The following is a 220,259-nucleotide window of genomic DNA, read 5'->3' as shown; positions in this document are numbered from 1 at the left end:
CCGCCTGCTGACGCGGATGTACGAGCGCACCGCGCCCGCCATCGCGGCCATGAACCGGGCCAACCACGAGGTGCGCCTCGACGGCCCCGCCGAGGTCTCCGAGGCCGCGGAGCACGTACGGCAGCTGAGCCGCCGCCTGCAGCCGCTGCTCAAGGCGCTCATCGGCGACGACAGCCCCGAGCGCAGGCACGCCTACGACGCCGCGTTCGTCGAACTGCGGGACGCGTACCTCGCCTTCATCGGCCTGGCCCGCCACACGCTGGAGGTCACGGACGACGGCCGGCAGCGCTGAGCCCCGCCCGGTCGTCCGGACGGGGCCCGCGCCTACGCCCGGCCGCTCAGCCGCAGCAGCCGCCGCACTGGCACGGCGCGCCCGACTGGCAGCCGCAGCCGCAGCCCGAGCCGCAACCGCAGGCGCCGAGGACGGGCAGGTGGACCACTTCGACCGGTGCTGCTTCCTGCTGGGTGCCGCTCACGGGGGAATCTGCCATGGGGTCCCTCCTCAAAGGCGTACGTTCGAAGGCGTACGTCACCTCTCCCCATTGCATGCCCACCCGCCAGGGCGCATCAACGGCGCACAGAGGCCCGACCCCGACGGGGAGGCGACCGTCAGGCGCCCTCGACCGGGGCCTCCGCCTGCTGGAGCTCGTCCGCGTGCTCGCCCGTCACCAGGTACACCACGCGCTTGGCCACCGACACCGCGTGGTCGGCGAAGCGCTCGTAGTAGCGGCCCAGCAGCGTCACGTCGACCGCCGTCTCGATGCCGTGCTTCCAGCGGTCGTCCATCAGGTGCTGGAAGAGCGTGCGGTGCAGGCGGTCCATCTCGTCGTCGTCGTGCTCCAGCTGGAGCGCCAGGTCGACGTCCTTGGTGATGATGACCTCCGCCGCCTTCGCCATCAGGCGCTGCGCCAGCTGGCCCATCTCCAGGATGGTGGCGTGCAGGTCCCGCGGCACCGCGCGGTTCGGGAAGCGCAGGCGAGCCAGCTTGGCGACGTGCTGGGCGAGGTCGCCGGAGCGCTCCAGGTCCGCGCTCATCCGCAGCGAGGTCACCACGATGCGCAGGTCCGTCGCGACGGGCTGCTGGCGCGCCAGCAGGGCTATGGCCCGCGCCTCCAGGTCGTGCTGGAGGTCGTCGACCTTCTGGTCGGCCGCGATCACGGCCTCCGCCAGCTTCAGGTCCGCGTCGAGCATCGCCGTCGTGGCGCGCCCGATCGCCGACCCGACCAGCCGGGCCATTTCGACCAGGCCCTCGCCGATCGAGTCCAGTTCCTCGTGGTACGCGTCCCGCATGGATGTCCCTCTCTCAGTGCGAACCTCAGGGGTCCGGGGTGGGCTCGGGCCCCTACGTTCCCACGGTCCGAGCCGAAAAAGTCCGGGGCCTCCCTCTCAAGTGAACCGTCACTTTCCCCTCGGTGAACTCTGAGCGACGACTGTTCGAGCACCCACACGGATGGCTGGGAGCATGTCCGAGCACCCGCATAACCTGGACGCATGGACGTGAACGCGGCGGTTGCCGCATTGGCCGCGATCGCCGGGGCGTGCACCGGCGTGATCGCCATGCTGGCGTTCCGCTGGAGCGAGCGCGACCAGGCCAGGCCCACCCGTACCTCCCTGCACACCGACGCGGTGCTCCCACCCGGCGTGGACACCGTGCTGTCGGTGCTCCGCTCCTCCGCGGTCGTGCTCGACGAGAGCGACTCCGTCGTCAAGGCCAGCTCCGCGGCGTACGCGCTCGGCCTGGTCCGCGGCGGCAAGCTGGCCGTCGAGCCGATGCTCCACATGGCGCGCGACACCCGCCGCGACGGCGAGATACGCCAGGTCGAGCTGGACCTGCCCCGGCGCGGCACCGGCCGCGGCGAAGCCCTCGCCGTCTCGGCCCGTGTCGCGCCCCTCGGCTCCCGGCTGGTCCTGCTCCTGGTCGAGGACCTCACCGAGGCCCGCCGCATCGAGGCCGTACGCCGCGACTTCGTCGCCAACGTCAGCCATGAGCTCAAGACCCCCGTCGGGGCGCTCTCCCTGCTCTCGGAGGCTGTCATGGACGCCTCCGACGACCCCGAGGCGGTCATGCGCTTCGCCGGGCGCATGCAGATCGAGGCGACCCGCCTCACCAACCTCGTCCAGGAGCTCATCGACCTCTCCCGGGTGCAGAACGACGACCCGCTGGAGGACGCCGAGCCCGTCCGGGTGGACGAGCTCGTCGCCGAGGCCGTCGACCGCTCCCGGCACACCGCCACCACCAAGCAGATCACCATGGCCGCCGGCGGCACCCAGGACCTGTACGTCTGGGGCCACCGAGGCCAGCTCGCCGCCGCTCTCGGCAACCTCGTCGAGAACGCCGTCAACTACTCCCCGGCCCACACGCGCGTCGGCATCGCCGCCCGCCGCGTCGCCGCCCCCGGGGGCGATCTGATAGAGATCGCCGTCACGGACCAGGGCATCGGCATCCCCGACAAGGACAAGGAGCGCATCTTCGAGCGCTTCTACCGCGTCGACCCCGCCCGCTCCCGTGCCACCGGTGGTACGGGCCTGGGCCTGGCGATCGTCAAGCACGTGGCCGCCTCGCACGGCGGGGAGGTCACGGTCTGGAGCACCGAAGGACAGGGCTCCACCTTCACGCTGCGCCTCCCCGAGGCCGGCGCCGTACGGCAGAACGGCCGGCCCCACGGCCGGACGCATCACGACTCAGCGACCACCTCAGAACCGCTCACCGCCCCGGAGGTCCTTCCGTGACCCGAGTCCTTGTCGTCGAGGATGAGGAATCCTTCAGCGACGCCCTGTCCTACATGCTCCGCAAGGAGGGCTTCGAAGTCGCCGTCGCGACGACCGGGCCCGAGGGGCTCGACGAGTTCGAGCGCAACGGCGCCGACCTCGTCCTGCTCGACCTCATGCTGCCCGGCCTGCCGGGCACGGAGGTCTGTCGCCAGCTGCGCGGCCGCTCGAACGTGCCCGTCATCATGGTCACGGCCAAGGACAGCGAGATCGACAAGGTCGTGGGCCTGGAGATAGGGGCGGACGACTACGTCACGAAGCCCTTCTCCTCCCGTGAGCTGGTCGCCCGCATCCGCGCGGTGCTCCGCCGCCGCGGCGAACCGGAGGAGGTCGCCCCGGCCGCCCTGGAGGCGGGGCCGGTACGGATGGACGTGGACCGCCACGTCGTCACGGTCTCCGGCGCCAAGGTCGACCTGCCGCTGAAGGAGTTCGACCTGCTGGAGATGCTGCTGCGCAACGCGGGCCGCGTCCTCACGCGCATGCAGCTGATCGACCGGGTGTGGGGCGCCGACTACGTCGGGGACACCAAGACCCTCGACGTCCACGTCAAGCGGCTCCGCGCCAAGATCGAGCCGGACCCGGGCGCGCCGCGCTACCTGGTCACGGTCCGGGGGCTGGGCTACAAGTTCGAGCCGTAGGCCTGCCCGCCCGGCGTACGCATACGAGGGGCGCCCCACCGGAAAGGTCCGGTGGGGCGCCCCTCGCGCGCTGCTACGTCAGCGGTACGTCAGTGGTACATCAGTGGTCGGCCGCGTGCGACTGCTCGCCGCCCGCCGGGGCGCCCGGGGTGGCCTCACCCTGGGCCTCGCCCTGCGCGGGCGAACCCGTGGGGGAGCCGGTCGGCGAACCGGTGGGCGAACCGGTCGGCGTGGCCTCGGGCGACTTCGTCGCCTCCGGGGACTCCGGGGACTTCGGGGCCTGGGACGGACCGAAGTCCGCGTAGTAGCCGGTCGCCGGCACGACGAACGCGTCCAGCTTCACGTCACCGGTCTCGCTGAGCTTGAAGACGACCTCGCGGGCCTCGCCGGCGGCGGCGGCGTCGCCGACGTTCTCGATGACCGCGGAGGCGTTGCCCTCGCCGCCGATGACGATCGAGCCGTTCGCCGGGACGGTGACGGCGCCCGAGCCCTCGGCGGGGGAGAGCTTCACCGTGGCGTCGGAGCCCGGCAGCTGGATGCCCTCCAGCGTCTCGGGCTTGTCGCCGCCGTTGAAGAGGGTGGCGGAGACGACGGCGGCGCCGTCCTTCCCACCTCCCGCCTGCGTGAGCACCGTGGCGTTCTGCACCTTGATGTCGCCCACGGTGGTGGCGGCGTTGTCCGGCCTGATCTGGAGCGTCTGGGCGTCATTGCCGGCGCCGCAGGCGGAGAGCGAGGCGATCGAGAACACGATGGCGGTGGCGGCGAGGGCGCCGCGTCGAAGGCTGCGGCTCACGGCGGCGGCAACTCCTAGGACGTACGGACGGACGGATGACGGCGACCGAAGACGGACGGGTAAGCCTGAGCTAAGGATCACTCAGCGGGCTCAGGTTACCGACCCCTCTCCCCGCTCCCGCACCCGACCCGCCCCCGACCCGGTCCCGGTCCATCCCCGGTCCATCCCCGGTCCGTGTCGGCCTCCGCCACCCGGTCCCCTCAACCGGCCCCCTCGCCCCACCCCCTCACCTCACTCGTACGGCGTTCACATAACCCTCCTTGATCAATTCCGCATTCGTTAACCGAAAAGCCTCGGTGATCACTCGCGCGCCAATTCGGGAATCATGGCCGCCCTCGTCCGAGCGGGTGACCGACATCCGAACGGAGTACGTGATCTTCACCGCTTCGAACCCGACAAAACAGGACGTTCACCCTCGCCACGCCGCAGCCGGATGCGTGTATCGGGCCCGTTTCCGCTCGCCCGTGCAGCCGCTCCGACCTGCGAATACCCCCTTCCGCAAGCCCTCCGCAGCACGTTCCCGTCGGTGTTGTCAAGCCCCGAGATATGCCCTGACCTGCGAAAACGCCATTCAGAAGAAGCTGTTCTCGTGTTACCCTGGATAGCCACGGAAGGGGTACCTGTCACATGACGTTCAAGGTTGGCGACACCGTGGTCTATCCCCATCACGGGGCCGCGCTGATCGAGGCCATCGAAACTCGCCAGATCAAAGGCGTGGACAAGACCTACTTGGTGCTCAAGGTCGCCCAGGGCGACTTGACGGTTCGTGTGCCAGCGGACAATGCGGAGTTCGTCGGCGTGCGCGATGTGGTCGGTCAGGATGGGCTGGACCGGGTCTTCGAGGTGCTGCGCGCGCCGTACGCCGAGGAGCCGACGAACTGGTCCCGTCGCTACAAGGCAAATCTCGAGAAGCTCGCCTCCGGCGACGTCATCAAGGTCGCCGAAGTGGTGCGTGACCTGTGGCGCCGTGAGCGTGAGCGCGGTCTCTCCGCCGGAGAGAAGCGCATGCTCGCGAAGGCGCGCCAGATCCTGGTGAGCGAGCTCGCGCTCGCCGAGAACACCAACGAGGACAAGGCCGAGGCCCTGCTCGACGAGGTCCTCGCGTCCTGACACGCACGCACACGCACGTCTTGACACGCACGTCTTGACGCGCAAGCGGTTCTGACGCGAAGCGTTGCCGCAGTGCCCGCTGACATGCTGTGATCCACTCGTACGAAACGTACGGATCAACAGCGCGTCGCCGGGCGCTGCGGCATGTCCGTACCCCGGCCGGTGCGGCCCGCTCGACCGTCGTCACGGAAGGGGCAAGGGTCCGGTCAAGGCGCCGCGCCGACAGTACCCCGACCGTCCTCCGGTCCGGGCGTGCCTCCAAGGCCATACCCAAATCGGCCGAGTCAACAAACCTGCCGGAGTGCAACCCATGTCTGACGAAGCACCCCCCGCACGCGCGACCCGCACCGCCGCGGTGATCCCCGCAGCGGGCCGGGGCGTACGGCTCGGCCCGGGCGCCCCCAAAGCGCTCCGCGCGCTGAACGGCACCCCCATCCTCATCCACGCGGTACGCGCCATGGCGGCCTCCCGCGCGGTCTCGCTCGTCGTCGTGGTCGCCCCGCCGGAGGGCGCCGCCGAGGTCAAGAACCTCCTCGACGCGCACGCGCTCCCCGAGCGCACCGACTACCTCGTCGTGCCCGGCGGCGAGACGCGCCAGGAGTCCGTCCGCCTCGGCCTGGACGCCCTGCCCGACGGCATCACCACCGTCCTCGTCCACGACGCGGCCCGCCCGCTGGTGCCCGTCGACACCGTCGACGCGGTCATCGAGGCCGTACGGGACGGGGCCGTCGCCGTCGTGCCCGCGCTGCCGCTCGCCGACACCGTCAAGCAGGTCGAGCCGCGCCAGGACGGCGAGAAGGGCGAGCCCGAGCCGGTCGTCGCCACGCCCGACCGGGCCACGCTCCGCGCCGTACAGACCCCGCAGGGCTTCGACCGCGACACGCTCGTGCGCGCGCACACGACCGTCACCGGCAGCGTCACCGACGACGCGAGCATGGTGGAGCAGCTCGGCGAGCCGGTCGTGGTCGTCCCCGGCCACGAGGAGGCGTTCAAGGTGACCCGACCCCTCGACCTCCTCCTCGCGGAGGCGGTCCTCGCCCGCAGGAGGGCCAACGATGGCTTCTAGCCTGCCGACCATCGGCATCGGCACCGACGTCCACGCCTTCGAGAAGGGCCGCGAGCTGTGGTGCGCGGGCCTCCTCTGGGAGGACTCCGACGGCTACGGCCTCGCCGGCCACTCCGACGGCGACGTCGCCGCCCACGCCGCCTGCGACGCGCTCTTCTCCGCCGCCGGCGTCGGCGACCTCGGCGCCCACTTCGGCACCTCCCGCCCCGAGTGGTCCGGCGCGTCCGGCGTCACCCTGCTCGCCGAGGCCGCCCGGATCGTCCGCGCCGAGGGCTTCGAGATCGGCAACATCGCCGTCCAGGTCATCGGCGTACGCCCGAAGATCGGCAAGCGGCGCGACGAGGCTCAGAAGGCGCTCAGCGCGGCGGCCGGCGCCCCGGTGTCCGTGTCCGGCACGACGACGGACGGCCTCGGCCTCACCGGCCGCGCCGAGGGCCTCGCCGCCATCGCGACGGCGCTCCTCGTCCGTACCACCTGAGGCACGGGGCACTGGCACCGGCCCACTACTCTGGAGTGGTGACTATTCGCCTGTACGACACCAGCGCCCGGCAGATCCGTGACTTCACCCCGCTCAGGCCGGGCTGTGTCTCGATCTACCTGTGCGGCGCCACGGTGCAGGCTGCCCCGCACATCGGGCACATCCGGTCCGGGCTGAACTTCGACATCATGCGCCGCTGGTTCGCCTACCGCGGCTACGACGTGACGTTCATCCGCAACGTCACGGACATCGACGACAAGATCATCGCCAAGTCCGCGGACCAGGGCCGCCCCTGGTGGGCCATCGGGTACGAGAACGAGCGCGCGTTCAACGACGGCTACGAGGCCCTCGGTTGCCTCCCGCCCACCTACGAGCCGCGCGCCACCGGCCACGTGACCGAGATGGTCGAGATGATGCGCGGCCTCATCGAGCGCGGTCACGCGTACGTGGCGGACGGCAGCGTCTACTTCGACGTGCGCTCCTTCCCGGAGTACCTGTCGCTGTCGAACCAGGACATCGACGACCTGCGCCAGCCCGCCGAGGAGGGCATCACCGGCAAGCGCGACCCGCGCGACTTCGCCATGTGGAAGGCGACCAAGCCGGGCGAGCCCGACTGGGAGACGCCGTGGGGCCGCGGCCGCCCCGGCTGGCACCTGGAGTGCTCGGCGATGGCGCACAAGTACCTGGGCACCGCCTTCGACATCCACGGCGGCGGCCTCGACCTGGTCTTCCCGCACCACGAGAACGAGATCGCGCAGGCCAAGGCGTACGGCGACGACTTCGCCCACTACTGGGTGCACAACGCCTGGGTGACCATGAGCGGCGAGAAGATGTCCAAGTCGCTGGGCAACTCCGTGCTCGTCTCCGAGATGGTCCGGCAGTGGCGGCCCATCGTCCTGCGCTACTACCTGGGCACCCCGCACTACCGGTCGACGATCGAGTACAGCGAGGAGGCCCTGCGCGAGGCCGAGTCCGCCTTCGCGCGCATCGAGGGCTTCATCCAGCGCGTCGTCGAGAAGGCCGGCAAGGCCGTCGAGCCGGCCGCCGAGGTGCCGCCCGCCTTCGCCGAGGCGATGGACGACGACCTGGGCGTCCCGCAGGCGCTCGCGATCATCCACACCACCGTGCGCCAGGGCAACAGCGCGCTCGCCGCCGACGACAAGGACGCCGCGGTCGCCCGCCTCGCCGAGGTCCGCGCCATGCTCGGCGTCCTCGGCCTGGACCCGCTCGACCCGCACTGGGCGGGCGAGGCCGACCGGGGCGAGGACCTCCACGGCGTCGTCGACAGCCTCGTCCGCATGGTCCTGGACCAGCGCCAGTCGGCGCGGGCCCGCAAGGACTGGGCGACGGCGGACGCGATCCGCGACCAGCTCGGCCAGTCCGGCCTGGTCATCGAGGACAGCCCCGACGGCCCGCGTTGGACGCTCGGCGCGCGGTAGCCCCCGCGCTGGCACACTTCATATAGACGCTTCATACAGACGTACGTACGACACGCATCGACCAGAGCAGGTAAGTCATGGCCGGGAACAGCCAGCGCAGGAACCGCCGCACGTCCAACAAGAAGGGCGCGACGGTCGGCAGCGGTGGCCAGCGGCGCCGGGGCCTGGAAGGCAAGGGCCCGACGCCGCCCGCGTCCGCTCGCAAGGGGCACAAGAAGAACCGCATCGCCAACGCCCAGGCGAAGAAGGCCACGCGCCGCCCCGTCGCCCGCCGCGGCGGCAAGGGCACGTCCGAGATGGTCGTCGGCCGCAACCCCGTCTTCGAGGCCCTGCGCGACGGCGTGCCGGCGTCGACGCTGTACGTCCAGCAGTTCATCGACAACGACGAGCGGGTGCGCGACGCGCTGAAGCTCGCGGCCGACCGCGGCGGCATCAACCTCATGGAGGCCCCGCGCCCCGAGCTCGACCGCATGACGAACGGCCTCAACCACCAGGGCCTCGTCCTCCAGGTCCCGCCGTACGAGTACGCCCACCCCGAGGACCTCGCCGCGGCCGCCTTCGACGACGGCGAGGACCCGCTGATCGTCGCCCTCGACGGCGTCACCGACCCGCGCAACCTCGGCGCCGTCGTCCGCTCCGTCTCCGCCTTCGGCGGCCACGGCGTCGTCGTGGCCGAGCGCCGCGCGGCCGGCATGACCGCAGGCGCCTGGAAGACCGCGGCCGGCACCGCCGCCCGCACCCCGGTCGCCCGCGCGACCAACCTGACCCGCGCCCTGGAGGCGTACCAGAAGGCCGGCATCACCGTCGTCGGCCTGGACGCCGACGGTGACACCGAGGTCCACGAGCTGGACGCCCTCGGCGGCCCGGTCGTCATCGTCGTCGGCAGCGAGGGCAAGGGCCTCTCCCGCCTGGTCGGCGAGACCTGCGACTTCCTCGTCCGCATCCCGATGCCGGGCGGCGCCGAGTCGCTCAACGCCGGTGTCGCGGCCGGTGTCGTCCTGTACGAGGCGGCGCGCCGCCGCGCCTGACGCGTACACCCATCCGAGACCCGTCATGATCTTGACGGGTCTCGGACATTTCCCCGCCGTCAAGGCAGTGTCCTAACCCCGCGTCACTCGGTTAGATGAGTGTGGACACCAGAACGCCCCGGCCCGGGTTCGACGATCAGCCTGCGTTGAGCATGGTCAAGGTGGATTGCGATCCCGCGCAGGTCATCGTGAACCACGCCAGCTTCCGGGTGCAGCTCGCCCCGGTCAAGAAGCCTCGGTACGCCGAAACCACCACCCGTGTACCCGCCGTGAGCGCGGGCGCGGCGGGAGCGGGAGGACGGCGGCGGGCGACCGTCGTATGGAGCGGGAAGTCGTCACCCGGCGACCCCGGAGCGACCGGCCTCCTCCAGGCCGTACGGGACTCCGCCGCCGTGGACACCCTCGACCCGTCGCGCGACGCCGGCGCCACCCAGGTCATCCCCCGCGTCACCCTCTCCGACGACACCATGCCGACGCCCCTCCTGCCGCCCATGCGGCGCGCCGAAAGCGCCTATGAGGAGAGCGGCTACGAGGGGAGCGGCTACGAGGGGAGCGGCTACGAGGGGAGCGGCTACGAGGGGAGTGCCTACGGGGGGCATGACCGCCACCATCGGCACGACCCCGCCGCCCACGCCGACGGCACCGACCAGGACGACTACGCCGCGGACGACACCCCGACGCGCGGCAGCGGCGACCGCCGCGCGGCCTACGCCGACGCCGCCGCCCAGCGGCACGCCTACTACCCCGGCCGCCGCATGAACCTCGGCGTCGTCCTGCTGCCCCTGCGCGTCTTCCTCGGCTTCATCTCCATCTACGCCGGCATGGGCAAGCTCTGCGACCCCGTCTACTTCGACGGCGGCGAGCGCGGCTCCATGGTCAAGTGGCTCACCTCCCTCCACCCCTGGCCCGCCGCCGAACCGCTGCGCGACTTCGCCCTCGCCCACCCCGTCGGCGCCGGACTCACCGTCGCCTTCGCCCAGGTCATCGTCGGCGTGCTCACCGTCCTGGGCCTCTGGCAGCGGGTGGCGGCCGTCTTCGGCGCGCTGCTCTCCGCCGCGCTCATCCTCACCGTCAGCTGGCGCACCGTCCCCGCGTACGACGCGCCCGACATCGTCTACCTCGCCGCCTGGTCACCGCTGATCATCGCGGGCGCCCCCGTCTACTCCATCGACGGCCGCCTCGCCGGCGAGGCCTGGCGCACGCTCGGCCCCCGCTCCGCCCTGTGGGACCTGCGCCGCCGCGTCCTGCGGCGCGGGGCGCTCGTCGCGGCCGTCGTGGTGGGCCTGACGCTGCTCATCGGGTCGGTGCTCGGCGGAGCCGTACGCTCCACCGAGATGGTCACCGTGCCCGGGCCGAACGACGACCCGACCAACCACCTGCCCGGCCGGCCCCTGCCGCAGGAGCCCGGCTCGCAGTCCCCGTCCTCCCGCGGCGAGTCCTCCCACCGGCCGCCCAAGCCGTCCGCGTCCACCTCCAAGGCCCCGACCGCCGACGAGTCGACCCCGGCCGGGACCGTCCGGGAGAGCGAGCGCGCGCAGGACCAGCGGCCGACCGCCACGCAAGGCACCGGCCAGCGGCCCCCGCAGCAGTCCCGGCCCGTGGACCCGGAGCCGCCGGCCAGCAGCAGCTCGGGCCCGTCCTCCAGCGGCTCCACCGGCACCTCGGGCGGGGGCGGCGGTGGCTCCGACGACAGCGGCTCGGGCGGCTCCGAGGACGGCGGTTCCAGCGGCGGCAACCGGAACCCGATCGGCGGCCTGCTCGGCTGACCCGCACGACACACGAGCGAGAGGGGCCGTCACCGTGTTCCCCACGGTGACGGCCCCTCGTCGAACACCACCCGGCGCCCACCCGGCCGAAAGCTCGGCCCCGGTCTTCCGTAACCTCTCGCTATGAGCGCCGCCGTGCACATCCCGGAGTACTTCGAGGACTGCGACCTGGTCGAGGGCGAGGACCTCGTGCGAGACCCCGCCTTCTGGCTCGCCCATGTCCTGTTGACGATGGGTGACCCGGGTGGGCGGCCAGAGCGGTACGGGGTGGACGCATCGGCTTACGAAGCGATGGTGGATCGCCTCGCCGACCCCGAGCAGCCCTGGCCCGTCGTTCGGGTCCGCTTCGCCGGCGGGCATACGGCCTACGTCGTCTACGCCTCCTTCGAGGACGAGAACAACGTCGACTTCTTCGTCCGCCACCCCGCATGGGGGCGACTCGGTCACCTCGGGCAGTGCGGCGCCGACCAGGCCGGCCCGGGCCTGTCCTGGGCCGAACTCGTCACTCTCGCCGCGAGCGCGCAGGACGGCGACGAAGGCCTGTCCGATCCGTCCCAGCGCCTCCTGCTGCTCCTGCCGATGCTCGGCGATGCCGACACGCCCGGCGAAGCGCGTGACACCGTGGCGCGAGCGCTCGCGTGCTGTGGGATACGTCCGGATGCGGCCGGCGAGCTGGCCGCATCCCTGGTGGGCGAGCAGGACTCGACCGGCGGGCCCCGGTGGACCGTGACCGGCGACAGTCCGATCGCCGTGTGCTCGTCCCCGTACAGCCCTCGCCGGGTACCGCTCGGCCTCGGCATCTCCCCGGAGCAGGCCCAGGCTCTGGCCAACGCCCTCTACGGATCCGTGCTGGAGGAGACGGGCGACACCTGGATCAGTCGATCCAGATCAGCATCGCGTGACCGGTGGACGCGGCCCCCCGGAAGAACTCCGTCAGGGGCGTGAACAGGTCGCGGGCCCACTCCAGTGAGGCGGACGAGTCCCAGATCTGGGGGTAGATCTCGGCCTTGGTGAGTTCGGAGGGTTCGACACCCTGGATCAGCCGGTCGTACGTCGTCCGGTGCAGGGTGTCAGCGGCCAGCTGTACTCGCTCGGGGGTCACGTACCGCGGCGGCTCGTAACCCCAGTCATCGGTGGCGAGGGGTTCCTCTCCGTGGACGATGTCGACCGGGAAGCCAGAACGTTGCAGGAGGAACCCGAGCAGGTGCCATGTCTGGTGTGTAGTGAAGTGCCGCGCCTCGGCCGGTACGGGTTCATCCTCCGTCTGCGCGTCCTGGGCCTTCTCGGCGAGAGCCCACGCCCACTCGGGATCCTTCCTGGCCCGGTCCAGTTCGGCGGGCGTGACGCGCAGGTACTCCCCGTTCATACTCATGGGCGGCAGCATACGGAGCGTGTCCGATAACGCGTCGCGTCGCTCCGAGAGACCAGGCACCCGTCCGGCGGCCGGAGTTCAGCGACAAGCTCAGAACTGGTACGCGGCGAGCTCCTCCGCCGCCCGTTCCAGGTCCTTCGCCGTGTCGATGGCCCGCCAGTAGGCGCCCTGCGGCAGCGGGAAGCCCGCCAGGCGCCGCTCGCGGGCGAGGCGGGGGAAGGTGGTGCGCTCGTGGTCGCCCACGTCCGGCAGCAGCGGTGTGAAGGCGGGGGAGAGGACGTACACGCCGGCGTTGATGAGGTACGGCGACGGCGGCGCCTCGACGAAGTCGGTGACGTTCCCGAAGGTGTCGGTCTCGACGGCGCCCCAGGGGATGCGGGGCCGGGCCAGCGAGAGGGTGGCGAGGGCGTCCCGCTCGGCGTGGAAGGCGGCCATCTCGCGCAGCGAGAAGCGCGTCCAGATGTCGCCGTTCGTGGCGTACCAGGGCTGGTCGGGGCGCGGCAGGCGCGCGGCCGCGTACTTCAGGCCGCCGCCCCGGCCGAGCGGTTCGCGCTCGACGACGGTGGTGACGCGCAGCGGCAGATCGGCCGACTCCAGCCAGCGCTGGAGGACGTCGGCGAGGTGGCCGCAGGAGACGACGGCGTCCGTGACGCCCTCAGCGGCGAGCCAGGAAAGCTGATGGCCGATGATCGGGGTCCCGGTTCCCGGGATCTCGACCATCGGCTTGGGGCGGTCGTCGGTGTACGGGCGCAGACGCGAGCCCTGGCCGCCCGCCAGGATCACGGCCTGCGTCGGAGAGGTGTGCATACCTCGACAGGGTGGCTCAGCTCTCGTTCGCGACGCCGGAGGCGTACGACGTGTCGCACACGGGCCGGGCGTGCGACTGGGCGTGCACGGGCCCGTAGTGGAGGACGGCGGCGCGGCCGAGCGCGCGGGCGATCGACATGCAGTGCTTGGCGAGCGAGGGGCGCTCCTCCACCGCACGCTGCAGGCTGGTCAGCGCGACACCGGGGTTCTCCTCCTGAAGCTGTGCGAGGAGGCGGTCGCGGAGAATATCCTGCGGTGCACGGGACTTGGCCCGTACGGAGACGTTCTCCGACGACGCGGTGAGCAACTGCGACTCGGAGCGGCTGCCGGCCCACGGGACACTGGTGACCGCGAGAGTTCCGGAGAGCACCAGGACGACGGGCAGGACGAGGGCGAGAGTGCGGCCGATTCGGCGTGCTGTGTGGGTCACGGACGTGAGCGTAGCGGCCAGTGATGATTTGGAGACATTTAGTCACCCCCACGGGGGATGGTTCGACGCGCCTTTTCGAATCGGGTGTTGACGAACAGGGTCCGAAATGACCCCTGTGCCGGGGTATTTGTCGACATCCCGGCGGGCGGGCGGACCTACGGGAACGGCCCCGCACCGAAGTGCGGGGCCGTTGCCGGGGTGTGAGGGCGTCAGTCGCTGAGGCGCTCGCCCGTGGAGGTCGAGAAGACGTGGATCTCCTCCGGGCGCGGCACGACGTGCAGCACGGAGCCCTTCTCCGGGATGGAGCGGCCGCCGACGCGGACCACCAGGTCCTTGTCGTCCTCGCCGCCGACGCGGGCGGAGCCGTACACGTACCCGTCGGCGCCGAGCTCCTCGACGACGTTGACCAGGACCGCCACGCCCTGGTCGCTCTCGGCGCCCGCGACGTCGAAGTGCTCCGGGCGGACACCGACCGTCACGGTCTTGTCGCCCTTGCCGCTCGCGGCGGCCAGCGCCTCGCGCGACACGGGGACGACGCTGTTGCCGAACTTCACGCCGCCGTCGGTGATCGGGACCTCGACCAGGTTCATGGCGGGGGAGCCGATGAACCCGGCGACGAAGAGGTTCGCCGGCCGGTCGTACATGTTGCGCGGCGTGTCGACCTGCTGCAGCAACCCGTCCTTGAGCACCGCGACGCGGTCGCCCATCGTCAGCGCCTCGACCTGGTCGTGGGTGACGTACACGGTGGTGATGCCGAGACGGCGCTGCAGGCTCGCGATCTGTGTACGCGTGGAGACACGGAGCTTGGCGTCGAGGTTCGACAGCGGCTCGTCCATGAGGAACACCTGCGGCTCCCGCACGATGGCCCGCCCCATCGCGACGCGCTGCCGCTGACCGCCGGAGAGCGCCTTCGGCTTGCGGTCCAGGTACTCGGTGAGGTCGAGGATCTTCGCCGCCTCCTCGACCTTCTTGCGGATCAGCGCCTTGCTCACGCCGGCGATCTTGAGCGCGAAGCCCATGTTGTCGGCGACGGTCATGTGCGGGTACAGCGCGTAGTTCTGGAACACCATGGCGATGTCCCGGTCCTTCGGCGGCAGGTGCGTGACGTCGCGGTCCCCGATGCGGATCGCGCCGCCGTTGACGTCCTCCAGGCCGGCGAGCATGCGCAGGGAGGTGGACTTGCCACAGCCGGACGGGCCGACGAGGACGAGGAACTCGCCGTCGGCGATCTCGATCTCGAGCTGGTCGACGGCGGGCTTGGTGCCCCCGGGGTAGATCCGGGTCGCTTTGTCGAACGTGACGGAAGCCATGGTGATGTGATCCCTTCACCGGCAGGAACGTGCCGGACGATCCGAGTGGAAGGAAGTGATGGGTCTAGTCCACGTGGGTGAACTCCGGGTGACGGTACCTGGCCGTTTGGCGTCTGTCAGTAGGTGAACGAAGGCCAATTTCCGCAGCGACGGTCGGTGGCGTCCGGTTACACTCGTGCGCAGTGCCTCCTTAGCTCAGCTGGCCAGAGCACCGCTCTTGTAAAGCGGGGGTCGTCGGTTCGAACCCGACAGGGGGCTCAAGACGAAGGGCCAGCTCACGGGGGGATTTCCCCGAGGCTGGCCCTTCGGCATGATCACGGCCGTGCCACCTACGTGCCAGAAGGCGGCTGATCACTCCCCTCTCCTGCTCTTCCCGGGCCCGGCGGATCATCTCTCCGAGCTTCCCGGCGATGTGCTGATCGCGGTCGCTCGTCATGTGCTGGTAGATCAGCGCGGCCCGGGTCGTGCTGTGCCCCATCCGCGTCATGAGTTCGCGGGTACTGGCCCCGGCGCTGGAGGCGAGGGTGTTCCCGGTGTGGCGCAGATCGTGAAAGTGCACGTCCCTGGAGACGCCGGCCTTGGTGCGGGCGTCGGTCCAGTCGTCCCGGAAGTTGCTGCGCCGCAGGAGGCCACCCCGGGGTCCCTGGAAGAGGTGTCCGTCCCGCCCGGCGCCGGCGAAGTTCTCCAAGTGGTGAGCAAGCTCGGGGACGAGTTCGGCGGGGAAGGCGACCGGCCGGACACCGGCGGCGGACTTCGGCGCCTTGTCGGCCAGCTTGCCGTTCTGCAGCTCGGACTGGGCACGACGGACCAGGACCACCCCGCGGTTCAGGTCGAGGTCCCGGCGCCGGAGCGAGGCCAGCTCACCGAACCGGAGCGTGGTGAAGGCGGCGAGGAGGATGAGCGCGCGGTGGTACGGCTGGATGGCGTTGGCCACGGCGTACACCTCAGCCACGGTGAGGACGGGGCGCTCCGGAACGTCATAGCGGTCGGCGCCTTTGATCCGGCACGGGTTGCGACGGATCAGCTCGTCATCCACCGCAGTGTTCAGGATGGCCCGCAGTAGCTGGTAAGCCTTGACGACGGTCGGCTCGCCCACACCGGCGTCCAGGAGAGCGGTACGCCATGCCCGTACGCGTGGCGTGGTGATCGCAGCTACGGTCCCCGCCCCGAAAGTCGGCTTGATGTGCAGCCGGATCACGCTCTCGTTCCGCTCCCGAGTCCGGTCCTCAAGCTTCCGGTGCTTCAACCAGTCGTCGGCGTAAGCCCCGAAAGCCACCTTGCCGGCGTCGGGGGACTGGTAGGCGCCCCGGATGATCTCCGCCTCGACAGTGGTCAGCCAGACGTCGGCGTCCGTCTTGGTGTCGAAGGTGTGTGGCGCGGACTTCATCTCGCCCGTCAGCGGGTCGCGGTAGCGAGCCTGCCAACGGCCGGACGCAAGCTGCCGCACACTGCCGAAGCGACGACGCCTCCCCTTCTTGTTCGCCATCAGGCCACCGCCCTGAACAGGGATGCGGACGTGTCGGCCCTCGCTGGGCGTGGCCCACTTCCTCAGCGAGAACATCGCCAGCATCTACGAGCAGGCAGGAAGCTCCCCGTTCTCCATGGTGGTCACAGCCGACTATGAGCCGGGCAGCAAGACGATCACAAGTAGCCGAGCCCTCAGTGGCGTCCTGATCCACGAGACGACCTAACGTGCTTGTCTCCGAGGTCAGTGCCGCACGTCTTCACGGGGCGAACGAGGACTTCGCGCTCTCCAGCTCCACGGTGGCCGTGGTGCTGGACGGCGCCGGCATGGCGCCAGGCTTGACGTCGGGATGCAGTCACGGAGTCGCCTGGTACGTAAGGCAACTCGGCACCCGACTGCACACCCAGGCGGATCATTCCGGCTCTTCCCTGGCTCACTGCCTCGCAGAGGCCATCGAGACCACGGCGAACGTCCACCGGCGCACCTGCGCGGTCGACGGTCCGCTCTCCCCATCCGCGACGGTGGCCATCGCGCGACTACGGAACGGGCTCTTTGAGTGGCTGGTCCTAGGAGACTGCACAGTCCTCATTGACAGCAACGGGAGCGTCACGGCCACGACGGATGATCGCCTTGCACACGTGGCGTCGCGAGCCCGCGAGGCACTCGCGGAGGCGGCTCCAGGGTCGGACGAGCGACAGCAGGCCCATCAGGTCTTGGTTCGGGAAGAGCGCGGTAGCCGCAACAAGCCGGGCGGGTACTGGGTGGCAGCGTCCGACCCAGCAGCAGCAAGCCAGGCAATTACCGGTGCGGAGAGGGCGTCCGACGTCCAGCGAGCGGCCCTGTTGACCGATGGCGCGGCGCGGCTCGTGACCTTGTTCCATGCGACCGATTGGCCGGGCTTTCTGGATCTGATCACGCTCAATGGCCCCGAAGACACGATCCGGCAAGTCCGCGAAATCGAGCAGGCCGACCCCAATCTCAGCCGATGGCCCCGGAGCAAGCAGCACGACGACGCGACGATCGCGTACATCCGCCCATAGGGAGCTGTTACAGGTTTCTCTACCTCATCAAGGCACCCGGCTGCGCTCCGCTCCGCCGGGCGGGCTTCCCGGCTCCGCTCGGGGCGCCGCTCCTGCCTTCGGCCCGCTCCGCCCCCGCTGCGCCGACGCCCGCCCCTGCAAGGCGGGATAGGCCCAAGGGCATGAGTCGAGTCGCAACGGCCACCGGCGCCCAAGGTCACCGACATGCCTCCGGCGGGGGCCTCAGGCTCCGGGATGGCGGGGCGTACGCGGGTGCCGGCCGGTGGGGTGCTGAGGCGGGGAACTCCCATCCCGTCTGCCATCGACCCAGGACAAGCCGAGCAGACACGGCACCGGGCGTCCAGGTCGTTCGTACAGTGGCGCGCTCCACCTGGACGCCCGGCACCGCGCCCGCTCCACTGACGTGTGGGTCGACGGCAGACGGGATGGGAGTTCGGGGGTGAGTGGTGGGAAATGCGGCAGGCGGCCCCTGGGGCATGACCAACGACTGGCTCGGTCCCAACGTGGCCCCTCTACCAGTCCATGTTGGCTGCCTGTTCTTCAGCATATGACGCTGATTCCAGGTAATACATGAACGCGTCGTCCCCCTCTTCAACCGCCGACCGAAATTGATCGAGAGATGATGAATCATACGAGACGCCGAGACCAGCCTCAGCCCACATCACCCCGTGGCGAACAGGTCCGTTGCGCAGCCATTCGTCAATCTCATCGAAGAGAGTGCACGATTCCTCAAAGGCGCTCTCGCGATCCGGGGTGAAGTGAAATGTCGGATGAGATCGAATGTCCGAAAGGATCGCAGGAAGCGCGCCGATGCCGGGAACCTGAAAGTAAAGCGTGCCGTGACTCTTGTCGAACGCTCCGTGACCGTAAGGGTTTCGCCATACTTCGGCCGCACCATGAAGGCGGACGCGGAATTTCTTGGCTACAGGGTCACCCTTTACGTCGAATACGCGATCATACTTCTCTAGGATTTTGCTGCCGATGAAGTCGGTGATCGGCTCGCGCTTGGGGTTGAAGTCTGTGGCTGGGAGTGCGAGGACTAGGAGATGTTCGAGCAGGCTGAAGTAGGCATTGATCATGGCGATGGTCGCATAGAAGCCCTCGCGGTCACGAGCAATCGGCGCTCCGATTGTCATCTGGATTTGGCGGGCGAGCTCCTCTGCCTCCGGAGTCGATCCAGACGCGGAAGCGTTTTTCAGGTCCCCCATCAGCACTCCCTCGCCGGCGTAGGCCTGTTTGGCTAGACGTCGGAAGAATTCATACATTGCCCGAAGCTTGCCAGCCTGGTTGTGGATCGTGACGCGGCCAGCTTGAACTTCCTCCTTCGCCACTTTCGTAAGCAGGCGCCTCTCGATACATCGACCGGCGGCGGAGATCTTTCCGAAAATCTCCCTGGCGATGCCCTCTAGGTGGTCGGATTCACCGTCCTCCAGTGGGGTGATGTAGAGACGCATCCCAAATTTCTGCAAGGCTAGCGCGCATGAGTGACCTCGAAACTTAAAAGGGTACTCCCATGCCAGTTTCTCGGCCCTCCCCAAATTATGAGCCCCCACGCCCAGGCGCATCACCAATTCCACCACCCCCGGAACCGGAAGAACCTTGCGATCGACAGGGAACTGGCTAGCTCTGCCTGTGGCGTAGGCCAGCCCAGTCTGATCGTCTGGAGACGGTGCGAAATCGCGCAGGGCGGATCGGCAAGACTGGAGAAGTTCATCTAGCGTCGTAGTTTCGAACACCTTTAAAGTGTCACGCAAGCGCCATGCCTGCGCGAGGCTTTTCCTGGATCACCGGGATGAGTTCACGGACCAGTGGTGCGACTGGTGGCAGCGTGCCACACCCGTGCCAGATCGGGCGGGGAGTCACGGGGAACACCGGTAGTCAGCAGGGGCCTGATGGCACGTCTGCCTGATGGGAAGATGTGCAGGTCAGAGCCGCAGTGGCCTTCCCTCTCTTGTAAAGCGGGGGTCGTCGGTTCGAACCCGACAGGGGGCTCTTTGCGAAGGGCCGGCGCAGGGGCATGCCTCCCCGGCGCCGGCCCTTCTGTCTGATCCCAGGACCGCGGATGTCAGTGCCCCGGCGCACCTTCCCGCCATGGCGAAGAGACCCACCAAGAACTGGCGTGCCTGGATGGCAGAGGTGACCCGCGATGTCGAGGCTGGCCGAGATGCGTGAGCTGGTGGATCCCTCCGACGACGAGGTCCTGGGAGCAGTCGAGAGGGTTCTCGCGCTCAATGTGTCGATGGTGAGGGGCAGCGCGAGCTCGTAGGCCTGGTTCACCTCTCCGAATCGACTTGTGCAGCACGGGCCTCGGTTCGAACCCGACAGGAGCTCGGTGGGCAAGGCCCCGGACCAGTGCGTCCGGGGCCTTTTCGGGTGCCTCCCCGTGCCTCCGCGAGACGTGCGGTTCCCGTCAGTGCCTGCCCGAGAGGCGGTCCGCCAAGGTGGCGAGGCGGGGGGTCGTGGGGGTGTGGGTGGTGGCCTCCTGGTGGTCCGCGGTGCGGTAGGCGGCGTAGAGGGTGTGGACGCCGAGCCAGCGCAGGGGTTCCGGTTCCCAGGGGCGGACCTTGTGGTTGACCCAGGGGAGGGTGGTGAGGTCCGTGGGGCCGGACTGGCCGGAGTCCTGCTGGATCAGGTCGCGCAGGGTGCGGGCCGCGAGGTTGGCGGTGGCGACGCCCGAGCCGACGTAGCCGCCGGCCCAGCCGAGGCCGGTGGAGCGGTCGAGGGTGACGGTGGCGCACCAGTCGCGGGGGACGCCGAGGACGCCGGACCAGGCGTGGGCGATGCGGGTGCCGGCGAGGGCGGGGAAGAAGCGGATCAGGATGTCGCGCAGGGCCTCGATGGTGGCGGGCTGGGTGCGGCCGTCGTTGTCGGTGCGTGAGCCGTAGCGGTACGGGATGCCGCGGCCGCCGAGGGCGATGCGGTCGTCGGCGGTGCGCTGGGCGTACATGTAGGCGTGGGCCAGGTCGCCGAGGGTTTCGCGGTTGCTCCAGCCGAGTTCGTCCCACAGTTCGGGGGGTAGCGGCTCTGTGGCGATCATGGAGGAGTTCATGGGGAGCCAGGTGCGCTTGTGGCCCTTGAGGTTCGCGGTGAAGCCCTCGGTGCAGCGCAGGACGTAGGGCGCGCGGACCGTGCCGTACGGGGTGACGGCGTGCTTCGGCTTGATCTCGGTGACGGGTGTCGATTCGTGGATCGTGACGCCGAGGGCTTCGACGGCGGCGGCCAGGCCCTTGACCAGTTTCACCGGGTGGATGCGGGCGCCGTGCGGCGTCCAGCTGGAGCCGACCGCGCCGGTGACGCGGATGCGGGCGGCGGTGTCGCGGGCGCCGTAGAGCTCGCGGTCGGTTTCGCCGAAGGCCACCTCGACGGAGTGGAAGTCCTTCAGGCGGGCCAGCTGGGCGGGGGTGTGGGCGACTTCGAGGACGCCGCCCTGGTGGATGTCGGCGTCGATGCCCTCGTCGCCGGCGACCTTGACGACCTCCGCGACGGTGTCGTTCATCGCCCGCTGGAGGCGGACGGCGGCCTCGTGGCCGTGGCGCTTGGCGTAGCGGGCGCGGCCGGCGATGCCGTTGTAGAGCCAGCCGCCGTTGCGGCCGGAGGCGCCGTAGCCGCAGAACCTGCCTTCCAGGACGGTGATGTTGAGGAAGGGGACGGCCTTCTTGAGGTAGTACGCGGTCCACAGGCCGGTGTAGCCGCCGCCGACGATGCAGACGTCTGCCGTGGTGTCGCCGGGGAGTGGTTCCCGGGGGGCCGGCGTGCCCTCCTGTGCGTACCAGAACGATATGCCGCCGTTGACGGTGTCCATGTGGTTCCTTGGGTGCTGCTGTCGGGTGGGTGTGGACGTTACTGGATGGGGGCGTGGCGCGGTGATCGAGGTGCCTGCCGAGTTGGCGCGTACGCAGGAGGAGTTCAACGGCGCGGAGGGGCGGGCGTTCGTCGCCGCGCTGCCGGGGCTGGTGGAGCGGTTCCTGGGGGAGTGGGGGCTCCGGCAAGCGGGGCCGGTGATGCACGGGCTGGTCGCGCTGGTGGTGCCGGTGGTGACGGCGACCGGGGCGCGGGCGGCGCTGAAGCTGCAGCTGCTGGACGAGGAGAGCGCGGGCGAGGGCGCCGCGCTGCGGGCGTGGGCCGGGGGCGGGGCCGTACGGCTGCTGACGGAGGACGCCGCGACGGGCACGCTGCTGCTGGAGTGGCTGCCGCACGGCCGGTCCCTGTCGGCGGTCGGGGACGCGCGGGAGGCGACGGCGGTCCTGGCGGGGGTGCTGGCGCGGCTGGTGGCGACGCCGGCGCCGGCCGGGCTGCGGCGCCTGGGCGACCTGGCGGCGGGCATGCTCGACGGCGTACCGGAGGCGCTGCGCCGGCTGGCGCGGGCGGAGGACCGGCGGCTGGTGCGGGAGTGCGCGGCGGCGGTGCGGGAGGTGGCGGGGGAGCCGGGGGACCGGCTGCTCCACTGGGACCTGCACTTCGACAACGTGCTGGCGGCGGACCGGGAGCCGTGGCTGGCGATCGACCCGAAGCCGCTGGCCGGTGATCCGGGGTTCGAGCTGCTGCCGGCGCTGTGCAACCGGTTCGAGCCCGGTGAGGTGCGGTGGCGGTTCGACCTGATGACGGAGGTGCTGGGGCTCGACCGGGAGCGGGCCCGGGCGTGGACGCTGGGGCGGGTGCTGGAGGACTCCCTGTGGGAGGTGGAGGACGGGGAGACGATCCTGCTGGGGGAGCGGGCGGAGGTGGGCCGGATACTGCTCTCATGATTCGTACTGCTGTGGTCGACGATGTCCCTGTCATTCACGCGATGGTCCGCGAGCTCGCCGCGTACGAGAAGGCGCTCGACGAGGCGCGGGCGAGCGAGGAGCAGCTGCGGGAGGCGTTGTTCGGCGACCGCCCGGCGGCGTACGCGCACATCGCGGAGACGGAGGACGGCGAGGCCGTCGGCTTCGCGCTGTGGTTCCTCAACTTCTCGACGTGGCGCGGGGTGCACGGGATCTACCTGGAGGACCTGTACGTACGGCCGGAGGCGCGCGGCGGCGGGCACGGCAAGGCGCTGCTGACGGAGCTGGCGCGCATCTGTGTGGCGCGGGGGTACGAGCGGCTGGAGTGGTCGGTGTTGGACTGGAACACGCCGTCGATCGACTTCTACGAGTCGCTGGGGGCGCGGCCGCAGGACGAGTGGACGGTGTACCGGCTGACGGACGAGGCTCTCCACAGCCTGGGTGCGAGCGCGTAGCGCGCCGCCGGCGCAAGGGCACCACCGGTCATCAACTGCCGTGTGGGCGGCTGGAGTCCAGGGATGCGGCCGGATAGCCTGCCTGCATGCACCTCACTGATCCGGGCGCATGGGGGGCCGGGCCCCGGCGGATGTTAAGGGGACCCGCCGGGGCCGGTCTCTCCGCTCCTGCGAGGCGGTACCCCTACCGCCTTGGCGGCGGGCGTTGGCTTGCCGTATGCCCGGATGAGGAGGATGCAAGATGGCCGCAAAGGAGAAGGAGTCGTGGATCAAGGAGTTGGCTTCACGGTTCGCGGTCGCACTCGCTGCTAAGGCGGTGTGGGCTGCGATCATGAGGCTGGCTCTCCGCGACGACGCCTGAGTAGAGCTGTCCGGCCGGTCTTCGGAACCCCTTGCCGAGGGCCGGCTGTTTTTCGTCGTGCGGCTGCCTTTGCCGGGGTCGCAGCATGCTCCCTTTCGCGCCTCCGAGGCCGAACGGCCTCTTCCGTGTGGCCGGTATGTCCGGCTTGTGTCACGGTCGGGGCGTGGAGGACGGAGGTGCGTTCCGGTGACGAGTTCCACGATCCTGGTCGCCGTCGGGGATCCGGCGGACTGCGGCGCGGTTCCGGCCGCGAAGATGGAGCAGGTGTGTGCGGCGCTGCGGAGCCTGGGGCACGAGGTCCTGGCGGTCGGTGACGTGTCGGACGCCGTGGCCGTGGCCGTGTCGCAGGCGGATCTGGCCGCCGCCGTCGTGAGCTGGGAGCTGCCCGACCGGCTGGGGCGGATGCGCGACACGAAGAACCCGGCCGAGGGCGCTCTGCGCGCGCTCCTGGAGCGGTTCTCGTCGCGGCTGCCGGTGTTCCTCGTGACCACCGGGGACTACGCGGACGACACCCCGCTGTGGGTGTCGGAGGTGATCAACGGCTGGGTGTGGCTGCTGGAGGACACGCCGGACTTCATCGCCGGCCGGATCGACTTCGCCGCCCGCCGGTACTTCGAGCACATCCTGCCGCCGTTCTTCCGCGAGCTGCGCCGATTCGACGACACGCACGAGTACTCGTGGCACACCCCCGCCCACGCCGGCGGGGTGGCGTTCCTGAAGTCGCCGGTCGGGAAGATGTTCCACGACTACTACGGGGAGCGGCTGTTCCGGTCGGACATCTCCGTCTCCGTGGGTGAGCTGGGTTCGCTCTTCGAGCACACCGGGCCCATCGGGGAGGCGGAGCGCAACGCGGCGCGGATCTTCGGCGCGGACGAGACGTACTTCGTGCTGCACGGCACCTCCACCTCGACGCGCATGATCATCCACGGCGTGGTCGCCAAGGACGAGATCGTGGTGCTGGACCGCAACTGCCACAAGTCGATCGACCACGGTGTCACCCTCGCCGCGGCCCGCCCGGTGTATCTCGTACCGACGCGCAACGGCTACGGCATCACCGGCCCCATCCCGCCGCACCGGCTGCGGCCCGAGGCGGTGCGGCGGCAGATCGAGGGCAGCCCGCTGGCCAGGGCCGCCGCCAACGACCAGCCGGTGTACTCCGTCGTCACCAACTCGACGTACGACGGGCTGTGTTACGACACCGTGCGGGTGGCCGAGCTGATCGGTCCGGCCACCTCGGTGCTGCACTTCGACGAGGCGTGGTTCGCCTACGCCCGCTTCCACCCGCTGTACGCCCGCCGCTTCGGGATGGCGGTGGGAGGGGACGGCGGTGCGGACGGCCTTCCGGACGAGACGCGGCCGACCGTCTTCACCACGCACTCGACGCACAAGCTGCTCGCCGCGCTGTCGCAGGCGTCGATGATCCACGTCAAGAGCGCGCCGAAGGCGCCGTTCGAGCGGGCGCTGTTCGACGAGACGTACATGATGCACGCCACGACCTCGCCGTCGTACCCGATGATCGCGTCCTGCGATGTGGCGGCCGGGATGATGGACGGCCCCGCCGGGCAGTGGCTCACCACGGAGGTGATCAACGAGGCGATCCGCTTCCGGCAGGCGGTGATCCGGCTCGGGCGGCGGCTCGCGGAGGAGCAGAGCCGGCGGCCGTGGTTCTTCGGGGTCTGGCAGCCGTCGGAGGTCGTGCACCCGTACACCGGTCAGCGGTACGCCTTCGAGAACGCGCCGCTGGAGCTGCTCCAGACGGACCCGAACTGCTGGACGCTGGATCCGGAGGCCGACTGGCACGGGTTCCCGGGCCTGGAGCCGGGCTTCTGCCTGCTGGACCCGGTCAAGGTGACGATGACGTGCCCCGGTACGGACGCCTCCGGCGCCGTGGCGGACTTCGGCATTCCGGCGCGCATCGTGACCGAGTACCTGGAGACGCGGCAGATCGTGGTCGAGAAGACCGACGTCTACACCTTCCTGGTGCTGTTCTCGATGGGCATCACCAAGGGCAAGTGGGGCACGCTGCTCGACGCGCTCACCGACTTCAAGCACCTCTTCGACAAGGCCGTCCCGCTCGCGGACGCGCTCCCCGCCCTCGTACGCGCGCACCCCGAGCGGTACGGCGCGCTGAGCCTGCCGGAGCTGTGCGCCGAGATGCACGGCTACCTGAGGGAGAGCCGGCTCATCGGGCTGGGGAACCAGGCGTTCACCGGCGCCGAGCCGCCCGAGCCGGTGCTGACGCCGGTCGAGGCGTACCAGCGGTTCATCCGGGGCGGTACGGAGCTGGTGCCGTTGTCCGAGGTGGCCGAGCGGGTCGTCGCCACGCAGGTGACGACGACCCCGCCCGGCATTCCGGTCCTCATGCCCGGGGAGCGCGCCGGGCGGCACGACGGGCCGCTGCTGACCTACCTGCGGGTGCTGGAGGCCTTCGACCAGCGCTTCCCGGGGTTCGCGAGCGAGACGCACGGGGTGCACCACGCCGAGGGCCGGTACTGGCTGCGCTGCGTCAAGGAGCCCGTTACGGGTTGAGTCCTCACGAGATGAGCCCTCAGGGGTTGAGCCTTCAGGGCACGAGGACGACCTTGCCCGTCGTCGCCCTGGTCTCCAGGGCGCGGTGGGCTGCGGCCGCCTCGGCGAGCGGGAAGCGCTGGACGGCCGGGCGCAGGCGGCCGGCGGCGGCTTCGGCGAGGGAGGCGAGCTCCAGGTTGCGGACGTCGCCGCCGGCCTTGTGGAGCATGGCGGGGCCGAGGACGTTGACGGAGGCGATGCCGCGCTCGGCGAGTTCTTCGTCGGTGTACGTGAGCGGCTCCCCGTCGTGCAGGTTCTCGCCCGCCCAGCCGTAGACGACGTGCCGGCCGCCCTTGCCGAGGAGGTCGACGGCGGCGCGGGCGGTGTCGCCCCCGACGGCGTCGAAGACGACGGTGGCGGGCCGCGCGTCGCCGAGGTGTGCGCGGACGCGCTCCGGCCAGTCGGGAAGCTTGTAGTCGACGGCGAGGTCGGCGCCGTTCGCCTCGACGCGGGCGGTCTTGGCGGGGCCGCCGGCGAGGCCGACGACGGTGGCGCCGGCGTTCTTCGCGTACTGGACGAGGAGCGTGCCGATGCCGCCGGCCGCGGCGGTGACGAGGACGACGTCATCGGGGCTGAGCTCGGTGAACTGGAGGATGCCCAGGGTGGTGCGGCCCGTGCCGATCATGGCGACCGCTTCCGCCTCGTCGAGGCCCGGCGGTATCGCGTGGAGCCGGGCCGCGTCGACGACGGCGAGCTCGGCGTAGCCGCCGGGCGCGAGGCCCAGGTGCGCGACGACGCGCCTGCCGAGCCAGGCGGGGTCGGTGCCCTCGCCGAGCGCGTCGACGGTTCCGGCGACCTCGCGGCCGGGGATGGTGGGCAGCTCGGCGGGGGCGGGGAAGGGGCCCTTCATGCCCTCGCGCAGCGCGGTGTCGAGGAGGTGCACGCCGGCCGCGGCGACGGCGATGCGGACCTGGCCGGGGGCGGGGCGGGGGTCGGGCGTCTGCTCGTAGGTGAGGTTCTCGGCGGGACCGAAGGCGTGGAGGCGGATGGCGTGCACGGGCTCTCTCCCTTGTTCTGGTGAGGGCCCCAGCCTTCAACCTCAAGTTCCCTTGAGGTCAAGGACTCCGATCAGCTGATCCTGGGGAAGCGCGACTGGAGCGTCCAGATCGCCGGGTTGTCCGCCAGACCCTCGTGCATGTCCGTCAGGTCCGCGATCAGGTCGTGCAGGAAGTCGCGGGCCTCGCGGCGCAGCACGGCGTGGCCGAAGGTCAGCGGGGGCTCGTCGGCCGGCATCCAGTCGGCCTCGACGTCCACCCAGCCGAAGCGGCGCTCGAAGAGCATGCGGTCGGAGGACTCGGTGAAGTCGAGCTCGGCGTACTGCGGCTTGGCCGAGCGGCTGCCGAGCGGGTCGCGGTCGAGGCGCTCGACGATGTCGCACAGCGCCCACGCGAAGTCGAGCACCGGCACCCATCCCCAGGCTGTGGACACCTCGCGGTCGGTCTCGGTGTCGGCGAGGTACACGTCGCCGCAGAAGAGGTCGTGCCGCAGGGCGTGGACGTCCGCGTGGCGGTAGTCGGTCTGCGGGGGGTCGGGGAAGCGGCGGGAGAGGGAGTAGCCGATGTCGAGCACGTGGTCGATGGTGTCACGCCCACGGGAGCGCCCCCGCATCACCGCCGACCGCCTACGGCAGCAGGCGCTGCTCCTTCGCCACCGCCACCGCGCCCGCGCGCGTGTCCACGCCGAGTTTCGCGTAGATGCGGCCCAGGTGCGTCTTGACCGTCGCCTCGCTGATGAAGAGCGCCCGCGCGATCTCGCGGTTGCCGAGGCCCCCGGCCAGCTGGCCCAGGATGTCGAGCTCCCGGTGGGTGAGGGAGGGGGCGCGGTGCTCCGGGACGGTGCGGCTCAGGGCCCGGCGGCCCTCCGCCGCGGCGTGGATCGCGGCGAACAGCTCCTCCGGGCGCTCCGCCTTCAGCAGGTAGCCGGTGGCGCCCGCGTCGACGGCGCGGGTGACGTCGGCGTCCGTGTCGTACGTCGTGAGGACCAGCACCCGCACCTCGGGCGAGGCGATGCGGCGCGTGGCCTCCACGCCGTCGATGCCCTCCCCGAGCTGGAGGTCCATCAGGACGACGTCCGGAGTCAGCTTGGCGGCCATGGCGACCGCCTCCTCGCCGCCACCCGCCTCGCCGACGACCTCGATGCCGGGCGCGCTGGCGAGCAGGGCGCGCAGCCCGGCGCGTACGACGGCGTGGTCGTCGCAGAGCAGAATGCGTACGGGGCTCATCGCCGGGGCTCCAGGGGGATCGAGACCGACAGGACCGTGCCCTCGCCGGGCGCGGATTCGATGGTGAGGGTGCCGCCGAGCTGTTCGGCGCGCGCCCGGATCGCGGGCAGGCCGTGGCCGCGGAGGCCCTTGCGTACGGCGGCGGGGTCGAAACCGCGGCCGTCGTCCGCGATGTCGAGCACGACCTGGTCGTCCAGGTAGGTGAGGGTCAGCGCGGCGGAGGTCGCGCCCGCGTGCTCGCGGACGTTGGCGAGCGCGCCCTGCGCGATGCGCAGCAGCGCGGAGCGCACCCGGTCGGGCAGGGCGGCGATCGGCGTGCCGTCGACGCGGAAGGCGACCGGGAAGCCGACCGAGTCGCGGGCCCAGGCGGCGGTCGAGTCGCGGGTCGCGGCGCCGGCCGAGTCGCGGGCCGGCCCTCCGGCGGACTCGCGTGCCGGTGCACGGGCCGGTGCACGGGGTGCACGGGCCGATTCGCGGGCCGCGAGCGCGGCGAGCGCGTCCTCCAGGTCCGCGCCGCCCGCGAGGTCGGCGGGCGCCAGGTCGTGGACGAAGCGGCGCGCCTCGGCGAGGTCGCGCTCGGCGATCGACGCGGCCGTACGCACATGGTGGCGCGCGGTCACCGGGTCGACGTCCCAGGTGCGGTCGGCGGCCTGGAGCAGCATCCGCAGGCTGGACAGGCCCTGCGCCAGGGTGTCGTGGATCTCCATCGACAGCCGCTGCCGTTCGGCGAGGGTGCCCTCGCGCCGTTCGGTCGCCGCCAGCCGGTCCGCCTGCCGCCGCGTGTGCAGGAACACGGCGGTGGCGATCGCCGCGACGGCGGGCGGCGCGACCAGCACGTTCGGGTCCAGGGCGCCGTCCGACAGCCGCAGTTGCGCGGCGACCACGAACGCCGTCAGCAGCACCACCAGCGCGAGCGCGGCGCGCGGCGGCAGCGTGCGCAGCCCGGTGTAGAAGAGCGGCACCGCGCACCACGCGAAGCTCGGCGCCAGCACCACCAGCACCACCCACACGGCGACGACGGTGCCCAGCCAGGCCAGCCGGCGCGGGCTCGGCAGGACGTACAGCACCGCGAGCGCCGCCGAAAGACCCACCACCCACGGGCCGAGCTCCGCCCACGGGTGGCGCAGCAGGAACCGCACCAGCGAGGCGCCGAGCAGTGCGAAGAACGCGGCGTGCATCACCCGCGCCAGCCTGCGGGCGTCGGCGTCCTGCTCCACGGCGCGCTCCTTGTCCATACGACCGTCATACGCCGCCATCCTCGCCCGGGCGCGGCGGCGCGGCATCAACCGATCGGCTGACCCCGGACCCCCGCCGGCGGCCCCAGGATCGAAGGCGTAGCCCTCCCCCGAACCGCGTGAACCATACGAACCGTACGAAGGAGCCCCCGTGAAGAAGATGTCACTGCGCGCCCGCGTCCTGACCGGTGCCGTCGCCGCCGCCGCCCTGTCCGCCGGTACCTTCGGCGCGATATCGGCGAACGCCGCCGCGCCCGCCGCCCCGGCCGCCGCGCCCGCGCAGACGGTCGACGCCTCCGACCACCACCTGCGCACCACGCAGCACCTCACCATCGACGCCGCCACCAAGGCCGCGCAGGCCGCCCTCAAGGCCGCCGAGAAGGACAACCAGCGCGTCACGGTCGCCGTCGTCGACCGCAACGGCACCACCCTCGTCACCCTGCGCGGCGACGGCGCCGGCCCGCAGTCGTACGACTCCGCCATCCGCAAGGCGTTCACCGCCGTCTCCTGGAACGCCCCGACGTCCGAGCTGGCCAAGCGCCTCCAGAACGCGCCGAACCTCAAGGACATCCCCGGCACCCTCTTCCTCGGCGGCGGCGCCCCGGTCGCGGCCGACGGCGCGCCGATCGCGGGCATCGGCGTGGCGGGCGCGCCCAGCGGCGACCTCGACGAGAAGTACGCCCAGGCGGGCGTCGCCTCGCTGGGCAAGTGACCGGGGGCCGTCCGTAGGATCGGTGCGTGGATCACCGACCCTTACGGAGACGTGTGCGGACCGCCGCCGCCCTGCTGCTCGCCGGAACCCTCACCGCGGGCTGTACGAGCGGCGGCGGCGCGGCCGTGGCGGCCGAGCCCGGCGCCGCCGGCCTGCGCGACCCGTACTTCCCCCGGCTCGGCAACGGCGGCTACGACGTCCGGCACTACGCCCTCACCCTCGACTACGACCCCGCCACCGGCCGCCTCACCGGCACCGCCGACATCACCGCCCGCGCCACCCAGGCCCTCAGCGCCTTCAACCTCGACCTGGCCGGGCTGACGGTGCGGTCCGCCACCGTCGACGGCGAGCCCGCCGCCGTGAGCCGCTCCGGCGAGGAGCTCACCGTCCGGCCCGCGAGCGCCCTCGCCGACGACGCCACCTTCCGTACCGTGATCCGCTACTCCGGCGTCCCGCTCACCTTCACCGACGAGGACGCCGAGGAGGGCTGGCTGAAGTCCTCCGACGGGGCTCTGGCGCTGGGCGAGCCGACCGGTTCGATGACGTGGTTCCCCGGCAACCACCACCCCAGCGACAAGGCCACGTACGCGGTCACCGTCACCGTCCCGGAGGGGTACGAGGCGCTGTCCAACGGCGAGTTGAAGGAGCACCGCACGCGGCGCGGGCGTGCGACGTACGCCTGGCGCTCCGCCGAGCCGATGGCGAGCTACGTCGCGACGGTCGCCGTGGGCCGGTACGAGACCAGGGTCTCGCGCACGCCGTCCGGGCTGCCCGTCCACACCGCCACCAAGGGCTCCGAGGCGGACCCGGAACTGCTCGCCCGCATCCCCGAGCTGCTGGAGTGGGAGGCGGAGAACTTCGGGCCGTACCCCTTCTCCTCCGTCGGCGCGATCGTGGACCCGACCGTCGACGTGCCGTACGCACTGGAGACGCAGACCCGGCCCTTCTTCGCGGCGGACACCTTCACGGTGGAGTTCGTCGTCCACGAGCTGGCCCACCAGTGGTACGGGAACTCGGTCTCGCCGGAGACGTGGCGTGACATGTGGCTCAACGAGAGCTTCGCGACGTACGCCGAGTGGCTGTACGCGGAGGACTTCGAGGACAAGCCCGCGCAGGAGAGCTTCGAGGAGGCCTTCGCCAACGCGGCGAACTGGGCCTTCCCGCCCGCCTCTCCGCCGTCGGCGGAGCGGATCTCCGACGCGCCCGTCTACGGCCGGGGCGCCATGGTCCTGCACAAGGTCCGCCAGGCCGTCGGCGACGACACCTTCTTCGCGATCCTGAGCGGCTGGCCGGCGGAGCACCGGCACGGCAACGCCTCGACCGAGGACTTCACGCGGTACGTGGAGGAGGAGGCCGGCAAGGACCTGGACGCGGTGTGGGACGTCTGGCTGTACGGCGGTGAACGCCCGGCCCGGCCGTGACGAGGGCCGAGGTCCCCGGGAGGCGCCGCGCGTGGCCTACAGCGCCTTCCGCATGACGACGGAGTCGCGGCCGAGCCGCAGGTCCTTGCGGCGGTCGAGCTCCTCGTACCCGAGCGCCCTCCAGAAGGCGACCGCCTTGGGGTTGTTCTCCAGGACCGCCAGCCTGACGCCCTGGCGGCCCGCCTCCCGGAACCGCTTCTCGACGATCTCGGCGAGCTCGCGGCCGAAGCCGACGCGGTGGTCGCGGGCGTGGACCATGAGCAGCCCGATCCAGGGGTCCGGGTCGTCGGGGTCGGTGGGGTGGTGCGCCCGGGTCACCGAGACGCCGATGACGTGCCCCGCCGAACGGGCGAGCAGCACCTCGGCGTCCGGGTGCGCCAGCTCCTCGGCGAGCGAGGCGGCGACCTGCTCGGGCCGGATGTCACCGGGGTCCGGGAAGTCCCCGCTGAGCTGCTGGAACTCCCGGTTCGACGCGTACAGCTCGGTCAGCTCGGTGAGGAGCGGGCCGGGCAGCGAGCCGTCCTCCCGGACCTCCAGGGGTTCGACGATCACGTGAAAACAGTAGGGCCCCGGCGCGGTCTTCGCCGCCGGGGCCGTACCGAAGGGGGCGACGGGTCAGATGTTGACGCCGAAGTCGCGGGCGATGCCCTCCAGGCCCGAGGCGTAGCCCTGGCCGACGGCGCGGAACTTCCACTCGGCGCCGTGGCGGTACAGCTCGCCGAAGACCATGGCGGTCTCGGTGGCGGCGTCCTCGCTCAGGTCGTAGCGGGCGATCTCGGCGCCGCCGGCCTGGTTGACGATGCGGATGTAGGCGTTGCGCACCTGGCCGAAGTTCTGCGAGCGGTTGACCGCGTCGTAGATGGAGACCGGGAAGACGATCTTGTCCACGTCGGCGGGCAGGCCCGCGAGGTTGACGTTGATCTGCTCGTCGTCGCCGCCGCCCTCGCCGGTGCGGTTGTCACCGGTGTGGACGATGGTCTGGTCCGGCGTCGACTTGTTGTTGAAGAAGACGAAGTGGCCGTCGGAGACGACCTTGCCGGAGGCGTCGACGCCGATGGCGGAGGCGTCGAGGTCGAAGTCGGTGCCGGTGGTGGTGCGGACGTCCCAGCCGAGGCCCACAGTGACGGCGGTCAGACCCGGCGCCTCCTTGGTCAGCGAGACATTGCCGCCCTTGGACAGGCTTACAGCCATGGAGTCCCCTTCGTAATTCTCGACATTCTTGACTGGCGTCACTGCACATAACGCGGGGCGAGCCGTATCGGTTCCTCAAGCGGGAACAAGGGGAAAACGGGGTGACGTGACCGCGCCAGAGGCGCGACCATGGTGGGCATGTCCGGTCCCTATGTCATCCGCGGTTCGGTCTCCCTGCCGGAGGCCGAGCTCATGTGGCGTTTCTCCAGGTCGTCCGGGCCGGGCGGACAGCACGTGAACACCAGCGACTCGCAGGTGGAGCTGCGCTTCGACCTCGCGCGTACGGAGTCGCTCCCGCCGGTCTGGAAGGAGCGGGCGCTCCAGCGGCTCGGCGGGCGCCTGGTGGACGGCGTGATCAGTGTCCGCGCCTCGGAGCACCGCTCGCAGTGGCGCAACCGCGAGACGGCGGCGGTGCGGCTGGCGTCCCTCCTGGCGGAGGCGACGGCTCCGCCGCCGAAGCCGCGCCGCGCGACGAAGATCCCCCGGGGGATCAACGAGCGCCGCCTGCGGGAGAAGAAGCAGCGCGCCGAGACCAAGCGCGGACGCTCGTCCCGCGACTGGTCGTAGTCACCTCACCGGCCTCAGCTCAGGTGGCGGTACTTGCCGCGGAAGTACAGCAGGGGCTCGCCCTGCGGGCTGGGGAAGTCGGCGCCGAGCACGCGGCCGATCACCAGGGTGTGGTCGCCCGCCACCACGCGCTGTTCGGTACGGCACTCCAGGGTGGCCAGGGCCCCGCCCACCAGGGGCGCGCCGCTCGCCGCGCCGCGCGTGTACGGGATGTCGGCGAACAGCAGCCGGTCGCTGATGCGGCCCTTCATCGCGAAGCGCCCCGCGATGTGCCGCTGGCTTTCGGCGAGCACCGAGACGCCCCACAGCGGCTGCTCGTCCAGCAGGTCGTCCATGCGGGAGCCGTTGCGCAGGCTGACCATGACCAGCGGCGGGTCCAGCGACACCGACATGAAGGCCGTCGCCGTCATGCCGACGTCCTCGCCCAGCGGCGGCTCGACCGCGGTCACCAGCACCACGCCCGCGGCCAGCCGCGACATGGCGGCACGGAACTCGTCGTTGCTCACCCCCTCAGGATGGGGGACGGCGGGGGCTGAAGGCGGGGTCGTCGGGAACACACCCGGAACGCTAACCTTGCCCGCCTACCGGCCGCATCGGCCCAAGGGACCAGCCGGGTCCTAGGACCCTGTGCCGGAAGTGGCCGGGGAGTTGCCGGAAGCAAAGGAACGCCGCGCCGCAGTGCCTCCCACGCGCCCCGACCCCACCACTTGTGACTTGAGTCACAGAGCCCGGGAATTGTTGACCCTGTGTACCGGGTGCGCAGCTCGCTGTGATTCAGTGGCCGATGACAGTGCAACACGAGCGCCGATGAGAACCCTGGAGTTGCTGTCGAGGTCTCGGGGAGAGCGAGCAATGGAGACCGAGTCGGAGCCGTACGTCCGTCTTGCGACCCTGCGGCAGCTGCATCAGGTCGTCGCCAACCTCAACACGGCCCGCAGTCTGGCCGACACGCTGCAAACCGTCGCCGACGGCGTCATCCAAGGCCTCGGCTACGAGCTGGCCTGCGTCAACCTCGTACGCCCCGACGGTGACCTGGTCGTCGCCGCCTTCGCCGGCAGCGCCGCCGCCGAAGCGCTGATCACGGGCCGGGTCGGCTCGCGCGCCTCCTGGGAGCGCCGCCTGTCCATGGGCGAGGCGTGGGGGGACCTGCGCTTCATCCCGCACACCGAGGGCTGGGTCCTGATAGAGGACGACGTCCCCCAGTGGCACACCGAGGGCCCCGAGCCCCGTTTCGAGGACGAGTGGCACCCCCGTGACCGCCTCTACGCCCCGATGTACGCCTCGGGCAGCGGCCGCGAGCTCCTCGGCGTCATCTCCGTCGACCGGCCCCGCAACGGCCGCCGACCGGGCCCCTGGGGCCAGGAGGCGCTCCAGATGTACGCCTCGCAGGCCGCGATTGCGATCAGCAACGCCCGACTGAGAGCAAACATGCAGCGGGCGCTGGTCCGCCTGGAGCGCGAGCAGCAGGCCCTGCGGGCCAGTGAAGAGTCGTTCCGCCAGGCCTTCGAGTACGCGCCCTCCGGCATGGCCATCGCGGAGATGGGCGGCGACCAGCACGGCCGGCTGCTGCGGGCCAACGACGCGCTGTGCCGGCTGCTGAACCGTCCCGCCTCCGTCATGCGGCGCTACTCCTTCGCCGACCTCGTCCACCCCGAGGACATCGGCACCCTGCTGCGCACCTCCGCCGAGGGCGGCCGCGCCGAGCTGCGCCTCGGGCGCCGCGACGGCACGTACGTGTGGGTGTCCCTGCGGAACTCGGTGGTCGCCGACACCGCCGACGGGCCGCGCTTCCTGCTCACCCACGTCGAGGACATCGAGGAGCGCAAGCGCCACGAGCTCCAGCTCGCCCACCGCGCCTCGCACGACGCCCTGACGGGCCTGCCCAACAGCGCCGAGCTCCGCGCCCGCCTCAGTTCCCGGCTGTGCGCGCGCCCGCAGGCGGTCCGGTCGGCGGCGTCGACGCCGGACGCGTACGCCCCCGAGAGCGCCGCGTACGAGTTCGACTACGAGTACGAGAACCAGCACCCGCACCCGCCCCAGCAGAACCACGGCCACGGGTTCGACTTCGGCCCCGACGCCGCCGGGGCGTACGACCACCACGTCCACACGGTCGCGCCGCCCGCCGACAACGACGTCGACGACGGGACGAAGGGGCTCGCGGTCCTCTTCTGCGACCTCGACGGCTTCAAGTCGATCAACGACCGGTTCGGCCACCACACCGGTGACGCCGTCCTCATCGAGGTGGCCCGCCGCCTGACCGCCGGCGTCCGGGACGGCGACACCGTCGCCCGGCTCGGCGGCGACGAGTTCGTCGTCCTCGCCGACGGCCTCGGCGCGGCCGACGCCGCCGACCTCGCCGTCCGGCTGCGGAACGCGATCATCCCGCCCATCCGGGTCGACGGCCGCGCGGTCCGGGTGGGGGCGAGTTTCGGCATCGGCTGGGCGGAGTGCGGAATGTCCGTCGAAGAGGTCCTGAACTCCGCTGACCAGCGCATGTACATAGAGAAGCGCTCCCGCTCCAAGGTTCACCGACGGGCTGGGTAGGGGGTCGCCCGTGGATCAGGCCGGATCAGGGAGCGGGGGCAGATGCCCGTGCCAGGCCACGCGAGCCCGGCAAGATCCACGGGGGACCCCCTAGCCCGTTCGGGGTAGGCTCGCCCGGGTCGGTGACCGCTGGCGAGCAGGGATGAGGAGTGACCAGGGATGGCTGCCGGTAACAACGGCAACGGCGCGGGCACGCCCGAGGACGACGATCCGTTCGGCTACCTGTACGCGGACGGGCAGGCGGCGGGGGCGCAGGCCCCGCGCCAGGGCGGCTACGGCTATCCCGGTCCCGCGGCAGGCGCGCAGCCCGGTGTGCCGAGAACGTCGTACAACCAGGTCCGCGCGGTCGGCGAGCGCCAGTACGGCGGCCACGGCCACGCCCAGGTCCCGCCGCAGCAGCGCCCCGCGCCGCAGTACGCCGCGCCCGAGACGTACGGCCCGCCGCCCCAGGCGATGCCCCCGCAGGCCCCGCAGCGCGGCGGCCGGGGCGGTGGCCCCAACACCAAGGGCCTGCTGATCGGCGCCATCGCGGTCGTCCTGGTCGTGGTGATCGGCATCACGGTCGCGGTCCTGACCAACACCGGCGACAAGGGCAAGGGCGACCAGGCCGGCCCCTCGGCCCCCGCCTCCCAGGCCCAGGAGTCCCCGAGCGGCGAGCCCTCCAAGGGCGGCGAGGACGACAAGCCGCAGGAGCTGCCGAAGCAGGACGCGGCGACGCTGCAGCTGGGCGCGCCCGCCGTGCTGGCCAAGGACGTGAAGGGTGCCGAAGGCACCGAGGGCGCGTATGTGACGGGCTTCAACGCCGTCGGCGCCTCCGTCACCTGGAAGGCGAAGGTCGACAAGGCGGGCGAGTACAAGCTGTACGTGCGCTACGCCATCCCCGCGCAGGACGCCAACGCCACGCTGACCGTCAACGGCAAGGCGAACTCGAACCCCCTCGGTCTGAAGAACTTCATCAGCTCCACGGACCCGAACTGGGAGAAGAACTGGCAGACCACCTGGGCGCCGGTCACCCTCAAGGAGGGCGAGAACGAGCTCAAGATCTCGTGCGAGCAGGGCAACCAGTGCAACGCCATCCTCGACTGGCTCGAGGTCAGGACGCCCTGATCGGCCGGTCCTCGGTCAGCCGAGGACCGTCAGGAAGTGCGCCACCGTCCCCGTCATCGCCTCGCGAGCGGGGACGAGGTATTTCCGGGGGTCGACGGTCGAGGCACCGGCGTCGGCGTCGGCGTCGGCGTCCAGGAAGGCGCGCACCGCGCCCGTGAAGGCCGTGTTCAGGGCCGTACCGATGTTGATCTTCGTCATGCCGGCGGCGACCGCCGCGCGGAGCTCGGGGTCCGGGACGCCCGAGGAGCCGTGGAGCACCAGGGGGACCGGGACGGCGTCGTGCAGGGCGGCGATGAGGGTGTGGTCGAGGGTCGCCGTGCGCGCGGTCATGGCGTGCGTGGAGCCGACCGCGACGGCCAGGGCGTCGACCCCGGTGTCGGCGACGTAGGCGGCGGCCTCGGCCGGGTCGGTTCGCACCCCGGGGGTGTGGGCGTCCAACGGGGGTTCGCCGTCCTTGCCGCCGATCCTCCCCAGTTCCGCCTCGACCCACATGCCGCGCTCGTGGCCCCAGCGCACCGCCTCGGCCGTGGCCTTGACGTTGTCGCCGTACGGCAGTTTCGAGGCGTCGAACATCACCGAGCCGAAGCCCTCGGCGTACGCCGCGTGCAGCAGGTCGCGGGAGACGACGTGGTCGAGGTGGAGGCCGAGCGGGGCGGTGGAGCCGCGGGCGACGGCGGACGCGGCGGCGGCGATGGCGGAGAGGTCGCCGCCGTGGAACCGTACGGCGTTCTCGGAGATCTGGAGGATGGCGGGCGCCCCCGTCCGTTCGGCCCCGGCCGCGATGGCCTCCGCGTGCTCCAGCGTGATGACGTTGAACGCGGCGACCGCGCGCCGCGCCGCCCTGGCCTGGGCGATGAGCTCGCCGGTGGGAACGAGGGGCATCTCGGGGACCTCCGTAGGGCTCCGTTTACGCGGCTGCGACCAGCTCCGTCACCGTGATCCGGTCCAGAAGCTCCTGGTACGTCCGGGGGTCGTACTCGCCGGCGGCCGGGGCCCGCACGGTCGCCGTCGCCAGCGCCACCGCGCGGCGCAGGCGCTCCGGCCAGGCCTCGCCCTCGACCAGCGCGGACAGCAGCCCGGCGACCGCCGAGTCGCCCGCGCCCGTCGGGTTGCCCTTCACCGGCGCGGGCGGCGCCGCCCGCCAGGTGCCGTCGGGGGTCACCGCGAGCAGCCCGTCCGGGCCGAGCGAGGTGGCCACGGCGTGGGCGCCCCGGCGGCGGGCGTCGCGGGTGGCGGGCAGCGGCTCGCGGGCGCCGGTGAGGTGCGCGAGCTCGTCGGCGTTGGGCTTGGCGATGTCGGGGCGGGCGGCGATGCCCCGGCGCAGCGGCTCGCCGCTGGTGTCGAGCAGCACGGGTACGCCGGCGGCGCGGGCGCGGCGGATCAGCTCCGCGTACGCGCCGACGCGCACCCCGGGCGGCAGGCTGCCGCACAGGGCGACGGCGCTCGCCCCGCCGACGAGGGCGTCGTACGAGGAGAGGAACGCCGACCACTCGGCGGGGGAGACGACGGGGCCGGGTTCGTTGAGCTGCGTGGTGTCGCCGGTGGAGGCGTCGACGACGGCGACCGTGCGGCGCGTGGCGCCCGCGATCGGTACGAGTGCGTCGCGCACGCCGGGCAGCGGGGCGAGCAGGCCGCGGACGACCTCGCCGGTGGTGCCGCCGGCGAAGCCGGTGACCACCGTCTCGTGGCCGAGCGAGGCGAGGACGCGGGCGACGTTGAGGCCCTTGCCGCCGGGGCGTTCGGTGACGTCGGTGACGCGGTGGGACGACCTCGGCACCAGGGCGCCGACGGTGTAGGTGAGGTCGAGGGCGGTGTTGAGGGTGACCGTGAGGATCATGTGGTGGCGCACCCCCAGCCCAGTCGTCTTCGGCGTCTTCCGGGCCCTGATCATGCCAAACGCGGGGCGGTTGGCCTAGGGCCAATCTTGCCGCTCAGGCCGGCGCCCCGCGTCGGCACGGGCCGGAATCAGGCCAGCTGGGGCTCGATCACCCAGGCGCCCTTGCGCATCACGCCCTTGAGCGTGAAGTCGGCGTCCAGGACGACCAGGTCCGCGTCCTTGCCCGGCTCCAGCGAGCCGACCTTGTCGTACAGGCCGAGCAGCTTCGCCGGGTTGGCGGAGAGCGCCTGGACGATCGACTCGACGGGCAGCCCGTCGACCGTCGCGGCCCGTCTGAAGGCGGTGTCGAGGGTGAGCGTGGAGCCCGCGATCGAGCCGCCCTCCACCAGCCGGGCCACGCCGTCGCGCACCTCGACCTCCAGCGGCCCGAGGTGGTAGACGCCGTCGCCGAAGCCCGCCGCGTCCATCGCGTCGGTGATGAACGCGACCCGCGCCGCGCCCGCGTGATGGAACGCCAGCTCCAGCGCCGCCGGGTGCAGGTGCGTGCCGTCGTTGATGAGCTCGACGGTGACCCGCTCGTCCTCCAGCAGCGCGGCGATGGGGCCGGGGGCGCGGTGGCCGAGCGGCGGCATGGCGTTGAACAGGTGCGTGGCGACGGTGGCGCCCGCCTCGATGGCCTCGACGGTCTGCTCGTACGTGGCGTCCGTGTGCCCGATGGCGGCGATGACGCCGTGCTCGGCGAGCAGGCGTACGGAGTCGATGCCGCCGGGCAGTTCGGTGGCGAGGGTGACCATCTTGGCGTGGCCGCGCCCGGCGTCGACGAGCTTGCGCACCTCGGCCGGGTCCGGGTGGCGCAGCAGCTCCTCGCTGTGGGCGCCCTTGCGGCAGGGGGAGATGAAGGGGCCCTCGAAGTGGATGCCGGCGATGTCGCCCTGCTCGGCGAGTTCGGACAGCTCGCCCGCGCGGTGCGCGAGGAAGTCCATGTCGCCGGTGACGGTGGAGGCGACGAGGGTGGTGGTGCCGTGCAGCCGGTGCGTGTGGACGCCCTGGAGGACCTCCTCGACCGTGCCGGAGGTGAAGGACGCGCCGCCGCCGCCGTGGTTGTGCAGGTCGACGAAGCCGGGGACGACCCAGTGCCCGGCGAGGTCCACGGCCGGGACGCCGTCGGGTACGTGGGCGGGCTCGGCGATCCGGCCGTTCTCGACGATCACCCGCCCGCTGTCGACGGTCCCGGTCGGCAGCACCACGCGGGCGCCGGCGAGAACAGTGCGATCGGCCATCAGGCGGGTACCTCCGAGTCAGGGGCGGGGTCCGTGGAGAGCAGATCCCAGGCGAGGAGGCCCGCGCCCAGGCATCCGGCGGTGTCCCCGAGGGCCGCCGGCACGATGGCGGGCAGCTTCTGGAACGTGACCCGCTCCTCGACGGCCGCCCTCAGGGGTGTGAACAACGTTTCCCCGGCCTCGGCGAGACCGCCACCGATGATGAGCGTGCGGGGGTCCAGCAGGGTGAGCGCCGTGACCAGCCCGTCGGCGAGCGCGTCGATCGCCTCGCGCCAGACGCGTACGGCCCGCTCGTCGCCCGACTCGACGGCCTTGGCGCAGTCCGCCGCGTCCGCGGCCGGGTCGCCGCAGGCCGCCGCCCAGGCCCGGCTGACGGCGGCGGCCGAGGCGACGGCCTCCAGGCAGCCGCGCTGGCCGCAGCCGCAGGCGGGGCCGCCGGGACGGACGACGATGTGGCCGAGCTCGCCGGCGTGGCCGTGGGCGCCGGCCTCGATGGTGCCGCCGATGCCGATGGCGCCCGCGATGCCGGTGCCCAGCGGGACGAAGAGGAACCGGTCGGTGCCCTGCCCCCCTCCGACGCGGCCCTCGGCGAGCCCGCCGGTGCGGACGTCGTGGTCGAGGGCGACGGGCAGCCCGCCGAGCCGCTCGGCCAGCAGGGTGCGGAGCGGGACGTCGCGCCAGCCCAGGTTGGCGGAGTAGACGGCGACGCCGTGGTCGCGGTCGACGATGCCGGGGACGGCGACACCGACGGCCACGGCGCCGGTGCCGTACCGCTCGCGGCCGTGGGCGTGCAGGTCCGCGGCGAAGCCGAGGATGGACTCCACGACCGCGTCGGGGCCGCGCTCCCGGCCGGTCGCGCGGCGCTCCTCGTACAGCAGCGCCCCGTCGGCTCCGACCAGGGCGGCCTTCATGCCGGTGCCGCCCACATCGAGGGCGATGACGTGTCGTCTCACGGAGACAGTGTGGCTCGTGAACCCGTGAAAGGTCTAGTCCACTCCCGTGGATTGTTGTCAGCGCATACAAAACGCTTTCCGTACGACCCTGCCTACGGCTACGGGGTCAGGATCACGCTCCGCGTGAGGTTGCGCGGCCGGTCCGGGTCGTACCCCTTCGCCTCCGCCAGCGCCACCGCCAGCCGCTGCGCCCGGATCAGGTCCGCCATCGGGTCCGCCGTCGCGTGCGCGTGCAGCGTGCCCCCCACCCGCGCCACCTCGGCCGCCAGGCCCTCCGGCAGCGCGCCGAAGACCCACGCGACCCGCCCCGGACCGGTGATCGCGATGGGGCCGTGGCGGTACTCCATCGCCGGGTACGCCTCCGTCCACGCGCCCGCCGCCTCGCGCATCTTCAGCCCCGCCTCCAGCGCCAGCCCGTACGCCCAGCCCCGGCCCAGGAACGTCCACTGCTCCGCCGCGAGCACCGCCTCCGGCAGCGGCTCCGTCACCGCCAGCTCCGCGTCCACCGCCGCCTCGCCGACCGGCTTCACACCCGGTACGTCACCGAGCCCCGCCCGCAGGAACGCCAGCGCCGTCGTCGCGAACCGCGTCTGGACCACCGACTCCTCGTCCGCCCAGTCCAGCACCGCCACCGCGTCCGCCGCCTCCATGACCGGCGTCTTGGGGTCGGCGGTCAGCGCCAGCGTCGCCACCCCGCGCCCGCGCAGCTCGTCCAGCAGCCGCAGCACCTCGGTCGTCGTCCCGGAGCGGGTGATCGCCACGACCCGGTCGTACGCGCGCGAGGACGGGAACTCCGAGGCCGCGAAGGCGTCCGTCTCGCCGTGTCCCGCCGCCTCCCGCAGCGCCGCGTACGCGATCGCCATGAACCACGACGTGCCGCACCCGGTCACGGCGACCCGCTCGCCGGGGCGCGGGAGCCCCTCCGCGAACGACGCGGCGGCCTCGGCGGCGCGGCGCCAGCAGGCCGGCTGGGTGGCAATCTCTGCTGCGGTACGGGACATGCGAGGGACTCCTACGGCGTTCGTACGCGTACAGGTCCCTGCCGGTCTAGCAGACCGGAGTTGTGGAAGCGATACCCAGTGGTGTAGACCTCATCCCCTCGGTAGGTGAATGAAGGTGGGACAAGGCTGTGCAGCGACGCCGCTCTCTGGGACTGACCGCGGCGGTGGCCGCACTCGGCATGACGGCGAGCCTGTCCGCCTGCGGGGCGGGTGACTCCGAGGGCGTCACCCTCAAGCTGGTCGCCGCCGACTACGGAAGCAACGAGTCCAACACGTCGAAGGCGTACTGGGACAACGTTGCCAAGGAGTTCGAGAAGACCCACCCGCACATCAAGATCGATGTGAAGGTGCTGTCCTGGAAGGACGTCGACCGCGAGGTCGCCGAGATGGTGAACCGCGGCGAGGCGCCCGACCTCGCGCAGATCGGCGCGTACGCCGACTACGCCAAGCAGGGCAAGCTCTACAAGGCGGAGGAACTGCTCTCCGTCCCCACCCAGGCCGACTTCCTGCCGCTGCTGGCCCGCGCCGGCGAGGTCGACCGGGTGCAGTACGGCATGCCGTTCGCCGCCAGCACGCGGCTGCTCTTCTTCAACGAGGGCCTCTTCGACAAGGCGGGCGTCAAGCCGCCGAAGACCTGGGCCGACCTCGCGGCGGCCGCCGCCAAGCTGAAGGACGAGGGCGTGAAGTACCCCTTCGCGCTGCCGCTGGGCTCCGAGGAGGCCCAGGCCGAGACCATGCAGTGGATGCTCAGCGGGGGCGGCGGCTACCGCGACGACAGCGGCGGTTCGTACGAGATCGACTCCGTCGACAACGTCAAGACCTTCACGTGGCTCAAGAACGAGCTCGTCGGCCCCGGCCTGACCGGCCCCGTCGCGCCCGGCAAGCTCGACCGGCAGCAGGCGTTCGACGCCTTCACGCGCGGCGAGGTCGGCATGCTCAACGGGCACCCGACGCTGATGCAGACGGCCGAGAAGGCGGGCGTGAAGGTCGGCACGGTGCCGCTGCCGGGCGCCGACGGCAGGGCCAAGGCGTCGATGGGCGTCGCCGACTGGATGATGGCCTTCAAGCAGAACGGCCACCGGCGGGAGGCCGGCGCGTTCCTGGACTTCGTCTACCAGGACAAGAACGTGCTGGAGTTCTCCGACCGGTACGACATCCTCCCGGTCACCGTCACCGCGAACAGCGCGATGGCCGCCGACCCCGAGCACGCGGACCTGAAGCCGTTCCTGGACGCGCTGCCCACGTCGGAGCTGTACCCGGTGGGCGAGACGTCGTGGGCGAAGGTCAGCGAGAGCGTCAAGCGCACCATCGGCCAGGCGGTGGCGCCGGACGGGGACCCGGAGGCGGTGCTGCAGGGGATAGCGAAGGCGGCGACGGACGCGGAAGCGGCCGAGTAGCCCGAGTCGCTATGTTCTTCATATGACCGCCGACCTCAGTGCTCGTGATCAGGCCGTCCTGGCCATGGAGCGCCGCTCGTGGCCGGGCCCCGGCGTGAAGGAGCGGGCGATCAGGGAGCAGCTGGGCCTGTCGCCGACGCGCTACTACCAGCTGCTCAACGCGCTCCTCGACGACCCGAGGGCGCTGCGGCACGACCCCGTGACGGTCAACCGGCTGCGGCGGGTGCGGGCGGCGCGGGAGGCCCGGCGGTAGGTGTGTCCACCGGCGCCGGTGGATAGGTTTCCGCTCATGGGCACCGAACAGAACGCATTGCCGCGCCCCACCACCAGCGCCGGCCGCGAGGGCCTCGACTCCTTCCTGGCCCATCCGGAGCGGGCGGTCATCGGCCTCGACTTCGACGGCACCCTCGCCGAGATCGTCGACGACCCCGAGCAGGCGCGCGCCCACCCCGGCGCGGTCGCCGCCCTCGCGGCGCTGGCGCCGCACGTCGCGTCCATCGCCGTGATCACCGGCCGCCCGGCGGGCGTGGCGGTACGGTACGGCGGCTTCGCCGGCGTACCGGGCCTGGAACACCTCGTCGTCCTCGGCCACTACGGCGCCGAGCGCTGGGACGCCGTGACGGGCACGGTCCGCGCGGCCCCGGAGCACCCGGGCGTCGCGGCGGTCCGCGCGGAGCTGCCGGGCGTCCTGGACCGCGCGGGCGCCTGGCGCGGCACCTGGACGGAGGAGAAGGGCCGCGCGGTCGCGGTCCACACCCGCCGCGCGGAGGACCCGCAGGCCGCCTTCGACGCCCTGCGCGAGCCCCTCGCCGACCTCGCCACCCGCCACGGCCTGGTCCTGGAGCCCGGCCGCCTGGTCCTGGAGCTGCGGCCCCCGGGCATGGACAAGGGCGTCGCCCTCACGGACCACGTCCGCGCCACCGGCGCCACGACGGTCCTGTACGCCGGTGACGACCTCGGCGACCTCCCCGCCTTCGCGGCCGTCGAGAAACTCCGCTCCGACGGCACCCCGGGCCTCCTCATCTGCAGCGCCAGCGCCGAGGTCCCCGACCTCGCCACCCGCGCGGACCTGGCGGTCCCGGGCCCGCCGGCGGTGGTGGACCTCCTGCAGTCGCTGGCGCGTCAGGTGTCCGGGCGCTGAGGGCCTTTCCCCCACCCCTCCCCCTACGCCCTGGCGGGCGCGGGGGGACCCCCACTTCCCGTAACTGGGGGCTGCGCCCCCAGACCCCCGGGGTCGGGTTAGCGGGGCTGCGCCCCGCACCCCCTACGGCGGCAGCTTCGCGCCGCCCCTGCACATCCGTGCGGCGGCGGCGAGACGAGAGCTGGGGCCCCGTGCCTGGGGCGGCAGCTTTGCGCCGCGCCCGCTGTGGCAGCGGGCCGGCTGTGCGGGCTGGACCCCGCACCCCCTGGGGCGGCAGCTTCGCGCCGCGCCCGCTGTGGCAGCGGGCCGGCTGTGCGGGCTGCGCCCCGCACCCCTGGGGCGGCGGCTTCGCGCCGCGAAGCGGGCGCGCCCAAGGGGGGTGGGGGCGTCAGCCCCCACATACACGACACCCCCGGGTCCGGGGCAGAGCCCCGGTTACGGGAAGTGGGGGTCCCCCCGCGCCCGCCAGGGCGTAGGGGGAGGGGTGGGGGACCAGGCCCCTAGCCCAGCTCCCGCAGCGCGTGCAGCTGGTCCAGGAACCACTGGTGGGGCGGGAGCGCCGTCGCCGCGGAGGCGAGGCGCTTCGTGCGTTCGTCGCGTTCCGCCGTCGGCATCGTCAGGGCCTCGTGGAGCGCCTCGGCCGTGCCGGTCACGTCGTAGGGGTTCACGGTGATCGCCTCGTCGCGCAGCTCCTCGTACGCGCCCGCCTCCCGCGACAGCACCAGCGCACAGCCCCGGTCGGAGACGACGGGGACCTCCTTGGCGACGAGGTTCATGCCGTCGCGGATGGGGTTGACGAGGGCCACGTCCGCGAGGCGGTAGGCGGCCAGCGAGCGGGCGAAGTCGTCCTCGACGTGGAGGATGACGGGGGTCCAGCCGTCGCGGCCGTACTCCGCGTTGATCTCGTCCGCCAGCTGCGACACCCGCGCCGTGTACTCGCGGTACACGGGCAGGTCCTGCCGGGAGGGGTAGGCGAAGGCGAGGTGGACCACCCGCTCGTGCCACTCCGGGCGCTGTTCCAGGAGGGCGCGGTACGCCAGCAGGCCGCGCACGATGTTCTTGGAGAGCTCCGTGCGGTCCACGCGGACGATCACGCGCCGGTCCGCCCCGCCGATCTGCTCCCGCAGCGCCGCCATCCGGTCGTCCACGTCCGCCCGCCGCGACCGCTCGCGCAGGAAGTCCGCGTCCGCGCCCAGGCCGTGCACCCCCAGGTACGTCCGCCGCCGCTGGTGGCCCGGGATGCGGTACTCGAAGCTCGGCTCCTGGTCCCGGGGCCAGTACGCCATCCCGTCGTAGTGCCCGAGCACCGCCTGGCAGCAGTCCTGGAAGGCGCGCCGCCACCGCGAGGTGAGGAAGCCGAGGCGGTCCGCGCCCAGCATGCCGAGCAGCAGCTCCTCGGCGATGTCGTCCGGCAGCATCCGGAAGTACTCCGGCGGCGCCCACGGCGTGTGGGAGAAGTGCCCGATCCGCAGGTCGGGGCGGAGCTCGCGCAGCATGCCGGGGGCGAGGGCCAGGTGGTAGTCCTGGATGATCACCGTCGCGTCCCGGTCCGCCTCCGCCGCCAGCGCCGCCGCGAAGGCCCGGTTGTAGAGCCGGTACGCGTCCCACTGGCGCCGGAACTCCGCGTCGTACACGGGCTCCAGCGGCGTCTGGTACAGCATGTGGTGCACGAACCACAGCACCGAGTTCGCGATGCCGTTGTACGCCGCCGAGTGCGTCGCCGCGTCGATGTCGAGCATCCGCACACCGGGCTCGGAGATCCCGCGCCGCACCGCCTCCCGGTCGCCGTCGCCCAGCGCCGCGCACACCCACAGCGCCCCCGCGTCCGGCCCGATCGCGGACAGGCCCGAGACCAGCCCGCCCCCGCCGCGCCGGGCGTCGAGCGTGCCGTCCGCACGCGGCACGTAGCTGACCGGACCTCTGTTCGAAGCAACGAGAATCTGGGGCGCCATGGAGACGAACCTAGCCCGTAGCCGAAACGCTCAAACGTACGCCCGTCACGCCACGCGCCGCCGCCGTGTGTACTCCGCCACACTCGCCATCGGCGGCCGCTCCTCCGTGTCCACCGCGTGCGTCCGCGGCACGAACCCCGTCTCCCCCCGGTCGAACTGCGTCAGCCGCGGCCGCACCAGGTGCCCCCGCGACAGCCGCAGCTGCGCCGTCCGGTAGATCGCCGCCGCCATCCGCCCCAGCGCCCGGTCGTCCTGGTGCCGGTGCTTGCGCACGCCCACGTCCACCTGCGCCAGCGCGTCGAGCCCCACCGTGTGCAGCGCGTCCACCAGCAGGCCCAGCTCCACCCCGTACCCCACCGGGAACGGCAGCCGCTCCAGCAGCGAGCGCCGCGCCGCGTACTCGCCGCCCAGCGGCTGGACGAACCCGGCCAGCTGCGGCCAGTGCAGGTTCAGCAGCGGCCGCGCCACCAGCTCCGTCACCCGCCCGCCCTGGCCGACGGCACCGCCCAGCGGCCGGTCGTACATCGCCTTCACGAACTGCACGGACGGGTCGGTCAGCAGCGGCCCCACGATCCCGGACACGAAGTCCGCCGAGAAGTCGACCAGATCCGCGTCGACGAAGCACACGATGTCGCCGCTCGTCACGAACAGCGACCGCCACAGCACCTCGCCCTTGCCGGGCAGCGCCGGTATCCGGGGGAGTATCGCGTCCCGGTGCTCCACCCGCGCCCCGGCCGCGCGCGCCACCTCCGCCGTACGGTCGGTCGAGCCCGAGTCGATCACCACCAGCTCGTCCACCAGCGGCACGGCGCCGGACATCAGCTCGCGGCGGATCACTGTGACGATCTCGCCGACCGTCGCCTCCTCGTTGAGCGCCGGCAGGACGACACTGACGGTCGTACCGCGGGTCGCCCCGCGTTTCGCCGCGAGCAGCCGGTCGAGCGGTCGCTCCGCAACGGACCAGGACCGCCGGTCCAGCCAGCGCTCCACCTCTTCCAGCACGTGATCTCCATCTCGCGTATCGGACGACCATCTCAAGCGTCCAGGGGTTCGGTTACAGTCTTGAACAACGCGGATGACCGTCACCTGTCGGGTCCCCCGCGCACACAATCGAATACCGCTCATCCAGAGGGGCAGAGGGATACGGCCCGTTGAAGCCCCGGCAACCCTCCAGTCGGCACTCGCACATCTGCGCAACGCGAGGCCCCGGCTAGGGAAGGTGCCAAATCCGTCTCATGGCGAAGTGCGCCATGAGGAAGATGAGGAGAAAGGGCCTCGCCTCCATGGCTGTACAGACCGTCGCCACCCCGGACGCCACCCAGAACGTCGACCTCGGGCCCGCCTCCGCCCTCTCCTGTCGCGAATGCGGTGAGCGCTTCCCCCTCGGCCCCCTCTTCGCCTGCGAGCAGTGTTTCGGGCCGCTCGAGATCGCGTACGACCTGCCGAGCGGCGACCCCGAGGCCCTGCGCAAGCGGATCGAGGCCGGGCCCGCCAACATCTGGCGGTACGCGCCCCTGCTGCCCGTCCCCGCCGACGTCGCGGACAAGCCGAACCTGAACCCGGGCTGGACCAAGCTCGTCCAGGCCGACAACCTGGGCCGCGAGCTCGGCGTCGAGCCGGGCAAGCTCTTCGTCAAGGACGACTCCGGCAACCCCACGCACTCCTTCAAGGACCGCGTCGTCGCCCAAGCCCTGGAGGCCGCCCGCGCCTTCGGCTTCACCACCCTGTCCTGCTCCTCCACCGGCAACCTGGCGGGCGCGGTCGGCGCCGCCGCCGCCCGGGCCGGCTTCCGCTCCTGTGTGTTCATCCCGCACGACCTGGAGCAGGGCAAGGTCGTCATGGCCGCGGTGTACGGCGGTGACCTGGTCGGCATCGAGGGCAACTACGACGACGTCAACCGCTTCTGCTCCGAGCTCATCGGCGACCCGCTCGGCGAGGGCTGGGGCTTCGTGAACGTCAACCTCCGCCCGTACTACGCGGAGGGCTCGAAGACGCTCGCGTACGAGATCTGCGAGCAGCTCGGCTGGCGGCTGCCCGACCAGCTCGTCATCCCGATCGCGTCCGGATCGCAGCTGACGAAGATCGACAAGGGGCTGCAGGAGCTCATCAAGCTGGGCCTGGTCGAGGACAAGCCGTACAAGATCTTCGGCGCCCAGGCGGAGGGCTGCTCCCCGGTGTCGGCCGCCTTCAAGGCCGGCCACGACGTCGTACGCCCCCAGAAGCCGAACACCATCGCCAAGTCGCTCGCCATCGGCAACCCCGCCGACGGCCCGTACGTCCTGGACATCGCCCGCCGCACCGGCGGCGCGGTCGAGGACGTCAACGACGAGCAGGTGGTCGACGCGATCAAGCTGTTGGCCCGTACGGAGGGCATCTTCGCGGAGACGGCGGGCGGTGTGACCGTGGGCGTGACGAAGAAGCTCATCGAGGCTGGTGTGCTGGACCCGTCCCTCACCACGGTCGTGCTCAACACGGGCGACGGCCTGAAGACCCTCGACGCCGTGGCCGCCACCTCGCAGGCGACCGCCACGATCCGCCCGAGCCTGGACGCGTTCCGCGACGCCGGCCTGGCCTGACCCGACCTGAGCTCGTACTGAAAGGCATCACGACATGAGCGTCAACGTGCGCATCCCCACCATCCTCCGCACGTACACGGGCGGCCAGGCCGAGGTCCCGGCGGAGGGCGCGACCCTCGCCGAGGTCATCGAGTCGCTGGAGAAGAACCACCCGGGCATCGCCGCCCGCGTCCTGGACGACCAGGGCAAGCTGCGCCGCTTCGTCAACGTGTACGTGAACGACGACGACGTCCGCTTCGAGCAGGGTCTGGAGACCGCCACGCCGGACGGCGCGGGCGTGTCGATCATTCCCGCCGTGGCCGGCGGTTGCTAGCCCAGGGATAGCGCTTTCCGGAATTGCCCCCTCCGCACACGGTGCGCAGGGGGCATTTCCGCATGGTTGAGCGCGGTAGAGTTGGGGAAGCCCCCGCCGCCGGTCATGTCACGCGCATATGAATTCACGCCCCGGCGCGACAAGATGCAGTCAAAGTACCCGTGCCTGATGCGCCGAATGTGCGCTTTGCCGGGCCCGACTTGCCCAGGATTCTGGCGAATTCCGCCTACTTTTCCGTTCACGCATGCTCGGAATTCTCGTCCGATTGACCTGTTGCAGACGGCAGTTGGACAGATACATTCAGCGGCGGTCGACGCGTTCCGGCGCACACCCGTTCCTGTCAGCGGGTGAGGTCTGACCCGGGTCCGCGAAGTGCGGTCCTGTGCAAGGGCCAGTAATAGGGGAGTTAGGCATGGCTCAGGGCACCGTCAAGTGGTTCAACGCGGAGAAGGGGTACGGCTTCATCGCGGTCGACGGTGGTGCGGATGTATTCGTCCACTACAGCGCGATCCAGATGGACGGCTACCGCACCCTGGAGGAAGGTCAGCGAGTCGAGTTCGAGATCTCGCAGGGCCAGAAGGGTCCGCAGGCGGACATGGTCAAGCTCGCCGGCTAGCGGCAGACGCGTTTCGGCCAGCGACTTTCACAGTGGTGCCGAGGGGCCCGCATCCGCACAGGATGCGGGCCCCTCGCGCGTGCGCGCACGCGTACACGCGGAGGGGATCGAGGGCTCTCGATCCCTGGGAGATCCGTGGGAGGAGCTTGCACTCGAAGGGGTCGAGTGCTAATCATTGGCGTTAGCACTCTGAAGGTGAGAGTGACAACGAAGGACCGAGTCGGTGAGGTCCGCAGGCCGGTGGGGCAAGGAACCACAGGGGCATGCAGGCCGTCCGTCGCGGGCGCCAGCGCGGTCCGGAGCATCCACCCCAGTCCGGGAGGACCACTTCACATGGCCAAGATCATCGCGTTCGACGAGGAGGCACGGCGCGGCCTCGAGCGCGGCATGAACCAGCTCGCCGACGCCGTCAAGGTGACCCTGGGCCCCAAGGGTCGCAACGTCGTCCTCGAGAAGAAGTGGGGCGCCCCCACGATCACCAACGATGGTGTCTCCATCGCCAAGGAGATCGAGCTCGAGGACCCGTACGAGAAGATCGGCGCCGAGCTGGTCAAGGAAGTCGCCAAGAAGACGGACGACGTCGCCGGTGACGGTACGACCACCGCGACCGTCCTCGCCCAGGCGCTCGTCCGCGAGGGTCTGCGCAACGTCGCCGCCGGCGCCAACCCGATGGCCCTGAAGCGCGGCATCGAGAAGGCCGTCGAGGCCGTCTCCGGTGCGCTGCTCGACCAGGCGAAGGAGGTCGAGACGAAGGAGCAGATCGCCTCCACCGCCTCCATCTCCGCCGCCGACACGCAGATCGGCGAGCTCATCGCCGAGGCGATGGACAAGGTCGGCAAGGAAGGCGTCATCACCGTCGAGGAGTCCCAGACCTTCGGTCTGGAGCTGGAGCTCACCGAGGGTATGCGCTTCGACAAGGGCTACATCTCGGCGTACTTCGCCACCGACATGGAGCGTATGGAGGCCTCTCTGGAGGACCCGTACATCCTGATCGTCAACTCCAAGATCTCCTCCGTGAAGGACCTCCTCCCGCTGCTGGAGAAGGTCATGCAGTCGGGCAAGCCGCTGCTGATCATCGCCGAGGACGTCGAGGGCGAGGCCCTGTCGACGCTGGTCGTCAACAAGATCCGCGGCACCTTCAAGTCCGTCGCCGTCAAGGCCCCGGGCTTCGGCGACCGCCGCAAGGCCATGCTGAACGACATCGCCATCCTCACCGGCGGCACGGTCATCTCCGAGGAGGTCGGCCTCAAGCTGGAGAACGCCGGTCTCGACCTGCTGGGCCGCGCCCGCAAGGTGGTCATCACCAAGGACGAGACCACGATCGTCGACGGTGCCGGTGACAGCGAGCAGGTCCAGGGCCGCGTCAACCAGATCCGCGCCGAGATCGAGAACTCCGACTCGGACTACGACCGCGAGAAGCTCCAGGAGCGCCTGGCGAAGCTGGCCGGCGGCGTGGCCGTCATCAAGGCCGGTGCCGCCACCGAGGTCGAGCTCAAGGAGCGCAAGCACCGCATCGAGGACGCCGTTCGCAACGCGAAGGCGGCCGTCGAGGAGGGCATCGTCGCCGGTGGTGGCGTGGCCCTGATCCAGGCCTCCTCCGTCTTCGAGAAGCTGGAGCTGGAGGGCGACGAGGCGACCGGTGCCAACATCGTGCGCCTGGCCCTGGAGGCCCCGCTGAAGCAGATCGCCGTCAACGGTGGTCTCGAGGGCGGCGTCATCGTCGAGAAGGTGCGCAACCTGCCCGTCGGCCACGGCCTGAACGCCGCGACCGGTGAGTACGTCGACATGATCGCCGAGGGCATCATCGACCCCGCCAAGGTGACCCGTTCCGCTCTGCAGAACGCGGCCTCCATCGCGGCGCTGTTCCTCACCACCGAGGCCGTCGTCGCCGACAAGCCGGAGAAGGCGTCCGCCCCGGCCGGTGGCGGCATGCCGGGCGGTGACATGGACTTCTGATCCCTCGCGGATCGGTAAGCCCGGTTACGGAACCGAGGGCGGCACTCCCACACGTGGGGGTGCCGCCCTCGGGCGTTGGTACGGCGCTACGGCGCGGAGCGGGGATGAGCCCCGGGCCGTCACACCCGTCACGCCCATGCCCCGTCACCCCATGCCCCGCCCTCCGGGCGGCCTACCTGGCGGCCTGGTGGCCCAAGCGCGATCCCAGCAGGTCGTACGGCAGGTACCCGGACCGGACACCGAGGTCCCACCCGTGGACCTGGACGGCGAGGCAGGCCAGGGCGAGGGTGCCGAGGGGGAGGAGGGACCGGGGCGCGGGATCACCGGCATCGGCCTCGACGCTCTCCCGGTACGCGACCAGCCGGGCGACGAGGGCGTCCTCGAAGGCGTCCTGGTCGTCGTCGAGGAGGACACGGAGCAGCCGCTGGTCCGCGCTCAGTCCGTCGCCGACCTCGTCGAGCCGCCGGGCCGCCTCCGCGCGCTCCCCGGCGTCGGGCTTGCGCAGCGGAACCGCCGGCCAGTCGCGGGGCAGATGCCCGGCCGCCTCGGTGAGATAGGGGCACAGGGCGTCCATGGCGGCGAGGTCGGCGGGATCGGAGACGGAGGTGTACCGGTTGTAGGGCACGCCGTCACGGATGGCGGGCGCGTAGTCGCCGCGCAGCAGCAGCCCGGTGACCCGCTCCTCCCGCAGATACCCGCTGACGACACACGTCTCGAACATGTCGAGCCAGGACCGCGCGGTGGGCGCCTCCCTGACGACGTCCCGGAAGGTGATGGGCCCGTCCCCGAACTCGTCGTCGGCCGGGTCCGTACTGATCCGTTCCCCGATGAGCGAGAACTGGAGGTCCTGGTCCCCCTCCGGGAAGCACATGATGCTCAGCACTCCGTGCAGACACTCCGCGGCGGTGACGGCGACCCTGCCGGCCGCGGCGTCGAGCCCCGGCTCCGTCACCGCTCGCGCGGCGACATGGTCGAGCAGTTCATCCGCCATGGCCCGGATCAGCGCCGGCGAGATGCTGCCGTACCGCAGGGAGTGCCACCGCGTGTAGGCCCGCCCGTGGATATCGTCGAGCGCCTCGGCCAACCGCTGCTCGCCGACCTGATGGCATGCCACTTCCCGCACGTTCCCCGCCCCTTCATGAACTTCACGACTAAGCGGAGCACGTTATCAACAGGCACTGACAGCACTGGAGCGTCTTCTTTCGGGTCACCTCGCCGACCAGAGGCAGACGGCGGCGATGACCGGCACGTGTGCGTCAAGGGGTTGCTCCCCTGACGCGACCGGGCCGAGGTGCACTATGGTGCGCCGATGTCATCGATCAAGAAGTTCCAAGTCACCTTCGACTGCGCGGAACCCGCGCGCGTCGCCCGCTTCTGGTGCGAGGTGCTGGGGTACGTCGTATCGGCGCCGCCGGAAGCGGACGAGTGGTCCGCCTGCGTGGATCCCTCGGGGGTGGGCCCGCGGCTGTACTTCCAGCGCGTTCCCGAGGGCAAGGCCGTCAAGAACCGCGTGCACCTCGATGTGCGGGCCGGCACCGGGCTCGTGGGGGAGGAGCGCCTCGCCGCCCTTGAGGCCGAGTGCGCACGGCTGGTCGCGCTCGGCGCGGTCCACGTGCGGACGCTGCCCGCCGACGACGAGAACGAGTCGTGCGTCCTGATGCAGGACATCGAGGGCAACGAGTTCTGTCTCGACTGAGCGTCCGAGAGGACGGCCCGCGGGCTGGGACGGCCTACGGGCTGAAGACGAGGCCCACGCCCGCGAGCACCCCCGCCGCAAGCGAGCACAGCGCGATCCGCTGCCCCTCCCGTAGGTAGCGGGCGCGGGCCCTCCGCTCCTTGCGGATGGTCTTGGCCGTCCCCATGTGCAGCCGCTTCGGGAACTGCGGGTGGTGCACGAACGCGTACGTCTCGCCCACCATGTGCGCGGGCCCGACCGTCGCACCCTGCTCGTGCCGTACGTACGTCCCACCGGGCCCTTCGAACTCGTACACCGCGTGTGCGTACCGCCCCTTGCCGAACGGCACCAGACTCACCAGACGTGCCTGCACCTCGATGCCGGTTTCGTCGAGCTCCGTCATCTTCTTCAGCACCGTCCGCTCGCCCTTGACGCACATCAGACCGAACATGAGGCCTGGCGCGGACGCGATCGCGAAGCATATGAGCACTGCGTTCACCAAGTTCACACAGCGGACCGTACGGCACCCTCGGCCCTGCCGTAAGCCCCGCAGTCCCTTCACCGCGCGGTCGAAGGCAGCTTACGATCACGCCCATGTCGATCCCATCGCCCATACCCATCCTCCGGGGCAACCGGGGAACCGAGCTCCGCTGCGAGGGCGAGGATCTACTGCTGCGTCGCTCCGACGAAGAACTGCGCATCCCCTTCGCGGCGATCGCCCGGGTGCGTGCCGAACGGCGCGACGTGACCGTCGAGCTGACCGCCCCGGCCGGTGCCGAGCCGACCGCCTACCGGGTCGAGGACGTGAGCGCGGCCGCTGCGACCGTCTTCGCCGACGCCGTGACCGACGTACTGCCCGAACGTCCCGCCGGTGAAGAGCCGGTCGACGGCTCCGCCCTGGTCACCGTCCGCAGCCTCCGTGCCGCAGCGGACGGCGAAGGGGACGCGACGCCGTACGAAGAGCCGCCCCTTGTGGGGCGGGCCGCCCTGGCCCCCGGCGCCGTCCTGGTGGTTCTCTCCGTGACCGTCTGGGTCGCCGGCGGCCACGTGGGCCGTGCCATCGCGACGCTGCTCCTCGGCTCCGTCGGAGCCTGGCTGGGCTTCCACGCGTGCAGGATGCTGTGGGACGCCTGGGACTCCTGGTACCTGCCCCGCTACGGCATCACCGTGGAATTCACGCAGGTCATCCTCGAAGGCGAGGCCGTCTTCGCCTTCACGGACAGCAGCGGAGCGATACACCGCGTCGGCCGCAACGTCCTGTGGTGCACCACAGGCCAAGCCGCCTACCACCCGCGCAACCCCCAGCGCGCCGTGGCCGGCCGGGGCTGGCGCGGCATCGTCCCGCATCTCGCCCTCGGCCTGTTCGTGGCCGCCCTCGCCACCGCCGTCGGCTACGGCACGCTCGCCCTCGCCCTCCCCGCCTTCAACGGTTAGGCCGTACGTTCCAGGCCGGGCCCGCTCAGCCCGCGTAGTCCTTGAGCTCCTCCGTCGCGAGGGTGATGCCGACGGGGTCGGGGAGCTCGACGGTGTCGCCGTACTTGTACGGGACCTGCTTCTGGTAGGTCCCGTGCGACGGCTCGCTGTGGACGACCAGGGTGTCGGAGTCCCGGTCGACGAGGAGGAAGACGGGGATGCCCGCCTGGGCGTATCCGGCGCCTTTCTCCTTGCGGTCGCGGAGGTCGGTGTCGGAGTCGTGCGAGGTGACTTCCACGGTCATGAGGACGCCTGACGGGTCCGCCCATTCGCCGTGCCCGGCGAAGTACCGCCTGGGCGCGAGGGCGCCGTCGGGCCGGGCCCGGCCCTTCCGGTAACCCTCGACCACGAGGCCCCGCTCGGGGTAGAGCCTGAGGTCGGGGCGGTGATGCATGCACTGCTCCAGAAGCCACATGATCATTTCGTCGTGGTCGCCGTCGGGCGCGGGCTTGACCTTCAGCTTTCCGTTGATGAATTCGAGCGTGACGGTGTCCGGGGCCCGGCGGGCGAGCTGCTCGAACTCCTCGACGGACATCTGCGGGCGCTCTGCGGTGCCAGGGGCCATGGTGTCGCCTCCTCCCCTACAGAGTGCCCCGCCTCTGGTGCGGGTGAGCTGAACTGTCATGCATGGCTCCTTTCGGGTCGCAGACCGGCCGCCGCCTTCGCCACCGCCGCGCGGGCGTGGACGCGGGCGGCCGGCAGGGGCGCCGTGGGCCGTTCGGGCACCGCCTCGCCCCGGCAGGGGCCGCATTCGCCGTCGCGGAGGGCCTCCGGGCGGGCCGGGTCGCCGCAGCGGGCGCACTCCAGGATGCGCAGCGGTGGCCGGTACGGCTCCGTGCGCGGCGGCGGGATCTTGGTCGTCAGGCGGGTCCGGGCCAGCGCCAGCGGGCGGTGGACGGTCTCCGGGAGCCCGGCCGTCAGGGCGATCCGCACCTGCTTATCGGTCGCCCCGCGCTCGAACCACTCGTCCACCAGCGGCGCCAGCACCGCGCACTCCCCGGCGGACAGCGACATCATCGGCACCTCGTGCCCCAGGGCCGCCAGCAGGACGTACGCCCGCGAGAGCGTCTGCCGCCGCGGCTTGTCCTCCGGTACGTCCCCCCGCTGGAACGCCGCCCACCAGGCGTCGTCCCGCGCCGTCCGCGACCACCACGTGCGCGTCACCCACTGCTGGGGGCCGTCGCCGAGCGTGTGCTCCCGTCCCCGCCGCAGGTGACCGGCGCGTACGAGGTTGTTGAGCGCCGTCCGCAGCGCGCACTGCCCGTACGCCGGGAGCACCTTCGCCAGCGTCTTCACGGAGATGTCCGCGCCGTCCGTCAACCTGTCGATGTACCCGGCGATGGACGCCTCGCGCGGCGGCAGGTGCGCGAAGTCACTGCTCGTCGGCGGTTTCTGGCCAGGCGCGGAACGCTTGCCGTAGCCGGGGCTCGCGAGGGGGTGCGCGGCGACACTAAGCTCTTCGTCATCCATGGGATCGGGCCTTTGCGATCTCGATGGCTAGACCCCCGCAGGTGTTTCCAGGCACCTTGCGGGGGTTGTTCGTTATGCGGGCACGCTAGAGCGTCGATACGCAGCGTGGCAAATCGACTCCGCACGGTCAACGCGCCGGGTGGGCGGGCGGATTCACGACCAGACCCATGAACCCAATCCTGTGAAGAAAGCTCGGATCTCGGGGCTTGAGCCCCGGGCCTACGCTGGAGATATGGCCGTCGACGTCCTGTCGGAGATCGTGATCGACGCGCCGTGCGACCTGGTCGCCGGGTACGCCGCCGATCCCTCGAACGCGCCCGAGTGGTACGCCAACATCGTCTCTGTTGAATGGCGGACCCCGCCGCCCCCGACCGCCGTCGAGGTCGGCTCCCTCGTCACCTTCATCGCGCGCTTCATGGGGCGGCGCTGGGTCTATACGTACGAGATCACGGAGTACGAGCCCGACCGGCGCCTCGTCATGCGCGCCACCGAGGGACCGCACGACATGGAGACCACCTACACCTGGGAGCCGTACGGCCCCGACGGCACCCGCACCCGCATGACCCTCCGCAACCGCGGCGGCCCCGGCCACCGCTTCGCCGAGCCCGCGGTGCGGTACGCCAACCGCAAGGACCTCCGGAACCTGAAGGCCCTGATGGAGTGGCGGATGGACCCCGACGCCTGAACGGTGCCGGGGTCCCTCTTCTACTGCTTGATGTCCGCTACGAACGCGGACCAGGCCGCCGCCCGGAACACGAGCTTCGGGCCGTGGGGGTTCTTGGAGTCGCGGACGGGGACGATGTCGGGGTTGCCGTCAGCAACTTCGAGGCAGTCGCCGCCGCTGCCGCCGCTGTGCGTGGACTTGCGCCAGGTGGCCACTTCCAGGCAGTCACCGCCGCTGGCGTCGCTGTAGCTCGACTTGCGCCACTCAAGAATGTCGATCTTCATGGGCGTAATCCTCCGCCACTGATTCGATCAGGGCCAGGGATTCTTTTGGTGATAGTGCACTGGCCCCGACCAGATCGTAAGTCAGTTCGTAGTGGCGGACGGTGTCCGGGTCATCCTCCAATCGTCCGGTGCCCAGCGCCTGGAGGTAGGCGAGAGGTGGGGCGTCGTCGAAGGACATCAGCTTGAGCGAGCCTCCGAGCGCCATGTGCGCGCCCGCCGAGAACGGAACCACTTGCACGATGATGCGGTGGCGTCGCGCGAACTCCGCGACGTACCGCAGGGCTTCCGCCATCACCGCAGGGCCGCCGACCTCACGGCGTAGCACCGCCTCGTCCAAGACCGTCCAGAACACCGGCTTTGTTGGATCGTCGAGCACATGGGCGCGGTCGAGTCGGGCTTCGGTCAGGTTGTCGATCGCCTCCTCGGGAGCGATCGGGTGCCCACCGCGGAACATCGCCCTCGCGTACGCCTCCGTCTGCAGCAACCCCGGGATCAGTTGCGGCGCGTACTCCTTGATGGCCACCGCCAGCGCTTCCGCCTTCGCCGCCTCCGCGAAGTGGTCCGGGTACTTCGACTTGCTCGCCGCCCCGCAGTTGCGGGCGAAGAAGCCGTTCGTACCCAGGATCTCGTCGAGCCGGACCGCCATCTCCGGTGTAATCCGCCGGATGCCCAGCTCCAGCTGGCCGATGAACGACCCGCTCACGAACAGCGCCGCACCCAGTGAGTCCTGGCTGTGACCTGCGGCTTCGCGCAGATGGCGCAGCTCGTTTCCGAGCAGCGCGCGGGGTGAGGAGAACGGATCCAGATCCTTCGGACGGGGCATGTGTCAACTCCCGTTAGCACAGATGGGGTTGTTGAGCCCCATATATGTTCAGGCTAGCCGTAAGTCGACCACTCTGTGTACAGGATCGGAATACTCAGCGTGGAGGTGGCAGGTCATGGAGTTGCGACCGATGGAGCGGCTGCGGGCGGCCGAGGAAGTAGTGGACCAGCTGCGGAGCGAGCTGAAGGAGCTGGGGCTGGTGCTGCCGTCCCTGGGGGTGGACCCGGTCACCGCGTCGAGTGAGGCGCCGTACCCGCTGGTGGATCTGGGGCGCTGCAACCTGGATACGGCCATGAGGCTGGTCGCCGTTCTCCACGAGGTGCGCCGGTGAAGGCGGGGGAGTACGTGATCGACGGCCGGAGCGGGCGCGTCGGTCAGGTGATGGGCCACGTGGGCGGATACGTACAGCTGCGTCCGCCGGGAGGGGGCCGGGAGTGGGACTGTCCTCCCGAGGTGCTGAGCCCGGCGCCGCCCGGGGAGGTGCTGAGAGAGCGGGTGCGGCAGCTCAACCGGCAGATGAGACTGGCGCCCTAGGCGTCAGGGGCGGGCGTTCGCCTTCGCCGCGCGGTTGCGGGTGCGGCGCTTGAGCGCGCGCCGCTCGTCCTCGCTCAGGCCGCCCCATACGCCGCTCTCCTGGCTGTTGTCCATGGCCCACCGCAGGCACGGTTCGCGTACCGGGCAGCTGAGGCAGACGGACTTGGCCGCTTGGGTCTGGAGCATGGCCGGCCCGCTGGTCCCGATCGGGAAGAACAGGTCGGGGTCTTCGTGCCGGCAGGCGGCGGCGGTACGCCAGTTGTCCATCAGGGGCCTCCCTGGTCGGATTCGGGGTGGTTCGGGGTTTCTCTTCGGGTGACCGCCCTTCTGTCGCTGAAACGGCAGACACGATTCCTCTTCTTTTCTTCTTCTCTTCTTGTCTTCTCGTCCGGCTCGCGGCGCGGGCTCAAGTCCCGGTCACCCGGGGGGCGTCGGCGCGGGAGTGAGGGTGGCCTTGTCGAGGCCGAAGAAGTAGGTGGCGAGGAAGCCGGTGACGTAACCGGTGAGGAGGCCGGCCGCGTAGATGGCGACCGTGGTGAGGGAGGCCGGGCCCTGGTCGCCGTTGAGGAGCGGGAACAGCGCCCAGCCGGACGGGCCGATGGCCGTCGAGCCGACCTTGGCGCCGAGCATGCCGCACAGGCCGACGACGCCGCCGCCGAAGGCGCCGCCGATGCAGGCGGTGATGAAGGGGCGGCCCAGGGGGAGCGAGACGCCGTAGATGAGGGGCTCCCCGACGCCGAGGAGACCGGCGGGCATCGCGGACTTGATGGTGCGCCGGAGGTCGGTGCGGTGGCGCAGCCGTACGTATACGGCCGCCGCCGCGCCGACTTGGCCCGCGCCCGCCATGGCGAGGATGGGGAGCAGGACGGTGAAGCCCTGCTGCTCGATGAGGGTGGTGTGGATGGGGATGAGGGCCTGGTGCAGGCCCAGCATGACGAGCGGGAGGAACAGGCCGCCGAGGACGAACCCGGCGGCGGCGCCGGCGTGGGTGAGGAGCCAGTCCGCGAAGGTGCCGATGGCGGTGGAGACCGCGCCCGCGAGCAGCATCAGGCCGAAGAGGGTGACGAGGCCCGCGAGGAGGACGGTGAGGGTGGGGGTCACGAGGACGTCGAGGGCCTCGGGGACGCGGCGGCGGCACCACTTCTCGATGCGGGTCGCCAGCAGCGCGGCGGCCAGCGCGCCGAGGACGCCGCCCTGGCCGGGGGCGAGGGTGTGGCCGAGAACCTCGATCTTCGCCACGCCCGCGTAGACGATGATCGCGGCGACCGCGCCGCCGAGGACCGGGGTGCCGCCGAACTCCTGCGCGGTGTTGATGCCGACGAAGACGGCGATCAGCGCCATGAAGCCGGAGGCGATGGCGGCGAGGGCGGGGGTGAGGGCGGGGAGGAGACCGAGGTTGACCAGCAGGCCGTTGAGGCCGGCGATGATGCCGCAGCCGATGAGCGCCGGGATGAGGGGCACGAAGATCGCGGCGACGCGGCGCAGCAGCAGCTTGAGGGGCGTGGCGTTCCTCGCCTTCTGCGCCTCCTTGATCGCGGCGCCCTGGGCTTGGAGGTCCCGGTCCTGGAGGAGGAGCGCCTCGAACGCGGGGGTGACGCGGTTGACGGTGCCGGGGCCGAGCACGATCTGGTAGCTGTCGCCGTCCTCGACGACGCCGAGGACGGCGGGGTGGGCGCGGATGTCCGTGTCCTGGACGAGGGCGCGGTCGCGGAGGGTGAGGCGGAGGCGGGTCATGCAGTGGGCGACGGAGGTGATGTTGGGGGCGCCGCCGAGGAGGGGGAGGAGGGCGGTGGCGGTCTCGCGGTGCGGGTCGGGCGCGGGGGCGGGTGCGGCTGCGGTCATGCGCGGATGGTGCCAGCGGGCGCGGGCCGTACGGCGCCCGCGCGCCGGTGGCGGGTCGTGCCCACCCGTTCCTCCCCTTGGGACTACGTCACTGGGGTGACGTTCCGGACCCGAGCGTTCCGGGCCCGGGCCGGGAAGCGATCCTCATCGCTGCCACAGGAAGGCGGCCTCGCGGCAGGGGAGGCAGTGGAAGACGTAGCCGCGGCCGCCTCCGCCGAAGTTGGCGGAGGTCGCGAAGTCGGCGCCCTCTTCCAGGTCGGCCGTGAAGGTCATCCGGGTGGCGCAGGAGGGGCAGTCGGGCGTCTCGTCCCCCTGGATCCAGTCGGGTTCGCCGCCCAGCGCTCCCAGGACCGGCTCCGTGGTCGGGACGTCGGCCGGGTGGGGGCGCAGAGCGGTGACCGCGCCGAGCAGCGTCTCGCCCTCGGCGGGGGCGGTGGCCGCCCCGAGGGGACCGTCGAACAGGAAGGCGCGGTTGGCGCCGCTGGTGGCGTCCCAGTCGTCGCACATGCCGGGGTTGTTCTGGCAGAGGAACACCGAGACCACCCCGAATGCGAGGGGCAGGTGGGCGAAGAACAGCATGGCCCCGCCGCACTCGCGGCACATCGGCCACACGAATCCCTCCGGAACGAGGGGCACGCCCCCCGTGCGCAGTTCGGGAGCGTCGGCTACGGCTTCCCCGCCGTGGATGAGCAGCATGTCCACAGACTAGGCACGGCCTCCCGCAGCCCAGGCACCCCCTAGCGTTCCAGTGCCGCGCGGAGGTGGCCGTCCGTCTCCTTGAGCAGGCGGATCGCCGTGTCGGCGTCGACGTCCGCCAGGAGCGTGAGGATCGCGGGCTTCACCTCGCCGTCCGTGGCCGCGAGGGCCGCGTCGATGGCGGGGGCGGGGGCGCCGGTCGCCAGGGCGACGATGCGGTGGGAGCGGGCGCGGAGCTTGTCGTTGGTGGCGCGGACGTCGACCATGAGGTTTCCGTACGTCTTGCCCAGGCGGACCATCGTGATCGTCGAGATCATGTTGAGGACGAGCTTCTGGGCGGTGCCCGCCTTCAGGCGGGTGGAGCCCGTCACGAACTCGGGGCCGACGACGACCTCGATGGCGTGGTCGGCTGCGTCCGCGAGCGCGCTGCCCGGGTTGCAGGCGAGGCCGATCGTCAGGGCCCCCGCCGTACGGGCGTGTTCCACCGCGCCGAGGGCGTACGGCGTACGGCCCGAGGCGGAGACACCGACCACCGTGTCGTCGGCGCGCAGCCGCAGGGCCGTGAGGTCCTCGGCGGCCAGGTCCCGCGAGTCCTCGGCGCCCTCGACGGCCTCCGTCATCGCCGCGCGGCCGCCCGCGATGAGGCCGACGACCTGGCCGGGGGCGGTGTTGAAGGTGGGCGGGCACTCGCTGGCGTCGAGCACGCCGAGGCGGCCGGCCGTGCCGGCGCCCGCGTAGATCAGGCGGCCGCCGCGGGCCATGCGGGCGGCGGTGGCGTCGATGGCGGCGGCGATCCGGGGGAGCTGGGTGGCGACGGCGGCCGGTACGGACTGGTCCTCGGCGTTCATGAGGCGGGCGATCTCGACGGTGGGGAGCCGGTCGACGTCCGCGAGGTCGGGGCGGAAGGCTTCCGTGGTGAGGGTGGCGAGCTCGGAGGGGTTCATGCGGGCGTGCTCTTTCGCTCTTTCGGCCGGTCGGTTCGGTCCGCCGGTCAGCGGGTGCGGGGGGTGTGGCGGTGCGCGAGCGCCTCGTACGACGCGGAGAGGGCGGGAGCGGCCGTCTCGTACGTACGCTGCGTGACGCCCGTGAAGAGGCAGTCCACGACGAGCAGTTGGCTCGTGCGCGACGACATGGCGGCGGGGCGCAGCTCGCTCTCGCGGGCCGTCGAGGTGGTGAGTATGTGGTCGGCGTACTGCGAGACCGGGCCGTCCGGGCGGCCGGTGATGGCGACGGTGGTGGCGCCCCGGTCGAAGGCGACGCGGAGCGGTTCTATGACGTCGCCGGTGGAACCCGAGTGGGTGATGGCGATGGCGACATCACCGGAACGGAGCTGGACGGCGTTGGTGACGGCGAGGTGCGGGTCGCTGTGCGCGTGCGCGACGAGCCCGATGCGCAACAGCTTCTGGGCCAGGTCCTGGGCGACGAGCCCGGAGGCGCCGACGCCGTAGATGTCGGTGCGGCGGGCGGTGGCCAGCGCGGTGACGGCGGCGCCGAGCTGGACGGTGTCGAGGTTCGCGGCGGTGTCGGCGAGGGTCTGCTGCTCGTCGTACGCGAGCTTCGCGACGACGTCGGCGAGGGGGTCGTCGACGGCGATGTCGGCGGTGACGGAGGGGCCCCGGCCGGACTGCTGCTGGGCGGCGAGCCCGGCGAGCGCGAGGCGCAGGTCGCGGTAGCCGGGGTAGCCGAGGAGGCGGGCGGTGCGCACGACGGTGGCTTCGCTGGTGCCGGTGAGCTCGGCGAGGCCGGTGACGGTGAGGGCGGCGCACCCGGCGGGGTCTGCGGCGACGGCTTCGGCGACGCGCTGCATGGAGCGGGTCATGGAGGGGGCGAGGGTGCGGACCTTGGCGGCGAGGGCGGCGGGGGCGGGGGCGACCGCAGCGGGGGCCGGGGCGGCCGGAATGGCGGGGCTCGCCGTGGGTGCCGTGGGGGCGGCGGGAGCGGGGGCGGGAGCTGCGGGGATGGCGGCGGTGAAACTTTCCTTCACGTGGCGGGTCACGCCATGAAAGGTATTTTCAGCCCACCGGGTCGTCAACCCTGCCCGGTCGCCCGGGGGGCTTCAGGGGCGACAATGGCTCCATGAACGCGCTAGACCCCCTTGAGCAGGCCCTGCACGCCGCCCGCGCGCGGGTCCTCGCCGACCTCGTCGCGCGCGAGGTCGCCCAGGCCGAGGTCGTCTCGCTCGTCGAGGACGCGGTGACGCACCGCCGCTGGTGGGTCGAGCAGTGGCCCGAGGGTGTCGGCTATCTCGCCGGGCTCGTCGCCCAGGACGTACAGGACGCGCTGCTGGAGCGGTACGGCCGCTGGCCGCTGTGCCCGGTGTGCGACGCGGGCGACCCGCACGCGCTGGACGTCGAGCCGGAGCTGGGCCCCGACCCGCACTGGGTCTGCGCCCAGGCGGGTGTCGTCGTGGCCCCCGTGGGCGGCCTCGCGTGACGGTGTACATCGACCCGCCGACCTGGCCGGGCCATGGCCGCATGTGGTCCCACATGATCAGCGACGTCTCCTTCGACGAGCTGCACGCCTTCGCCGAGAAGATCGGCGCCCCGCGCCGCGCCTTCGACCGCGACCACTACGACGTGCCGTCGGTGCGGTACGCGGACGCGGTGGCGGCCGGCGCGGTCGAGGTCAGCTCCCGGGAGGTCGTACGCCTCCTCAGGAAGTCGGGCCTGCGCCGCCCGAAGCGCCGCTCGGGGACGGACTGACGGCGGGGGCCGCTGCCGGCCCCTTCGCGCCCGTGACCAGGCGGGACGATGACGTACGGCCGTGCAGGCGCAGGGCTACGGCGACCGTGACCAGGGCCAGGAGGGTCATCGCCGCGCCCGCCCAGGCCGGGGAGGCGAAGCCGAGGCCCGCGTCGATGACCGTGCCGCCGAGCCAGGGGCCGCCGGTGTTGCCGAGGTTGAAGGCCGCCGTCGTCGTGGCGCCCGCCAGGGTGGGGGCCGCGCCCGCGACGTTGAACATGCGGGCGTTCAGCGCCGGGGCCGTGTAGAACGCCGAGACGCCCAGCAGGAACGAGAGCACGATCACGGCGACCGGGCCGGAGGCGAAGAGCGCGAGCGCGACCAGGAAGAGCGTCGACGCCGCGATGCCGCTGAGCAGCACGCCGAAGAGGTGGGCGTCGGCGACGCGGCCGCCGACCATCGTGCCGACCAGCGCGCCGATGCCGAAGAGCGCCAGCACCGTCGGGACCCAGCCGGCGTCGAGCCCGGCGACGTCCGTCAGCAGCGGGGCGAGGTACGAGAAGGCGCAGAAGACACCGCCCGCGGCGAGCGCGGTGATCACGACGGCCAGCCAGACGTGGCGGTCGCGGTAGATGGCCAGCTCGTGCCGCAGCCGGGGCCGCGCGTCGGGGAGGGGGATGCGCGGGATGAGGGTCACCACGCCCACCAGCGCTATCGCGGACGCCAGCGCGACCGCCCAGAACGCCGACCGCCAGCCCAGGTGCTCGCCGAGGAAGGCGCCCGCCGGGACGCCCAGGACGTTCGCGATCGACAGCCCGCCGATCATCACCGCCATCGCCCGGGCGCGCGCCCCGAACGGCACCATGGCGATCGCGACCGCCGCGCCGACCGCCCAGAACCCGGCGCACGCGAGCGCGCTGATCACGCGGGACGCGAACAGCACGCCGTACGAGGGCGCCAGCGCGCCCGCGACCTGGCCGAGGCCGAACACCGTGATCAGCGTGATCAGCGTCGTCTTGCGCGGCAGCCGCAGCGTCGCCACCGCCAGCAGCGGCGCACCGATCACCATGCCGATCGCGAACGCCGAGATCAGCAGGCCGGCGCGCGGAATGGAGACGTCCATGTCGGCGGCGATCGGCGGCAGCAACCCCGAGAGCATGAACTCGCTCGTACCGAGCGCGAAGACGGACAGGCCGAGGATGTAGACGGCCAGGGGCATGCGGGTGGTGCGGTCGGCATGAGGCGGCATGACAGGGATCAACGCCGCCGGTGCGGCTTACATTCCTGTCTCCAGGAGCGACAGCTCCGTCGTGAGGTTCTGACGCGCTCGCTCCTCCCACTCCTTACGGCCGTGCGGCGTGCGGAAGAGGTGCGGCAACCCCAGCAGCTGGCGCAGCACCGCCGCGCGGCCCTCGCGGAAGGCCTCGTCGGGGACGAAGCCGTACTCCTCCCGTACCGCCGCCGCGTACGCCGCGTACCGCTCCGGGGCGGCGGCCAGGACCGCGAGGTCCGCGTCGCAGAGGACCTCGCCGTTGCGGTCGCCCTCGGCGGGGTCGTGGGTGATCGTCAGACGGACGAGCCGCGCGACCTCCCGCGTACGGGCCTCGTCGATGCCGAGCTCCGGCAGCGCGCGCTCGGCGAGGCGGGCGCTGCGCTCCTCGTTGGTGGAGCGCTCGGGGAGGTAGACGGCGTCGTGGAACCAGGCGGCGAGGCGGACGAGGTCGGCGTCGTCGGCGTACCCGGCCAGCTCGTCGATCCGGTCGAGGACCGCGATCAGGTGGTCGGTGGTGTGGTAGCGGCGCTGCGGCTCGGCCCAGCGGGCGAGGAGGTCGTCCGCGTAGCGGTGGGGAGACGGCATGCAGTCGTCGGTGTCGCGGGCGACGAGTACGGCCGACGCCCAGCGTTCGCGCAGGTCGTCGTGGGCGGGGTGGCGGGGTGCGGAGGGTGCGGCCATGAGGTCATTGTGCCGGTGGCGTGCCGTCGCGTGGTGGCCGCGTGGTTGCCGTGGGGCGCGGTGGGCGGTTTGCTGGGGCCATGACCGACGTACGTGATCCAGAGCTGCCCGGGCTGTTGCTGCGTACCGAGCGCGACGCCCTGATCCCCTTCCTGCGCAAGCTTCCTGACGAGGCGTTCGCCGTCCGCACCTGCTGCCCCGGCTGGACGGTGCGGCATGTGCTCGCGCACTGTGCGGCGGCGCTGACGCGCGTCGTGGAGAACCGGTTCGAGGAGGGCGTCTTCAGCCCCGAGGCCAACGACCGGGACATCGAGGAGCGCGCCGGGCTGTCGAACGCGGAGGTCGTCGACGAGCTGGAGCGCGGCATGACCGAGGCCGGGCCGGTCATCGCGGCGGCGTCGCACGGGCGGCTCGACGCGATCGCGCTCGGCGAGTGGGTGCACGCCGGTGACGTGCGCGAGGCCCTCGGGGAGCCGGGGGCGTACGCGGGCGCGGGTCTCGCCCCGGCGCTGGACCTGCTTGCCGCGGTGACCCGCGCCCGCGCCACGCCGCCGCTCCACGCGGACCTCGACGACCTGGACGAGCCGGTGCTGCTGGGCTCGGCGACGGGTGAGCACCCGCCGGCGCGGTACCTGGGGCCCGCGTCCACGCTGATCCGGCTGTACGCGGCCCGGCCCCTGACGGGCACCCGCTACGACCTGGCGGGGGTGCGGGAGGCGGAGCTGGTGCTGTTCGGGTAGAGCACCTGGGGGGCCAGGGGCTAGCGGACGCGTACCAAACGGCGGGTCCGAGGCCCGTGGCCCCGCTCCGGGGTGGTTACGACGCGGCCTTGAAACCGCGCAGCCGCAGGCTGTTGCCGACGACGAAGACCGAGGAGAAGGCCATGGCCGCTCCGGCGATCATCGGGTTGAGCAGGCCGGCGGCGGCGAGGGGCAGGGCGGCGACGTTGTAGGCGAAGGCCCAGAAGAGGTTGGACCGGATCGTGCCGAGGGTCTTGCGGGAGAGGCGGATCGCGTCCGCCGCCGCGCGCAGGTCGCCGCGTACGAGGGTGAGGTCGCCCGCCTCGATGGCGGCGTCCGTGCCCGTCCCCATGGCGAGCCCCAGGTCGGCCTGGGCGAGGGCGGCCGCGTCGTTGACGCCGTCGCCGACCATGGCCACCGAACGGCCCTCCGCCTGAAGGCGCTTGACCACCTCGACCTTGTCCTCCGGCATGACCTCGGCGATCACCTCGTCGATGCCGACCTCGGCGGCGACCGCCTCCGCGACCGCGCGGTTGTCGCCGGTCAGCAGGATCGGGGTCAGGCCCAGCGCGCGCAGCCGTCGGATGGCCTCCGGGCTGGTCTCCTTCACGGCGTCCGCGACCTCCAGGACCGCGCGCGCCTCGCCGTCCCACGCCACGGCGATGGCCGTGCGGCCGGCCGCCTCCGCCGCCTCCTTCGCCCGCTTGAGCCCGGCCGGGAGGGCGATGGACCAGTCGGCGAGCAGCTGCTCGCGGCCGACCAGGACCGCGTGGCCCTCGACGATGCCCTGGACGCCGAGACCGGGGACGTTCGCGAAGTCCTCGAGCGTCGGGAGCGCACCCGCCCTGGCGGCGGCGCCGGCGGCGACGGCCTGGGCGACGGGGTGCTCGGAGGCGTGCTCCAGCGCGCCCGCCAGCCGCAGGACGTCGAGCTCGTCGGTGCCCTCGGCGGTGTGGGCCTTGAGGAGCGTCATCTTGCCGGTGGTCACGGTGCCGGTCTTGTCCAGGACGATGGTGTCCACCGTGCGGGTCGTCTCCAGGACCTCCGGGCCCTTGATGAGGATGCCGAGCTGGGCGCCCCGGCCCGTACCGACCATCAGGGCCGTCGGGGTCGCGAGGCCCAGGGCGCAGGGGCAGGCGATGATCAGTACGGCCACGGCGGCGGTGAAGGCGGCCGTGAGGCCGGCGCCGTTGCCGAGCCAGAAGCCGAGCGTGGCGAGCGCGAGACCGATGACGACGGGGACGAAGACCGCCGAGATGCGGTCGGCGAGGCGCTGCGCGGCCGCCTTGCCGTTCTGTGCGTCCTCCACGAGCCGGGCCATCCGCGCCAGTTGGGTGTCGGCGCCGACGCGGGTGGCCTCGACGACGAGCCGGCCGCCGGCGTTGATCGTCGCGCCCGTCACGGCGTCACCGACGCCGACCTCGACGGGGACGGACTCGCCGGTGAGCATCGACGCGTCGACGGCGGAGGAGCCCTCCACGACCGTGCCGTCCGTGGCGATCTTCTCGCCGGGCCGGACCAGGAAGCGGTCCCCGGCCTGGAGGTCTGCCGTCGCGATGAGGACCTCCCGGCCGTCCCGCAGGACCGTGACCTCCTTCGCGCCCAGCTCCAGCAGGGCCTTGAGCGCCGCGCCCGCCTTCCGCTTCGAGCGGGCCTCGAAGTAGCGCCCGGCGAGGATGAAGGCGGTGACGCCGGCGGCGGCCTCCAGGTAGATGTTCCCGGCGCCGTCGCTGCGGGCGATGGTGAACTCGAAGGCGTGGGTCATGCCGGGCGTCCCGGCCGTACCGAAGAACAGCGCCCACAGCGACCACAGGAAAGCCGCCGACGTACCGACCGAGATCAGCGTGTCCATCGTCGCCGCGCCGTGCCGCGCGTTCTTCCAGGCGGCGCGGTGGAAGGGCCAGGCGGCGTACGTGACGACGGGCGCGGCGAGGGTGAGCGAGAGCCACTGCCAGTACGGGATCTGGAGGGCCGGGACCATCGCCATCGCGATGACGGGGAGGGAGAGGGCGACGGCCGTGAGCAGGCGCTGCCGCAGCGGGCGCAGTTCGTCGTCCTCCTCCTGCTCCCGGGGCGGCGGGTCCCCGGCGGTGGTGGGCGCCGTCGGGGGCGGCGCGGGCTCGTGCGCGGTGTAGCCGGTGGCCTCGACGGTGGCGATGAGGTCCTGTACGGAGACGGCGTCGCCGCGGTAGGTGACCTTGGCCTTCTCGGTGGCGTAGTTGACGGTCGCCTCGACGCCGTCCATGCGGTTCAGCTTCTTCTCGATGCGGGCGGCGCAGGAGGCGCAGGTCATGCCGCCGATGGCGAGCTCGATGTGGGCCGTCGTGGTGGTGGGGGTGCTCATCCCGCTGCCGCTCCTTGTCGTGGGCTTCCGTTATACCCCTGGGGGGTACTGCTGTGCGACTCCATGTATACCCAGGGCGGGTATCGGTACGCAAGTGCCTCCCCGCCTTGACTTTATACCCCTGGGGGGTATCTAGTGATGGGTGTCAGGCAGGTCTCGGACCCGTACCAAGGAGTCGGTCATGAACACCGGAGTGAAGATCACCGCTTTCGCGGCAGTGCTCGCCGCGACGTTCGGCACGGCGTACGGGGTCGGCAAGGGCGTCGACCCGGTGGTCGCGCCCGCCGCCGCGTCCGCCGCCCACAGGGGGCACGCGGAGGCCCCGGCCGGTGGAGCGGCGTCCGCGCCCGGGGGGCTCCAGGTCTCCGAGGCCGGGTACACCCTCGCCCTGGAGCCGTCGGCGCTCACGGCGGGCGCGCCCGCCGAGCTGCGCTTCGCCATCGCGGACGCGCGCGGCCGCAAGGTCACCGCGTACGAGCGCGAACACGGCAAGGAGCTCCACCTCATCCTCGCCTCGCGGGACCTCACCGTGTACCGGCACCTCCACCCGGTGCGCGACGCCGACGGCACCTGGTCCGTGCCGGTGCGGCTGCCGAAGGCGGGCGACTACCGCGCCTTCGCCGACTTCACGCCCGCCGGGGGAGAGGGCCTGACCCTCGGGGCCGACCTCGCCGTCGCGGGGGCGTACCGCCCGGCGGCACTCCCCGCCGCGAGCCGCGTCGCCGAGGTCGACGGCTACCGCGTCGAACTGCGCGGGACCCCCGTACCGGGCCGGCCCGCCGAACTGACGCTGCACGTCAGCCGCGGCGGCGTACCCGTGACGGACCTCCAGCCCTACCTGGGCGCGTACGGCCACCTCGTCGCGCTGCGCGCCGGTGACCTCGCGTACCTCCACGTCCATCCGCACGAGGGGCCGGCCGGTCCGGAGGTGTCGTTCACGGCGACGGCGCCGAGCTCGGGGTCGTACCGGCTCTTCCTCGACTTCCGGCACGAGGGGAAGGTGCGTACGGCTGCTTTCACGGTGCACGCGCATTAGGCTGACCAATGGACTAGACCTGTCGATCGAGGAATGGAGTCCCAGTGAGCGTGAGCGATCGTGCACTTCTGGAGGTGATCGCGCTCGACGCGGAGGACGCGATCGCCGCCCGGGCGGGCGGGGCGGACCGCCTCGAACTGGTCACGGACATGGCCGCGGACGGGCTCACGCCGTCCCGCGAGACCTACGGCCGGATCCGCGCCGCCGTCGACATCCCGCTGCGCGTGATGCTGCGCCTCGCGGACGGCTTCGCGGCGGGCGACGTCGACGCGCTGGTACGGGCGGCGCGCGAGATGCGCGCGGAGGGCGCGGACGAGTTCGTCCTGGGCTTCCTGGACGCCGCCGGGCACGTGGACCTCGTCGCCGTCGAGCGGCTGGTCGCGGAGCTGGAGGGGTGCCGGTGGACCTTCCACCGGGCGCTCGACCGGGCGGCCGACCGCGACGCCGCGCGCAAGCAGCTCGCGGACCTGCCGGGCCTCGACACGTACCTGACCGCCGGCTCGGCGGCGGGCGTCGACGAGGGCCTGCCGACCCTGCTGGCCGAGGCGGCGGCGGCCCGGCGCGGCGAACCCGGCTACGCGCCGAGGCTCCTGGTGGGCGGAGGGCTGCAGCTGGAGCACGTGCCGGCGCTGCTGGCGGGCGGGGTGACGGGCTTCCACATCGGCGGCGCGGCGCGACCGGCGGGGTGGTCGGGGCCGGTGTCGCAGGCGGCGGTGCGGGAGTGGCGGGCGGCGCTGGACGCGGGGGCGTAGGCGGGGGCTCTGCCCCTACCCCTCCCCGTAACTGGGGGCTGCGCCCCCAGACTCCCACGGTGCCCGGGGCGGTGCCCCGGGGCCCGGGTGGGCAGCGGCTCCGCGCTGCGGTAGCGCCTGCGGGCGGGTTTTCCGGGCTTGCCGGGGGCGCCCACAGGGGGATGCACGCACCGGCGGCGGAAACGACCACCCGCGTGAGGGGGTCGGGGGTGGAGCGTGGGGGGTGGTCGGACGTAAAACGACTGAACTCGCGCGAAGCGCGGTGAACGAGAGTCCGACCACCCCCCACCGGAACCCCCGGCACCCGACCCGCACCCGCACCCGCCCGGTACGCACCCGGCGGCAACCAACGCCCCCGCTCAGCTCGCCAACTGCGCCGGAAGGTCCGCCGCGTGGACCACCGTCAGGCCCGAGACCGCGCGGGTCAGGGAGACGTACAGGCGGCGCAGGCCCGTGCGTTCGTCGGGTTCGGCGTCGACGATGGCCGAGGGCTCGTCGAGGACGACGTAGTCGTACTCGAGGCCCTTCGCCAGCGAGGCCGGGACCAGGGTGAGGCGGGACTCGGGCGTGGTCTCCTCGCCGGGGGCCAGGTAGGAGAGGCCCGCCTCGGCCAGCGCGCGGGCCAGTGGTTCGAGGCGGGCGTCCGCCGCGATGAGGCCGATCGAGCCCTCGTGCTCCAGGGCGGAGAGGCACGCCGACACGACCGCGGGCGTCGCGTCCGGCGCGTGCCGGACGACCTCCAGGGAGCCCGGTGCCTCGCGGACCGACCGGACCTCCGCGAGGTCCGGCGCGATGTGCGGCAGGAGCCGGGACGCGTACGCGATCACCTCGCGGGGCACGCGGAAGCCGGCCGTCAGCTCCTCCACGGTCGCCTCCGCCTTGCCGAGGTGCCGCAGGGCGTCGGCCCAACTCGCCGTGGCCCACGGGGTCGTGCCCTGCGCGAGGTCGCCGAGGACCGTCGCGGAGCCGGTCGTGCAGCGGCGCCCGACCGCGCGGTACTGCATGGGCGACAGGTCCTGGGCCTCGTCGAGCACCACATGGCCCAGGGAGTGCGTGCGCTCCACGAGGTCGGCGGCCTCGTCGACGAGGACCGCGTCCGCCGCCGACCACGTCGCGGACTTGACCGAGCGCGGCGGCTTCGGCCACAGAACGGCCTTCTGCTCCTCGGCGGACAGCAGGCCGTCCGCGTGCACGGCGAGGAACTCGGCGTCGGACAGCAGCCGGTGCACCAGTTTCGCCGGCTCGACCGGCGGCCACACCTCCTTGACCACGGCCTTGACGGCGGCGTTGCGCGCCACCGCGTTCTGCACGCGGTCGTCCGGGGCCTCGCCCGCCTGTTCCATGCGGACCAGCACCGCGTGGGCGATCCGCTGCGGAAGGGCCTCGCGGGCGGCGCCGTAACGGATGTCGCGGTCCAGCAACTCCCGCACCATCTCTTCCAGTTCGTACGCGGGGACGCGCCAGCGCCGGGAGCCGCGTACGACCATCAGCGGCTCGGTCGGCAGCGTGACGTGCGCGTACAGCGCGCGCCGCAGCACCTCCGCCATCCGGGCGTCGCCCTTCACCACGGCGGCCGCCGCGTCGTCGGTGCCCCGCACCTCGACGCGCGTGGCGACCAGGTCGTCGACCGTGGTCTGCTGCACCTCCAGCTCGCCGAGCGCGGGAAGCACCTGCTCGATGTAGTGGAGGAAGGAACGGTTCGGCCCGATGACCAGGGTGCCCGTGCGGGCGAGCCGCTCCCGGTGCGCGTACAGCAGGTACGCCACCCGGTGCAGGCCGACCGCCGTCTTGCCCGTGCCGGGACCGCCCTGCACGCAGACCGTGCCGCCGAGCCCGGACCGTACGATCTCGTCCTGCTCCGGCTGGATCGTCGCGACGATGTCCCGCATCGGCCCGACGCGCGGGCGCTCGATCTCCGCCTGGAGCAGCTTCGAGGTGCGCTCGGCCTCGTCGGGGTCGGAGAGGCGCTCGTCCTCGTACGCGGTGAGTTCGCCGCCCGTGTAACCGAAGCGGCGCCGCAGCCCCACGTCCTGCGGGTCCTTCTTGGACGCGCGGTAGAACGGTTGCGACACCGGCGCACGCCAGTCGACGACCATCGGGTCGCCGTCCCCGTCGTGGACGTGCCGCCGCCCGATGTAGAAGCGCTGCCCCTCCTGGGTCGTGGACAGGTAGTCCAGCCGCCCGAAGAACAGCGGGGTGTGCGAGAGGTCCGCCAGCGCCTTGATGCGCTGTTCGATCTGCGCCTCCAGGACGGCGGCGTTGACCCAGTTCGCGGTCACGTCGGTGATGTCGAGCGCCTCGACGTCCTCGCGCATCGCGCGCAGGGCGGCGCGGGAGGCGGCGAGGTGGGCCCGTTCGCGGGCGAGCGGGCCGGGATCAGGGGAGCCGGGCAGGTCGGCGGGCACGGCGGAGCCTCCGTCGGTCGTACGGGTGGTGGTACGGCGGGGCCGTCCGGTTGCCGACCGGACGGCGGCGCTCCACGAACGGGAGGCGGGCAAGGCGGAGGAGTCTAGCCACCGGCGGGGCGGCCCTCCACCGAATTACGGGACCGGGCGGACGGGGCCGGGCGCCGAGCCGGCCCCGCGACCCGTGGGGGGATCCTTACGACCCGTAGGGGACGCCGTATGCCTGGAGTCGTACGCGGGCGGCGGCCCGGTTCGCTCTGCGGACCGATGTGCCCCGCGCCCGTACGGGAAGGATCCTGGACACATGACCACAGTCACGCACATCCCCGGTGTCCACGGCCGGTCCGCCCGGTCCGGCCCCTCCGGCCGCCTCGGCAACGCCCTGCGCGCGGTCAAGGTCTTCACGACGGCGGCGCTGGAGGTCGTCCTCCTCGGCGAGTACGCCGAGGAGGCGGAGGCGAAAGCGGCGGCGGCGGGCGTCAGGCGCCGCTGAGGTCGGGGTCCGCGTCGCGGTCCCGCAGCAGCTCGTCGGAGTCGACGATCCGGTACGCGTACCCCTGCTCCGCGAGGAACCGCTGCCGGTGCGCCGCGAAGTCCTGGTCGATGGTGTCCCGGGCGACCACCGAGTAGAACGTGGCCTTGTGCCCGTCGGCCTTCGGCCGCAGGACCCGGCCCAGACGCTGGGCCTCCTCCTGGCGGGAGCCGAAGGTGCCGGACACCTGGATGGCGACCGTCGCCTCGGGCAGGTCGATGGAGAAGTTGGCGACCTTCGACACCACCAGCACGCTCAGCTCGCCGTTCCGGAACGCGTCGAAGAGCTTCTCGCGCTGCGCGTTCGACGTCTCGCCCTTGATGACCGGGGCGTCCAGGTGTTCGCCCAGCTCGTCGAGCTGGTCGATGTACTGGCCGATCACCAGCGTCTGCTGGCCCCGGTGCTTCTCGACCAGCGCCTCCGTCACCTTCCGCTTCGTCGCGGTCGTCGCGCAGAAGCGGTACTTCTCCTCCGACTCGGCGGTCGCGTACGCGAGCCGCTCGGAGTCGGTGAGGTTGACGCGCACCTCGACGCAGTCGGCGGGCGCGATGTAGCCCTGCGCCTCGATCTCCTTCCACGGCGCGTCGAACCGCTTGGGCCCGATCAGCGAGAACACGTCCGACTCGCGCCCGTCCTCGCGGACGAGCGTCGCCGTCAGGCCGAGGCGGCGGCGCGCCTGGAGGTCGGCGGTGAACTTGAACACGGGCGCCGGCAGCAGGTGCACCTCGTCGTAGAGGATCAGGCCCCAGTCGCGGGAGTCGAAGAGCTCCAGGTGGGGGTAGATGCCCTTCCGCTTCGTCGTCAGCACCTGGTACGTGGCGATGGTGACGGGCCGGATCTCCTTGCGGGTGCCGCTGTACTCGCCGATCTCGTCCTCGGTGAGGGAGGTCCGCTTCACCAGCTCGTGCTTCCACTGGCGGGCCGAGACCGTGTTGGTGACGAGGATCAGGGTCGTCGCCTTGGCCTGCGCCATGGCCCCGGCCCCGACGAGCGTCTTGCCCGCGCCGCAGGGCAGCACGACGACGCCCGAACCGCCGTGCCAGAAGCCCTCGACGGCCTGCTTCTGGTACGGGCGCAGGGCCCAGCCGTTCTCGTCCAGGTCGATGCGGTGCGCCTCGCCGTCCACGTAACCGGCGTGGTCCTCGGCGGGCCAGCCCAGCTTGAGCAGCGTCTGCTTGATCTGCCCGCGCTCGGAGGGGTGCACGGCGACGGTGTCGGGGTCGATGCGCTCCCCGACCAGCGGCTGGACCTTCTTGGACCGGAGGATCTCCTCCAGGACCGGCCGGTCGGTGGTGGTCAGCACGAGCCCGTGCGTGGGGTGCCTGGCCAGCGTCAGCCGGCCGTAGCGGGCCATCGTCTCGGCGACGTCCACGAGCAGCGCGTGCGGCACGGGGTAGCGGGAGTACTCGACGAGCGCGTCCACGACCTGCTCGGCGTCGTGCCCGGCGGCCCGGGCGTTCCACAGGCCCAGCGGCGTGACGCGGTAGGTGTGGATGTGCTCGGGGGCCCGCTCCAGCTCCGCGAACGGCGCGATGGCGCGGCGGCACGCGTCGGCCTGCTCGTGGTCGACTTCGAGCAGGAGTGTCTTGTCGCTCTGGACGATCAGTGGTCCGTTCACGCCTCACCCTTTCCTGGCGTTCCTGGCGGTTTTGGCCGCCGTCTGGGGAACGGCCAAACATCCAGTGTTACGCATCGGCGGAGGAAGCGGGGTGAGTAGTCGCGCGGCCACGGATGAGTACGGGCGCGGGTGGGGCCGCCGGGGCGGGGGCGGTGGGATGGGGGCATGCGACGAAGCCGCCCCGCCACGAACCCCTTCCCGCCGTACCTGCTGCCCTCTGCGCCCGCGCCCGTGGCGGCGCGGGCTCCGTACGACCGGCACTGGTGGGTGCCGCCGCTGGTCGCGACGGTGCTCGCCGTGGTGTCGGCGGTCGTGTGCTCGGCCCCGCTGCGGGAGGGCGGGGAGTGGAACCCCTTCGCCCTCGGCTACCTGGTGCCGCTGGGGATGGTGGCGGCCAGCTGGTTCGTCGACCGCACGACGGCCGGGCGGGGCGCGCGGATCGGGCTGGGGGCGGCCGGGTGCCTGCTCAGCGCGGCGTACATGACGCTCCTCACGCCCCTGGCGCTGATCGTCTTCTTCGTCATGCTCCTGACCGGCAACGTGACGGCCTGACCGCCGCGGTCAGAGCATGATGCTCTGGATCAGGGGCCCCTCGATCTGCAGGTCGCTCAGCGGGCCGCTGATGGGCGGGAGCACCGTCCCGGCGACGGCGAGGAAGACGGTCACGGCGGTCACGGCGAGGGTGAGGCGACGGATCACGGCGGGTCCTTTCACGGGGACAGCGGCCGGGCCCGCACCGGTCGGACGTCGGTGGGGACCGGTCGCAGAGGGCTGGGCTGAGGAGCGGGACCGCCCCGTGGCTGCCCGTGCCACGCCGAGAGGATGCGGAAAGTCCCCCGGGGGTGCGGATTCGCTCACCCCGGAGTGGTAATCCGACCGGCCCGGCGCATGATCGGCGCCGGACCGTTCAAACGGTCAGAGCTGGTCCTCCGCCACCTCCGCCACACCCGTGATGCGGTGCAGCGGATACGTGCGGACTTCGTCCGCCGTGTGGTCGTACGCCGTGACGAAGCCGCCCTCGACCCGTACGGGCGCGATGACGCGCTGGCTGGCGGCGCCGTCGGCGTTGACGTAACCGATCCAGACGGCGGAGCCGGTCATGGCGGCGGCCTGGACGGTGGCGAGGGTCTCGGCGGCGGAGGTGCGGGGCAGTTGGCCGCCGTGCCGTTCCCGGCCCAGGGCCCCGTCCTCGCCCTCGCCCTGGTCCGTGGTGTCCTTGCGCACCACCGACGACGCCTGGTCACCGGCGCGGATGGCCCGCACGGCCGCGCCGAGCAGCGTGGCGTCCGGCAGCGGCGGGCCGTCCGGGACCGGCGCGGGCGGCGTCCGGGGCGGGGTGCGGCGGGCGTGGGCGCGGGTGACCAGCACGTCTCCCTCCGCCGACTCGGCGGCCGGCGCGAAGCCCATGGACCGCAGGCCCTCCAGCAGCGCCGCCGGGTCGGCCTGCGCGGCCAGCACCGTGGGCGCGAGGCGCCGCAGCCGCAGGGACGCCGACCGCTTGTCGGCGAGGATCTCGCCGAGGACGGCGTCGTCGTCGCAGCGTACGTAGGCGGAGGCGGCGCCGACGCGCAGGTGGCCGTGGCGGCGGGCGACGTCGTCGATGAGGTACGCGAGCGGCTGCGGGACCGGCGTGCGGGAGTGCGCGGCGAGGAAGGCGTGCAGGTCGGCAGCCGCCTGCCCGGAGTCGAGCGCGCGGCGCACGGAGGCGGGCGTGAAGCGGTACACGGTGGCGCCGCCCTTGGACTCGACGTCCGCGATCACGGCGAGCATGTCGGCGAGGGGCCGCTGGAGGGGGCCGGGGGCGACGGCGGTGAGGTCCGCCTGGAGCAGTACGTGGTCGACGGGCTCGGGCAGCAGCGGCGCGAGCAGCGCGGCGGCCCGCACGGCCCCGGCGGCGGCCTCCGCGACGGAGACCCCGTTCTCGGAGGCGACGCCGTGCCCGGCATGCTGCGAGGCCCCGGCGCCTGCGACGCCCGGCGCTCCCGTGCCCGACGCTCCTGCGCCAGTGCCCGTGCCCGGCGCTCCCGCGGCCGGCGCTCCCGCGGCCGGCGCGCCCGTGCCCGACGCTCCTGCGCCCGTGCCCGTGCCCGGCGCGCCCGCTCCTCCGGCGGTCCCCCCGGCGTCCGTCGCCTCACCCGGAGCCGGGGGCACGGCCTCCGGCAGCAGCGCCCGGCCGTGCGTGGACAGCGCTCCCCGGCCCGTCACGCCCAACAGCTCCGCCTCCGACAGGGTCCACCGTGCCAGCCGGGCGCGCAGGTCCGTCCCCGACGCGGCCGCGCCGCGCAGCGGGCGTTCCCAGCGCAGCCGGGCCAGCAGGGTGTCGGGGTCCGGGGACGCCCCGGCCGGGAGTTCCGCCAGCAGGGCCAGGACCCGGCGGCGTACCTCCGGGGCCGCGCCCCGGTCCAGGTCGGGGCCGAGCGCCGAGAGCGTACGGCCCTTCGTGTCCTGGCCGCCGACCAGGCCCGGCGTCCGCGTCGCGGGCAGCCACGCCGCCAGCAGCCGCCCCCACCGCTCGGGGGCCGGCAGCTCGAGCCACTCGTCGAACGCGGGCGTCGGCGCGTACCGCTCGTCGGCCTCGCCGTCCGAGGCGATGAGCCCGGCCGCGTACCCGAGCTCCACCCAGAAGGCGGCCATCGGCTCCGACACGTCCAGCGCGACGGCCGTCCGCTTCAGGTCCCGTACCGAGAGGCCGCCCGCGCGCAGCACGGCCGGACCGCCCTCGTTCCACTCCCTCAGCAGCTCCTCGACGGTCGCCAGCGTCGTGTACGCCTGACCGGCCGCCGTACTGTCCACAACCTGTGGACGGTTTTCCTTCGCCGCCGCGACCGCCGGCGGCACCGGCTCCGGCGTACGGTGCGCCCGCCCCCCGCGCAGGTGCAGCGCCGCCTCGCGCGGCAGCACCACCGTGCGCGCGGTCGCCGGCAGCAGCAGCCCCCGCTCCCGCAGCCACCGCACCGGCGGCGCGGGGTTCGGCGTGATCTCGCCGTACGGCGGCCCCCACACCAGGCGGTCCAGCACCGCCAGCGCCTCCATCGGGGCCGTGTCCAGCAGGGCGCCCATCCGCTCCCGGTCGGTGAACAACGCCGTCAACGCCGCCACCGCCGACACCGGATCGTGTGTCGTCGGCAGGCCGGCCGCCGCGAGGATCTCCTGGAGCCGCCCGGGGGACATCCCCGCCGTCGCCTCCGCGACCGTCGGGCCGAGCCCGGTGGGCGACGCGTGCTGCGACGACGGCGCGAGCAACTCCCGTGCCGTGCGCACCAGTCGCAGCCGCTCGTCGTCGCCCCACACCAGGGCCTGGTCGCGCAGCAGCCCGACCGCGCCCGGCAGCGCCGCCTCGACGGCCGGGTCGCCCTCGTCGCCCGCCATGAGGGCGAGCAGCACGGAGTACGGCGCCGGGTCCGGCGCCACCGCCAGCGCCTCCGCCGTCTGCAGCGCGAACCGGTCCAGCCGTTCCAGCGCGCGGACGACCGAGGCGCGCGTACCGGCGCGCGTGGCGAGCTGGGTCAGGTCGTTCGGTACGGGCACGAGCAGATCCGGCCGGGCGCGCAGCAGCACGGCCAGTCCCTCGTCACCGCGTGCGCGGAGCGCCTCCGCGAGGGTGCGCGGAGCCGCCGTGACGCCCTTGCCTTCGTTGCCATCGGTCCCCATCCGGACCACGTTAGCCCCTGCGCGCACGCTAACGTCGGGACGTGGGGATCGAGAGCGACCAACTGGTCTTCGACTACCTGAGCCGGGTCGGTGACCTGGCCCAGCGGCAACAGCTGCCCTCCCAGGCGCGGATGCGGCTCGTGGCGTCGCTGCGCGGCGAGATCGAGCAGCGGCGGGCGAAGGGCGACAGCCCGGAGGCGGTGCGGCGGATCCTGACGCGCCTCGGCACGCCGGACGAAGTGGTGGCGGCGGCGTCCTCGGGGCAGCTGACCGTGCCGCCGCAGCGCACGGCGAAGACGCCGGACCCGGCCGGCAGTCCGCACCTGGCGGGCACGGACGAGGTGGGGTCGGGCGACATCCAGCCGGACTGGTGGCGCGTGGAGGACGTACCGGCGGGCTTCCACGGCGGCGTCGAGATCCCGGAGATGCTGAAGCCCCCGGCGCCCGAGGACCCCGAGGCCCCTGACGCCCCGGAAACCCCGGAAGCCTCGGAAGCTTCCGAAGCCCCGGCGAAGGGCCGCCGCCTCCCGCGCCTGCTCCGTCGCCGTACGCCCGCGAAAGCGGCGCCCGCGCCCGCGCCCGCAGCCACGGCCGTGCCGGCGAAGGCCCCGGCGCGGATCCGCAACCCGTTCCTGCTGCTCGCCGCCGCGCTCCTCCTCGCCGGCGCGGTCCTCGGCTCCTGGTACCCGCTCGCCGGCGGCTGGCTCCTCGCGTACGGCTCGCGGCGCCTGAGCCGTACGGAGGCGAAGTGGGCGGTCATGTGGCTGCCGGGGCTGGTGGCGGCGGGCGCGGCGGTGTGGCTGTGGGGGCGGACGGAGGGCCGCTGGGGCGAGCCGCTCGCGGCGGGCGCGATGGGGGAGGCGGTGTCGGAGACGTGGCCCTGGGTGGTGCGGGGCGCGGCACTCGCGTCGGCGCTGTTCCTGGCCTGGCGCTCGCGCCGCGCCTGAACCCCGCCCCCGGGGATCGGGCAGGTGGCCGGAAGCCGCCGCCCGGCACAATGGCCCCCATGCCCGCAGACCCGAACGCCCCGCTCGCCGCCCCGCTCACCGTCGGCTTCGACCTCGACATGACGCTGATCGACTCCCGCCCCGGCATCCACGCCGCCTACCGGGCGCTCTCCGCCGAGACCGGCGTGTGGATAGACGCCGACCTGGCCGTCACCCGCCTCGGGCCGCCGCTCGAGCTGGAGATGGCGCACTGGTTCCCGGCGGACCGGGTCCAGGAGATGACGGACCGCTACCGCGCGCTCTACCCCGCGTACGCGATCGAACCGACGCTTGCGATGCCGGGCGCGAGGGATGCGATTCAAGCCGTTCGCGCGGCGGGCGGCCGGGCCATCGTCGTGACCGCCAAGCACCAGCCGAACGCCGAACTCCACCTCACCCACCTCGGCATCGAAGCCGACGCGGTCATCGGCTGGCTGTGGGCGGAGGCCAAGGCCGAGGCGCTGCGCGAGCACGGCGCGAGCGTGTACGTCGGGGACCACACCGGTGACGTACGCGGCGCCCGCACGGCGGGGGCGCTCGCCGTCTCCGTACCCACCGGCCCCTGCGGGGCCGAGGAACTGCGGGCGGCCGGCGCGGACGTCGTCCTGGACGACCTGACGGCCTTTCCTGCCTGGTGGGAGGCCTACAGGGCGGGCTTGGCGGTCGGCTCGGCGGCCGACTTCGCCTGACGGCGCTGCGCCGCGATCGAGCGCAGCACCCCGGCCGCGGCGATGACGAAACCGACGCCCATCAGCATGCACACGGCGTATGCCACCGGGGGGAAGGGGTCCGTGCCCAGGAAGAGGGGCGCGACCGTGACCAGGGTGGCGATGGCGCCGACGATGAAGACGATCCCGCCGGCGCGGACGAGACCGTCGCCGGGGGCGGCGCTGCTCGCAGGGGTTTCACTACGCATTCGGCCAGGGTAGTTCCCCGGCCGGAGGAACAAACCAGAGACGTCTTGTCACCAGGCCACGGACCATTAGCCTTGATGTTCGGCGGGTCCGGGCGACCCGCTGTAGTGCTATCCAGAGCCATTTCATGGCGCCAGATCGAGTACGAGGACGAGGACAGACGTGCCTACCGGCAAGGTCAAGTGGTTCAACAGCGAGAAGGGCTTCGGCTTTCTCTCCCGCGACGACGGCGGCGACGTCTTCGTGCACTCGTCGGTGCTCCCTGCCGGGGTGGACGCCCTCAAGCCCGGCCAGCGTGTGGAATTCGGCGTCGTGGCGGGCCAGCGTGGTGACCAGGCGCTTTCCGTGATCGTCCTGGACCCGACGCCGTCGGTGGCGGCCGCGCAGCGGCGCAAGCCGGACGAGCTGGCGTCGATCGTCCAGGACCTGACGACGCTCCTGGAGAACATCACCCCGATGCTGGAGCGGGGCCGCTACCCCGACAAGGCCCACGGCAAGAAGATCGCGGGCCTGCTGCGGGCGGTCGCCGACCAGCTCGACGTGTAAGAACGACGTGTAGAACTCAGACGAACGACAGCGCGTCCGGGCCGAGGGGCGGGACAAGTCCCTCGGCCGCCGCGCGGGTGAGCAGGCCCCGCACCGCCGCGTAGCCGTCCTCGCCGAGGCCGGCCGTGAACTCGTTGACGTACAGGCCGATGTGCTGATCGGCCACCGCCGGGTCCATCTCCTGGGCGTGTGCGCGTACGTACGCGCGCGACGCCTCCGGGTCGTCCCAGGCCATCCGGACCGACGTCCGCGCCGACTCGGCGAGCAGCCGCAGCGTGTCCGCGCCCAGGGAGCGCTTGGCGATGATCGCGCCGAGCGGGATGGGCAGGCCCGTCGTGGACTCCCAGTGCTCGCCCATGTCGGCGAGGCGGTGGAGGCCGTAGTCCTGGTAGGTGAAGCGGGCCTCGTGGATGACGAGCCCCGCGTCGACCTTGCCGTCCCGTACGGCCGGCATGATCTCGTGGAACGGCATCACCACGACCTCGCCGACGCCCGCGGGGACGACGTCCGCCGCCCAGAGGCGGAACAGCAGGTACGCCGTCGAGCGCTCGCTCGGCACCGCGACCGTCTTGCCCTGAAGGTCCGCGCCCGGCTCGCGCGTGAGGACCAGCGGGCCGCAGCCCCGGCCCAGCGCGCCGCCGCACGGCAGCAGGGCGTACTCGTCCAGCACCCACGGCAGCACGGCGTACGACACCTTGAGGACGTCCAGCTCGCCGCGCTCCGCCATGCCGTTGGTGACGTCGATGTCCGCGAAGGTCACGTCCAGCGGGGGCGCGCCGGGGACGAGGCCGTGGGCCCAGGCGTGGAAGACGAAGGTGTCGTTCGGGCAGGGCGAGTACGCGATCCTCACAGGTCCTCCAGGAAGACGGTGGTGGCGATCAGCTCGAAGGCGTACCGCAGGGAGTCCATCGCCCGGCCGATCTGCCAGGCGGCGCGGTCGCGCGGGCCGACGGTGTTGGAGACGGCGCGGAGCTCGACGACCGGGACGCCGTGCGCGGCGGCGGCCTCGGCGACGCCGAAGCCCTCCATCGCCTCCGCGGCGGCCTTGGGGTGGCGGGCGACCAGCTCGGCGGTGCGGTCGGCGGTGCCGGTCACCGTCGACACGGTGAGGACGGGCGCGACGACGTGCCGCTGCCCGCCCGCGCGCAGGGCGGCGGCGATGCGGTCGGTCACCCCGGCGGGCGGCCGGTGTACGGAGCGCCCGAAGCCCAGCTCCTCGACGGTGAGGTAGCCCCCGGGCGTGTCGGCCCCGAGGTCGGCGGCGACGATCGCGTCGGAGACGACGACGGCGCCGAGCGGCGCGTGCGGCGGGAAGCCGCCGCCGATCCCGGCCGAGACGACGAGGTCGTACGCGTACGGGGCCGAGGCCAGCGCGCTGGTGGCGCCCACGGCGGCGGCCGCGGGTCCGACCCCGGCGGCCACGACGTCCACGAGGACGTCGGGCACCGTCGTATCCGCGGCTCCCGGCGCCGGGACGCCGTACAGGCCGCCCCACCGCGTGTGGGACACCGTGTGGCCCGAGCGCAGGCGGCGCGGCGGGCCCGGCGGTGCGAAGCCCGCCAGGCCGCGCGTGACGGCCTCGGCCTCCGCCGGGACCGCCGTCACGACGAGGAAGCGCAGCGTCAGGACGTGGCCTTCTTCAGCTCGAAGTGCCAGATGCCCGTCAGCTTCTTGCCGGTCGTCTCGACGATGCTGATCTGGGCGGTGTTGGACATCTCGCCGGTCTGGCTCGACAGGAAGGCGTTCGCCGGAATCGTCCGGTACGTCTTCTTGAAGGGCTCCTGCTCGGCCTGCTGGCCGCCGATGAAGAGCGTCCAGCCGTTCTCGGCGATCTCCGGGTCCACGCCGAAGCGGATCCGGTCGTCCAGGGAGACCTCGATGGTCTTGCCGGACTTCTTGTCCAGGCACTTCTGGATCTCCGACTCCTTGATCGGCTCGCCGTCGTTGTAGCAGGTCGCCTCGGCGTGCACGGAGTCGGACCCGACCGTCACGGTCGCGAGCGGGGTCGGCTTTTCGCCGCAGGCGGAGAGGACGAGGAGTCCCGCGGAGACGGCACCGAGAGCGACGCCGGCCCGGCGGGCCCTACCGGAAATGAACGCAACGGTCATGGCTCGAAGGCTATACGCCACCCCGCATCACGCCACGCGGGGGTGCGGCGTGCCGCCGTGCCGGGCCGCCGACAGCAGGCCCCGGACCGTGATCAGCGCGCCGGCCGCGAGGATCGCCGCGGCGACCGACATGCCCAGGGAGCCGTTGAGCGGCAGGGCGATGCCGATGGCGCCGCCGACCACCCACGCCATCTGGAGCAGCGTCTCGGAGCGGGCGAACGCCGACGTGCGCACCACCTCGGGCACGTCGCGCTGGATCATCGCGTCGAGCGACAGCTTCGACAGGGCCTGCGACAGGCCGGCGACCGCGCCGAGGGCCGCCACCGCGACGCCGCCGAAGAACACCGCCGCGACGACCGCCGCGGTGAGCGCCAGCGTCAGCATGGTGGCGACGATCACCTCGGGCGCGCGGGCCCGCAGCCAGGCGCCGATCGCGGTGCCGCAGGCGTTGCCGACGCCCGCCGCGACGCCGACGATGCCGAGCGAGACGGCCGCGCTCTGCCCGGACAGCGGGTGCTCGCGCAGCAGGAACGCGAGGAAGAAGATCAGGAAGCCGGAGAGCGCGCGGTGCGCGGCGTTCGCCTGGAGGCCGTGCAGGACGGACGGCCCGACCGTGCGCAGGCTGGGCTTGCGCTCGCCGTGGGTCAGGATGTGCGCCTTGCGCTCGCCGCGCGCCGAGTCCACCTTGTGCGGCATCGACAGCGCCAGGAACGTTCCTCCGACGAAGAGCACGCACGCCCCGTACAGCGGCCACCGCTCCCCGAGCAGCTGCAGCCCGGCCCCGACGGGCGCGGCGACCCCCGTCGCCAGCAGGCCCGCCAGCGTCACCCGCGAGTTCGCCTTGACGAGCGAGAAGCGCGGTGGGAGCAGGCGCGGCACGACGGCGCTGCGGACGACTCCGTACGCCTTCGACGCGACGAGCACGCCGAGCGCGGCCGGGTAGAGCTCCAGCCCGCCGGTGGCGACGGCGCCGGACATGGTGAGCGCGAGCACCGCCCTGGTCAGCATCGCGCCCGCCATCGCCGCGCGGCGGCCGTGCGGGATGCGGTCGAGGAGCGGGCCGATGACGGGGGCGAGGAGCGTGAACGGCGCCATGGTGATGGCGAGGTACAGCGCGACGCGGCCGCGCGCCTCGTCGGTCGGCACGGAGAAGAAGACGGTGGAGGCGAGCGCGACGGTGATCATGACGTCACCGGCGCCGTTGATGGCGTGCAGCTCGATCAGTTTTCCCAGGCCCGATTCGCCCGCGCCCTGGGCGTGCGTGGCGCGCCGGATGCCGCGCGCCGTGCCCGTGATGGGCAGGTGCAGCGCACGGCCGACCCGCCCGGCCGCCCTGCGGAGCGGCCCGGCACCGTCGGACGCGTCGGAGGACGACCTCGCGGCTGCCACCCCGTCATAGTGCCCCACGTGCCACTTCGATGAACCGGTATGACGGCTACTTGGGGCGGGCAGGTGGGCGGCGGGCTGCGGAGGGGGTAGCGTGCGTAGCGCGCCACCGGCGGCTGTTCTCGGCCGCGCGCCTCTTCGGCATCCCGCAGAATGGATGACGATAGGTGTGCCCGGGAAACGGAAACGTCGGGCGCGGACGTCGATGCGGTCCCCCGGTCCGCTCCGCCCGCCGCCCAACATCGCGACTCGGCCGGCGCATCTGTGAGACGGCGTAGGAGAGAAGCGAGACCTGTGAGTGCTGCGACGACGCGAAGCCGTACTGCGCGTACCCCCGCCCCGGACCGGCTGTGCGCGGAGGCGGTAGACCTCGCCAGGGAGGCGGCCGAGGAGGTCGCCGCGCCGGGCGTCGTCGGAGAGCACGCGGGAGTGGTCGCCGAGGGTGACCGGGTCGTCACCCACTTCTTCGCGAGCCACGAACCCGGCTACCGCGGCTGGCGGTGGGCCGTCACCGTCGCCCGCGCCTCCCGCGCCAAGAACGTCACGCTCGACGAGGTGGCCCTGCTGCCGGGCTCGGACGCCCTCCTCGCCCCCGAGTGGGTGCCGTGGAGCGAGCGCCTGCGGCCCGGGGACCTCGGGCCCGGCGACCTGCTGCCCACGGAGCAGGACGACCTGCGCCTGGAGCCGGGCTACACCGGCGAGGACGAGCCGCCGCCGAACTCCCCGGTCTCCGAGGAGGTCGCGGAGCTGGCCGCCGCCGAGGACGCCGAGTTCGTCGCCCGCACGCCCTCGCGGGGCGCCATCGCAGCCGTGGCCGAGGAGCTCGGCATGCGCCGCGCCCGGGTCCTGTCGCGGTACGGGCTCCACGTCGCGGCCGACCGCTGGGAGGAGTCCTTCGGCGCGAAGACCCCGATGGCCCAGGCGGCTCCGGCCTCCTGTGCGAGCTGCGGCTTCCTGGTGCCGCTGGGAGGTTCGCTGCGGCTGGCGTTCGGTGTCTGCGCCAACGAGTTCTCCCCGGCCGACGGGCGCGTGGTGTCCCTCGGGTACGGCTGCGGCGGGCACTCCGAGGCCGCGGTCATGCCGAAGCCGCCGCGCCCCGCGCCGCCGGTCCTCGACTCGATGGGCGCCGACGCGTTCCCGCTGCGCCCGGCCCGTGACGAGGGCTCCGTCCCGGCGACCTCGCCGGACGCCGCCTCCGAGGACCTGGGCCACAGCTAGGGCCTGTCTTCCGGATCTTGCCGGGCTCGCGTGCCCTGGCACCGCACCCCCAGAGCTTCGCCTGGGGGTGCCCCCACGCCGCGTTGTCGTCGGTCGCCACTGCTCCGCAGTGGCTCCCTCCTCCGCCTTGCGATGTACGGCACCAGACCCCGCTCCCTGATCCGGCCTGATCCGAAAGACAAGCCCTAGGCCCTGCCACGCTTCAGATCGCTCTCACGCGGTACCTTCGGGCCCCGTACAGGCACAGTCCACGAGAGCGGAGCACGACGTGAGCGTGAGGGCCATGGCGACCGAAGGCGCGGCCGACCCGTTCGGGACCGCCCGGTTGCGGCGCGGGGTGCTCGACGCCTGGGGCGCCGCACCCGCCCGGTTCCGGGAGGACGCCAACGCCGAGGAGGACCTGGCGCTCGGGGGCTACCGGGACCGCCTGGTGGTGGAGCTCGCCCAGAACGCCGCCGACGCCGCCGCCCGCGCGGGCGTGGCGGGCCGCCTGCGGCTGACGCTGCACCCGGCGGACCCGGACCCGGCCGGCGACGGCCGCGCGGTGCTGGTCGCCGCGAACACCGGCGCGCCCCTGGACGCGACGGGCGTCGAGTCGCTGTCCACCCTGCGCGCGTCCGCCAAGCGCGAGGGCCACGAGAGCGCGGTCGGCCGCTTCGGCGTCGGCTTCGCCGCCGTGCTCGCGGTGAGCGACGAGCCCGCGGTGGTGGGCCGCCACGGCGGGGTGCGCTGGTCGCTGCGCGAGGCGCGCGAGATGGCGGCCGACGCCGCGAAGGCCAGCCCGGGCCTCGGGGACGAGCTGCGCCGCCGCGACGGCCACGTGCCGCTGCTGCGCCTGCCGATGCCCGCCGAGGGCACCGCGCCCGAGGGCTACGACACGGTGGTGATCCTGCCGCTGCGGGACGCGGCCGCCGTGGACCTGGTCGAGCGGCTGCTCGCGGGCGTCGACGACGCGCTGCTGCTGACGCTCCCGGGCCTCACCGAGGTGGTCGTGGAGACGCCCGGTGGCAGCCGCGTCCTGACCCGTACGCGGCGGGACGGGTACACGCACATCGAGGACAGCGAGACCGGGACGCACCGCTGGCGGACCGTCAGCCGGCAGGGGGCCATCGCACCCGACCTGCTGAAGGACCGGCCCGTCGAGGAGCGGCTGCGGCCGCACTGGTCCCTCACCTGGGCCGTGCCCGTGGACGAGGAGGGCGCACCCGTCCGCCCCCGCACCGCGCCCGTCGTGCACGCGCCGACGCCGACGGACGAGCCGCTGGGCATCCCGGCGCTGCTGATCGCCTCCTTCCCGCTGGACACCACGCGCCGCCACCCGGCGCCGGGGCCGCTGACGGACTTCCTGGTGCGGCGGACGGCGGAGGCGTACGCCGAGCTGCTCGCCGACTGGCGGCCCGTGTCGACGGGCACGATCGACCTGGTGCCGGGCCCGCTCGGCAAGGGCGTGCTGGACGGCGCGATCCGGGGCGCGGTGCTGGAGCTGCTGCCGCGCGTCGCGTTCCTCGCCCCGGCGGCCCCGTCGGAGGAGCTCCACGCCCTGCGCCCGTTCGAAGCGGAGGTCGTGGAGGGCGCGGGCGCCGAGACCGTACGCGTCCTGGCGGAGGTGCTGCCGACGCTGCTGCCGGCGGGCCTGGAGCGCCGGACCGAGCTGCGCGCGCTGGGCGTGGCGCGGCTGCCGCTGGGCGAGGCGATCGACCGGCTGGCGGGCGTGGAGCGGGCGCCGGAGTGGTGGCACCGGCTGTACGAGTCGCTCGCGGGCGTGGACCCGGACCGGCTGACGGGCCTGCCCGTGCCGCTGGTCGGCGGGCGCACGGCCATCGGGCCGCGCCAGGTGCTGCTGCCGCTGCCGGACACGCCCGTGGACCTCACGCGCCTGGGGCTGAAGGTGGCGCACCCGGACGCCGCGCACCCCGTCCTGGAGAAGCTCGGCGCGGTGGCGGCGACGCCCCGCGCGGTGCTGACCACGCCTCAGGTGCGGGCGGCGGTGGCCGCCTCGCTGGACGCCGAAGACGTCTGGGACGAGGACGCTCCCGACGCGGACGAGCTCGCGGACGCCGTCCTCGCGCTCGTACGGGAAGCCGGCCTGGAGCCGGGCGACGAGCCGTGGCTGGGCGCGCTGGCGCTGCCGGACGAGGACGGGGAGCTGGCGCCCGCGAGCGAACTGGTCCTGCCGGGCAGCCCCTTCGCCTCGGTCATGCGCGAGGACGAACTGGCGCTGGTGGACGCGGAGTTGGCCGAGCGCTGGGGCGAGCAGCCGCTCGCCGCCTGCGGGGTGCTGGCGAACTTCGCGCTCGTCCGCGCCACGGACGTCGTGCTCGACCCGGACGAAGTGGAGCCGCGTGAGGGCGACTTCCCCGAGCCGGACGACGTCGGCCTGCTGGACGCCGTCGACGTGTGGTGCGAGGACGTCCTGGACCGGCTGCCGGACACGCCCGTGCCGCCGGTGGCGACCGAGATCGTCGCCGTACGGGACCTGGACCTGGTGGACGACGACGCCTGGCCGCAGGCGCTCGCGCTGCTCGCCCAGCCGCCGCTGCGGGACGCGCTCACCCAGCGGGTGCGGATCCTGCTGCCGGACGGCACGACCGAGACCGTCCGCTCCTACACGGCGTGGTGGCTGCGCGGCCACCCGGTCCTCGACGGCCGCCGCCCGGCCGGGCTCCGGGCCGCCGGGGCCGACCCGCTGCTGGAGGGCCTCTACGACGGGGTCGACACGACGGGCTTCGCGGACGCGCAGGTGCTGCGCGCCCTGGGCGTCCGCACGTCGGTCGCGGCGCTGCTGGAGGAGCCGGGCGGCGCGGCGGAGCTGCTGGCGCGCCTCGCGGACCCGGAGCGCGAGGTGGACGCGGCCCAGCTGCACGGCCTGTACACCGCGCTCGCGGACCTCGACCCGGAGCAGGTGTCGCTCCTCCCGGACGAGCTGCGCGCCGTGGTCGACGGCGAGGTGCGGGTGGTGGACGCGGCGGAGGCGCTGGTCGCGGACGCGCCCGACCTGCTGCCGCTGGCCGGGGGCCGGGCGCTGCTGCCGGTGGCCCCGTCGCGGGCGGCGGAGCTGGCGGAGCTGTTCCAGGTGCGGCGGCTGAGCGAGGCCGTGGACGCCGAGGTGACCTCGGAGGGCGAGGTCCACGACGTACCGGAGTCGGTGCACGCCCTGCTCGGGACCGGCACCCCGGAGACGTACGTCGAGCACGAGGAGCTGCGCGCCGGGGGAGTGGAGCTGGACTGGCTCCGGACCCCGGACGGCACGGTCCACGCCGCGACGCTGGAGGGCGTGGCGGCGGGCCTGGCGTGGGCGGCGGGCCAGTGGCCGCGCCGCTTCGAGGTGGCGGCGCTGCTGGAGGACCCGTCGCGCACGGAGGAGCTGGCGCGGGACCGCTGGTTCGACTAGGACGCGTTCGACCGCTGGTTCGACTAGGGCGCCACGACCCGTTTCGCCAACGGGTCGTCAGGCGTTGGCCGAAGCCCGGGTCCGGACTTCACTCATATATGCGGTTTACCTCCTTAATAGCCCACTTCAGGCCCTGCCTGTGGTGGGCTGGTAGGCGTTCCATCCCCCCACACCAAGGAGCGAACATGCCTGCCGCAGTAGCCGACTTCATGGAAGAACTGGTCACCCAACCGCGCCGCCAGCACGCCTTCCGCCGCTCGGCGGAGGCGTACGTCGCCGACAGCGCCCTGACCGCCTCGGAGCGCGAGGCGGTGGTCTCCGGTGACGTGGAGCGCATGCGCACCGCGCTGGCGGAGCACAGCCGGGTCAAGGAAGAGGCCCACGCGGTGCTCGTCGTCATCATCTTCAACCCCGACGAGGTTCCGTCCGGCGCGTGAGCGAGCCCATGCATGAGGGAGTCGGTGGTCCGGTGAGGGAAACCATGGACAATGCGCAACTGGTCGTCGTGGGGACCGGATTCCGGGCCATCGGCGACCTCACCGTCGAAGCACGGGCCTGTCTGGAACAGGCCGACAAGGTGCTGTGCCTGATCGGGGACCCTCTGGTCACCCGCCACATCGAGAAGTTGAACGCCTCGGTCGAGACGCTCGACGTCCACTACGCCGTCGGCAAGCCGCGTAACGCCTCGTACGAGGACATGGTCGACCACATCCTGTCCGAGCTGCGCCGCGACCAGTTCGTCTGCGTGGCCCTGTACGGGCACCCCGGGGTGTTCGCCTACACCGGGCACGAGGCGATCCGGCGGGCGCGCGAGGAGGGCATCGCGGCGCGGATGCTGCCGGCGTGTTCCGCGGAGGACTGGCTCTTCGCCGACCTGGGCCTGGACCCGGGAGAGCGGGGCTGTCAGAGCCTGGAGGCGACCGATTTCCTGATCCGCCACCGCGTCTTCGACCCCACCGGCCTGTTGATCCTGTGGCAGGTGGGTGTGATCGGCATGATCGACCGCGACCCCGGGTACGACGCGCGTCCCGGCGTCACGATTCTGGCCGATGCCCTGGCCGCCTCCTACGGTCCCGATCACCCGGTCACGGTCTACGAGGCATCGCCGTACGTGACCGCGGAGCCGCGCACGACGACCGTTCCCCTGGCCGAGCTCCCCGACACCCCACTGTCGGCGGCCTCCACGCTGGTGGTGCCGCCCCTGCCGCCGCGGCCCGTCGACCGGGAGCTGCTGGGCCGCCTCGCCGCCCGCCGCTGACGGGCGGGGGACACGTGTCGGTCGTCGCCGGGCGCCCGGCGACGACCTCAGCCGGCCGCCGGCGCCGGCCGGGCGTCGCCGCGCACCACGGCCAGCACCTCGATGTCGCGCCAGCCGCCCCCGCGCCAGACCGCACCGCGGGCCGTGCCCTCGTAGACCATCCCCGCCTGCTCGGCGCAGAGGCGCGCGGCCTTGTTGCCGACCTCCACGTGCGCCTCGATGCGATGCGTCTGGGTGTGCGTGAAGAGGTAGTCCACGAGCGCGCGGCCCGCTTTCGACATCACGCCGCGCCCGCGGGCCTCCGGCAGGAGGTAGGCCCCGATGTTCCAGCACTGCGACACCCCGTTGTAGGCCACCGGGCGCCAGGTCACCGCGCCCACGGCCGTGTCCCCCCGCACCACGGCCAGCATGCCGAGCTCGGGTGACAGCAGCCGGTTCGTCTCCCACCGCTGACGCAGCGTCGACGTGTGGCCCGACCAGCCGGTCCACGCGTACTGCCCCATCACGTCGGGGTCGTTCAGCGCCCGGTCCAGCATTGCGAGTTCGCTGTCCTGGAAAGGACGGAAGGGAACACCACTCCCCATGCCCGGTACCTCGCTCATCTCTCGCCTCACCCTTCGGAAACCCTCACCGGAGCCGGCGTCCGGAGTGTCGAAAGCCGCCCTCGCCTGGACCCTGGCGGGCGCCACGGCGGCGCTGGAGTACGGCCTGGAGGCCAGGTGGGCGCTGCGCCGGCGGCGCCAGGACCGCCTCCGTCCGTCCCAGCCGCTCGCGCGGGACCGGCGCAGCACGTACGTCCTGCTCGGCGCCATCGTCCTCGGTGAAGCCGGCGCGGCGGTCCTGATGCGCCGCGCTCCCTCCGCCCGCATGACCGGGGACCGCGCGGCCAACACGCTGATCGCCCTGCCCGGTGTCTGGGCCGGGATCGCGCTGCGCCACTGGGCGGTGGCCACCTTGGGCGAGCACTTCAGGGGCACCGTCGACGTCCGTCCCGGCCAGCCGGTGATCCGCACCGGCCCCTACCGCCACCTGCGGCATCCCTCGTACGCCGGAGGGCTGCTCATGATCGCCTGCGCCGGGTTCGGCCTGGACCACCCACCCGCCCACCTCGTCCTGGTCGGCGGCACCCTGGCCGGGATGCTCTACCGCATCCGTACCGAGGACGCCGTCCTGATCTCCGCGCTGGGCCCCGCGTACGCCGAGTACGCCGCCCGCACCGCACGTCTCGTCCCCGGTGTCTGGTGAACCGTCGGACCCGGTGACGGAGCGGGGTGCGGAGCTCATGCCCGGTTACCTGGGCCGCACGACCGCCCCGCATGCGGCGGCAGGGCGCATACCGCCCGATGGAGTGAACGGACGGACCGACGCCCGCTCCTGGCGGAACCAGGGCCCTAGCCGGCCGCCGGGACCTTCCGGGGCACCAGGCGCCACGCGACCTCCAGCACCGCCGCGCCGAGTGCGGCGATGGCGACGGCGGCCCACGGCATCGTCGTGCCCACGAGCTTCAGGGCGAAGAAGTCCTGGAGCCAGGGCACGACGAGGACGACGAGGAAGCCGAGGCCCATCGTCACCACCAGGCCCACGCGCCACCAGGTGTAGGGGCGGGCGATGATCGCCAGCACCCACAGGGACACCAGGAAGAGGGTGAGCGTCGCCGCGCTGGTCTCGGCGGCGAGCGCGCCCTCCCCGCTGTAGTGGGTGCGGGCGAGCAGGTAGGTGGCGAAGGTGGTGGCGGCGGCGATGAGGCCGGCGGGGATCGCGTACCGCATGACGCGGCGTACGAAGTGCGGCTGGGCTCGCTCCTTGTTGGGCGCGAGGGCGAGGAAGAAGGCCGGGACGCCGATGGTGAGGGTGGACAGCAGCGTCAGGTGGCGGGGCAGGAAGGGGTACTCCACCTGCGAGCACACCACCAGGATCGCCAGCAGCACCGAGTAGACCGTCTTCGTCAGGAAGAGCGTGGCGACGCGTGTGATGTTGCCGATGACCCGGCGGCCCTCCGCGACGACGGACGGCAGCGTGGCGAAGCTGTTGTTGAGCAGCACGATCTGCGCGACCGCCTTGGTGGCCTCGGAGCCGGAGCCCATGGAGACGCCGATGTCGGCGTCCTTGAGGGCGAGGACGTCGTTGACGCCGTCGCCGGTCATCGCGACCGTGTGCCCGTGCGCCTGGAGCGCGCCGACCATGTCGCGCTTCTGCCGGGGGGTGACCCGCCCGAACACGGCCCCTTCGTCCAGGGCCGTGGCCATCTCCGCCCGCTCGGCGGGCAGGCGGCGCGCGTCGACGGCGCGGTCGGCGCCGTCCATGCCGAGCTTGGCGGCGACGGCGCCGACGGAGACGGCGTTGTCGCCGGAGATGACCTTGGCGGCGACGTTCTGGTCGGCGAAGTAGGCGAGGGTGTCGGCCGCGTCGGGCCGCAGCCGCTGCTCCAGGACGACGAGGGCGGCGGCGCGGGCGGTGGAGGCGACATCGGGGTCGTCCAGGGCGCCGGTGACGCGGGCGAGGAGCAGCACCCGCAGGCCCTGGGCGTTGAGGTCCTCGATCTCGTCCAGGACGGGGTCGCCGTCGGGGAGCAGCACGTCGGGCGCGCCGAGCAGCCAGGAGCTCGTCCCCTCCGGCTCCTCGAAGGCGGCGCCGCTGTACTTGCGGGCGGAGGAGAAGGGCAGTGTCTGGACGCAGGTCCACCTGCTGTCGGGACAGGCGTCGATGATCGCCTGGAGGGAGGCGTTCGGGCGGGGGTCGGACGCGCCGAACGCGCCGAGCACCGCGCGTACGTACGTCTCGTCGTACCCGTCGAGCGCCCGCAGCCCGGTGACGTCCATGCCGCCCTCGGTGAGGGTGCCGGTCTTGTCCAGGCAGACGACGTCGACGCGCGCGAGCCCCTCGATGGCGGGCAGCTCCTGGACGAGGCACTGCTTGCGCCCGAGCCGGATGACGCCGATGGCGAAGGCGACGGACGTCAGCAGCACCAGCCCCTCGGGCACCATCGGGACGATGCCGCCGACCGTCCGGGCCACGGACTCCTTGAGGTCGGTGTCCTTGACGACGAGCTGGCTGATGACGAGCCCGATCGCGGTCGGGACCATCATCCACGTCACGTACTTCAGGATCGTGGAGATGCCGCTGCGCAGCTCGGAGTGGACCAGCGTGAAGCGCGACGCCTCCTCGGCGAGCTGCGCGGCGTACGCCTCGCGCCCCACCTTGGTGGCGGTGAACGCCCCGCCGCCCGCGACGACGAAGCTGCCGGACATGACCTCGTCGCCGGGTTTCTTCACGACGGGGTCGGCCTCGCCGGTCAGCAGCGACTCGTCGACCTCCAGGTTGTCCGCCTCGGCGATCACGCCGTCGACGACGACCTTGTCGCCGGGGCCGAGCTCCACGCAGTCGCCGAGCACGATCTCGGAGGTGGAGAGCCGCGCGGCGACGCCGTCGCGCCGGACGGTGGGCTTGGCCTCGCCGATGACGGCGAGCCCGTCGAGGGTCTTCTTGGCGCGGAGCTCCTGGATGATGCCGATGCCGGTGTTGGCGAGGATGACGAAGCCGAAGAGGCTGTCCTGGATCGGCGCGACGACGAGCATGATCACCCACAGCACGCCGATGATGGCGTTGAAGCGGGTGAAGACGTTGGCCCGGACGATGTCGGCGGCGGAGCGCGAGGAGCGTACCGGTACGTCGTTGACCTCGCCCCGCGCGACCCGCTCGGCCACCTCGGCGGCGGTCAGCCCCCCGGGCCGGTGCCGTACGGGTGGCGCCACCGGGTGGACGGGGTCGAGCTCCGCCCCGGCGTCGATGACGGGGGCCCCGGGCTCGGGGCCGTCGGTGTCGATCTTCGCCCGCTGCGTCATGTCTTCGACGGTACGGCGGGAGGCGGGCGTTCACCCCCCGAGTAGGGGGAAGATCCGACCACAGGAGGACGGGGATGGTCCCGTGGACCTACGGGCCGGGCCCGGTGGCTTACCGGTCGGGCGGCGGCCGCCACCTGATCGGCCTCAGGAGTCGGACGGCTCCCGCGCCGCGTCCTGCTCGGCGCGCGCCCGCTTGATCGCGGCGTCGCGCTTGCGGACGTACCAGATGCCGATCAGGCCCAGACCGCCGCCCGCGAGGCAGGTCCAGACCCACCAGGTGAGGTCGCGGTCGGCGAACCAGCCGTAGAACGGGACCTGCACGAGGAAGAGGGCGAACCAGAGGATCGTGCCACCGGTGATCGTGCCGACGACGGGCCCCTCCAGGGGCTCCGGTGCCTCGTGCTTGGGGGTCCACTTCGCCATGCGGCGAGTCTATGCGGAGCGCCGACGGGCGTCCGAGCCGCGGCGGCGTCCCACGGACCGGACGCATCTACGCGCGGAGATACCGATCTTCGCATGATGCATTCATACTGAAACGGCTTATGCCTGACCGGTTTCTTTCGTGTGAATGAACGAACACGACCGGTCAACCCCCTTCCCGCCCCCCGCACCCTGAGGTTTCGCATGCCCTCCTCGGTCACCGCTCCGGTGGACACCGGCGCCACGCCGCCGTCCCCGCAGCAGCCGATCAGCGGCCTGGACCGCTACTTCAAGATCACCGAACGCGGCTCCACGGTCGCCCGGGAGGTACGCGGCGGATTCGCGACCTTCTTCGCGATGGCGTACATCATCGTGCTGAACCCGATCATCCTCGGCAGCGCCAAGGACATGTACGGTCACCAGCTCGACGGCGGCCAGCTCGTCACCGCCACCGTCCTGACCGCCGCGCTCTCGACGCTCCTCATGGGCGTCATCGGCAACGTCCCCATCGCCCTCGCCGCCGGCCTCGGCGTCAACACCGTCGTCGCCCTGCAGCTCGCGCCCCGCATGTCGTGGCCGGACGCGATGGGCATGGTGGTCCTGGCCGGCATCGTCGTGATGCTGCTGGTCGCGACGGGCCTGCGCGAGCGGGTGATGAACGCCGTGCCGGTCGGGCTGCGCAAGGGCATCGCCATCGGCATCGGCCTGTTCATCATGCTGATCGGCCTGGTGGACTCGGGCTTCGTCTCCCGTATCCCGGACGCCGCCCACACCACCGTCCCGCTCCAGCTCGGGTCGAGCGGTCACCTCTCCGACTGGCCGGTCCTCATCTTCGTGCTCGGCGCCCTGCTCACCCTCGCGCTGATCATCCGCAAGGTGCCCGGCGCCATCCTCATCTCGATCGTCGTCATGACGATCGTCGCGATGGTGGTCAACGCCGTCGCCACCATCCCCTCCTGGGGCCTGACCACCCCGACGTGGCCGGGCAACCCGGTCGCCACCCCCGACTTCGGGCTGGTCGGCGAGGTCAGCCTGTTCGGCGGCTTCGAGAAGGTCGGCCTGCTCACCGGCTGCCTGTTCGTCTTCACCGTCCTCCTCTCCTGCTTCTTCGACGCCATGGGCACGATCCTCGGCGTCGGCGACGAGGCCAAGCTGATGGACAAGGACGGCAACTTCCCCGGCATCAACAAGGTGCTGCTCGTCGACGGCCTCGCCGTCGCCTCCGGCGGCGCCACCTCCTCCTCCGCCACCACCTGCTTCGTGGAGTCCACGGCGGGCGTCGGCGAGGGGGCCCGTACCGGCCTCGCCTCGGTCGTCACGGGCGCGCTCTTCTCGGTGGCGCTGTTCCTCACGCCGCTCGCCACGATGGTCCCGTCCCAGGCGGCCACCCCGGCCCTGCTGGCGGTCGGCTTCCTGATCCTGGCCGGGTCGGTGAAGGACATCGACTGGAGCGACTTCACCATCGCCGTGCCCGCCTTCCTGGCGATGCTGATGATGCCGTTCACATACTCGATCACCAACGGCATCGGCATCGGCTTCATCGCCTTCAGCGTGCTGCGGCTGGCGGCCGGGCGCGGCCGGGAGGTCCCGGTGGCGATGTACGTCGTGTCGGCGGTCTTCGTCTTCTACTACGCGATGCCGTCGCTGGGCCTGACGTGAGCCGCGTACGTCAGGTGAGGCCGTAGAACCTCTCCGTCTCGTCGACCGCCGCCTGGAAGCGTTCGTCGAAATCCTCCCGAATGAGCGTCCGGACGACATAGTCCTGGACGCTCATTCCGCTTCTCGCCGCGTGCTGCCTCACCCGGTCGAGCAGCTCCCCGTCTATGCGCAGACTCAGCACCGTCGATGACATGCCGGTCAGGGTGACCGCCCCGCCCGGCCGCGCGCGTCACTTTCCGGAAATCTCTCACCCGTTCGGGTGAAGCGTTGGTCTTTAGTCAGAGTAATGAGTTATGCTAAGGAACATGCCTGACCTCTCCCACGGCGACCCGGTCGACACGGCCGCCGTGAACTCCCTCCGCTCGGCCGTCATGCGGCTGGGCCGACGCCTGAAGCACCAGCGCGTCGACGAATCGCTGAGCCCCACCGAGATGTCGGTGCTCGGCACCCTCGCCCGCTGCGGCTCGGCCACCCCCGGTGAGCTGGCCCGCAAGGAGCACGTCCAGCCGCCGTCCATGACGCGCATCGTGGCGCTGCTCGAAGCCAAGGGACTGGTCCGGCTGGAGCCGCACCCCGACGACCGCCGCCAGAAGGTCGTCAGCTCGACCGAGACGGCCGAGACCATGCTGGAGGAGTCCCGCCGCAAGCGGAACGCCTGGCTGGCCTCCCTCGCCGAGGGCCTCGACGAGGACGAGTGGGCCAAGCTGCGTGCGGCCGCGCCCGTGCTGGAGAAGCTCGCGCACCTGTAAGCACACCGATTCAAGGAGGCGAACCCTTTTGAGTACGGGAAACGGAGCAGACTCCGCACCCGCACACATACCCACCCACGACACCCGCACCACCGAGAAGTCGACCTTCGCCTCCCTGAAGGTCCGCAACTACCGGCTGTTCTTCACCGGGGCCATCGTCTCCAACACCGGCACCTGGATGGCCCGCATCACCCAGGACTGGCTGGTACTGAGCCTCACCGGCTCCGCCGCCGCCGTCGGCATCACCACGGCGCTGCAGTTCCTGCCGATGCTGCTCTTCGGCCTGTACGGCGGCGTCATCGCCGACCGCTCCCCCAAGCGGCGCCTGCTGCTGGCCAGCCAGGCCGCGCTCGGCCTGTGTGGTCTGGCGCTCGCGGTCCTGACCCTCTCCGGGCACGTCCAGGTCTGGCACGTGTACCTGATCGCGTTCCTGCTCGGCATGGTCACGGTCGTCGACACCCCGGCCCGCCAGTCCTTCGTCTCCGAGCTGGTCGGCCCGGCCCAGCTGCGCAACGCCGTCAGCCTCAACTCCGCCAACTTCCAGTCGGCGCGGCTCGTCGGCCCCGCCGTCGCGGGCGCGCTGATCGCCTCCATCGGCAGCGGCTGGGCGTTCCTCGTCAACGGCCTGTCCTTCCTCGCCCCGCTGACCGCGCTGCTGCTGATGCGCACCGGTGAGCTGCACAAGGCCGAGCGCGCCCCGCGCGGCAAGGGCCAGCTGCGGGAGGGCCTGCGGTACGTCGCCGGGCGCCCGGAGCTGATCTGGCCCATCGCGCTCGTCGGCTTCATCGGCACCTTCGGCTTCAACTTCCCGATCTGGCTCACCGCCTTCGCGGACGGCGTCTTCCACGTCGGGCCGGGGACGTACGGTCTGCTCAACACCCTGATGGCCGCCGGCTCGCTGGTCGGCGCCCTGCTCTCCGCCCGGCGCGGCACCTCGCGGCTGCGGCTGCTGGTGGGCGCGGCGATGGCCTTCGGCGTCCTGGAGATCGCGGCGGCGCTCGCCCCGGCCTTCTGGCTGTTCGCCCTGCTGCTGGTCCCCATCGGCATGCTGGGCCTCACGGTCAACGTCACCGCGAACGCGTCGGTGCAGATGGCCACGGACCCCGTGATGCGGGGCCGGGTGATGAGCCTCTACATGATGGTGTTCGTCGGCGGTACGCCGCTGGGCGCGCCCCTCGTCGGCTGGATCACCGACACCTACGGCGCCCGCACCGGGTTCGCCGTGGGCGGCGCGGTCTCGCTGGCCGCGGCGGCGGTCATCGGCCTGGCGCTGGTCCGGGCGGTCGGCCTGCGGCTGAAGCTGGACATGCGGCGGGGGCACCCGCACGTGCGCTTCGTGCCGCGCGAGCAGCTGGCGACGGCGGCGTAACGCCGCGCGTCAGGCCCGGGGCGCACTCCGTTGCGCCCCGGGTGTCACACCCGTCGCTCCAGCACCTGGCCCGGCCAGTCGTCGGCCATGGCCGAGAACGGCTCGGTGCCCTGCTGCCGTCCGCGACGGCCATCCTGACGGTGACGGGCATGCTCATGGCCCGAGAAGAGGGGCGCGCGATCATGCCAGACTCGCGGCATGAGGCTTTTCGCTGCCGTGCTGCCGCCTCCCGCGGCCGTCGACGAACTCGCCGCCGAGGTCCGCCGCCTGAAGACCCTCCCCGGCGCGGACGAACTGCGCTGGACCGGCCGGGAGGGCTGGCACTTCACCCTCGCCTTCATGGGCGAGGTGGACGAGCGGCTCCTGCCGGAGCTGCGCGGCCGGCTCGCCCGCGCCGCCCACCGCACCGCGCCCTTCCCACTGCGCCTCCACGGCGGCGGCCGGTTCGGGCGCCGCACCCTGTGGGCGGGCGCGGCCGGGGCGCTCGACGACATCCGGCTGCTCGCCGAGCGCACGGACGCGGCGGCCCGCCGCACCGGTATCGCGATGGACGAGCACCGGGCCTACCACGCCCACCTGACGCTGGCCCGCGGCCGTACGCAGACCGTCGACCTGCGCCCGTACGTCGACGAGCTCCAGCACTTCGAGGGCGCGCGGTGGCAGGCCGGCGAGCTGGTCCTCGTCCGCAGCAACCTCGCCGCGAAGGGCGAACCCGGGGGCCCGCCCCGCTACGAGACGCTGGCCGCCTGGCCGCTGGGCGAATAGTGCGACGAAGCCGGGGAGCACCGGCCGGAACGAGCGTCACCCCGGGACGCGAGCCGGCGGTAGCCCGCACCGTGGGTCCCTCCGGGTGGTCCTTCCCGGCGGGCGGTTACGCTCGACGCGTGGACCCGAAAACCCGAAACCGGATCATGGCCGGTGTGCTCGTACTGATGTTCCTGATCATCGCGGTGGCGTCGGTCGTGTGACCGCCGCCTACCAGGCGAACGCCTCCGGCGACGGCCCGGTCCCCGGGAAGATCGCGTCCAGCCCCGTGAGCACCTCGTCCGAGAGGTCCAGCTCGACCGCCCGCAGCGCGGACTCCAGCTGCTCGGCGGTGCGCGGCCCGACGATCGGCCCCGTCACCCCGGGCCGGGTCAGCAGCCACGCCAGCGCGACCTCGCCGGGCGCGAGCCCGTGCTTGTCGAGGAGGTTCTCGTACGCCTGGACCTGCTCGCGTACGGCACTGTTGGCGAGCGCGTCGGCGGACCGGCCCTGGGCGCGGCGCGCCGTACCCTCCGCCTCCTTCTTGATCACGCCGCCGAGCAGTCCGCCGTGCAGCGGGGACCACGGGATGACGCCGAGGCCGTAGTCCCGCGCGGCGGGGATGACCTCCATCTCGGCGCGGCGTTCGGCGAGGTTGTAGAGGCACTGCTCGCTGACGAGCCCGACCATGCCGCGGCGGGCGGCGCTCTCGTTGGCCTGGGCGATCTTGTAGCCGGGGAAGTTGCTCGAACCGGCGTAGAGGATCTTGCCCTGCTGGATCAGTACGTCGATGGCCTGCCAGATCTCCTCGAACGGCGTGTGCCGGTCGATGTGGTGGAACTGGTAGAGGTCGATGTAGTCGGTGTTGAGCCGCCGGAGGCTGCCCTCGACGGCCCGCCGGATGTTGGCGGCGGAGAGCCGGTCGTGGTTGGGCCATGCGTCCCCGTCGCCGCCCATGGGCCCGTACACCTTGGTGGCGAGCACGACCTTGTCGCGCCGCCCCGCCTCCTTGGCGAACCAGGAGCCGACGATCTCCTCGGTGCGGCCCCTGTGGCCGGTCCCGCCGTAGACGTTGGCGGTGTCGAAGAAGTTGATCCCCGCGCCGAGCGCGGCGTCCATGATGGCGTGACTGCCGGCCTCGTCGGTCTGCGGCCCGAAGTTCATGGTGCCGAGGACGATGCGACTGACCTTGAGTCCGGTGCGTCCGAGCTGCGTGTACTTCATGGTCGTACAGCCAACGCCTTGGAGCGCGCTCGAAGCAAGGGCGCGTGGGAACACGGGTGTTGGGCCCGCTCGTCGGCGCGCGGCGCTGAACCGTCCCCTCCTCTTCCGTGCGGTCCCGGGGTGCGCCGCGCGCCTTCGGGACGGGTGTCCACTCTGTGAGATGAGTGCTGGTCTGACTGCGGAGCGCAATATACATTCCCGAAGGAATATTTCTCCTGCGGGAGAGTGCCACGCGCTGCGCATGCGCTGCAGCGTGACAAATGGGGGGAATTGTGATGTCTCGTACGTTGTCTTCGCCCGTTGACGAACGCCTCCGGGTGGTCCTGCCCTCACCGGCCCTGGCAGAGCCGCTGGGTTTTGAACGCACGGTTCCGCGCAGACTCGTGCACCGGGCCTCGGTGACCGAGGTGTTCGTGACCGACGGCCGCTCCACCGGCCCGGGGCGCGCGCTGGTCGCGGCCCAGTGGCCGCGGACCCACGCCCTGTACGGCCCCGACACCCACGGCCACAGCGATCCGCTGCTGCTCGTGGAAACGTTTCGCCAGGCCGGCATCTACGTCGCGCACCGCTACAACGACGTGCCGCTCGACCACCGGTTCGTCTTCTGCGACCTCGACCTCCGCATCGACGACCCGGCCGCGCTGAAGGTGGGCGCCGATCCGCTGAAGGTGGTCCTCGACACCACCTTCACACCCGACCCGGACAAGCCCACCACGCCGCAGCGCATCCAGGCGCGCTTCACCGCGGACATCAAGGTCGGCGGCCGCCCCTGCGCACGGATCTCGGGGCGCCTGGTGACCCTCGCGTCGCGGGCGTACCGCGCCCTGCGCGCCCGGGGGGCCGCACGGACGGCGCAGCCCGTGGAGGTACGGCCGGACAGGGGCACACCGGTGTGCGGAGCTCGCGCCGGCCGGCCGAACCCCCAGAACGTCCTGCTCGCCGTCGCACCCGGGCTCGCGGAGAACACCTATCTCCTGCGCCTGGACCCCGATCACGCCGGGTACTTCGAGCACGCCTGCGACCACGTGCCCGGCATCGCGCTGACCGAGGCGTTCCGCCAGGCCGCGCACCTGGCCGTGCACCGGCCCACCGCTGCGGAGCCGATGACGCTGGCCGCCGCGCTGATCAGCTTCGACCGGTTCGCGGAACTGGACGCGCCGGTGACCATCACGGTCGAGGACACGACGGAGCTCCCGCAGGGTCGCGTGGTGCGGCTGACCGCGACGCAGCACGGCGAGGCCGTGGCCCGCGCCGGCCTGGCCCACCACTTCGTGCGCTAGAGCCCCTCTCCTTTGAGCCGGGCCTGACCGGGCCTGCTCGTATCACGGGCCGCGCGAGCCCGGCAGCCGCGAAGAACCCCGGCCGCCGATCGTCGCCGCACCCCATCGCTCCCCATCGCACCCCACCGCACCCCATGCCGGCGCCGTCCCGCCGGTGCCCGGGCGTGCCCGGGCCGTGCGCCACGGGCGAGTCCCGGGCCGGTCCCGGCCGTTCGCCGCTGCTCCCCGCCGTGTCCGGCGCGGAGCCCCGCGATCGCGCCTGCGTTCCTGCCCTTTTTCCTGCCGTTCCTGCCGTTCCTGCTGTTCCTGCCGGGCTCCGACGTGCCCGCTTCCGCTCCGTACCCGGCGGGCGCCTGACCAGCTCCCGCCCCGATTCCCGGATTTGAACTGATGTCGACCACCCACAAGCATTCCGTCCTCGCCTTCTTCGACGTGGACGAGACCCTCATCACCGGCAAGAGCATGCTGGGCCTGCTCGATCACCACTTCGGCGACACCGGGGGCCGCGGCCGCCCGCCCGCCGCCGTGGTGCGGGCCGAGCTGTTCGCCCTGCGGGCGGCGGGCGCCGCCCGTGCCGACCTCAACCGCGCCTTCTTCCGCCGGCTGCGCGGCCACCGCGAGCGCGACCTGATGCGCAGTGGCCGGGCCTGGTTCGAGGCGGAGCTCGCCCGCGGCGACCTGTTCCACCCGCCGGTCCGTGCCGCACTGGACCGGCACCGTGCGGCCCGGCACACGATCGTGCTGCTGTCCGGTTCGTTCGCCGCGTGCCTGGACCCCATAGCCCGCCATGTCGCGGCGGACCGGACGGTGTGCACCACGCCGGAGGTCCGCCGCGGAGTCCTCACCGGTGAGGTCGACGCCCCGGTGATCGGGGAGGAGAAGGCCCGCCGGGTCCGCCGGCTGATGCACGACCTGGGGGCACAGCCGCAGGACTGCTTCGCGTACGGGGACGACGCGGGGGACATCGACGTGCTGCGCGCCGTGGGCCACGCCACCGTCGTCGGGGACGACCCGGTGCTCCGCGCGTGGGCGCTGCGGACCGGCCGGCCGCGGCTGCCGGGGGTGTACGCGGAGGCCGACGCGGCCTGAACCCGCGTGACCGTACGCGTACGGGGCGCCGTGCCCGTACGCGTACGGCCGTCGTGCGTGAGGTCAGCGGCGGATCGCGTACAGGAACAGTTCCCGCAGCTCCCGCCAGCGCGCGGCCAGGTCGGCCCGGCCGGTGAGGGTGGCGGAGACGTGCTGGGTCCCGAAGAACGACGCCACGATGAGGCGGGCGAGCTGTTCGGGGACCATGCCCTCGCGCAGTTCACCGGCCGCCTCGGCCTCCTGGAAGAGCTTGGTCATCACGCCGATCCAGCCCACGTACGGGGTGGGGAGCTCGACCCCGATGGACGCCTGCTCGTTCTGGAGCCGGGCGCCGGCGATGGTGATCGGGTCGTTGCCGAACGCCTCGGCGACCCGGTCCATCACCTCCAGGGCGGTGGCCAGGGGGGAGAGGCCCATCGCGGCGACCTCGTCGAGGACGTGCGGCCAGCGCGCGTAGTGCTCCTCCACCAGGGCGAGGGCGAGGACCTCCTTGGTGGGGAAGTGGTGGTAGACCGCTCCCTTGGTCATGCCGGTGCGCTCGGCGACGTCCTTGACCGAGGATTCGCGGTACCCCTGCTCCGCGAAGACCTCGGCGGCCGCGCGCATCACCAGCTCCCGCGTCCTGGCTGACCTGTCCTGCCGGGGGTCGGGACCCCGCGGAACGTCCGACGGCGTCTTGAGGGCTGGTGGTGTCACGGCTGTCTTCCGTCCGGGCGTCGGCAGCGCCGAGCTGTTCGTACTGTGCGTCACGACATACCTTCCGAGAGGTATTTTTCTCGTCAGCGGTAGCGTACGGCACCGCCGCGACCCCCCGTCCAGTCACACTTCGGCCGAGGTCGCTCCGGATGGCCAGAAGATTCCTTCCGGAGGGAATTTTTCCCTGCTAGGCTGTGCGCCCGGTCGGCGCGGCAGAGGAAACGGTGAGGGCGGCGTGGTGAAGCAGGAGCGGGCGAGACGTACCCGCGAACGGGCGCTGGACGCGGCAGCCCAGGAGTTCGCCGCCCATGGCTATGCGCATACGACGGTCAACGCCGTCGCCGCCCGGCTCGGCATGACCAAAGGGGCGCTGTACGGCCATTTCGCGTCCAAGGACGAGCTGGCGGAGGCGATCCTCCGGTACGGCGACGCGGCCTGGCAGCGCATCCTGGCGTCCCGCCCCGCGGAGCCCGGGCCCGCCGCCCCCGGGCGGCCGCCGGGGGACGACGGGCCCGGGCGGCCGCCGGCCGGCGAGCCCCTCGCCCCTCTCGGTGCCGTCACGCTCGCGCTGGCCCGCGGCCTCGCCGACGACGTGCGTTTTCGCGCCGCGTACCGGCTCGCCGCCGACGCTCTGCTGGCGGGGGAGCGTGAGGGCAGGCTGCTCCTGGACATCCAGTCCCATATGAGCCGGCTCGTCGGCGTGGCCCAGGAGGCCGGGGCGGTGGCCCTGCGGTGCTCGTCCACCGTCATCGCCGAGGTGCTGCTGGCCCTCGTGGCCGCGGTGCGCTCGGCGACGCTCGCGGCGGCCGGTGTCGACGCGGTGGCATGGCTGGAGGCGGTGTGGGGCGCGGTCGGCGGCGTACTGGCCGACGGTAGGCTCCCGGAGGAACTGCTGGAGGGCCACCGGTCCGCCGTGGTGCCGAACGTGGTGCCGCCGAACGGGTCCGTGGCGAAAGCCGGTTGAGTTCTCCGGGGTGCGGTGCCCCTCCTGTCCGTCCACTGGTCAGAGCCTTGGCAGATTCGTTTCGGTCGGTATATTTCTCTCCAGAGCGCGGACGGGGGGTCCGCGTCGAATGACGGGGGAGTTCAGGGGCTTCGGTCGGCCGCGGGGGCTAGGCGGCGGCCGGGCCGCACCGCGCCGCAGCACGGCCTGGCGCACTGCCGGCCGCTGCCGTCCCTCCCCTGGGGGAGGGGACCCATGGAGATCCACCACCTGCGGGTGTTCCGCGAAGTGGCGAGAGAGGCGAGCTTCACCCGGGCGGCGAGGAACCTGCACTGCGCGCAGTCCACGGTGACCGAGCAGATCAAGAGTCTCGAGGCGTCACTGGGAGTGGAGCTCTTTCACCGGCGCGGCCGTCGGTCGACCCAACTGACCGACATGGGGCAGCTGTTGCTACCCCTGGCCGAGGAGATCCTGGACGCGGTCGAGGCGGCGGGGCGCGAGATCCGCAACGCGCTCGTCGACCGTACGAAGGCGGCCTGCCGCACCGCACGCCCTGCCCCGCCCGGCGCGGCACGCCTTGTGCCGTTCCCGCCGGGAGGCGGCGCGCCGGTCTGAGCCCTGACGTCGGGCCCGCGGGATGCCGCGGGCCGGGGCGTCACGCGGCCCGACGCACAGGCCGCGCATCCGGCTGCGGGTGCCGCCGTCGGCCCGTCCGGCCCGCGGAGGCGCCGCGGGGTTGCTCCGCCGGCTCACACCGGGCTCGCCCGGTGGTCCTGCCCCCTGACGGTCCTGACGGTCCTGCTCTGACGGTCCTGTCCTGACGGGGCCGGCGGGATGCCGCCGGGCTGCCCGGCCGGGTCGCCGTGCCCTTGCCGGGCCGATGGCGGCCCTGCGGGGCGCAGCCAGGGCCGGAACTCGCTCACGGCGGGGGGCCGCAGGCGCTCGTCGGCGGCGGCCCGGTGCCGGTTGCGCGCCCGGACGGACCCGCACCGGCCGCTTCCGTATCCCCCGCCATCCCCTACCACCACCCCCACCGCCGCTCCGCGAAGAACCGCATCTCTGCACGAACCACTGCCCATTCAGCGAACCGCACAGCACAGCAAGGGAGTTCACCCATGCCCGCTGCACTGCTCGAGGCAACACCAACGGCAACCGAGGCGGTGGCCGCACCGGCGCCCGCCCCTCGGGCCGGGGCCGCCGCCGAGGCCGCCGGACTGTACGCCGCGCATGCCGAGCGCACCCGTACGCTGCACCCCGACACGGCCGGAGCCCTGGTGGAGGCGGGGTTCGCCCGGCAGTTCGTGCCACGGCGACTCGGCGGGGCCGGCGGCACGTTCACCGGTCTCCTCCACGCCGTGGCCACGGTGGGCGAGCACTGCGCCTCCGCCGCCTGGTGCGGCGTCCTGCAAGCCATGCACGGGCGCCTCGCCGCGCTGCTGCCCGAGGGGGCGCACGCCGATCTGTGGGGAGCCGGTCCCGACGTGCCCATCGCGGCGGCCGTCGTGCCCCCGGCGGGCGAGCTGCGTCCGGTCGACGGAGGCCATCTGCTCACCGGCCGCTGGGAGTTCGCCAGCGGCGTCGACCACGCCGACTGGGTGCTCATCGCCTCGGTCCTGCGTACGGACGGGGGCGCGGTCCAGAAGGTGGTCGCCGTGCCCCGCCGGGACGTCCGGGTGGTCGACACCTGGGACGGCCTGGGCCTGCGCGGTACGGGCAGCCACAGCATCGCCGCGGACGGCGCCTTCGTACCCGCGCACCGCATGGTGGACCGGGACGTCATGGCCGCCGGGTGGCGCGGCGCGGGCGCCGACCGCTGCCACGGCCTGCCGTACCCACTGGTCACCTCCGTGCTCCTGGCCGCCCCCGCGCTCGGCGCGGCGCGCGGCGCGCTGCGGGCGTGGACGGAGGGGGCGCTGCGGCGCACCACCCCGCAGGGCACGCCGCTGCTCGACACCGGCTCCGCGCAGGACGTGCTCGCCCGCTCGTCGGCGGAGACGGACGCCGCGCAACTGCTCCTGGAGCGCGCCGCGCTGCGTGCCGACCTCGCCCCGCTCGACGACCTGCCCGTGGCGCAGAACCAGCGCGACGCCGCGGTGGCGCTCGACATGCTCGTGGGCGCCGTCGAGCGGCTGTTGCGCCACGGGGGCGCCCATGCGCAGCGCTCCGCCAGCGATCTGCAGCGCCACTGGCGGGACGTGCACGCCGTGGCGAGCCACGCGGCCGTGCAGCTCGCGCCCGCCGCGGCCGCCTACGGGCGCCATGTCCAGGCGGGCTGGGGCGGGGCCGCCGCGGCGTGACCGCGGCCGACCGGGTGGCCCCGCCGACAGGCCACCCGGCCTCACCCATCAGCACCTGACCCCACCTCACCCATAAGCACCCGGCCCCGCCCACGCGTCACGTGGGCGGGGCCGGTGGTCATGCGGCCAGGGCCGGCTCCGGTGCCGGCGCCTCGCCGAGATGTGCGGTGAGCTCCTCGCGCAGCCGGTCCAGATCACGGGTGTGACCGTGGGCCGCGACATGTCCGTCCGGGCGGATCAGGTAGTACCCCTGGTGGCGGCACCCGGTCAGCCGGGCGGCCGGCCCCGCGGCCAGGTCCACGACCCGCAGCCCGGGGCGGAGCGCGGCCACGGCGCGCAGTTCGGCACGCCATGCGGCCGCGTCGCCCCGGCAGACCGCGGCCAGGGTCCACGCCGTCGGATCGGCGGCCGGCCCCTGGATCTTGTGGGGCATCGCGAGTTCCCGGGGGAAGACCGCGCCGACCCGCACGGCGTTGCGGACGCCGGGCAGCAGTCGGCAGGTGGTGCGCCCGCCGGGCGCCTGGGTGTCGCGCACCGGCGGGTAGGCGAGCCGGCGTCCGGCCATCACGGGGGCGTAGAACTGGGAGAACAGCCCGGTGCGGTCGGCGATCCGGAACGCGGCGTCCCGCAGCCCGACCTTGGCCGGAGTCCGTACCAGCCAGGCCCGGGTCTGGATGTCGGTGTCGCGCACCACCCGCTTGGCGACCGCCGCGCGCTCGGGGCCGTAGCTGAGGAGCAGGTCGGACGGTGCCTCGCCGCGGAGGACGGCGGCCAGCTTCCAGGCGAGGTTGTGGGCGTCCTGGAAGCCGGTGTTGAGGCCCTGGCCGCCGGCGGGGCTGTGTACGTGGGCGGCGTCACCGGCGATGAACACCCGGCCGAGCTGGAAGTCGTTCGCGTGCCGGGCGTGCACGCGGAAGACGCTCTGCCAGATGGGCTCGGCGATCCGGACGCCCTTGGGCCCGCGCTCGTCCACGATCCGCTGCATGGCGGCCACGCTGACCTCCTCGCCCGGGGCCAGGCTGGAGAAGAAGCGGAAGACGCCGTTCGGCAGTGCGACGATGACCAGCGCCCCGGCCGGTGACTGGTAGTACAGCGCCTGGTCCGGTGGCAGGAAGCCCTCGATCTCGGCGTCGACCAGCGCGAACGCGGTCTCGTACGTGGACCCCGAGAAGCCCGTGCCCAATTGGGCGCGGACCGCGCTGCCCGCACCGTCCGCGCCGATCACGAAGGGCGCGCGGGTGCGCTCGATCGTGCCGTCGGGGTGCTCCAGGACGGCGGTCACGCCGTCGACGGCGTCGATCCGGCCCGAGAAGTCCAGCCCGTCGAACGTGAGCAGCCGCACCCCGCGCTCGACCCTGCCGCCCAGCTCGTGCAGCCGGTCGCGCAGGATGCGCTCCGTCTCGTTCTGCGGCAGGCATACGGGGCTGAGCTCCTGCGGGAAGTCGAAGGTGGCCAGGTGCTCGCGGTCGGAGTAGTAGCTGAACGCGTTGATCTGCAGCCCCGCCTCGCGCAGCTGCGGCAGCACGCCCAGGTCCTCGAAGAGGTCCAGGCTGCGGGGCCAGACGAGCAGGGCCTTGGGGAACGGGGACGGTTCGGGGGCGCGGTCGACGATCCGGACCCGGATGCCCCGCCTGAGCAGTTCGCAGGCGGCCATCATCCCGGTCGGTCCGCCCCCCACGACCAGTACGTCGTACGCGTCCGAAGCACCCGGGTCCCCGCTGGTGCGGGCGGTGCTCGCTGGGTTCGGCATGGTGACTCTCTTTCCGTTCCGTGGTTCCGTTCCCGGTCGTTGAAGGTAAGGGACCTTCATGCCCTAGCATTGACGATATCCATAAGATCTCTTACAGTCCATCGACAGCGAAAGAACTGGGACCTGCTGAGCGGAGAGAAAGAAGCCATGAGCATCCAGACCGATTCCCGGCGCCCGGTGCCGGACCGGCGGCAGGAGGCGAGCGGAGCACCCACGCTCATCGCCGTCGCGCTCGCCAGCATCCTGCTGCCGCTGGCCGTCACCGCACCGGCGGTCGCGCTGCCGGATCTCACGGTCGACCTCGGGGCCGGCGTCGCCGCCGGTCAGTGGGTGCAGAACGCCTACGGCGTGACGTTCGCCGCGTGCATGCTCGCGGCCGGCGCGCTCGCCGACCAGTTCGGCCGCCGCCGCATCCTGGCCATCGGCGCCGTCGTCTTCATGGCGATGTCCGCCGTGGCCGCCGTCTCCACGGACATCGTCGTCCTCGACATCGCCCGCGCACTGCAGGGCGTCGGCGCGGCCGGCGTGCTCACCAGCGGGGCCGCGATCCTGGCCGCGTCGTTCGAGGGCCGCAAGCGCACCCAGGCGTTCGGCGTGCTCGGCGCCTCCTTCGGCGCCGGTCTCGCGCTCGGTCCGATCCTCGGCGGCGCGCTGGTCAACCTGGCCGGCTGGCGGGCGGTGTTCTGGCTGAACGTGCTGGTCGGCATCGTGGCCCTCGCCTTCATGTCGAAGATCAAGGAGTCCCGGGACCCGGACGCGACGAAGGTCGACTGGGGCGGTCTGGTCACCTTCAGCGGCAGCCTGTTCTTCCTCGCGCTCGTCTTCGTCGAGGGCGGCGAGAGCGGCTGGCTCAGCGCACCGACACTCGGCTCGCTCGCCGGGTTCGTGGTCTTCATGGCCGCGTTCGTCGCGGTCGAACTCCGCGTCGCCCGGCCCATGTTCGACCTGGCGCTGTTCCGCAACCCGACCTTCGTGGTGGTCGTCTGCCAGCCGTTCACCATCACCTTCGGCTTCGTGGTGCTGCTCAACTTCCTGCCGCCGTACTTCAACGGCGTCGGCGACCAGGGTGACACCGCCTCCGGTGCGCTGCTGCTGCCGCTGACCCTCCCCGTCTTCGTCCTGCCGCTGCTGGTCGGCCGCCTGGTCGCCGGGCGGGTCTCGTCCCGGATGCTGCTGACCGCGAGTTCGCTGCTGATCGCCGTGGGCTCGCTGTGGCTGGTCGTCCTGGAGCCCGGCCGGCCGTGGTACGAGGTGGCGGGTCCGCTGGTCGTCTTCGGCCTCGGCGTGGGCTCCGCGTTCGGAGCCATGGACAACGCCGCCGTCAGCGTCGTCCCCGTGGAGCGCGCCGGCATGGCGTCGGGCATCTTCAACACCATGCGCATCGCCGGCGAGTCCGTGGCGATCGCCTCGGCGGGCGGCTTCCTGACCTCGCTGACCCGCAGTGACCTGGCCGAGCGCTCGCCCGAACTCGCCGACCAGGCCCAGCGGCTGGCGGGCGAGGCCACCCAGGGCCGGCTGGACGAGGCGCTCGCCGCGGTCGAGCCCGCCCGGCGCACCGACGCCCTCGACGCGGTGGCCGCGAGCCTCACCTCCAGCATGCACACCGCCTTCATCGCCCTGGCCGTGCTGGCCCTCGTCGGAGCCGTGGTGACCTTCCTGGTCATCAAGGACAAGGAACTCGCGGACGCCGCCGGCTGAGCCGGCGGGCGTACGCGCCCCGAGCCGGAGGGCCCGGGCCGTGCGGCTCCTCCCCCCCCGCCGCCGCCCGAGCCCTCCCTATCCCCCTCCCCAAACCCCCGCGCCTCCCCAACCCCCGAACCCCCCACGACGTACCCACCGATCGATAAGAGAGCAGGAGAACATGCGTTACCGCTACCTCGGCGACACCGGCCTGTCCGTCTCAGAACTGTGCTTCGGCGCCATGACCTTCGGCGGCGGTGCGTCCTTCCTGGGCGCCGAGGACCGCAACTGGTCCGAGTTCGGCACGGTCGAGGACCAGACCGTGCTGCGGATGATGGACCAGGCGCTGGACGCCGGGATCAACTTCTTCGACACCGCCGACGTCTACAAGAACGGCATGGGCGAGGAGTTCTTCGGCAAGACCCTGAAGAAGGTCCGCGACCGCGTCATCATCGGCACCAAGGGCCGCTGGCGCATCACCGACGACCCGAACGACATCGGCGCCACCCGCCACCACCTGATCGCGGCGGTCGAGGGCAGCCTGCGGCGCCTCGAGACCGACTACATCGACGTCTACCACCTGCACGGCTTCGACCCGCGGACCTCGCTCGACGAGACCCTGCGCGCGCTCGACGACCTGATCAGCTCGGGCAAGATCCGCTACATCGGCGTCTCCAACTACGCCGGCTGGCAGCTGATGAAGGCCCTGTCGGTCTCCGAGCGCCGCAACCTCGCCAAGTTCTGCGTCTACCAGGGCTACTACAACATCGCCGCCCGCGACCTGGAGCGGGAGATCATCCCGCTCGCGGTCGACCAGAACGTGGGCATCACCGCCTGGTCGCCGCTGGCCGGCGGCTTCCTGACCGGCAAGTACCGCCGCGGCGAGGGCCGCCCCGAGGGCAGCCGCCTGGCCGAGCGGACCCCCGCCGAGTCCGCGCCGCTCACCGACGAGAACCAGGCGTACGACATCGTCGACGAGATGGCCGCGATCGCCGAGGAGCGCGGTGCCACGGTCGCCCAGGTGGCGATCAACTGGGTGCTCGCCAAGCCGGGCATCACCTCCGCCGTCATCGGCGCCACCAAGCCCCACCAGCTGGACGACAACCTCCAGGCGATGGAGTGGGAGCTGACCGCGCAGGAGCTGGAGCGCCTCGACAAGGTGAGCGAGACCACCGCTCCGTACCCGTACTGGCACATCGGCACCGTCGGCGCCGACCGCAAGCTGCCGGGCGACGTCTACCCCGCGTGACCCGCTGACGGAGTGAGCCGCAGGACGCGCATGGAGGGCCGATCCCACGTGGACGGCCCTCCACACGTAAATCCCCCCGCACGTCAGGCCCCACGCCCACGCGTCCCGCGACGTAGCGCCCTGCCCCGCACGCGCCTGCTCCCCGGGGCCGCCGGCCGGCCACCGGGGTCTTCCGGCACGACCGAACAGAAAGCGAACGTCACCCATGACCACCGCAACAGCAGGACCGGAGCCGCGGTCCGCCACACCGTTCCTTCCGTCCGATCCGGTTCTGGACTACACGCGCACCGTGGACCGGCTGCTCGTGCACCGGGACGCCCTGGGGGAGGTGTTCCTCACCGACCTGCGGCAGACCGGCGAGGACCGCTACCTCGCCGGGGCGCAGCTCCCCCGGTCGCACGCCTACTACGGCGACCACCTGCTCCGCCCGCTCTCGTACGACCCGCTGCTCATCCTGGAGGCGTGCCGCCAGGCGGGTCTGGCCGGCGCCCACCGCTTCTTCGGCGTGGCGGCGGACAACAAGTTCATCCTCACGCACCTGCGGCTGCACGTCTCGCACCCGCGGTGGGTGACGGTCGGCTCCGCGCCGCTGCCGCTGGCGATGGAGGCGCGGATCGTCAGCCGCAAGGAGCGCGACGGCCGGGTCACCGGCCTCGACTACGAGTTCACCCTCTCGGCGGGCGGCACGCAGGTGGGCACGGCCCACCTCGGCCTGCGCTTCAAGACGCCCAACGGCTACCTGACGCTGCGGCTCAACAACCGCGGCGGACTCGCCCTGCCGTCCTCCGCCACCCACCCGCAGGTCACCCCCGGCACCCTCGTGCCCCCGCACCTGGTGGGGCGGGCCAACCCGGACAACGTCGTGCTCGTGGAGCCCGCCGTCACCAGCTCCGCCGCCTCGGCCCTGCTGCGGGTGCCGACTGGCCACGCCAGCCTCTTCGACCACCCGCAGGACCACCTGCCGGGCATGGTCATTGCCGAGGGCGCGCGTCAGCTGGCGCTGTTCGCCGCGCTGGAGCTGCACGGCATGTCCACCGCGAAGACCCTGGTGACCGATGTCGACGTGCGCTTCACCCGCTTCGGCGAGCTGGAGGACGACACGGTCCTCACCGCGGAGATCGGCGAGCCGACGGTGCCGGGCGGCGGCGTGGACGGAGTCCCGTACACGCTGGGCGGTCCGCTGGAGGCCCCGGAGGACGGCGCCGCGCACCAGGCCCACCAGGTGCCGGTCCGCGTGGAGGCCACCCAGAAGGGCGAGAGCCTCTGCGTCTTCACCTTCCGGCTGACCCGCGTCACGGCCGGCTGACCGGCCATGGGGGAGGGAGAAGCGCTGATGGGCGTCCCGGCGATCGCCTTTTCGGATGTCGACGAGACGCTGATCGACGTCAAGAGCATGTTCCGGTTCCTGGAGTTCCACCTGGACCGGCGCGGTGAACCGGCCGGCACGTACGACCGGCTGGTCGGTGAGCTGCGCGACGCGGTACGACGGGGTGCCCCGCGCGCGGAGATCAACCGCCGCTACTACCGGCTGTACGCGGGCGAGGACGCCCGCACCCTCGCGGCGTCGGGCCGCGCGTGGTTCGCCTACGAACAGGAGACGCGGCCCGGGGGGCTGTTCATCCCCGCGGTGGAGCGGTCCCTCGCCGGGCACCGCGCGGCCGGCGACACCGTCGTGCTGGTGTCCGGGTCGTTCTTCGCCTGCCTGGACCCGGTCGCGGCCCACGTCGGCGCGGACCGCGCCATCGGCACGCGGCCGCTGATCCGCCGCGGCCGGCTCACCGGCGAGGTGCTGTTCCCGCTGATCGGCGCGGCCAAGGGGCGGGTGGCGCACGCCGCCGCCGCGGTCCTCGGGGCCGACCTCGCCGACTGCACGGCGTACGGCGACCACATCAGCGACCTGGACCTGCTGGCGGCCGTGGGTCACCCGGTCGCCGTGGGCGACGACCCGGACCTGGCCGCACACGCGGACCGGGCCGGATGGCGGCGGCTGCCGACCGGGCGGACCGCGGCGGGCATCTGAACCGGCCACCCCGGCACTTCGCCGTCGCCGAGCAACGGCGGCGGGCCGCCGTGCGGCGGCCCGTCGCAGAACAGGAGGCAGTATGAAACCCATCGGAATCCTGGGAACCGGATCGTTTCTGCCGGAGCAGGTGGTCACCAACGAGGAGATCGCCCGCAGCACCGGTGTGACCGACGAATGGATCGTGCGCAAGACCGGTATCAGGGAGCGGCGCCGTGCCGACGACCGGCACGCCACGTCCGACCTGGCGGCGCACGCCGCCCGCCGGGCCCTCGAACAGGCCGGTGTACGCCCCGAGGACGTGGCGTACATCGTGGTGGCGACCTCGACACCGGACCATCCCCAGCCGGCGACGGCGAGCATCGTGCAGCACCTGATCGGGGCCGTCAACGCCGCGGCGTTCGACGTCAACGCGGTGTGCAGCGGGTTCGTGTACGCGATGACCGTGGCCGAGCGGATGCTGCGCGGCGCGCCCGAGGGCAAGCACGCGGTGGTCATCGGCGCGGACATCTACTCGCGGATCCTGGACTACTCGGACCGCAAGACGGCGATCCTCTTCGGCGACGGGGCGGGGGCCGTCGTCCTCGGACCCGTCCCGGAGGACCGGGGCGTGCTGGAGACCAGTCTGCTCACCCGCGGCGACCAGTACCGGCTGATCAGCGTGCCCGCGGGCGGCAGCCGGATGCCCGCGACGGCGCGCACCGTGGACGAGGGCGGCCACTTCTTCCGGATGGACGGCCGCGGTGTGCGCGCCTTCGTCCAGGAGAACCTGCCGCAGGCCCTGGGCGACCTGCTCGTCAAGGCGGACGTCAACCCCGACGACGTCGTCCACTTCGTGCCGCACCAGGCCAACGGCGTGATGCTGGCCGACGTGTGGCCCTGGCTGGGCCTGCGGAACGCGACGCTCCACCTGGCGCTGGAGAGGTACGCCAACACCGGCTCCGCGTCGGTGCCGATCACGCTGGACCTCGCGCACCGCGAAGGCGCCCTGACCGACGGCGACATCGTGCTCCTCGCCGGCTTCGGCGGCGGCATGACCGTCGGCGCGGCCCTGCTGCGCTGGGCGCCGACCCGGTACGCGCGGCCGGAGCACCGCGAGCGGGAGCTTCAGGCCCCGGTCGGCTGACCCCGCGCCCGTGACGACGGCAACGGCCCCGGGAAACCGGGGCCGTTGTCCGGTCCGGGGCGCATCCCCCAGGAGAGGAAACCGAGGAACCCATGAGCACGCACACCGTCCTGACCGACCTCGACCCCGAACTGCAGGCGCTGGTCGCCCGGCACGTGGCCGCGCAGCGCCGCGCCCGGTTGCGCCAAGGGGCCGAGGACGCCCTGCACTCACTGGTTTTCGGAGGAATAGGAGGAGAACGCTTCCATGAACCCTTCACCGTCCACGCGCGCGCGGCAGCGGATCGCGAGACAGAGGTACCGGCACGCCCGGCACATGGCGCTGCGTTGCCGGCTGCTGCTGGCGCGCGCCGTGCTGCGCGGGTGAGCCCCGGCCGCCGGGGGTCCGCGTCATGACCACCGGACACCTCCGCCCCGGCCGTACGCCCCGCCCCGGCCGTGCGCCCCGCCCCGGCCGTACGGGGCGCCGGGGGCCCGGGGCGCGCCTCGCCGTCGGCGGCGCCCTGGGCGCCGTGGCGCTGGCCGCCGTGCTCAGCGCGTGCGGTACGCCGGGCGCCGACGCGCCGGAGAAGGCCGCGCCCACCTCCGCGCCCGCGCCCGCTTCCGCGCCCACCTCCGCGCCCGCGCCCGCTTCCGCGCCCGCGCCCGGCGGGGGCGGCGGCCAGGGCGCGCGCCTCGACGGCGTATGGGCCGCCGCCGACGGCAGCCTGCGCCTCGAACTGCGCGGCGACGGCACCTTCAGCGAGGACTACAACGGACAGAAGGCCGCCTACACCGGCCGGTACACCCTTGAGGGCGCCACCCTCCGGCTGCGCGCCGGCTCCGGTGCCGCCGCCGACGGCACGGTCGAGGGGGACACCATCACCCTCAGCGGCCGGACGCTCAGGCCCTCCTCCTGACACCCGCACCCCGCACGGCGAAAGCGGCGGGCCGCCACGGTGGATTCCGTGGCGGCCCGCCGCTTTCGCGCCGCGCTCGCGTGCCGTCCGGCAGGCGGTCAGCCCTGCGCCTCGACGGCCACGTCCTGCCAGTCGGCCCAGGTCTTGAGCCGGTCGGCGTAGACCTGCGGCAGCATCTCGTTGCCCTGCGTGCCGAGGAAGACGCGCAGCGGCGGGTTGTCGGAGTCGACGACCTTCAGCAGCGCACGGCCGGCGGCGGCCGGGTCACCGAGGTCGAGCGTCTGCATGAACGCGCCGAGTGCCTCACGGACACCGTCGTACGCCGGGATCGGCTCGGACTGGGCGGCGGACGGGCCGGCCCAGTCGGTGGCGTACGCGCCGGGCTCGACCAGGGTGACCTTGATGCCGAGGTGCGACACCTCCTGGGCCAGGGACTCGCTCAGGCCCTCCAGGCCCCACTTGGAGACGTGGTAGCCGCCGACCAGCGGCCAGGCGGCGACGCCGCCGGTGGAGGAGATCTGGACGATGTGGCCGCTGCCCTGCTCCCGCAGGTACGGCAGGGCGGCCTGGGTCACCCACAGGGCGCCGAACAGGTTGGTCTCCAGCTGGTCGCGCAGCGCCTGCTCGTCGAGCTCCTCCACGGCGCCGAAGAGGCCGTAGCCGGCGTTGTTGACGATCACGTCGAGGCGGCCGAAGTGCTCCTTGGCCTGCTTGACGGACGCGAACACGGCGTCCTTGTGCGTCACGTCGAGGTCGAGGGTGAGCACCGCGTCGCCGTAGGAGGCCTTCAGGTCGGCGAGGGACCGCGCGTCACGGGCCGTGGCGGCGACCTTGTCGCCGCGGGACAGGGCCGCCTCGACGAACTGGCGGCCGAAGCCGCGGGACGAGCCGGTGACGAACCAGACCTTGCTCATGGGTGTCTCCATTCCGTGTTTCCTGTACCGGGAAAGTCCGTCCCCGAGCGGGGGACGAAGTCAGTTGTGGAACTTGGTGACCAGCGGGGCCACGGTGTCCAGGAAGCTCTTGACGCCGTCGGCGCCGGTGGGGGGCGCGTACAGCACCGCGCGGTTGACGCCGAGGTCGCGCAGGGCCTCCAGCCCCGCCGCGTCGGGTTCGGCGCCGAAGACGGTGACCGGGACGTCGTCGGTGCGGCCGGCGTCGCGGCCCGCCTGCCGCAGGGCGCGGATCCGTGCGGACAGCTCGTCCAGCGGCATGCCCGCGTGCGGCATCCACTCGTCGCCGAAGTCGAGGACGCGGCGCGCCACGTTGGCGCCCGAGCCGCCGACGAGGACCGGCGGGTGCGGGGTCTGCCGGGGCTTGGGCCAGGACCAGACGGGGCCGAAGTCGACGTGGCGGCCGTGGAATTCGGCGACGTCGTTGGTCCAGATCTCCCGCATGGCCTTCACCCGCTCGGCCAGGACGGCCCACCGCTGCCCGGGGTCGGTGCCGTGGTTCTCCAGCTCCTCGGGGATCCAGCCGGCGCCGACGCCGAACAGCACGCGGCCGCCGGAGAGCGCGTCGAGCGTGGCGACGGCCTTGGCCGTGGCGATCGGGTCCCGCTGGGGGACCAGGCAGATCCCGGTGGCCACGCGCAGCTCCGTGGTGGCCGCGGCGGCGTAGCTGAGCGCGACGAACAGGTCGTGCGTGTGCGAGAAGTGGTCGGGCAGCTGCCCGACCTCGCCGCGGGTGCGTTCGGTCGCGGGCAGATGGGTGTGCTCCGGCAGGAAGAGCGACTCGAAGCCGCGCTCCTCGACTGCCCGGGCCAGTTCGTCGGGGCGGATCGCGAAGTCCGCGGGGAACATGGCGATGCCTAGCTTCATGACGTGTCTTCCTCCGTGGCCGTGCCGAAGCGGTGCTTTAACGTTAAGGAGCGCGGTGTATACGCTCCATGACAGAAGCTCTAGAAAAATTGCCCGTGCGTCTCATGCTGCGTTCGAAAGTGTGGTTTTCCCGCTAGGGTGTGCGACATGGACGTACTCGCCGACGTACTGGCCACCACCCGGTTCAGCGGAGTGCTGCTGGCCCAGTTGCGCGCCGGCCGCCCCGACTGGGGCTGCGGGCTCGAACAGTTGCCCACGGCGGGCTTCCACCTCGTCGCCGAGGGCACCTGCTGGCTGCGGACGCGGGGCCGCCCGCCGCTGCACCTGGTGCCCGGGGACGTGGTGCTGCTCCCGCGCGGTGAGCCCCACGAGCTGGCGGGCGCCCCCGACGCGACGGCGGTGCGGTACGCCGACCTCGAGTCCGCCCATCCGCCGGGCCGCGACGGCGTCATGGACCTGGGCGGCGCCGGTGCGGCCGTCCGCATCGTCTGCGGCAAGTTCTCCTACGAGGGGGAGGCGGGCCGGCACCCGGTGCTGTCCGTGCTGCCCGAGGTCATCCACGTCCCCGGGATGAGCGCCGACCCGGATCTGCAGGGCACCATCCGGCTGCTCGCCGCCGAGACCGGCAGGAACCGGCCCGGGGCGCGCGCCGTGGCGACCCGCCTGACCGACGTGCTGTTCGTGCAGGTGGTCCGCGCCTGGCTCGAACTCCACGAGGACGGCGGCGGGGACGGCGGTGGGGACGGCGGGGAGGGCCCCGGCCCGTCCTGGCTGACGGCGCTGCGCGACCCGCGCATCGGGACGGCGCTGTCCCTCATGCACGAGGAACCGCAGCGCCCCTGGACGGTGGAGAGCCTGGCGCGGGCCGCGGCGATGTCCCGCCCGGCCTTCGCCCGGCAGTTCAAGGCGCTGGTCGGCAGCTCCCCGCTGGCGTACCTGGCGCGGCTGCGGATCGACCGGGCCGCGAGGATGCTGCGCGACACCGACGAGCTGGTCGGCGACATCGCGCAGGCGGTGGGGTACGCCTCGGAGTTCGCGTTCTCCCGGGCCTTCTCCCGCCAGCGCGGCATCGCGCCGGGCCGCTACCGGCGTACGGCGCCCGAGCCGGTGGGCGTGTGAGCCTGCGCCGCGGTGTGCCTCCCGGCGGGTCACGCGTGCCGTCCCGCGGGGACCGGCTCCGGCTCCTCGATGTCCTCGGGGGTGAAGTCCAGGGCTGACGCCTCGTCGTCGGACGGGCCGCCCGCGGCGGACCGGGCCCGTCGCCGGTCCAGGAGCAGTGCCACCACCGTGGCGAGGGCGTAGAGCAGCCACAGCGGCGCGGCGAGCGCCAGCATCGACAGCGGGTCGGTGCTCGGCGTCGCGATGGCGGAGAAGAGCGTGACTCCCATGATCATCCAGCGCCACCAGCCGAGCATCTTCCGGCCGGAGACCACCCCGCACACGTTCAGCATGACCAGCAGCAGGGGGAGTTCGAAGGCGAACCCGAAGACGACGACCATGCGGACGATCAGGTCCAGCAGCTCGTCGAGCGGCAGCTGGTTGTCCACCTGGGCCGGGGAGAAGTCCAGCAGCACCCGCGCCATGACGGGCAGCGTGCGGTACGCCAGGAAGCCGCCGGCCAGGAACAGCGGGACGCCCGCGCCGACGAAGAGCAGCGTGTACTTGCGCTCGTGGCGGTGCAGACCCGGGGCGATGAAGGCCCACAGCTGGTAGAGCCAGACGGGTGCGGCGACCACCAGGCCGGTGGCCAGCGAGACCTTCAGGGCGAGCGAGAACGGGGCGATCAGGCCGTTGAGCACGAGGCGCGCGCAGGTCTTGTCCTCGCCCCGCGCCACCTCGGCGAAGGCGGAGCGGCAGCCGACCGCGTCGAGGATGGGCCGGGTGGCGAAGTCGGTGATGGCCTCGTAGAAGAAGGCCGCGGTGACGGTGACGACCAGGATGGCGGCGACGGCGATGGCGAGGCGCTTGCGCAGCTCGCGCAGGTGCTCGACGAGCGACATCCTCCCGTCACCGCCACGCGGGTCGCCGGTGCCCGCCGCCTGAGCGGGCCGCTCCGTGGACACGTCCCCGGGGGGCTGCGTGTGCAGGCGGGCCGACTTCAGCATCTCGTCCTCGTCTCGTGTGGTGGAGTGGTGGAGGGTGCCGGGTTCGTCAGGGCTGGAGGCCGGCCGGGGCGGCGGACTCGACGGGCGTGCGGACGACGGCGGCCTGCGGGGCCGTGACCGGACCGGGCGCCGGGGCCGTGACCGGACCCGTCGCCGTGGCGGGGGCCGCGGCCGCATGCGGGGTGACGTCGGACTTCATCGCCTCGGCCTCGCGCTTGAGGATGCGGGCCGAGCGGCCCAGCGCACGGGCCATCTCCGGCATCTTCTTCGCGCCGAACAGCAGCAGGACGACGATGAGGATGAGGAGGATCTCGGGGGCGCCGATCTTTCCGAACATCGGGGGCTCCTTCCGGAACGGGGGAGGGCGGAGCCGGCCGCCCGGAGCGGGGCCGGCGTGCGGGCGACGCGGCGTGCGGACGACACGGCCGGGTGGACGCCACGGCCGGGCGGATGGCACGGCCGGGTGGATGACGCGGCCGCGCGGATGACGCGGTCCGGGCGGCCGCGGTGGGTGGCGGGCCCGCGGCGCCCGCGGGCCGAAGCCCGCGGGCACCGCGACGCCGTGCGCGCCGTACGACCGGGGTGCGGTCCGGCTCAGTAGATGCCGAACATGCGGACCGGGCCGCTGAAGCCGCCGATGTGCTTGAGCAGGCCGATGACGGCGATGGCGCCGTTGTCCGGCAGCTGGTCCATGTTGGCGGCCCACTCGATGCCGTAGTGGCCCGTGGGCAGCAGGATCTTGTGGCTGCGCGGGTCGACGACGTCGTGGGCGCCGGAGTCCATGCTCGGGGCGTCCGTGGCGATGCCGACGACGTCGCGCTGCGACTCCAGGAACTCCGCCGCGTCCCAGCCGATGCCCGGGAAGTGCGGGTGTCCGTCCGCGTCCCGGTTGAAGATCAGCTCCGGGGTGTGCAGCCGCTTGTACCAGCCGCTGTCCAGGCAGATGATGGCGCCCTTGGGGATGCGGCCGTAGCGCGCCTCCCACTTCTTCAGGTCGTCGTAGGTGAGCAGCGCGTCCGGGTCCTGCTTGGCGCGCTCCTCCAGCCGGATGATGACCATCGGGGCGATGAGGTCCTCGGCACCGATCTGGTCCGTGGTGATCTGGCCGTTGGCGAAGTGCTTCGGGCCGTCCATGTGGGTGCCGCTGTGCTCGTCGATGGTCATCAGGTTGGTGTTGTAACCCTCCTTGTCCACCGAGGCCACCTGCCAGATCTTCGGCGGGGCGACGTACGGCTGGTAGACGGGGAAGTCCTCGCCCCACGGGTGGCTCATGTCCACGACCTTGCGGCGGCGGGAGAACAGCTTGTCCACGTTGCCCGCGGCGGAGCTCGCGGCGACGGCCGGCTTGGCGCCGAACAGGCCCATGCCCGCGACGGTGGCGGCGAGCGCGCCACCGACGCCGAGCAGCTTGCGGCGGCTGGAGTTGGCACCGAAGCCGGCCTTGCGGGCCTCCTGCGCGGTCTGGATGGTCTGCTCGCTACCCGCCTGGCGGGTGGGGATCAGATCGTGCTCGGCTCTGAAGTCATCGCCGTAGACGGCGTTCATGATCTGAGGTCCGCACATGGGGATCTCCTCTCAAATGCTGCGGGCAGCCAAAGGCCGGTACCCGAAGTCGAGTTGGCGAGGGGGAACGGTGGAACCGTAGCCCAGATTCAGGGATCGATCAAACTTCCGGCTACGAATAACCATAAGAGATCGTATAGTTCTGGTGCTGCCGCGCCGCCGGACGCCCGGCGACGTATCCGCGCGCCGCACTCCCCGTACGGCCTCTCCAAGGAGCACAGACGTGATCGAGACCCTGGTCCGCCCGCTGGCGGACGGCTTCATGCAGGTGGGTGTGTTCGTGGCCCTCCTGGTCGGAGCCTTCGCCTGGTTGCGCTGGCGGTACGGTGACCGCCTGCTCGCCCTGCTGGAGCGGCGGCGCGGCTTCGGGCCCGTGGTGGGCGCCCTCCTCGGCGTCTCGCCCGGCTGCGCGGGCGCGCTGCTGCTGACCCCGCTCTACACCCGGGGCGCCATCTCGTTCGGCACGGTCGTCGCCGGTGTGGCCGCCACCATGGGCGACTCCTCCTGGGTGATCTTCGCCGCGCAGCCGCTGATGGCGCTCAAGGTGCACGCGCTGCTCTTCGCCACGGGCGTGGTCACCGGTTACGCCGTGGACGCGCTGCGCCTGACCCCGGAGCGCCTCTCCTCCCGGGGTACGGGCGACCACGCGCCCGCCGAAGTACGGGAGTTGGTCCTAGTGGGCGGCGGCGCACGGCGGACGGTCGGCGCGCCGGCGCCCGCGGGCGGGTCGCTCAAGGGCGGCGCCGGCGCGTGGACGCCCGGCGGTGTCCCCGGTGCCGCGTCGGGTGCCGTGGCCGGTGCCTCGGCCGGTGACGCGGCTCAGGCGGCCACCGCCGCGGGTGCCTTGAGGCTCGCCCTGTGGGTCGTCGCCGGGCTCGCCGCGCTCGTCGCCGTCCCCGTGGCGTTCCAGCTGGTCGACGCGGCGTCGCTGACCCGGATCGCCGGGGGCTGGGACCCGTACCTCGTCCTCGGCGCCCTCGGCACCGTGCTGTGCGCCATGGTCCTGGTCGCGCACCGCGGCACGGCCCAGCACGACGACGGCATCTCGCCGCAGCGCCCCTCGATCGCGCTCGCCGCGGGCGCCCGCGAACTCGCCTTGATCGTGGTGTGGGTCTCGGTCATCTACCTGGCCTGGACCCTGGTGGAGACGCTCACCGGGTTCGACGGGAGCCAACTGCCGCTGCACGGCTGGCTCGGCGTCGTGGTCGGGGCGTGCATCGGGCTGATACCGGGCTGCGCGGTGCAGATCGCGTTCACCACGCTCTACCTCGCCGGCGGGGTTCCGCTGCCCACTCTGGTGGCCAACGCCGTCAGCCAGGACGGCGACGCCCTGCTGCCCCTGATCGCCCGGGACGCCCGCGCGGCGTTCCTGACGACGGTCCTGACGACGGTCCCCGCCCTGGCGGTGGGCGCCGTGCTGCTGCTGGCGTCCTGAGCCGCGGCCCGGCGGGGGAGCGGTACGAGGGGGCGGTCCCGGTACGGATACCGGGACCGCCCCCTCGCGTCGTACGCCCCCGCCCCGTACGGGCTCGCGCCGTACGGGGCGGGGTGCGCCGTCAGGCCGCGGCAATGGCGTGGTCGTCGACCCGTGTGCCGCGGATGAGCCACGCCGGGCCCTCCGCGAACTCCTCGATCACCGCGAAGAAGCGGGCGAAGTGCTCGCCGGCGCAGTGCTCGTCGAACGCGGCCTCGTCCTCGTACGCCTCGTTGAGGTAGAAGCGGTTGGGGTCCTCCGCGTCGGCGATCAGCTCGAACCGCCGGGTGCCCGGCTCGTCGGCGAGGGAGTCGCGGCCGTCCGCGAGGGCGGCGGCGATGAACTCCGCGCGCCGCTCGGCCGGTACGTCGAAGGCGACGGCGATGTGGTACATGACGGCTCCTCAGGTGCTCGGCAGGTCAGGTGCGTGGGGGAAGGGCAAGGGGGGAAGGGGGGCGGCGGCAGGGGGGAGCGGGGCGCGCGCGGGTCAGGGCCGGACGGGACCGGACCCGGCCCCCGTCGACTCGATGGCCGCCGCGATCTCGGCGAGGTCGGCGTCCGTCAGCTCCAGGGAGGCCGCGGCGATCCAGCCGCCGACCTGCTGCGGCGTACGGGCGCCGACGATGGCGCCGCTGACACCCGGCCACGCCAGTACCCAGGCGACGGCGACCGCGCCCGTGCTCACCCCGTGCCGTTCGGCCACCGGCCGCAGGGCGTCGGCCAGGCGCAGGTTCGCCGCCAGGCCCGTCGTGAAGTCGGGGTGGCCCGACCGCCAGTCGTCGGCCGGCAGGGCCGTCGCGCGCTCGGCCGAGAAGGCGCCGCTGAGCAGGCCCGACTGCATCGGCGAGTAGGCGATCACGCCGGTGCCGTGCGCGGCGGCCCAGGCGATCTCCTCGGCGGCCGAGCGGTTGATCGCGGAGAACGGCGGCTGGATCACGTCGACGTGCGCGATGCGCTCGGCGGCTTCGAGCTGTGCGACGGAGTGGTTGGACAGGCCGATCGCCCGTACCTTCCCCTCGGCCTTGAGGTCGGCCATCACCTGCCAGTACTCCTCGAGCGGTGTGGCGTTGGGGGAGACCTCCCCCTCCGGGCCGCCGTACTCGAGCGACTCGCCGGTGTCCGGCCAGTGCACCTGGTAGAGGCCGATCTGCTCGACGTTCAGCCTGCGCAGCGAGTCCTCCACCTCCCGGCGCACGCTTTCGGGCTTCATGATCCGGTGCGGGGGCGCGGACGGGTTCGAGGCGTCCCATACCAGGCCGCACTTGGTGAAGACGTGGGGGCGCGCGTGCGGCGGCAGGGAGGCGAGTGCCTTCCCGATGATCTCCTCGGAGTGGCCCAGTCCGTAGACGGCGGCCGTGTCGATCCAGTTGATGCCGCTGTCGACGGCGTGGTGGATGGCGGCGATCGACGCGATGTCGTCCTGTGCGCCCCAGCCGTAGCGCCATCCGTCGCCGCCGATGGCCCAGGCGCCGAAGCCCGTGCGCGAGATGTCGATGCCGGTGGAGCCCAGGGGCTGGGCGGGCAGCCTCATAGCGTGGGATGTCCCTTTCGTTGCGAGTGCGGTGGTCGGGGATCGATGCGGGTCAGAGCCGCGCCACACCGTCCCGGCGCGCCTGCTCGGCGACGGCCGCGGCGACGGCGGGGGCGACCCGGGGGTCGAAGGGGCTCGGCACGATGTGGTCGGCGCTCAGCTCGTCGTCGCCGACGACGGCGGCGATGGCCTCGGCCGCGGCCAGCTTCATGCCCTCGGTGACGGCGGTCGCGCGGACGTCGAAGGCGCCGCGGAAGATGCCGGGGAACGCCAGCACGTTGTTGATCTGGTTGGGGAAGTCGCTGCGGCCCGTGGCGACCACCCGGGCGTGGCGGGCGGCGACGTCCGGCGCGATCTCGGGGGTGGGGTTGGACAGGGCGAAGACGATGGAGTCGGGGGCCATCGTGGCGATGGCGTCCTCGCTCACGGTGGCGCCGGACAGGCCGATGAAGACGTCGGCGCCCTTGAGCGCCTGCTCGACCGAGCCGGCGTAACCGGCCTTGTTGCCGTCCCGGGCCAGGCGGGCCTTGACGGGGTTGAGGTCCTCGCGTCCGGTGTGCAGCATCCCCTTGCTGTCGGCCGCGGCGAGGTCGCCGATGCCCGCCTCCAGCAGAATCCGGCTCACGGCGATGCCGGAGGCGCCGGCGCCCGCGACCACGGCGCGCAGGTCGGACAGCGAGCGGCCGGTGAGCCGGGCGGCGTTGCGCAGCGCGGCGAGGACGACGACGGCGGTGCCGTGCTGGTCGTCGTGGAAGACGGGGATGTCGAGGGCCTCCCGGAGCCGGTCCTCGATCTCGAAGCAGCGGGGCGCGCTGATGTCCTCCAGGTTGATGCCGCCGAAGGAGGGCGCGAGCCGTACGACGGTCTCCACCAGGTCGTCGACGTCGGTGGTGGCCAGGCAGATCGGTACGGCGTCGACGTCCGCGAACTCCTTGAAGAGCAGGGCCTTGCCCTCCATCACCGGCATGGCCGCGGCCGGGCCGATGTCGCCGAGGCCGAGGACGGCGGTGCCGTCGGAGACCACGGCGACCGTGCGCGCGGCCCAGGTGTAGTCGGCGGCCAGGTCGGGGTCCTCCGCGATCGCCGTGCACACCCGGGCGACGCCGGGGGTGTACGCGAGGGAGAGCTGCTCCGCGTCGGTCACCTCGACGGTGGAACGGACGGCCAGCTTGCCGCCGCGATGGAGGGCGAAGGCGGGGTCGCGGTCGAGCACGGACGGTGGCGTGGTGGGCATGGGGGCTCCTCGGTTCACGGGCCGGCGGCGTAGCCGGCCCTTCACCCCCAGTATTAGTAAGATGTCTTATAGATGCAAGATGACTTACCACTCAGTGGGTAAGAGGGCCTAGGGAAGTAAGACGTCTACAGGTAATCTCAGCCCATGGACCCGTCGAAGCATGAGCGCCTGGGGCAGCACATCAAGCGAGTGGAGCAGGAACTGACCTCCGCCAAGCACACGGTGCTGCGCCCCTTCAAGATCAACGTCCCGCAGTACAGCGTGCTCTACGCGCTGCTCCAGGAGCCCGGTCTGTCCGGCTCGGTGCTCGCCCGCCGCTGCATGGTCACACCGCAGACCATGTCCTCCGTGCTCTCCACGCTGGAGGGGCGCGGCCTGGTCGAGCGGAAGCCGCACCCGATCCACAGCCACATCCTGGAGGCCCGGCTCACCCGCACCGGCCGCTCCCTCCTCCAGCGCGCGGACGCGGCGGTGGAGGAGGTGGAGCGGGCGCTCACGGACCACTTCGAGCCGGACGAGGCCGAACGCTTCCTGGAGCAGCTGTCCCGCTGCTCCAAGGCCCTGGCCACCCTCCCGGGCGCGCCGGCCAAGCCGTCGTCCTCCTGACCCGTGGCGGCTCAGGCCGCGGGTGTCGCCTCCGCCATCGACTTCACCATCACCGGGGCGGGCCCGAAGGACAGCTCGCCCGTCGTCAGCAGGTCGAGCAGCTGGGCCAGCTCCCGGTCGCCGGGGGTGGCGGTGCGGAGGACGAAGTGCCGCAGGCCCGCCTGCTCCGGGCCGCCGAAGAACCGGAAGAAGCCGATGTCGGCGCCGTTCGCGGCGAAGCTCTCGTAGAGGAAGACCACACCGCCCCCGGCCACCAGGCCCTGTTCCACGGCCGTCACGTCACCGGAGACGGCTTCGTACACCACGTCGAAGACGCCCTGTGCGTCGGCGGCGTCGGTCACGACCCGCGCGGCGCCGAGCGAGGCGACCGGCCCCGCAGTGGCGGGGTCCTGCACGACCGCCGTCACCTCGGCCCGCACGGCCGCCGCCAGCTCGACGAGCAGGCGCCCGATGCCGTGCTCGGCGCCGGTGACCAGGACCCGCCGGCCCGCCAGCGGGCCGGCGCCGCGCACCAGGCGCAGGGCCGTCAGCACCGCGACCCGCAGCGCCGCCGCCTGCTCGAAGCTCACGTGGTCGGGCAGCACGACCGCGTACTCGGTGGCGAGCGCCATGCACGGGGCCCACTCGGCGCCGGTGGCCAGGCCGACCACCCGGTCGCCGGGCTTGGGGCCGAAGCCCTCCGGGGCCGCCCGCAGCACGACGCCCGCGACGTCCCAGCCCGGCATCCAGCCCTCGGGCAGCGGCTCCGCCTTGATCACCTCGTCGTGCTCGGGGGCGACCGCCCGCACGGCGACGAGGATCTCGTCATCGGCCTGCGCGAGGGGCGACTGCTGGGTACGCGTGCTGTGTTCGGACATGCTTGGTTCCTTTCGTATGGCTGCCAGGCGGCAAGACACCCCCTAGGGGGTGTGAGGTGGGTCAGAACGTCTCGTGGACGAGGGCGGACCCGGCGGAAGCGCCGGTGGACTCGTCGGCGGTGACGACCTCGAACGCGTCCGGGTGCTCCAGCACGCAGCCCGACATGACGAGGTGGTTCTCCAGCACCTGGTAGCGGATCCAGTCGAGGGTGTAGGAGTCGTCCGGTACGCCCGGCGCCAGCCGCACCCGCAGCTGCGCCCGCTCCTCGTGCCCCGCCCGGTCGACGGCGACGTGCGCCGCCACCACGTCCCCCGTGCCCAGGGCGAGTTCGACCAGCTCCTGGGCCGACACGGTGCGGCCGTGGAGCCGGAAGAAGGGCGACGAGGGGTCGAACAGGCGCACCGCCGGGCCGGGCCGGCCGCAGACACAGCGCGCGTACTCGCCCCGGTCGCCGGTGTCGTACCGGATGAGCGGCGGTTTCCGGCCCGGGTCGAACGTCGTCACCAGGAGCCGGCCGTCCACGGCCTCCACGTGCTGGTGGTCCAGCGGGTGGTAGACGTCGGCCAGGCACAGCGGCCCCCGCTGCCCGATCGGCCCGGTGGCCGGAGAGCCGTACAGCCGCCACACCTCGGTGTACGGGAAGCAGTCGGCGACGGCCCGGTCCGGTGTCCGGTCGAGCCCCGCGCCGCCGAGCAGCAGCGTCCGCAGCCAGGGCAGCGGCCGCCCGGCGACCGCGTCCCCGAGCAGCCGGCACACCGATTCCGCGGGTGCGGCGATGGCGGTCACGCCGAGCCGGGCGAAGAGGTCGGGCCAGTCGTCGTGCTTCCCGCTGGGCAGGCGGCCGAACGGCAGGGCGGTGGCGCCCGACTCGGTGGTGAACCGGTGGAAGAACTGGTGGTCGGGGCGCATCCGTTCCAGCGGGTGCAGATTGGCCACCACGTCCGCGGGGCCGACCGGGCTCCAGCTGCGCCGTACCTGTGCGACGTACAGGTCCTCCGGGAGCAGGCTCAGCCCCGGGGAGCCCAGGGAGCCCCCCACGGCCCAGAGCGAGGACGCCTCGCCCCAGGTGCGGCCGAGCTTGTTCTGGGCGATGACCTCCTCGACCGCCCGCGACAGCTCCTCCCGCCGCAGCACCGGCAGTTCGTGGAGCGCCGGCTCCGCTCCCGGTTCGTCCAGGAACGGCCGGTACTTGATGGCCAGTGAGGGAATCCGCGAGGCCTCCCGCAGCAGCTCCCCCACCCCGTGCGCCGCCGGGGCCCCGCTCCGGGACTCGTCGGCGAGAGGCTGCCACCGTGTGCGCGCAACCATGGATCCCCCGTCTCTCGCGTGTCGGTTCCTCGACAGGAAAGCATTCCTTCGGGAAGGTATCAAGTATTATCGGGAAGCCCGATGACGAAGCCTCCCCGCGGCCGGCGCGGTGAGGCGCCGGACACGGGGAGGCGGGTGCGGTGAGGGGCGTGGGGCTACGCCAGGCCGAGGGAAAGGTAGGTGGCGTCCAGCTCCGCCACGTCCAGGCCGGCCGCGCGGCGGACCATGCGGATCGCCCGGTAGATCTGGTTGATGTGCGCGATGTCGTGGCCGACGACCTTGCGGATCATGACCTCCATCGTCTCGCCGCCCTGCTCGCCGTGGCGGCCGGTGCGCTGCCACGCCTCCGGCGGAAGCGCCCCCAGCAGTGCGACGTTGGAGGCGCGCAGTCCGGTCCACGCGTCGAGCATCTGCCGGAACGGAAGGCGCGGCAGCGGCGCCCAGAGCTGCTCGTCGTAACCGGGGTAGACGGGATTGTCCTCGGTGGCCACCAGCCGCCAGCGGAAGCCGTAGACGATGTCCACGTCGAAGAGGTGGCCGACGGTGAAGGCGGCGGGCCACTCGCCGGGCTCCGGGGCCGTCTCGGCGAGCTCGGTGGGCAGGTCCGCGAAGAGCTGCCGGGCCCAGACGGGCGTCTTGGCGAGGACCTCGAACGGGTCGCGTTCACCGGCGACTTCGAGGAGCGCGGTGACGTACGCCGCGGGGTCCTCGGTGGCCGACGGGATGTCGATCCGGTGGACGTCCGCGTCGCCGAGGACGCTGTCGAGTGTGGTGGTCGTGCTCATGTGCTGGCATACCTTTCGGTGTTGCGGAGCGCCTGCCGCGTCGGGGCGGTGGTGGCTCCGGTGCAGAGGATGCGGCCGGTCGCCCGGCGGCTACGCGGGGCCCGTGGGCGCGGTGGCGGGCTCCACGGGGACGGTGGTCGGGGCGGCGGCAGCGGGCCGCGCCTGAGCGGGCTCGGTGGGGGCGCCCGCGGGCCGGCCCTGGGTGGGGTCGGTCGTGGCGGGCGCGGGGGTGCGGGGCTTCGCGCCCAGGACCAGCAGCGCACCCAGTACGGCGACGGCCGCGCAGACCACCCAGTGGAGCGGGGCCGAGATTCCGTAGAGCAGACCGCCGACCGCCGGGCCGAGCGCGCCGCCCAGGGTGTGCGCGAGACCCTCCGCGCCCTGGTAGCGGCCGCGCAGATGGGCGGGGGAGAACTCGGCGGGGTAGGCGTTGGCGATCGGCGTGTAGACGGTCTCCGCGACCGTCCACACCACCACCGTCAGGGCCAGCAGCCACACCGCGTCCACCGCGCCGGTGAGACCCATGCCGACGCCGAGCAGCAGCAGCCCCGCCGCGATCACCCGGCGGGGGGTGCGGTGCTCGGTGTGCTTGGTGAGCGGGAGCTCGATCACCACGCAGAGCAGCGCGTTGAGGCCCAGCAGCAGACCGTAGACGCTGTTGTCGAAGCCCGCGTCCCGCACGTGGAGCGGCAGGGTCGCGGTGGACTGCCCGTAGACGAAGGTCGCGGCGACCATCGAGCCGAGGAAGAGCAGGTACGGCCGGTCGGAGAAGACCTCGCGGTACCCGCCCTTGCGGGCCTGGGCCGCCGCCCCGGGGACCGCGGCCGGTGCCGGACGGCCGCCCGGGAGGGTGAGCAGCGCCAGCACGCCGAAGGCGAGGGAGAACAGGGCGTCGCCGATGAAGACGTACGTGTACGAGTGGCCGCTGAGCAGACCGCCGACGAGCGGGCCGACCGCCATGCCCACGTTGATGGCGAGGCGCAGCACGGCGAACGCCATGACGCGTTGCGCCTCCGGCACCACGTCCACCAGCAGCGCACCGGCCGCCGGCCGGTACAACTGGGCGAAGACGCCGACCAGCGTCACCAGCAGGGTGGTCGACAGCAGGCCGTCCGTCAGCGGGACGGCGACCGTCGCCGCGCTGCTGCCGAACATCGACACGGCGATGGTGGTCCGCCGGCCGAACCGGTCGGCGACCGTGCCGCCGACGGCGTTTCCGATGAACGCGCCGACCCCCACCAGGCCGAGGGCGGCACCCGCCTGGAACGCGGAGAAACCGCGCGAGACGAGGAAGAGCACGAGGAAGACGTTGAGGAAGTTCCCGAACTTGATCAGGAACATGCCCGAGAAGATGACCCAGGCGCTCCGGGGAAGTTCCCGCAGCCGTCTGTGCAGCGGGGCGGAATCCGCCATGACTGTTGCTCCTTGAGAAATGGGGTGAGGGGTGCGCGGCCGTCAGCGGGCTCCCGCGGGCTCCGCCCGGTGGGCGGTGTCCGCGTCGGCGGGGGCGTCGGCCTCGGAGGCGGCGGCGGTACCGGTACCGCCGGCACCGGGCCCGGACGAGCCGGCTTCGGGACCGGACGAGCCGGCGTCGGTCGCGTCGGCATCGCCGGTCTGCGCTGCCTCGGGGACCCGGCCGGCCAGCACCAGGACGCAGGCCGCCGCGGCGAGACCGGCGCAGCCCAGCGCCACCACCGAGTAGTCGTGCGTCGCGTCGGCCATGACCGCTCCGACCTCGCTGGACAGCGCCGTGCCCAGGGCGTGCACCGTCCACACCAGACCCATGCCGAAGCCGCGTACCTCCACGGGCAGGACGCGGGCGGCCCACATGGTGGTGGCGATCACGGTCGCCAGGTAGCTCACGCCGAAGACCACGCCGAAGGCGATGACGACCGCACCGGTGGGGTTCAGCGCCACCAGCACCATCGCCACGCAGCGCACCGCGTACGCGCTGAGCAGGACGCCCTTGATCCAGCCCCGGTCGCACAGCCAGCCGGCCAGCAGGCCGCCCGCGATCTCGAAGACGCCGAGCAGCGCCACGGCCGTGGAGCTGACCGTGTGGCCGAGGCCGTGGTCGTGCATGAGCGGCATGAAGTGCACGTCGATGAAGGCCATCGTGGCCCCGCAGGCGAACAGCGCCAGCGAGAGGCGCCGCATGTCCGGGTTCCCGGCCGTCAGCCGCAGCCGCTCGCCGAACGACAGCCGCCGGAGCGCACGCGGTCCGGGATCGGACGAGGCGGTGTCCTCCGCCTCCGGGCGCGCGGCGACCCGGTTCGACCCCCGGGCCACCAGCATGGCCAGCGGGGCCAGGACGCACAGGAAGACCAGGCCCACCACGAGCAGCACGTCCTGCCACGACGACCACGTGCCCAGCCACGACCAGAGCGGCACCAGCACCACGAAGCCGACCGCCGCGCCGTTGGTGAGCAGCGCGTACATCAGGCCCTTGCGGCCGTCCCGGAACAGCTCGTCCACCAGGACGCCCAGCGGTACGTACGACAGCATGGTCGAGGCCAGCGCGGCGATGAGGGCGTACACCGCGACGAACAGCCACAGTTCGCCGGCGAGCGCGCAGCCGACCAGCGCCACTCCCGACAGCGCGGTGCCCAGCGCCAGCGTGGCCGCGCCGCCCAGCCGGTCCGCCAGGGCGCCGACGAGCGGGGACGCCACGGCGACGGTGACGGCGAAGAGCGTGGTGGCCCAGGCGAGCGCGCCCCGGGAGCCGCCGAAGGTGTCGGCCATGGGCACGAAGTACACCTGGACGGTGTTCTTCAGCGCCGATCCGGCCAGGGTCAGCAGGAAGGCGGCCGCGCTGAGGACGATCAGCAGCACCTTGGCGTTCGGCGAGGGGCCGTGGGCGGCAGCGGCGTTCGTGGCGGCGGGACGGGACGCGGGTCTAGGCATGGGAGGCCTCGGAGGGGGAGAGGGGGTTGCCGTCGGGGTCGAAGGGGTGCTTGAAGTCGAAGGCGTGCGCGGTGGGCCCGAACTCGTTGAGGATCTCGAGGCGCAGGCAGGCCTCGCGCCAGGTCGGGACCACGTCGTCCGCGACCCACCAGGCCGCGTAGAGCCGGTGGGGGAGGGAGACGAACCAGCGCCGCCGGTCGCGCAGCGCCTGCCGGTGGATGCCGCTGTAGGCGTAGTCCCGTACCGATGACAGGTCGGTCCACAGCGAGAGGGTGGAGGCCCGGGTGTCGGTGTCGTCGTCCCTGCCGCCGGTGTAGAAGGAGGGCGCCTCGAATTTGCCCCAGGCACCGTAGTCGCGGCCGAAGTTCGTCCACTTGGTGCCCGCCGAATCGACGGCCTCGGCCCGGCCGATGAATCCGGGGCTGCTTTCCGAGGCGCCGAAAACGAGCGGTTCCAGCTCGTTGAAATCGGTGTTGGAAAGGTGCGGGTAGGGCTGTTTGAGCACCGCGAAGGTGGTGAAGGCGATCCGAGGCATGGCGCCGAGCATGGGGGCGCGTCCGGTGCGGCGCAATGGCGGTGCGGCTGCACGGTTGTGCCTGGCACGAACGTGCCGGAACCGGGCCCGCCGGTGAGCTCGGTGGTATTTCGTGCCGGGGCATTCTTGTGCCACCGGAAACGTGTTCCGGGGCCCTTTTCGATGTCGCAGAGTCATATCCATGACCGCTCACCTGACCGACAAAACGCTTCTCGTCGTCGGCGGCCGCATACAGACGCTGCGCAAAGCCGCGGCGCTCGGAATCCGGTTCGTACTGATCCAGCACCCGGACCAGTTCGTGCCGGAGGCCGCCCGGCTCGCCGCGGCCGTGATCATCGCCGACTACACCGACTGGAACACCACCCGCCCGCTCGTCGAGGCGGCCCACCAGGCGTACGGGTTCACCCGCGTCGTGTCCATCACGGAGCCGGGTCTCGTGCCGGCCGCCCGCATCAGCGACCACCTGGGGCTCGGCGGAACCACCGAGCGCACCGCCGAACTCCTCCGCGACAAGCACGCGATGCGCCGCCACCTCGGCGCGCACCCCGACCCGCTGGTGCGGGAGCTGTCGGTGGCCGCCGCCGAGGTCGCCGGCGCGGACGACCTGGTCGCCTTCGGGGCGGCGCACGGCTACCCGTTCGTGCTCAAGCCCGTGGACGCCACCGCCAGCCTCGGCGTCGTACGGATCGACGGGCCCGAGCAGGCCGCGGTCGCGTGGGCCGAGGTGGAGGCGCTGCGCGCCCGCACCGACCTCCAGTGGGGGTCGTTCTTCACGATCGGGCGGTTCATCGCCGAGCAGTACATCTCCGGCCCGGAGTACAGCGTCGAGACGTTCTCCTTCGCGGGCCGGCACATCGTGCTCGCGGTGACGGAGAAGCTCACCGGCGGTGACGGCCCGGACGCCGGCCCGGACCGCGCACCGGGCGCGGGCGAGGGCTTCATCGAGCTCGGGCACGCGCTGCCGGCCCGGCTCGCACCGGCCGACGAGCGGCGCGTCGAGGAGAGCGTGAGCCGCTTCCTCGACGCGGTCGGCCTGACCGACGGCGCCGCCCACACCGAGCTGCGCCTGACCCCGTCGGGGCCCCAGATCATCGAGGGCCACAACCGGATGGGAGGCGACCGGATCTTCGACCTGCTGGACGCCGCGTACGGCATCGACGTCGAAGAGTGGATCGTGGCCTGGCAGTTCGGGCTGATCCCGGCGCTGACCGAGCGGCCCGTCCCCCGCCGCGCGGCCGCCACCCGCTTCCTGTCCGCCCGCCCCGGCACGGTCGTGGAGATCCAGGGCGCCGAGGAGGCCAGGGCCCTCGACGGCGTCCTGGACGTGGAGACCACGGTCGCGCCCGGCGACACCGTGGGCGAGCTGCGCGGCAACTGGGACCGCGTCGGCCAGGTGCTGGCCACCGGTGCCGACACCGCCGCCGCCGTCGCCACCGCGGAGCGGCTCACCGAGAAGGTCACCGTCGTCACCCGTGCCCCCGGGCGGCGGCAGGAGGAGGAAGCGGCATGAAGATCCTGCTGATCATGCGGAACACGTACGCGTGGCACCGCGAGCACATCGAGACGCTGGAGCGCATGGGCCTGGAGATCCACCTGGCCACCCAGGTCGCCCGGGCCGAGGAGGACGGCCGGTTCGCCTCCGTCGTCCGTCTGCCGGAGGACCTGGACACGCCCGGACTGGCCGCGTTCTGCGCGGCCGCCGCGCGCCGGCTGGGCATCGCCACCGCGATCACCTTCTACGACTCCGACATCGTGGTCACCTCGCTCGCCAACCGGCTCCTCGGGCACGCCTGGCCGCGCCCCGAGGCCGACGAGATCTCGCGCGACAAGCGGCTCCAGCGGCAGTTCCTGGAGGAGCACGGCCTGCCCGGGCCGCGTGCGGTCGCCGTCACCGGCGTCGAGGAGGGGCTCGCCGCCGCCGAGGGGTTCCGCTACCCGTTCATCGTCAAGCCCAGCGCGCTGGCGGCCAGCATGGGCGTCACGCTCGTCCACGACCGCGACGCGCTGCGGGCGGCGCTGGAGGACGTGGCGCGGCTGGTGGAGGAGTGGGGCGGCTACTTCCCCAGCGACGGCCCGGACATCGCGCTCCTCGAGGAGTTCCTGCCGGGCAAGGAGGTCACCCTCGACGGCGTGGTCCTCTCCGGCCGGTTCCACCTGGTCGGCGTCACCAACAAGATGCAGATGCCCGGCCCGTACTTCGAGGAGGACTTCTACACGCTGCCCTTCCGCACCCCGGAGGAGGAGCCGGAGCTCGTCGCGGTCGCCGAGGGCATCGTCGCCGCGCTCGGCGTCGAGCACTGCCTGTTCAACGCCGAGTTCCGGCAGGACGACCAGGGCCGCTACCGGGTGGTCGAGTTCGCCACCCGGATGAGCGGCGGGCAGAACTACCGCAACCTGCGCGAGGTCCACGGCATCGACGCGGTCCGGCTGTACGCCAAGGCCGTGCTCGCCGGCGACGACGCGGCCGCCCGGGCCGCGGTCCTCGACGGCGAGGTGCGGCGCGCGGCCGAGCCCCGCGCCGCCACCTGCATCAAGTTCGCGTACCGGACCGGGAGGCTGGTGCGCAACAACCCGGGCGACGCCTTCCACTCGCCGTACTTCCGCTCGTACATCCCCGCCTCCCGCCCCGGCGACCGGCTGCGGCGCGCACCGGAGGGCTGGTACGAGATCGCCGGCTCGCTGGCGGTCGCCGCGCCGTACCGCGAGCCGGCCGACATCGACCGGGTCGAGCGGATCGCCGCCGAACTCGACGAACGCCTCGACGTCGTCGTCGTACCCGCCTGAGAGCCGAAGCGAGAACGATCACTGTGCACACCGACGACCCCGTGTTCCGCATGGGCATCACCGAACCGACCGCGATCGACCCCTACAAGGCCCAGGAGGGCGAAGGCATCCTCGTCTGCAAGGCCCTGTTCACCGGCCTGCTGGCGCTGGACGACGACGGCGCGCTCGTCCCCGCCACCGCCACCCGCTGGTGGACCGACGACGCCGCGCTCACCTGGACCTTCGCGCTGCGCACCGACACCGTCTTCAGCGACGGCGAGCCGGTCACCGCGCACAGCTTCGTACGGGGCTGGGCGCGTGCGCTGGACCCGGAGGCCAACACCGAGACCGCCTACCACCTGGCGGGCGTGCGGTCCTTCACCGCGGTCGACGACGCCACGCTCGTCGTGGAACTGTCCGAACCGGACGTCCAGTTCGACCTGAAGACCCTCCAGCCCATCTTCAGCCCGGTCCCGTCCTGCGCGGGCCCGGCCCTGAACCCCGCCTACAACGACCGGCCGATCGGCAACGGGCCGTTCGTGATGGACGGTCCGTGGCGGCACGGCGAGTCCATCCGGCTGCGCCGCAACGAGCGCTGGTCCGGCCCCGCACCCGAGGTGCGCGAGGTCCACATCGACATCCTCGACCCGGTCACCGCGCTGGACGACGAGTACGAGCGGTTCCTGGCCGGCACGTACGACTACGCCCGCGTCCCGCCCTCCCGCACCGCCGAGGCGGCGCGGCTGGACGGGTTCCTGGAGCGGGACGGCGCCGGGCTGTTCTACCTGATCCCCTTCTGCCACCAGGCGCCGATGGACTCGGTGGACGCCCGCCGCGCCGTCTCCGCCGCCATCGACCGGCACGCCCTGATCGACACGTACTTCCACGGCCGGCGCACCGCCGCCCACTCCCTGCTGTCGCCCTGGTTCGGGACGGCGCACACCCCGCGCGGGGAGTGGGAGGAGGACTGGACCGCGTACGCGCCGGGACGGGCCAGGGCCGCCGCCCTGCGGGCCGGCCTGCCGCCCGGCACCCGCGTCGACCTCGCCTACAACACCGGGGCGGGGCACGACGAGTGGGTGCACACCCTGGCCGCCGGGCTGGAGGACGTCCTCGGCTGGCACGTCGACCTGCTGCGCACCGACGGGCGCGGCCTGGTCGACCACCGCACCTCGATCGCCGCGGCCGGCCTGTGCCGGGCCGGCTGGGCCTGTGACTACCCCACGCCCGACAACATGCTCTTCCCGCTGCTGCACTCGTCCTGCACGGCGCCCGACGAGCGGGGCACGGCCCACGGCGACAACGAGGGCCGCTACGAGAACCCGGAGTTCGACGCCCTCGTCGCCCGGGCCCGCGCCTCCACCGACCCGGCCGAGCGCGCCGACGCCTGGCGGCGCGCCGACCGCGCCGCCATGGCCGACCTCGCCCTGATCCCCCTCTGGTACCGCACCGACCAGCGGGTGTACGCCGCCGACCGGATCAGCGGCCTGCGCATCGACTTCGACGGCAACCCGACCCTGACCACGGTGACCGCCACCACCACCGCCACCTCGACGACCACCGCCCCCGCGATCGCAAGGAGCACCGCACGATGAGCGAGACCACCACGCCCGGCACGACCGACGTCCACGACATCCTCGGCATCGGCTTCGGACCGGCCAACCTCGCCCTCGCCATCGCCCTGGAGGAACGCGACTCGCCGCTCTCCGCCAGATTCCTGGAGGCCCGGCCCAGCCCCGAGTGGCAGCCCGGCATGCTGCTCGACGGCTCCGACATCCAGAACCACCCCAGCCGCGACCTGGTCACCCTGCGCAACCCGCGCAGCCGCTACAGCTTCCTCAACTACCTGCACGAGCAGGGCCGGCTGCTGCGCCACCTCAACCTCCCCTCGGAGTTCCCGCTGCGCAAGGAGTACGCCGGCTACATCCGCTGGGCGGCCGGCTTCTTCTCGCACCTCGTGGACTGCGACCAGCGGGCCGACCGGGTCCGGATCACCGAGGTGGCGGGCGAGTCGCTGTACGAGGTGACCACCGTGTCGGGCCGCCGCTACCTGGGCCGGACGCTCGTGATGGGCCCCGGCCGCACCCCGTACGTCCCCGCCCCGTACGACACCGTGCGCAGCCGGCGCGTCTTCCACCTGACCCAGTACCTGCCGCGCCTCACCGAGCTGACCGGCGGCACGGGCGAGGGGCGCGAGCCGGAGTCGGTGGCCGTCATCGGCGGCAGCCAGAGCGCCGTGGAGCTCGCCCTCGACCTCAGCCGCCGCTTCCCGCGCACCCGCGTGACCACCTACACCCGCTCCCACTCGCTGCGGCTGAAGGACACCAGCCCCTTCAGCGAGGAGGGGTACTTCCCCGAGTTCACCGACTACTACTTCCGTGCCTCCCGCGAGGGCAAGCGCGCCCTCGACGCCTACATGCACCCCACCAACTACTCGTCGGCGGACGGTGACGTGCTGCGCGAGCTCTACCTGACCATGTACGAGCAGGAACTGGACGGCGACCAGCGGGTGTTCGTCCGCGGCAACCACGAGGCCGTACGGGTCGCCGAGACCGGCGACGGCCGGATCGCGCTGGACTTCCTGGAGCGCCACACCGGGGAGACGGTCACCGACACCGTGGACTTCGCCGTCCTCGCCACGGGCTTCCGCAACATGGGCCCGGGCCCGGACGAGGAGCTGTGCCCGCCGCTGATGGCCTCGCTCGCCGACCGGTTCGCCACCGAGCCGGACGGCCGCCTGGAGGTCGACGCCGACTACGCGCTGCGGCCGGTCGCCGACGGCATCCCGCCGCTGTTCCTGAACGGCCTGTGCGAGTCCAGCCACGGAATCGGCGACGCCGGGTCCTTCAGCCTGCTGTCGCTGCGCGCCGCGACCCTCGCCGATGCGCTGGCCGGCCGCCTGGCGTCCGACCCCGCCCGTACCGCCCCCACCCGTACCGACCGCGCCGCCGCCCTCGCCGCCGCCTGACACGAGAGGTCCCCACCACCATGACCGCCCCCACCGTCGGCCACGCGTCTCCCGCGGAGGCCGCGGCACCCCGCTACGCCGGGCCGCGCGTGACCGGCGCCCTGCCGGGCCCGCGCAGCGCCGAGCTCCTCGCCCGCCAGGAGCGGCGCGAGTCCAACTCGCGCTCGTACCCCCGCAAGCTTCCCCTCGCCATCCGCCGCGCCCGGGGCAGTTACGTCGAGGACCTCGACGGCAACGTCTTCCTCGACTTCCTCAGCGGCGCGGGGGTGCTCTCCCTCGGCCACAACCACCCCGAGCCGCTCGCCGCCGCCCACCGGCAGCTCGACGAGTTCGTCCACGGTCTGGACTTCCCCACGCCCGTCAAGGACGAGTTCACCGAGCTGACCATCGGGATGCTGCCGGAGCCGATGCGGGAGCGCACCCGCATCCACTTCTGCGGCCCGACCGGCGCCAACGCCGTCGACGCGGCGCTCAAGCTGTGCAAGACCGCCACGGGCCGCGAGGAGGTCATCACCTTCCAGGGCGGCTTCCACGGCGCGACGCTGGCCGCGATGAGCGTCACCGGCCTGGTCGAGCAGAAGGAGCCGGTACGCGGCCGGATGCCGGGCGTGCACTTCTTCCCGTACTCGAACTGCCACAACTGCCCCCTCGGCCTCAAGCGGGACAGCTGCGAGGTCAACTGCGCCGCCTTCCTGGAGCGCGCCCTCACCGACGTCAACGGCGGCATCACCCTGCCGGCGGCCGTGCTGATGGAGCTGGTCCAGGGCGAGGGCGGGGTGATCCCCGCCGAGGTGGAGTTCGTGCAGCGCGTCCGCAAGGTCACCCGCGAGCTGGGCATCCCGCTGATCGTCGACGAGGTGCAGAGCGGCTGCGGCCGCACCGGCACCTGGTTCGCCTTCGAGCAGTACGGCATCGAGCCGGACGTGGTGTGCGTGTCCAAGGCGCTCAGCGGCATGGGCCTGCCGGCCGCCGTGATCCTCTACGACGAGAAGCTCGACACCTGGAAACCGGGCGCCCACACCGGCACCTTCCGCGGCAACCAGCCGGCCTTCGCCGCCGGCGTCGCCACCCTCAAGGTCGTCCGGCGCGACCGGGTCCTGGAGAACGTCCGCGCCCGGGCCGACCAGCTGATGGTGCACCTCCAGGGCCTGCGCGCGCTCAGCCCGTACGTCGCCGACGTGCGCGGCCTGGGCCTGATGGCCGGCGTCGAGCTGGCCGACCCGGTCACCGGGCTGCCCGCCACCGCGCTCGCCAAGCGCGTCCAGTGGGAGGCCGTCAGCCGCGGCCTGATCCTGGAGCTGGGCGGCCGGGACGACTGCGTGGTGCGCATGCTGCCGCCGCTGAACTGCACCGCCGAGGAGATAGACACCGCCGGGCTGATCCTGCGGGAGGCCCTGTCCGCGGCGCTGGAGCCGCTGGAGCCGACCACGGGGAGCGCCCGATGACGTACACCGACGAACAGGTCCACGATCTGGTGGTGGCGGGCTTCGGCCCCTCCGGCATCGCGCTCGCCGCGGCCGTCGAGGACCACGACGACGCCACCGGGTCCGGGCCGCTGGCCGCCCGCTACCTGGAGAAGGCCGCCGACTCGGCCTGGCAGCCCAACCTGGTCCTGCCCGGGACCGACATCCAGCACCACTTCCTGCGCGACTTCGCCACCCCGCGCGACCCGCGCAGCCGCTTCACCTTCCCCTCCTACCTCCAGCAGAGCGGGCGCTTCTACCCGTTCACGCTGATGGGCGGCTACGTCAGCCGGCTGGAGTGGTCGGACTACGTGCAGTGGGCGGCCGGGCAGGTGCGCGGCCCCGTCGACTACCACCGCGAGGTCCTCGCCGTCGAACCCGTCACCGACGCCGACGGCCGGGTGCGCACCGCCCGGGTCGTCGCCCGCGACACCCGCGACGGCGCCACCCACACCTTCCACACCCGCAACGTCGCCCTGGCCACCGGCCACGAGGCGTACGTCCCCGACACCTTCCGCCCGCACCTGGGCGAGCGGGTGTTCCACGCGAGCCGCCTGCTGCCGAGCCTCGCCGCGCTGGGCGAGAAGCCCCTGCGCAGCGTCGCGGTGATCGGTGCCGGGCAGACCGCGGGTGAGATCGTCCTGCACCTGGCGGCCGCAGACCCCGGCACCCGCATCCACTCGGTGGTCCGGCACGCCGGCTTCCGCATGTACGAGCTGGGCCACTTCTCCAACGAGGTGTACTTCCCCGCCGAGACCGACTACTTCTACGGCCTCGAGGACGAGCAGCGCGCACGCGCCCTGGACCAGGCCCGCGCCACCAACTACGCGGCCGTGGACCCCGACGTGTCCACCGCCCTCTACCAGGCGGTGTACGAGGACCGGCTCAGCGGCCGCGACCGCCTCCGCATGCACCGGCGCACCGAGGTCACCGCCGTCGAGCGGACCGACGACGGCGCGGTGCGGCTGCGCACCGAGGAGGTCTTCACCGGCGAGCGCGGTCTGATCGAGGCCGACGCGGTGGTGCTGTGCACCGGTTACCGGGAGCCCGCCTTCCCGCGCCAGCTCACCGCCTTCTCCCCGTACCTGCGGCTGGACGCCGCCGGACGCCCGGAGGTGACCCGCGCCTACCGCGCCGAGACCACCGAGGACTGCGAGGTCGGCATCTACCTCGACGGCCTCACCGAGTGGCGGCACGGCATCGGCAGCGCCACCTCCTTCAGCCAGATGGCCGCCAAGGCCGACACCATCCACCGCGACCTGCGCAGCCGGCTCCGCGCGCCGGTCGCCGCCTGATTGGACCCGTACATGCACGTCTTCACCACCGGCGACGACGACATGGTCTTCGAGGAGGCCTACAACGTCAGCGGCCGGCGCATCTTCCCCTGGCCCGAGGCCGTCGAGACGCCGGGCTGGGGCGGCGCCTGGGTCGACGTGGCGCCGGGCGCCACTTCCACCCCGCACCACCACGACGAGAACGAGATGTTCTTCATCGTCGAGGGCAGCGGCGTCATGCGCATCGGCGACGAGACGCGCCGCGTGCGCGCCGGCGAGACGGTCTTCATCACGCCGTTCCAGGACCACGACCTGACCAACGACGGCGACACGCGGCTGCGGTTCGTCACCATCTGGTGGGGCGGAGCCGAGGCCATAGCCCGTGAACGCGCCAAGTGGGCCGCCCGGTTCGGCATCGACGACGCCTCCCCGATCGCCGGCGAGGCGGTGTGGGGATGAGTCCCATCGTGCACGCCCACGCCGACGCCGTCATCGTCGGCGGCGGAGTGATCGGGGCGGCCATCGCCCACCAGCTCGCCCTCGCGGGGATCGGCCGGATCGTGCTCTGCGACCAGGGCCGGGTCAACGCCCAGGGCGCCACCTCGCGCTCCGGCGGCCTGCTGCGGCTGCACCACACCGCCGCCTGCGACACCCGGCTCGCCGCCCGCAGCCTGCCCGTCTTCGAGCAGTGGTCGGACGCCATCGGCGGCGACTGCGGATACCGCCGCACCGGCTTCGTCATGATCGTCGGCGAGGGCCACGCCGACGACCTGCGCCAGAACGCCGCCGTCGCCACCGAGGCGGCCGGCTACCGGCGCGTCGAGGTCATCGGCCCCTCCGAGCTCAAGGAGCTCTACCCCGGGCTGCGCACCGAAGGCGTGGCGCTCGCCGCGTACGAGCCGGAGGGCGGTTACGCCGACCCCATGGCCGCCTCCGCGTCGCTGCTGACCGCCGCGTACCGGCTCGGCGTCTCGCCCTCGGAGGGCATCCGGGCCGTGAAGGTCCTGGAGCACGCGGGCACCGTCACCGGCGTGCTGACCTCCATCGGCCGGATCGACGCGCCGCTCGTCGTGCTGGCCGGCGGGGCCTGGGGCTCGGCGCCCGCCGAGTACCTCGGCATCCACATCCCGGTCACCGCCCGCCGCATCGGCCTCGCGCAGGCCGAACTGCCGGGCGCCGGGCGGCGCGGCTCCGGTGCCTCCGTGCCGACCTGCATCGACGACACCACCGGCAGCTACTTCCGGCCCGACGGCCTCGACCGCTTCTACTTCGGCGTGCCGAGCAAGCCCGACACCGTACTGGGCCGGGACGTCGAGCCGCTCACCTCCGCCGAGCTGGAGCAGGCCATCGACGCCATCGCCGGCCGTGTCCCCGCCGCCGCCACCGCGCCGCTCGCCGGCACCCGGTCCGGCCTCGACGGCTACACGCCCGACAAGCGGCCGGTGGTCGGCGCGGCCGGGCCCGACGGCCTCTACCTGGCGCTCGGCTTCAGCGGCGGCGGCTTCAAGCTGGCGCCGGCCGTCGCCGAACTCGCCGCCAAGGAGATCGTGGAGGGCGGCGCCGTACCCGGCAAGGCCGTTCAGGAGCTCCTGGAGCCGTACCGGCCGCAGCGTTTCCTCGCCGGCCACCCGATCCGCCCGGAGGCCCCCTATGACCACATGTAGACGGACCACCTTCAGGCACGTCCGGTCGGTGCTGCGGGAGGACGTCGAGACGGTCCTCGCGAAGGACCCGGCCGCGACGTCCCGCGCCGAAGTGCTGCTCTACCCGCACATCCACGCCCTCTGGACGTACCGGGTCGCGCACCGGCTGTGGCGGCGCGGCCACCGGGTCACCGCCCGCGCCCTGTCGCTGCTGGCCCGCGCGGTCTCCGGGATCGAGATCCACCCGGGCGCGCGCATCGGCCGCCGGTTCTTCGTCGACCACGGCACGGCCGTCGTCATCGGCGAGACCGTCGTCATCGGCGACGACGTGATGCTGTACCACCAGGTCACGCTGGGCTCGGTGGGCTGGTGGAAGGACCTGCGCCGGCCCGCCGGCGCCCGCCGCCACCCCGTCATCGGCGACCGCGTGGTCATCGGCACCGGGGCCAGCGTCCTCGGCCCGGTCACCGTGGGCGAGGACTCCCGCATCGGCGCACACTCGGTCGTCCTGGACGACCTGCCGCCGCGCACCCGCGTCGTCGCCGCCACCTCCGACGCCCTGCCCCCGCTCGACACCGCTCCTCTCGTCCTCCCCGAGGGCCTCTCCGAAGGAACCCCCACCTCATGACCTCGTACGTCGTCACCAGCGCGCCGCCGAACCCCAACGGCGACCTCCACCTCGGTCACCTCTCGGGCCCGTTCCTCGGCGCCGACGTCCTCACCCGCCACCTGCGCCGCCGCGGCCACGACGTGCAGTACGTCGGCTACTCCGACGAGCACTCCTGCTACGTCCCGCGCCGGGCCGCCGAGATCGGCTCCACCGCCCACCGCACCGCCCGCATGTTCGGGGACCGCATGGAGGAGACCCTCTCGCTGGGCGCCATGCACCACGACTGGTTCACCCGCCCGCTCACCGACGAGGCGCACACCCTGTTCGTGCAGCGGTTCTTCCTGGAACTGTGGGAGGCGGGCGCCCTGGAGGTCCAGGAGCTGCCGGTCTTCCACTGCGCCCCCTGCGACCGCTACCTGTACGAGGCCGAGGTGCGCGGCGCCTGCCAGTTCTGCGCCGAGCCCTCCGACGGCGTCTACTGCGAGGCGTGCGGCCTGCCGCAGGACCCCGCCGGGCTCGCCGACCCCCGGTGCACCGCCTGCTGGACCACGCCGGACACGCGCACCATGCGCCGCATCGTCTTCCCGCTGGAGCAGTACCGCGAGCGGCTCCAGGAGTACTACGACGACGCCCAGTCCCGCGCAGAGTGGCGGCCCCGGCTGCGCGCGTACCTGGAGGGCCTGTTCTCGCGCGAGCTGCCCGGCACCGCGATCAGCCGCGAGGCGTCGTACGGCATCCCGGTCCCGCTCCCGGGCTGGGAGGGCCACATCCTCGACACCTGGTTCAGCGGGATCTGGGGGTACGTGGCGGCCACCGCCCGGCTCGGCGAGGCCGACGGCGACGAGGGCGCGTGGCAGCGGCGGTGGACCGACCCGGAGACCCGGATCGTGAACTTCATCGGCTTCGACTGCTCGTTCTCGCACGCCGTGCTCTGGCCCGCGCTGCTGATGGCCCAGGGCGAACTGACCCTGCCCGCCCAGGTGGTGATCAACGAGTTCTACCGCCTGGAGGGGGAGAAGTTCTCCACCAGCCGGGGCCACGCGATCTGGGGCGGCGAGTTCCTGCGCCGGGTCAACGCGGACGCGCTGCGCTTCCACCTGTGCCTGACCGGACCGGAGCGGGAGCAGAACAACTTCTCCATGAAGGAGTTCACCGACACGGTCAGCACGGTGCTGGCGGGCGGCCTCGAGGCGTGGACCGACACCGTGCTGGACCTGCTCGCCAAGGACTTCGACTCGGCCGTCCCGACGGCCACCCCCGAGGGCCCGCTCGCCGCCGAACGGGCCGCGCTGCCGGGCCTCGTGGACGGCGCGCTCGCCGCCGAGACCTTCTCGCCGCAGCGCGCGGCCGCCGTGATCGCCGCGGTGGTGGACCGGGCCGTCGCGGACCTCCAGGAGCTGGCGCTGCTGGGCGCCGCCGGACCGCGCGAGCGGTACGCGGGACGGCTCGCCGCCTCGGTGGAGCTGCTCGCCGCCGTCACGGTGGCGGCCGCGCCGCTGATGCCGGGCTGGTCGGCGTTCCTCGCGGCGCAGCTGGGCGTGGCGGTGGACGCCGGAACGCGGATGCCCGAGTGGTCCGCGCTGGACGGCGCCCTGGTGCCGGCGGGCACCGCGCTGCCGTCCGACGTGCCGCTGTACTTCCACGAGTTGTCGTGACGCCGGGCCTCCCGGCGGCAGGTCCCTCGTCCGCCCGTGCCGCGACCGCGCGGACCCTGGCGGCGGTGCTGGGCGCCGGGACGCTCCTGCTCCCGGCGGCACTGGCCCCCGCTCCGCACGCCCCGGCCGTCGCCGTCGCGCTGGCCGCCGCCCTGGCCGGCTGGTGCCTGCTGCTCGCCGCCTCCGGCGGGACGCGGGCGGCGGGCCCGGTGGCCTTCGTCCGCGACCGGCTCGGCCCGGGGGCGGCGCGCACCGTCACCGCGCTGTACTTCGGCGGCTTCGCCACGGGCCAGGCGGCGGTGGCGCTGTCGGCGGGCGAGTTCGCGGCCCGGGCGTGGGGGCCGGTGGGCACACCGGTGCCGTACGCCGTGGCCGCGGTCGTCCTCGTCACCGCCGCCGTGGCCGCCCGGTCGGGCGCGTACCTGCTGCGCCGGGTCCGGCTGGCCGCGGTCCTGGTCCTGGCCGGTGCGTGGTGGGCGCTGGGCGGGCTCCCGGCGCCGGCCGGCCACGCGCCGAGCGCCCACCCCGCGCTGCTCGCCGTGCCCCTGCTCTTCGGCTGGGTCGGCCTGGAGTCGGCCGTACCGGCCGCGCGCGCCCAGCGCCGCGTGCTGGCCGGGACCCTGCTGGGCGTGGGCCTCGCCGCCGGGCTGTACGCCCTGCTGCTCGCACCCCTGGCTCCGGAGCCCCCGGCCGTCTCCGCGCTGCTGTTCCCCCCGCTCGCCCTGGTCTCGGCGCTCGTCTGCTGGACGTACTGCCGGACCAACCTGCGGGCGACGGGCGCCCGTTGGGTGGATCTCACGTCCGGTCGCGGGACGGCCGACGGCACCTCCGCCTCCGGCCCCGGCGGCCGGCGCGGGGCGGTCGTCGCCGCGCTCGTCGCCCTGGCCGTCCTCGGCCTCGCCCACACCGCCCGGTGGGGCGTGCCCGCGCTGCTGCTCGGCCCGGGCGCCGCCACCGCCGCCCTCTACGCCCTGCTCGCCCTCGCGGCCCTGCGCCGCCCCGTCACCCATCCCACGGAGGAAGACCATGACCACCACCACCGCTCCCTCGAAGGTGCTGCGCGTCCCGCCGGCTGACCCGGCCACCGCCGCCGCGCACTTCCACCGCCGCTTCACCTTCGAGGCCGACGCCTCCGACGTGCACGCCGACATCGAGTCCGGCGCCGCCTCCTTCGTCCTCGTGGACACCCGCGGCCCCGAGGCGTGGGCCCAGGGCCGTATCCCCGGCGCCGTACACCTGCCCACCGACGACATCGCGGACCGCGCGGCCGAGCTGGTGCCGGCCGGCAGCGTGGTCGTCACCTACTGCTGGGGCCCCGGCTGCAACGGCGCGACCCGCGCCGCGCACGCCTTCGCCACCGCCGGTTACCGGGTCAAGGAGATGCTCGGCGGCTTCGAGTACTGGTCCCGCGAGGGCTTCCCGGTCGAGGACGCCCAGGGCGTGCGCCGGTCCGCCCCGGACCCGCTGACGGCGCCCGTCGGGGGCGCGTCCTGCGCCTGCTGACCAACAGGCGTCACAGCAGGCCGTGTTCGGCGGCCCGCTGTCCCAGCTGGAAGCGGCTCTGCGCGTCCAGCTTCTCCATCAGCTCCGAGATCAGCCGCCGTTCGCTGCGCAGGGAGATTCCCAGCCGACGGGCGGCGGCCTCGTCGGTGTACCCCTGGGCGAGCAGGCGCAGCAGCTCCCGGGGCTGCGAGCCCGGGTCGTCGAGGCTGCGCCGGGGCGGCTCACCGAACGGCGTCGCGGTCGCCCACACCGCCTCGAACAGCGCGCAGAACGCGGCCACGGCCCCCGGCTCGCGCAGCAGCACCGCGCCCTTCGCGCTGTCGGCCGGGTTGATGGGGACCATCGCCGACTTCCGGTCGGCGATGTACATCCGCATCGGCAGGGCGGAGACGGTCCGCACCTGCCCGCCGCGCTCGGTCAGCCAGCGGGCGTGCTCGACGCTCGGGGGATCGTTCCGGATGGAGTCGAGGTAGATGGTCCTGATCCGCACCCCTCGCGCGAGCAGCGCCTCCGAGAGCGGCTCGCTGGCCTTGTAGGCCTCCGAGGTCTGGGCCCCGCCGGGCGCGAACGCCATGGATTCGGACCGGGTGCTGTCGTTCAGCTGCTCCATCTTCGCCCATACGGCATCGATCCCCTGGAGGCGTTCCGCCTCGTGGGTCTCGCCCGCCGGATGCAGCTCGGCGTACTGCGACAGCAGTGCGCCCGCCGCCGCCTGGCTCTCGGCCAGCGCCCGGTGCCGCTCGGCGATCTCCGCCTGCTGGTGGGCGAGCAGGGCGTCGAGCGCCGCCTTCGGGTTGACCACCCGCAGGCGGCCGTCACCGCGCCAGGACGGTGCGAGGAGGGAGAGCCGCGTCAGCTCCTCCAGGTCCTCGCAGATGTCCTCCTGGGGCCGGCCCAGTGCTTCGGCGAGGTGGGCGACGGTGAGATCAGGCCGTTTGAGGATGAACCGGTAGAGCGTGTCGGACCGCTCTGTCAGCCCGAGAGCAACGAGCACGGGAAGTCCCCCCAGGTCGCGGAACGGAGCGGCGCGCATGGTCGGCCGACAACGCTGGCGGCAAGGCGGGCCCTCAGAGGCGATCTTGCACGTGGATTGTCCACATCCATCGCTGCCTGCACAAACAGTGTCCATTACGTGGACCGACTGTGTCAGGAGCGTGCCCCCTCATACGCATGTCCGGAGGGCGGCGGACGCGCTGGCACGGATGTGTCGGGAGGCTTTGTGCCAGCGGAATCAAGCGACAGCCGCCTCCGCGGCTCGGCACGATGGCGATGCGCCGGGACGGAAAGAACCGGCCAACTCCCCGCTCTCCGTTCCGAGATGAAGAGGCTCCCCCATGTGCCGTAAGTCCGTTACGAAGCTCGTCGCCGCCACCGCCGCCGCCCTGCTCGCCGCCCTGACGGCGGGCCCCGCCGACCAGGCGCTCCGCGACCCGGCACCCCGCGTCTCCGTGGCCGCCGCGCAGCAGCCGGCCAGGGACTCCGCGCAGGAGCCGATCTGGTGCTGAGACGGCTCGGGCGGAGGCGGCCGACGTCCCCTAGTGGTGCCAGAAGCGCCCGCCCGTGTTGTGGATGAAGCGCTGGAGCACCTTCATGGTGGTCAGGTACTCCTCGTCGGTGATGTCCGCGTGCCGTTCCCTCCACAACTCGTCTTGCAGGGCAGCCGCCTTGGTGAAGAAGGCGCTGCCTTCCGGGGTGAGGGCGAGACGGCCCTCCGGGTCCTCGGTGATCCAGCCCTGGGTGATGGTCGTGTCGATCTCCGCTTCCATGGTCACCTCGCCCGTGTCCAGGTAGTCCCGGAGGAGGCGCGAGACCTCGGTGCGGGTCTTGGGGCTGTCGGCCCGGGCCACTTGGGCGAGCACCCACCACTGGGGCTGCGTGGTGCCGATCTCGTCGAGCGCGGCGCGGGTGCGGGTGACGACGGCCTTGTACGCGGCCCAACTCCAGTAGCCGATGGGCTGCTTGATCAGTTCGTCGTCGCTGTGCGTGTACTGCATGGCTGGTCCCTCCGGCGGTGCGCGGGTGGTGCGCGTTCGGTGGGACTCACCGTAGAAACTCAAGCTGACTTGAGGTCAAGGCGTGAGCATTCCGGTGGTGCGAAGGGCGTCCGCGGTGTCGAGTCCCAGGCGGGCCGCCCAGGCCAAGGCGTCGTCGAGGCCGGCGTCCTCGTCGGCGAGACGTGCGGCCGCGAGACCGGGAGGCACCGCTCCCGCGTCTAGCAGGGCGGTCCACTGGCGGCCGGTGAGGGCGAGGTAGCGCAGCTCCGGCAGCTCGGCCAGGGCGGTCAGGTCGGGGGTGTCGGCCCCGGAGAGGTCGAGGCCGCGCAGATGGGGCACGGTACGCAGCGGGGTGAGGTCGGTCGGGGCCGTGGTGGTCAGATCGAGCGACGTGAGGTGGGCGTGCCCGGCGAGCGGGGTCAGATCGCCGTCGACGAGCGTGACGCGCAGGGACTCGACGGGCAGGTCGCGCACCGGGGTCAGGTCACCGGTGGTGGAGCGGTTGAGGTGCAGACGGCGCAGCCGGGGCGCCGCGGTCAGCGGGGCGAGGTCGACGACGTCGGGGGCCTTGTTGACGTGGAGCGCCTGGAGGGTGGGCGGGACCTCGTCCGGGATGCCCCCGATGAGCTGGAGCGGGACGGGCTTGCGGCCGGGTTCCCGCAAGGCGATGTGCTCGCCGTGCTTCTCGTACGCGCCCTGGTCCAGGAGGCCCAGGTAGTGGCCGAGGAGCGAGGTGACCGAGTCGGTGACGTAGTCCGGCCCCTCGTTGTAGTCGCGGCCGGTGCGGACGACCTGGCCGGGACGCCCGTTCCGGGCCGGGACCGTGTCGACGGCCAGGTAGTTGCCGTCGTACGCGGTGGCGAAGCGCAGCCAGCCCGGATGGGCGCCGCAGCGGCGGACGGTGTCGGCGGGGGTGGTGTCGAAGACGACGCCGTCCCACTCCAGGTCCCAGCCGAACCAGGGCCGCTCGACCGCGTACCGGCCGGTGCTCTCGGCGACGAGCCGCCTCAACGGCAGCCAGGCGTGGCCGCGGAACAGCCCGAGGTCCCCGTCGCCGTCGGCGACCGCGTACAGCGCCCGCAGGTCGGCGGGCAGGCGGCGGCCGAGGCGGCCCTCCGCCTCCGCGATCTCCGCCTCGGTGGCGGGCGGGGGCAGCTCCTCCGGGTTCCCGAGGATCGCGGCACGCCGTTCGAGGTACGCACGGAAGCGGGCCACGGCCGGCTCCGGTTCCCCCGCCGGAGCCGCCGTGCCGGGCTCCTGGTACGCGCCGGGCTGAGGAAGCCGGTAGTCGGGGTCCAGGACCGCCTGGTAGCCGCTGCCCTCCCCGGTCACCCAGGTCAGGGAGTCGTCGAAGGCGGTGAACCGGTACGCGCCGGTCGGCAGGCACCGGATCTCCACGCTCGCGGACTCCCACCCCCGCTCCTGCCGCAGTGCCTCGCCCAGCACCATGAGCTCCACCAAGGGGTGGGGCATGGGGTTTTCCCAGGGATTGCCCCGCGGGGTGTAGCCACCGGTCACCGTGACGCCGTGACGACCGACCTGCCCGTGCATCACCGCCCGTGTCCAGCCGCTCGGCGCTTCCGCGGTGATCGCCTCGACTATCGCCCGTACCGCCTGCTCCACCATGACCGCTCCCGTGCTCTCGCTGGTGCCGCGCATCATGGCAGATCCCACTGACACCGCCGCCGTCCGGCGTCAGGCGACGGCCGCTGCGAACCCCAGCAAGTACGTCAGCGCGAACGCGAACGGCACCCACTGCTCGACGTGGGTCAGCGGCAGGTACTTGCGCCAGTCCCTCCCCTCGCCGAGGGCCTGCCACTCGGCGCGGGAGTACGCGTACGCCGGTAACCGCTCCTCGAACGCGCCGATCACCGCGTACTTCGCCGCGGTGAGCAGGCGGTACGAGCGGATGGTGACGAACCAGGCGACGCACTGGGCGAACAGGATCGCCAACCCGCCCAGCAGCGCCCAGAGCGGTGCGTGGGTGAGGCCCCCGCCGCCCAAGCCGGTCAGCATCGCGGCGATGACGCTGTTGAGGGAGACGAAGAAGGTGTTGGTGAGGTTGCGGCGGGAGCTGGTGCGGTCGGCCATCTCCACGCACAGCTTGTACTGCTCCAGGACAGCGGCCTGGTACTGCTCACCCCCGGGCTCGTATCCGGGCGCGTACGCGGCGGGACGGACGGTGGCGTTCCAGAGCGCTTCTCCGATGTCGGTCATGCCCGCATCATGTGGGCGTGCCCCGGCCCCTGTCAGGAGCGCCTTCGGCTCAGCTGTCGTGGGCGGCGGCGAGGAAGGCGGACCAGGCGGTGGGGGAGACGGTGAGGGCGGGGCGGGTGGTGTCCTTGGAGTCGCGGACGTGGACGGCGTGGGGGCAGGCGGCGACCTCGACGCAGTCGCCCTGCTGGTCGCTGCTGTAGCTGCTCTTGAACCAGTTGAGGTCCGTGCTCATAGCTTTCGTGCCACCTGTTCGATGAGTTCGGCCGAATCGTCCGGGTTGAGAGCTTGCGCCCGCAAGAGGCCGTACCGTGCGAACGCGTCTCCCAGCTCTGGCTGCTCGCTCAGAAAGTACCTCCCACTCTGTCCCTCGACATAGACGAGCTGGCTTTGGCGCTTGGCCGTCTCCAGAAGTACGAAGGGACCGCTGAGCCCGGCGTGGACCTCCGGAAACTCCGGCATCACCTGGATCTGCACGTTGCTCAGCTGCCCGATCTCCAGGATGTGCAGCAGGTTTTCCTTGAGTACTGCCGCGCCGCCGAGCGGCTTGGTCAGTGCCGCCTTCTCCAGGACGAAACTGATGAGCGCCGTGGGCTTCCGATGGAACAGGCTTTGCCTGGCCATCCGGGCCGCGATGGATGCCTCCAGCTCCTCTGGATCCCACGGCGGGCAGGCGCAGGCGTATACGGCTCGCGCGTAAGCCTCGGTTTGAAGCAGACCCGGGATCAGCTGGCTCTCGTACTTGTGGACACCTGCCGCCTTCGCCTCCTCCTCCAAGTAATCCTCGAACCACGCCGCCACACCGCTCGCAGTGAGCTCCTGCGCCACCTCGATCAGTGCACCTTGTGCACCCAGGAACTCATCCGACAGCGCCACGAAATTGCCCCTCGGGCGCCGCTCGCCGCGCTCGATCATGGCCACCTGGGACTTGGAGTAACCGGTGTGGCGGCCCAGCGCCTCCTGCGATACCTTCGCTCGCTCCCGGTGGAAGCGGAGCAGCCTGCCGAACGCCTTCGCGGCGCCCGTGGTGCCCGTGTTTCCCCTCTTCACGCACGTCCTCCCCAATTGCACAGCCCCTCACAGACCTCCTGTGGTGCTGGTCACAGTAGAACCGGAGGGCCAAGCTGGCCGCATGAATCAGCGCAATTCGCTTGACAGAGTGCCTTCTTGGGTACCCGCCTCCGGGCACGCCCTGCGGCACGCGGGCATCCACTTCGACGCCGTACGCATCGGCGGGATGCTCGGCGAGGAGGTCGCGTACGAGCTCATGCAGTTCACCCACTTCGAGGCGGGGCCCATCGTCCGGGAGCTCGCCGGGGAGCAGAACCTCTACTTCCTCCTGCCGCCGCAGACGGCACGCGCGTACGCCTGGCCGGCGGGGGCGAGGGCGCTGAGCCGGAACGCGCGCGGGGCGGCGTTCGTCGGGGTGCCCGCGCTCGACGGGCTGACGTGGCCGCTGGACTGGCGGTCGCGGCCGACGGCGGAAGCGCCGTTCGTGGAGCCGGACCTGCTGCACGAGACGGTGGTCCGGGTGATGGCACCGCCCGGGTGACCCACGGCGGCCGTGGGTGCTTAATGGTTTGCCGCCGTCCGGCCCGGCCGGATAAGAACCTCGCATGCTACGAGGCGGCAAGGTCGGGCTGAGGGCCCGCTACGACGAGGACATCCCGGTCCTGCGGACCGAGCTCTACGACGACGTGGCCGGTGCCTCGCGGGCGGAGGGAGTGCCGTGGCGGCCGATCACGCCCGGCTCGAACGATCCCCGGCTCGTGGTGGACGACAAGCAGCAGGGGAGGGTCCAGTTCTCCGTGGTCGAGCTGGACGGCGGGGCGCTCGTCGGCACCGCCACGCTGTGGGGCATCGACAACCACCACCGGTCCGCGCACATCGGGCTCGGGCTGCTGCCGTCCTCCCGCGGCAAGGGGTACGGCACCGACGTGGTCGCGGTGCTGTGCTACTACGGCTTCGTCGTGCGCGGCCTGCAGCGGTTGCAGATCGAGACGCTGGCGGACAACACCGCGATGCTGCGCTCCGCCGAGCGCAACGGCTTCGTCCGGGAGGGCGTGCTGCGCTCCTCGCACTGGGCGTTGGGCGAGTTCCTGGACGAGGTGGTGCTCGGGCTCCTCGCCCAGGAGTGGAAGCCGGACGCGCGGGGATAGGGGAGTTCCGCATCGGGCTGCCCTGGAGGGGCCTGCCCAAGCGGTTCGGCCCGTGGCAGACGACTATCTGAGGACGAAGTAGCAGCATGGAGCACACGCCGGTGCCCGCGGAGCTCACAGCAAGCGAGGAGTTCTCCGGCCTGGCCAGGTCGGATGGCAGGCTCGACCAGTGGCTGGTGAGGGAGGGCGCCTACTGGCTGGTGGCCCGCGGCGCAACGGACATCCGCCTGGGCCGGGTATCCGGAGACCAGGGCACCATCCTGGACGCTCAGCACAGCTGGACCATTCGCGCTCTGGCCGAAAGCCGTTCGTACTGCTCTCATGCTCCTGATGGAGCTCTAGCCGTCAGCACCCGGGAGGCTGTGACGGTCTACGACGCGGACGGGCAGGCCCGCTGGACATTCCCTCACGCGCCGTGGCCATGGTGGGCTTTCGGTGCCTGCTGTGCCGACCCGACCGGCCGCTACCTGCTCGCCGCCGTACCCGCTGCCACACTGACGGATCAGGGCCGTCGACAGGACGCCTGTATCGCACTCGACCTCAAGACCGGTGAGGTCGTCGCCGAGACCGTCATGCCGTCCTCCGACGGCACCTACGAGTTCCATCAGGGACCCACCAGTGCAGCGGAAGTGTTCCTCAACGCGGCTCAGGGGCAGGAGGAGGCGTACTCCCTCCTCGTCTCCCTCACCCCCGACAGCGGGCTGCGCCTGCGGACCGTGGGCACCTTCGACGAACCCTTCACGGGCAGCTCCATCGCACCCGGCGACTTCCTGACCATCTCCATCGGAGGCGCTCTCCTGTCCCGCTACACGGCAGGCGCGCAGGAACCGCTCGAGGCCGAGGCCGGCGACGTCCTGCCGGATGGACTCGTCTTCATGGGCCAGCCTGGCTACGTCGACGGCGACCGCATCCTGGCAGCGGCAGGGGAGGACCCCTGGGGCGAGGAAGCACGCCACTTCATCCTCGATGCCGGAACTCTGACCGTCCTGGGTGAGGTGCACTACCCGCACGCCGTGGGGTGTCTGCCCGTGCCGCTGGGAGACGGCACGTGGCTCACTCTGGACGGCGACACCGTACGGCGCTGGCGCGGCTGATCGAGGAGGGCGTCGGCCTGATCAGCCGGACCCTGCCGCGCGGGCAGGTGGGCCCGTACCAGGTGCAGGCCGCCATCGCGGCGGTGCACGACGAGGCGCGGGACACCGACGCGACTGACTGGCCGCAGATCCTCGCGCTCTACGAACTGCTGGAGCACTTCGGGCCCAACCCGATGGTGACGCTGAACCGCGCGGTCGCCGTCGCCATGGTCCACGGCCCGGGCGCCGGGCTCGACCTGCTCGCGGAGCTGGAGGCCGACGGCCGCCTGGCCCGCCACCACCGGTTGCACGCGACGCGGGCGCACCTGCTGGAGCTGCTCGGCGACCGGGAGTCCGCGGCGGCCGCGTACCGGGAGGCCGCGCGCCGTACGACGAGCGCCCCTGAGCGACGGCACCTCGCGGGGCGGGCACAGCGGATGGACGGGAACACGTGAGGCAGGCGCGTCGTTGACCCGGGGCCACCGCTTCGAACAGCCGACTGAGGGAGTGCTGTGCCCGAAACCGTACCCGCCGCCGCCACCACCGTGACCACGCTCCCGCCGCTCCCGCCGCTCGCCGCCCAGGCGGAGTGCCTGATCGAGCTCGGGGTGCACGAGCTGGCGGGGATGTCCGCCGAGGAGCTGCGCGCATTCGCCGAAGGCGCCAACGGTGTGGGCGGCGACGGTGACGTTCTGCTCGCCGTCCACCCGAGCCGCGTCCCCGCCTCGGCGCTCGCGCCGCTGCTCCGCCGCGCGGACAAGCCCGGGTTCGTCGTCGTCGACATGCCCGACGTCGACGACTTCGCCCCGCTCGACACCGTCGAGCTGCCCGATACGCCGCTCTACCTCGTCACCGCCCCGGACCGGGGCGACGACATGGCCAACTGGAGCCCGGAGGAGGCCCTGCCCGCCCTCACCGCGAAGGACCGCACCCCGATGGTCCTCACCGAGGGCATCCACTGGGTGCTCCAGCAGCCCGAGGCCCTGGAGCGCAACCACTGCTTCATGACGATCGGTTCGCGGCTGCGCAAGGCCAACGGCACCTTCGACGCCCGCACCCCGGCCATCTGGATCAGCAACGGCACGGGCCGCGACGGCCGCGAGCGGCGCGACGCCCCGAAGGTGGGCTGGTGCTGGTGGGGCAACCGCCACACCTGGCTGGGCTTCGCCTCGACGACGGGCCGCAGGCCCGCGTAAGACGCTCTGGTCGCGGGCGGGCCGGCAGCAGCCCGCCCCGATCGGCTGCCGAAGCCCGCGGGCCGGTCTCGCGGGCTGTCCGCCGGACACGACCTAGGGGGCGGATTCAGTCCGCAGCGCGGCGTCGAGGTACAGCTGCACCGGCGCGAACAGCCCGTACGGCACGTACGCGGAGATCTTCTCGTGTGTCACCCAGGCGAGCTCCGCCAGTTCCTCGATGTCCGCGACGTACGCTGCACCGCTCACGACGTGGCAGGCGGTGTAGGACATCAACCTCCCGGTCACCGGGTGGACCCGTTCGCCGAGCAGCTGGATGGCGGAGACGTGCAGTCCGGTCTCCTCCCTGGTCTCCCGCACGGCGGCGGCCTCGCGCATCTCGCCGGGCTCGACCGCGCCGGCGGGGAACTGCCAGGAGAGCCGACCTTCGCCGACCCGGCGCCGCACCATCAGGACGCGCCCCTCGCGGACGACGACGGCTGCGGCGATGGGAGGTTGGTCACGTCCGTTACCAGAGGTCTGCTGCGGCACGTCCACTCCTCCTCGCTGCACACCCGCTCCGGCGGTCGACTCGCGTACACGTCACCGCGCGGGCATGCTTCCGCGCACCATCAGGGTGCCGACATCGCCGGGATTCGGTGCCGGTAGGACAAGAGCGTCGACCTCCGTGAAGCCTTGCCGCTTCAGGAGGTCCGCCCACCAGTCCGGGCTGTACGCCCAGCGCAGGACGGTGAGCTTTCGGCCGGCCAGGCCGTTGCCGTACATCGGCTGCGGACCGTAGAAGCCCTCGAGCGGCTCGGCGTGCGCGAAGGCCAGGGTGCCGCGGGGATTGAGCCGCTTGGCGATCAGCGGCACGAGCTGGTCCGGATCGGTGAACCACAGTGCACCCCACACCGAGTACACGGCGTCGTAGGTGGTCTCGGTGCGGGCAAGGTAGTCGCACGCCTCGGCCTCGACGAAGGTGAGACCAGGGGTGCCTTCCCACCACCGGCGTGCCCGCGCGATCTGCGCCGAGGAGAAGTCCAAGGCGGTGACCTCGACCCCGGTCCGGGCCAGGAACACCGCTTCCTTCCCCTCGGCGCAGCCGAGCTCCAGCGCCGTGCGGGGCGTTCGGAGGAACTCGGCGCCCGGGCCGTGGCCCTCGTACTGCGTCCAGGCGAAGGCATCGACCTCGGGGGCAGGCTGTTCGCCTTCGCCGTGGTGGGGCTTGTACGTGTCCCAGTACTCGGGCAGGTTGGTCGACGCGCGGGGCATGGGTCCTCCGGGGCCTGTGTCTCCAGGCAGGCCACCGTAGCCACGCGCTGCGTCGGGCGCGGCGGTATCGCGCCGTTTCATCCGCACGGACGATCGAGCCCAGGGCCCCGGGCGGCTGGATCCACCCGCGGCCCTGGGCTTCGGTCAGTGGCAGTCGGCTCCCGGTCGGCAGGGGCCGCACTTCGCGTAATCGCGCTCCCACAGCTTCCAGTCGACCTGGAATCCGTTGTCCGCGATGATGCTGGCCGTGCGCTCGACGCTGCCGTCGTACTTGAACGCGACCTCGGGGATGTGCTCCAGGAACCTGCCGTCGAAGTGCTCCTCGCACCACTCGCGGTAGTTCTTCGTGTCCAGGATGAAGACGTGCACCGCGGTGTCCACCAGCCGGCCACAGCACATCTCCAGGCCCTGGCCCCACTTCTCGATGGCCGTGATCAGGTACGAGATGGCCGCGCCGAAGAGGCGGGTAGCCATCACCTCGTCGAAGGGGTGGTCGCGCATGAGGAGCTGGATCTCGCGGTCCCAGACCTCGGGCTTCACATAGTCGCGCGGGTTGCGGAGCCGGGTTTCGGCTGCTGTCGCCATTTGCTGTCCTCCGGATGTCGGAGCCCCGCCTTCGTGCGGGGTCGCGGTTCCACGAAATCGCCGATCCGGTCGCCGGGGTGATCGACTCGCCTCCCGTGCACGGCGTTTGCAGATGCTGCACGCGCCGTGTTCAGGCAGTACGGATGCGGCTACCGTGAGCAGGCAGTACCCGCCGCGGTGTCGTGTGGGAGGCCAGATGAGCACCGAACCGCTGTGGTACACCGGCCAGGTCCATGCGTCCATCGAGCAGCGCGACCCAGGAAGGCTCATCCGCATCGGCCGGGTCTCCCGAGGATGGCGTCAAGCGGATCTCGGGATACGCATCGGCTGTTCCGCCTCCACGGTTTCCCGGCTGGAGACTCGGGGACGCCATGCCGACTTGGACCTCCTGCGGCATGCCGCCCGGGAGGTCGGTGTGCCGCCAGACGTGTTGACGGCTTGTTTGGGGTTAACAGGCCCTCCAGCCACTAGAGTCTCGCCGGAAGGGGCATGCCGCGCCGAGGAGGATCCATTGCGCCGCCGGACACTGCTCGCCGCCGCAGGGCTCACGGCTCCGGCCGCCCTGCTCGGCGGCCTTGATGACGCGCTGGCGAGCATGCCTGCCCCGACCGGTACCTCAGTCCCGCTCGATGTACGCCTGGCCCAGGCCCGCCGCGCATTCGACGCTGGCCACAACACGAAGCTTCTGAAGGACATGCCGGAGCTGCTCGCCGACGCCCACGCTGCCGCCCGTAGCCGTACGGACGTCGCGATCGCCCGCCTCTCCGCGACCTACAGCCTTGCCTCGCAGGTACTGACGAAGGTAGGCCGCTACGAGCAGTCCCGGATCACCGCCGAGCGGGCGGGTGTGTACGCGGAGTGGTCCGGTTCTCCGCTCGTCGCCGCAGCTGCGGCGCGCGAGCTGAGCATCGTGCTGCGCCACCAGGATCAGCCGGGCGCAGCCCAGCACCACATCCTCGACGCCGTCGCCCGGGTGGAGGCCACGGGCCTGAAGACCGACGCCCAGGCGTCCGCATACGCACAGATGCTGTGCACAACCAGTTACACGGCAGCGATCGCCGGTGACCGAGGTCAGGCACTCGACATGATCAGGGAAGCGGCGCGAGCGGCCCGGCGCCTTCCGGACGAGGCGCCCGACGGACGCTTGTTCTCGCTCACGCCAGCAGCCGTCGACCTTTACACCGTCGGGGTGCACTGGGCCCTAGGCGACGCCGGAAGGGCACTGGAAGCTGGGCGTCGCCTCCATGAGGGCCAGTTCACCACCCCTGAGCGCAAAGGCCGCATGCACACCGACCTCGCGCGGGCCTGGTGGCAGCGTGGCAAGCCCGAACAGACGGCAGCGGAGCTGCTGTCTGCCATGCGTGTTTCCCCGGGGGAGGTGCGCGACCGCCCTGCGATCCGGAAAATCGTCACCGAGCTCCGCTCACGACACGCACGGGTCAGCGGTGTGCGCGAGCTGGTCACGGCTGTCGGCCTTTCCTGACGCCGGGGCTGGGTCCTTCGACACCTCCGGGCGGCCGGACAAGACCAGCGCCGTCAGCGGACGATGTCGAAGACCTGCTTCTGGAGGCCGTTGGCGTACGCCTCGTGCTCGACCAGCTTCAGCTTCTGGACGTCCTTGTCCGTGGCGCTGAAGAGGCGCTTGCCCGCGCCGAGGAGGAGCGGGAAGACGAGCAGGTGGTAGCGGTCGATCAGGCCCGCGTCCGACAGGGCGTGGTTCAGGGTCGCGCTGCCGTGGACGATGATCGGGCCGCCCTCGGTCTGCTTGAGGGCGGCGACGTCGTCGACGGAGCGCAGGATCGTCGTCTCGCCCCAGTGGGGGACCAGGGCGTCCTCGGTGAGGGTGGTGGAGACGACGTACTTCGGCATCGCCTTGTAGTCGGCGAAGTCCTCCATGTCGGGCCACACCCCGCTGAACGCCTCATAGCTGGTGCGGCCCATCAGCATCGCGGTGGCCTCCTTCTGCTCGCGGCCCTTGATGTCGAAGGCCTCGGGCAGGAACTCGACGTGCTGGAACGTCCAGCCGGAGTTCCGGTAACCGGGCTCGCCGCCCGGGGCTTCCACGACGCCGTCGAGGGAGACGAAGGCGGTGCTGATCAGGGTGCGCATGGCGGGTCCTCCTGTGCCGTGTGTTCCGTGTTCGGTCTCGGGAGTCTGACCGTCGAGCACGCAGGAAGTCATCGGTGAGGGAGCCCCCGGCAGGGGGAGACGCGCGTCACAGTCGGCGATGTCACGCTTCGCCGGGGCCGACTCGTCCCAGAGGTGTATCCGCCAGCAACGGCCAAGGAGCACACCATGGAAGCCCGACTGAACCTCTTCGCCAGCCCGGTCGCCGCCACGTTCGTCAAGCACCTCGCGACGGCCGGGAAGGTCCTGGAGGGCGCGTCCGTGCCCACCGAGACCCAGCACCTGATCACCCTCCGCGCGAGCCAGATCAACGGCTGCGGTTTCTGCGTCGACATGCACACCAAGGACGCCCTCCACGCCGGGGAGACCGCCCTGCGCCTGAACATGGTCGCGGCCTGGCGGGAGGCCACCGTCTTCACCGACGCCGAGCGCGCCGCGCTGGAGCTCGTCGAGCAGGGCACGCGCATCGCGGACGCGGCCGGCGGCGTCACGGACGAGGCGTGGGCGAACGCCGCGAAGCACTACGACGAGGAGCAGCTCACCGCGCTGGTGGCGACCATCGCCCTCATCAACGCCTTCAACCGCCTGAACGTCATCGTCCGGAACCCCGCCGGTGACTACCAGCCCGGGCAGTTCGCGTAGACCGTCCGCTGAGCTGTGGAGTGAAGTGCCGTCCGCCGAAAAGGACTTGTTGTACGAAATGGCGGGTGATGCGGTACGGTGACCGCGTCATCACGCTCCGTGGGCACATGGAGCGGTCCCCGGCGGTGCGCCAACACCCATCCGAGGACCTTCACTCCCAGTGGAAGGCAACTCCACGGAAATGCTTCGGCATGCTATCGCGCCCGTTCGGCGCTACACCAAGGTCTCGCACGACGTCGTACGGCATTCGCACCTCAACAGCGACGCGAAGATCCTGCTCATTCACATCCAGGGGCTGCCCGACGGCAAGGTCGGCAAGCCGCTGAGCGAGCACGCCGCCGAGTTGGGGCTGAAGCCCCGGGCGTACCAGAAGGCCAAGCGACTGCTGGTCGAGGGCGGGTTCGTCCACGAGTGGCAGTTCCAGGACCACCGGGGCCGGTGGGCCACGGAGCAGCTCTGCTCGAACGTCACCCTCACGAGGGAGGAAGCGGCCCGGGTCCGGGGCGGCGTTCCGGCGGAAGCGTCTCCGGCCGAGCCGCCAGGTCCGCCGGTCGCGCCGCCGAGTGCGCCGGAACCGACCGTCGGTGAATCGGCACCCCGGGTGGTCGGCGGCTCCCCTCCGGAAGACGAAGACGGAGAGAAGAACGATCCCCACCACCCACCCAAAGCCCCGGCCCCGGCTTCGGCGCCGGAACTCGACCAGGCCGAGCGGGTCCTCCTCTCGCTGCGGCATACGCACCCCGACCTGCTGCTCGGCGTCCGCGAGGCACGCGGCCTCGCCGACGCGGCGGCCGAGTGGTTGCGGCGCGGCCTGTCGGCGTCCGAACTGCACCGGGCGCTGACGTCCGGGCTGCCGCCCGGGGGCGTCCGCTCGGCGGTGGGGTTCCTGCGGCACCGCCTGGTGGAGAAGCTGCCCGTCGCCGCGGAAGCCGCCGCGGGGCCGCGCCAGATGGTCGTCTGTGAGGGGCCGGGTGACGAGCACCTGTTCCGGCCGGTCGGGGACGAGACGCAGTGCGGGCGCTGCCGGCAGGCCGCCGCGGCGGCGGCCCCGCGCCCCGCCCCCTCCTGGCGCGCCCTCGTCGCGCGGGAGGCGGCCGCCGGCGCGTAGGCCGTCCCCTACCCCGAGGCCTTCGAACTGCTGGACCAGGGGTGGGGATCCGTATGGCGACGCGTACGAGCGATGACGCGGCACCGGGGTGGTGGAGGAGGGCGATCGCCCTCGCGGCACTGATCGTCGTGCCGCTCGGCCTCCTGGCGGGTCTCGCCTCCGCCATCGCCTCCGAATTGGGCTACATGCCCGGCGACTCCATGGAACGCGTCTGGAACACCCCGCACGACCGCGCGGCCGCCGCGTACGGCAACGCGGCCTGGCTCGTCGGGGACACCGTCGTCCGCAGCCGCTACGACGCCGTCACGGCCTTCGACGCCGGGTCGGGGAAGCGGCGTTGGCAGTACGACCCACCCAGGACGGCCGAGATCTGCGCGACGAGCCGCGTCGTGGCGGGCTCCGTCGCGCTGATCGCCCATGGCGACGTGGGCAAGGGCTGCGCCACCGTCGTCGCGATCGACCTGAAGAACGGACGCGAGCTGTGGCGGATCAGCCGCACGCCGGGCGCTGGGCCGTGGGCCGGCGGGGAGGACGTCGTCGCCGTCGGCGGCGGACTCGCCGTGTACCTCCCCGCCGACCGGGCCGTGGGCGCCTTCGACCTGCGCACCGGCGCCAAGCGTTGGCAGGCCGCCGTACCGAAGGGTTGCCTGCCGCACGGGGTCGCCGCCTCGGCCCGGCAGGTCCTCGTGGTCCTCGCCTGCGAGGAGATGAAGCTCGCCGCGTTCGACCCGGCCGACGGCACGGCGCGGTGGACGGTCCCCCTCGGTGACCGGCGCCCGATCGGCACGGACGTGTCCGTCGGCTTCCTGTCCGCCGCCGAACCGGCGGTGCTCGACGTCGAGTCGCGGGATGAGCACGGGACGGACTCCTTCGTCTCCTTCGGGCCGGACGGCCGCCGTCAGGCGCTGATCGAGTCCGTCGGTGGCAACGCCGGCATCCCGGTGGGCAGCCGGGAAAGGGTGGCTGTCGACGGCGGGAAGCTCTTCACCCACATCGGAGGCGAGATCGTCGCCTACGACCTGACGAGCGGCAACGAGGTGTGGCGGGACTCCGTGTCCGGCGGGATCACGGCACTGCACGCGGGCGGTGGCCGCGTGACGGTCCTGACCCGCGAAAGGAGGGGCCATGACCAGCTGTACGTCCACGACGCCGCCACCGGCGAGCGCCGGGACGCGCGCACCTTCAACCGCGACGCGGACGACGGCAACGCGGAGCTGGCGGGCCTCCTCAGGTACGAGGACCTGTTGATCGCCGTCCGTTGGGGCGACGGCGTACGGCCCTTTTCGGGGTACGCGACCTGGTGAGGCGGGTGAGCGGCCGGATCGGCCGGCCATCCCGCCTGCCGCGCCGGCCCCCGGACGGCTACGATCGCGCGCATGGCCCTGATCACGAGTGACGTCGACCGGTTCGAGGCCGCCAGGCCGCGGCTGGAGGCCATCGCCTACCGGTTGCTCGGCTCGGCGAGTGAGGCGGAGGACGCCGTGCAGGAAACGTTCCTGCGCTGGCAGGCCGCCGACGTGGCGCGGATCGAGGTGCCCGAGGCGTGGCTCACGAAGGTGCTGACCAACCTCTGTCTCAACATGCTCACTTCGGCGCGCGCCCGGCGGGAGACGTACGTGGGCAGGTGGCTCCCGGAGCCGCTCCTCGCCGGGGACCCGATGCTCGGCCCGGCCGACACCGCCGAACAGCGCGAGTCGGTGTCGTACGCCGTCCTCGTCCTGCTGGAGCGCCTCTCGCCGGGCGAGCGGGCGGTGTACGTGCTGCGGGAGGCCTTCGACTACCCGCACCGGGAGATCGCCGCGATCCTCGACATCACCGAGGCCGCCAGTCAGCAGACGTACCACCGGGCCAAGAAGCACGTCGCGGACGGCAAGGCGCGCACCGAGATCGACGAGGCCGCCGCCCGGCGGATCGTCGAGGAGTTCCTGGCGGCGGCGACCAGCGGCCGTACCGAACCCCTCGTACGCCTGCTGACCGAGGACGCCATCGCGGCCGGTGACGGCGGCGGGAAGGTCCCGGCCCGCGCCAAGGCGTTCGAGGGCGCGCTCGCGGTCGCGAAGTTCATGCGCGGCCTGTTCAAGCCCAGCGAGGCCAAGCGGGCCCTCGTCGGCGGCGCGCCCGCGATCTATGCCACGACCGCCAACGGCGAGCCCGCCATCGTGGCGGTCGTGGACGGCCGGGTCGTCGCGGTCACCTGCCTGGAGGTCACCGCGGAGGGCATCGTCGCGATCCGCAGCCAGGTCAACCCCGACAAGCTCGTCCGTGCGACGGAGCTGTGGACCGCCGCGCACCAGGGGGAGCCCCCGCTCCTCACGCTCTGACCCGGCTCCGGCGGGATGTGACGTGGTTCACATCCCGAACCTGTCAGGAAACGTCGGGCTGCCCGGTTCAAGAGGCGAAACCGCGCAAGACAGCGGCGGAACCTCGCAGACAGGAGCAGGCCCATGCAGCACCGCATCGTCGTCCTCGGAGCCGGCTACACCGGAGCCGTCGCCGCCGGCCGCGTCGCCCGGCGACTGCACCGCGCGGACGTCACCATCACACTCGTCAACCCCGAGCCCGACTTCGTCGAGCGCGTCCGGCTGCACCAGCTCGCCGTCGGGCAGGAGCTGAAGCCCCGGCCGTTCGGTGAGATGTTCGCGGGCACGGGCGTGGCGCTGAAGCTCGCGAAGGTCACCGCCGTCGACGTGGACCGCAAGACGGTGACGGTCGCCCCCGCGAACGGCTCCCAGCAGGAGGTCCTGGAGTACGACACGCTCGTCTACGCCCTCGGCAGCGGCTGGAACGACGGCGGCGTGCCCGGCGCCGCCACCCACGCGTACGAGGTCTCCAGCCGCCCCGGCGCCCTCCGCCTCCGCGACCGCCTCGCCGCCCTGGACGCCGGCCGGCCCGTGGTCGTGGTCGGCGGCGGCCTGACCGGCCTGGAGGCCGCGACGGAGATCGCCGAGGCCCGCCCGGACCTCGACGTCGCCCTGGCCACCCACGGCGCCTTCGGCGACTGGCTCTCCGAGAAGGGCCGCGCCCACCTGCGGAAGGTGGCGGACAAGCTCGGCATCACGGTCCACGAGTACGCGGCGGTGAACGCCGTGGAGGCGGATCACGTCACGACGGCCGACGGCCGGACCCTCCCCGCCGACGTCACCGTGTGGACCACCGGCTTCGCCGTCCACCCCATCGCCCAGGCCACCGCCCTCGAACTCACCGACCGGGGCCAGATCGTGGTCGACGCCACCATGCGCTCGGTCTCCCACCCGGACGTGTACGCGGTCGGCGACGCGGCGATGGCCATGGGACCCAACGACAAGCCGCTGCGCATGTCCTGCGCCTCGGGCGTCCCCATGGCCTGGCAGGCCGCCGACGCCATCGCCGCCCGCCTGGCCGGGGTCAAGGTGCCCCGCGTCCCCATCCGCTACTTCCAGCAGTGCGTCTCGCTCGGCCGCAAGGAGGGCCTGATCCAGTTCGTCACGGCCGACGACCGGGCGAAGGACGGCGCCCTGACGGGCCGCGTGGCCGCGCTCTACAAGGAGCTGATCTGCAAGGGAGCCGCCTGGGGCGTGGCCAACCCGACCGCGGGCCTGCCGACCCGCCGCCGGCGCGTCGTCCAGCTCCCCGGGTCAGCCGCTGCCGCCGCACCCGCCGCCGCAGCCACCGCCCCCGCCACCACCACCGCAGCTTGAGGCCGCGCCCGCGGCGCCGTCGCCCGGCGAACCCCAGTCGGCGGCGGCGCCGCACCAGGGCGCGAGGGTGCCGCTGACGGCGGCGCCGGTCCCGTTGCCGTAAGGGCTCTGCCTCGCCTTCCAGGTCTCGGGGGTGACCAGGGCCAGCAGTTCGGGCTCCTCGGAGGCGGTCAGGCCGTCGAGGGCGACGGCCACCGTGGACGGGCGGTCGCACGTGGTGCGCAGGGTGGTGAGCATCCACTGGACGCGGTACGGCACCCGTACCGAGACCGGCTTGAGCAGCCGGGAGGCGGCCTCGGCCACGGCGAACAGCGCGAAGCCCGCCCACCAGAAGGCGGACGGGCCGGTGGCGACGTCGACGGCGGACAGGACGGCCGGGAACATCGCCGACCACGACAGCAGGCTCCGCGACCGGCGCTGGGACCGGCGCAGTGCGGGCCCTATCACCAGGCCCTCCGCCTCCAGGCGGTCGCCGATGGACTGCACCGCGCGGCTCGTGGACGCGCGCGCCACCAGCTTGCTGAGGCGCTCGGTGCGGGAGACGCCCGCCGCCTGGACGAGGGCCTTCTCGAGGGAGCCGGCCGCGTACACGTCGTCGTGGAGGGTGACCGTGCCGTCGTCGGAGACGGACAGCCGGCCCTCCCGCTTCATGCGGAACAGCAGCGTCGTCACGACCCGGCGCGGCCCGCCCGCCAGGAAGGCGACCTCCTCGGCGGAGAGGCCCTCGGCGGAGAGGCCCTCGGCGGAGAGGTCCTCCGCGGAGAGGTCCTGGCGGACGCGTACGCCGCCCTCCATCGCCCTCGTGACGCGCGTCGCGACGGCCAGGCGGTAGCCGATCGCCGCCGCCACCACGATCAATGCCGCGAGATAGAGCATGGTTGTTCCCCCGTTCCCCCGTTCCCCGTACGGGGGTTGTCCCCGGGGCGGGAGATCGGCAAGCTCAGCGGCGGGCGGCCCTGCGGGACTTCCAGTGGCGGCGGGCGGTGACCGCCAGCGCGGCCACGATGAACGCCTCCAGCAGCCACACCGTGAAGAGGAATCCCCAGTCGGGGCCCGCCGCGACCGACGGGTCGAACTCGTCCGCCGTACCGGTCACCGCGACCAGGCTCCAGAACAGCGCCAGCACGCCCAGCACCCACAGTTTCGCCTTCGAGGCGCGCTGCCCCGGAACGGGCGGCTCCGGGCGGCGCGCCTCGGGCTGCGGGATGCGGTCCGGGGAGCGCGCCGGCATCGGGACGACCACCTGCGGCGGGACCGCCGCGTCGATCGGGGCGAGCGCGGCGGGCGTCACCTCGTACAGCGTCGGCTCGACGGAGACGCTCATCCCGTCGAGGCCGATGAGGTGGCGGGCGCCGTCGGGGAAGGCCAGCACAGCCGCGCACTGGTCGTAGCGGACGCTGACCTGGTTTCCGGGCGAGACCAGGCTGACGCCCTCCGCGCCGACGACCAGCGCCGCGCGCGAGTCGGTGCGGTAGGCGTGGCGGCGGCCCTCCAGCACCTCGGCCGACTGCGACGGCGCCTCGTGGAAGCCGGCCCAGTCGGCGCCCCGGCCGCCGGGCACCTTCAGCAGGGCGTTCGCCCACACCTCCTGGGCGACGGCGTGCAGGTCGGCGGGGGTGAGGGCGTCCAGCTCGGCGAGGTAGGCGTCCTTGCCGGGGAGCGGGTGGCCGGTCAGCAGGCCGAGGGCGTACGCGGGCAGCTGGGCGGCGGCGAGGTCGGGGACCTCGTACATCTTGCGGCGGGCGGCGCGTACGGCGGCGAAGTCGGCCTCGTCGACGCGCCCGGCGCGCAGGGCGGCGAGGACGTCGATGAAGCCGCCGACGACCGCGTCCTGCTTCCGCGGCAGCGCGTCCGCGAGCGCCGTGATCGTCGCGAAGTCGGCGTCCCGTGGCGCGTAGTCGCTGTCGGCGGTGTACGACAGGCCGCCCTTCTGGCGCAGCTCGCGGAAGAGCGCCTTGCCGAGCACGTCCGAGAAGACGCCGGCGGCGGTCGAGCGGCGGACCACGGCGTCGAGGACGACGACACCGTCGTCGCCGTGGAAGAAGGCGGGGGTGTGGGGCAGGGCGGACGTCACGGCCGGCATCGGGTGGCGGGGGCCGGACGGCAGGCGCAGGTCCAGGCCCTCGGGCAGGTCCCCGGACGGGCTGTCGCAGCTGATCCACAGGACGGCGTTCTCGCGGGTGAAGCGGGTGGCCGCCCAGTGGCGTATCGCGGCCGCGTCGAGCCGGGGCAGGCCCAGTTCGTGGTACGAGGCGAGGCCGTGGCCCTGGGCGCCGTACCGCCACAGGGGGACGTCGGAGTGCGGGCCGGTGCCGCGCCCGGCGGCCTCGGTGCGAAGGATCTCCTTCTCCGTCTCCAGCCGCTCCACGGGCAGATCGCGCAGGGCCGCGCAGACGTCGTTGAGGTACGCGACGACCTCGGCCGGGTCGCCGGTGACGTGGAAGTGGGTGTGGGTGGCGTCGGTGGTGCCGTTGTAGTGGTGCGGGCCGGCGCCGTCGATGCCGTGGCGGTGCAGGGCGAGGTGCTCGACGAGGTGCGTGATGCCGCGCGTGGCGAGCGTCTCGTCGGCGCTGCCGACGCGGAAGAGCAGACCGGCGGAGGCCGGGCCCGGGCGGTGCGCGAAGACGGTGCGTACGCCCTCGATCACGGTCTCGCGTATGCCGGCGACGGCGGTGCCGGGAACGGTGCCGGTCGCGGAGTCGGTGGCGTGGTCGCCGTGGCTCATCGGGTTCATCGGGTCAGCCCTTCGCCAGTGCGTGCTTGCGGTGCCGGAGGAACGCGGCCGCCGGGTCGTCGTCGAGGTAGTCCCAGGGGTGCCTCGTCGCGTTGTCCCCGAGGGCGCGGAAGTGCGGGGCGGCCTCGGCGTAGTGGCGTCCCAGGGAGAGGGCGGCGGCGAAGTGGCCGTGGGCGGAGACCCAGTGGAAGCCGGGACGGTAGTGGGGGTGCAGGACGGAGTGCGCGGCGGCCGCGGTCAGTTCGTCGCGGACCGCGGGCTCGGCCAGCCGGCGGCCGCCCTCGCGCGGGGAGAGGTCGAGCCACTGCTCCAGGTACGCCTCGGCGACCAGCGTGGCGTTGTGCCCGCCGGGCGGGGAGGCGGCCGCGCACTCCTTCGCGAAGCCGAAGGCGGCCTCCCAGGAGCCGCCCCACTTCGGGCACAGCAGCTGGAGGAGCTGCGTCTGCGCCGGGTAGTGGTGGGGGTGGTGTTCGGCGAGCCGGTCGTAGCGGCGGCGGGTCTCGCTCTGGCCGAGCTCCAGGCCGCGCGCGGTGATCAGGCGCAGGTACCAGCCGAGGGCGTAGTCGGGGTACTCGGCGCAGACCTCGATGAGGAGGCCCTCGGCGCGGCGCAGCCAGGCGTGGAACTGGTCGAACTGCTCGCGCGAGACGTGCTGGGCCCGGGCGTTGGAGCGGATGCCCCAGCCGATGCGGACGCGGCGGTCCGCGAGGAGGCACCGGGGGAGCGGGTCGCCGGGGTGGTCGGCGACGGCCTGCTCCAGGAACGCCTCGCAGCCGTCGAGGCCCGCGACGTACGAGCAGGCGTAGGCGCGTTCGTCCTCGTGCGTCAGACCGGCGAAGAAGCGGGCGACGGCCGGCCAGTCGCGCTCCGCCACGGCGGTGCGGAGGGTGTCGAGGACGGGCATGGTGAGGTGCGCGTCGAAACGCGGGCGCGCCGAGAAGAGCGATGACGCGGAGTTGGGCACGGAGATCTGTTCCCCCCAAGGAACGCGCACGCGGGGGTGGTGCGCACGATGGACCCCGGAGGGTAGCAGTCCGCTTCTGTGGCGGCTCTGTCAGGAGTGCCGCTACCAGGGGGCGGAGGCCGCTTCGTACGGGCCGCCGATGTCCCACGCCTGGTGCATCGCCGCCGCGAAGGCCGCCGCCAGCTTGTGCTCGCCCGACGGGCCGGGGTGGGTGCCGTCGTACGTGTCGGTGTGGAGGTCGTACGCCTCCGGGGGCGTCGCCAGCAGCAGGGGCGAGCCCGGCTCGTCGAGGTCGGCGACCGCCTTTGCGAGCAGTTCGTTGAAGCGGGCGCACTCGGCGGCGAAGTCGGGCTCGTCGCGGGCGCGGACGTTCGGGATGACCGGGAGGAGCACGGCGCGGACGCGGGGGTTCGCGGCGCGCGCCTCCTGGAGGAAGGCGCGGACGTTCTCGGCGGTCTGGTCGCTGTTGGTGTAGAAGCCGAGGTCGATCAGGCCCAGGGCGACCAGCAGGACGTCCGCCTTCGTGGAGGCGACGGCCCCGCGGATGAGGGGCGCCATGTGGAGCCAGCCCTCGCCCCAGCCGGCGAGGTGGCGCTGGGCCTTGGTGGGGAAACCGGGGTCGCCGTACGCGTGGGAGACGGGCGCGTCGGCGGAGGTGTCGTACAGCTCGGTGCGCGGGCCGACGATGGCGTACGGGCCGCCGAAGGTGGCGTTGAGGTGCTGCCACATGCGGTAGCGCCAGGTGTAGTCGCCGGCGCGTCCGATGGTTTGGCTGTCGCCGACGAACATGAAACGCATACGGCCATCATCCCCGACCGGACCCCCGGCCGGGGAGCGCGGGGGCGCTGTGACCATGGACACTGGGGCGTATGGCTGCGTTCTTGCGGATGGCTTCGGTGGCGGGTGCGCTCGTGGCGGGCCCGCTCGCGGCGGGTGCGCTCGTGGTGGCGGCCGCCGTCCCGGCGGTGGCGGACGACGGCGGGTTCACCCTCCAGGACCCGCGGATCACCGAGTCCAGCGGGCTCGCGGCCAGCCGCGCCCACCCGGGCGTCTACTGGACGCACAACGACCAGTACGGGCCGCGCGTCTTCGCCGTCGACGGGCGGACCGGCCGGACGGTCGCCACGGTCACCCTGCGCGGGATCGGCACCCCGCGCGACATGGAGGCCATCTCGGTCGGCCCGGACGGTGCCGTGTACGTCGGGGACATCGGGGACAACCTCGACGGCTCCTGGGACCACGTGTGGATCTACCGCTTCCCCGAGCCGAAGGAGCTCGGCGACCGGACGGTCGACGCCACGCAGTACACCGTCCGGTACGCCGACGGGGCGCGCGACGCGGAGGCGCTGATGGTGCACCCGAAGACGGGCCGCGTGTACATCGCGTCGAAGAACGAGGACGGCGGCGGCCTGTACGAAGGGCCCGCGCGGCTCTCCGCGGACGGCGCCAACGTCTTCCGCCGCGTAGGCGAGGTGCCGTGGGTGACGGACGGCGCCTTCTCGCCGGACGGGACGGAGCTGGTGCTGCGGAGCTACTTCAGCGCGCGGGCGTACGCGTGGGAGGGCGGGGGCCGGCTGGGGGAGGAGCGGCGGGTGTCCGCACCGTTGCAGCGGCAGTCGGAGTCGGTGACGTACACGCTGGACGGGAAGGCGCTGATGATCGGGTCGGAGGGGGAGGGGAGCGAGGTCGTCCGGGTGCCGGTGGAGCGGGGAGCCGGTGCCGACGCCGGTGCCGACGGCGGGCAGGGGCGGACGCCGGCTCCCGGCTCCCCTTCGGGCAGCGGCAGCGGCAGCGGCGGCGGCTCGGCGGACGGCTCGGGCGGCTCGTCCGGTGAGGGCGGGAACGCGACCCTGGGCGCGCTCGTGCTGGGCGCGGTCGCGGTGGGTGCCTTCTGGCTGAGGCGGCGGCGCCCGCGCGGGTAGGGCGGCGCCGGCGGCGGCGCCGGCTTGTTCAGGACACGAGCGGCTGCTCCTCCAGCTCGGTCAGCCGCACGGTGCACAGGCCGCCGCGCTCGGTCTTCACGTCGGTGACCTTGAGCTGGGTGCCGGGCGCGAGGATGTACTCCTCCTCGCCGGTGAACGCCGAGAAGCTGCGGATGCCCACGGCCCGGACAGGCTGCACCTCGAAGAGCGTCCGCTTGCCGCGGCTGCCGAGGAACGACCGGGCCACGCCGAGCTCGGACGTGCACGAGGACACGCCCCACCAGGTCACCGTCCGCCCGAGCGGGTACTGCGCCCGCAGGTCCAGGGCCACGCCGCGCCACAGCGGCTGGGTGCGGGCCGGGAGCCCCGACACCGCCGAGAACAGCAGGCGCAGATAGGGCAGGTACGGGACGAGCCTGGACCGGTCGGGGGCGCGCAGGATGGCGTTGATCTCGCGGTAGAACGCCGACTCGCAGGTGTAGAGGTAGAGGGCGGCGATGGCGTCGGCGGAGAGGCCGTCGGCCGCTTCGTCCGCCCGCCGCTTGCCGAATTCGTGGGACAGCCGGACGTGCCGGTCCAGGCCGGACAGCAGCCGGGCGACCGGGGCGACGGCGTCGCGGAAGTCCATGAGCGGGGTGTCGAACACGCCGGTGATGGCGGGGAGGACGAGGCCCTCGTCCTTGACGCTGGAGAGGCGGTCCAGATAGAGCTGGTGCAGCTCCATGGTGGACGCGATGAAGGCGCCCATGCGCTCGGCGGTGCCGTCGTCCGCGGTCCCGCCCCCGTCGGCATCCGCCGCGGCGCGCTGGTCCCACCCCTTGCTCGGGAGCCAGTCGACCTCGTCGGCGCCGAGTGAGGCGAGGGCGTCGTTCACGGTCGCGAAGTGATCGCCTTCGCAGAAGAGGTCGCCCTGTGCCGCCGGGTTGGCGTGGTCGATGTGGCGGACGTCGACGTCGGGATACTTCTCCTGGAGCCGGAGGACGATCTTCTTCAGGCTGCGCGCGTGAGCGCCCCACCAGGCGAAGACGACACCGCGGTCCTCCTCGGCGGCGTCCTGCTTGGCCTTGAGGATCTCCTCGACGATCCGCTCGGCGACCGGCCGCCAGAACGCCGTGTGCCGGTCGGGCCCCGTCGACCGGTCGCCGCTGGCGGTGAGCGCGGCGTTCAGCAGCAGCACCCCCTGCGTGAGCATGGCCTGGAACCACTCCGGCGGCTGGACGGTGTCCTGCTTCGCCAGCAGCGCGCGGACGTCGGCGATGGGCGTCTTCTTGGGTATCCCGTACTTCCACATCGCGGCCGCCTTGATGATGCAGCGGATGCTGACGACCCTGCCGAACTGGCTGTCCTTCCAGTCGTGGAAGGTGTTGTCGAACATGGCGATGCCGGTCGCGCTCTCCGGCCGCGGGTAGGGGTTCTGGCCGAAGACGACGACCTTCCACTTGTGCGGCGGGTGGGGCTTGAGCGCCTGGAAGGTCAGTTCGCGGACGGGAACGACTTCGGGGCTGCGGTCGGGGCCGATGAAGCCGGCCGCACCGGGCTGCGCCTCGATGACGGGCTTCAGCAGCGGGAGCCACGGTTCGCCGCCGCCCTTGAACAGTTCGGCGAGGGCGAGCGGGTCGGCCGGGTCCGGGGTGGAGGGGGTGGCCGGGGTGTGGGAATCGCTCATGGTGAAGGGCTCCGAATCTCATCGGTCACGAAACTGGAGCGGGACGCTAGCACCGGGCAGTGACAGTGGGACGTTGGTGACGAACCATCACGTACCTTCGCAAGAAGGCCGGTTGTCAGTGGCGGACGCTAGCGTCGTGGGCAGTGGAAGAACCGTTGCTCGATGGGGGAGTGGACGATGACCGTGGACCGAGTGCAGGCGCCGCTCAGGGTCGTGCTGACCGATGTCAACGCGGATGTGGTGGAGGCGTGGCGGGCGGCGTTCGCCGACACGCCCGAGGTCGAGATCCGCAGGGGCTCGATCCTCGATGAGCAGGTCGATGCGTGGGTGAGCCCGACCAACTCCCGGGGGCGGATGGACGGCGGGGTCGACGCCGTCATCAAGCGGTACCTCGGAGCGGGCATCCAGCTGCGGGTGCAGCGGGCGATCCGCGACCGGTTCGCGGGGAGGCTGCCGGTGGGCAGCGCGGTGTGCGTGCCGTCCGGTGCGGTGAACCCGAAGTACCTGATCTCCACACCGACGATGGAGCGGTCCGCGCAGGACGTGAGCGAGACCCTGAACGTGGCGCTCGCATGCGCCGCCGCGTTCCAGGCGATCCACCGTCAGAACGCGCAGTCGCCGGGCTCCATCGGGTCGGTGGCGCTGGTCGGCATGGGCGCCCGGACCGGCGGGGTGCCGCCGCGGGTGTGCGCCAACCTGATGTGGACGGGCTACACGCTCTTCCAGGACCACCACTTCGAGGACGACGACGATCTGCGCGCCACGATCACCGCGCAGCTCGACGACATAGAGCAGGCGCCCGCCGAGAAGCGGGTGCGCATCGTGCCGCCCACGCGTCCCTCGTCCCGTCGCTGACCGCCGGCCCCCGTCCTCACTGGGTGGTGTCCAGCTGGGGCTTCCGCTTCACGTCGGTCAGCTTCACGTCCTCCGTCTCGGGGGCGCCGAACGTCTCCACGATCACTCCGCTGCCGGTTCCGGTGACCTCCAGGGCTTCGTGGCCGCCCATGAAGCGCAGGTCGACGCGCACCCGGGGAGCGCCTCCGTGGTCCGGCATGCGGTGCACCCGCGAGGCGGGGTAGTCGAGGGCGATCAGCTTCGTGCGCATCGCGTCGTAGTCGGTCGTCCTCGTGTTGAACGCCTTGCCGACGCGGTCCGCGTGCTGGTCGGCGAAGCACTGCTCGACCTCGGTCAGGGGCACCTCGACCGGCGCGGACGTGCGGGCACCGGGGGCGGGGCTCGGCGGCTCGGGGGCGTCGGAGGGAAGGGGGACGGGGGCGGGGGCGCCCTCGGCGTCGCCAGGCACGGGCGGGGGCGTCTCGCCCGGCCCGTAGATCCCGGTGGGCTGCTCCTCGAGCACCGGGCCGTCGGGCACGGGCGGTTCGCCACCGCCCTTCTCACTGGGGGCGTCGGGGGAGCAGGCCTGGAGGGTCTGGCCCACCAAGTCGATGAACCGCATCTCCGGATCTCCGTGGTCGGCCGGGGCACTCGGGGAGGCGCTCGGCACGGCGCGCGCCGAGGCGGCGCTGCCCGCGGGGGCCGCCTGGTCGGTGGTCGCCTTCTGGCTGCCGCAGGCGGAGAGGACGAGGCAGCTCAGCGCGGCCACCAGCACGGACTTCGGGAGAGTGTTCTTTCGCATGCACGCATCATCCGAAGACCGGCCCCCTCGGGGCATGAGTACGCGTACTCACCTGCGTCTGAGCCGTCAACTCCCGCACGTGCAGCATGAAGAGGCGTCGAGCGTGAGGAGACGACGAGCGCGAGGGCCGGGGCGATCCGGTAGCGCACCTGCAGGCCCGCGATGTCGGGGAGGTCCGGGCCGGACGGGTGCGGGGTATGCACCCGGTCAGGCGGCGTCGTCCGGCGGGGGTGGTGCGTCGTGCTGGGTGGGGCGGGCGGACACCAGGGCCTCGAAGCCCGCCAGCAGGGCGCGCAGGCCGAAGCCGAAGTGGTCGACGTCGGGCGAGAAGGTGTCCTCGGAGAGGGCGGCGATCAGCGGGTAGTCCCCGCTCTCCATGGCGCGGACCAGGAAGGGGCCCTGGCGCGTCCAGAACTCCTCGTCGCTGACGCCGGTCTCCTTGGCGGCCTCCACCGCCTGCGCCTCCAGGCGCGCGATACCGGCGGCGAAGCTCTGGACGGTGATGATCACCGAGAGGGTCTCCGGGTCGCTCAGCCCCATGCCCTTCAGGCCCCGCAGGGCCCGCTCGAACCCCCGGAGCGCGCTCGGGCCGAGGACCGTACGGGCCTGGTTGACCTTCAGCAGCCACGGGTGGCGGCGGTAGAGGTCGAGCTGCTCCCGGGCCAGGGACTCCACGGCGGCGCGCCAGTCGGCGGGCGGCGGGGCGGGGGCGTCCAGGGCGTCGCCCTGGACGTGGTCGAGCATCAGGTCGAGCAGCTCCGCCTTGCCGGGGACGTACCGGTACAGCGACATCGTGCCGGCGCCGAGCTCGGTGGAGAGGCGGCGCATCGAGACGGCGTCGAGGCCCTCCGCGTCGGCGACCTCGACCGCGGCGGTGACGATCCGGTCGAGGGTCAGGCCGCGCTTGGGCCCCCGCGCGCCCCGCGGGGGCGGCTCCCCGGCGTCCCAGAGCAGCTCCAGGCTGCGGGTGATGTCGCCGCTGCCGGTCGTCGCCGTGGCGCCGCCGCCGGTGGTTTTCTCGCTGCTCATGGGGCCAGCGTAATTCCCCGCCGAACCCCCGCCCTTCCCGCTCGACAAAAACTGGGTACGGTGTACGCTCGCTTGGGTACGGTGTACTCAGTTTCTCGACGGGGAGGGTGTCATGAACGACTGGGCGGTACGGGCCGAGGGCCTGGAGAAGCGGTACGGGGAGAAGAGGGCATTGGACGGCTTCGACCTCGCCGTCCGCCCCGGTACCGTGCACGGCCTCCTCGGGCCGAACGGCGCGGGCAAGACCACGGCGGTGCGGGTGCTGGCCACCCTGCGCCGCTTCGACGGCGGGCGCGCCGAGGTCGCCGGCGTCGACGTGGGCCGCGACCCCCGGCGCGTACGGAGCCTGATCGGGCTCACCGGCCAGTACGCCGCCGTGGACGAGGTGCTCACGGGCCGGCAGAACCTGGAGATGTTCGGGCGGCTGTTCCACCTGGGCGGACGGCGGGCCCGGCAGCGCGCCGCGGAGCTGCTGGAGCGGTTCGGCCTGACCGAGGCCGCCGACAAGGGCGTGGAGGGCTACAGCGGCGGCATGCGCAGGCGCCTGGACCTGGCGGCCTCCATGATCCTGGCGCCGCGCGTGCTGTTCCTGGACGAGCCGACGACCGGCCTCGACCCGCGCGGGCGCGGCGAGGTGTGGGAGGCGGTGCGCGACCTGGTCGCGGGCGGCACGACCGTCCTGCTCACCACGCAGTACCTGGAGGAGGCCGACAAGCTCGCCTCGCGTATCACCGTCATCGACCGGGGCCGCGCCATCGCCGACGACACCCCCGAGGCGCTCAAGCGCCAGGTCGGCGGCGACCGCATCGAGGTGGTGGCCGTGGACACGGCGGACCTGCCGAGGGTCGCCAAGACCGTCGCCCGGGTCTGCGCGGGCGAGCCGCGCGTCGACGACCCGGAGCGGCGGGTCCACGCGCCCGTCGCCGACGGGGTGGCGGCGCTCACCGAGGTGGCGCGGACCCTGCAGGACGAGGGGGTCCAGGTCGAGGACATCGGGCTGCGCAGGCCGAGCCTGGACGACGTGTTCCTGCGCCTGACCGGTCACGCGACCGAGGAGAAGGAGGCGGTGGCATGAGCACCGGCACGAGCACGGGTGCGAGCAGCGCCCTGGAGCCGATCGCCGGGCGCGGGCGCGCCTACTGGGCGGTCGTCGACTGCTGGAACGTCGTACGCCGCCAGCTGACCCACTACCAGCGCAAGCCCGTCTCCATCGCCTGGCAGCTCGGCTTCCCCATCCTGTCCGTCCTGCTGTACGGGTACGTCTTCGGCGGCGCGATGAAGCCGCCTGGCGGCGGAGGGGCCGCGGACTACCGGGACTTCCTGATGCCCGGCATGTTCGTGATGACGATGGCCTTCGGCTTCATCAACACCGCGACGGCCGTGGTCACCGACGCCGACAAGGGCGTCATCGACCGGTTCCGCTCCATGCCCATGGCCCCGTCGGCGGTGGTCACCGGCCGCGGCGTGACGGACCTGATCGTGGCGTGCGCCGAGTTGACCATCCTGGCGACGACGGCGTTCGTCATGGGGTGGCGGTCGGACGGCGGGTTCCTCGGGACGGTGGCCGGCTTCGCGCTGCTGCTGCTCCTGCGCTACTGCCTGACCTGGGTCGGCATCTGGCTCGGACTGCTGGTGCCCAACCCGGAGGCGGCCGGCGGGCTGTTCGCGGTGGCGTTCCCGCTGACCATGATCTCCAGTGTGTTCGTCCAGCCCGGGACCATGCCCGACTGGCTGGGCACGCTCGCCGCCTGGAACCCGATCTCCTCGACGGCGGCGGCCACGCGGGAGCTGTTCGGCAACCCGGTGGGCGGCGACGGCAGCTGGATCCAGGAGAACGCCGTGCTGATGGCGGTGGTGTGGCCGCTGGTGATCACGGCCGTCTTCCTGCCGCTCGCGGTACGCCGCTTCCAGAGCCTGAGCCGCTGAGCCGCTGAGCCGCTGAGGCGGGGGCGGGGACGGGGGAGGTGGGCCCGCGGAGGGGGGCGGGCCCACCGGTCGGTCAGCCCGGCTTACCGGGTGCACTCCTTCCACGCCAGGTGGTAGACCGTCTTGATGTCGCCGTCCGTGGAGTCCATGGCGATGAAGCTGTTGGTCTTCGTCGGGTCCGAGGTGCCCGCGCTGACCCGCAGTTCGGTGTTGATGTTGAAGTTCCGCTTCTCGCCGCAGGGCGCCCAGACCAGCTGCGCCCAGTCGGTGGAGTCCGTCGCCTGCCAGTTGTCGGCGTACGGGCCCTTGTACGGATGGGACTTGGCCACGGTGCTGGGCGAGCCCTGGAAGTAGTACGACGCCTTCTGGACCGCCGAGGCGCCCGCCGCGAGGCTGGCGTAGCCGCGGTAGTCGGCGCTGGCGACGGCGTAGGTGAAGCCCTGCGGGACGTGGACGACCAGGTTCAGCTGGCAGTTCTTGCGGAAGTCGGTCGGCTCGGCGCCCACGCCCACCTGGGCGAGGTAGTCGCTGTACGTGACGGTGAAGGCGGTGTTGTCGGGCGAGACGGCGACGGCGGCGGTGCCGAGCGGGCAGCCGGAGCCGTTGACGGTGGCGATCTCGATCACGATCTTGTCGGGCGGGGCGACGATGCCCCGGGTCGTGGCGGCGGAGGCGCCGGGGGAGACGGCTACGGAGGCCAGTAAGGTCGCGGCCGCGCCGCCGACGGCGGTCGCTCGTGCTGCTCTGGACATGGTTCTCCGATCGGTTGCCTTCGGTCGAAGTGGGGGGTCCAACCGTGGATGGTGTGCGCATGCCAACCCGTTGGTCGTACGGGTATGCGCGTTACGGATGGTAAGGACGGGCAACCGGAGCCGATAGAGCGGTTATCGGCCGCATGCGGAAGGGCCCGGCGCGTCCCCGCGCCGGGCCCTTCCGACATACGCCCTACCGGATGACCGGAGGGATCAGAGCTTCTCGATGACGTAGTCGATGCACTTCGTCAGCGCCTCGACGTCCGACGGCTCGACGGCCGGGAACATCGCGATGCGCAGCTGGTTGCGGCCCAGCTTCCGGTACGGCTCGGTGTCCACGATGCCGTTGGCGCGCAGCACCTTGGCGACCGCCGCCGCGTCGACCTCGTCCGAGAAGTCGATGGTGCCGATGACCTGCGAGCGCTTCGCCGGGTCGGAGACGAACGGAGCCGCGTACTTGGACTCCTCCGCCCAGCCGTAGAGCGTGCGCGAGGAGTCGGCGGTGCGGCGCACCGACCAGTCCAGGCCGCCCTGGCCGTTGATCCACTTCAGCTGCTCGTTGAGCAGGAAGAGGGTGGAGAGGGCCGGGGTGTTGTACGTCTGGTTCTTCAGCGAGTTGTCGATCGCGGTCGGCAGCGAGAAGAACTCCGGGACGTGGCGGCCCGACGCGTGCACCCGCTGCGCGCGCTCCAGCGCCGCCGGGGAGAACACGCCGATCCACAGGCCGCCGTCGGAGGCGAAGGACTTCTGCGGCGCGAAGTAGTAGACGTCCGACTCGGTGATGTCGACCGGCAGGCCGCCCGCGCCGGAGGTCGCGTCGACGAGGACCAGCGCGCCCTCGTCGGCGCCCTGGACGCGCTTGATCGGGGCGGCGACACCGGTGGAGGTCTCGTTGTGCGTGAACGCGTACACGTCGACGCCCGCCTCGGCCCGCGGCTCGGGGTGCGTACCCGGGTCGGAGGAGATCACGGTCGGCTCCTCCAGCCACGGCGCCAGCTTGGCCGCCTTCGCGAACTTGGAGGAGAACTCGCCGAAGGAGAGGTGCTGCGACTTCGACTCGATGAGCCCGTGGGTCGCGATGTCCCAGAAGGCGGTGGAGCCGCCGTTGCCCAGGATCACCTCGTACCCGTCGGGGAGCGAGAAGAGCGCGCGTACGCCTTCGCGGACTTCGCCGACCAGGTTCTTGACCGGGGCCTGACGGTGCGACGTACCGAGGAGGGACGTGCCGGTGGCGGCCAGGGCGTCCAGCGCCTCCGTACGCACCTTGGAGGGGCCCGCGCCGAAACGGCCGTCGGCGGGCTTGATGTCGGTGGGAATCTGGATCTCAGCCACGGCCGGAGCCTAACCGCTGACGGACACGGCGGAACGCCGTGTCCGTCGGGTGAGACACGAAAATGAGACGCGTGAGAGACGGGTGAGAGACGCGTGAGGGACGTGCGGGGTCTCAGACCAGCCGCACGGGCAGCTCGAAGAGGTCGTTCTGCGTGAGCACCGGCTTGTTGCGCAGGTCCGACGCCGGCACGGCGAGCGTCAGCTCCGGGAAGCGCTCGTACAGGGCGGGCAGCGCGACCCCCGCCTCCAGCCGGGACAGGGCGGCGCCGGGGCAGACGTGCGGGCCGTGCCCGAAGGAGATGTGCCGGATGGGGGAGCGGGTGACGTCGAAGGCGCCTGCCGTGGGGCCGTGCTGCGCCTCGTCGCGTCCGATGGCCCCGTACGACACGATCAGCGCCTCGCCGGCGGGCAGGACGCGGCCGCCGACCTCGACGTCCTCCGTCGCGAAGCGGATCAGAACGTGGGAGGTGGGGGTGGAGAAGCGCAGCGTCTCCTCGATGACGGCGTCCCAGCCGACCTGACCGGAAAGGACCAGTTCCCGCTGCTCCGGGTGGGTGGAGAGGTTCACCACGGCGTTGACGATGAGGGAGATCGTCGTCTCGTGGCCGGCCGCCACCATCAGCTGGAGCGTGGAGACGATCTCCTCGTCCGTGAGGTGGTCGCCGTCCTCCGAGGCGGCGATCAGCGCGCTGGTGAGGTCGTCGCCCGGCTCGGCGCGGCGCGCGGCCACCACCTTCGCCATCATCCCGGCCAGCTCGCCGAGGGTCGCCACGACCTCCTCCGGCGGCGTCTGCGTCGAGAAGAACTTCTCGAAGAGGACCTTCAGCCGCGGGTGGTCCGCCGGATCGATGCCCATGAGGTCGCTGATGACGTACATGGGCAGCGGGTACGCGAACGCCGCCTTGAGGTCCACCGTCCCGCCCGGGTCGCCCGCGGCGAGCCGGTCCAGCTCGTCCAGCAGGCCGTGCGTCAGCTCGGTGATCCGCTCCCGCATCCGCTCCACGCGGCGCGGCGTGAGCGCCTGCGCCACCAGGGCACGCAGCCGCCGGTGGTCCTCGCCGTCCACGGTGAGCATCGAACGGCCGGGGTTGGCCAGCCCGATCAGCGGCCAGTCCGGCGGTATCTCGCCGCGCCGCCAGGCGCCCCACACGTTGATGTCCTTGACGAGCCGCTTGTCGGTGAGGAGCTCGCGCGCCTCCGCGTGGTGCGTGACCGCCCACACGGGCACGCCGCCCGGCAGGACGACGCGGGCCAGCGGACCGGCGGCGCGCAGCCGGGCGCTCTCGCCGTCGAGGTCGGTGACGAACGGGTCGAGAGGGATCGGGTCCAGCGGGATGGGCTCGGCGACGGTCGGTTCGGCGGTCATGCGGTGCCTCCGAGGGCGGGGGTCGGGGTGAAGGTCACGGGCAGCTCGGTCAGGCCGCGCAGCCAGGGCGAGGGGCGCCGGGTCAGCGACTCCGCCGGTACGGCGAGGTCGAGGTCGGGCAGCCGGTCCAGCAGCACCTCGATCGCGGTACGGGCGATGACCTCGGCGATCTCCTGCGCCGGGAAGGGGCAGCGGTGCTCGCCGTGCCCGAAGGAGAAGTGCGCGGCGTTGCCGCCGGTGAGGGCGGAGTTGTCGATGTGCACCTGGGGGTCGGAGTTCGCGGCGGCCAGGCCCAGCAGCACCAGGTCCCCGGCCTTGACGGGGCGGCCGCCCAGGCGGGTGTCGCGGGAGGCCCACCGTCCGGCGACGTTCTGCGTCGGGGTGTCGGCCCACAGCACTTCGTTCATGGCCTCGGCGACGCTGTGCCGACCGCCGGAGAGGGAGGCCGCGAACCGGTCGTCGGTCAGCATCAGGCGCAGCGAGTTGCCGATCCAGTCGGCGGTCGGCTGGTGCCCGGCCGCCATCATCACCATCAGGTCCTGCGCCATCTCCTCGGCCGTGAAGCCGGACGGGTCGGCCAGCATGCGCGACGCCACGTCGTCGCCGGGCGCCTCCCGCTTGGCGGCCAGCAGCGCGGACATCGCCTCCGCGAGGTGGCGCTGGCCCGCCAGGGCCCGCTCGCGGCCGTCGATCATGTCGTTGAGCGCGGTGACGAGACCGGGGCCCTGGTCGTCGGGCACGCCGTAGATCTTCACCAGGACGCGTACGGGCAGGAGCATGGCGTACCGGCCGATGAGCTCGGTCTCGCCCTTGCCGCAGAACGCGTCGATGAGGCCGTCGGCGTACTCCTCGGCGTACCGGCGCAGGGTGAAGGGGTCGACGGACTCCAGCGCGTGGCCGACCATCGCGGCGCGCTGCCGGTGGCGCTCGCCGACGGTGTAGAGGATGGACGGCTGGTCCCGGCCGATCATGGGCAGCAGGGGCCAGTCGGCGGGGACGCGGTCCCACTGGTTCCACAGGGCCGAGTCGCGGCTGAAGAGGACCGGGTCGCCGGTGACGCGGTGCAGCTCGCGGTAGTCGAGCACCAGCCAGGCCGGGATGTCGCCGTCGAGGAGCACCGGGGCGACGGCGCCGTGGTCGCGCCGCAGCTCGCGGTAGAGGCGGGCGGGGTCGGTCTGGAAGCGGGGCCCGGAGAGCGGAACCGGGGCGGGTGCGGGGACGGGTGCGGTCATGGTCTGGATTCCCGGTGCAGGCTGCGGAGGTGCTCGACGAGGTTGATCAGGACGTACTTGCTGGAGGACCGGTCGCGGGCGTCGCACTCCACCAGCGGTACGTGGTCGGCGAGATCGAGCGCCTCGCGGATCTGCGCCTCGGTGTGGACGGGGCCGCCGAAGTCGTTGCAGGCGACGATGAACGGGGTGCCGTGGTGCTCCAGGCGGTCGATCGCGTACCAGGAGTCGGCGACGCGGCGGGTGTCGACCAGGACGACCGCGCCGAGGGTGCCGGAGAAGAGGCGGTCCCACAGGAACCAGAAGCGCTCCTGGCCGGGGGCGCCGAAGAGGTACAGGACGTTGCGGGCGTCGAGCGTGATGCGGCCGAAGTCGAACGCGACGGTGGTGGACCGCTTGGTGCCGACCGCGGTGACGTCGTCGACGGGCTCGCCCGCGCGGGTCATCGTCTCCTCGGTGTCGAGGGGCCGGATCTCGCTGACGGAGCGGACGAGGGTGGTCTTGCCGACACCGAGACCGCCGACGATGACGATCTTCAGACCGTTGTCGGCGGTGCTGGAGAGCGGTGCCCGTGGTGAGGCGTCGGAGGAAGCGTCAGCGGCGGCGTCAGAGGCTGCGTAGTCCAACGAGCACCTGCTCCAGGATGTCGGGGTCGGGGAGGACGTACGCGGACGGGTTCGTCGGCGTACGGGGGTGGCGGGCGCTGATCCGCCCCGTACCGAGCAGGTCGGCGAGGAGGATGCGGACGATGCTCACCGGCAGGCCCAGTCCGGCGGCGACCTCGACGACCGCCGTGGGACGGCGGCACATGCGCAGGATGGCGGCGTGCTCGGACTGCATGCCGGGCACCGGATCGGACTCGGCGACGACGAGGGTCACCAGGTCGAACGGCGAGTCCGGCCCGGAACGGGCGCGGCCCCCGGTGAGGGTGTACAGCCGGTCCGGCGACTCGTCCCGGTGACCGCCCGGGCTCACGGGGTGCGGGGCTCGGCGCGCAGGTGCTCGCCGAGCTGCTCGACCAGTTCGCTCATGGCGTGCCCCACCAGGCCGACGTCGGCGTCCTCGGCGGCGACCACCGCGAGGTGCGCGCCCTCGCCCGCCTCCACGATGAGCAGGACGCCGCCGTGGAACTCCGCCATCGCGGACCGTACGCCGCCGCTCCCGTCGCCGAACTCGACGGAGGCGCCGTGCGACAGGGACTGGATGCCGGCGGCGATGGCGGCCAGCTGGTCGGCGCGGTCGACGGAGAGCTCGGGGGTACGGCACAGCTTGAGGCCGTCGCGGGACAGGACGAGCGCGTGGCGTGCGCCGGGGGTGCGCTCCAGGAGGCCCTCCAGCAGCCAGTTGAGCTTCTCGTCGGTGGTGGCAGTGGTCATTCGGGGGTGCCTTCCGTGGTCGTGCGTACCGCTTGGCGGAAGCTGTGGAAGCGGGTGGCGGCGGCCGCGTCGACCGGCCGGGTGGTGGCGGGCGGTCCGGCTGGTTCGGCGGGTTCGGTGGCCGTCGGCGTGCGGTGCGCGGCGGCGAGGGTACGGCCGCGGCGGCGCTTGGGCAGGCCGCTCTCGCCGAGTTCGGGGGCGGCGGGCTCGGGCTCGGCCGGGGTCTCCGGCGTCGGCAACGGCTTCGGCGTCGGTGTCGGCTCCGTCTTCGGCTCCGTCTTCGGCTCCGTCTTCGGTTCCGGGACGCGTACGCGCGTGATCAGCTCCTGCGGAATCGTCACCACCACGCCGGTGCCGCCGCGCGCGGAGGGCCGGAAGGAGACCGTCAGGCCGTGCTTGCGGGCGAGCCGGCCGACGACCGCGAGGCCGAGCCGCGTCCCGGACAGGGCGGTCAGGTCGGTGGGGTCGGTGGGGTCGGTGGCGTGGTCCGCGCCGACGGCACGCTCGGCGCGGCGCAGCTGTGCCTCGCTCATCACCAGGCCGCTGTCCTCGACGGAGACGACGAGGCCGGTGGCGACCTCCTCGACGTACACGTGCACTTCGGCGGTGGGCGGCGAGAAGGTGGCGGCGTTGTCGAGGAGCTCGGCGAGGGCGTGCATCACGCCCTCGGCGGCGTGGCCGGCGATCGCCGCGTCCGTGGTGGAGTGCAGCCGTACGCGCTGGTAGCCGCCGATACGGCCCATGGCGCCGCGCAGGATGGACTCCATGACGATCGGCTTCGCCCAGCGGCGGCCCGAACGGGCGCCGGTGAGGACGGCCACGGAGTCGGCGAGGCGCCCGGCCTGCGCGGTGCGGTGGTCGAGGTGGAGGAGGTCGGCGAGGACGTCCTCGTCGGTGTGCCGGTGCTCCATCTCGCGCAGGTCGGCCAGCATGCTCGTGGCGAGGGCCTGCATGCGCCCGGCGGCGTTGGCGCAGGCGGCCACGGCGGCGGCCCGGTTCCGCTCGCTGCGCCGGGCCTCCGCGCGGGCCAGCTCCGTCTCCCGCCGGGCCTGCGCGGCGGCTTCGCGGGCGCCTTCCGCCTCCTCGCGGGCGCGTTCCACGGCCTCGCGGGCGCGGGCGGCCTCGGCGGCGAGCGCCGCGTTGTCCGTACGCAGCCGGCGGGTGGCGCCGAGGGCGTACGCGGCCGTCGTCAGCACGGCGGCCGCGGCCGGGCCCCACACCAGCGGAGCCCGTACGGAGCGGAGAGGGGAAAGGCGCACGTCGTCAGTCCTCGGGGCGGGGGCGGGGTCCGGGGTGCCGGGGTGCCGGGGTGCGGCAAATTTCTGGCCACTATAGGAGAGTTGACGATCAGTTGGGAAAGGTCGGATGAGGATTTCTTTCATGACTCATACGCTTGATGATCGCGGCCCTGCGGACGCGGGGGGATCCTGACCCATGAGCGACCGGCACACCCGTCAGGCCCCGGCCGAGGTCGCGCGGGCCCTGCGCGCCGCCCTGCGCGGGGACGTGGACTTCGGGGCCGCGGCCCGCGCGCTGCACACCATGGACGCGTCCAACTACCGCCGCGTCCCCGTCGGGGTCGTCGCGCCGCGCGACGCGGCGGACGTGGCCGCCGCGCTGGAGGTGTGCCGGGCGCACGGCGTGCCCGTCGTCCCGCGCGGTGCCGGGACGTCGATCGCGGGGCAGGCCACCGGGACCGGCGTGGTGCTGGACTTCACCCGGCACATGCGCTCCGTCCTCGCGGTGGACCCCGAGGCGCGCACGGCGGTGGTCCAGCCGGGCGTGGTCCTGGACGACCTGCGCGCGGCGGTCCGCCCGTACGGCCTGACCTTCGGCCCCGATCCCTCGACGCACAGCCGCTGCACCCTCGGCGGGATGATCGGGAACAACGCCTGCGGCTCCCACTCGGTGGCCTGGGGCACCACCGCCGACAACATCCGCGCGCTGTCGGTCGTGACGTACGGCGGCGGCCCCGAACGGCGCCTGGGGCGCGGCTGGGACGGCGCGCCGGACGGACTGGCGGAGCTGGTCGGCGGTCACCTGGCGGCCCTCCGTACGGGCTTCCCGCCCGGGATGCCGCGCCGCATCTCCGGTTACGCCCTCGACGCCCTCCTCCCCGAGCGCGGCACCGACCTCGCCCGCACCTTCTGCGGCAGCGAGGGCACCCTCGGGGTGGTGACCGAGGCGACCGTACGGCTGGTCGAGTCGCCGCCCGCGCGGGCGCTCGCCGTCCTCGGTTACGCCGACGAGAGCGCCGCCGCCGAAGCGGCGTCCGGACTGCTGCCGCACGGGCCGCTCACCGTCGAGGGCATGGCGGAGGACCTGGTCCGGGACCCGGCCGCGCGCGCCGCGCTGCCCCGGGGCGGCGCCTGGCTCTTCGTGGAGACGGGCGGCGCGACCCCGGCGGAGGCGTGGGCGCACGCCGAGGCGCTGGTGCGCGCCGCCGACGCCGTGGACGCCACCGTGGTCACCGACCCGGCCGCGCAGCGCGCCCTGTGGCGGGTGCGCGAGGACGCCGCCGGGACCGCCACCCGGACCGCCGACGGCACCGAGGCGTGGCCCGGCTGGGAGGACTGCGCCGTCCCGCCCGCGCGCCTCGGCCCGTACCTGCGCGACTTTCGCGCGCTGCTCGCCGGCCACGGGCTGCGCGGCACGCCGTTCGGCCACTTCGGCGAGGGCTGCGTGCACGTCCGCATCGACTTCGACCTGGTGTCGGCGGAGGGCGTGCGGCGCTTCCGGCGGTTCTCGGAGGAGCTCGCCGACCTCGTCGTCGCCCACGGCGGGTCCCTCTCCGGCGAGCACGGCGACGGACAGGCGCGCGCGGAGCTGCTGCCGAGGATGTACGGGGACGAACTGGTCGGCCTCTTCGGCCGGTTCAAGGACCTGTGGGACCCGGACGGCGGCATGAACCCGGGCATGCTCGCCCGGCCCGCCCGCCTCGACGAGAACCTCCGCTTCGACGTCCTGCCGCGCGAGCCCGTGCCCGTGGCCTTCGGCTACCCGCACGACGGCGGGGACTTCGCCACCGCCGTACGCCGCTGCGTGGGCGTCGCCAAGTGCCGGGTGGCGGGGCCGAACCAGGGCGCGGGCGTGATGTGCCCCTCCTTCCGTGCGACCGGCGAGGAGCAGCACTCGACGCGCGGGCGCGCCCGGCTGCTGCACGAGATGCTGGCGGGCGAGGTGGTGCGCGACGGCTGGCGGTCGACGGAGGTGCGCGAGGCGCTCGACCTGTGCCTGTCGTGCAAGGGCTGCCGGAGCGACTGCCCGGTGGGCGTCGACATGGCGACGTACAAGGCGGAGTTCCTGCACCACCACTACGCGGGACGGCTCCGCCCCGCCGCGCACTACGCGATGGGCGGGCTGCCGCAGTGGCTCCGCCTCGCCGCGCCCTTCACCCGGGTCCTCAACGCCACCGCCCGGGTGCGGCCGCTGGCGGCGCTGGCCAAGCGGATGGCGGGCATCGCGCCGGAGCGTGACCTCCCGCGGCTGGCGCCCCGGACCTTCCGCGCCTGGTTCGCGCGCCACGGCGACGCCACGGCCGGTGACCTGCTCCTGTGGCCCGACACCTTCACGGACCACCTCTCGCCGTCCGTGGGCCGCGCGGCCGTCGCGGTCCTGGCGGCGGCGGGGCTGCGCCCGGCGCTCCCGCCCGGCCGGGTGTGCTGCGGCCTGACGTACGTCTCCACGGGCCGGCTCGACCGGGCCCGTACGGTGATGCGCCGCACCCTCGACACCATGGAGCCCGTCCTGGGCAGCCCCGTGGTCGTCCTCGAACCGAGCTGCGCCGCCGCCCTGCGGACCGACCTGCCGGAGCTGCTCCCCGACGACCCGCGCGCCCGCCGCCTGGCCGACTCCGTACGCACCTTCGCCCAGGCCCTGGAGGAGTTCGCGCCCGACTGGCGGCCCCCGCGCCTGGACCGCCCGGTCGCCGGCCAGACCCACTGCCACCAGCACGCGGTCCTCGGCGACGCCGCCGAACGCCGCCTGCGCGAGCGCGCGGGCCTGACCGGCGACCTGGTGGGCGGCTGCTGCGGCCTCGCCGGCAACTTCGGCTTCGAGCGCGGCCACTACGCCGTCTCCGTCGCCTGCGCCGAGGACCAGCTCCTCCCCGCCCTCCGCGCCGCCGCCCCCGGCACCGAGCTCCTCGCGGACGGCTTCTCCTGCCGCACCCAGCTGGACCAGCTGGCGGGGCGTCGGGGGCGGCACCTGGCGGAGGTGCTGGCGGAGGGCCTGACGGAGGGACCGGCGGAGGGGAGGGCGGCGGGGCTCGGGAGCTGAGGCCGCCGCTCACGACGCTTACGGTGGAAAAGGGAGGGCCCACCTTTTGGTGCAGTGTGTTTGACTGGGGGTGCACCCTGATGCACTTGTCGAAGAGAAAGAAGTCGAGGTTCTCCCGGTGAACGACACCGCACGCCCGGACGCGGCGGTCGCCGACGTGTCCGCCGTCGCGCTCCCCGAGGTCTCCGCCGCGCACTCCGAAGGGGGGGCCGGGAGGCGCGGCGCGCTCGGGCCGGTCGCGCTGGTGGTGGCCGGTGGGCTGTCCGTGCAGTTCGGGGCGGCCGTCGCCGTGCTGCTCATGCCGCGGGCCGGGGCGATCGGGGTCGTCACGCTGCGGCTGCTGCTCTCCGCCGTCGTGCTGCTGCTCGTCTGCCGGCCCCGGCTGCGCGGGTACCGGCGCGCCGACTGGGGCACGGTCGTCGCCTTCGGCGCCGCCATGGCCGCGATGAACGTCCTCTTCTACCTGTCCATCGACCGCATCCCGCTGGGCGCCGCCGTCACCCTGGAGGTGCTCGGGCCGCTCGTGCTGTCGGTGGTCGCCTCGCGGCGGCTGGTGAACGTCGTGTGGGCCGGGCTCGCGCTGGCCGGGGTGGTCCTGCTGAGCGGGGGCGGCTTCGACCGGCTGGATCCGCTGGGCGCGGTGTTCGCGCTGGCCGCGGGCGCCATGTGGGCCGCGTACATCCTCTTCAGTGCGCGCACCGGGCGGCGCTTCCCGCAGGCCGACGGGCTGGCGCTGGCCATGGCCGTGGGGGCGGTGCTGACGCTGCCGCTGGGCATCGCCGAGGCCGGGAGCAAGCTCCTCGTGCCGTCGACCATCGGCCTGGGCCTCGCCGTCGCGCTGATGTCGTCCGTCCTGCCGTACACCCTCGAACTGCTGGCGCTGCGCCGCCTGCCCGCGCCGACCTTCGCGATCCTGATGAGCCTGGAGCCGGCGATCGCCGCCACCGCCGGGTTCCTGGTGCTGAGCCAGGCGATGTCGCTCGTCGACGCGCTGGCCATCGCGCTCGTCATCGCGGCGAGCATGGGGTCCGTCCGCTCCCAGGCGGCGAAGAAGTAGCGCGAGAAAGTAAAGCAAGCACGCTTGCTTGTTTCTCCGGGCGCTGTCATGCTCCGGGGCACGCACCGCGTTTTCCGTGCCCGTGTCCCGGAGGGAGCGCCCCGTGTCCCACGCCTTGCTGGACGACCTGCGTGACGAGAGCGAGGAGCTCGACCGGCTGGTCGCGCCCCTGGAACCGGACCGGTGGGCAGCGCCCACCCCCGCGCCCCGCTGGACCGTCGCCCACCAGATCGCCCACCTCGCGTGGACCGACGCCGCGGCGCTGCTCGCCGTCACCGCCCCGGAGGCCTTCGCGGCGCACGTCGCCGAGGCGGCGAAGGCGCCCGACGCCTTCGTCGACCAGGGGGCGGAGGAGGGGGCGGCCGGACCCCCTCACGAGTTGCTGGCCCGCTGGCGGGAGGGGCGCGAGCGCCTCCAGCACGCCCTGCGCGCCGCGCCCCCCGGCGCCCGCTTCCCCTGGTACGGGCCGACCATGAGCGCCGGGTCCATGGCCACCGCCCGCCTGATGGAGACCTGGGCGCACGGCCAGGACGTCGCCGACGCCCTCGGAGCCGTACGGGAACCGACCGCGCGCCTGCGCCACGTCGCCTGGATCGGCGTGCGCGCCCGGGACTACGCCTACGCCGTCCGCGGGCTGACCCCGCCCGCCGGGCCCTTCCGGGTGGAGCTCACCGCACCGGACGGCACGGAGCTGTGGACGTACGGGCCCGAGGACGCCGGCCAGCGTGTGACCGGGCCCGCCCTGGACTTCTGCCTGCTGGTCACCCAGCGGGCCCACCGCGACGACGTGACCGTACGGGCCGAGGGCGCCGAGGCCGACCGCTGGCTCGGCATCGCCCAGGCCTTCGCCGGACCGGCCGGACCCGGCCGCGCCGCCAAGGGAGCCTCCCGGTGAGCGTGCTGCGGATCGGGAACGCCTCCGGCTTCTACGGCGACCGCTTCGACGCCGTACGCGAGATGCTCACCGGCGGCGAGCTGAACGTCCTCACCGGCGACTACCTCGCCGAGCTCACCATGCTCATCCTCGCGCGCGACCGCATGAAGGACCCGGCGCTCGGCTACGCCAAGACCTTCCTGCGCCAGATGGAGGAGGGCCTCGGGCTCGCCCACGAGCGCGGCGTGAAGATCGTGACCAACGCCGGCGGCCTCAACCCGGCGTCCCTCGCCGACGCCCTGCGCGCCCTCGCCGCCCGGCTCGGTCTGCCCGGGGTGCGGGTCGCGCACGTCGAGGGCGACCGGCTGCCCGCGCCGCGCGACGGCGTCCTCGCGGCGCACGCGTACCTCGGCGGGGGCGGCATCGCGGCCTGCCTGCGCGGCGGCGCGGACATCGTCGTGACCGGCCGGGTCACGGACGCGGCGCTCGTCAGCGGGCCCGCCGCCTGGTGGTTCGGCTGGGGGCCCGAGGACTACGACCGGCTCGCGGGCGCGGTGGTCGCCGGGCACGTCCTGGAGTGCGGGACCCAGGCGACGGGCGGCAACTACTCCTTCTTCGCCCACCATGACGTACGGCACCCCGGCTTCCCGCTCGCCGAGCTCCACGAGGACGGCACCGCCGTCATCACCAAGCACGACGGCACGGGCGGCTTCGTGGACGTCGGCACCGTCACCGCGCAGCTGCTCTACGAGACGGCGGGCGCCCGGTACGCGGGCCCCGACGTGACGGCCCGGCTGGACACCGTGCACCTCGCGCCGGACGGACCGGACCGGGTCCGGATCTCCGGCGTACGGGGCGAGCCGCCGCCCCCGACGCTCAAGGTCGGACTGAACCGGCTCGGCGGCTGGCGCAACGAGGTCGTGTTCGTGCTGACGGGCCTCGACATCGAGGCCAAGGCCCGGCTCGTGCGCGCCCAGGTCGAGGACGCGCTCCCCGTGAAACCGGCCGAGACGCGCTGGGAGCTGGCCCGCACCGACCGGGAGGACGCCGACACCGAGGAGACGGCCAGCGCCCTGCTGCGGCTCGTCGTCCGCGACCGCGACCCCGAGGTCGTGGGGCGGGCGGTCAGCGGCGCGGCGGTCGAGCTGGCGCTCGGCAGCTACCCCGGCTTCCACGTGACCGCGCCCCCCGGCAAGGGCACCCCGTACGGCGTCTTCGAGGCGGAGTACGTCGACGCGGGCACGGTCCCGCACAGCGCCGTACTGCCGGACGGCCATCACGAGACCGTCCCGGCCCCCGTACGCACCCATCCCCTGCACCCCGTCCCGGAACCGCCCCTCCCCGACCCCCTACCGCCCGGGCCCGTACGGCGTGCGCCGCTCGGGCTGGTCGCCGGGGCCCGCAGCGGCGACAAGGGCGGCGACGCCAACGTGGGCGTCTGGGCGCCGACGGACGAGGCGTGGCGCTGGCTCGCCCACGAGCTGACCGCCGAACGGTTCCGCGACCTGATCCCGGAGGCACGCGACCTGCCCGTCGTACGGCACATCCTGCCGAACCTGCGCGCGCTGAACTTCGTCGTGACCGGCCTGCTGGGCGAGGGCGTCGCCGCCCAGGCCCGCTTCGACCCCCAGGCCAAGGGCCTCGGCGAATGGCTGCGCGCCCGCCACCTCGACATCCCGGAGGCCCTGCTGTGACCGTGCTCCCCTCGCGCCTGGACACCGCCGGGCCCGACTACGCCGCGCACCGCGAGGCCATGCTCGCCAAGCTGGCCGAGCTGGACGCCGAGCACGCCAAGGTGCTCGCGGGCGGCGGACCCAAGTACGTCGAACGCCACCGCGCGCGGGGCAAGCTGCTCGCCCGCGAGCGGATCGAGCTGCTCCTCGACCCCGGGGCGCCGTTCCTCGAACTGTCGCCGCTCGCCGCCTGGGGCAGCGACCACACCGTCGGTGCGTCGATCGTCACCGGCATCGGCGTCGTCGAGGGCGTCGAGTGCCTGATCACCGCCAACGACCCGACCGTGCGCGGTGGCGCGTCCAACCCCTGGACGCTGAAGAAGGCCCTGCGCGCCAACGAGATCGCGTACGCCAACCGGCTGCCGTGCATCGCGCTCGTGGAGTCCGGCGGCGCCGACCTGCCCTCCCAGAAGGAGATCTTCATCCCGGGCGGGGCGCTCTTCCGGGACATCACGCGCCTGTCCGCCGCCGGGATCCCGACCGTCGCCGTCGTCTTCGGCAACTCGACGGCGGGCGGCGCCTACGTGCCCGGCATGTCCGACCACACCGTCATGATCAAGGAGCGGTCGAAGGTCTTCCTCGGCGGGCCGCCGCTCGTGAAGATGGCCACCGGCGAGGAAAGCGACGACGAGTCCCTCGGCGGCGCCGAGATGCACGCCCGCGTGTCGGGCCTCGCCGACCACTACGCCGTCGACGAGCCGGACGCCCTCCGCCAGGCCCGCCGGATCGTCGCCCGCCTCAACCACCGCAAGGCGCACCCCGATCCCGGCCCGGCCGAGCCGCCGACGTACGACCCGGAGGAGCTCCTCGGCATCGTGCCCGGGGACCTGAAGACCCCCTTCGACCCGCGCGAGGTCATCGCCCGGATCGTCGACGGCTCCGACTTCGACGAGTTCAAGCCGCTGTACGGGCCCTCGCTCACCACCGGATGGGCCACGTTGCACGGCTATCCGGTCGGCATCCTCGCCAACGCCCAGGGCGTGCTGTTCTCCGCCGAGTCCCAGAAGGCGGCCCAGTTCATCCAGCTGGCCAACCAGCGGGACATCCCGCTGCTGTTCCTGCACAACACCACCGGTTACATGGTCGGCAGGGAGTACGAGCAGGGCGGCATCATCAAGCACGGCGCGATGATGATCAACGCGGTGTCCAACTCGCGCGTCCCGCACCTCTCGGTGCTCATGGGCGCGTCGTACGGCGCCGGGCACTACGGCATGTGCGGCCGCGCCTACGACCCCCGGTTCCTGTTCGCCTGGCCCAGCGCCAAGTCCGCCGTCATGGGCCCGCAGCAGCTCGCCGGCGTCCTGTCGATCGTCGCCCGCGCGTCAGCGGCGGCCAAGGGGCAGCCGTACGACGACGAGGGCGACGCCGCGCTGCGCGCCATGGTGGAGCAGCAGATCGAGGCCGAGTCGCTGCCGCTGTTCCTGTCGGGACGGCTGTACGACGACGGGGTCATCGACCCGCGCGACACGCGTACCGTCCTCGGCCTGTGCCTGTCGGCGATCCACACCGCCCCGGTCGAAGGCGCGCGCGGCGGCTTCGGCGTCTTCCGGATGTGAGGCCCTGATGATTACTTCCGTCCTTGTGGCGAACCGCGCGGAGATCGCCTGCCGCGTCTTCCGCACCTGCCGCTCCCTCGGCGTCGACACGGTGGCGGTGTACGCGGACCCGGACGCGTCCGCCCTGCACGTACGGGAGGCCGACACGGCCGTACGGCTGCCGGGAGCGGCACCCGCCGACACCTACCTGCGCGGCGACCTGATCGTGAAGGCCGCCCTCGCGGCGGGCGCGGACGCCGTCCACCCCGGGTACGGATTCCTGTCCGAGAACGCCGACTTCGCGCGTGCGGTGCTGGACGCCGGTCTCACGTGGGTGGGCCCGCCGCCCAAGGCGATCGAGACGATGGCGTCCAAGACGCGCGCGAAGGAGCTGATGGCGGCGGCGGGCGTCCCGCTGCTGGACCCCGTCGACCCGGCGACGGCCACCCCTGAGGACCTGCCGCTCCTGCTCAAGGCGGCGGCGGGCGGCGGCGGCCGGGGCATGCGGGTCGTCCGGGACCTGGCCGCGCTCCCCGGCGAGCTGGCGGCGGCCACCGCCGAGGCCCGTTCGGCGTTCGGCGACGGCGAGGTGTTCGCGGAGCCGTACGTCGAGCGGGGCCGCCACGTCGAGGTGCAGATCCTCGCCGACACCCACGGCACCGTGTGGGCGCTCGGCACCCGCGACTGCTCGCTCCAGCGGCGGCACCAGAAGGTCGTCGAGGAGGCCCCGGCGCCGGGCCTGAGCGCCGCCCTGCGCGAGACGCTGCACACCTCGGCGGTGGCGGCGGCACGGGCGGTGGGGTACGCGGGCGCGGGCACGGTCGAGTTCCTGGTCTCCGGCGACCGGGCGTACTTCCTGGAGATGAACACCCGCCTCCAGGTCGAACACCCCGTCACGGAAGTCGTCTTCGGCCTCGACCTGGTCGCCCTCCAGCTCCGGATCGCGGAGGGCGGAGCGCTTCCGCCGGAACCGCCCGCCCCCTCGGGCCACGCGGTGGAGGCCCGCCTCTACGCCGAGGACCCGGCCCGCGCGTGGGCCCCGCAGACGGGCGTCCTGCATGCGCTGGACCTCCCGGCGGGTGACGGGCTCCGCGTGGACGCCGGTTACGCCGCCGGGGACGCCGTGGGCGTGCACTACGACGCCATGCTGGCCAAGGTGATCGCCCACGCGCCCACCCGGCAGGAGGCGATCCGCAAGCTGGCCCACGCCCTGGCGCGCGCCCGCGTGCACGGGCCGGTCACCAACCGGGACCTGCTCGTACGGTCGCTGCGGCACCCGGACTTCGTGGCGGGGCGGCTCGACACCGGGTTCTACGAGCGGCACCTGCCCGGACTGACCGCCCCCGAGCCCGGGGAGGCCGAGGCGGCCGTGGCCGCCGCCCTCGCGGAGGCCGCACGCCACTCCGGGCGCTTCGGCGCCTTCCGCAACGTGCCGTCGCAGCCGCAGACCGCCCGCTACGGCGACCACGAGATCCGCTATCGCCCCACCCGTGACGGCCGGTTCACCGTCGAGTCCCACCCGCACACGCGCGTGGTGGACGTGTCGCCCGACCGCGTCCGCCTCGACGTGGCCGGCGTCGTCCGGCGCTACGAGGTCGCCGCGTACGGCGACGGCACCGTGTACGCGGGGCCGTTCCGGCTCACCGCACCTCCCCGCTTCACCGGCCCCGCCGAGCGCACCGCCCCCGGCTCGCTGCTCGCGCCCATGCCCGGCACCGTCGTCCGGGTCGCCGACGTCGAGCCCGGGGACCGGGTCGAGGCGGGGCAGCCGCTCGTCTGGCTGGAGGCCATGAAGATGGAGCACCGGATCGCCGCTCCCGCCTCCGGCACGCTCACCGCGCTCCACGCCGCCCCCGGCCACCAGGTCGAGGTCGGTGCCCTGCTCGCCGTCGTACAGGACGCAGACGTAGACGTGGACGTACAGGAGGAACAGACATGACCGGAGTCGTCGAGAACGACGAACAGCAAGCCCTGCGCGCCGCCGTCGCCGCCCTCGGGCGGCGCCACGGGCGCGAGCACGACCGGAAGGCCCTCTGGGCGGAGGCCGGCAAGCTCGGCTACCTCGGGGTGAACCTCCCCGAGGAGTACGGCGGCGGAGGCGGCGGCATGGCCGAGCTGTCCATCGTCCTGGAGGAGCTGGGCGCGGCGGGCTGCCCGCTGCTGATGATGGTGGTGTCCCCGGCGATCTGCGGCACGGTCATCGCCCGCTTCGGCACCGACGAGCAGAAGCGGCGCTGGCTGCCGGGCCTCGCCGACGGCGGCAGCACCATGGCCTTCGGCATCACCGAGCCGGACGCGGGCTCCAACTCCCACCGCATCACCACCACCGCGCGCCGCGACGGCGACGACTGGGTGCTGACCGGCCGCAAGGTGTTCATCTCCGGCGTCGACATCGCCGACGCGACGCTGATCGTGGGCCGCACGGAGGACGCCCGCACGGGCAGCCTGAAGCCGTGCCTGTTCGTCGTCCCGCGCGACACCCCCGGCTTCGGCCGCCGCCCCATCGACATGGAACTGCACGCCCACGAGAAGCAGTTCGAGCTGACGCTGGACGACGTACGGCTCCCGGCGGACGCGCTCGTGGGTGACGAAGACGCGGGGCTGCTGCAGCTCTTCGCCGGGCTCAACCCCGAGCGCATCATGACGGCCGCCTTCGCCATCGGCATGGGCCGTTACGCGGTCGCGCGGGCCGTCGCGTACGCCAAGGAGCGCCAGGTGTGGAAGTCGCCCATCGGCGCCCACCAGGCCATCGCGCACCCCCTCGCCCAGGTCCACATCGAACTGGAGCTGGCCCGCCTGATGATGCAGCGGGCGGCCCACCTGTACGACGCGGGCGACGACGTCGGCGCGGGCGAGGCCGCCAACATGGCCAAGTACGCGGCGGCCGAGGCGTGCGTGCGGGCCGTCGACCAGTCCGTGCACACCCTCGGCGGAAACGGCCTCACACGCGAGTTCGGCCTCGCCTCGCTCATCACCGCCTCGCGTGTGGCACGGATAGCCCCCGTCAGCCGGGAAATGATTCTGAACTACGTGTCCCACCAGACGCTCGGACTGCCCAAGTCGTACTGATCACCGACGCCGTACCGACAGGAGCCGTTGATGGTGTTCCACAGCGAGTACGCGGACGTCCCGACCCTGTCCCTCCCCATCCACGACGCCGTCCTGGACAACGCCCGCGCGTACGGCGACACCGTCGCCCTCGTCGACGGCGCGGGCGAGCTGTCCGTCACGTACGCCCAGCTCGACACGTACCACCGCCGCATCGCCGCCGCGCTCGCGGAGGCGGGCGTCCGCAAGGGCGACGTGCTGGCGCTGCACAGCCCGAACACCGTCGTCTACCCGGCCGTCTTCTACGCGGCGACGCGCGCCGGCGCGTCCGTCACCACCCTCCACCCGCTGGCGACGGCCGAGGAGGTCGCCAAGCAGCTGCGGGACTCCGCCGCCCGCTGGGTCGTCACCGTCTCGCCGCTCCTGGAGACGGCCCGGCGCGCCGCGCGCGGGACGGACGTCCGCGAGATCTTCGTCTGCGACCAGGCGGAAGGGCACCGCTCCGTCCTGGACATGCTGGGCTCGACGGCGCCGGAACCGTCCGTCGCGATCGACCCGGACGAGGACGTCGCCGTGCTGCCGTACTCCTCCGGCACGACCGGTGTCCCCAAGGGCGTCATGCTCACCCACCGCTCGATCGCCACCAACCTGGCGCAGCTGGACCCGCTGGTGCCGGTGGGGCCCGGCCACCGGATCCTCGCCATCCTGCCGTTCTTCCACATCTACGGCCTCACGGCCCTGATGAACGCGCCGCTGCGGCACGGCGCCACCGTGGTCGTGCTGCCGCGCTTCGAACTGGAGCAGTTCCTCGGGACGATCGAGAAGCACCGCGTCAACGGCCTGTACGTGGCCCCGCCGGTGGTCCTCGCGCTCGCCAAGCACCCGGCGGTCACGCGCTACGACCTGTCGTCGCTGGAGTACGTCCTCAGCGCCGCCGCCCCGCTCGACGGGCACCTCGCGCGGGCCTGCGCGGCGCGGCTCGGCCTGCCGCCCGTACGCCAGGCGTACGGCATGACGGAGCTGTCGCCCGCCACCCACGTGGTGCCGCTGACGGCCCCCGACGCCCCACCGGGCGCCGTCGGCAAGCTGCTGCCGAGCACCGAGATGCGGATCGTCTCCCTCGACGACCCCGGCAAGGACCTGGGCGCGGGGGAGGAGGGCGAGATCTGGATCCGGGGACCGCAGGTGATGAAGGGCTACCTGGGCCGTCCGGACGCGACGGCCGCGATGATCGACGTGGAGGGGTGGCTGCACACCGGCGACGTGGGGCGCGTCGACGCCGACGGCTGGCTGTACGTCGTCGACCGCGTCAAGGAGCTGATCAAGTACAAGGGCTTCCAGGTCGCGCCGGCCGAACTGGAGGCGCTGCTGCTGACGCACGAGGGCATCGCGGACGCGGCGGTGATCGGCGTGTACGACGAGGACGGCAACGAGGTGCCGAAGGCGTACGTCGTACGGCGGCCGGGCGCCACGGAACCGACGGCCGGCGAGGTCATGGCCTTCGTGGCCGGCAAGGTCGCCCCGTACAAGAAGATCCGGCGGGTCGAGTTCATCGAGGGCGTGCCGAGGGCGGCGTCGGGGAAGATCCTCCGCCGGGAACTGAGGGAGAGGGAACGGGAGGGCGCATGACGAGCCTCGTCACCACCGCGCACGAGCGCGGCATCACCACCCTGACGCTGGACTCCCCGGACAACCGCAACGCGCTCTCCGCGCGGGTCGTCGGCGAGCTGGCGGAGGCGCTGGACGCCTGCGGCAAGGACCCGGCGGTACGGGCGGTGGTGCTCACGCACGCGGGGCCGACGTTCAGCGCGGGCGCCGACCTGAAGGCGCCGCCCAGCCCGTACACCTTCGTGGCACTGCTGCGGGCGATCGTGGAGCTGCCCAAGCCGGTGGTGGCGCGCGTGACCGGGCACGTACGGGCCGGCGGGCTCGGTCTGGTGGGCGCGTGCGACATCGTGGCGGCCGCGCCGGAGGCGGACTTCGCGCTCACGGAGGCCCGCCTCGGGGTGGCGCCGGCCGTCATCTCGCTGACGCTGCTGCCGCGCCTCGACCCGGCGGCCGCGAGCCGGTACTACCTGACGGGCGAGCGGTTCGACGCGGCGGAGGCGGCCCGGATCGGCCTGGTGACCGTCGTCGGGGAGGACGTGGACCGCGCGCTCACGCCCGTGCTGGACGGGCTGCGGAAGGCGTCGCCGCAGGGGCTGGCGGAGAGCAAGCGGCTGGTCACGGCTAGGGTGCTGGAGACTTTCGAGCGCGACGCGGAGGATCTCGTCCAGCGCTCGGCCTCGCTCTTCGCCTCGGCGGAGGCCCGCGAGGGGATGACGGCCTTCCTGGAGCGACGGGACGCTGCATGGGTGTTGTGACCACCGGTACGACCGCTACCACCGCCGCGAAGGCGCCGAACGCCTCGAAGGCGCCGAAGCAGGACCGCAGCCGGGCCACCCGGCAGCGGCTCCTGGAGGCGGCCGTGGCCTGCCTGGCCGAACGCGGCTGGTCGGGCTCGACCGTCTCCGTCGTCGCCGAACGCGCCGGCGTCTCGCGCGGCGCCGCCCAGCACCACTTCCCGACCCGCGAGGACCTCTTCACGGCGGCCGTCGAGTACGTCGCCGAGGAGCGCTCCCAAGCCCTGCGCGCCCTGCCCGTCCAGGGCCGCGCGGCGGTCGTCGCGGCCCTGGTGGACCTCTACACGGGCCCCCTGTTCCGGGCGGCCCTGCACCTGTGGGTGGCCGCCTCCAACGAGGAGCAGCTGCGCCCCCGCGTGACCGAACTGGAGGCGAAGGTCGGCCGCGAGACCCACCGCATCGCGGTCGAGCTCCTCGCCGCCGACGAGTCCCGCCCCGGCGTCCGCGAGACGGTCCAGGGCCTCCTGGACATGGCCCGCGGCCTCGGCCTCGCCAACCTGCTGACGGACGACCGGGCCCGACGGGACCGGGTGGTGGCGCAGTGGGGGAAGCTGCTGGACGAGGTCTTGGGCTGACGTGAATGGCGCCGCTCCCTCACGCGGGAGCGGCGCCGTCGGCGTATCGGCGAGGTGGGGCGGTCAGCCGGTGATGTCGTCGAAACCGGCGATCTCGCGCGGGCTGCGCGGGCCCGGGCCCACGTAGCGGGCGGAGGGACGGACCAGGCGGCCGGTGCGCTTCTGCTCCAGGATGTGGGCGCTCCAGCCGGCCGTGCGGGCGCAGGTGAACATGGAGGTGAACATGTGCGCCGGGACCTCCGCGAAGTCCAGCACGATCGCCGCCCAGAACTCCACGTTCGTCGCCAGGACCCGGTCCGGGCGACGGTTGTGCAGCTCCTCCAGGGCGGCCTTCTCCAGCGCCTCCGCCACCTCGAAGCGCGGCGCGGCGAGCTCCTTGGCGGTACGGCGCAGGACGCGGGCGCGCGGGTCCTCGGCGCGGTAGACGCGGTGGCCGAAGCCCATCAGGCGCTCGCCCTTGTCGAGGGCCTGGCGGACGTACGCGCCGGCGTCACCGGTGCGCTCGATCTCCTCGATCATGCCGAGGACGCGGGACGGGGCCCCGCCGTGCAGGGGCCCGGACATGGCGCCGACGGCGCCCGAGAGGGCCGCGGCCACGTCGGCGCCCGTGGAGGCGATGACGCGGGCCGTGAAGGTGGAGGCGTTCATGCCGTGCTCGGCGGCGGACGTCCAGTACGCGTCGACGGCCTTGACGTGCTTCGGGTCCGGCTCGCCGCGCCAACGGATCATGAACCGCTCGACGACGGACTGCGCCTTGTCGATCTCGCTCTGCGGCACCATCGGCAGGCCCTGCCCGCGCGCGCTCTGCGCGACGTACGACAGCGCCATGACGGCCGCCCGCGCGAGGTCGTCGCGGGCCTGCTCCTCGTCGATGTCGAGCAGCGGTTTCAGGCCCCACACCGGGGCGAGCATGGCGAGCGCCGACTGCACGTCGACACGGATGTCGCCGGAGTGCACCGGGATCGGGAACGGCTCGGCCGGCGGCAGGCCGGGGTTGAACGCCCCGTCGACCAGCAGGCCCCACACGTTGCCGAAGGAGACGGACCCGACGAGTTCCTCGATGTCGACGCCGCGGTAGCGCAGCGCACCGCCTTCCTTGTCCGGTTCGGCGATCTCCGTCTCGAACGCGACGACTCCTTCGAGTCCGGGTACGAAGTCGGACATCAGGCGGCTCCTCGTGAGGTGAGTCTTCCGGTGAGAGTTCCGGTGTGTCTTCCGGGGGTGCGGTGATACCCCGTACGGCAGGTGGTCATCCAGCACCGTCGTAGGGAGGGAACAGTGACCCAGCGCATGAGTCTGTCGGGTTCCCCCGATGCGGGGAAGCGTGACATCCGGCACACTCCGCCGAACCGGGCAGGAAGGATTAGTGGCACTGGGTGCCGGGAAGACTGGTCCGCTACGGCAGGATGACCTCTGTGACAGACGCTCTCGACCCAGCAGCTCTCGATCCCGCCGACATGCGCGAGCAGTACCGCACCGCCCAGTTCCTGGAGGCGGACCTCGCGGCCGAGCCGATGGACCAGTTCGACCGCTGGTTCAAGGAGGTGGCCGGCAGCGGGGTGATCCACGAGCCCAACGCCATGATCGTCTCCACGGCCTCGCCCGACGGCCGCCCCTCGTCACGCACGGTGCTGCTCAAGCACTACGACGAGCGGGGCTTCGTCTTCTTCACCAACTACGGCTCCCGCAAGGGCATGGAGCTCGACACCAACCCGTACGTCTCGCTGCTCTTCCCCTGGCACCCGGTGGCCCGCCAGGTCATCGTCACCGGCGTGGCGTCCCGCGTGGGCCGCGACGAGACCGCCGCGTACTTCCGCACCCGCCCGCACGGCTCCCAGCTGGGCGCCTGGGCGAGCGAGCAATCGTCCGTGATCGCCTCGCGGGCGGAGCTGCTGGCACGCTTCGAGGAGCTCGCGGCGCGCTACCCGGAGGGCGAGCAGGTGCCGGTGCCGCCGCACTGGGGCGGCTTCCGGATCGCCCCGGAGACGGTGGAGTTCTGGCAGGGCCACGAGAACCGGCTGCACGACCGGCTGCGCTACGTCGGGCAGGACGCCTCCTGGCGCGTGGAGCGCCTCTCGCCCTGACGCGTCGACCGGGGCGGGCGCCGCTCAGGCGAAGTCGATCGCGGCCAGCAGCGGGCCGCCGAAGGCCAACGCGTACTGCGCGAACACCACCCCGCGACGTACGGCGTGGTCCAGCGTGTCCCGCGGCGCGCACAGCGCCACCAGGCCCACCAGCCCGGACAGCCCCATCGACCACATCGACGCTCCGACGAGGGGGCCGCTGCGGCCGTCGCCGCTGTAGGCCTGGTTCAGGATGATGACGAGGGTCGCGACGAAGGCGACGGCGAGGAGCAGGAGCCCGATCCCGGCGAAGACGCGCACGGCGCCCGTGGACGGGGCGAAGGGGTCGGAGGGGTCGGAGGGGTCGGTGGTGCCGGCTGCGGTGCCGGCGATGTCCGCGGTCGTGTTCGTCATGGCTGCCATGCTGCCGCCCGCGCCCGGCCGCCCACACCGGGCCGCGTACTCATCTCCGCGTGCGGCTCCTACTCAGACGGAGCCCGGGAAACGCAGAAGCCCGCGGGCTCTTTCCCTCCTGGACGGAGGGGTCGGCCGGATGTGCCGACGAGCCCGCGGGCCGGTGACTGCTTGGGATTACGGCAGGAGGCCTGCCGCCTTTGCACAGAGTGCGACGACAGGCCTTAGCCCGCAGTCACCTCACGCATCCGAAAAGAAACCACTTCCGGATCACCTCCTTTCCTGTGTGCCCACACACTAGGAACCGGTCCGGCGGCCGCACAACGCATTTTCGCGAACGGGCTGTGTCCTGGGTCACCTTCCAGTTCAATGACCGCAGGTGAGTACAGGAGAACAGGTTGGGACACGTCCTGCAGGGGGTGCCGGGATGACTGCGTCCAAGAGCGAGACGGCGACCGGTGAGCGCGGATCGGACGAGCTGCTCGCCGCGCTGCTGGACGGGATGGACGCGGCGCTCTGTGCGTTCGACGCCGACGGGGTGATCACCCACTGGAACCGCGAGGCCGAGCGGATCCTCGGCTGGACCGCCGAGGAGGCCGTCGGGCGGCCCGGGCTCGGCGGGTGGGCCGCGCGGGCCGAGGACGCCGCGGAGGTGTGGGAGCGGCTGGCCGGGGTCATGCGGGCGGCCGGGCGTCAGGTGCACGAGTTCCCGCTGCTGCGCAAGGACGGCGGGCGGGTCCTCGTACGGACGCAGTCGGCCGGTGTGCGCGGCGCGGACGGCCGGCCGGCGGGGGTGTACTGCGCGTTCAGCGAGGTGCACGCGCAGATCGACCTGGAGCGGTCCATCGCGCTCAGCGAGGCGCTGTTCGAGGACGCCGCCTGGGGCGTCGTGCTCGTCGACGTCGACCTGCGCCCGGCCGTGGTCAACGCGCACGCCGCCCGGGCGCTGGGCGCCGGGCGCACGACGGTGCTGGGGCGGCCGCTGGGCGAGCTGGTGGTGCAGGGCGTGGAGGAGCTGGAGGGCGCGCTCCAGCACGTCCTGGCGCAGGGCGCGCCCCCGGGGCTCGCCGAGCTGTGGGTGACGGTGCGGACGGCGGAGGGCGAGCGGCGGCGGTGCTGGCGCAGCGGCTTCCTGCGGCTGGCGTCCCCGCTCGCGGAGGAGCCGGTGCCGCTGGGCGTCGGCTGGCTGTTCCAGGACGTGACCGAGGACAAGCTGGCGGCACAGGAGGCCGACCGGCTGCGGTTCCGCTCCAGCCAGCTGCACCGCGCGGGCGGCGCGGCGGCGGAGTGCGAGGACCCGATGCAGGCGGCCGCCGTGTACCTGGACTTCGCGCTCGCCGGATTCGCCGACCACGTGCTGCTCGACCTCGTCGGCCCCGACCCGGCGCGGGGCGAGGGCCTCGTACGCGCCGCGGCGTCGCCCTCCGGCGCGCCCGGCCCCGTCGCGCGCGTGGCGGGCGGGGGCCTGCCCGTGCGGTACGGCCCCGGCCACCCGGCCCTCCAGGCGGTGGACCGCGCCGGTTCGGTACGGGCGAGCGCCGCGTCCGAGGCCTGGGCCGCGGAGCGCCAGTGGCCCCGGGACGCGGCCCACGCCCTCTGCACGGTCCTGCGCAGCCGGGGCCGCACGCTGGGCGTGGTGACCTTCCTCCGCTGCGCGACCAGACCGGCCTTCGAGCGCCCGGACGCGGCGTACGCGGAGAGCGTGGCGGTCCGCGTGGCGGGTTCGGTGGACCTGGCGTCGGCGCTGGGCGGACGCCCGGGGGGTTGAGGCGGCTCTCCGGGGCGGGGTCCGGGAAGGCCCGCCCAGAAGAGCCCCGGAGGGCCCGGAGAGCCCGGCCGGAGAGCTCCGGATAGCCCCGGCCGGATAGCCCCGGCCGGAGAGCTCCGGCCGGAATGCCCCGGCGTGAGAGCCCGGCCGGATAGCCCGGCCGGAGAGCCCCGGATAGCCCCGGCCGGAGACTCCCGGAGACCCCCCGGCGGCTACGCCGCGTGCAGCGCCAGCGTCGGGGACAGCCGGGCCGCCCGCACCGCCGGGTAGAGGCCGGCCACCGTGCCGATCGCCAGGGTGGCGGCGAAGCCGCCGCCCACCGCCCAGGGCGGGACGACCCACGGCAGACCGCCGGAGGCGGCGTACGCGCCCGTCGCCACCGCGCCGAGCGCCACGCCCGCGATGCCGCCCAGGCCCGACAGCATCAGCGACTCGGTGACGAACTGCACCCGGATCTGCCCCCGGGTCGCGCCCAGTGAGCGGCGCAGGCCGATCTCGTGGCGGCGCTCCAGCACCGAGATGATCATGGTGTTGGCCACCCCGACCCCGCCCACGAGCAGGGCGATCCCGCCGAGCCCCAGCAGCAGCGTGGAGAACGCGCCCTCCGTCGCCGCCTTCGCCCGCAGCGCCGACGACGGGTCGGTCACCCGCACGTTCTGCGGGCTCTGCGGATCCACGGTCGCCGCCAGCAGCGCCCGTACGTGCCCCACCGAGGCGTCCGTGGACCGCTCGTACACCGACGTCGGGTGCCCGTCGAAGCCGAGCAGCTCCTCCGCGGCCGTCCAGCCCACCAGCGCCGAGCGTTCGATCTCCGGGGCGAGCGGCAGCGGGGCGAGGATGCCGACGACCGTGAAGTACCGGTCGCCGAGCCACACCTGACGGCCCGGCTCGGTGACGCCGAGGCGTTCGGCGGCGACATGGCCGAGCACCACCGCCGGGTAGCGGCCGTTGGCGCCGTTCAGCCAGGTGCCGCGCGCGACCTCGCCGCGCAGCACCTCCAGCAGCTCCTCCGAGGCGGCCTTGACCGCGATGCCGCCGGTCTCCCCCTCGGGGATCTTCTCGGAGCGGCGCACCGACCGCGCCACGTCGCCCGTCGCGCCGACGTGCTCGACGCCGTCGATGCGGCCGACCATGCCGGGGGCGTCCTTCGGCAGCTTGACCTCCTGCCCGGCGAACATCGACTCGCCGGGCGTCGCCACCAGCATGTTGGTGCCCAGCGCGTCCAGCTGGCGCATCAACTGCGCCTTGCTGGACGCCGAGATGCCCACCACCGCGATCATCGTCGCGATCCCGATGGCGATGCCGAGCGCGGACAGCACGATCCGCACCGGCCGGCTGCGCAGCCCCGCGGAGCCCACGTGCAGGACGTCACGCGGCCCGAGCCGCGCCGCCTTCAGCGCCTTCGATGCCTTCGAGCGCGTACGCGTACGGGCCATCAGGCCGCCACCCCCCGCACGTCCGCGACGATCCGGCCGTCCCGGATCCGCACCTGGCGCGGCAGCCGGTCCGCGATCTCCGTGTCGTGCGTGATGACGGCGATCGTGGCGCCCTCCGCGTTCAGGTCGCGCAGCAGCTCCATGACGGCCTCCCCGGACGCCGAGTCCAGCGCCCCGGTCGGCTCGTCGGCCAGCAGCAGGTCCGGCTGCCCGACCACCGCACGCGCGATGGCGACGCGCTGCTTCTGCCCGCCGGACAGCTCGTGCGGCCGGTGCTTCAGCCGGTCGGCGAGCCCGACGCGGGCGAGCGCCTCGGCGGCCAGGGCCCGGCGCCGACCGCGCGGCAGGCCCGAGTACAGCAGCCCTTCGGCGACGTTGTCCTGCGCGCTGACGCCCGGCACCAGGTGGAACGCCTGGAACACGAAGCCGATGTGCCGGGCGCGCAGCGCCGACAGGCGCCGGTCGGACAGGGCCGCCACATCGTGCCCGGCGATCTCCACGCTCCCGGCCGTCGGCCGGTCGAGGGTGCCGACGATGTGCAGCAGCGTGGACTTGCCGGACCCGGACGGGCCGACGATGCCGACCAGTTCGCCCTGGCCGACGGTGAGGTCCACGCCGCCCAGCGCCGTGACGCCGCCCGCGTACTCCTTGGTGACCCCGGTCAGGCGTACGACCGTGCTCATACGGACGGCACCCCGACCTTCATGCCCTCGCGCAGCCCGCCGCCGCTGACCTCCACGCGGCCCTCGGCGAACATGCCGAGCTCGACCTTCACGTCCCGGCTGCGGCCGTCCCCGTCGACGACCTCGACGCCGAAACCGCCTCCCGGGAGGGCCAGCAGCGCGTTGACGGGCACGGACAGGACGCCCTTGCGGGTCTCGCCGGTGAGGTTGACGGTGACCGGCGACTGGTCGAGCGCCTTGACCTTGTCCGGGTCGTCGAACGACACCGTGACGTCGATCTTCGGCGTCTTGTCCTGCGCGTCCTCGCCCGCCTTCGCCGTCTTCCCGACCCCCGTGACCTTGCCCGGTACGACCGTGCCGTCCGGCAGCTCGACCGTGACCTTGGTGCCGGTCTTCGCGAGCGAGCCGTCGGCCACGGGGAGCTGGAACCGTACGGTGCGTTCGGCGCCGGTGACCGTCAGGACGGGCTTGCCCGGCCCGACCGGCTCGCCGACCGCCGCGCCCGCCTCCTTCACCCGCACCGCGCCGGACGCGAACGCCACCTGGTCCGGGCCGATGTGCCCGGTGCGCTTCAGGCCGTGGGACTTCTGCCACCGCTTGACGGCCTCGGCCGTGCCGTCGGTGTACTTCTCGTCGACGGCGAGCCCGGAGCCGTACCCGAGGTCGCGGAGGTTCTCCTCCAGCTCCTCGACGTCCCGCCCCTTGTCGCCCGGCTTCAGCGTCCGGTACATCGGCCCGGAGCCGTACAGCAGCCGGACGGGCGTGCCGTCGACCTCGTACAGCCGCTCGTCGCGCTCGACGGTCGAGCCGGCGCCCGCGATCCAGGTGAGGGTCCCGGAGACGGGGCCCGCGGTGATACGGCGCTCCTTGGCGTAGCCGAGGGTGCCGGTCTGCCTGCTGCTGTCGCTGAGGTCGCCCCGCTCGACGGCGGCGGTGGCGGTGGCGGTCTTCTCCGGCGCGTCCTTCCGCTCGGGCGCGCTGTACGCGGAGACGGCGGCGGCGCCGCTGCCCGCGAGCACCACCAGGGCGCCGATCGCGACGGCGAGGCGGCGGCGGGTCACCGGGCCTCGCCCCCGCACACCTTCATCGCCTTGTCGAACGTGTCCTTCTCCGGACCGGCGGTCGGCATGGGCAGGGCCTTCTGCGCCCCTCCGTCGAACTTCGGGTCGGGCATGTTGACGCCGTTCTCCCGCATGCAGCGCGCGAACGCCAGCGCCTTGTCCTTGTCGGCCTGGGTGAGCTCACCGGAGCTCCCCGCCCCGCCGCCGCCCTTCCCCCGGCACGCCTTGAACGCCTTCTCCATCTGCTCCTGGCTCAGGTCACCGCCGCCGATGGCGATGGAGCGCGGATCCTGGCCGGGCTTCGGCTCGGGCACGTCGAGGCCCTGGTCGCGCAGGCACTTGCGGTACTCCAGGGCCTGGTCGGCCTTCTTGCCCTCGCCGCTGACGTCGTCGTTCTTCGGGGCGGCCTCCGTACCGGAGCAGGCGGCGGCGAAGAGGGCCAGGGCGGCGAGAGCGGTGCAGTGGCGGATCTGTCGGATTCTCATGACCGGGAGCGTGGCGCCGACCGGTGTTTCGTTTCTCTCAGCGCCGCCTTTACACCGACGAAAGGTGCCCGTGGGCTACACAGGGACCCATGCGCGTACTGGTGGTGGAGGACGAGGAGTTCCTGGCGGAGATGATCGCCGAGGGGCTGCGCCGTGATGCGCTCGCCGTCGACGTCGCGGCGGACGGCGCCGAGGCGCTGCGCAAGCTGTCCTTCGGGGCGTACGACGTGATGGTCCTGGACCGGGACCTGCCCGGCGTCCACGGCGACGAGGTGTGCCGCCGGGTGGTGCGACAGGGGCTCCTGACGCGGATCCTCATGCTGACGGCGTCCGGGACCGTACGGGACCGGGTGGACGGCCTGGGCCTCGGCGCCGACGACTACCTGACCAAGCCGTTCGCGTACGACGAGCTCCTCGCCCGCGTGCTGGCCCTCGGCCGGCGGGCCCGCCCCGCGCTGCCGCCCGTCCTCGAACGGGCCGGGATCGTCCTGGACACGGCCCGCCGCCAGGCCGACCGGGACGGCAGGCCGCTGCACCTGTCGCGCAAGGAGTTCGCCGTCCTGGAGGCGCTGCTGCGCGCGGACGGGGCGGTGGTCAGCGGCGAGGACCTGATCGAGCAGGTGTGGGAGGAGCACACCAGCTACCGCACCAACGCCGTACGGGTCACCCTGAGCAAGCTGCGGGCCAAGCTGGGGGAGCCGCCGGTGGTGGAGACCGTGCCGGGCGCGGGCTACCGGATCGCGCGATGAGGAGTGAGCGGGCCCGGCTCACGGCCCTGTACGGCGGGCTGCTCGTGGTGGCCGGGGTGCTGCTCACCGGCGTGGTCTACCTGCTCGTACGGCAGGGGCTGTACTCGTCGATCAGTACGGCGGTGACGACGGCCGTTCCGGACAGGTCGTTCGACACCACCCTGCCCTGGCCGGACGCGACCGCCCCCGCCGTACCGGCCAGCCCCGCGCCCGTCCCCACCCCCTCGCCCACCCCTTCGCCCACGTCTTCGCCCACGTCTTCGCCCACGACTGCGGAACGGGCCGTACGCGCGTACGCGGTCACCCAGAGGCTCAGCGGCGCCGCCGAGGAGGCCGCGCTGGGCCGGCTGCTCACCGTGTCGCTGACCGCCCTCGGCCTGTATGCGATGGCGTCCGTGGCGCTGGCCTGGTGGATGGCCGGGCGGGTGCTGCGGCCGGTCGAGGTGATCACGGAGACGGCGCGGCGGCTGTCCGGCGAGAACCTCCACGAGAGGATCGGGCTGACCGGGCCGCCGGGGGAGCTGAAGCGGCTCGCGGACACCTTCGACGGGATGCTGGAGCGCATGGAGCGCCTGGTCTCCGCCCAGCAGCGGTTCGCGGCCAACGCGGCGCACGAGCTGCGTACGCCGGTGGCGGTGCAGCGGGCCGCGGCCGAGATCGGCCTGGCGGGGCGGCCGGACCCGGAGCGGGTGGCCCGCATCCGCACGAAACTGCTCTCCGTCGCCGAGGACAGCGAGCGGATCATCGACGGACTGCTGCTGCTGGCCGCCTCCGACCAGGGCCTGGAGCGCCGCGAACCGGTACGCGTGGACGAGGTCGCCCGCGCGGCGGCGGAGGCGCTGGCGGCGGAGGCGGCGCGGCGCGAGGTGACCGTCGAGGTCGAGGCGCGGCCGCTCACCGTCGCGGGGGAGGCCGTCCTGCTGGACCGCCTGGTGCACAACCTGGTCGCGAACGGCATCCGCCACAACCGGCCGGGCGGCCACGTCCGACTCCGTACGGGCCCGTCGGGCGTCGAGGTCTCCAACACGGGCCCCGAGATCGCGCCGGACACGGTCCCGCTGCTCTTCGAACCCTTCCACCACTCCGGGGGCGAGGGCGCGGGGCTGGGCCTCTCGATCGTCGAGTCGATCGCGCACGCCCACGGGGCGACGGCCACCGCCACCCCGAACCCGCCCCCCTCGGGCGGTCTGACGGTACGGGTCGCGTTCGCCGGGGAGGGCCGGGAGGCTCAGTGACGGAAGAAGATCCGGTCGGCGTACTCGTTCATCACGCGGCCGTTCCACTCGTGCCCGCCGTCGACGTTGCCCGACCGGAGCAGCGGCGGCTCGATGCCGCGGGCCACCAGGGCCTCGGTCGCCGCGGCCATCGCCGCCTGCATCAGCGCGCTGGTGACCACCGTGGACGCCGGGGCGAACGGCGCCTCCACGCCCTCGTGCGTGAGCTCCGCGTCGCCCACCGCGATCTTGGAGTCCAGCACGATGTCGCAGTGGTCCTTCAGGAAGGTGCCCGAGACGTGCCGGGACTTCGTCTCCTCGGCGTACGCCACCGAGGTCACACCGATGACCTTCAGGCCCAGGGCGCGCGCGTTCATCGCCATCTCCACGGGGAGGGTGTTGCGGCCGGAGAGCGAGACGACGATCAGCAGGTCGCCGGAGCGGGCCGGTGAGGCGTCCAGGACCGCGCCCGCCAGGCCGTCCACGCGCTCCAGCGCGGAGCCGAGCGTGGCGGGCATGACGTCGACGCCGACGACGCCCGGCACGGCGAGCAGGTTCATCAGCGCGAGCCCGCCGGCCCGGTAGACCACGTCCTGGGCGGCGAGCGAGGAGTGGCCGGCGCCGAAGGCGAAGAGGCGGCCCCCCGCGGCGACGGTGTCGGCGATGGCGGCGCCCGCGGCGGCGACCTGCTCCGCCTCCTCGTCCCGCACCCGCCGCAGCAGGTCGATCGCGGCGTCGAAGTACCGGCCGGCCAGCTTGCTCTCGCCCATGGCTCGGAGCCCCTTCTCCTCGTGCCGCTCGCTCGTCCCGCGCTCACGTTGCGGTCTGGACCATTGCTCTGTCAATACCGGCTCCCCGCCTACCGAAGACGGTTGTCAGTGCGATGCGTCAGAATTGAGGCAGGGCCAGCGCACGAATCGAGGGGCATGTATGTCCGGACTGATCGACACCACGGAGATGTATCTCCGCACCATCCTCGAGCTGGAGGAGGAAGGTGTGGTGCCCATGCGCGCCCGCATCGCCGAGCGGCTCGACCAGAGCGGGCCGACCGTCAGCCAGACGGTCGCGCGCATGGAGCGCGACGGCCTGGTCACCGTGGCCGGTGACCGCCACCTGGAGCTCACGGAGGAGGGCCGCCGCCTGGCCACCCGCGTGATGCGCAAGCACCGGCTCGCCGAGTGCCTGCTCGTCGACGTGATCGGCCTGGAGTGGGAGCAGGTCCACGCGGAGGCGTGCCGCTGGGAGCACGTGATGAGCGAGGCCGTCGAGCGCCGCGTCCTGGAGCTGCTGCGCCACCCCACGGAGTCGCCGTACGGCAACCCGATCCCGGGCCTGGAGGAGCTGGGTGAGGAGGCCGGCGCGGAGGCGTTCCTCGACGAGGGCATGGTGTCGCTGGCCGAGCTCGACGCGGGCGCGGAGGGCAAGACCGTGGTGGTGCGCCGGATCGGCGAGCCGATCCAGACGGACGCCCAGCTGATGTACACGCTGCGCCGCGCGGGCGTGCAGCCCGGCTCGGTGGTCAGCGTGACGGAGTCCCCCGGCGGAGTCCTGGTCGGCAGCGGCGGCGAGGCCGCGGAGCTGGGCGCGGACGTCGCGTCCCACGTCTTCGTCGCCAAGCGTTAAGCGGCTTACCTGCGGTTACTTCCGGAATCGCAGCGCACGCACCCTTCCGCGTGCCACGCTTGGCTCGGCATATGACCTGAGGGCGTGAGCGCCGGGGCCGCGGGCCCGGGGAGGGGGCAGGTGATGCGCCGCACCGGCATCCGGGGCGCGCGGGTACGCCGCGTGCCCCGGTGGCATGGGCATACGGAAAGCCCCGGCGCCTCTCGGCGCCGGGGCCTTGCCTCCCCTGTGCTGACCCGGAGCCCCGAGCTCTCAGGGTCATCCCCCTCGGGCCGGTTTTCCCCGAGCGGCCCGCCTCCCGATGAAGATCTCCCCTCGGTCACGCCCGTCAATCCTTGAGCGGCGTCACTCGAACGAGCGGTGTTATGCCCCGGAACCCGATTTTCGAATACGAGTTCGATACTGTGGGCGTCGGCACGAGACAGCGAGACACACGAGAGAGAAGGGGGTGCCAGGACGCATGGTGCGACGCATCGACCTGACTGCGGCCGACGGCTTACGCCTCGCCGCCTGGGAGTTCGCCGACCCGCCCAAGGACCAGGCGGCGGGCGAAGCGGTCCCGGGCGTCCTGCTCCTCCACGGCCTGATGGGCCGCGCCTCGCACTGGGCCACCACCGCCCGCTGGCTCGCCGAGCGGCACCGCGCCGTCGCGCTCGACCAGCGCGGGCACGGCCGCAGCGACAAGCCCGCCGACGGCCCCTTCACCCGCGAGGCGTACGTCGCCGACGCCGCCGCCGCGATCGAGCAGCTCGGCCTGGGCCCCGCCATCCTCATCGGCCACTCCATGGGCGCCCTCACCGCCTGGCAGCTCGCCGCCGAGCGCCCCGACCTGGTCCGCGCCCTCGTCATCTGCGACATGCGCGCCTCCGCCCTCGGTGCCGCCTCCCAGCGCGAGTGGGAGCAGTGGTTCCGCTCCTGGCCCGTCCCCTTCGCCACCCTCGCCGACGTCCGCAGGTGGTTCGGCGAGGACGACCCCCGGCTGGAGCGCCCCAGCCCCGCGCGCGGCGCGTTCTTCGCCGAGGTGATGGCCGAGCGCGAGGACGGCTGGTACCCGCTCTTCTCCCGCCGCCAGATGCTCACCTCCCGCGAGACCTGGGTCCACGACGCCCACTGGGACGCGCTCGCCCAGGTCCCCTGCCCCGCCCTCGTCGTCCGGGGCCTCGACGGCGAACTCGGCCGCGCGGAGGCGCAGGAGATGGTCCGCGTCCTGCCCCACGGCCGGTACGCCGAGGTGCCCGACGCCGGCCACCTCCTCCACTACGACCGCCCGGACGCCTGGCGCGCGGTGCTGGAGCCCTTCCTCGCCGGGCTCGGCCCCAGCACGGGCTAGCCCTTGCTGGGAGCCCTTCCTCGCCGGGCTCGGCCCCAGCACCGGCTAGCCCTTGCTGACCGCCGCCAGGATCTCCGGCAGGCGCTGCGCCGTGCGCGGCGCCGCCAGCCGCACCCCCGCCCAGGTGAGCAGCGCGCCCCACGCGACGCCCAGCGGCAGCAGCAGCCACAGCCAGGACGCGGCGCCGGTGACGTGCAGCGTGACCGTCAGCGCGATCAGCGGCGCGCTGAGCACCGCCGCCGCGAGCATGCCGCCCAGCAGCGACATCCACGCCAGCCCCGCCTGCCCCGGCGCCACGTTCTTGTAGCCGCTGTCCTGCGGGATCGAGTACGGGAAGCGGGCCGAGGCCAGCGCGCCCGTGCCCAGCATCGCGCCCAGCACCCCGAACGACAGGCCCAGCGCCTCCGGCAGCACGGCCCAGTCGCCCAGGATCGCGGCCGTCACGGCCGTCACCAGCACCACGTACGGGACGGTGATCAGCAGCAGCGCGGCGGCGCGCGCCCGCAGCTCCTCGTAGGCGTCCCGCGTCGACGAGATCGCCATCGCCACCATCCAGAAGGCGGAGGTGTCCTGCCCGAACTGGTTGTACATCAGGATGCCGAGCATCGCGGCCGCGACGCACGCCAAGTAGACCGAGCCCGTGCCCTGCAAGGCGTTGAACAGCGGCACGATGAGCCCGATCGCCAGCGAGGACACCCACGCCGCCTTGGTCTTCGGGTCCCGCCACACATAGCGCAGGCTGCGCTGCATCACCGTGCCCGTACGCCCCTCGGGCCACAGCCGCGCCGAAGAGCCCGCCGAAGCCGCCGACTCGCGGCGCGACGGGCGCGAGGCCGCCGCCAGCGTCGAGCCGTCCGGCGTCGTCATCAGCCGCACCAGGCTGCGCCGCCACCCGTACACCAGGCCGGCCAGCGCGGCCACGGACAGCAGCAGCCCGGCCGCCGCCTCCCCGTACGCGCCCCGGCCCGCCGACTCCACCGCGCCGACCGCCGACGCCGGCGGGATCCACCGCACCACGTCCGCGAGCGGCTCCAGCTCCGCGAGGCCGCCCGGCCGACTGAGCCGCTGCACCCCGAAGTTGACGACCTGGGCGCCCACCGCGATCAGCAGACCGCTCAACACCGCCAGGTCCCGCCCCCGGCGCGAGGTCAGCAGCCGGATGTTCGCCGCCGCGACCGCCCGCGCCAACGCCACGCACACCAGCAGCACCAGCGGTACGGCCACCACCGCCACCACCACGGCGGCCGCACCGTGCGCCAACGCGATCCCCGCGCCCACCGCCAGACACAGTGTGAACAGCGGACCGATGCCCACCAGCGACGACACCAGCAGCGCCCGCACCAGCGGCCCCGGCCGCAGCGGCAGCATCACCAGCCGCGTCGGATCGAGCGTCTCGTCACCGCCCGGGAAGAACAGCGGCGCCACCGCCCACCCCAGCGCCAGCAACGCCGTCAGCGGCACCACCACCGCGGCCGCCTGCGCGTGCCCGCGCAGCAGCACCAGGCCGAGCACCAGCCCCGTCGCGCACACCAGCGTCAGCACCATCGAGGTGACGTACACGGCCGTTCGCCCCGCCGACTGCCGCAGCCCGTTGCGCAGCAGCGACAGCTTCAGCCGTACGAAGACCGAGATCACCGGCCACCGCCCAGCCAGTCGAGCGACTCGCCCGCGTCCCGCCCCTGCGCGCCCACCAGTTCCAGGAACGCGGCCTGGAGGGACGGCGCTTCGCCGCGCACCTCGGCGAGCGTGCCCTGGGCGCGGATCCGGCCGGCCGCCATCACCGCGACCCAGTCGCAGAGCGACTCCACCAGCTCCATCACATGACTGGAGAACACCACCGTCGCACCGGAGGCGGTGTACCGCTCCAGCACCCCCCGGATCGTCTGCGCCGACACCGGGTCGACGCCCTCGAACGGCTCGTCGAGGAAGAGCACGTCGGGGTTGTGCAGCAGCGCCGCCGCCAGGCCGATCTTCTTGCGCATCCCGGTCGAGTAGTCCACGACCAGCTTGTGCTGGGAGCCCGCCAGGTCGAGGACGTCCAGCAGCTGGGCGGCCCGCTTGTCGACCTCGGCCCCCGGCAGCCCCCGCAGCCGCCCGGTGTACGCGAGGAGCTCACGGCCCGACAGCCGCTCGAACAGCCGCAGCCCCTCGGGCAGCACACCGATCCGCGCCTTCACCTCGACCGGGTCGCGCCACACGTCGTGCCCGGCCACCTCCACCCGGCCCTGATCGGGCCGCAGCAACCCCGTCACCATGGACAGCGTCGTGGTCTTGCCCGCGCCGTTCGGCCCCACGAGCCCGATGAACCGGCCCGCGGGCAGCATCAGATCGATCCCGGCCACGGCGACGTGGTCGCCGAACCTCTTCCACAGCCCCTCGACCCGCACGGCGGGCGCGGCGCCCCTCATCTCGTCGTCGTCCGGCATGGTCACTGCCTTCCGTAGTCCCCGTATGTACGTACCTGTTGGTAACGGGGTCAGCCTACGGACGGGGCGCGTGCCGGGCCGGGGTGGTCAGCCCTTGCGGGAGCGGGCAGCGGCCGCCTCGCGCCCACACGCGTACGCCAGCGGGCTGATGAGCTCCTCGGCGTCGGGCAGCCAGCGGTTGGCGGGCGTCGGCCGGCGGGCCCACTGCACCGCGCCGTGGCCGCCGACCCGGGTCGGCGGGGCCGCGACGTAACTCCCCTCGCCCATCGCGACGAGGTCGATGGAGGTGGGCGACCAGCCCAGCTTCCGTACGAGATCGGCCGCCTTGCCCGCGCCGCCCGGCAGGACGAAGAACTGCATCCGGCGGTTCGGCGTGCAGGTCACCGGGCCGAGCGTGAGGTCCATCCGCTCCATCCGCGCCAGCGCCAGGAACCCCGCCGCCTCCGGCACGTCCAGCGCGTCGAAGGTCCGCCCCGTCGGCAGCAGGATCGACGCCCGGGGCTGCTTCCCCCACATGCGGCGCGCCGCGACGGCGCTGCCCGTCGCCTGCGTCGCCCAGTCCGGCCGGGCCGGGTGCGCGCCCGGCGCGGGGCAGGCGGCCTCGCCGCACGAGCACCGCTCCGTACCGTCCACCGGCTCCAGCCAGGTGCCGGGGAACACCTCCCAGTGCCGCTCTTCCGCGTACCGCACGGCGGCGTCCAGCAGCTGCTCGCCTCGCTGCAGGGGGATCCGCGCGGCGTCCGTGACTCCGATGGTCTCTTCCACGGACAGCTCAACTACCGGTCAACCGGGGGGTTACGGGGCGCGGAGGGGGAGGCGGAGGAGCATCGATTCGGCATCCGGGGCGCATGGATGCACGCCCGGGGGCGCGCGGGAGGGCCGGGAGCGGGCGGCGGGTAGCCACAGTCGGTGGGAGCCGAGCCGTAGATATGGCAATCTCCTGTCAATGCAAGGTATTGCACGTCATTGCATGGCAATGCGCACCATTGAGCGGCATTGCATGCCATGACGCCTGTGTCGGCACAAGGCAGCAATCCGACGTCAAGTTCTGCATTCTTCGCATATCAGCCGGGCAGTGATCAACGGACTGATCACCGGCGCAACAGGGGGTAGTCATGGCAGCGAGGCCGCTCGTCGCCCGTCAGCCGAACGAACGGCTGCAGGCTCTCATCCAGGAAGCGGGGTGTTCCAACGCCGGGCTCGCCCGCCGCGTCAACATGGTCGGGCAGGAGCGCGGACTCGATCTGCGGTACGACAAGACCTCGGTGGCGCGCTGGCTGCGCGGACAGCAGCCGCGCGGGCGGGCGCCCGGCATCATCGCCGAGGCGCTGGGCCGCAAGCTGGGCCGCACGGTCACGATCGACGAGATCGGCATGGCCAACGGCAGGCACCTCGCCTCCGGTGTGGGCCTGCAGTTCGCGCCCACCGTGCTCGGCGCCATCGAGCAGGTCTGCGAGCTGTGGCGCAGCGACGTGGGCCGGCGCGACTTCCTGTCCGGTTCGACGGTCGCCGCCTCCGCGCTGGTCGAGCCGAGCCGCGACTGGCTCATCACGGGCGCCGACGCCCATGTGGCGCGGCAGACCGGGGCGCGGGTCGGGACGTCCGACGTCGAGGCGGTACGGGCGATGACGGACGCGCTGGTGGAGCTGGACCACCGCTTCGGCAGCGGGCACGTACGGCCCGTGGTCGTGCACTATCTCAACAGCGTGGTGTCCGGGCTGCTCTCGGGCTCGTACCGGGACGCCGTCGGGCGGCAACTCTTCGGCGCGGTCGCCCGGTTGACGGAGCTCGCCGGGTACATGGCGGTGGACACCGGCCAGCCGGGGCTGGCCCAGCGGTACTACATCCAGGCCCTGCGGCTCGCGCAGGCGGCGGGGGACCGCGGGTACGGCGGGTACGTACTGGCCGCGTCCATGAGCCACTTGGCGGCCCAGCTCGGCAACCCGCGGGAGATCGCCCAGCTGGCGCGGGCCGCGCAGGAGGGGGCGCGCGGGCACGTGCCGCCGCGGGCGGAGGCGATGTTCCTGGCGGCGGAGGCGCGCGGGCACGCGCTGCTCGGCGACGCGCGCACCTGCGAGGAGGTGGTGGGCCGGGCGGTGGCCGCGCTGGACCGGGCCGACCCGGAAGCCGGCGACGACCCGGCGTGGATCGCCCACTTCGACCACGCGTACCTCGCCGACGAACTGGCCCACTGTTACCGGGACCTGGGGCGCCCGGCGGAGGCGGCGCGGGCCGCGGGCGACGCGCTCGACGGGCACCCGGAGTCGCGGGCGCGGCGGCGCGCCATCGGCCTGGTCCTGCTGGCCACGGCCGAGCTCCAGCAGCGCGAGGTCGAACAGGCCTGCCACACGGGCACGCGCGCCGCGCAGTTGCTCGGCACGCTGCGCTCGACGCGCGGCGCGGAGTACCTGGAGGACCTCCAGCACCGGCTGGAGCCGTACGCGGACGAGCCGGCGGTCCGTGAATTCGGCGCGCGGCTGGAGCTCCAGGCGGCCTGAGGCCCGCCCGGCACCACGGCTTAACAGCGTCCGCGGAAGGGTTCTTGTTACTGCCGCCACACAGGTGTGCGCGGGCCGGGAGTCACCCGGTAGCGTGAACCGACGATTCCGTAGGTACACACGTAGGAGTCCCGGTGACGCAGAGCGGACAGGGTCAGGAGCCGCACCTTCCGGCGGCGCGGCCCGCGCACGAAGGTGTCGTGCTGCCCGCCGAGGGCAGCCAGACCTGGGGCGCGGGCCAGGGTCCGGGTCCGGCGGGTGCGGGACCGGCCGGGGGCCAGCCGTGGGGCGGGCCCTGGGGCCCGCCGGGCGGCGGGCAGGAGGCTCCTCCGCAGGCGCAGCAGCCGGGGCCGCAGCACCAGCCGCCGCAGCAGCCCGGGGCGTACCAGCCGGGGCCGTTCCAGCAGCAGCAGTACCCGCCGCAGCAACACCAGCAGCACCAGCACCCGCTGCCGCCGCAGCAGCACCAGCCGTCTCAGCCGCCTCAGCAGCAGCCGCAGTACGGCACGGTCGCGCAGCCGCTGCCACCGGAGATGCCCGCCGGCGGGGCCGCCGACGCGGACGCCACGCAGTACATACCGCCCGTCGCCCGGCCGATGCCGCCCGCCGGGCCCGACGCCGAGGCGACGGCGTACCTGCCGCCCGTCCCGCCGCAGCCGTCCGGCGCGCCGTACGGCATCCGGCCCGGGACGCCCGACGAGCGGCAGCCGCCGGCCGAGTTCGACAACCTCTTCCGCGACGACGCGGGCGCGGCCGCCACGCAGCACATGCCGCAGCAGCAGTACCCGCGGACACCCGCGTACCAACAGCACGCGCAGCACCCGCAGCACCAGCCGCCGTACCAGGAGGCGTACGACGAGCCGCGGCCCGCGTCGCGGCGGCGGCCGAAGGTGATGCTCATCGCCGGAGTCGTCGTCGGCTGCGCGGTCGTCGGGCTCGGCGCCGGGGCGCTGCTCAGCGGCGGTGGCGGCGACTCGGGCGGCGGCACGGGCGACCACACCAGCGTCGCCGGGGCCACGTCGCCCGCGCCCGCCGACGGCAGCGCCCCCGAGGCCGCCGCCGACCCGGTCAAGGAGCAGGCCGAGGCGCTCGACAAGCTGCTCGCCGAGAGCAGCAGCAGCCGGGACGCGGTGATCCGCTCCGTCGAGAACATCAAGCGGTGCGACAAGCTCGACCAGGCCGCCAGCGACCTGCGCGGGGCCGCGACCCAGCGCCGGGGGCTGGTGACCAAGCTCCAGGGGCTCAAGGTCGACAAGCTGCCCGACCACGCCGCGCTGACCGCCGCCCTCACCAAGGCGTGGCAGGCGTCCGCGTCCGCCGACGACCACTACGCGACCTGGGCGACACAGGTGAAGGACAAGAAGGGCTGCAAGGACGGCCGCGCGCGCAACACCGCCGAGACCGCCCGGGCCAACGTGGCGAGCGGGGAGGCCACGGCCGCCAAGCGGCAGGCCTCCGGCCTGTGGAACAAGATCGCCGCCAGCTACGGCCTGACCGCGCGCCAGCCCCACCAGCTCTGAGGGAGCGCCGGAAGGAGCGTCAGAGGGAGCGTGCCTCGCGCAGGGTCGGGCCCGTGTCGACGAAGCCCTTCTGCTGCGCGACCAGGCGCCCTTGGCGTACGACCTGGAAGGTGACGTCCCGGTTCACTATCCGCGGGAAGCCCGGCGTGCCGAGCATGTCCTCGTAGCGCCAGCGCAGCCTGGGGGTGAGGCCGCCGGTGTCGACCTCCACGCCGCGGTCGAGGGCGTGGGTGACCTTGGAGGCGGTGATCTCCTCCGTCCGGAGCGCCTCGATCACCCGGCGCAGGACGGTGTACGCGATCCACGTGGTCTGGACGCCCGCGTCGGCCGGGTCGATGCGGTTGTCGCCGAAGGCGTGCTCGCGGATGACCTGCCGCATCGGGGCCCAGGCCGGATCGCCCGCCTCCGGGTACCAGCCGGTGATGTAGGCGCCTTCGAAGGGGCCGTTCGCGCCGCCGGTGCGGTCGACGAGCGGCTGGTCGACGCTGCCGAGGACCGAGGAGACCTTGACGTCGCGCCCGTCGGAGGGCAGGCGGCGGAAGGAGTCGAAGAAGTTGGCGGTGCGCTCGCCCAGCGCGGCGGTGACGCAGCCGCCCTTCTCGCCGGCCCGGTCGCGGGACCGCATCGCCTCGGCCGCGTACTCGCCGGCGTCCTCGGCGGCCGGGATGTCGGTGGCCAGGCGGTGACGGCGGTGGGCGAGGCCGGAGTTGACCAGGTGCGGCAGGTTGTCGCCGGTGACGGAGTCGGGCCGGACGAGCGAGACGCGTTCGCACGCCTCGGCGAGCTGCATGCCGTTGCCCGCGAGCAGCGCGGGCTGGCCGCCGTTCACCGGGTAGGAGAGGTAGCTGGTGAACTCGTCGTCGGAGACGCCGTACCCGCCGATGTACGGGATGCCGGCGGCCTCCAGCGGCGCCATGAAGGCGCGGCCCTGCTGGCTGTACGAGCCGACGACCGCGACCGCGCCTTCCTTGGCGGCGCGCCGGGCGCAGGCGGCTGCGCCCGCCGGGTCGTTGCGCTCGTTGCAGGTCAGGACGCGGAGCTCGTGGCCGTCGATGCCGCCGCGGGCGTTGACCCAGCGGGCGTACGCCTGGGCCATGGCCGGCATGCCGGGCATGTTGGTCGCGCGGGTGCCTTCCGGCGCCCAGGTCATCACGGTGACGGGGTCCCTGGAGCCCCCCGTGGCTCCAGGGATCGCCCCGCAGCCGGTGACGAGACAGGCCGAGACGAGTGCCGTCGCGGCCTTGAGGGTGAGGCCGAACCTGCCATTACCGCTACCGGTCATGCCCCGCACAATTCCGCCCCATGGGTAACGCGGACGTGTGGAAGGTTCAACGCAGGGTGACGGCGAGGTGAATTACGGGGTGTGGTCTGTCCGTACTGCGGGGGAACGTACGATCGAAACGTGTCCAGTTCCGTGAACTCTTCCCGTCGCGGCCGTCGCTCCTCCACCATGGGCGGCATGCCGCTCAACGACATGCCGTGGTGGCGCTGGCGCACCAACGTCCGCTCCGCGCTGCACATGCTTTCCGACCCGGTGTTCCACCAGGAGTGCTGGCTGCCCGGCCGTGAGGGGTACGGGGACGTCACCGACGCCGTGTACCGGCTGGTGGAGGACACCTGGCTGGACAACTGGTCCGCCGAGAAGTACGTCGGCACCATATTCAGGGACTCGGCGGAGGCCGCGCTGGTGGACGTCGCCGTGCTGCGGGTGCTGCGGATCATGCACCAGGTCGGGGCGGACGCCCCGGTCGCCACGTACATGGCGCACCACGGCTGGCCGGAGGCGGTGCGGGCGGCGCGGGACGCGCACGTACGGCTCGCCGTGAACGACGGGGACGACCCGGACGAGCCGCCGCGCTCGCTCGACGTGCTGCGGATCATGACGAGTGCGGCGTAGCGCGGTCTCGCGCGGGGGCGGCGTCCGCTTCCCGGACCGGGCGCGGGGGGCGCCACCGGAATGTGGCATCCTGCGAGGATGACTGACCAGTACGTCCTCACGCTTTCCTGCCCTGACAAACAGGGCATCGTGCACGCCGTGTCGAGCTACCTCTTCATCACCGGCTGCAACATCGAGGACAGTCAGCAGTACGGAGACCGGGACTCGGGTCTCTTCTTCATGCGGGTGCACTTCACGGCCGAGGCCCCGGTGACCGTGGAGAAGCTCCGCGCCAGCTTCGCGGCGGTCGGCGACTCCTTCGACATGGACTGGCAGATCCACCGCGCCGACGAGCGCATGCGGGTCGTGCTGATGGTGTCGAAGTTCGGGCACTGCCTGAACGACCTGCTCTTCCGCACCCGGATCGGCGCCCTGCCCGTCGACATCGTGGCCGTGGTCTCGAACCACACCGACTTCGCCGAGCTCGTCGCCTCGTACGACATCCCCTTCCACCACATTCCGGTCACGAAGGACACCAAGGCGCAGGCGGAGGCGCAGCTGCTGGAGCTGGTGCGCGGCGAGAACGTCGAGCTGGTCGTGCTGGCCCGGTACATGCAGGTCCTCTCGGACGACCTGTGCAAGCAGCTCAGCGGCCGCGTCATCAACATCCACCACTCCTTCCTCCCGAGCTTCAAGGGCGCCAAGCCCTACCACCAGGCGCACGCGCGCGGTGTGAAGCTGATCGGCGCGACGGCCCACTACGTGACGGCCGACCTCGACGAGGGCCCGATCATCGAGCAGGAGGTCGAGCGGGTGGGCCACCAGGTCACGCCGGAGCAGCTGGTGGCGATCGGCCGCGACGTCGAGTGCCAGGCGCTGGCGCGCGCGGTGAAGTGGCACGCGGAGCGCCGCATCCTGCTCAACGGCCGCCGCACGGTCGTCTTCGAGTAGGAACCCCTGCGCGTCCTCCCGGGCCGGTCGGCTACAGCCGGCTCAGGGAGGCCGCGGCGAAGAGCACGTCCTTGATGGCCTCGCGGTCGCCGTCCTGGCCCACGGCCGCCTCCTCCGGGGAGACGTGGCCCGCCACCAGCTGGCAGAACTCCTCCGCGTCCAGCGCCACCAGCGCGACCGACTCCTCGGCGCACCCCACCGCCGCCGGGGAGTCCAGCGCGATGTACCAGTGGCCGCCACCGGAGCCCTCGACCTCCAGGTGGAGCGAGCGGCCCGGGGAGCCGGCCGCGACCAGCCGGCGGGGCGGGGCCGCGACCCCTGCCCGGCGGCGGTGGGCGAGCGCGGCCGGCAGCTGGCGCGCCGCGAGGTCGATCATGCTGTGCAGGTGCGTCCCGCTGGGCGGCTC

214 protein-coding genes, 1 tRNA gene, 2 pseudogenes and 1 riboswitch (2 of these 218 cut by a window edge) are annotated in these 220,259 nt (G+C 72.9%); of the genes and pseudogenes, 112 read left to right on the top strand and 105 right to left on the bottom strand.

Translation table 11 applies throughout. The features are described from left to right. Positions 1 to 292, top strand: the 3' portion of a protein-coding gene (locus ACZ42X_RS25045; protein WP_468294207.1) for a hypothetical protein. Its footprint begins 254 nt before the window's first position; 292 of the gene's 546 nt are visible here — the last part of the coding sequence; the start codon falls outside the window, past its left edge; the stop codon is at positions 290 to 292. 46 nt (positions 293 to 338) lie between these two features. Here the strand turns inward: ACZ42X_RS25045 and ACZ42X_RS25040 are convergent, their stop codons facing one another. Both ACZ42X_RS25040 and phoU read right to left on the bottom strand, forming a co-directional pair. Continuing rightward, positions 339 to 491 carry a hypothetical protein gene (locus ACZ42X_RS25040; RefSeq protein ID WP_355355655.1) on the bottom strand — a complete coding sequence of 51 codons (153 nt, stop codon included), beginning with the start codon at positions 489 to 491 and terminating at the stop codon, positions 339 to 341. A gap of 118 nt (positions 492 to 609) precedes the next feature. After that, positions 610 to 1,290 carry a phosphate signaling complex protein PhoU gene (gene phoU, locus ACZ42X_RS25035; protein WP_361417108.1) on the bottom strand — a complete coding sequence of 227 codons (681 nt, stop codon included), beginning with the start codon at positions 1,288 to 1,290 and terminating at the stop codon, positions 610 to 612. 201 nt (positions 1,291 to 1,491) lie between these two features. Between phoU and phoR the strand changes: the two genes are divergently transcribed. Next, entirely contained in the window at positions 1,492 to 2,730 is a 1,239-nt protein-coding gene (gene phoR, locus ACZ42X_RS25030; RefSeq protein ID WP_468294204.1) for a two-component system sensor histidine kinase PhoR, read from the top strand. Continuing rightward, positions 2,727 to 3,407, top strand: a complete 681-nt coding sequence (gene phoP, locus ACZ42X_RS25025; protein WP_361417114.1) for a two-component system response regulator PhoP — start codon at positions 2,727 to 2,729, stop codon at positions 3,405 to 3,407. Before phoR ends, phoP begins: the two co-directional genes overlap by 4 nt. 100 nt (positions 3,408 to 3,507) lie before the next feature. Here the strand turns inward: phoP and ACZ42X_RS25020 are convergent, their stop codons facing one another. Beyond that, complete coding sequence (locus ACZ42X_RS25020; RefSeq protein WP_468294202.1) at positions 3,508 to 4,200, bottom strand: DUF461 domain-containing protein; 693 nt, start codon at positions 4,198 to 4,200, stop codon at positions 3,508 to 3,510. Between the two features lie 627 nt (positions 4,201 to 4,827). Between ACZ42X_RS25020 and ACZ42X_RS25015 the strand changes: the two genes are divergently transcribed. The 7 genes from ACZ42X_RS25015 (at position 4,828) to ACZ42X_RS24985 (ending at position 12,032) form a co-directional block, all read left to right on the top strand. Beyond that, entirely contained in the window at positions 4,828 to 5,310 is a 483-nt protein-coding gene (locus ACZ42X_RS25015) for a CarD family transcriptional regulator (RefSeq protein WP_003953493.1), read from the top strand. Positions 5,311 to 5,620: 310 nt separating this feature from the next. Further along, a complete protein-coding gene (gene ispD / locus ACZ42X_RS25010) occupies positions 5,621 to 6,376 on the top strand; it encodes a 2-C-methyl-D-erythritol 4-phosphate cytidylyltransferase (protein ID WP_468294199.1) in 756 nt (251 codons plus the stop codon). Further along, entirely contained in the window at positions 6,366 to 6,854 is a 489-nt protein-coding gene (ispF, locus tag ACZ42X_RS25005) for a 2-C-methyl-D-erythritol 2,4-cyclodiphosphate synthase (RefSeq protein WP_361417123.1), read from the top strand. The genes ispD and ispF overlap by 11 nt, the downstream gene beginning before the upstream one ends. Positions 6,855 to 6,892: 38 nt before the next feature. Continuing rightward, entirely contained in the window at positions 6,893 to 8,293 is a 1,401-nt protein-coding gene (gene cysS, locus ACZ42X_RS25000; RefSeq protein WP_468294196.1) for a cysteine--tRNA ligase, read from the top strand. A 77-nt stretch (positions 8,294 to 8,370) separates the two neighbouring features. Further along, a complete protein-coding gene (gene rlmB / locus ACZ42X_RS24995) occupies positions 8,371 to 9,321 on the top strand; it encodes a 23S rRNA (guanosine(2251)-2'-O)-methyltransferase RlmB (protein ID WP_468294193.1) in 951 nt (316 codons plus the stop codon). 95 nt (positions 9,322 to 9,416) lie between these two features. Next, positions 9,417 to 11,087: a DoxX family membrane protein gene (locus ACZ42X_RS24990; RefSeq protein ID WP_468294190.1), complete on the top strand. Its 1,671-nt coding sequence runs from the start codon at positions 9,417 to 9,419 to the stop codon at positions 11,085 to 11,087. A 123-nt stretch (positions 11,088 to 11,210) separates the two neighbouring features. Further along, entirely contained in the window at positions 11,211 to 12,032 is an 822-nt protein-coding gene (locus ACZ42X_RS24985; protein WP_468294187.1) for a hypothetical protein, read from the top strand. Here ACZ42X_RS24985 and ACZ42X_RS24980 read toward each other — a convergent pair. From ACZ42X_RS24980 to ACZ42X_RS24965, 4 genes are all read right to left on the bottom strand, one after another. Further along, positions 11,962 to 12,459: a YfbM family protein gene (locus ACZ42X_RS24980; RefSeq protein WP_468294185.1), complete on the bottom strand. Its 498-nt coding sequence runs from the start codon at positions 12,457 to 12,459 to the stop codon at positions 11,962 to 11,964. The two genes, ACZ42X_RS24985 and ACZ42X_RS24980, sit on opposite strands and share 71 nt — an antisense overlap. Before the next feature lie 90 nt (positions 12,460 to 12,549). After that, positions 12,550 to 13,266: a nucleotidyltransferase family protein gene (locus tag ACZ42X_RS24975; protein ID WP_468294182.1), complete on the bottom strand. Its 717-nt coding sequence runs from the start codon at positions 13,264 to 13,266 to the stop codon at positions 12,550 to 12,552. Positions 13,267 to 13,282: 16 nt separating this feature from the next. Next, a complete protein-coding gene (locus tag ACZ42X_RS24970; RefSeq protein WP_468294179.1) occupies positions 13,283 to 13,696 on the bottom strand; it encodes a hypothetical protein in 414 nt (137 codons plus the stop codon). A gap of 209 nt (positions 13,697 to 13,905) precedes the next feature. Next, positions 13,906 to 15,006: an ABC transporter ATP-binding protein gene (locus ACZ42X_RS24965; RefSeq protein ID WP_468294176.1), complete on the bottom strand. Its 1,101-nt coding sequence runs from the start codon at positions 15,004 to 15,006 to the stop codon at positions 13,906 to 13,908. A 184-nt stretch (positions 15,007 to 15,190) separates the two neighbouring features. Between ACZ42X_RS24965 and ACZ42X_RS24960 the strand changes: the two genes are divergently transcribed. Beyond that, positions 15,191 to 15,264: transfer RNA gene (locus tag ACZ42X_RS24960), tRNA-Thr, on the top strand. Between the two features lie 71 nt (positions 15,265 to 15,335). Here the strand turns inward: ACZ42X_RS24960 and ACZ42X_RS24955 are convergent. Continuing rightward, positions 15,336 to 16,492 (bottom strand): annotated as a pseudogene (locus tag ACZ42X_RS24955) (tyrosine-type recombinase/integrase). Between the two features lie 206 nt (positions 16,493 to 16,698). Here ACZ42X_RS24955 and ACZ42X_RS24950 point away from each other — a divergent pair. Continuing rightward, a complete protein-coding gene (locus tag ACZ42X_RS24950; protein WP_468294173.1) occupies positions 16,699 to 17,511 on the top strand; it encodes a protein phosphatase 2C domain-containing protein in 813 nt (270 codons plus the stop codon). 512 nt (positions 17,512 to 18,023) lie between these two features. On the opposite strand, the gene ACZ42X_RS24945 is transcribed toward ACZ42X_RS24950, so the two are convergent. Further along, positions 18,024 to 18,965: a hypothetical protein gene (locus tag ACZ42X_RS24945; protein WP_468294170.1), complete on the bottom strand. Its 942-nt coding sequence runs from the start codon at positions 18,963 to 18,965 to the stop codon at positions 18,024 to 18,026. Positions 18,966 to 19,921: 956 nt separating this feature from the next. Next, positions 19,922 to 21,313 carry an NAD(P)/FAD-dependent oxidoreductase gene (locus tag ACZ42X_RS24940; protein WP_468294167.1) on the bottom strand — a complete coding sequence of 464 codons (1,392 nt, stop codon included), beginning with the start codon at positions 21,311 to 21,313 and terminating at the stop codon, positions 19,922 to 19,924. 61 nt (positions 21,314 to 21,374) lie between these two features. Between ACZ42X_RS24940 and ACZ42X_RS24935 the strand changes: the two genes are divergently transcribed. The 3 genes from ACZ42X_RS24935 (at position 21,375) to ACZ42X_RS24925 (ending at position 25,619) form a co-directional block, all read left to right on the top strand. Further along, on the top strand, positions 21,375 to 22,256 hold the full coding sequence (locus ACZ42X_RS24935; RefSeq protein WP_468294164.1) for an aminoglycoside phosphotransferase family protein: 882 nt from the start codon (positions 21,375 to 21,377) through the stop codon (positions 22,254 to 22,256). Next, positions 22,253 to 22,729: a GNAT family N-acetyltransferase gene (locus ACZ42X_RS24930; protein ID WP_468294161.1), complete on the top strand. Its 477-nt coding sequence runs from the start codon at positions 22,253 to 22,255 to the stop codon at positions 22,727 to 22,729. Before ACZ42X_RS24935 ends, ACZ42X_RS24930 begins: the two co-directional genes overlap by 4 nt. A 547-nt stretch (positions 22,730 to 23,276) precedes the next feature. Further along, positions 23,277 to 25,619 carry an Orn/Lys/Arg family decarboxylase gene (locus ACZ42X_RS24925; RefSeq protein ID WP_468294158.1) on the top strand — a complete coding sequence of 781 codons (2,343 nt, stop codon included), beginning with the start codon at positions 23,277 to 23,279 and terminating at the stop codon, positions 25,617 to 25,619. Positions 25,620 to 25,653: 34 nt separating this feature from the next. Here ACZ42X_RS24925 and ACZ42X_RS24920 read toward each other — a convergent pair whose 3' ends face one another. The 4 genes from ACZ42X_RS24920 to ACZ42X_RS24905 all read right to left on the bottom strand — a co-directional run bounded on the left by ACZ42X_RS24920 (position 25,654) and on the right by ACZ42X_RS24905 (position 29,114). Beyond that, entirely contained in the window at positions 25,654 to 26,655 is a 1,002-nt protein-coding gene (locus tag ACZ42X_RS24920) for a zinc-binding dehydrogenase (RefSeq protein ID WP_468294156.1), read from the bottom strand. Between the two features lie 71 nt (positions 26,656 to 26,726). Next, entirely contained in the window at positions 26,727 to 27,227 is a 501-nt protein-coding gene (locus ACZ42X_RS24915; RefSeq protein ID WP_468294154.1) for a hypothetical protein, read from the bottom strand. A 52-nt stretch (positions 27,228 to 27,279) separates the two neighbouring features. Beyond that, positions 27,280 to 27,879, bottom strand: a complete 600-nt coding sequence (locus ACZ42X_RS24910) for a response regulator (RefSeq protein ID WP_468294151.1) — start codon at positions 27,877 to 27,879, stop codon at positions 27,280 to 27,282. Then, complete coding sequence (locus tag ACZ42X_RS24905; protein WP_468294148.1) at positions 27,876 to 29,114, bottom strand: sensor histidine kinase; 1,239 nt, start codon at positions 29,112 to 29,114, stop codon at positions 27,876 to 27,878. The genes ACZ42X_RS24910 and ACZ42X_RS24905 overlap by 4 nt, the downstream gene beginning before the upstream one ends. A 151-nt stretch (positions 29,115 to 29,265) precedes the next feature. Between ACZ42X_RS24905 and ACZ42X_RS24900 the strand changes: the two genes are divergently transcribed. Together ACZ42X_RS24900 and ACZ42X_RS24895 are read left to right on the top strand one after the other, a co-directional pair. Further along, positions 29,266 to 29,826, top strand: coding sequence for a GlcG/HbpS family heme-binding protein (locus ACZ42X_RS24900; protein ID WP_468294145.1), 561 nt, complete (start codon positions 29,266 to 29,268; stop codon positions 29,824 to 29,826). Positions 29,827 to 29,852: 26 nt separating this feature from the next. Beyond that, positions 29,853 to 31,247, top strand: coding sequence for a M1 family metallopeptidase (locus ACZ42X_RS24895; RefSeq protein WP_468294142.1), 1,395 nt, complete (start codon positions 29,853 to 29,855; stop codon positions 31,245 to 31,247). Positions 31,248 to 31,283: 36 nt separating this feature from the next. Here the strand turns inward: ACZ42X_RS24895 and ACZ42X_RS24890 are convergent, their stop codons facing one another. Together ACZ42X_RS24890 and ACZ42X_RS24885 are read right to left on the bottom strand one after the other, a co-directional pair. After that, a complete protein-coding gene (locus tag ACZ42X_RS24890) occupies positions 31,284 to 31,799 on the bottom strand; it encodes a GNAT family N-acetyltransferase (protein ID WP_361417225.1) in 516 nt (171 codons plus the stop codon). Between the two features lie 63 nt (positions 31,800 to 31,862). Then, positions 31,863 to 32,438 carry a TerD family protein gene (locus ACZ42X_RS24885; protein WP_468294139.1) on the bottom strand — a complete coding sequence of 192 codons (576 nt, stop codon included), beginning with the start codon at positions 32,436 to 32,438 and terminating at the stop codon, positions 31,863 to 31,865. A gap of 129 nt (positions 32,439 to 32,567) precedes the next feature. Between ACZ42X_RS24885 and arfB the strand changes: the two genes are divergently transcribed. After that, complete coding sequence (gene arfB / locus ACZ42X_RS24880) at positions 32,568 to 33,005, top strand: alternative ribosome rescue aminoacyl-tRNA hydrolase ArfB (protein WP_468294136.1); 438 nt, start codon at positions 32,568 to 32,570, stop codon at positions 33,003 to 33,005. A 14-nt stretch (positions 33,006 to 33,019) separates the two neighbouring features. Here arfB and ACZ42X_RS24875 read toward each other — a convergent pair whose 3' ends face one another. Next, complete coding sequence (locus ACZ42X_RS24875) at positions 33,020 to 33,562, bottom strand: flavin reductase family protein (RefSeq protein ID WP_468294133.1); 543 nt, start codon at positions 33,560 to 33,562, stop codon at positions 33,020 to 33,022. A 295-nt stretch (positions 33,563 to 33,857) separates the two neighbouring features. Between ACZ42X_RS24875 and cdgB the strand changes: the two genes are divergently transcribed. Further along, positions 33,858 to 35,549 carry a diguanylate cyclase CdgB gene (gene cdgB / locus ACZ42X_RS24870; protein WP_468294130.1) on the top strand — a complete coding sequence of 564 codons (1,692 nt, stop codon included), beginning with the start codon at positions 33,858 to 33,860 and terminating at the stop codon, positions 35,547 to 35,549. A 159-nt stretch (positions 35,550 to 35,708) separates the two neighbouring features. Then, entirely contained in the window at positions 35,709 to 36,656 is a 948-nt protein-coding gene (locus ACZ42X_RS24865; protein ID WP_468294128.1) for a CBM35 domain-containing protein, read from the top strand. Positions 36,657 to 36,671: 15 nt separating this feature from the next. Here ACZ42X_RS24865 and ACZ42X_RS24860 read toward each other — a convergent pair whose 3' ends face one another. The 5 genes from ACZ42X_RS24860 to ACZ42X_RS24840 form a co-directional block, all read right to left on the bottom strand. Then, the gene (locus ACZ42X_RS24860; protein WP_468294125.1) at positions 36,672 to 37,538 is read right to left on the bottom strand and encodes a class II fructose-bisphosphate aldolase; all 867 of its coding nucleotides are present in this window, start codon (positions 37,536 to 37,538) and stop codon (positions 36,672 to 36,674) included. A 25-nt stretch (positions 37,539 to 37,563) separates the two neighbouring features. Then, positions 37,564 to 38,493, bottom strand: a complete 930-nt coding sequence (locus tag ACZ42X_RS24855; RefSeq protein WP_468294122.1) for a 1-phosphofructokinase family hexose kinase — start codon at positions 38,491 to 38,493, stop codon at positions 37,564 to 37,566. Positions 38,494 to 38,621: 128 nt separating this feature from the next. Then, entirely contained in the window at positions 38,622 to 39,773 is a 1,152-nt protein-coding gene (gene nagA / locus ACZ42X_RS24850; RefSeq protein WP_468294120.1) for an N-acetylglucosamine-6-phosphate deacetylase, read from the bottom strand. Then, on the bottom strand, positions 39,773 to 40,684 hold the full coding sequence (locus tag ACZ42X_RS24845; protein WP_468294432.1) for an ROK family protein: 912 nt from the start codon (positions 40,682 to 40,684) through the stop codon (positions 39,773 to 39,775). Before ACZ42X_RS24845 ends, nagA begins: the two co-directional genes overlap by 1 nt. A 140-nt stretch (positions 40,685 to 40,824) precedes the next feature. Further along, positions 40,825 to 41,727, bottom strand: a complete 903-nt coding sequence (locus ACZ42X_RS24840) for an SIS domain-containing protein (protein ID WP_468294117.1) — start codon at positions 41,725 to 41,727, stop codon at positions 40,825 to 40,827. A 179-nt stretch (positions 41,728 to 41,906) separates the two neighbouring features. Here ACZ42X_RS24840 and ACZ42X_RS24835 point away from each other — a divergent pair, with 179 nt between their 5' ends. From ACZ42X_RS24835 to otsB, 3 genes are read left to right on the top strand one after another with little or no spacing between them, the layout of a single operon-like run. After that, positions 41,907 to 43,124, top strand: coding sequence for an extracellular solute-binding protein (locus tag ACZ42X_RS24835; protein WP_468294429.1), 1,218 nt, complete (start codon positions 41,907 to 41,909; stop codon positions 43,122 to 43,124). A 22-nt stretch (positions 43,125 to 43,146) separates the two neighbouring features. Beyond that, the gene (locus ACZ42X_RS24830; protein ID WP_361417252.1) at positions 43,147 to 43,377 is read left to right on the top strand and encodes a DUF3263 domain-containing protein; all 231 of its coding nucleotides are present in this window, start codon (positions 43,147 to 43,149) and stop codon (positions 43,375 to 43,377) included. Between the two features lie 36 nt (positions 43,378 to 43,413). Then, positions 43,414 to 44,265, top strand: a complete 852-nt coding sequence (otsB, locus tag ACZ42X_RS24825; protein ID WP_468294114.1) for a trehalose-phosphatase — start codon at positions 43,414 to 43,416, stop codon at positions 44,263 to 44,265. Positions 44,266 to 44,765: 500 nt separating this feature from the next. On the opposite strand, the gene ACZ42X_RS24820 is transcribed toward otsB, so the two are convergent. Then, a complete protein-coding gene (locus ACZ42X_RS24820; RefSeq protein WP_468294110.1) occupies positions 44,766 to 46,217 on the bottom strand; it encodes an alpha,alpha-trehalose-phosphate synthase (UDP-forming) in 1,452 nt (483 codons plus the stop codon). 45 nt (positions 46,218 to 46,262) lie between these two features. Beyond that, entirely contained in the window at positions 46,263 to 47,219 is a 957-nt protein-coding gene (locus ACZ42X_RS24815; RefSeq protein ID WP_468294107.1) for a glucosyl-3-phosphoglycerate synthase, read from the bottom strand. Positions 47,220 to 47,335: 116 nt separating this feature from the next. Continuing rightward, a riboswitch (SAM riboswitch) is annotated at positions 47,336 to 47,483 on the top strand. Here ACZ42X_RS24815 and thrC point away from each other — a divergent pair. From thrC to groL, 4 genes are all read left to right on the top strand, one after another. Further along, complete coding sequence (gene thrC, locus ACZ42X_RS24810; protein ID WP_468294427.1) at positions 47,477 to 48,793, top strand: threonine synthase; 1,317 nt, start codon at positions 47,477 to 47,479, stop codon at positions 48,791 to 48,793. (Overlaps the previous riboswitch by 7 nt.) A gap of 34 nt (positions 48,794 to 48,827) precedes the next feature. After that, positions 48,828 to 49,106 carry a ubiquitin-like small modifier protein 1 gene (locus tag ACZ42X_RS24805; protein ID WP_355355584.1) on the top strand — a complete coding sequence of 93 codons (279 nt, stop codon included), beginning with the start codon at positions 48,828 to 48,830 and terminating at the stop codon, positions 49,104 to 49,106. Between the two features lie 412 nt (positions 49,107 to 49,518). After that, entirely contained in the window at positions 49,519 to 49,722 is a 204-nt protein-coding gene (locus tag ACZ42X_RS24800; RefSeq protein ID WP_031073244.1) for a cold-shock protein, read from the top strand. 333 nt (positions 49,723 to 50,055) lie between these two features. Continuing rightward, positions 50,056 to 51,678: a chaperonin GroEL gene (gene groL, locus ACZ42X_RS24795; protein WP_355355581.1), complete on the top strand. Its 1,623-nt coding sequence runs from the start codon at positions 50,056 to 50,058 to the stop codon at positions 51,676 to 51,678. Positions 51,679 to 51,850: 172 nt separating this feature from the next. Here groL and ACZ42X_RS24790 read toward each other — a convergent pair whose 3' ends face one another. After that, the gene (locus ACZ42X_RS24790) at positions 51,851 to 52,801 is read right to left on the bottom strand and encodes an immunity 49 family protein (protein ID WP_468294104.1); all 951 of its coding nucleotides are present in this window, start codon (positions 52,799 to 52,801) and stop codon (positions 51,851 to 51,853) included. Between the two features lie 186 nt (positions 52,802 to 52,987). Here ACZ42X_RS24790 and ACZ42X_RS24785 point away from each other — a divergent pair, with 186 nt between their 5' ends. Then, entirely contained in the window at positions 52,988 to 53,374 is a 387-nt protein-coding gene (locus ACZ42X_RS24785) for a VOC family protein (RefSeq protein WP_468294101.1), read from the top strand. A 34-nt stretch (positions 53,375 to 53,408) separates the two neighbouring features. On the opposite strand, the gene ACZ42X_RS24780 is transcribed toward ACZ42X_RS24785, so the two are convergent. Continuing rightward, complete coding sequence (locus ACZ42X_RS24780) at positions 53,409 to 53,792, bottom strand: hypothetical protein (protein WP_468294098.1); 384 nt, start codon at positions 53,790 to 53,792, stop codon at positions 53,409 to 53,411. A 155-nt stretch (positions 53,793 to 53,947) separates the two neighbouring features. Here ACZ42X_RS24780 and ACZ42X_RS24775 point away from each other — a divergent pair, with 155 nt between their 5' ends. Further along, positions 53,948 to 54,787 (top strand): hypothetical protein, encoded by an 840-nt coding sequence (locus tag ACZ42X_RS24775; RefSeq protein ID WP_468294095.1) that lies wholly within the window; start codon positions 53,948 to 53,950, stop codon positions 54,785 to 54,787. A gap of 25 nt (positions 54,788 to 54,812) precedes the next feature. Here the strand turns inward: ACZ42X_RS24775 and ACZ42X_RS24770 are convergent, their stop codons facing one another. Continuing rightward, the gene (locus tag ACZ42X_RS24770; RefSeq protein WP_468294092.1) at positions 54,813 to 55,391 is read right to left on the bottom strand and encodes a Uma2 family endonuclease; all 579 of its coding nucleotides are present in this window, start codon (positions 55,389 to 55,391) and stop codon (positions 54,813 to 54,815) included. Between the two features lie 56 nt (positions 55,392 to 55,447). Further along, positions 55,448 to 56,296, bottom strand: coding sequence for a hypothetical protein (locus ACZ42X_RS24765; protein ID WP_468294089.1), 849 nt, complete (start codon positions 56,294 to 56,296; stop codon positions 55,448 to 55,450). Between the two features lie 232 nt (positions 56,297 to 56,528). On the opposite strand from ACZ42X_RS24765, the gene ACZ42X_RS24760 reads away from it, so the two are divergent. Beyond that, positions 56,529 to 56,981, top strand: coding sequence for an SRPBCC family protein (locus ACZ42X_RS24760; protein ID WP_468294086.1), 453 nt, complete (start codon positions 56,529 to 56,531; stop codon positions 56,979 to 56,981). A 20-nt stretch (positions 56,982 to 57,001) separates the two neighbouring features. Here ACZ42X_RS24760 and ACZ42X_RS24755 read toward each other — a convergent pair whose 3' ends face one another. Both ACZ42X_RS24755 and ACZ42X_RS24750 read right to left on the bottom strand, forming a co-directional pair. After that, on the bottom strand, positions 57,002 to 57,244 hold the full coding sequence (locus ACZ42X_RS24755) for a DUF397 domain-containing protein (RefSeq protein WP_468294084.1): 243 nt from the start codon (positions 57,242 to 57,244) through the stop codon (positions 57,002 to 57,004). Next, on the bottom strand, positions 57,225 to 58,067 hold the full coding sequence (locus ACZ42X_RS24750) for a helix-turn-helix domain-containing protein (protein WP_468294081.1): 843 nt from the start codon (positions 58,065 to 58,067) through the stop codon (positions 57,225 to 57,227). Before ACZ42X_RS24750 ends, ACZ42X_RS24755 begins: the two co-directional genes overlap by 20 nt. 115 nt (positions 58,068 to 58,182) lie before the next feature. On the opposite strand from ACZ42X_RS24750, the gene ACZ42X_RS24745 reads away from it, so the two are divergent. Then, positions 58,183 to 58,398, top strand: a complete 216-nt coding sequence (locus ACZ42X_RS24745) for a hypothetical protein (RefSeq protein ID WP_361417303.1) — start codon at positions 58,183 to 58,185, stop codon at positions 58,396 to 58,398. A 206-nt stretch (positions 58,399 to 58,604) separates the two neighbouring features. Here the strand turns inward: ACZ42X_RS24745 and ACZ42X_RS24740 are convergent, their stop codons facing one another. The 5 genes from ACZ42X_RS24740 to ACZ42X_RS24720 all read right to left on the bottom strand — a co-directional run bounded on the left by ACZ42X_RS24740 (position 58,605) and on the right by ACZ42X_RS24720 (position 63,135). Continuing rightward, on the bottom strand, positions 58,605 to 58,868 hold the full coding sequence (locus tag ACZ42X_RS24740) for a WhiB family transcriptional regulator (RefSeq protein ID WP_468294078.1): 264 nt from the start codon (positions 58,866 to 58,868) through the stop codon (positions 58,605 to 58,607). 150 nt (positions 58,869 to 59,018) lie between these two features. Beyond that, a complete protein-coding gene (locus tag ACZ42X_RS24735; RefSeq protein WP_468294075.1) occupies positions 59,019 to 60,443 on the bottom strand; it encodes a PTS transporter subunit EIIC in 1,425 nt (474 codons plus the stop codon). A 144-nt stretch (positions 60,444 to 60,587) separates the two neighbouring features. Beyond that, positions 60,588 to 61,139: a YwqG family protein gene (locus tag ACZ42X_RS24730; RefSeq protein ID WP_468294072.1), complete on the bottom strand. Its 552-nt coding sequence runs from the start codon at positions 61,137 to 61,139 to the stop codon at positions 60,588 to 60,590. A 41-nt stretch (positions 61,140 to 61,180) separates the two neighbouring features. Further along, positions 61,181 to 62,083 carry an N-acetylmuramic acid 6-phosphate etherase gene (murQ, locus tag ACZ42X_RS24725; RefSeq protein ID WP_468294070.1) on the bottom strand — a complete coding sequence of 301 codons (903 nt, stop codon included), beginning with the start codon at positions 62,081 to 62,083 and terminating at the stop codon, positions 61,181 to 61,183. Between the two features lie 47 nt (positions 62,084 to 62,130). Then, the gene (locus ACZ42X_RS24720; protein WP_468294067.1) at positions 62,131 to 63,135 is read right to left on the bottom strand and encodes a MurR/RpiR family transcriptional regulator; all 1,005 of its coding nucleotides are present in this window, start codon (positions 63,133 to 63,135) and stop codon (positions 62,131 to 62,133) included. An 80-nt stretch (positions 63,136 to 63,215) separates the two neighbouring features. Here ACZ42X_RS24720 and ACZ42X_RS24715 point away from each other — a divergent pair, with 80 nt between their 5' ends. Together ACZ42X_RS24715 and ACZ42X_RS24710 are read left to right on the top strand one after the other, a co-directional pair. After that, the gene (locus ACZ42X_RS24715) at positions 63,216 to 63,572 is read left to right on the top strand and encodes a hypothetical protein (RefSeq protein WP_468294064.1); all 357 of its coding nucleotides are present in this window, start codon (positions 63,216 to 63,218) and stop codon (positions 63,570 to 63,572) included. Beyond that, positions 63,569 to 63,841 (top strand): DUF4031 domain-containing protein, encoded by a 273-nt coding sequence (locus ACZ42X_RS24710; protein WP_468294061.1) that lies wholly within the window; start codon positions 63,569 to 63,571, stop codon positions 63,839 to 63,841. The genes ACZ42X_RS24715 and ACZ42X_RS24710 overlap by 4 nt, the downstream gene beginning before the upstream one ends. Here ACZ42X_RS24710 and ACZ42X_RS24705 read toward each other — a convergent pair. Beyond that, a complete protein-coding gene (locus ACZ42X_RS24705) occupies positions 63,792 to 65,039 on the bottom strand; it encodes a Cmx/CmrA family chloramphenicol efflux MFS transporter (RefSeq protein ID WP_468294424.1) in 1,248 nt (415 codons plus the stop codon). The genes ACZ42X_RS24710 and ACZ42X_RS24705 overlap by 50 nt on opposite strands. 57 nt (positions 65,040 to 65,096) lie before the next feature. Beyond that, entirely contained in the window at positions 65,097 to 65,774 is a 678-nt protein-coding gene (locus tag ACZ42X_RS24700) for an HD domain-containing protein (RefSeq protein WP_468294058.1), read from the bottom strand. A gap of 80 nt (positions 65,775 to 65,854) precedes the next feature. On the opposite strand from ACZ42X_RS24700, the gene ACZ42X_RS24695 reads away from it, so the two are divergent. Then, complete coding sequence (locus ACZ42X_RS24695) at positions 65,855 to 66,514, top strand: maleylpyruvate isomerase family mycothiol-dependent enzyme (RefSeq protein ID WP_468294056.1); 660 nt, start codon at positions 65,855 to 65,857, stop codon at positions 66,512 to 66,514. A 76-nt stretch (positions 66,515 to 66,590) separates the two neighbouring features. Here the strand turns inward: ACZ42X_RS24695 and ACZ42X_RS24690 are convergent, their stop codons facing one another. Beyond that, positions 66,591 to 68,858: a heavy metal translocating P-type ATPase gene (locus tag ACZ42X_RS24690; RefSeq protein ID WP_468294053.1), complete on the bottom strand. Its 2,268-nt coding sequence runs from the start codon at positions 68,856 to 68,858 to the stop codon at positions 66,591 to 66,593. 181 nt (positions 68,859 to 69,039) lie between these two features. On the opposite strand from ACZ42X_RS24690, the gene ACZ42X_RS24685 reads away from it, so the two are divergent. Both ACZ42X_RS24685 and ACZ42X_RS24680 read left to right on the top strand, forming a co-directional pair. Continuing rightward, positions 69,040 to 69,894, top strand: a complete 855-nt coding sequence (locus ACZ42X_RS24685; RefSeq protein WP_468294051.1) for a hypothetical protein — start codon at positions 69,040 to 69,042, stop codon at positions 69,892 to 69,894. A 50-nt stretch (positions 69,895 to 69,944) separates the two neighbouring features. Further along, on the top strand, positions 69,945 to 70,646 hold the full coding sequence (locus tag ACZ42X_RS24680; RefSeq protein ID WP_468294048.1) for a copper homeostasis protein CutC: 702 nt from the start codon (positions 69,945 to 69,947) through the stop codon (positions 70,644 to 70,646). Between the two features lie 359 nt (positions 70,647 to 71,005). Here the strand turns inward: ACZ42X_RS24680 and ACZ42X_RS24675 are convergent, their stop codons facing one another. Next, positions 71,006 to 73,039: a HelD family protein gene (locus ACZ42X_RS24675; protein ID WP_468294421.1), complete on the bottom strand. Its 2,034-nt coding sequence runs from the start codon at positions 73,037 to 73,039 to the stop codon at positions 71,006 to 71,008. 316 nt (positions 73,040 to 73,355) lie between these two features. Here ACZ42X_RS24675 and ACZ42X_RS24670 point away from each other — a divergent pair, with 316 nt between their 5' ends. After that, complete coding sequence (locus ACZ42X_RS24670) at positions 73,356 to 73,544, top strand: hypothetical protein (RefSeq protein ID WP_468294045.1); 189 nt, start codon at positions 73,356 to 73,358, stop codon at positions 73,542 to 73,544. Here the strand turns inward: ACZ42X_RS24670 and ACZ42X_RS24665 are convergent. Then, positions 73,531 to 75,201 carry a DNA repair helicase XPB gene (locus ACZ42X_RS24665; RefSeq protein ID WP_468294042.1) on the bottom strand — a complete coding sequence of 557 codons (1,671 nt, stop codon included), beginning with the start codon at positions 75,199 to 75,201 and terminating at the stop codon, positions 73,531 to 73,533. The genes ACZ42X_RS24670 and ACZ42X_RS24665 overlap by 14 nt on opposite strands. 165 nt (positions 75,202 to 75,366) lie before the next feature. Between ACZ42X_RS24665 and ACZ42X_RS24660 the strand changes: the two genes are divergently transcribed. Continuing rightward, positions 75,367 to 75,753, top strand: coding sequence for a hypothetical protein (locus tag ACZ42X_RS24660; protein ID WP_468294039.1), 387 nt, complete (start codon positions 75,367 to 75,369; stop codon positions 75,751 to 75,753). 9 nt (positions 75,754 to 75,762) lie between these two features. On the opposite strand, the gene ACZ42X_RS24655 is transcribed toward ACZ42X_RS24660, so the two are convergent. Together ACZ42X_RS24655 and ACZ42X_RS24650 are read right to left on the bottom strand one after the other, a co-directional pair. Further along, positions 75,763 to 75,900 carry a hypothetical protein gene (locus tag ACZ42X_RS24655; protein ID WP_468294036.1) on the bottom strand — a complete coding sequence of 46 codons (138 nt, stop codon included), beginning with the start codon at positions 75,898 to 75,900 and terminating at the stop codon, positions 75,763 to 75,765. Positions 75,901 to 76,116: 216 nt separating this feature from the next. After that, positions 76,117 to 78,852, bottom strand: coding sequence for a helicase-associated domain-containing protein (locus ACZ42X_RS24650; protein WP_468294033.1), 2,736 nt, complete (start codon positions 78,850 to 78,852; stop codon positions 76,117 to 76,119). 41 nt (positions 78,853 to 78,893) lie between these two features. Here ACZ42X_RS24650 and ACZ42X_RS24645 point away from each other — a divergent pair, with 41 nt between their 5' ends. Both ACZ42X_RS24645 and ACZ42X_RS24640 read left to right on the top strand, forming a co-directional pair. Next, on the top strand, positions 78,894 to 79,799 hold the full coding sequence (locus tag ACZ42X_RS24645) for a hypothetical protein (protein WP_468294030.1): 906 nt from the start codon (positions 78,894 to 78,896) through the stop codon (positions 79,797 to 79,799). 50 nt (positions 79,800 to 79,849) lie between these two features. After that, positions 79,850 to 80,527, top strand: coding sequence for an HAD family hydrolase (locus ACZ42X_RS24640; RefSeq protein ID WP_468294027.1), 678 nt, complete (start codon positions 79,850 to 79,852; stop codon positions 80,525 to 80,527). On the opposite strand, the gene ACZ42X_RS24635 is transcribed toward ACZ42X_RS24640, so the two are convergent. Beyond that, positions 80,482 to 80,754 (bottom strand): hypothetical protein, encoded by a 273-nt coding sequence (locus ACZ42X_RS24635; RefSeq protein ID WP_361417364.1) that lies wholly within the window; start codon positions 80,752 to 80,754, stop codon positions 80,482 to 80,484. The two genes, ACZ42X_RS24640 and ACZ42X_RS24635, sit on opposite strands and share 46 nt — an antisense overlap. Positions 80,755 to 80,914: 160 nt before the next feature. Between ACZ42X_RS24635 and ACZ42X_RS24630 the strand changes: the two genes are divergently transcribed. Beyond that, on the top strand, positions 80,915 to 81,298 hold the full coding sequence (locus tag ACZ42X_RS24630) for a cold-shock protein (protein WP_361417367.1): 384 nt from the start codon (positions 80,915 to 80,917) through the stop codon (positions 81,296 to 81,298). A gap of 16 nt (positions 81,299 to 81,314) precedes the next feature. Here ACZ42X_RS24630 and ACZ42X_RS24625 read toward each other — a convergent pair whose 3' ends face one another. From ACZ42X_RS24625 to ACZ42X_RS24610, 4 genes are read right to left on the bottom strand one after another with little or no spacing between them, the layout of a single operon-like run. Next, positions 81,315 to 82,142, bottom strand: a complete 828-nt coding sequence (locus ACZ42X_RS24625; protein ID WP_468294418.1) for a 1,4-dihydroxy-6-naphthoate synthase — start codon at positions 82,140 to 82,142, stop codon at positions 81,315 to 81,317. A gap of 2 nt (positions 82,143 to 82,144) precedes the next feature. Continuing rightward, positions 82,145 to 82,918, bottom strand: a complete 774-nt coding sequence (locus tag ACZ42X_RS24620) for a futalosine hydrolase (RefSeq protein ID WP_468294415.1) — start codon at positions 82,916 to 82,918, stop codon at positions 82,145 to 82,147. Positions 82,919 to 82,920: 2 nt separating this feature from the next. Then, on the bottom strand, positions 82,921 to 83,406 hold the full coding sequence (locus tag ACZ42X_RS24615) for a DUF2771 domain-containing protein (protein ID WP_468294023.1): 486 nt from the start codon (positions 83,404 to 83,406) through the stop codon (positions 82,921 to 82,923). A gap of 27 nt (positions 83,407 to 83,433) precedes the next feature. Continuing rightward, the gene (locus tag ACZ42X_RS24610; protein WP_468294020.1) at positions 83,434 to 84,795 is read right to left on the bottom strand and encodes an MFS transporter; all 1,362 of its coding nucleotides are present in this window, start codon (positions 84,793 to 84,795) and stop codon (positions 83,434 to 83,436) included. Between the two features lie 291 nt (positions 84,796 to 85,086). Between ACZ42X_RS24610 and ACZ42X_RS24605 the strand changes: the two genes are divergently transcribed. The 4 genes from ACZ42X_RS24605 (at position 85,087) to ACZ42X_RS24590 (ending at position 90,659) form a co-directional block, all read left to right on the top strand. Continuing rightward, positions 85,087 to 86,010 (top strand): DUF3027 domain-containing protein, encoded by a 924-nt coding sequence (locus tag ACZ42X_RS24605; RefSeq protein ID WP_468294017.1) that lies wholly within the window; start codon positions 85,087 to 85,089, stop codon positions 86,008 to 86,010. Positions 86,011 to 86,293: 283 nt separating this feature from the next. Next, a complete protein-coding gene (locus tag ACZ42X_RS24600; protein WP_468294014.1) occupies positions 86,294 to 89,401 on the top strand; it encodes a sacsin N-terminal ATP-binding-like domain-containing protein in 3,108 nt (1,035 codons plus the stop codon). A 185-nt stretch (positions 89,402 to 89,586) separates the two neighbouring features. Continuing rightward, on the top strand, positions 89,587 to 89,838 hold the full coding sequence (locus ACZ42X_RS24595) for a hypothetical protein (protein WP_468294011.1): 252 nt from the start codon (positions 89,587 to 89,589) through the stop codon (positions 89,836 to 89,838). Between the two features lie 44 nt (positions 89,839 to 89,882). Continuing rightward, complete coding sequence (locus tag ACZ42X_RS24590; RefSeq protein ID WP_468294008.1) at positions 89,883 to 90,659, top strand: SAM-dependent methyltransferase; 777 nt, start codon at positions 89,883 to 89,885, stop codon at positions 90,657 to 90,659. Between the two features lie 47 nt (positions 90,660 to 90,706). Here the strand turns inward: ACZ42X_RS24590 and ACZ42X_RS24585 are convergent, their stop codons facing one another. Further along, positions 90,707 to 91,261 (bottom strand): GNAT family N-acetyltransferase, encoded by a 555-nt coding sequence (locus ACZ42X_RS24585; RefSeq protein ID WP_468294005.1) that lies wholly within the window; start codon positions 91,259 to 91,261, stop codon positions 90,707 to 90,709. A 46-nt stretch (positions 91,262 to 91,307) separates the two neighbouring features. Between ACZ42X_RS24585 and ACZ42X_RS24580 the strand changes: the two genes are divergently transcribed. Continuing rightward, complete coding sequence (locus tag ACZ42X_RS24580; RefSeq protein ID WP_468294002.1) at positions 91,308 to 91,904, top strand: methyltransferase family protein; 597 nt, start codon at positions 91,308 to 91,310, stop codon at positions 91,902 to 91,904. A 146-nt stretch (positions 91,905 to 92,050) separates the two neighbouring features. Here the strand turns inward: ACZ42X_RS24580 and ACZ42X_RS24575 are convergent, their stop codons facing one another. Further along, a complete protein-coding gene (locus ACZ42X_RS24575) occupies positions 92,051 to 94,501 on the bottom strand; it encodes an HAD-IC family P-type ATPase (protein WP_468293999.1) in 2,451 nt (816 codons plus the stop codon). Between the two features lie 144 nt (positions 94,502 to 94,645). Next, a complete protein-coding gene (locus ACZ42X_RS24570) occupies positions 94,646 to 94,924 on the bottom strand; it encodes a DUF2530 domain-containing protein (RefSeq protein WP_468293996.1) in 279 nt (92 codons plus the stop codon). A gap of 201 nt (positions 94,925 to 95,125) precedes the next feature. Here ACZ42X_RS24570 and ACZ42X_RS24565 point away from each other — a divergent pair, with 201 nt between their 5' ends. Further along, positions 95,126 to 96,580 (top strand): NCS2 family permease, encoded by a 1,455-nt coding sequence (locus tag ACZ42X_RS24565; RefSeq protein WP_468293993.1) that lies wholly within the window; start codon positions 95,126 to 95,128, stop codon positions 96,578 to 96,580. Between the two features lie 10 nt (positions 96,581 to 96,590). Here ACZ42X_RS24565 and ACZ42X_RS24560 read toward each other — a convergent pair whose 3' ends face one another. Continuing rightward, entirely contained in the window at positions 96,591 to 96,773 is a 183-nt protein-coding gene (locus ACZ42X_RS24560; protein WP_361417402.1) for a ribbon-helix-helix protein, CopG family, read from the bottom strand. Positions 96,774 to 96,885: 112 nt separating this feature from the next. Between ACZ42X_RS24560 and ACZ42X_RS24555 the strand changes: the two genes are divergently transcribed. The 3 genes from ACZ42X_RS24555 (at position 96,886) to thpR (ending at position 99,463) form a co-directional block, all read left to right on the top strand. Further along, positions 96,886 to 97,329, top strand: coding sequence for a MarR family winged helix-turn-helix transcriptional regulator (locus ACZ42X_RS24555; protein WP_468293989.1), 444 nt, complete (start codon positions 96,886 to 96,888; stop codon positions 97,327 to 97,329). Between the two features lie 28 nt (positions 97,330 to 97,357). Further along, positions 97,358 to 98,698, top strand: coding sequence for an MFS transporter (locus ACZ42X_RS24550; RefSeq protein WP_468293986.1), 1,341 nt, complete (start codon positions 97,358 to 97,360; stop codon positions 98,696 to 98,698). Positions 98,699 to 98,896: 198 nt separating this feature from the next. Beyond that, the gene (gene thpR / locus ACZ42X_RS24545; RefSeq protein WP_468293983.1) at positions 98,897 to 99,463 is read left to right on the top strand and encodes an RNA 2',3'-cyclic phosphodiesterase; all 567 of its coding nucleotides are present in this window, start codon (positions 98,897 to 98,899) and stop codon (positions 99,461 to 99,463) included. Between the two features lie 210 nt (positions 99,464 to 99,673). On the opposite strand, the gene ACZ42X_RS24540 is transcribed toward thpR, so the two are convergent. Then, positions 99,674 to 100,666 (bottom strand): aldo/keto reductase, encoded by a 993-nt coding sequence (locus tag ACZ42X_RS24540; protein WP_468293980.1) that lies wholly within the window; start codon positions 100,664 to 100,666, stop codon positions 99,674 to 99,676. A gap of 260 nt (positions 100,667 to 100,926) precedes the next feature. Between ACZ42X_RS24540 and ACZ42X_RS24535 the strand changes: the two genes are divergently transcribed. Both ACZ42X_RS24535 and ACZ42X_RS24530 read left to right on the top strand, forming a co-directional pair. Next, the gene (locus ACZ42X_RS24535; RefSeq protein WP_468293977.1) at positions 100,927 to 101,946 is read left to right on the top strand and encodes a ScbA/BarX family gamma-butyrolactone biosynthesis protein; all 1,020 of its coding nucleotides are present in this window, start codon (positions 100,927 to 100,929) and stop codon (positions 101,944 to 101,946) included. A 390-nt stretch (positions 101,947 to 102,336) separates the two neighbouring features. Beyond that, positions 102,337 to 103,035: an HAD family hydrolase gene (locus ACZ42X_RS24530; RefSeq protein ID WP_468293974.1), complete on the top strand. Its 699-nt coding sequence runs from the start codon at positions 102,337 to 102,339 to the stop codon at positions 103,033 to 103,035. 63 nt (positions 103,036 to 103,098) lie between these two features. Here ACZ42X_RS24530 and ACZ42X_RS24525 read toward each other — a convergent pair whose 3' ends face one another. Next, positions 103,099 to 103,731 carry a ScbR family autoregulator-binding transcription factor gene (locus tag ACZ42X_RS24525; RefSeq protein WP_468293972.1) on the bottom strand — a complete coding sequence of 211 codons (633 nt, stop codon included), beginning with the start codon at positions 103,729 to 103,731 and terminating at the stop codon, positions 103,099 to 103,101. Between the two features lie 235 nt (positions 103,732 to 103,966). On the opposite strand from ACZ42X_RS24525, the gene ACZ42X_RS24520 reads away from it, so the two are divergent. From ACZ42X_RS24520 to ACZ42X_RS24510, 3 genes are all read left to right on the top strand, one after another. Next, positions 103,967 to 104,695 (top strand): TetR family transcriptional regulator, encoded by a 729-nt coding sequence (locus ACZ42X_RS24520; protein ID WP_468293969.1) that lies wholly within the window; start codon positions 103,967 to 103,969, stop codon positions 104,693 to 104,695. A 234-nt stretch (positions 104,696 to 104,929) separates the two neighbouring features. After that, positions 104,930 to 105,289: a LysR family transcriptional regulator gene (locus tag ACZ42X_RS24515; protein ID WP_468293966.1), complete on the top strand. Its 360-nt coding sequence runs from the start codon at positions 104,930 to 104,932 to the stop codon at positions 105,287 to 105,289. Between the two features lie 500 nt (positions 105,290 to 105,789). Next, entirely contained in the window at positions 105,790 to 106,971 is a 1,182-nt protein-coding gene (locus ACZ42X_RS24510) for an acyl-CoA dehydrogenase family protein (protein ID WP_468293962.1), read from the top strand. 118 nt (positions 106,972 to 107,089) lie between these two features. On the opposite strand, the gene ACZ42X_RS24505 is transcribed toward ACZ42X_RS24510, so the two are convergent. Continuing rightward, positions 107,090 to 108,721: an FAD-dependent monooxygenase gene (locus ACZ42X_RS24505; RefSeq protein WP_468293958.1), complete on the bottom strand. Its 1,632-nt coding sequence runs from the start codon at positions 108,719 to 108,721 to the stop codon at positions 107,090 to 107,092. Between the two features lie 147 nt (positions 108,722 to 108,868). Between ACZ42X_RS24505 and ACZ42X_RS24500 the strand changes: the two genes are divergently transcribed. The 6 genes from ACZ42X_RS24500 (at position 108,869) to ACZ42X_RS24475 (ending at position 115,694) form a co-directional block, all read left to right on the top strand. Further along, positions 108,869 to 110,419, top strand: a complete 1,551-nt coding sequence (locus ACZ42X_RS24500; protein WP_468293954.1) for an MFS transporter — start codon at positions 108,869 to 108,871, stop codon at positions 110,417 to 110,419. Between the two features lie 163 nt (positions 110,420 to 110,582). Further along, on the top strand, positions 110,583 to 111,650 hold the full coding sequence (locus ACZ42X_RS24495) for an aldo/keto reductase (RefSeq protein WP_468293951.1): 1,068 nt from the start codon (positions 110,583 to 110,585) through the stop codon (positions 111,648 to 111,650). 205 nt (positions 111,651 to 111,855) lie between these two features. Then, a complete protein-coding gene (locus ACZ42X_RS24490; protein ID WP_468293948.1) occupies positions 111,856 to 112,956 on the top strand; it encodes a ScbA/BarX family gamma-butyrolactone biosynthesis protein in 1,101 nt (366 codons plus the stop codon). A 6-nt stretch (positions 112,957 to 112,962) separates the two neighbouring features. Next, the gene (locus ACZ42X_RS24485; RefSeq protein ID WP_468293946.1) at positions 112,963 to 113,670 is read left to right on the top strand and encodes an HAD family hydrolase; all 708 of its coding nucleotides are present in this window, start codon (positions 112,963 to 112,965) and stop codon (positions 113,668 to 113,670) included. A gap of 82 nt (positions 113,671 to 113,752) precedes the next feature. After that, entirely contained in the window at positions 113,753 to 114,796 is a 1,044-nt protein-coding gene (locus ACZ42X_RS24480) for a 3-oxoacyl-ACP synthase III family protein (RefSeq protein WP_361417464.1), read from the top strand. Positions 114,797 to 115,187: 391 nt separating this feature from the next. Next, a complete protein-coding gene (locus ACZ42X_RS24475; protein WP_468293941.1) occupies positions 115,188 to 115,694 on the top strand; it encodes an Atu4866 domain-containing protein in 507 nt (168 codons plus the stop codon). A gap of 98 nt (positions 115,695 to 115,792) precedes the next feature. Here the strand turns inward: ACZ42X_RS24475 and ACZ42X_RS24470 are convergent, their stop codons facing one another. After that, a complete protein-coding gene (locus ACZ42X_RS24470; protein WP_468293938.1) occupies positions 115,793 to 116,608 on the bottom strand; it encodes an SDR family oxidoreductase in 816 nt (271 codons plus the stop codon). A 60-nt stretch (positions 116,609 to 116,668) separates the two neighbouring features. Further along, a complete protein-coding gene (locus ACZ42X_RS24465) occupies positions 116,669 to 117,514 on the bottom strand; it encodes an LLM class F420-dependent oxidoreductase (protein ID WP_468293935.1) in 846 nt (281 codons plus the stop codon). Positions 117,515 to 117,661: 147 nt separating this feature from the next. Here ACZ42X_RS24465 and ACZ42X_RS24460 point away from each other — a divergent pair, with 147 nt between their 5' ends. Further along, positions 117,662 to 118,633, top strand: a complete 972-nt coding sequence (locus ACZ42X_RS24460; RefSeq protein WP_468293931.1) for a cupin domain-containing protein — start codon at positions 117,662 to 117,664, stop codon at positions 118,631 to 118,633. Between the two features lie 29 nt (positions 118,634 to 118,662). Here ACZ42X_RS24460 and tatC read toward each other — a convergent pair whose 3' ends face one another. The 3 genes from tatC to ACZ42X_RS24445 form a co-directional block, all read right to left on the bottom strand. Continuing rightward, entirely contained in the window at positions 118,663 to 119,619 is a 957-nt protein-coding gene (tatC, locus tag ACZ42X_RS24455; protein WP_468293928.1) for a twin-arginine translocase subunit TatC, read from the bottom strand. Positions 119,620 to 119,665: 46 nt separating this feature from the next. Continuing rightward, positions 119,666 to 119,956 carry a Sec-independent protein translocase subunit TatA gene (tatA, locus tag ACZ42X_RS24450; RefSeq protein ID WP_468293925.1) on the bottom strand — a complete coding sequence of 97 codons (291 nt, stop codon included), beginning with the start codon at positions 119,954 to 119,956 and terminating at the stop codon, positions 119,666 to 119,668. Positions 119,957 to 120,213: 257 nt separating this feature from the next. Beyond that, entirely contained in the window at positions 120,214 to 121,182 is a 969-nt protein-coding gene (locus tag ACZ42X_RS24445) for a cyclase family protein (RefSeq protein WP_361417483.1), read from the bottom strand. A gap of 223 nt (positions 121,183 to 121,405) precedes the next feature. Between ACZ42X_RS24445 and ACZ42X_RS24440 the strand changes: the two genes are divergently transcribed. Then, positions 121,406 to 122,617 carry a putative manganese transporter gene (locus ACZ42X_RS24440; protein ID WP_468293921.1) on the top strand — a complete coding sequence of 404 codons (1,212 nt, stop codon included), beginning with the start codon at positions 121,406 to 121,408 and terminating at the stop codon, positions 122,615 to 122,617. 121 nt (positions 122,618 to 122,738) lie between these two features. Here ACZ42X_RS24440 and ACZ42X_RS24435 read toward each other — a convergent pair whose 3' ends face one another. From ACZ42X_RS24435 to ACZ42X_RS24425, 3 genes are all read right to left on the bottom strand, one after another. Then, complete coding sequence (locus ACZ42X_RS24435) at positions 122,739 to 123,050, bottom strand: putative quinol monooxygenase (RefSeq protein WP_468293918.1); 312 nt, start codon at positions 123,048 to 123,050, stop codon at positions 122,739 to 122,741. A 93-nt stretch (positions 123,051 to 123,143) separates the two neighbouring features. After that, positions 123,144 to 124,187, bottom strand: a complete 1,044-nt coding sequence (locus tag ACZ42X_RS24430) for an aldo/keto reductase (protein WP_468293915.1) — start codon at positions 124,185 to 124,187, stop codon at positions 123,144 to 123,146. 52 nt (positions 124,188 to 124,239) lie between these two features. Further along, positions 124,240 to 125,421, bottom strand: coding sequence for an NAD(P)-dependent malic enzyme (locus ACZ42X_RS24425; protein WP_468293913.1), 1,182 nt, complete (start codon positions 125,419 to 125,421; stop codon positions 124,240 to 124,242). 144 nt (positions 125,422 to 125,565) lie between these two features. On the opposite strand from ACZ42X_RS24425, the gene ACZ42X_RS24420 reads away from it, so the two are divergent. Continuing rightward, complete coding sequence (locus tag ACZ42X_RS24420; protein ID WP_468293910.1) at positions 125,566 to 126,027, top strand: MarR family winged helix-turn-helix transcriptional regulator; 462 nt, start codon at positions 125,566 to 125,568, stop codon at positions 126,025 to 126,027. An 11-nt stretch (positions 126,028 to 126,038) separates the two neighbouring features. Here the strand turns inward: ACZ42X_RS24420 and ACZ42X_RS24415 are convergent, their stop codons facing one another. The 6 genes from ACZ42X_RS24415 to ACZ42X_RS24390 all read right to left on the bottom strand — a co-directional run bounded on the left by ACZ42X_RS24415 (position 126,039) and on the right by ACZ42X_RS24390 (position 132,417). Then, positions 126,039 to 126,884 (bottom strand): MDR/zinc-dependent alcohol dehydrogenase-like family protein, encoded by an 846-nt coding sequence (locus ACZ42X_RS24415; protein WP_468293907.1) that lies wholly within the window; start codon positions 126,882 to 126,884, stop codon positions 126,039 to 126,041. 61 nt (positions 126,885 to 126,945) lie between these two features. Continuing rightward, a complete protein-coding gene (locus ACZ42X_RS24410) occupies positions 126,946 to 128,193 on the bottom strand; it encodes a phenylacetate--CoA ligase family protein (RefSeq protein WP_468293904.1) in 1,248 nt (415 codons plus the stop codon). Positions 128,194 to 128,348: 155 nt separating this feature from the next. Further along, positions 128,349 to 128,978 carry a DinB family protein gene (locus tag ACZ42X_RS24405; protein WP_361417508.1) on the bottom strand — a complete coding sequence of 210 codons (630 nt, stop codon included), beginning with the start codon at positions 128,976 to 128,978 and terminating at the stop codon, positions 128,349 to 128,351. Positions 128,979 to 129,068: 90 nt separating this feature from the next. Then, positions 129,069 to 130,391 (bottom strand): MDR family MFS transporter, encoded by a 1,323-nt coding sequence (locus tag ACZ42X_RS24400; protein ID WP_468293900.1) that lies wholly within the window; start codon positions 130,389 to 130,391, stop codon positions 129,069 to 129,071. Positions 130,392 to 130,433: 42 nt separating this feature from the next. Beyond that, entirely contained in the window at positions 130,434 to 131,882 is a 1,449-nt protein-coding gene (locus ACZ42X_RS24395; protein WP_468293897.1) for an MFS transporter, read from the bottom strand. Next, complete coding sequence (locus tag ACZ42X_RS24390) at positions 131,875 to 132,417, bottom strand: DUF3291 domain-containing protein (RefSeq protein WP_468293894.1); 543 nt, start codon at positions 132,415 to 132,417, stop codon at positions 131,875 to 131,877. Before ACZ42X_RS24390 ends, ACZ42X_RS24395 begins: the two co-directional genes overlap by 8 nt. A 181-nt stretch (positions 132,418 to 132,598) precedes the next feature. Here ACZ42X_RS24390 and ACZ42X_RS24385 point away from each other — a divergent pair, with 181 nt between their 5' ends. The 12 genes from ACZ42X_RS24385 to ACZ42X_RS24330 are packed head-to-tail and all read left to right on the top strand — an operon-like array spanning position 132,599 to position 146,296. Next, positions 132,599 to 133,927 carry an ATP-grasp domain-containing protein gene (locus ACZ42X_RS24385; protein ID WP_468293892.1) on the top strand — a complete coding sequence of 443 codons (1,329 nt, stop codon included), beginning with the start codon at positions 132,599 to 132,601 and terminating at the stop codon, positions 133,925 to 133,927. Further along, positions 133,924 to 135,201: an ATP-grasp domain-containing protein gene (locus tag ACZ42X_RS24380; RefSeq protein ID WP_468293889.1), complete on the top strand. Its 1,278-nt coding sequence runs from the start codon at positions 133,924 to 133,926 to the stop codon at positions 135,199 to 135,201. Before ACZ42X_RS24385 ends, ACZ42X_RS24380 begins: the two co-directional genes overlap by 4 nt. Before the next feature lie 23 nt (positions 135,202 to 135,224). After that, positions 135,225 to 136,775, top strand: coding sequence for an ABC transporter substrate-binding protein (locus ACZ42X_RS24375; protein WP_468293886.1), 1,551 nt, complete (start codon positions 135,225 to 135,227; stop codon positions 136,773 to 136,775). Continuing rightward, positions 136,772 to 138,148: a lysine N(6)-hydroxylase/L-ornithine N(5)-oxygenase family protein gene (locus tag ACZ42X_RS24370; protein ID WP_468293884.1), complete on the top strand. Its 1,377-nt coding sequence runs from the start codon at positions 136,772 to 136,774 to the stop codon at positions 138,146 to 138,148. Before ACZ42X_RS24375 ends, ACZ42X_RS24370 begins: the two co-directional genes overlap by 4 nt. 20 nt (positions 138,149 to 138,168) lie before the next feature. Beyond that, positions 138,169 to 139,593 carry a diaminobutyrate--2-oxoglutarate transaminase family protein gene (locus ACZ42X_RS24365; protein WP_468293881.1) on the top strand — a complete coding sequence of 475 codons (1,425 nt, stop codon included), beginning with the start codon at positions 138,169 to 138,171 and terminating at the stop codon, positions 139,591 to 139,593. Next, a complete protein-coding gene (locus ACZ42X_RS24360; protein ID WP_468293878.1) occupies positions 139,590 to 140,906 on the top strand; it encodes a SidA/IucD/PvdA family monooxygenase in 1,317 nt (438 codons plus the stop codon). Before ACZ42X_RS24365 ends, ACZ42X_RS24360 begins: the two co-directional genes overlap by 4 nt. 12 nt (positions 140,907 to 140,918) lie before the next feature. Beyond that, a complete protein-coding gene (locus ACZ42X_RS24355) occupies positions 140,919 to 141,344 on the top strand; it encodes a cupin domain-containing protein (RefSeq protein ID WP_468293875.1) in 426 nt (141 codons plus the stop codon). Then, entirely contained in the window at positions 141,341 to 142,549 is a 1,209-nt protein-coding gene (locus tag ACZ42X_RS24350) for an NAD(P)/FAD-dependent oxidoreductase (RefSeq protein WP_468293872.1), read from the top strand. Before ACZ42X_RS24355 ends, ACZ42X_RS24350 begins: the two co-directional genes overlap by 4 nt. Then, positions 142,536 to 143,156, top strand: coding sequence for a serine O-acetyltransferase EpsC (epsC, locus tag ACZ42X_RS24345; RefSeq protein WP_361417543.1), 621 nt, complete (start codon positions 142,536 to 142,538; stop codon positions 143,154 to 143,156). The genes ACZ42X_RS24350 and epsC overlap by 14 nt, the downstream gene beginning before the upstream one ends. Beyond that, on the top strand, positions 143,153 to 144,793 hold the full coding sequence (locus ACZ42X_RS24340; RefSeq protein WP_468293869.1) for a methionine--tRNA ligase: 1,641 nt from the start codon (positions 143,153 to 143,155) through the stop codon (positions 144,791 to 144,793). Before epsC ends, ACZ42X_RS24340 begins: the two co-directional genes overlap by 4 nt. Further along, entirely contained in the window at positions 144,790 to 145,869 is a 1,080-nt protein-coding gene (locus ACZ42X_RS24335; RefSeq protein WP_468293867.1) for a hypothetical protein, read from the top strand. The genes ACZ42X_RS24340 and ACZ42X_RS24335 overlap by 4 nt, the downstream gene beginning before the upstream one ends. Next, entirely contained in the window at positions 145,820 to 146,296 is a 477-nt protein-coding gene (locus ACZ42X_RS24330) for a rhodanese-like domain-containing protein (RefSeq protein WP_468293864.1), read from the top strand. Before ACZ42X_RS24335 ends, ACZ42X_RS24330 begins: the two co-directional genes overlap by 50 nt. A 10-nt stretch (positions 146,297 to 146,306) precedes the next feature. On the opposite strand, the gene ACZ42X_RS24325 is transcribed toward ACZ42X_RS24330, so the two are convergent. Beyond that, positions 146,307 to 147,290: a helix-turn-helix transcriptional regulator gene (locus tag ACZ42X_RS24325; RefSeq protein ID WP_468293861.1), complete on the bottom strand. Its 984-nt coding sequence runs from the start codon at positions 147,288 to 147,290 to the stop codon at positions 146,307 to 146,309. 340 nt (positions 147,291 to 147,630) lie between these two features. Between ACZ42X_RS24325 and ACZ42X_RS24320 the strand changes: the two genes are divergently transcribed. Then, the gene (locus ACZ42X_RS24320; RefSeq protein WP_468293858.1) at positions 147,631 to 147,801 is read left to right on the top strand and encodes a hypothetical protein; all 171 of its coding nucleotides are present in this window, start codon (positions 147,631 to 147,633) and stop codon (positions 147,799 to 147,801) included. Positions 147,802 to 147,831: 30 nt separating this feature from the next. Here ACZ42X_RS24320 and ACZ42X_RS24315 read toward each other — a convergent pair whose 3' ends face one another. The 5 genes from ACZ42X_RS24315 to ACZ42X_RS24295 form a co-directional block, all read right to left on the bottom strand. After that, the gene (locus tag ACZ42X_RS24315; RefSeq protein ID WP_468293855.1) at positions 147,832 to 148,290 is read right to left on the bottom strand and encodes a MarR family winged helix-turn-helix transcriptional regulator; all 459 of its coding nucleotides are present in this window, start codon (positions 148,288 to 148,290) and stop codon (positions 147,832 to 147,834) included. Between the two features lie 75 nt (positions 148,291 to 148,365). Continuing rightward, positions 148,366 to 149,952 (bottom strand): SMI1/KNR4 family protein, encoded by a 1,587-nt coding sequence (locus ACZ42X_RS24310; RefSeq protein ID WP_468293852.1) that lies wholly within the window; start codon positions 149,950 to 149,952, stop codon positions 148,366 to 148,368. Positions 149,953 to 149,985: 33 nt separating this feature from the next. Further along, positions 149,986 to 150,507, bottom strand: a complete 522-nt coding sequence (locus ACZ42X_RS24305) for a RipA family octameric membrane protein (RefSeq protein ID WP_468293849.1) — start codon at positions 150,505 to 150,507, stop codon at positions 149,986 to 149,988. A 49-nt stretch (positions 150,508 to 150,556) separates the two neighbouring features. Further along, positions 150,557 to 150,739 carry a DUF397 domain-containing protein gene (locus tag ACZ42X_RS24300; RefSeq protein ID WP_468293846.1) on the bottom strand — a complete coding sequence of 61 codons (183 nt, stop codon included), beginning with the start codon at positions 150,737 to 150,739 and terminating at the stop codon, positions 150,557 to 150,559. Beyond that, complete coding sequence (locus ACZ42X_RS24295; protein ID WP_468293844.1) at positions 150,736 to 151,554, bottom strand: helix-turn-helix domain-containing protein; 819 nt, start codon at positions 151,552 to 151,554, stop codon at positions 150,736 to 150,738. Before ACZ42X_RS24295 ends, ACZ42X_RS24300 begins: the two co-directional genes overlap by 4 nt. 82 nt (positions 151,555 to 151,636) lie before the next feature. Between ACZ42X_RS24295 and ACZ42X_RS24290 the strand changes: the two genes are divergently transcribed. The 5 genes and pseudogenes from ACZ42X_RS24290 (at position 151,637) to ACZ42X_RS24270 (ending at position 154,932) form a co-directional block, all read left to right on the top strand. Next, the gene (locus ACZ42X_RS24290; protein ID WP_468293841.1) at positions 151,637 to 152,056 is read left to right on the top strand and encodes a hypothetical protein; all 420 of its coding nucleotides are present in this window, start codon (positions 151,637 to 151,639) and stop codon (positions 152,054 to 152,056) included. Positions 152,057 to 152,120: 64 nt separating this feature from the next. After that, positions 152,121 to 152,663, top strand: coding sequence for a GNAT family N-acetyltransferase (locus tag ACZ42X_RS24285; RefSeq protein WP_468293838.1), 543 nt, complete (start codon positions 152,121 to 152,123; stop codon positions 152,661 to 152,663). 101 nt (positions 152,664 to 152,764) lie between these two features. Next, the gene (locus ACZ42X_RS24280; RefSeq protein WP_468293835.1) at positions 152,765 to 153,757 is read left to right on the top strand and encodes a hypothetical protein; all 993 of its coding nucleotides are present in this window, start codon (positions 152,765 to 152,767) and stop codon (positions 153,755 to 153,757) included. Continuing rightward, a pseudogene (locus tag ACZ42X_RS24275) lies at positions 153,754 to 154,191 on the top strand (RNA polymerase sigma factor); the annotation flags it as partial. The gene ACZ42X_RS24280 and the pseudogene ACZ42X_RS24275, both read left to right, overlap by 4 nt. A gap of 57 nt (positions 154,192 to 154,248) precedes the next feature. Next, complete coding sequence (locus tag ACZ42X_RS24270) at positions 154,249 to 154,932, top strand: DUF5701 family protein (RefSeq protein WP_468293832.1); 684 nt, start codon at positions 154,249 to 154,251, stop codon at positions 154,930 to 154,932. Between the two features lie 93 nt (positions 154,933 to 155,025). Here ACZ42X_RS24270 and ACZ42X_RS24265 read toward each other — a convergent pair whose 3' ends face one another. The 3 genes from ACZ42X_RS24265 to ACZ42X_RS24255 all read right to left on the bottom strand — a co-directional run bounded on the left by ACZ42X_RS24265 (position 155,026) and on the right by ACZ42X_RS24255 (position 156,768). Next, on the bottom strand, positions 155,026 to 155,460 hold the full coding sequence (locus ACZ42X_RS24265; RefSeq protein ID WP_468293829.1) for an NUDIX hydrolase: 435 nt from the start codon (positions 155,458 to 155,460) through the stop codon (positions 155,026 to 155,028). A gap of 51 nt (positions 155,461 to 155,511) precedes the next feature. After that, a complete protein-coding gene (locus tag ACZ42X_RS24260; RefSeq protein WP_468293826.1) occupies positions 155,512 to 156,183 on the bottom strand; it encodes a class I SAM-dependent methyltransferase in 672 nt (223 codons plus the stop codon). A 144-nt stretch (positions 156,184 to 156,327) separates the two neighbouring features. Next, positions 156,328 to 156,768 carry a glycine-rich domain-containing protein gene (locus ACZ42X_RS24255; RefSeq protein ID WP_468293823.1) on the bottom strand — a complete coding sequence of 147 codons (441 nt, stop codon included), beginning with the start codon at positions 156,766 to 156,768 and terminating at the stop codon, positions 156,328 to 156,330. A 196-nt stretch (positions 156,769 to 156,964) separates the two neighbouring features. On the opposite strand from ACZ42X_RS24255, the gene ACZ42X_RS24250 reads away from it, so the two are divergent. Continuing rightward, complete coding sequence (locus ACZ42X_RS24250) at positions 156,965 to 158,251, top strand: helix-turn-helix domain-containing protein (RefSeq protein ID WP_468293820.1); 1,287 nt, start codon at positions 156,965 to 156,967, stop codon at positions 158,249 to 158,251. A gap of 53 nt (positions 158,252 to 158,304) precedes the next feature. Here ACZ42X_RS24250 and ACZ42X_RS24245 read toward each other — a convergent pair whose 3' ends face one another. Further along, on the bottom strand, positions 158,305 to 158,877 hold the full coding sequence (locus ACZ42X_RS24245; RefSeq protein ID WP_468293817.1) for a dihydrofolate reductase family protein: 573 nt from the start codon (positions 158,875 to 158,877) through the stop codon (positions 158,305 to 158,307). A gap of 186 nt (positions 158,878 to 159,063) precedes the next feature. Here ACZ42X_RS24245 and ACZ42X_RS24240 point away from each other — a divergent pair, with 186 nt between their 5' ends. The 5 genes from ACZ42X_RS24240 to ACZ42X_RS24220 all read left to right on the top strand — a co-directional run bounded on the left by ACZ42X_RS24240 (position 159,064) and on the right by ACZ42X_RS24220 (position 164,322). Next, positions 159,064 to 159,537, top strand: coding sequence for a carboxymuconolactone decarboxylase family protein (locus tag ACZ42X_RS24240; protein ID WP_468293815.1), 474 nt, complete (start codon positions 159,064 to 159,066; stop codon positions 159,535 to 159,537). A gap of 181 nt (positions 159,538 to 159,718) precedes the next feature. Further along, on the top strand, positions 159,719 to 160,645 hold the full coding sequence (locus ACZ42X_RS24235) for a hypothetical protein (protein WP_468293812.1): 927 nt from the start codon (positions 159,719 to 159,721) through the stop codon (positions 160,643 to 160,645). Between the two features lie 53 nt (positions 160,646 to 160,698). Beyond that, entirely contained in the window at positions 160,699 to 161,949 is a 1,251-nt protein-coding gene (locus ACZ42X_RS24230) for an outer membrane protein assembly factor BamB family protein (protein WP_468293809.1), read from the top strand. A gap of 72 nt (positions 161,950 to 162,021) precedes the next feature. Then, on the top strand, positions 162,022 to 162,966 hold the full coding sequence (sigJ, locus tag ACZ42X_RS24225; protein ID WP_468293806.1) for an RNA polymerase sigma factor SigJ: 945 nt from the start codon (positions 162,022 to 162,024) through the stop codon (positions 162,964 to 162,966). A gap of 123 nt (positions 162,967 to 163,089) precedes the next feature. Beyond that, positions 163,090 to 164,322 (top strand): NAD(P)/FAD-dependent oxidoreductase, encoded by a 1,233-nt coding sequence (locus tag ACZ42X_RS24220; protein ID WP_468293803.1) that lies wholly within the window; start codon positions 163,090 to 163,092, stop codon positions 164,320 to 164,322. Here the strand turns inward: ACZ42X_RS24220 and ACZ42X_RS24215 are convergent. The 4 genes from ACZ42X_RS24215 to ACZ42X_RS24200 all read right to left on the bottom strand — a co-directional run bounded on the left by ACZ42X_RS24215 (position 164,260) and on the right by ACZ42X_RS24200 (position 168,818). Further along, complete coding sequence (locus ACZ42X_RS24215) at positions 164,260 to 165,198, bottom strand: TIGR04222 domain-containing membrane protein (protein ID WP_468293800.1); 939 nt, start codon at positions 165,196 to 165,198, stop codon at positions 164,260 to 164,262. The genes ACZ42X_RS24220 and ACZ42X_RS24215 overlap by 63 nt on opposite strands. A 64-nt stretch (positions 165,199 to 165,262) precedes the next feature. Continuing rightward, entirely contained in the window at positions 165,263 to 167,056 is a 1,794-nt protein-coding gene (locus ACZ42X_RS24210; protein WP_468293797.1) for a M16 family metallopeptidase, read from the bottom strand. Between the two features lie 4 nt (positions 167,057 to 167,060). Next, a complete protein-coding gene (locus tag ACZ42X_RS24205; protein WP_468293793.1) occupies positions 167,061 to 168,020 on the bottom strand; it encodes a hypothetical protein in 960 nt (319 codons plus the stop codon). Between the two features lie 102 nt (positions 168,021 to 168,122). Next, positions 168,123 to 168,818, bottom strand: a complete 696-nt coding sequence (locus tag ACZ42X_RS24200) for a GDSL-type esterase/lipase family protein (protein ID WP_468293791.1) — start codon at positions 168,816 to 168,818, stop codon at positions 168,123 to 168,125. Positions 168,819 to 168,889: 71 nt separating this feature from the next. Between ACZ42X_RS24200 and ACZ42X_RS24195 the strand changes: the two genes are divergently transcribed. Next, complete coding sequence (locus ACZ42X_RS24195) at positions 168,890 to 169,942, top strand: WD40 repeat domain-containing protein (RefSeq protein ID WP_468293788.1); 1,053 nt, start codon at positions 168,890 to 168,892, stop codon at positions 169,940 to 169,942. Positions 169,943 to 169,970: 28 nt separating this feature from the next. On the opposite strand, the gene ACZ42X_RS24190 is transcribed toward ACZ42X_RS24195, so the two are convergent. Continuing rightward, positions 169,971 to 171,608 (bottom strand): ADP-ribosyltransferase domain-containing protein, encoded by a 1,638-nt coding sequence (locus tag ACZ42X_RS24190; RefSeq protein ID WP_468293785.1) that lies wholly within the window; start codon positions 171,606 to 171,608, stop codon positions 169,971 to 169,973. A gap of 177 nt (positions 171,609 to 171,785) precedes the next feature. Between ACZ42X_RS24190 and ACZ42X_RS24185 the strand changes: the two genes are divergently transcribed. Then, entirely contained in the window at positions 171,786 to 172,463 is a 678-nt protein-coding gene (locus ACZ42X_RS24185) for a macro domain-containing protein (protein ID WP_468293782.1), read from the top strand. 16 nt (positions 172,464 to 172,479) lie between these two features. Here ACZ42X_RS24185 and ACZ42X_RS24180 read toward each other — a convergent pair whose 3' ends face one another. Together ACZ42X_RS24180 and ACZ42X_RS24175 are read right to left on the bottom strand one after the other, a co-directional pair. Beyond that, the gene (locus ACZ42X_RS24180) at positions 172,480 to 173,244 is read right to left on the bottom strand and encodes a hypothetical protein (RefSeq protein ID WP_468293779.1); all 765 of its coding nucleotides are present in this window, start codon (positions 173,242 to 173,244) and stop codon (positions 172,480 to 172,482) included. Between the two features lie 207 nt (positions 173,245 to 173,451). Further along, positions 173,452 to 174,273 (bottom strand): TetR/AcrR family transcriptional regulator, encoded by an 822-nt coding sequence (locus tag ACZ42X_RS24175; protein WP_468293776.1) that lies wholly within the window; start codon positions 174,271 to 174,273, stop codon positions 173,452 to 173,454. Between the two features lie 112 nt (positions 174,274 to 174,385). Here ACZ42X_RS24175 and ACZ42X_RS24170 point away from each other — a divergent pair, with 112 nt between their 5' ends. Continuing rightward, entirely contained in the window at positions 174,386 to 175,348 is a 963-nt protein-coding gene (locus ACZ42X_RS24170; protein WP_468293774.1) for an ATP-binding cassette domain-containing protein, read from the top strand. Next, a complete protein-coding gene (locus ACZ42X_RS24165; protein ID WP_468293771.1) occupies positions 175,345 to 176,199 on the top strand; it encodes an ABC transporter permease in 855 nt (284 codons plus the stop codon). Before ACZ42X_RS24170 ends, ACZ42X_RS24165 begins: the two co-directional genes overlap by 4 nt. An 83-nt stretch (positions 176,200 to 176,282) precedes the next feature. Here ACZ42X_RS24165 and ACZ42X_RS24160 read toward each other — a convergent pair whose 3' ends face one another. The 8 genes from ACZ42X_RS24160 to ACZ42X_RS24125 all read right to left on the bottom strand — a co-directional run bounded on the left by ACZ42X_RS24160 (position 176,283) and on the right by ACZ42X_RS24125 (position 183,513). After that, positions 176,283 to 176,951: a DUF4360 domain-containing protein gene (locus ACZ42X_RS24160; RefSeq protein WP_468293768.1), complete on the bottom strand. Its 669-nt coding sequence runs from the start codon at positions 176,949 to 176,951 to the stop codon at positions 176,283 to 176,285. Positions 176,952 to 177,164: 213 nt separating this feature from the next. Continuing rightward, positions 177,165 to 178,283 (bottom strand): phosphoserine transaminase, encoded by a 1,119-nt coding sequence (gene serC, locus ACZ42X_RS24155; RefSeq protein ID WP_468293765.1) that lies wholly within the window; start codon positions 178,281 to 178,283, stop codon positions 177,165 to 177,167. 112 nt (positions 178,284 to 178,395) lie between these two features. Continuing rightward, complete coding sequence (locus ACZ42X_RS24150; RefSeq protein WP_468293762.1) at positions 178,396 to 179,649, bottom strand: cytochrome P450 family protein; 1,254 nt, start codon at positions 179,647 to 179,649, stop codon at positions 178,396 to 178,398. Beyond that, complete coding sequence (locus tag ACZ42X_RS24145) at positions 179,646 to 180,881, bottom strand: cytochrome P450 (RefSeq protein ID WP_468293758.1); 1,236 nt, start codon at positions 180,879 to 180,881, stop codon at positions 179,646 to 179,648. Before ACZ42X_RS24145 ends, ACZ42X_RS24150 begins: the two co-directional genes overlap by 4 nt. Beyond that, complete coding sequence (locus ACZ42X_RS24140) at positions 180,878 to 181,504, bottom strand: GTP-binding protein (protein WP_468293756.1); 627 nt, start codon at positions 181,502 to 181,504, stop codon at positions 180,878 to 180,880. The genes ACZ42X_RS24145 and ACZ42X_RS24140 overlap by 4 nt, the downstream gene beginning before the upstream one ends. Beyond that, complete coding sequence (locus ACZ42X_RS24135; protein ID WP_468293753.1) at positions 181,485 to 181,853, bottom strand: DUF742 domain-containing protein; 369 nt, start codon at positions 181,851 to 181,853, stop codon at positions 181,485 to 181,487. Before ACZ42X_RS24135 ends, ACZ42X_RS24140 begins: the two co-directional genes overlap by 20 nt. Beyond that, a complete protein-coding gene (locus ACZ42X_RS24130) occupies positions 181,850 to 182,254 on the bottom strand; it encodes a roadblock/LC7 domain-containing protein (RefSeq protein ID WP_361417681.1) in 405 nt (134 codons plus the stop codon). The genes ACZ42X_RS24135 and ACZ42X_RS24130 overlap by 4 nt, the downstream gene beginning before the upstream one ends. After that, positions 182,251 to 183,513: a sensor histidine kinase gene (locus tag ACZ42X_RS24125; protein WP_468293749.1), complete on the bottom strand. Its 1,263-nt coding sequence runs from the start codon at positions 183,511 to 183,513 to the stop codon at positions 182,251 to 182,253. Before ACZ42X_RS24125 ends, ACZ42X_RS24130 begins: the two co-directional genes overlap by 4 nt. A 175-nt stretch (positions 183,514 to 183,688) precedes the next feature. Between ACZ42X_RS24125 and ACZ42X_RS24120 the strand changes: the two genes are divergently transcribed. The 10 genes from ACZ42X_RS24120 to ACZ42X_RS24075 all read left to right on the top strand — a co-directional run bounded on the left by ACZ42X_RS24120 (position 183,689) and on the right by ACZ42X_RS24075 (position 197,756). Continuing rightward, a complete protein-coding gene (locus ACZ42X_RS24120; RefSeq protein ID WP_468293746.1) occupies positions 183,689 to 186,532 on the top strand; it encodes an FAD-binding and (Fe-S)-binding domain-containing protein in 2,844 nt (947 codons plus the stop codon). Positions 186,533 to 186,650: 118 nt separating this feature from the next. Beyond that, positions 186,651 to 187,589 carry an EamA family transporter gene (locus ACZ42X_RS24115; protein WP_468293743.1) on the top strand — a complete coding sequence of 313 codons (939 nt, stop codon included), beginning with the start codon at positions 186,651 to 186,653 and terminating at the stop codon, positions 187,587 to 187,589. 103 nt (positions 187,590 to 187,692) lie between these two features. Further along, positions 187,693 to 188,484 carry a TIGR03084 family metal-binding protein gene (locus ACZ42X_RS24110; protein WP_468293740.1) on the top strand — a complete coding sequence of 264 codons (792 nt, stop codon included), beginning with the start codon at positions 187,693 to 187,695 and terminating at the stop codon, positions 188,482 to 188,484. Then, on the top strand, positions 188,481 to 190,157 hold the full coding sequence (locus tag ACZ42X_RS24105) for an acyclic terpene utilization AtuA family protein (protein ID WP_468293737.1): 1,677 nt from the start codon (positions 188,481 to 188,483) through the stop codon (positions 190,155 to 190,157). Before ACZ42X_RS24110 ends, ACZ42X_RS24105 begins: the two co-directional genes overlap by 4 nt. Beyond that, positions 190,154 to 191,752, top strand: coding sequence for an acyl-CoA carboxylase subunit beta (locus tag ACZ42X_RS24100; protein WP_468293734.1), 1,599 nt, complete (start codon positions 190,154 to 190,156; stop codon positions 191,750 to 191,752). The genes ACZ42X_RS24105 and ACZ42X_RS24100 overlap by 4 nt, the downstream gene beginning before the upstream one ends. A gap of 7 nt (positions 191,753 to 191,759) precedes the next feature. After that, the gene (locus ACZ42X_RS24095; RefSeq protein ID WP_468293731.1) at positions 191,760 to 193,670 is read left to right on the top strand and encodes an acetyl/propionyl/methylcrotonyl-CoA carboxylase subunit alpha; all 1,911 of its coding nucleotides are present in this window, start codon (positions 191,760 to 191,762) and stop codon (positions 193,668 to 193,670) included. Continuing rightward, on the top strand, positions 193,667 to 194,800 hold the full coding sequence (locus tag ACZ42X_RS24090; protein ID WP_468293728.1) for an acyl-CoA dehydrogenase family protein: 1,134 nt from the start codon (positions 193,667 to 193,669) through the stop codon (positions 194,798 to 194,800). Before ACZ42X_RS24095 ends, ACZ42X_RS24090 begins: the two co-directional genes overlap by 4 nt. A gap of 30 nt (positions 194,801 to 194,830) precedes the next feature. Beyond that, positions 194,831 to 196,408: a 4-coumarate--CoA ligase family protein gene (locus tag ACZ42X_RS24085; RefSeq protein WP_468293725.1), complete on the top strand. Its 1,578-nt coding sequence runs from the start codon at positions 194,831 to 194,833 to the stop codon at positions 196,406 to 196,408. Beyond that, positions 196,405 to 197,142, top strand: coding sequence for an enoyl-CoA hydratase family protein (locus tag ACZ42X_RS24080; protein ID WP_468293723.1), 738 nt, complete (start codon positions 196,405 to 196,407; stop codon positions 197,140 to 197,142). Before ACZ42X_RS24085 ends, ACZ42X_RS24080 begins: the two co-directional genes overlap by 4 nt. Then, entirely contained in the window at positions 197,130 to 197,756 is a 627-nt protein-coding gene (locus tag ACZ42X_RS24075) for a TetR/AcrR family transcriptional regulator (RefSeq protein WP_468293719.1), read from the top strand. The genes ACZ42X_RS24080 and ACZ42X_RS24075 overlap by 13 nt, the downstream gene beginning before the upstream one ends. A 63-nt stretch (positions 197,757 to 197,819) precedes the next feature. On the opposite strand, the gene ACZ42X_RS24070 is transcribed toward ACZ42X_RS24075, so the two are convergent. Next, positions 197,820 to 198,920 carry a citrate synthase 2 gene (locus ACZ42X_RS24070; RefSeq protein WP_361417723.1) on the bottom strand — a complete coding sequence of 367 codons (1,101 nt, stop codon included), beginning with the start codon at positions 198,918 to 198,920 and terminating at the stop codon, positions 197,820 to 197,822. Between the two features lie 293 nt (positions 198,921 to 199,213). Between ACZ42X_RS24070 and pdxH the strand changes: the two genes are divergently transcribed. Next, positions 199,214 to 199,840, top strand: a complete 627-nt coding sequence (pdxH, locus tag ACZ42X_RS24065; RefSeq protein WP_468294412.1) for a pyridoxamine 5'-phosphate oxidase — start codon at positions 199,214 to 199,216, stop codon at positions 199,838 to 199,840. Positions 199,841 to 199,864: 24 nt separating this feature from the next. On the opposite strand, the gene ACZ42X_RS24060 is transcribed toward pdxH, so the two are convergent. Further along, positions 199,865 to 200,233: a hypothetical protein gene (locus ACZ42X_RS24060; protein ID WP_468293716.1), complete on the bottom strand. Its 369-nt coding sequence runs from the start codon at positions 200,231 to 200,233 to the stop codon at positions 199,865 to 199,867. 427 nt (positions 200,234 to 200,660) lie between these two features. Here ACZ42X_RS24060 and ACZ42X_RS24055 point away from each other — a divergent pair, with 427 nt between their 5' ends. Further along, complete coding sequence (locus ACZ42X_RS24055; protein ID WP_468293714.1) at positions 200,661 to 202,001, top strand: PAS domain-containing protein; 1,341 nt, start codon at positions 200,661 to 200,663, stop codon at positions 201,999 to 202,001. Between the two features lie 212 nt (positions 202,002 to 202,213). On the opposite strand, the gene ACZ42X_RS24050 is transcribed toward ACZ42X_RS24055, so the two are convergent. From ACZ42X_RS24050 to ACZ42X_RS24035, 4 genes are read right to left on the bottom strand one after another with little or no spacing between them, the layout of a single operon-like run. Further along, positions 202,214 to 203,437 (bottom strand): ABC transporter permease, encoded by a 1,224-nt coding sequence (locus tag ACZ42X_RS24050; protein ID WP_468293711.1) that lies wholly within the window; start codon positions 203,435 to 203,437, stop codon positions 202,214 to 202,216. Then, positions 203,437 to 204,120 carry an ABC transporter ATP-binding protein gene (locus ACZ42X_RS24045; RefSeq protein ID WP_468293708.1) on the bottom strand — a complete coding sequence of 228 codons (684 nt, stop codon included), beginning with the start codon at positions 204,118 to 204,120 and terminating at the stop codon, positions 203,437 to 203,439. The genes ACZ42X_RS24050 and ACZ42X_RS24045 overlap by 1 nt, the downstream gene beginning before the upstream one ends. Next, complete coding sequence (locus ACZ42X_RS24040; protein WP_468293705.1) at positions 204,117 to 205,181, bottom strand: efflux RND transporter periplasmic adaptor subunit; 1,065 nt, start codon at positions 205,179 to 205,181, stop codon at positions 204,117 to 204,119. Before ACZ42X_RS24040 ends, ACZ42X_RS24045 begins: the two co-directional genes overlap by 4 nt. After that, positions 205,178 to 205,666, bottom strand: coding sequence for a hypothetical protein (locus tag ACZ42X_RS24035; protein ID WP_468293703.1), 489 nt, complete (start codon positions 205,664 to 205,666; stop codon positions 205,178 to 205,180). The genes ACZ42X_RS24040 and ACZ42X_RS24035 overlap by 4 nt, the downstream gene beginning before the upstream one ends. An 89-nt stretch (positions 205,667 to 205,755) precedes the next feature. On the opposite strand from ACZ42X_RS24035, the gene ACZ42X_RS24030 reads away from it, so the two are divergent. Continuing rightward, a complete protein-coding gene (locus ACZ42X_RS24030; RefSeq protein ID WP_468293700.1) occupies positions 205,756 to 206,415 on the top strand; it encodes a response regulator transcription factor in 660 nt (219 codons plus the stop codon). Next, positions 206,412 to 207,650, top strand: coding sequence for an ATP-binding protein (locus ACZ42X_RS24025; protein ID WP_468293697.1), 1,239 nt, complete (start codon positions 206,412 to 206,414; stop codon positions 207,648 to 207,650). Before ACZ42X_RS24030 ends, ACZ42X_RS24025 begins: the two co-directional genes overlap by 4 nt. On the opposite strand, the gene ACZ42X_RS24020 is transcribed toward ACZ42X_RS24025, so the two are convergent. Further along, complete coding sequence (locus ACZ42X_RS24020; RefSeq protein WP_468293694.1) at positions 207,644 to 208,399, bottom strand: SIS domain-containing protein; 756 nt, start codon at positions 208,397 to 208,399, stop codon at positions 207,644 to 207,646. The two genes, ACZ42X_RS24025 and ACZ42X_RS24020, sit on opposite strands and share 7 nt — an antisense overlap. Positions 208,400 to 208,559: 160 nt before the next feature. Here ACZ42X_RS24020 and ACZ42X_RS24015 point away from each other — a divergent pair, with 160 nt between their 5' ends. Both ACZ42X_RS24015 and ACZ42X_RS24010 read left to right on the top strand, forming a co-directional pair. Beyond that, positions 208,560 to 209,252 (top strand): metal-dependent transcriptional regulator, encoded by a 693-nt coding sequence (locus ACZ42X_RS24015; protein WP_355355346.1) that lies wholly within the window; start codon positions 208,560 to 208,562, stop codon positions 209,250 to 209,252. Between the two features lie 460 nt (positions 209,253 to 209,712). After that, positions 209,713 to 210,582, top strand: coding sequence for an alpha/beta fold hydrolase (locus ACZ42X_RS24010; RefSeq protein ID WP_468293690.1), 870 nt, complete (start codon positions 209,713 to 209,715; stop codon positions 210,580 to 210,582). A 45-nt stretch (positions 210,583 to 210,627) separates the two neighbouring features. On the opposite strand, the gene ACZ42X_RS24005 is transcribed toward ACZ42X_RS24010, so the two are convergent. From ACZ42X_RS24005 to ACZ42X_RS23995, 3 genes are all read right to left on the bottom strand, one after another. After that, complete coding sequence (locus ACZ42X_RS24005) at positions 210,628 to 212,235, bottom strand: transporter (RefSeq protein ID WP_468294409.1); 1,608 nt, start codon at positions 212,233 to 212,235, stop codon at positions 210,628 to 210,630. Then, positions 212,214 to 213,008, bottom strand: coding sequence for an ABC transporter ATP-binding protein (locus ACZ42X_RS24000; protein WP_468293688.1), 795 nt, complete (start codon positions 213,006 to 213,008; stop codon positions 212,214 to 212,216). Before ACZ42X_RS24000 ends, ACZ42X_RS24005 begins: the two co-directional genes overlap by 22 nt. 87 nt (positions 213,009 to 213,095) lie before the next feature. After that, entirely contained in the window at positions 213,096 to 213,773 is a 678-nt protein-coding gene (locus ACZ42X_RS23995) for a bifunctional DNA primase/polymerase (protein ID WP_468293685.1), read from the bottom strand. 350 nt (positions 213,774 to 214,123) lie between these two features. Here ACZ42X_RS23995 and ACZ42X_RS23990 point away from each other — a divergent pair, with 350 nt between their 5' ends. Together ACZ42X_RS23990 and ACZ42X_RS23985 are read left to right on the top strand one after the other, a co-directional pair. Then, entirely contained in the window at positions 214,124 to 215,506 is a 1,383-nt protein-coding gene (locus ACZ42X_RS23990; protein ID WP_361417750.1) for a transcriptional regulator, read from the top strand. Between the two features lie 134 nt (positions 215,507 to 215,640). Next, positions 215,641 to 217,026 carry a hypothetical protein gene (locus ACZ42X_RS23985; protein ID WP_468293682.1) on the top strand — a complete coding sequence of 462 codons (1,386 nt, stop codon included), beginning with the start codon at positions 215,641 to 215,643 and terminating at the stop codon, positions 217,024 to 217,026. 19 nt (positions 217,027 to 217,045) lie between these two features. On the opposite strand, the gene ACZ42X_RS23980 is transcribed toward ACZ42X_RS23985, so the two are convergent. Next, complete coding sequence (locus ACZ42X_RS23980; protein ID WP_468293679.1) at positions 217,046 to 218,308, bottom strand: ABC transporter substrate-binding protein; 1,263 nt, start codon at positions 218,306 to 218,308, stop codon at positions 217,046 to 217,048. Positions 218,309 to 218,476: 168 nt separating this feature from the next. Here ACZ42X_RS23980 and ACZ42X_RS23975 point away from each other — a divergent pair, with 168 nt between their 5' ends. Then, positions 218,477 to 218,923: an SCO4402 family protein gene (locus tag ACZ42X_RS23975; protein WP_468294406.1), complete on the top strand. Its 447-nt coding sequence runs from the start codon at positions 218,477 to 218,479 to the stop codon at positions 218,921 to 218,923. A gap of 78 nt (positions 218,924 to 219,001) precedes the next feature. After that, on the top strand, positions 219,002 to 219,853 hold the full coding sequence (gene purU / locus ACZ42X_RS23970) for a formyltetrahydrofolate deformylase (RefSeq protein ID WP_361417759.1): 852 nt from the start codon (positions 219,002 to 219,004) through the stop codon (positions 219,851 to 219,853). 31 nt (positions 219,854 to 219,884) lie between these two features. On the opposite strand, the gene ACZ42X_RS23965 is transcribed toward purU, so the two are convergent. Next, positions 219,885 to 220,259: the end of a maleylpyruvate isomerase N-terminal domain-containing protein gene (locus tag ACZ42X_RS23965; protein WP_468293676.1), read on the bottom strand. 969 nt of this gene lie beyond the right edge of the window; 375 of the gene's 1,344 nt are visible here — the last part of the coding sequence; its start codon lies off the right edge, out of view — the gene reads right to left on this strand; it ends in the stop codon at positions 219,885 to 219,887.

Source organism: Streptomyces sp. NPDC030862 (genome assembly GCF_055571835.1).
The sequence above is the reverse complement of the archived record's forward strand: the minus strand, read 5'-3'. Positions and strand labels throughout refer to the sequence as shown.

Excerpts from the sequence above, each read along its gene's own strand:
- ACZ42X_RS24025 (WP_468293697.1), top strand. The coding sequence starts at position 206,412 with ATGAGGAGTGAGCGGGCCCGGCTCACGGCCCTGTACGGCGGGCTGCTC.
- ACZ42X_RS24290 (WP_468293841.1), top strand. The coding sequence starts at position 151,637 with ATGAATCAGCGCAATTCGCTTGACAGAGTGCCTTCTTGGGTACCCGCC.
- ACZ42X_RS24330 (WP_468293864.1), top strand. The coding sequence starts at position 145,820 with ATGACCACCACCACCGCTCCCTCGAAGGTGCTGCGCGTCCCGCCGGCT.
- ACZ42X_RS24980 (WP_468294185.1), bottom strand. The coding sequence starts at position 12,459 with ATGAGTATGAACGGGGAGTACCTGCGCGTCACGCCCGCCGAACTGGAC.
- ACZ42X_RS24320 (WP_468293858.1), top strand. The coding sequence starts at position 147,631 with ATGTGCCGTAAGTCCGTTACGAAGCTCGTCGCCGCCACCGCCGCCGCC.
- ACZ42X_RS24700 (WP_468294058.1), bottom strand. The coding sequence starts at position 65,774 with ATGGCCGCACCCTCCGCACCCCGCCACCCCGCCCACGACGACCTGCGC.
- groL (WP_355355581.1), top strand. The coding sequence starts at position 50,056 with ATGGCCAAGATCATCGCGTTCGACGAGGAGGCACGGCGCGGCCTCGAG.
- ACZ42X_RS24195 (WP_468293788.1), top strand. The coding sequence starts at position 168,890 with ATGGCTGCGTTCTTGCGGATGGCTTCGGTGGCGGGTGCGCTCGTGGCG.
- phoR (WP_468294204.1), top strand. The coding sequence starts at position 1,492 with ATGGACGTGAACGCGGCGGTTGCCGCATTGGCCGCGATCGCCGGGGCG.
- ACZ42X_RS24765 (WP_468294089.1), bottom strand. The coding sequence starts at position 56,296 with ATGGATGACGAAGAGCTTAGTGTCGCCGCGCACCCCCTCGCGAGCCCC.
- ACZ42X_RS24305 (WP_468293849.1), bottom strand. The coding sequence starts at position 150,507 with ATGACCGACATCGGAGAAGCGCTCTGGAACGCCACCGTCCGTCCCGCC.
- ACZ42X_RS23990 (WP_361417750.1), top strand. The coding sequence starts at position 214,124 with ATGGCAGCGAGGCCGCTCGTCGCCCGTCAGCCGAACGAACGGCTGCAG.
- ACZ42X_RS24230 (WP_468293809.1), top strand. The coding sequence starts at position 160,699 with ATGGCGACGCGTACGAGCGATGACGCGGCACCGGGGTGGTGGAGGAGG.
- ACZ42X_RS24515 (WP_468293966.1), top strand. The coding sequence starts at position 104,930 with ATGGAGATCCACCACCTGCGGGTGTTCCGCGAAGTGGCGAGAGAGGCG.
- ACZ42X_RS24435 (WP_468293918.1), bottom strand. The coding sequence starts at position 123,050 with ATGTACCACATCGCCGTCGCCTTCGACGTACCGGCCGAGCGGCGCGCG.
- ACZ42X_RS24905 (WP_468294148.1), bottom strand. The coding sequence starts at position 29,114 with ATGGACAAGGAGCGCGCCGTGGAGCAGGACGCCGACGCCCGCAGGCTG.
- ACZ42X_RS24020 (WP_468293694.1), bottom strand. The coding sequence starts at position 208,399 with ATGGGCGAGAGCAAGCTGGCCGGCCGGTACTTCGACGCCGCGATCGAC.
- ACZ42X_RS24535 (WP_468293977.1), top strand. The coding sequence starts at position 100,927 with ATGGGGGGAATTGTGATGTCTCGTACGTTGTCTTCGCCCGTTGACGAA.
- ACZ42X_RS24045 (WP_468293708.1), bottom strand. The coding sequence starts at position 204,120 with ATGAGCACGGTCGTACGCCTGACCGGGGTCACCAAGGAGTACGCGGGC.
- ACZ42X_RS24690 (WP_468294053.1), bottom strand. The coding sequence starts at position 68,858 with ATGAGCACCCCCACCACCACGACGGCCCACATCGAGCTCGCCATCGGC.
- ACZ42X_RS24865 (WP_468294128.1), top strand. The coding sequence starts at position 35,709 with ATGGCTGCCGGTAACAACGGCAACGGCGCGGGCACGCCCGAGGACGAC.
- ACZ42X_RS24835 (WP_468294429.1), top strand. The coding sequence starts at position 41,907 with ATGACGGCGAGCCTGTCCGCCTGCGGGGCGGGTGACTCCGAGGGCGTC.
- ACZ42X_RS24220 (WP_468293803.1), top strand. The coding sequence starts at position 163,090 with ATGCAGCACCGCATCGTCGTCCTCGGAGCCGGCTACACCGGAGCCGTC.
- ACZ42X_RS24785 (WP_468294101.1), top strand. The coding sequence starts at position 52,988 with ATGTCATCGATCAAGAAGTTCCAAGTCACCTTCGACTGCGCGGAACCC.
- phoU (WP_361417108.1), bottom strand. The coding sequence starts at position 1,290 with ATGCGGGACGCGTACCACGAGGAACTGGACTCGATCGGCGAGGGCCTG.
- ACZ42X_RS24085 (WP_468293725.1), top strand. The coding sequence starts at position 194,831 with ATGGTGTTCCACAGCGAGTACGCGGACGTCCCGACCCTGTCCCTCCCC.
- ACZ42X_RS24380 (WP_468293889.1), top strand. The coding sequence starts at position 133,924 with ATGAAGATCCTGCTGATCATGCGGAACACGTACGCGTGGCACCGCGAG.
- ACZ42X_RS24465 (WP_468293935.1), bottom strand. The coding sequence starts at position 117,514 with ATGAAGCTAGGCATCGCCATGTTCCCCGCGGACTTCGCGATCCGCCCC.
- rlmB (WP_468294193.1), top strand. The coding sequence starts at position 8,371 with ATGGCCGGGAACAGCCAGCGCAGGAACCGCCGCACGTCCAACAAGAAG.
- ACZ42X_RS24730 (WP_468294072.1), bottom strand. The coding sequence starts at position 61,139 with ATGCTGCTCATCCACGGCGGGGAAGCCGTAGCCGACGCTCCCGAACTG.
- ACZ42X_RS24215 (WP_468293800.1), bottom strand. The coding sequence starts at position 165,198 with ATGCTCTATCTCGCGGCATTGATCGTGGTGGCGGCGGCGATCGGCTAC.
- thpR (WP_468293983.1), top strand. The coding sequence starts at position 98,897 with ATGAGGCTTTTCGCTGCCGTGCTGCCGCCTCCCGCGGCCGTCGACGAA.
- ACZ42X_RS24570 (WP_468293996.1), bottom strand. The coding sequence starts at position 94,924 with ATGGCGAAGTGGACCCCCAAGCACGAGGCACCGGAGCCCCTGGAGGGG.
- ACZ42X_RS24755 (WP_468294084.1), bottom strand. The coding sequence starts at position 57,244 with ATGAAGATCGACATTCTTGAGTGGCGCAAGTCGAGCTACAGCGACGCC.
- cdgB (WP_468294130.1), top strand. The coding sequence starts at position 33,858 with ATGGAGACCGAGTCGGAGCCGTACGTCCGTCTTGCGACCCTGCGGCAG.
- ACZ42X_RS24695 (WP_468294056.1), top strand. The coding sequence starts at position 65,855 with ATGACCGACGTACGTGATCCAGAGCTGCCCGGGCTGTTGCTGCGTACC.
- ACZ42X_RS24705 (WP_468294424.1), bottom strand. The coding sequence starts at position 65,039 with ATGCCCCTGGCCGTCTACATCCTCGGCCTGTCCGTCTTCGCGCTCGGT.
- ACZ42X_RS24685 (WP_468294051.1), top strand. The coding sequence starts at position 69,040 with ATGAACACCGGAGTGAAGATCACCGCTTTCGCGGCAGTGCTCGCCGCG.
- ACZ42X_RS24770 (WP_468294092.1), bottom strand. The coding sequence starts at position 55,391 with ATGGCCCCTGGCACCGCAGAGCGCCCGCAGATGTCCGTCGAGGAGTTC.
- ACZ42X_RS24585 (WP_468294005.1), bottom strand. The coding sequence starts at position 91,261 with ATGAGCGAGGTACCGGGCATGGGGAGTGGTGTTCCCTTCCGTCCTTTC.
- ACZ42X_RS24505 (WP_468293958.1), bottom strand. The coding sequence starts at position 108,721 with ATGCCGAACCCAGCGAGCACCGCCCGCACCAGCGGGGACCCGGGTGCT.
- tatC (WP_468293928.1), bottom strand. The coding sequence starts at position 119,619 with ATGCTGAAGTCGGCCCGCCTGCACACGCAGCCCCCCGGGGACGTGTCC.
- ACZ42X_RS24210 (WP_468293797.1), bottom strand. The coding sequence starts at position 167,056 with ATGAACCCGATGAGCCACGGCGACCACGCCACCGACTCCGCGACCGGC.
- ACZ42X_RS24170 (WP_468293774.1), top strand. The coding sequence starts at position 174,386 with ATGAACGACTGGGCGGTACGGGCCGAGGGCCTGGAGAAGCGGTACGGG.
- ACZ42X_RS24780 (WP_468294098.1), bottom strand. The coding sequence starts at position 53,792 with ATGTGCGTCAAGGGCGAGCGGACGGTGCTGAAGAAGATGACGGAGCTC.
- sigJ (WP_468293806.1), top strand. The coding sequence starts at position 162,022 with ATGGCCCTGATCACGAGTGACGTCGACCGGTTCGAGGCCGCCAGGCCG.
- ACZ42X_RS24410 (WP_468293904.1), bottom strand. The coding sequence starts at position 128,193 with ATGGTTGCGCGCACACGGTGGCAGCCTCTCGCCGACGAGTCCCGGAGC.
- ispF (WP_361417123.1), top strand. The coding sequence starts at position 6,366 with ATGGCTTCTAGCCTGCCGACCATCGGCATCGGCACCGACGTCCACGCC.
- ACZ42X_RS24940 (WP_468294167.1), bottom strand. The coding sequence starts at position 21,313 with ATGGACACCGTCAACGGCGGCATATCGTTCTGGTACGCACAGGAGGGC.
- ACZ42X_RS24150 (WP_468293762.1), bottom strand. The coding sequence starts at position 179,649 with ATGACCGCCGAACCGACCGTCGCCGAGCCCATCCCGCTGGACCCGATC.
- ACZ42X_RS24310 (WP_468293852.1), bottom strand. The coding sequence starts at position 149,952 with ATGATGCGCGGCACCAGCGAGAGCACGGGAGCGGTCATGGTGGAGCAG.
- otsB (WP_468294114.1), top strand. The coding sequence starts at position 43,414 with ATGGGCACCGAACAGAACGCATTGCCGCGCCCCACCACCAGCGCCGGC.
- ACZ42X_RS24760 (WP_468294086.1), top strand. The coding sequence starts at position 56,529 with ATGGCCGTCGACGTCCTGTCGGAGATCGTGATCGACGCGCCGTGCGAC.
- ACZ42X_RS24485 (WP_468293946.1), top strand. The coding sequence starts at position 112,963 with ATGGGGGAGGGAGAAGCGCTGATGGGCGTCCCGGCGATCGCCTTTTCG.
- ACZ42X_RS24095 (WP_468293731.1), top strand. The coding sequence starts at position 191,760 with ATGATTACTTCCGTCCTTGTGGCGAACCGCGCGGAGATCGCCTGCCGC.
- ACZ42X_RS24830 (WP_361417252.1), top strand. The coding sequence starts at position 43,147 with ATGACCGCCGACCTCAGTGCTCGTGATCAGGCCGTCCTGGCCATGGAG.
- ACZ42X_RS24245 (WP_468293817.1), bottom strand. The coding sequence starts at position 158,877 with ATGCGCACCCTGATCAGCACCGCCTTCGTCTCCCTCGACGGCGTCGTG.
- ACZ42X_RS24540 (WP_468293980.1), bottom strand. The coding sequence starts at position 100,666 with ATGAAGTACACGCAGCTCGGACGCACCGGACTCAAGGTCAGTCGCATC.
- ACZ42X_RS24165 (WP_468293771.1), top strand. The coding sequence starts at position 175,345 with ATGAGCACCGGCACGAGCACGGGTGCGAGCAGCGCCCTGGAGCCGATC.
- ACZ42X_RS24300 (WP_468293846.1), bottom strand. The coding sequence starts at position 150,739 with ATGAGCACGGACCTCAACTGGTTCAAGAGCAGCTACAGCAGCGACCAG.
- ACZ42X_RS24670 (WP_468294045.1), top strand. The coding sequence starts at position 73,356 with ATGACCACAGTCACGCACATCCCCGGTGTCCACGGCCGGTCCGCCCGG.
- ACZ42X_RS24560 (WP_361417402.1), bottom strand. The coding sequence starts at position 96,773 with ATGTCATCGACGGTGCTGAGTCTGCGCATAGACGGGGAGCTGCTCGAC.
- ACZ42X_RS24635 (WP_361417364.1), bottom strand. The coding sequence starts at position 80,754 with ATGCGTAGTGAAACCCCTGCGAGCAGCGCCGCCCCCGGCGACGGTCTC.
- ACZ42X_RS24530 (WP_468293974.1), top strand. The coding sequence starts at position 102,337 with ATGTCGACCACCCACAAGCATTCCGTCCTCGCCTTCTTCGACGTGGAC.
- ACZ42X_RS24030 (WP_468293700.1), top strand. The coding sequence starts at position 205,756 with ATGCGCGTACTGGTGGTGGAGGACGAGGAGTTCCTGGCGGAGATGATC.
- ACZ42X_RS24555 (WP_468293989.1), top strand. The coding sequence starts at position 96,886 with ATGCCTGACCTCTCCCACGGCGACCCGGTCGACACGGCCGCCGTGAAC.
- ACZ42X_RS24600 (WP_468294014.1), top strand. The coding sequence starts at position 86,294 with ATGGCGACCGAAGGCGCGGCCGACCCGTTCGGGACCGCCCGGTTGCGG.
- ACZ42X_RS24985 (WP_468294187.1), top strand. The coding sequence starts at position 11,211 with ATGAGCGCCGCCGTGCACATCCCGGAGTACTTCGAGGACTGCGACCTG.
- ACZ42X_RS24285 (WP_468293838.1), top strand. The coding sequence starts at position 152,121 with ATGCTACGAGGCGGCAAGGTCGGGCTGAGGGCCCGCTACGACGAGGAC.
- ACZ42X_RS24845 (WP_468294432.1), bottom strand. The coding sequence starts at position 40,684 with ATGAAGGCCGCCCTGGTCGGAGCCGACGGGGCGCTGCTGTACGAGGAG.
- ACZ42X_RS24470 (WP_468293938.1), bottom strand. The coding sequence starts at position 116,608 with ATGAGCAAGGTCTGGTTCGTCACCGGCTCGTCCCGCGGCTTCGGCCGC.
- ACZ42X_RS24615 (WP_468294023.1), bottom strand. The coding sequence starts at position 83,406 with ATGACCGTTGCGTTCATTTCCGGTAGGGCCCGCCGGGCCGGCGTCGCT.
- ACZ42X_RS24415 (WP_468293907.1), bottom strand. The coding sequence starts at position 126,884 with ATGTCCGAACACAGCACGCGTACCCAGCAGTCGCCCCTCGCGCAGGCC.
- ACZ42X_RS24885 (WP_468294139.1), bottom strand. The coding sequence starts at position 32,438 with ATGGCTGTAAGCCTGTCCAAGGGCGGCAATGTCTCGCTGACCAAGGAG.
- ACZ42X_RS24145 (WP_468293758.1), bottom strand. The coding sequence starts at position 180,881 with ATGACCGCACCCGTCCCCGCACCCGCCCCGGTTCCGCTCTCCGGGCCC.
- ACZ42X_RS24740 (WP_468294078.1), bottom strand. The coding sequence starts at position 58,868 with ATGGACAACTGGCGTACCGCCGCCGCCTGCCGGCACGAAGACCCCGAC.
- pdxH (WP_468294412.1), top strand. The coding sequence starts at position 199,214 with ATGCGCGAGCAGTACCGCACCGCCCAGTTCCTGGAGGCGGACCTCGCG.
- ACZ42X_RS24565 (WP_468293993.1), top strand. The coding sequence starts at position 95,126 with ATGCCCTCCTCGGTCACCGCTCCGGTGGACACCGGCGCCACGCCGCCG.
- ACZ42X_RS25040 (WP_355355655.1), bottom strand. The coding sequence starts at position 491 with ATGGCAGATTCCCCCGTGAGCGGCACCCAGCAGGAAGCAGCACCGGTC.
- ACZ42X_RS24235 (WP_468293812.1), top strand. The coding sequence starts at position 159,719 with ATGCTTCGGCATGCTATCGCGCCCGTTCGGCGCTACACCAAGGTCTCG.
- nagA (WP_468294120.1), bottom strand. The coding sequence starts at position 39,773 with ATGGCCGATCGCACTGTTCTCGCCGGCGCCCGCGTGGTGCTGCCGACC.
- ACZ42X_RS24990 (WP_468294190.1), top strand. The coding sequence starts at position 9,417 with ATGAGTGTGGACACCAGAACGCCCCGGCCCGGGTTCGACGATCAGCCT.
- ACZ42X_RS24480 (WP_361417464.1), top strand. The coding sequence starts at position 113,753 with ATGAAACCCATCGGAATCCTGGGAACCGGATCGTTTCTGCCGGAGCAG.
- ACZ42X_RS24400 (WP_468293900.1), bottom strand. The coding sequence starts at position 130,391 with ATGGCGGATTCCGCCCCGCTGCACAGACGGCTGCGGGAACTTCCCCGG.
- ACZ42X_RS24090 (WP_468293728.1), top strand. The coding sequence starts at position 193,667 with ATGACCGGAGTCGTCGAGAACGACGAACAGCAAGCCCTGCGCGCCGCC.
- ACZ42X_RS24055 (WP_468293714.1), top strand. The coding sequence starts at position 200,661 with ATGACTGCGTCCAAGAGCGAGACGGCGACCGGTGAGCGCGGATCGGAC.
- epsC (WP_361417543.1), top strand. The coding sequence starts at position 142,536 with ATGACCACATGTAGACGGACCACCTTCAGGCACGTCCGGTCGGTGCTG.
- ACZ42X_RS24430 (WP_468293915.1), bottom strand. The coding sequence starts at position 124,187 with ATGAGGCTGCCCGCCCAGCCCCTGGGCTCCACCGGCATCGACATCTCG.
- ispD (WP_468294199.1), top strand. The coding sequence starts at position 5,621 with ATGTCTGACGAAGCACCCCCCGCACGCGCGACCCGCACCGCCGCGGTG.
- ACZ42X_RS25015 (WP_003953493.1), top strand. The coding sequence starts at position 4,828 with ATGACGTTCAAGGTTGGCGACACCGTGGTCTATCCCCATCACGGGGCC.
- ACZ42X_RS23980 (WP_468293679.1), bottom strand. The coding sequence starts at position 218,308 with ATGACCGGTAGCGGTAATGGCAGGTTCGGCCTCACCCTCAAGGCCGCG.
- ACZ42X_RS24060 (WP_468293716.1), bottom strand. The coding sequence starts at position 200,233 with ATGACGAACACGACCGCGGACATCGCCGGCACCGCAGCCGGCACCACC.
- thrC (WP_468294427.1), top strand. The coding sequence starts at position 47,477 with ATGAGGAGAAAGGGCCTCGCCTCCATGGCTGTACAGACCGTCGCCACC.
- purU (WP_361417759.1), top strand. The coding sequence starts at position 219,002 with ATGACTGACCAGTACGTCCTCACGCTTTCCTGCCCTGACAAACAGGGC.
- ACZ42X_RS24840 (WP_468294117.1), bottom strand. The coding sequence starts at position 41,727 with ATGTCCCGTACCGCAGCAGAGATTGCCACCCAGCCGGCCTGCTGGCGC.
- ACZ42X_RS24910 (WP_468294151.1), bottom strand. The coding sequence starts at position 27,879 with ATGAGCCCCGTACGCATTCTGCTCTGCGACGACCACGCCGTCGTACGC.
- ACZ42X_RS24010 (WP_468293690.1), top strand. The coding sequence starts at position 209,713 with ATGGTGCGACGCATCGACCTGACTGCGGCCGACGGCTTACGCCTCGCC.
- ACZ42X_RS24595 (WP_468294011.1), top strand. The coding sequence starts at position 89,587 with ATGCCTGCCGCAGTAGCCGACTTCATGGAAGAACTGGTCACCCAACCG.
- ACZ42X_RS24975 (WP_468294182.1), bottom strand. The coding sequence starts at position 13,266 with ATGCACACCTCTCCGACGCAGGCCGTGATCCTGGCGGGCGGCCAGGGC.
- ACZ42X_RS24650 (WP_468294033.1), bottom strand. The coding sequence starts at position 78,852 with ATGGGGACCGATGGCAACGAAGGCAAGGGCGTCACGGCGGCTCCGCGC.
- ACZ42X_RS24260 (WP_468293826.1), bottom strand. The coding sequence starts at position 156,183 with ATGCCCCGCGCGTCGACCAACCTGCCCGAGTACTGGGACACGTACAAG.
- ACZ42X_RS24175 (WP_468293776.1), bottom strand. The coding sequence starts at position 174,273 with ATGAGCAGCGAGAAAACCACCGGCGGCGGCGCCACGGCGACGACCGGC.
- ACZ42X_RS24575 (WP_468293999.1), bottom strand. The coding sequence starts at position 94,501 with ATGACGCAGCGGGCGAAGATCGACACCGACGGCCCCGAGCCCGGGGCC.
- ACZ42X_RS24390 (WP_468293894.1), bottom strand. The coding sequence starts at position 132,417 with ATGCCTCGGATCGCCTTCACCACCTTCGCGGTGCTCAAACAGCCCTAC.
- ACZ42X_RS24360 (WP_468293878.1), top strand. The coding sequence starts at position 139,590 with ATGACGTACACCGACGAACAGGTCCACGATCTGGTGGTGGCGGGCTTC.
- ACZ42X_RS24945 (WP_468294170.1), bottom strand. The coding sequence starts at position 18,965 with ATGCGTCTCTACATCACCCCACTGGAGGACGGTGAATCCGACCACCTA.
- ACZ42X_RS24495 (WP_468293951.1), top strand. The coding sequence starts at position 110,583 with ATGCGTTACCGCTACCTCGGCGACACCGGCCTGTCCGTCTCAGAACTG.
- ACZ42X_RS24420 (WP_468293910.1), top strand. The coding sequence starts at position 125,566 with ATGGACCCGTCGAAGCATGAGCGCCTGGGGCAGCACATCAAGCGAGTG.
- ACZ42X_RS24050 (WP_468293711.1), bottom strand. The coding sequence starts at position 203,437 with ATGGCCCGTACGCGTACGCGCTCGAAGGCATCGAAGGCGCTGAAGGCG.
- ACZ42X_RS24370 (WP_468293884.1), top strand. The coding sequence starts at position 136,772 with ATGAGCGAGACCACCACGCCCGGCACGACCGACGTCCACGACATCCTC.
- ACZ42X_RS24035 (WP_468293703.1), bottom strand. The coding sequence starts at position 205,666 with ATGAGAATCCGACAGATCCGCCACTGCACCGCTCTCGCCGCCCTGGCC.
- ACZ42X_RS24750 (WP_468294081.1), bottom strand. The coding sequence starts at position 58,067 with ATGCCCCGTCCGAAGGATCTGGATCCGTTCTCCTCACCCCGCGCGCTG.
- ACZ42X_RS24805 (WP_355355584.1), top strand. The coding sequence starts at position 48,828 with ATGAGCGTCAACGTGCGCATCCCCACCATCCTCCGCACGTACACGGGC.
- ACZ42X_RS24965 (WP_468294176.1), bottom strand. The coding sequence starts at position 15,006 with ATGGCTTCCGTCACGTTCGACAAAGCGACCCGGATCTACCCCGGGGGC.
- ACZ42X_RS24180 (WP_468293779.1), bottom strand. The coding sequence starts at position 173,244 with ATGCGAAAGAACACTCTCCCGAAGTCCGTGCTGGTGGCCGCGCTGAGC.
- ACZ42X_RS24395 (WP_468293897.1), bottom strand. The coding sequence starts at position 131,882 with ATGCCTAGACCCGCGTCCCGTCCCGCCGCCACGAACGCCGCTGCCGCC.
- ACZ42X_RS24640 (WP_468294027.1), top strand. The coding sequence starts at position 79,850 with ATGGCCCCCATGCCCGCAGACCCGAACGCCCCGCTCGCCGCCCCGCTC.
- ACZ42X_RS24240 (WP_468293815.1), top strand. The coding sequence starts at position 159,064 with ATGGAAGCCCGACTGAACCTCTTCGCCAGCCCGGTCGCCGCCACGTTC.
- ACZ42X_RS24745 (WP_361417303.1), top strand. The coding sequence starts at position 58,183 with ATGGAGTTGCGACCGATGGAGCGGCTGCGGGCGGCCGAGGAAGTAGTG.
- ACZ42X_RS24350 (WP_468293872.1), top strand. The coding sequence starts at position 141,341 with ATGAGTCCCATCGTGCACGCCCACGCCGACGCCGTCATCGTCGGCGGC.
- arfB (WP_468294136.1), top strand. The coding sequence starts at position 32,568 with ATGGTGGGCATGTCCGGTCCCTATGTCATCCGCGGTTCGGTCTCCCTG.
- ACZ42X_RS24355 (WP_468293875.1), top strand. The coding sequence starts at position 140,919 with ATGCACGTCTTCACCACCGGCGACGACGACATGGTCTTCGAGGAGGCC.
- ACZ42X_RS24475 (WP_468293941.1), top strand. The coding sequence starts at position 115,188 with ATGACCACCGGACACCTCCGCCCCGGCCGTACGCCCCGCCCCGGCCGT.
- ACZ42X_RS24250 (WP_468293820.1), top strand. The coding sequence starts at position 156,965 with ATGAGCACCGAACCGCTGTGGTACACCGGCCAGGTCCATGCGTCCATC.
- ACZ42X_RS24860 (WP_468294125.1), bottom strand. The coding sequence starts at position 37,538 with ATGCCCCTCGTTCCCACCGGCGAGCTCATCGCCCAGGCCAGGGCGGCG.
- ACZ42X_RS24490 (WP_468293948.1), top strand. The coding sequence starts at position 111,856 with ATGACCACCGCAACAGCAGGACCGGAGCCGCGGTCCGCCACACCGTTC.
- ACZ42X_RS24510 (WP_468293962.1), top strand. The coding sequence starts at position 105,790 with ATGCCCGCTGCACTGCTCGAGGCAACACCAACGGCAACCGAGGCGGTG.
- ACZ42X_RS24015 (WP_355355346.1), top strand. The coding sequence starts at position 208,560 with ATGTCCGGACTGATCGACACCACGGAGATGTATCTCCGCACCATCCTC.
- ACZ42X_RS24080 (WP_468293723.1), top strand. The coding sequence starts at position 196,405 with ATGACGAGCCTCGTCACCACCGCGCACGAGCGCGGCATCACCACCCTG.
- ACZ42X_RS24460 (WP_468293931.1), top strand. The coding sequence starts at position 117,662 with ATGGACGTACTCGCCGACGTACTGGCCACCACCCGGTTCAGCGGAGTG.
- ACZ42X_RS24185 (WP_468293782.1), top strand. The coding sequence starts at position 171,786 with ATGACCGTGGACCGAGTGCAGGCGCCGCTCAGGGTCGTGCTGACCGAT.
- ACZ42X_RS24425 (WP_468293913.1), bottom strand. The coding sequence starts at position 125,421 with ATGCCCACCACGCCACCGTCCGTGCTCGACCGCGACCCCGCCTTCGCC.
- ACZ42X_RS24590 (WP_468294008.1), top strand. The coding sequence starts at position 89,883 with ATGGACAATGCGCAACTGGTCGTCGTGGGGACCGGATTCCGGGCCATC.
- ACZ42X_RS24200 (WP_468293791.1), bottom strand. The coding sequence starts at position 168,818 with ATGCGTTTCATGTTCGTCGGCGACAGCCAAACCATCGGACGCGCCGGC.
- ACZ42X_RS24120 (WP_468293746.1), top strand. The coding sequence starts at position 183,689 with ATGAGCGACCGGCACACCCGTCAGGCCCCGGCCGAGGTCGCGCGGGCC.
- ACZ42X_RS24340 (WP_468293869.1), top strand. The coding sequence starts at position 143,153 with ATGACCTCGTACGTCGTCACCAGCGCGCCGCCGAACCCCAACGGCGAC.
- ACZ42X_RS24445 (WP_361417483.1), bottom strand. The coding sequence starts at position 121,182 with ATGTGCGGACCTCAGATCATGAACGCCGTCTACGGCGATGACTTCAGA.
- ACZ42X_RS24660 (WP_468294039.1), top strand. The coding sequence starts at position 75,367 with ATGCGACGAAGCCGCCCCGCCACGAACCCCTTCCCGCCGTACCTGCTG.
- ACZ42X_RS24775 (WP_468294095.1), top strand. The coding sequence starts at position 53,948 with ATGTCGATCCCATCGCCCATACCCATCCTCCGGGGCAACCGGGGAACC.
- ACZ42X_RS24315 (WP_468293855.1), bottom strand. The coding sequence starts at position 148,290 with ATGCAGTACACGCACAGCGACGACGAACTGATCAAGCAGCCCATCGGC.
- ACZ42X_RS24735 (WP_468294075.1), bottom strand. The coding sequence starts at position 60,443 with ATGACCGCAGCCGCACCCGCCCCCGCGCCCGACCCGCACCGCGAGACC.
- ACZ42X_RS24715 (WP_468294064.1), top strand. The coding sequence starts at position 63,216 with ATGAACGCGCTAGACCCCCTTGAGCAGGCCCTGCACGCCGCCCGCGCG.
- ACZ42X_RS24000 (WP_468293688.1), bottom strand. The coding sequence starts at position 213,008 with ATGCCGGACGACGACGAGATGAGGGGCGCCGCGCCCGCCGTGCGGGTC.
- ACZ42X_RS24160 (WP_468293768.1), bottom strand. The coding sequence starts at position 176,951 with ATGTCCAGAGCAGCACGAGCGACCGCCGTCGGCGGCGCGGCCGCGACC.
- ACZ42X_RS24930 (WP_468294161.1), top strand. The coding sequence starts at position 22,253 with ATGATTCGTACTGCTGTGGTCGACGATGTCCCTGTCATTCACGCGATG.
- ACZ42X_RS24500 (WP_468293954.1), top strand. The coding sequence starts at position 108,869 with ATGAGCATCCAGACCGATTCCCGGCGCCCGGTGCCGGACCGGCGGCAG.
- murQ (WP_468294070.1), bottom strand. The coding sequence starts at position 62,083 with ATGAACCCCTCCGAGCTCGCCACCCTCACCACGGAAGCCTTCCGCCCC.
- ACZ42X_RS24075 (WP_468293719.1), top strand. The coding sequence starts at position 197,130 with ATGGGTGTTGTGACCACCGGTACGACCGCTACCACCGCCGCGAAGGCG.
- ACZ42X_RS24855 (WP_468294122.1), bottom strand. The coding sequence starts at position 38,493 with ATGATCCTCACGGTCACCCTCAACACCGCCCTCGACCTCACCTACACC.
- ACZ42X_RS24820 (WP_468294110.1), bottom strand. The coding sequence starts at position 46,217 with ATGGCGCCCCAGATTCTCGTTGCTTCGAACAGAGGTCCGGTCAGCTAC.
- ACZ42X_RS24255 (WP_468293823.1), bottom strand. The coding sequence starts at position 156,768 with ATGGCGACAGCAGCCGAAACCCGGCTCCGCAACCCGCGCGACTATGTG.
- ACZ42X_RS23975 (WP_468294406.1), top strand. The coding sequence starts at position 218,477 with ATGGGCGGCATGCCGCTCAACGACATGCCGTGGTGGCGCTGGCGCACC.
- tatA (WP_468293925.1), bottom strand. The coding sequence starts at position 119,956 with ATGTTCGGAAAGATCGGCGCCCCCGAGATCCTCCTCATCCTCATCGTC.
- ACZ42X_RS24800 (WP_031073244.1), top strand. The coding sequence starts at position 49,519 with ATGGCTCAGGGCACCGTCAAGTGGTTCAACGCGGAGAAGGGGTACGGC.
- ACZ42X_RS24130 (WP_361417681.1), bottom strand. The coding sequence starts at position 182,254 with ATGACCACTGCCACCACCGACGAGAAGCTCAACTGGCTGCTGGAGGGC.
- ACZ42X_RS24405 (WP_361417508.1), bottom strand. The coding sequence starts at position 128,978 with ATGAGCACGACCACCACACTCGACAGCGTCCTCGGCGACGCGGACGTC.
- ACZ42X_RS24385 (WP_468293892.1), top strand. The coding sequence starts at position 132,599 with ATGACCGCTCACCTGACCGACAAAACGCTTCTCGTCGTCGGCGGCCGC.
- ACZ42X_RS24365 (WP_468293881.1), top strand. The coding sequence starts at position 138,169 with ATGACCGCCCCCACCGTCGGCCACGCGTCTCCCGCGGAGGCCGCGGCA.
- ACZ42X_RS24190 (WP_468293785.1), bottom strand. The coding sequence starts at position 171,608 with ATGAGCGATTCCCACACCCCGGCCACCCCCTCCACCCCGGACCCGGCC.
- ACZ42X_RS24070 (WP_361417723.1), bottom strand. The coding sequence starts at position 198,920 with ATGTCCGACTTCGTACCCGGACTCGAAGGAGTCGTCGCGTTCGAGACG.